Origin of the sequence: Paenibacillus sp. NPDC057934, assembly GCF_042887565.1 — a bacterium.
In the GTDB taxonomy this organism is placed as follows: Bacteria; Bacillota; Bacilli; order Paenibacillales; family Paenibacillaceae; genus Paenibacillus_AQ.
Genome location: NZ_JBHVPB010000001.1, coordinates 402423 through 633108, shown reverse-complemented (window position 1 = coordinate 633108; position 230686 = coordinate 402423). Strand labels below are relative to the sequence as shown.

The 230686-nt window shown below is 45.9% G+C and carries 232 protein-coding genes, 3 pseudogenes and 2 riboswitches (2 of these 237 only partly in view); of the genes and pseudogenes, 65 read left to right on the top strand and 170 right to left on the bottom strand.

Annotated elements, in window-relative coordinates:
* The 4 genes from ACFVRY_RS03085 to ACFVRY_RS03070 all read right to left on the bottom strand — a co-directional run.
* On the bottom strand, positions 1–924 hold the start of the coding sequence (locus ACFVRY_RS03085) for an ABC1 kinase family protein (protein ID WP_387497158.1). The gene continues 1035 nt to the left of window position 1, outside the view; only the first 924 of its 1959 coding nucleotides appear in the window; it begins with the start codon at positions 922–924; the stop codon falls past the left edge of the window.
* A 175-nt stretch (positions 925–1099) separates the two neighbouring features.
* On the bottom strand, positions 1100–1252 hold the full coding sequence (locus ACFVRY_RS03080) for a hypothetical protein (protein ID WP_387497155.1): 153 nt from the start codon (positions 1250–1252) through the stop codon (positions 1100–1102).
* 65 nt (positions 1253–1317) lie between these two features.
* A complete protein-coding gene (locus tag ACFVRY_RS03075) occupies positions 1318–2652 on the bottom strand; it encodes a voltage-gated chloride channel family protein (RefSeq protein WP_387497152.1) in 1335 nt (444 codons plus the stop codon).
* A 64-nt stretch (positions 2653–2716) separates the two neighbouring features.
* Positions 2717–2780, bottom strand: a riboswitch (Fluoride riboswitch).
* A gap of 64 nt (positions 2781–2844) precedes the next feature.
* Positions 2845–3990, bottom strand: a complete 1146-nt coding sequence (locus tag ACFVRY_RS03070) for an MGDG synthase family glycosyltransferase (protein WP_387497149.1) — start codon at positions 3988–3990, stop codon at positions 2845–2847.
* Between the two features lie 211 nt (positions 3991–4201).
* Here ACFVRY_RS03070 and ACFVRY_RS03065 point away from each other — a divergent pair, with 211 nt between their 5' ends.
* Positions 4202–5584 (top strand): hypothetical protein, encoded by a 1383-nt coding sequence (locus tag ACFVRY_RS03065; protein ID WP_387497146.1) that lies wholly within the window; start codon positions 4202–4204, stop codon positions 5582–5584.
* An 8-nt stretch (positions 5585–5592) separates the two neighbouring features.
* On the opposite strand, the gene ACFVRY_RS03060 is transcribed toward ACFVRY_RS03065, so the two are convergent.
* Positions 5593–6273: a succinylglutamate desuccinylase/aspartoacylase family protein gene (locus tag ACFVRY_RS03060; protein ID WP_387497143.1), complete on the bottom strand. Its 681-nt coding sequence runs from the start codon at positions 6271–6273 to the stop codon at positions 5593–5595.
* 313 nt (positions 6274–6586) lie between these two features.
* On the opposite strand from ACFVRY_RS03060, the pseudogene ACFVRY_RS03055 reads away from it, so the two are divergent.
* Positions 6587–7075 (top strand): annotated as a pseudogene (locus ACFVRY_RS03055) (C40 family peptidase); the annotation flags it as partial.
* Between the two features lie 280 nt (positions 7076–7355).
* Here the strand turns inward: ACFVRY_RS03055 and ACFVRY_RS03050 are convergent.
* From ACFVRY_RS03050 to melA, 3 genes are all read right to left on the bottom strand, one after another.
* Complete coding sequence (locus ACFVRY_RS03050; protein ID WP_387497140.1) at positions 7356–8747, bottom strand: sensor histidine kinase; 1392 nt, start codon at positions 8745–8747, stop codon at positions 7356–7358.
* Positions 8744–9445, bottom strand: a complete 702-nt coding sequence (locus ACFVRY_RS03045) for a response regulator transcription factor (protein ID WP_387497137.1) — start codon at positions 9443–9445, stop codon at positions 8744–8746. Before ACFVRY_RS03045 ends, ACFVRY_RS03050 begins: the two co-directional genes overlap by 4 nt.
* A 113-nt stretch (positions 9446–9558) precedes the next feature.
* Positions 9559–10857, bottom strand: coding sequence for an alpha-glucosidase/alpha-galactosidase (gene melA, locus ACFVRY_RS03040; RefSeq protein ID WP_387497134.1), 1299 nt, complete (start codon positions 10855–10857; stop codon positions 9559–9561).
* A 257-nt stretch (positions 10858–11114) separates the two neighbouring features.
* Between melA and ACFVRY_RS03035 the strand changes: the two genes are divergently transcribed.
* The 3 genes from ACFVRY_RS03035 (at position 11115) to ACFVRY_RS03025 (ending at position 13254) form a co-directional block, all read left to right on the top strand.
* On the top strand, positions 11115–11984 hold the full coding sequence (locus tag ACFVRY_RS03035) for a helix-turn-helix domain-containing protein (protein ID WP_387497131.1): 870 nt from the start codon (positions 11115–11117) through the stop codon (positions 11982–11984).
* A 92-nt stretch (positions 11985–12076) separates the two neighbouring features.
* On the top strand, positions 12077–12442 hold the full coding sequence (locus ACFVRY_RS03030) for a hypothetical protein (protein WP_387497130.1): 366 nt from the start codon (positions 12077–12079) through the stop codon (positions 12440–12442).
* A gap of 41 nt (positions 12443–12483) precedes the next feature.
* Positions 12484–13254, top strand: a complete 771-nt coding sequence (locus tag ACFVRY_RS03025) for a GNAT family N-acetyltransferase (protein WP_387497127.1) — start codon at positions 12484–12486, stop codon at positions 13252–13254.
* 127 nt (positions 13255–13381) lie between these two features.
* Here ACFVRY_RS03025 and ACFVRY_RS03020 read toward each other — a convergent pair whose 3' ends face one another.
* The 5 genes from ACFVRY_RS03020 to ACFVRY_RS03000 form a co-directional block, all read right to left on the bottom strand.
* Positions 13382–15577: a DEAD/DEAH box helicase gene (locus ACFVRY_RS03020; protein WP_387497124.1), complete on the bottom strand. Its 2196-nt coding sequence runs from the start codon at positions 15575–15577 to the stop codon at positions 13382–13384.
* Positions 15574–16893, bottom strand: a complete 1320-nt coding sequence (locus ACFVRY_RS03015; protein ID WP_387497121.1) for an ATP-binding protein — start codon at positions 16891–16893, stop codon at positions 15574–15576. The genes ACFVRY_RS03020 and ACFVRY_RS03015 overlap by 4 nt, the downstream gene beginning before the upstream one ends.
* Positions 16894–16901: 8 nt before the next feature.
* A complete protein-coding gene (locus ACFVRY_RS03010; RefSeq protein ID WP_387497118.1) occupies positions 16902–18665 on the bottom strand; it encodes a TerB N-terminal domain-containing protein in 1764 nt (587 codons plus the stop codon).
* Between the two features lie 122 nt (positions 18666–18787).
* On the bottom strand, positions 18788–19990 hold the full coding sequence (locus ACFVRY_RS03005; protein WP_387497741.1) for an MFS transporter: 1203 nt from the start codon (positions 19988–19990) through the stop codon (positions 18788–18790).
* Positions 19991–20080: 90 nt separating this feature from the next.
* Positions 20081–20842 (bottom strand): DUF1836 domain-containing protein, encoded by a 762-nt coding sequence (locus tag ACFVRY_RS03000; protein ID WP_387497115.1) that lies wholly within the window; start codon positions 20840–20842, stop codon positions 20081–20083.
* 145 nt (positions 20843–20987) lie between these two features.
* Between ACFVRY_RS03000 and ACFVRY_RS02995 the strand changes: the two genes are divergently transcribed.
* A complete protein-coding gene (locus ACFVRY_RS02995; RefSeq protein WP_387497112.1) occupies positions 20988–22304 on the top strand; it encodes a hemolysin family protein in 1317 nt (438 codons plus the stop codon).
* A 170-nt stretch (positions 22305–22474) separates the two neighbouring features.
* On the opposite strand, the gene ACFVRY_RS02990 is transcribed toward ACFVRY_RS02995, so the two are convergent.
* Positions 22475–22993, bottom strand: a complete 519-nt coding sequence (locus ACFVRY_RS02990; protein WP_387497109.1) for a GNAT family N-acetyltransferase — start codon at positions 22991–22993, stop codon at positions 22475–22477.
* A 209-nt stretch (positions 22994–23202) separates the two neighbouring features.
* On the opposite strand from ACFVRY_RS02990, the gene ACFVRY_RS02985 reads away from it, so the two are divergent.
* Positions 23203–24549 carry a TrkH family potassium uptake protein gene (locus ACFVRY_RS02985; protein WP_387497107.1) on the top strand — a complete coding sequence of 449 codons (1347 nt, stop codon included), beginning with the start codon at positions 23203–23205 and terminating at the stop codon, positions 24547–24549.
* A gap of 78 nt (positions 24550–24627) precedes the next feature.
* On the opposite strand, the gene ACFVRY_RS02980 is transcribed toward ACFVRY_RS02985, so the two are convergent.
* A complete protein-coding gene (locus ACFVRY_RS02980) occupies positions 24628–24894 on the bottom strand; it encodes a hypothetical protein (RefSeq protein WP_387497105.1) in 267 nt (88 codons plus the stop codon).
* A gap of 169 nt (positions 24895–25063) precedes the next feature.
* Here ACFVRY_RS02980 and ACFVRY_RS02975 point away from each other — a divergent pair, with 169 nt between their 5' ends.
* The 3 genes from ACFVRY_RS02975 (at position 25064) to ACFVRY_RS02965 (ending at position 28058) form a co-directional block, all read left to right on the top strand.
* Positions 25064–26296, top strand: coding sequence for an aminopeptidase (locus ACFVRY_RS02975; protein WP_387497102.1), 1233 nt, complete (start codon positions 25064–25066; stop codon positions 26294–26296).
* 31 nt (positions 26297–26327) lie between these two features.
* Positions 26328–27557 carry an aminopeptidase gene (locus ACFVRY_RS02970; protein ID WP_387497099.1) on the top strand — a complete coding sequence of 410 codons (1230 nt, stop codon included), beginning with the start codon at positions 26328–26330 and terminating at the stop codon, positions 27555–27557.
* A gap of 324 nt (positions 27558–27881) precedes the next feature.
* On the top strand, positions 27882–28058 hold the full coding sequence (locus tag ACFVRY_RS02965) for a hypothetical protein (RefSeq protein WP_387497096.1): 177 nt from the start codon (positions 27882–27884) through the stop codon (positions 28056–28058).
* 108 nt (positions 28059–28166) lie between these two features.
* Here the strand turns inward: ACFVRY_RS02965 and ACFVRY_RS02960 are convergent, their stop codons facing one another.
* The 3 genes from ACFVRY_RS02960 to ACFVRY_RS02950 are packed head-to-tail and all read right to left on the bottom strand — an operon-like array spanning position 28167 to position 30207.
* Complete coding sequence (locus tag ACFVRY_RS02960) at positions 28167–28856, bottom strand: AlkZ-related protein (protein WP_387497093.1); 690 nt, start codon at positions 28854–28856, stop codon at positions 28167–28169.
* A 42-nt stretch (positions 28857–28898) separates the two neighbouring features.
* Positions 28899–29489, bottom strand: a complete 591-nt coding sequence (locus ACFVRY_RS02955; RefSeq protein ID WP_387497091.1) for a TetR/AcrR family transcriptional regulator — start codon at positions 29487–29489, stop codon at positions 28899–28901.
* Positions 29490–29493: 4 nt separating this feature from the next.
* On the bottom strand, positions 29494–30207 hold the full coding sequence (locus tag ACFVRY_RS02950) for an MBL fold metallo-hydrolase (protein ID WP_387497088.1): 714 nt from the start codon (positions 30205–30207) through the stop codon (positions 29494–29496).
* Between the two features lie 244 nt (positions 30208–30451).
* On the opposite strand from ACFVRY_RS02950, the gene ACFVRY_RS02945 reads away from it, so the two are divergent.
* Both ACFVRY_RS02945 and ACFVRY_RS02940 read left to right on the top strand, forming a co-directional pair.
* Positions 30452–31105, top strand: a complete 654-nt coding sequence (locus ACFVRY_RS02945) for a TetR/AcrR family transcriptional regulator (RefSeq protein ID WP_387497085.1) — start codon at positions 30452–30454, stop codon at positions 31103–31105.
* Between the two features lie 53 nt (positions 31106–31158).
* Positions 31159–31647, top strand: a complete 489-nt coding sequence (locus tag ACFVRY_RS02940; protein WP_387497082.1) for a hypothetical protein — start codon at positions 31159–31161, stop codon at positions 31645–31647.
* A 684-nt stretch (positions 31648–32331) separates the two neighbouring features.
* Here the strand turns inward: ACFVRY_RS02940 and ACFVRY_RS02935 are convergent.
* From ACFVRY_RS02935 to ACFVRY_RS02915, 5 genes are all read right to left on the bottom strand, one after another.
* Entirely contained in the window at positions 32332–32934 is a 603-nt protein-coding gene (locus ACFVRY_RS02935) for a nitroreductase family protein (RefSeq protein WP_387497079.1), read from the bottom strand.
* Positions 32935–33097: 163 nt separating this feature from the next.
* The gene (gene pstB, locus ACFVRY_RS02930; protein ID WP_066369557.1) at positions 33098–33874 is read right to left on the bottom strand and encodes a phosphate ABC transporter ATP-binding protein PstB; all 777 of its coding nucleotides are present in this window, start codon (positions 33872–33874) and stop codon (positions 33098–33100) included.
* Positions 33875–33917: 43 nt separating this feature from the next.
* On the bottom strand, positions 33918–34814 hold the full coding sequence (gene pstA / locus ACFVRY_RS02925; protein ID WP_066369567.1) for a phosphate ABC transporter permease PstA: 897 nt from the start codon (positions 34812–34814) through the stop codon (positions 33918–33920).
* Positions 34811–35707, bottom strand: coding sequence for a phosphate ABC transporter permease subunit PstC (gene pstC / locus ACFVRY_RS02920; protein WP_066369576.1), 897 nt, complete (start codon positions 35705–35707; stop codon positions 34811–34813). Before pstC ends, pstA begins: the two co-directional genes overlap by 4 nt.
* 97 nt (positions 35708–35804) lie before the next feature.
* Positions 35805–36752: a phosphate ABC transporter substrate-binding protein PstS family protein gene (locus tag ACFVRY_RS02915; protein ID WP_387497075.1), complete on the bottom strand. Its 948-nt coding sequence runs from the start codon at positions 36750–36752 to the stop codon at positions 35805–35807.
* 285 nt (positions 36753–37037) lie between these two features.
* On the opposite strand from ACFVRY_RS02915, the gene ACFVRY_RS02910 reads away from it, so the two are divergent.
* Entirely contained in the window at positions 37038–37931 is an 894-nt protein-coding gene (locus ACFVRY_RS02910; RefSeq protein WP_387497072.1) for a LysR family transcriptional regulator, read from the top strand.
* Between the two features lie 62 nt (positions 37932–37993).
* Here ACFVRY_RS02910 and ACFVRY_RS02905 read toward each other — a convergent pair whose 3' ends face one another.
* The 16 genes from ACFVRY_RS02905 to ACFVRY_RS02830 form a co-directional block, all read right to left on the bottom strand.
* Entirely contained in the window at positions 37994–38836 is an 843-nt protein-coding gene (locus tag ACFVRY_RS02905; RefSeq protein WP_387497069.1) for a class I SAM-dependent methyltransferase, read from the bottom strand.
* Positions 38837–38878: 42 nt separating this feature from the next.
* Positions 38879–39793 (bottom strand): DMT family transporter, encoded by a 915-nt coding sequence (locus ACFVRY_RS02900; RefSeq protein WP_387497066.1) that lies wholly within the window; start codon positions 39791–39793, stop codon positions 38879–38881.
* Between the two features lie 97 nt (positions 39794–39890).
* Positions 39891–40415 carry a cysteine hydrolase family protein gene (locus ACFVRY_RS02895; RefSeq protein ID WP_387497064.1) on the bottom strand — a complete coding sequence of 175 codons (525 nt, stop codon included), beginning with the start codon at positions 40413–40415 and terminating at the stop codon, positions 39891–39893.
* Positions 40416–41018: 603 nt separating this feature from the next.
* A complete protein-coding gene (locus ACFVRY_RS02890; protein WP_387497061.1) occupies positions 41019–42539 on the bottom strand; it encodes a methyl-accepting chemotaxis protein in 1521 nt (506 codons plus the stop codon).
* 183 nt (positions 42540–42722) lie between these two features.
* Positions 42723–44180, bottom strand: a complete 1458-nt coding sequence (gene nagE, locus ACFVRY_RS02885; protein WP_387497058.1) for an N-acetylglucosamine-specific PTS transporter subunit IIBC — start codon at positions 44178–44180, stop codon at positions 42723–42725.
* Positions 44181–44222: 42 nt separating this feature from the next.
* Positions 44223–44732, bottom strand: a complete 510-nt coding sequence (locus tag ACFVRY_RS02880) for a PTS sugar transporter subunit IIA (protein ID WP_066369615.1) — start codon at positions 44730–44732, stop codon at positions 44223–44225.
* A gap of 24 nt (positions 44733–44756) precedes the next feature.
* Positions 44757–45623, bottom strand: coding sequence for a PRD domain-containing protein (locus ACFVRY_RS02875; protein WP_387497055.1), 867 nt, complete (start codon positions 45621–45623; stop codon positions 44757–44759).
* A 203-nt stretch (positions 45624–45826) separates the two neighbouring features.
* A complete protein-coding gene (locus ACFVRY_RS02870; RefSeq protein ID WP_387497052.1) occupies positions 45827–48550 on the bottom strand; it encodes a CHASE3 domain-containing protein in 2724 nt (907 codons plus the stop codon).
* Positions 48551–48609: 59 nt separating this feature from the next.
* A complete protein-coding gene (locus tag ACFVRY_RS02865) occupies positions 48610–48993 on the bottom strand; it encodes a DivIVA domain-containing protein (RefSeq protein WP_066369617.1) in 384 nt (127 codons plus the stop codon).
* A gap of 166 nt (positions 48994–49159) precedes the next feature.
* A complete protein-coding gene (locus ACFVRY_RS02860; protein WP_387497049.1) occupies positions 49160–49519 on the bottom strand; it encodes a replication termination protein in 360 nt (119 codons plus the stop codon).
* A 296-nt stretch (positions 49520–49815) separates the two neighbouring features.
* The gene (gene hrpB, locus ACFVRY_RS02855; protein WP_387497046.1) at positions 49816–52311 is read right to left on the bottom strand and encodes an ATP-dependent helicase HrpB; all 2496 of its coding nucleotides are present in this window, start codon (positions 52309–52311) and stop codon (positions 49816–49818) included.
* A 28-nt stretch (positions 52312–52339) separates the two neighbouring features.
* A complete protein-coding gene (locus ACFVRY_RS02850; RefSeq protein ID WP_387497043.1) occupies positions 52340–52741 on the bottom strand; it encodes a DnaJ family domain-containing protein in 402 nt (133 codons plus the stop codon).
* A 218-nt stretch (positions 52742–52959) separates the two neighbouring features.
* Positions 52960–53619 (bottom strand): VOC family protein, encoded by a 660-nt coding sequence (locus tag ACFVRY_RS02845; RefSeq protein WP_387497040.1) that lies wholly within the window; start codon positions 53617–53619, stop codon positions 52960–52962.
* A gap of 220 nt (positions 53620–53839) precedes the next feature.
* Positions 53840–54706, bottom strand: coding sequence for a transglutaminase family protein (locus ACFVRY_RS02840; protein ID WP_387497037.1), 867 nt, complete (start codon positions 54704–54706; stop codon positions 53840–53842).
* On the bottom strand, positions 54703–55656 hold the full coding sequence (locus ACFVRY_RS02835; protein WP_387497034.1) for an alpha-E domain-containing protein: 954 nt from the start codon (positions 55654–55656) through the stop codon (positions 54703–54705). Before ACFVRY_RS02835 ends, ACFVRY_RS02840 begins: the two co-directional genes overlap by 4 nt.
* A gap of 31 nt (positions 55657–55687) precedes the next feature.
* Entirely contained in the window at positions 55688–57154 is a 1467-nt protein-coding gene (locus ACFVRY_RS02830; protein ID WP_387497031.1) for a circularly permuted type 2 ATP-grasp protein, read from the bottom strand.
* 1018 nt (positions 57155–58172) lie between these two features.
* On the opposite strand from ACFVRY_RS02830, the gene ACFVRY_RS02825 reads away from it, so the two are divergent.
* The 4 genes from ACFVRY_RS02825 to ACFVRY_RS02810 all read left to right on the top strand — a co-directional run bounded on the left by ACFVRY_RS02825 (position 58173) and on the right by ACFVRY_RS02810 (position 62353).
* Complete coding sequence (locus ACFVRY_RS02825; protein ID WP_387497028.1) at positions 58173–59273, top strand: extracellular solute-binding protein; 1101 nt, start codon at positions 58173–58175, stop codon at positions 59271–59273.
* A 112-nt stretch (positions 59274–59385) separates the two neighbouring features.
* Complete coding sequence (locus tag ACFVRY_RS02820; protein ID WP_387497025.1) at positions 59386–60402, top strand: ABC transporter ATP-binding protein; 1017 nt, start codon at positions 59386–59388, stop codon at positions 60400–60402.
* A gap of 12 nt (positions 60403–60414) precedes the next feature.
* A complete protein-coding gene (locus tag ACFVRY_RS02815) occupies positions 60415–62124 on the top strand; it encodes an ABC transporter permease (RefSeq protein WP_387497022.1) in 1710 nt (569 codons plus the stop codon).
* A complete protein-coding gene (locus ACFVRY_RS02810; RefSeq protein WP_387497019.1) occupies positions 62102–62353 on the top strand; it encodes a hypothetical protein in 252 nt (83 codons plus the stop codon). The genes ACFVRY_RS02815 and ACFVRY_RS02810 overlap by 23 nt, the downstream gene beginning before the upstream one ends.
* On the opposite strand, the gene ACFVRY_RS02805 is transcribed toward ACFVRY_RS02810, so the two are convergent.
* Positions 62350–62859 (bottom strand): CcdC protein domain-containing protein, encoded by a 510-nt coding sequence (locus tag ACFVRY_RS02805; protein ID WP_387497016.1) that lies wholly within the window; start codon positions 62857–62859, stop codon positions 62350–62352. The two genes, ACFVRY_RS02810 and ACFVRY_RS02805, sit on opposite strands and share 4 nt — an antisense overlap.
* A 346-nt stretch (positions 62860–63205) precedes the next feature.
* Here ACFVRY_RS02805 and ACFVRY_RS02800 point away from each other — a divergent pair, with 346 nt between their 5' ends.
* Entirely contained in the window at positions 63206–63529 is a 324-nt protein-coding gene (locus ACFVRY_RS02800) for a hypothetical protein (RefSeq protein ID WP_387497013.1), read from the top strand.
* A gap of 395 nt (positions 63530–63924) precedes the next feature.
* Here the strand turns inward: ACFVRY_RS02800 and ACFVRY_RS02795 are convergent, their stop codons facing one another.
* The gene (locus ACFVRY_RS02795; protein WP_387497010.1) at positions 63925–64800 is read right to left on the bottom strand and encodes a glycerophosphodiester phosphodiesterase family protein; all 876 of its coding nucleotides are present in this window, start codon (positions 64798–64800) and stop codon (positions 63925–63927) included.
* A gap of 405 nt (positions 64801–65205) precedes the next feature.
* Between ACFVRY_RS02795 and ACFVRY_RS02790 the strand changes: the two genes are divergently transcribed.
* Positions 65206–67392, top strand: a complete 2187-nt coding sequence (locus ACFVRY_RS02790; RefSeq protein WP_387497007.1) for an extracellular solute-binding protein — start codon at positions 65206–65208, stop codon at positions 67390–67392.
* Positions 67393–67527: 135 nt separating this feature from the next.
* Here ACFVRY_RS02790 and ftsY read toward each other — a convergent pair whose 3' ends face one another.
* From ftsY to ACFVRY_RS02730, 12 genes are all read right to left on the bottom strand, one after another.
* The gene (gene ftsY / locus ACFVRY_RS02785) at positions 67528–68517 is read right to left on the bottom strand and encodes a signal recognition particle-docking protein FtsY (protein WP_387497004.1); all 990 of its coding nucleotides are present in this window, start codon (positions 68515–68517) and stop codon (positions 67528–67530) included.
* A 347-nt stretch (positions 68518–68864) separates the two neighbouring features.
* Positions 68865–72434, bottom strand: a complete 3570-nt coding sequence (smc, locus tag ACFVRY_RS02780; RefSeq protein WP_387497001.1) for a chromosome segregation protein SMC — start codon at positions 72432–72434, stop codon at positions 68865–68867.
* A 341-nt stretch (positions 72435–72775) separates the two neighbouring features.
* On the bottom strand, positions 72776–73480 hold the full coding sequence (rnc, locus tag ACFVRY_RS02775; protein ID WP_066369703.1) for a ribonuclease III: 705 nt from the start codon (positions 73478–73480) through the stop codon (positions 72776–72778).
* A 12-nt stretch (positions 73481–73492) separates the two neighbouring features.
* A complete protein-coding gene (gene fabF, locus ACFVRY_RS02770; protein WP_387496997.1) occupies positions 73493–74731 on the bottom strand; it encodes a beta-ketoacyl-ACP synthase II in 1239 nt (412 codons plus the stop codon).
* Between the two features lie 191 nt (positions 74732–74922).
* Positions 74923–75156, bottom strand: coding sequence for an acyl carrier protein (gene acpP, locus ACFVRY_RS02765; RefSeq protein ID WP_066369713.1), 234 nt, complete (start codon positions 75154–75156; stop codon positions 74923–74925).
* Between the two features lie 122 nt (positions 75157–75278).
* A complete protein-coding gene (gene fabG / locus ACFVRY_RS02760) occupies positions 75279–76028 on the bottom strand; it encodes a 3-oxoacyl-[acyl-carrier-protein] reductase (RefSeq protein ID WP_387497739.1) in 750 nt (249 codons plus the stop codon).
* A 61-nt stretch (positions 76029–76089) separates the two neighbouring features.
* Positions 76090–77013, bottom strand: a complete 924-nt coding sequence (fabD, locus tag ACFVRY_RS02755) for an ACP S-malonyltransferase (RefSeq protein WP_387497737.1) — start codon at positions 77011–77013, stop codon at positions 76090–76092.
* A 79-nt stretch (positions 77014–77092) separates the two neighbouring features.
* Positions 77093–78082: a beta-ketoacyl-ACP synthase III gene (locus ACFVRY_RS02750; protein WP_387496993.1), complete on the bottom strand. Its 990-nt coding sequence runs from the start codon at positions 78080–78082 to the stop codon at positions 77093–77095.
* Between the two features lie 8 nt (positions 78083–78090).
* Positions 78091–79080 (bottom strand): phosphate acyltransferase PlsX, encoded by a 990-nt coding sequence (plsX, locus tag ACFVRY_RS02745; RefSeq protein ID WP_387496990.1) that lies wholly within the window; start codon positions 79078–79080, stop codon positions 78091–78093.
* The gene (gene fapR / locus ACFVRY_RS02740) at positions 79064–79660 is read right to left on the bottom strand and encodes a transcription factor FapR (RefSeq protein WP_387496988.1); all 597 of its coding nucleotides are present in this window, start codon (positions 79658–79660) and stop codon (positions 79064–79066) included. The genes plsX and fapR overlap by 17 nt, the downstream gene beginning before the upstream one ends.
* A gap of 265 nt (positions 79661–79925) precedes the next feature.
* Entirely contained in the window at positions 79926–80099 is a 174-nt protein-coding gene (rpmF, locus tag ACFVRY_RS02735) for a 50S ribosomal protein L32 (protein WP_026263995.1), read from the bottom strand.
* Positions 80100–80164: 65 nt separating this feature from the next.
* Entirely contained in the window at positions 80165–80674 is a 510-nt protein-coding gene (locus ACFVRY_RS02730; RefSeq protein WP_066369735.1) for a YceD family protein, read from the bottom strand.
* Between the two features lie 161 nt (positions 80675–80835).
* Here ACFVRY_RS02730 and ACFVRY_RS02725 point away from each other — a divergent pair, with 161 nt between their 5' ends.
* Positions 80836–82080, top strand: a complete 1245-nt coding sequence (locus ACFVRY_RS02725; RefSeq protein WP_387496985.1) for a tRNA(Met) cytidine acetate ligase — start codon at positions 80836–80838, stop codon at positions 82078–82080.
* Here the strand turns inward: ACFVRY_RS02725 and ACFVRY_RS02720 are convergent.
* Positions 82070–83107 (bottom strand): SepM family pheromone-processing serine protease, encoded by a 1038-nt coding sequence (locus ACFVRY_RS02720; RefSeq protein ID WP_387496982.1) that lies wholly within the window; start codon positions 83105–83107, stop codon positions 82070–82072. The two genes, ACFVRY_RS02725 and ACFVRY_RS02720, sit on opposite strands and share 11 nt — an antisense overlap.
* Positions 83108–83265: 158 nt before the next feature.
* On the opposite strand from ACFVRY_RS02720, the gene ACFVRY_RS02715 reads away from it, so the two are divergent.
* The gene (locus ACFVRY_RS02715; protein ID WP_387496979.1) at positions 83266–84507 is read left to right on the top strand and encodes a nucleoside recognition protein; all 1242 of its coding nucleotides are present in this window, start codon (positions 83266–83268) and stop codon (positions 84505–84507) included.
* Here ACFVRY_RS02715 and coaD read toward each other — a convergent pair.
* The 12 genes from coaD to ACFVRY_RS02655 all read right to left on the bottom strand — a co-directional run bounded on the left by coaD (position 84479) and on the right by ACFVRY_RS02655 (position 92774).
* Positions 84479–84997 (bottom strand): pantetheine-phosphate adenylyltransferase, encoded by a 519-nt coding sequence (gene coaD / locus ACFVRY_RS02710; protein ID WP_387496976.1) that lies wholly within the window; start codon positions 84995–84997, stop codon positions 84479–84481. The genes ACFVRY_RS02715 and coaD overlap by 29 nt on opposite strands.
* Entirely contained in the window at positions 84981–85589 is a 609-nt protein-coding gene (gene rsmD, locus ACFVRY_RS02705; protein WP_387496973.1) for a 16S rRNA (guanine(966)-N(2))-methyltransferase RsmD, read from the bottom strand. The genes coaD and rsmD overlap by 17 nt, the downstream gene beginning before the upstream one ends.
* Positions 85590–86026: 437 nt before the next feature.
* Positions 86027–86485, bottom strand: a complete 459-nt coding sequence (locus ACFVRY_RS02700) for a helix-turn-helix domain-containing protein (protein WP_387496970.1) — start codon at positions 86483–86485, stop codon at positions 86027–86029.
* A gap of 594 nt (positions 86486–87079) precedes the next feature.
* Entirely contained in the window at positions 87080–87775 is a 696-nt protein-coding gene (locus tag ACFVRY_RS02695) for a hypothetical protein (RefSeq protein ID WP_387496967.1), read from the bottom strand.
* A gap of 271 nt (positions 87776–88046) precedes the next feature.
* Entirely contained in the window at positions 88047–88400 is a 354-nt protein-coding gene (locus tag ACFVRY_RS02690; RefSeq protein WP_387496965.1) for a hypothetical protein, read from the bottom strand.
* Positions 88401–88457: 57 nt separating this feature from the next.
* Positions 88458–89018, bottom strand: a complete 561-nt coding sequence (locus tag ACFVRY_RS02685) for a hypothetical protein (RefSeq protein ID WP_387496962.1) — start codon at positions 89016–89018, stop codon at positions 88458–88460.
* A gap of 356 nt (positions 89019–89374) precedes the next feature.
* Positions 89375–90109 carry a hypothetical protein gene (locus ACFVRY_RS02680; protein ID WP_387496959.1) on the bottom strand — a complete coding sequence of 245 codons (735 nt, stop codon included), beginning with the start codon at positions 90107–90109 and terminating at the stop codon, positions 89375–89377.
* Between the two features lie 931 nt (positions 90110–91040).
* Entirely contained in the window at positions 91041–91283 is a 243-nt protein-coding gene (locus tag ACFVRY_RS02675) for a hypothetical protein (RefSeq protein WP_387496956.1), read from the bottom strand.
* A gap of 81 nt (positions 91284–91364) precedes the next feature.
* Positions 91365–91544 carry a hypothetical protein gene (locus ACFVRY_RS02670; RefSeq protein ID WP_387496953.1) on the bottom strand — a complete coding sequence of 60 codons (180 nt, stop codon included), beginning with the start codon at positions 91542–91544 and terminating at the stop codon, positions 91365–91367.
* 266 nt (positions 91545–91810) lie between these two features.
* Entirely contained in the window at positions 91811–91954 is a 144-nt protein-coding gene (locus ACFVRY_RS02665; RefSeq protein ID WP_387496951.1) for a hypothetical protein, read from the bottom strand.
* 90 nt (positions 91955–92044) lie between these two features.
* A complete protein-coding gene (locus tag ACFVRY_RS02660) occupies positions 92045–92266 on the bottom strand; it encodes a hypothetical protein (RefSeq protein WP_387496948.1) in 222 nt (73 codons plus the stop codon).
* Between the two features lie 49 nt (positions 92267–92315).
* Positions 92316–92774: a hypothetical protein gene (locus ACFVRY_RS02655; protein WP_387496944.1), complete on the bottom strand. Its 459-nt coding sequence runs from the start codon at positions 92772–92774 to the stop codon at positions 92316–92318.
* A 270-nt stretch (positions 92775–93044) separates the two neighbouring features.
* Between ACFVRY_RS02655 and ACFVRY_RS02650 the strand changes: the two genes are divergently transcribed.
* Positions 93045–93290, top strand: coding sequence for a hypothetical protein (locus ACFVRY_RS02650; protein ID WP_387496941.1), 246 nt, complete (start codon positions 93045–93047; stop codon positions 93288–93290).
* Positions 93291–93311: 21 nt separating this feature from the next.
* Here ACFVRY_RS02650 and ACFVRY_RS02645 read toward each other — a convergent pair whose 3' ends face one another.
* Entirely contained in the window at positions 93312–93518 is a 207-nt protein-coding gene (locus ACFVRY_RS02645; protein WP_387496938.1) for a hypothetical protein, read from the bottom strand.
* Positions 93519–93563: 45 nt separating this feature from the next.
* Here ACFVRY_RS02645 and ACFVRY_RS02640 point away from each other — a divergent pair.
* Positions 93564–93766: pseudogene (locus tag ACFVRY_RS02640) on the top strand (hypothetical protein).
* A gap of 135 nt (positions 93767–93901) precedes the next feature.
* Here ACFVRY_RS02640 and ACFVRY_RS02635 read toward each other — a convergent pair.
* From ACFVRY_RS02635 to ACFVRY_RS02575, 13 genes are all read right to left on the bottom strand, one after another.
* Positions 93902–94432 (bottom strand): hypothetical protein, encoded by a 531-nt coding sequence (locus tag ACFVRY_RS02635; RefSeq protein WP_387496935.1) that lies wholly within the window; start codon positions 94430–94432, stop codon positions 93902–93904.
* Between the two features lie 39 nt (positions 94433–94471).
* The gene (locus tag ACFVRY_RS02630; RefSeq protein ID WP_387496933.1) at positions 94472–97771 is read right to left on the bottom strand and encodes a phage tail tape measure protein; all 3300 of its coding nucleotides are present in this window, start codon (positions 97769–97771) and stop codon (positions 94472–94474) included.
* 175 nt (positions 97772–97946) lie between these two features.
* Complete coding sequence (locus ACFVRY_RS02625; protein ID WP_387496930.1) at positions 97947–98093, bottom strand: hypothetical protein; 147 nt, start codon at positions 98091–98093, stop codon at positions 97947–97949.
* Between the two features lie 78 nt (positions 98094–98171).
* Positions 98172–98762, bottom strand: coding sequence for a hypothetical protein (locus ACFVRY_RS02620; RefSeq protein WP_387496927.1), 591 nt, complete (start codon positions 98760–98762; stop codon positions 98172–98174).
* A gap of 255 nt (positions 98763–99017) precedes the next feature.
* A complete protein-coding gene (locus ACFVRY_RS02615; protein WP_387496925.1) occupies positions 99018–99308 on the bottom strand; it encodes a hypothetical protein in 291 nt (96 codons plus the stop codon).
* Positions 99305–99604: a hypothetical protein gene (locus ACFVRY_RS02610; protein WP_387496922.1), complete on the bottom strand. Its 300-nt coding sequence runs from the start codon at positions 99602–99604 to the stop codon at positions 99305–99307. The genes ACFVRY_RS02615 and ACFVRY_RS02610 overlap by 4 nt, the downstream gene beginning before the upstream one ends.
* Before the next feature lie 63 nt (positions 99605–99667).
* The gene (locus ACFVRY_RS02605; RefSeq protein WP_387496920.1) at positions 99668–100144 is read right to left on the bottom strand and encodes a hypothetical protein; all 477 of its coding nucleotides are present in this window, start codon (positions 100142–100144) and stop codon (positions 99668–99670) included.
* A gap of 201 nt (positions 100145–100345) precedes the next feature.
* Positions 100346–100669 carry a hypothetical protein gene (locus ACFVRY_RS02600; protein ID WP_387496917.1) on the bottom strand — a complete coding sequence of 108 codons (324 nt, stop codon included), beginning with the start codon at positions 100667–100669 and terminating at the stop codon, positions 100346–100348.
* Positions 100666–100989: an ArpU family phage packaging/lysis transcriptional regulator gene (locus ACFVRY_RS02595; protein ID WP_387496914.1), complete on the bottom strand. Its 324-nt coding sequence runs from the start codon at positions 100987–100989 to the stop codon at positions 100666–100668. The genes ACFVRY_RS02600 and ACFVRY_RS02595 overlap by 4 nt, the downstream gene beginning before the upstream one ends.
* Before the next feature lie 354 nt (positions 100990–101343).
* Positions 101344–101742, bottom strand: a complete 399-nt coding sequence (locus tag ACFVRY_RS02590; protein WP_387496912.1) for a hypothetical protein — start codon at positions 101740–101742, stop codon at positions 101344–101346.
* A 174-nt stretch (positions 101743–101916) separates the two neighbouring features.
* A complete protein-coding gene (locus tag ACFVRY_RS02585) occupies positions 101917–102267 on the bottom strand; it encodes a helix-turn-helix domain-containing protein (RefSeq protein WP_387496909.1) in 351 nt (116 codons plus the stop codon).
* Between the two features lie 32 nt (positions 102268–102299).
* Positions 102300–102593, bottom strand: coding sequence for a hypothetical protein (locus tag ACFVRY_RS02580; protein WP_387496906.1), 294 nt, complete (start codon positions 102591–102593; stop codon positions 102300–102302).
* Positions 102594–102854: 261 nt separating this feature from the next.
* Positions 102855–103085: a helix-turn-helix transcriptional regulator gene (locus tag ACFVRY_RS02575; protein ID WP_387496903.1), complete on the bottom strand. Its 231-nt coding sequence runs from the start codon at positions 103083–103085 to the stop codon at positions 102855–102857.
* 160 nt (positions 103086–103245) lie between these two features.
* Between ACFVRY_RS02575 and ACFVRY_RS02570 the strand changes: the two genes are divergently transcribed.
* The 4 genes from ACFVRY_RS02570 to ACFVRY_RS02555 all read left to right on the top strand — a co-directional run bounded on the left by ACFVRY_RS02570 (position 103246) and on the right by ACFVRY_RS02555 (position 105090).
* Positions 103246–104043, top strand: a complete 798-nt coding sequence (locus ACFVRY_RS02570) for a helix-turn-helix domain-containing protein (protein ID WP_387496900.1) — start codon at positions 103246–103248, stop codon at positions 104041–104043.
* A gap of 148 nt (positions 104044–104191) precedes the next feature.
* A complete protein-coding gene (locus ACFVRY_RS02565; protein ID WP_387496897.1) occupies positions 104192–104356 on the top strand; it encodes a hypothetical protein in 165 nt (54 codons plus the stop codon).
* Between the two features lie 178 nt (positions 104357–104534).
* Positions 104535–104717, top strand: coding sequence for a hypothetical protein (locus ACFVRY_RS02560; RefSeq protein ID WP_387496894.1), 183 nt, complete (start codon positions 104535–104537; stop codon positions 104715–104717).
* 64 nt (positions 104718–104781) lie between these two features.
* Entirely contained in the window at positions 104782–105090 is a 309-nt protein-coding gene (locus tag ACFVRY_RS02555; RefSeq protein WP_387496891.1) for a helix-turn-helix domain-containing protein, read from the top strand.
* A 113-nt stretch (positions 105091–105203) separates the two neighbouring features.
* Here the strand turns inward: ACFVRY_RS02555 and ACFVRY_RS02550 are convergent, their stop codons facing one another.
* Positions 105204–106049 carry a hypothetical protein gene (locus ACFVRY_RS02550; RefSeq protein WP_387496889.1) on the bottom strand — a complete coding sequence of 282 codons (846 nt, stop codon included), beginning with the start codon at positions 106047–106049 and terminating at the stop codon, positions 105204–105206.
* Between the two features lie 72 nt (positions 106050–106121).
* Between ACFVRY_RS02550 and ACFVRY_RS02545 the strand changes: the two genes are divergently transcribed.
* Positions 106122–106454 (top strand): hypothetical protein, encoded by a 333-nt coding sequence (locus ACFVRY_RS02545; protein WP_387496887.1) that lies wholly within the window; start codon positions 106122–106124, stop codon positions 106452–106454.
* 168 nt (positions 106455–106622) lie between these two features.
* Positions 106623–107834, top strand: coding sequence for a site-specific integrase (locus ACFVRY_RS02540; RefSeq protein WP_387496884.1), 1212 nt, complete (start codon positions 106623–106625; stop codon positions 107832–107834).
* 832 nt (positions 107835–108666) lie between these two features.
* On the opposite strand, the gene ACFVRY_RS02535 is transcribed toward ACFVRY_RS02540, so the two are convergent.
* On the bottom strand, positions 108667–108924 hold the full coding sequence (locus tag ACFVRY_RS02535; RefSeq protein WP_387496882.1) for a DUF3973 domain-containing protein: 258 nt from the start codon (positions 108922–108924) through the stop codon (positions 108667–108669).
* Between the two features lie 671 nt (positions 108925–109595).
* On the opposite strand from ACFVRY_RS02535, the gene ACFVRY_RS02530 reads away from it, so the two are divergent.
* The gene (locus tag ACFVRY_RS02530; protein ID WP_387496879.1) at positions 109596–110036 is read left to right on the top strand and encodes a hypothetical protein; all 441 of its coding nucleotides are present in this window, start codon (positions 109596–109598) and stop codon (positions 110034–110036) included.
* A gap of 710 nt (positions 110037–110746) precedes the next feature.
* On the opposite strand, the gene ACFVRY_RS02525 is transcribed toward ACFVRY_RS02530, so the two are convergent.
* Positions 110747–111094, bottom strand: a complete 348-nt coding sequence (locus ACFVRY_RS02525) for a DUF898 family protein (protein ID WP_387496876.1) — start codon at positions 111092–111094, stop codon at positions 110747–110749.
* Between the two features lie 163 nt (positions 111095–111257).
* Positions 111258–111587, bottom strand: coding sequence for a CHY zinc finger protein (locus tag ACFVRY_RS02520; protein ID WP_387497735.1), 330 nt, complete (start codon positions 111585–111587; stop codon positions 111258–111260).
* Positions 111588–111813: 226 nt separating this feature from the next.
* On the opposite strand from ACFVRY_RS02520, the gene ACFVRY_RS02515 reads away from it, so the two are divergent.
* On the top strand, positions 111814–112035 hold the full coding sequence (locus ACFVRY_RS02515) for a DUF6199 family natural product biosynthesis protein (protein ID WP_387496873.1): 222 nt from the start codon (positions 111814–111816) through the stop codon (positions 112033–112035).
* Here the strand turns inward: ACFVRY_RS02515 and ACFVRY_RS02510 are convergent.
* The 6 genes from ACFVRY_RS02510 to ACFVRY_RS02485 all read right to left on the bottom strand — a co-directional run bounded on the left by ACFVRY_RS02510 (position 111986) and on the right by ACFVRY_RS02485 (position 115768).
* Complete coding sequence (locus tag ACFVRY_RS02510) at positions 111986–112468, bottom strand: GNAT family N-acetyltransferase (RefSeq protein ID WP_387496871.1); 483 nt, start codon at positions 112466–112468, stop codon at positions 111986–111988. The genes ACFVRY_RS02515 and ACFVRY_RS02510 overlap by 50 nt on opposite strands.
* A gap of 260 nt (positions 112469–112728) precedes the next feature.
* Positions 112729–113151 (bottom strand): hypothetical protein, encoded by a 423-nt coding sequence (locus ACFVRY_RS02505; protein ID WP_387496868.1) that lies wholly within the window; start codon positions 113149–113151, stop codon positions 112729–112731.
* Between the two features lie 146 nt (positions 113152–113297).
* Positions 113298–113573, bottom strand: coding sequence for a holin (locus ACFVRY_RS02500; protein ID WP_066369768.1), 276 nt, complete (start codon positions 113571–113573; stop codon positions 113298–113300).
* Positions 113574–113579: 6 nt separating this feature from the next.
* Positions 113580–114383 carry a glycoside hydrolase family 73 protein gene (locus ACFVRY_RS02495; protein ID WP_387496864.1) on the bottom strand — a complete coding sequence of 268 codons (804 nt, stop codon included), beginning with the start codon at positions 114381–114383 and terminating at the stop codon, positions 113580–113582.
* 514 nt (positions 114384–114897) lie between these two features.
* Positions 114898–115128, bottom strand: coding sequence for a hypothetical protein (locus ACFVRY_RS02490; protein ID WP_387496861.1), 231 nt, complete (start codon positions 115126–115128; stop codon positions 114898–114900).
* A 34-nt stretch (positions 115129–115162) separates the two neighbouring features.
* Positions 115163–115768 carry a pentapeptide repeat-containing protein gene (locus ACFVRY_RS02485; RefSeq protein WP_387496858.1) on the bottom strand — a complete coding sequence of 202 codons (606 nt, stop codon included), beginning with the start codon at positions 115766–115768 and terminating at the stop codon, positions 115163–115165.
* A gap of 166 nt (positions 115769–115934) precedes the next feature.
* On the opposite strand from ACFVRY_RS02485, the gene ACFVRY_RS02480 reads away from it, so the two are divergent.
* On the top strand, positions 115935–116276 hold the full coding sequence (locus ACFVRY_RS02480; protein ID WP_387496856.1) for a PilZ domain-containing protein: 342 nt from the start codon (positions 115935–115937) through the stop codon (positions 116274–116276).
* Positions 116277–116351: 75 nt separating this feature from the next.
* Here ACFVRY_RS02480 and ACFVRY_RS02475 read toward each other — a convergent pair whose 3' ends face one another.
* Genes ACFVRY_RS02475 through ACFVRY_RS02455 form a run of 5 tightly spaced genes read right to left on the bottom strand, consistent with a single transcriptional unit; the run spans position 116352 to position 119882 of the window.
* Positions 116352–117092, bottom strand: a complete 741-nt coding sequence (locus ACFVRY_RS02475; RefSeq protein ID WP_387496854.1) for a hypothetical protein — start codon at positions 117090–117092, stop codon at positions 116352–116354.
* Positions 117086–117787, bottom strand: coding sequence for an ABC transporter ATP-binding protein (locus ACFVRY_RS02470; protein ID WP_387497733.1), 702 nt, complete (start codon positions 117785–117787; stop codon positions 117086–117088). Before ACFVRY_RS02470 ends, ACFVRY_RS02475 begins: the two co-directional genes overlap by 7 nt.
* A 13-nt stretch (positions 117788–117800) precedes the next feature.
* Positions 117801–118175: a GntR family transcriptional regulator gene (locus ACFVRY_RS02465; protein ID WP_387496851.1), complete on the bottom strand. Its 375-nt coding sequence runs from the start codon at positions 118173–118175 to the stop codon at positions 117801–117803.
* 2 nt (positions 118176–118177) lie between these two features.
* On the bottom strand, positions 118178–118924 hold the full coding sequence (locus ACFVRY_RS02460) for an ABC transporter permease (protein WP_387496848.1): 747 nt from the start codon (positions 118922–118924) through the stop codon (positions 118178–118180).
* Complete coding sequence (locus ACFVRY_RS02455; protein ID WP_387496845.1) at positions 118917–119882, bottom strand: ABC transporter ATP-binding protein; 966 nt, start codon at positions 119880–119882, stop codon at positions 118917–118919. Before ACFVRY_RS02455 ends, ACFVRY_RS02460 begins: the two co-directional genes overlap by 8 nt.
* Before the next feature lie 327 nt (positions 119883–120209).
* Here ACFVRY_RS02455 and ACFVRY_RS02450 point away from each other — a divergent pair, with 327 nt between their 5' ends.
* From ACFVRY_RS02450 to ACFVRY_RS02435, 4 genes are all read left to right on the top strand, one after another.
* Complete coding sequence (locus ACFVRY_RS02450; RefSeq protein WP_387496842.1) at positions 120210–120905, top strand: hypothetical protein; 696 nt, start codon at positions 120210–120212, stop codon at positions 120903–120905.
* Positions 120906–120919: 14 nt separating this feature from the next.
* Complete coding sequence (locus ACFVRY_RS02445; protein WP_387497731.1) at positions 120920–122608, top strand: vWA domain-containing protein; 1689 nt, start codon at positions 120920–120922, stop codon at positions 122606–122608.
* Between the two features lie 36 nt (positions 122609–122644).
* A complete protein-coding gene (locus tag ACFVRY_RS02440) occupies positions 122645–123784 on the top strand; it encodes a toxic anion resistance protein (RefSeq protein ID WP_387496840.1) in 1140 nt (379 codons plus the stop codon).
* 266 nt (positions 123785–124050) lie between these two features.
* Positions 124051–124926 (top strand): sulfurtransferase, encoded by an 876-nt coding sequence (locus tag ACFVRY_RS02435; RefSeq protein WP_387496837.1) that lies wholly within the window; start codon positions 124051–124053, stop codon positions 124924–124926.
* 225 nt (positions 124927–125151) lie between these two features.
* Here the strand turns inward: ACFVRY_RS02435 and ACFVRY_RS02430 are convergent, their stop codons facing one another.
* On the bottom strand, positions 125152–126114 hold the full coding sequence (locus ACFVRY_RS02430; protein WP_387496834.1) for an Ldh family oxidoreductase: 963 nt from the start codon (positions 126112–126114) through the stop codon (positions 125152–125154).
* 530 nt (positions 126115–126644) lie between these two features.
* Here ACFVRY_RS02430 and ACFVRY_RS02425 point away from each other — a divergent pair.
* Positions 126645–128033: a cryptochrome/photolyase family protein gene (locus ACFVRY_RS02425; protein ID WP_387496831.1), complete on the top strand. Its 1389-nt coding sequence runs from the start codon at positions 126645–126647 to the stop codon at positions 128031–128033.
* A gap of 251 nt (positions 128034–128284) precedes the next feature.
* Here the strand turns inward: ACFVRY_RS02425 and ACFVRY_RS02420 are convergent, their stop codons facing one another.
* Positions 128285–128470, bottom strand: coding sequence for a hypothetical protein (locus ACFVRY_RS02420; RefSeq protein WP_387496828.1), 186 nt, complete (start codon positions 128468–128470; stop codon positions 128285–128287).
* Between the two features lie 325 nt (positions 128471–128795).
* Here ACFVRY_RS02420 and ACFVRY_RS02415 point away from each other — a divergent pair, with 325 nt between their 5' ends.
* The 3 genes from ACFVRY_RS02415 (at position 128796) to ACFVRY_RS02405 (ending at position 132437) form a co-directional block, all read left to right on the top strand.
* Positions 128796–128954 (top strand): hypothetical protein, encoded by a 159-nt coding sequence (locus tag ACFVRY_RS02415; RefSeq protein ID WP_387496825.1) that lies wholly within the window; start codon positions 128796–128798, stop codon positions 128952–128954.
* A 542-nt stretch (positions 128955–129496) separates the two neighbouring features.
* Positions 129497–130711, top strand: a complete 1215-nt coding sequence (locus tag ACFVRY_RS02410; protein ID WP_387496822.1) for an MFS transporter — start codon at positions 129497–129499, stop codon at positions 130709–130711.
* Between the two features lie 247 nt (positions 130712–130958).
* Entirely contained in the window at positions 130959–132437 is a 1479-nt protein-coding gene (locus ACFVRY_RS02405) for a 4-hydroxyphenylacetate 3-hydroxylase family protein (protein ID WP_387496819.1), read from the top strand.
* Positions 132438–132641: 204 nt separating this feature from the next.
* Here ACFVRY_RS02405 and ACFVRY_RS02400 read toward each other — a convergent pair whose 3' ends face one another.
* Complete coding sequence (locus tag ACFVRY_RS02400) at positions 132642–133592, bottom strand: EamA family transporter (protein ID WP_387496817.1); 951 nt, start codon at positions 133590–133592, stop codon at positions 132642–132644.
* 70 nt (positions 133593–133662) lie between these two features.
* A riboswitch (purine riboswitch) is annotated at positions 133663–133773 on the bottom strand.
* A 125-nt stretch (positions 133774–133898) separates the two neighbouring features.
* Here ACFVRY_RS02400 and ACFVRY_RS02395 point away from each other — a divergent pair.
* A complete protein-coding gene (locus tag ACFVRY_RS02395) occupies positions 133899–134276 on the top strand; it encodes a PilZ domain-containing protein (RefSeq protein WP_387496815.1) in 378 nt (125 codons plus the stop codon).
* Positions 134277–134386: 110 nt separating this feature from the next.
* Here the strand turns inward: ACFVRY_RS02395 and ACFVRY_RS02390 are convergent, their stop codons facing one another.
* Positions 134387–135424, bottom strand: a complete 1038-nt coding sequence (locus tag ACFVRY_RS02390; protein WP_387496812.1) for a phosphotransferase enzyme family protein — start codon at positions 135422–135424, stop codon at positions 134387–134389.
* A 132-nt stretch (positions 135425–135556) separates the two neighbouring features.
* Here ACFVRY_RS02390 and ACFVRY_RS02385 point away from each other — a divergent pair, with 132 nt between their 5' ends.
* Genes ACFVRY_RS02385 through ACFVRY_RS02375 form a run of 3 tightly spaced genes read left to right on the top strand, consistent with a single transcriptional unit; the run spans position 135557 to position 138768 of the window.
* Positions 135557–136216 carry a response regulator transcription factor gene (locus ACFVRY_RS02385; RefSeq protein WP_387496808.1) on the top strand — a complete coding sequence of 220 codons (660 nt, stop codon included), beginning with the start codon at positions 135557–135559 and terminating at the stop codon, positions 136214–136216.
* Positions 136217–136218: 2 nt separating this feature from the next.
* On the top strand, positions 136219–137622 hold the full coding sequence (locus ACFVRY_RS02380) for a HAMP domain-containing sensor histidine kinase (protein ID WP_387496805.1): 1404 nt from the start codon (positions 136219–136221) through the stop codon (positions 137620–137622).
* A gap of 57 nt (positions 137623–137679) precedes the next feature.
* Complete coding sequence (locus ACFVRY_RS02375) at positions 137680–138768, top strand: hypothetical protein (protein WP_387496803.1); 1089 nt, start codon at positions 137680–137682, stop codon at positions 138766–138768.
* Between the two features lie 168 nt (positions 138769–138936).
* On the opposite strand, the gene ACFVRY_RS02370 is transcribed toward ACFVRY_RS02375, so the two are convergent.
* From ACFVRY_RS02370 to ACFVRY_RS02325, 10 genes and pseudogenes are all read right to left on the bottom strand, one after another.
* The gene (locus ACFVRY_RS02370) at positions 138937–140112 is read right to left on the bottom strand and encodes a sugar ABC transporter permease (protein WP_387496800.1); all 1176 of its coding nucleotides are present in this window, start codon (positions 140110–140112) and stop codon (positions 138937–138939) included.
* A 13-nt stretch (positions 140113–140125) separates the two neighbouring features.
* Positions 140126–141646, bottom strand: coding sequence for an ATP-binding cassette domain-containing protein (locus ACFVRY_RS02365; protein WP_387496798.1), 1521 nt, complete (start codon positions 141644–141646; stop codon positions 140126–140128).
* Between the two features lie 103 nt (positions 141647–141749).
* Positions 141750–142850 carry a sugar ABC transporter substrate-binding protein gene (locus tag ACFVRY_RS02360; protein WP_387496796.1) on the bottom strand — a complete coding sequence of 367 codons (1101 nt, stop codon included), beginning with the start codon at positions 142848–142850 and terminating at the stop codon, positions 141750–141752.
* A 123-nt stretch (positions 142851–142973) separates the two neighbouring features.
* The gene (gene xylF / locus ACFVRY_RS02355; protein WP_387496793.1) at positions 142974–144062 is read right to left on the bottom strand and encodes a D-xylose ABC transporter substrate-binding protein; all 1089 of its coding nucleotides are present in this window, start codon (positions 144060–144062) and stop codon (positions 142974–142976) included.
* 55 nt (positions 144063–144117) lie between these two features.
* Positions 144118–145668 (bottom strand): response regulator, encoded by a 1551-nt coding sequence (locus ACFVRY_RS02350; RefSeq protein WP_387496790.1) that lies wholly within the window; start codon positions 145666–145668, stop codon positions 144118–144120.
* Positions 145661–147112, bottom strand: a complete 1452-nt coding sequence (locus ACFVRY_RS02345; protein ID WP_387496788.1) for a sensor histidine kinase — start codon at positions 147110–147112, stop codon at positions 145661–145663. Before ACFVRY_RS02345 ends, ACFVRY_RS02350 begins: the two co-directional genes overlap by 8 nt.
* The gene (locus tag ACFVRY_RS02340) at positions 147109–148101 is read right to left on the bottom strand and encodes a sugar ABC transporter substrate-binding protein (protein ID WP_387496785.1); all 993 of its coding nucleotides are present in this window, start codon (positions 148099–148101) and stop codon (positions 147109–147111) included. The genes ACFVRY_RS02345 and ACFVRY_RS02340 overlap by 4 nt, the downstream gene beginning before the upstream one ends.
* 209 nt (positions 148102–148310) lie before the next feature.
* On the bottom strand, positions 148311–149069 hold the full coding sequence (gene hisA / locus ACFVRY_RS02335; protein ID WP_387496782.1) for a phosphoribosylformimino-5-aminoimidazole carboxamide ribotide isomerase: 759 nt from the start codon (positions 149067–149069) through the stop codon (positions 148311–148313).
* Positions 149070–149799: 730 nt separating this feature from the next.
* Positions 149800–150446 (bottom strand): annotated as a pseudogene (locus tag ACFVRY_RS02330) (oxidoreductase); the annotation flags it as partial.
* Positions 150447–150545: 99 nt separating this feature from the next.
* Positions 150546–151082 carry a GyrI-like domain-containing protein gene (locus ACFVRY_RS02325; protein ID WP_387496780.1) on the bottom strand — a complete coding sequence of 179 codons (537 nt, stop codon included), beginning with the start codon at positions 151080–151082 and terminating at the stop codon, positions 150546–150548.
* A gap of 298 nt (positions 151083–151380) precedes the next feature.
* Here ACFVRY_RS02325 and ACFVRY_RS02320 point away from each other — a divergent pair, with 298 nt between their 5' ends.
* Together ACFVRY_RS02320 and ACFVRY_RS02315 are read left to right on the top strand one after the other, a co-directional pair.
* Positions 151381–152733 carry a DJ-1/PfpI family protein gene (locus tag ACFVRY_RS02320; protein WP_387496777.1) on the top strand — a complete coding sequence of 451 codons (1353 nt, stop codon included), beginning with the start codon at positions 151381–151383 and terminating at the stop codon, positions 152731–152733.
* Between the two features lie 205 nt (positions 152734–152938).
* Positions 152939–153925 carry a MerR family transcriptional regulator gene (locus ACFVRY_RS02315; protein ID WP_387496774.1) on the top strand — a complete coding sequence of 329 codons (987 nt, stop codon included), beginning with the start codon at positions 152939–152941 and terminating at the stop codon, positions 153923–153925.
* 26 nt (positions 153926–153951) lie between these two features.
* On the opposite strand, the gene ACFVRY_RS02310 is transcribed toward ACFVRY_RS02315, so the two are convergent.
* On the bottom strand, positions 153952–155385 hold the full coding sequence (locus ACFVRY_RS02310) for an alpha/beta hydrolase family protein (protein ID WP_387496771.1): 1434 nt from the start codon (positions 155383–155385) through the stop codon (positions 153952–153954).
* 162 nt (positions 155386–155547) lie between these two features.
* On the opposite strand from ACFVRY_RS02310, the gene ACFVRY_RS02305 reads away from it, so the two are divergent.
* Entirely contained in the window at positions 155548–156549 is a 1002-nt protein-coding gene (locus ACFVRY_RS02305) for a MerR family transcriptional regulator (protein WP_387496768.1), read from the top strand.
* Positions 156550–156609: 60 nt separating this feature from the next.
* Here the strand turns inward: ACFVRY_RS02305 and ACFVRY_RS02300 are convergent, their stop codons facing one another.
* The 7 genes from ACFVRY_RS02300 to ACFVRY_RS02270 all read right to left on the bottom strand — a co-directional run bounded on the left by ACFVRY_RS02300 (position 156610) and on the right by ACFVRY_RS02270 (position 165346).
* Positions 156610–158046 carry an alpha/beta hydrolase family protein gene (locus ACFVRY_RS02300; protein ID WP_387496766.1) on the bottom strand — a complete coding sequence of 479 codons (1437 nt, stop codon included), beginning with the start codon at positions 158044–158046 and terminating at the stop codon, positions 156610–156612.
* Positions 158047–158142: 96 nt separating this feature from the next.
* Complete coding sequence (locus tag ACFVRY_RS02295; protein ID WP_387496763.1) at positions 158143–159579, bottom strand: alpha/beta hydrolase family protein; 1437 nt, start codon at positions 159577–159579, stop codon at positions 158143–158145.
* A 196-nt stretch (positions 159580–159775) separates the two neighbouring features.
* Positions 159776–160393, bottom strand: a complete 618-nt coding sequence (locus tag ACFVRY_RS02290) for a thioredoxin family protein (protein WP_387496760.1) — start codon at positions 160391–160393, stop codon at positions 159776–159778.
* Positions 160394–160530: 137 nt separating this feature from the next.
* Positions 160531–161187: an SDR family NAD(P)-dependent oxidoreductase gene (locus tag ACFVRY_RS02285; protein ID WP_387496757.1), complete on the bottom strand. Its 657-nt coding sequence runs from the start codon at positions 161185–161187 to the stop codon at positions 160531–160533.
* 145 nt (positions 161188–161332) lie between these two features.
* Positions 161333–162340 carry a FecCD family ABC transporter permease gene (locus ACFVRY_RS02280; RefSeq protein ID WP_387496754.1) on the bottom strand — a complete coding sequence of 336 codons (1008 nt, stop codon included), beginning with the start codon at positions 162338–162340 and terminating at the stop codon, positions 161333–161335.
* Positions 162337–163386 (bottom strand): FecCD family ABC transporter permease, encoded by a 1050-nt coding sequence (locus ACFVRY_RS02275; protein ID WP_387496751.1) that lies wholly within the window; start codon positions 163384–163386, stop codon positions 162337–162339. Before ACFVRY_RS02275 ends, ACFVRY_RS02280 begins: the two co-directional genes overlap by 4 nt.
* Positions 163373–165346, bottom strand: a complete 1974-nt coding sequence (locus ACFVRY_RS02270; RefSeq protein WP_387496748.1) for an AraC family transcriptional regulator — start codon at positions 165344–165346, stop codon at positions 163373–163375. The genes ACFVRY_RS02275 and ACFVRY_RS02270 overlap by 14 nt, the downstream gene beginning before the upstream one ends.
* A 402-nt stretch (positions 165347–165748) precedes the next feature.
* Here ACFVRY_RS02270 and ACFVRY_RS02265 point away from each other — a divergent pair, with 402 nt between their 5' ends.
* On the top strand, positions 165749–166255 hold the full coding sequence (locus tag ACFVRY_RS02265; RefSeq protein ID WP_387496745.1) for a hypothetical protein: 507 nt from the start codon (positions 165749–165751) through the stop codon (positions 166253–166255).
* A gap of 65 nt (positions 166256–166320) precedes the next feature.
* On the top strand, positions 166321–167241 hold the full coding sequence (locus tag ACFVRY_RS02260) for an ETEC_3214 domain-containing protein (protein ID WP_387496742.1): 921 nt from the start codon (positions 166321–166323) through the stop codon (positions 167239–167241).
* A 423-nt stretch (positions 167242–167664) separates the two neighbouring features.
* Here the strand turns inward: ACFVRY_RS02260 and ACFVRY_RS02255 are convergent, their stop codons facing one another.
* The 6 genes from ACFVRY_RS02255 to ACFVRY_RS02230 form a co-directional block, all read right to left on the bottom strand.
* The gene (locus ACFVRY_RS02255; protein ID WP_387496739.1) at positions 167665–167934 is read right to left on the bottom strand and encodes an ATP-binding cassette domain-containing protein; all 270 of its coding nucleotides are present in this window, start codon (positions 167932–167934) and stop codon (positions 167665–167667) included.
* Positions 167935–168284: 350 nt separating this feature from the next.
* Positions 168285–168440 (bottom strand): hypothetical protein, encoded by a 156-nt coding sequence (locus ACFVRY_RS02250; protein ID WP_387496736.1) that lies wholly within the window; start codon positions 168438–168440, stop codon positions 168285–168287.
* A 335-nt stretch (positions 168441–168775) separates the two neighbouring features.
* Entirely contained in the window at positions 168776–168952 is a 177-nt protein-coding gene (locus ACFVRY_RS02245) for a hypothetical protein (RefSeq protein WP_387496733.1), read from the bottom strand.
* Between the two features lie 194 nt (positions 168953–169146).
* A complete protein-coding gene (locus ACFVRY_RS02240) occupies positions 169147–170013 on the bottom strand; it encodes a MetQ/NlpA family ABC transporter substrate-binding protein (RefSeq protein ID WP_387496730.1) in 867 nt (288 codons plus the stop codon).
* A gap of 56 nt (positions 170014–170069) precedes the next feature.
* Positions 170070–170738: a methionine ABC transporter permease gene (locus ACFVRY_RS02235; RefSeq protein ID WP_387496727.1), complete on the bottom strand. Its 669-nt coding sequence runs from the start codon at positions 170736–170738 to the stop codon at positions 170070–170072.
* A complete protein-coding gene (locus ACFVRY_RS02230) occupies positions 170735–171520 on the bottom strand; it encodes a methionine ABC transporter ATP-binding protein (protein WP_387496724.1) in 786 nt (261 codons plus the stop codon). Before ACFVRY_RS02230 ends, ACFVRY_RS02235 begins: the two co-directional genes overlap by 4 nt.
* 296 nt (positions 171521–171816) lie before the next feature.
* On the opposite strand from ACFVRY_RS02230, the gene ACFVRY_RS02225 reads away from it, so the two are divergent.
* Positions 171817–173184, top strand: a complete 1368-nt coding sequence (locus ACFVRY_RS02225; protein ID WP_387496721.1) for an LLM class flavin-dependent oxidoreductase — start codon at positions 171817–171819, stop codon at positions 173182–173184.
* Positions 173185–173443: 259 nt separating this feature from the next.
* Complete coding sequence (locus ACFVRY_RS02220) at positions 173444–173848, top strand: CTP synthase (protein ID WP_387496718.1); 405 nt, start codon at positions 173444–173446, stop codon at positions 173846–173848.
* A 665-nt stretch (positions 173849–174513) separates the two neighbouring features.
* On the opposite strand, the gene ACFVRY_RS02215 is transcribed toward ACFVRY_RS02220, so the two are convergent.
* Entirely contained in the window at positions 174514–174666 is a 153-nt protein-coding gene (locus ACFVRY_RS02215; protein ID WP_387496715.1) for a hypothetical protein, read from the bottom strand.
* Positions 174667–174737: 71 nt separating this feature from the next.
* Positions 174738–176000: an alpha-helical endospore appendage domain-containing protein gene (locus ACFVRY_RS02210; RefSeq protein ID WP_387496712.1), complete on the bottom strand. Its 1263-nt coding sequence runs from the start codon at positions 175998–176000 to the stop codon at positions 174738–174740.
* Between the two features lie 290 nt (positions 176001–176290).
* On the opposite strand from ACFVRY_RS02210, the gene ACFVRY_RS02205 reads away from it, so the two are divergent.
* The gene (locus tag ACFVRY_RS02205) at positions 176291–176635 is read left to right on the top strand and encodes a hypothetical protein (RefSeq protein WP_387496709.1); all 345 of its coding nucleotides are present in this window, start codon (positions 176291–176293) and stop codon (positions 176633–176635) included.
* Positions 176636–177024: 389 nt separating this feature from the next.
* Here ACFVRY_RS02205 and ACFVRY_RS02200 read toward each other — a convergent pair whose 3' ends face one another.
* The 7 genes from ACFVRY_RS02200 to ACFVRY_RS02170 form a co-directional block, all read right to left on the bottom strand.
* Positions 177025–177366 carry an alpha-helical endospore appendage domain-containing protein gene (locus ACFVRY_RS02200; protein ID WP_387496706.1) on the bottom strand — a complete coding sequence of 114 codons (342 nt, stop codon included), beginning with the start codon at positions 177364–177366 and terminating at the stop codon, positions 177025–177027.
* A 130-nt stretch (positions 177367–177496) separates the two neighbouring features.
* Positions 177497–178366, bottom strand: coding sequence for a hypothetical protein (locus ACFVRY_RS02195; protein WP_387496704.1), 870 nt, complete (start codon positions 178364–178366; stop codon positions 177497–177499).
* Positions 178357–178794, bottom strand: a complete 438-nt coding sequence (locus ACFVRY_RS02190; RefSeq protein ID WP_387496701.1) for an alpha-helical endospore appendage domain-containing protein — start codon at positions 178792–178794, stop codon at positions 178357–178359. The genes ACFVRY_RS02195 and ACFVRY_RS02190 overlap by 10 nt, the downstream gene beginning before the upstream one ends.
* An 18-nt stretch (positions 178795–178812) precedes the next feature.
* On the bottom strand, positions 178813–179127 hold the full coding sequence (locus tag ACFVRY_RS02185) for an alpha-helical endospore appendage domain-containing protein (RefSeq protein WP_387496698.1): 315 nt from the start codon (positions 179125–179127) through the stop codon (positions 178813–178815).
* A 225-nt stretch (positions 179128–179352) separates the two neighbouring features.
* Positions 179353–179670, bottom strand: a complete 318-nt coding sequence (locus ACFVRY_RS02180) for an alpha-helical endospore appendage domain-containing protein (RefSeq protein WP_387496695.1) — start codon at positions 179668–179670, stop codon at positions 179353–179355.
* 216 nt (positions 179671–179886) lie between these two features.
* Positions 179887–180201 (bottom strand): alpha-helical endospore appendage domain-containing protein, encoded by a 315-nt coding sequence (locus ACFVRY_RS02175; RefSeq protein WP_387496692.1) that lies wholly within the window; start codon positions 180199–180201, stop codon positions 179887–179889.
* Between the two features lie 240 nt (positions 180202–180441).
* A complete protein-coding gene (locus ACFVRY_RS02170; protein WP_387496689.1) occupies positions 180442–180747 on the bottom strand; it encodes an alpha-helical endospore appendage domain-containing protein in 306 nt (101 codons plus the stop codon).
* A 523-nt stretch (positions 180748–181270) separates the two neighbouring features.
* Between ACFVRY_RS02170 and ACFVRY_RS02165 the strand changes: the two genes are divergently transcribed.
* Together ACFVRY_RS02165 and ACFVRY_RS02160 are read left to right on the top strand one after the other, a co-directional pair.
* Positions 181271–182257: an alpha/beta hydrolase gene (locus tag ACFVRY_RS02165; RefSeq protein WP_387496686.1), complete on the top strand. Its 987-nt coding sequence runs from the start codon at positions 181271–181273 to the stop codon at positions 182255–182257.
* Between the two features lie 658 nt (positions 182258–182915).
* Positions 182916–184346 carry a family 43 glycosylhydrolase gene (locus ACFVRY_RS02160; protein WP_387496683.1) on the top strand — a complete coding sequence of 477 codons (1431 nt, stop codon included), beginning with the start codon at positions 182916–182918 and terminating at the stop codon, positions 184344–184346.
* Between the two features lie 115 nt (positions 184347–184461).
* Here ACFVRY_RS02160 and ACFVRY_RS02155 read toward each other — a convergent pair whose 3' ends face one another.
* The 3 genes from ACFVRY_RS02155 to ACFVRY_RS02145 all read right to left on the bottom strand — a co-directional run bounded on the left by ACFVRY_RS02155 (position 184462) and on the right by ACFVRY_RS02145 (position 187052).
* The gene (locus tag ACFVRY_RS02155; protein ID WP_387496681.1) at positions 184462–185136 is read right to left on the bottom strand and encodes a class I SAM-dependent methyltransferase; all 675 of its coding nucleotides are present in this window, start codon (positions 185134–185136) and stop codon (positions 184462–184464) included.
* A 176-nt stretch (positions 185137–185312) separates the two neighbouring features.
* Positions 185313–186134 carry an SDR family oxidoreductase gene (locus tag ACFVRY_RS02150; RefSeq protein WP_387496678.1) on the bottom strand — a complete coding sequence of 274 codons (822 nt, stop codon included), beginning with the start codon at positions 186132–186134 and terminating at the stop codon, positions 185313–185315.
* Between the two features lie 321 nt (positions 186135–186455).
* A complete protein-coding gene (locus ACFVRY_RS02145; protein WP_387496676.1) occupies positions 186456–187052 on the bottom strand; it encodes a TetR/AcrR family transcriptional regulator in 597 nt (198 codons plus the stop codon).
* 190 nt (positions 187053–187242) lie between these two features.
* Here ACFVRY_RS02145 and ACFVRY_RS02140 point away from each other — a divergent pair, with 190 nt between their 5' ends.
* Both ACFVRY_RS02140 and ACFVRY_RS02135 read left to right on the top strand, forming a co-directional pair.
* A complete protein-coding gene (locus tag ACFVRY_RS02140; protein WP_387496673.1) occupies positions 187243–187809 on the top strand; it encodes a ribonuclease domain-containing protein in 567 nt (188 codons plus the stop codon).
* Positions 187806–188078 (top strand): barstar family protein, encoded by a 273-nt coding sequence (locus tag ACFVRY_RS02135; RefSeq protein ID WP_387496670.1) that lies wholly within the window; start codon positions 187806–187808, stop codon positions 188076–188078. The genes ACFVRY_RS02140 and ACFVRY_RS02135 overlap by 4 nt, the downstream gene beginning before the upstream one ends.
* A 110-nt stretch (positions 188079–188188) precedes the next feature.
* Here ACFVRY_RS02135 and ACFVRY_RS02130 read toward each other — a convergent pair whose 3' ends face one another.
* From ACFVRY_RS02130 to ACFVRY_RS02085, 10 genes are all read right to left on the bottom strand, one after another.
* A complete protein-coding gene (locus ACFVRY_RS02130) occupies positions 188189–188656 on the bottom strand; it encodes a GNAT family N-acetyltransferase (protein ID WP_387496667.1) in 468 nt (155 codons plus the stop codon).
* A complete protein-coding gene (locus tag ACFVRY_RS02125; RefSeq protein WP_387496665.1) occupies positions 188635–189042 on the bottom strand; it encodes a phosphotransferase in 408 nt (135 codons plus the stop codon). Before ACFVRY_RS02125 ends, ACFVRY_RS02130 begins: the two co-directional genes overlap by 22 nt.
* Before the next feature lie 350 nt (positions 189043–189392).
* Positions 189393–190373, bottom strand: coding sequence for an alpha/beta fold hydrolase (locus ACFVRY_RS02120; RefSeq protein WP_387496662.1), 981 nt, complete (start codon positions 190371–190373; stop codon positions 189393–189395).
* A 112-nt stretch (positions 190374–190485) separates the two neighbouring features.
* Positions 190486–191046 carry a hypothetical protein gene (locus tag ACFVRY_RS02115; protein ID WP_387496659.1) on the bottom strand — a complete coding sequence of 187 codons (561 nt, stop codon included), beginning with the start codon at positions 191044–191046 and terminating at the stop codon, positions 190486–190488.
* Between the two features lie 228 nt (positions 191047–191274).
* The gene (locus tag ACFVRY_RS02110) at positions 191275–192642 is read right to left on the bottom strand and encodes a sensor histidine kinase (protein ID WP_387496657.1); all 1368 of its coding nucleotides are present in this window, start codon (positions 192640–192642) and stop codon (positions 191275–191277) included.
* Positions 192639–193313: a response regulator transcription factor gene (locus ACFVRY_RS02105; protein WP_387496654.1), complete on the bottom strand. Its 675-nt coding sequence runs from the start codon at positions 193311–193313 to the stop codon at positions 192639–192641. The genes ACFVRY_RS02110 and ACFVRY_RS02105 overlap by 4 nt, the downstream gene beginning before the upstream one ends.
* A gap of 77 nt (positions 193314–193390) precedes the next feature.
* The gene (locus ACFVRY_RS02100; protein WP_387496651.1) at positions 193391–195616 is read right to left on the bottom strand and encodes a methyl-accepting chemotaxis protein; all 2226 of its coding nucleotides are present in this window, start codon (positions 195614–195616) and stop codon (positions 193391–193393) included.
* Between the two features lie 290 nt (positions 195617–195906).
* Positions 195907–196440, bottom strand: coding sequence for a CueP family metal-binding protein (locus ACFVRY_RS02095; protein ID WP_387496648.1), 534 nt, complete (start codon positions 196438–196440; stop codon positions 195907–195909).
* A 210-nt stretch (positions 196441–196650) separates the two neighbouring features.
* On the bottom strand, positions 196651–197886 hold the full coding sequence (locus ACFVRY_RS02090) for an MFS transporter (RefSeq protein ID WP_387496646.1): 1236 nt from the start codon (positions 197884–197886) through the stop codon (positions 196651–196653).
* Positions 197887–198183: 297 nt separating this feature from the next.
* A complete protein-coding gene (locus ACFVRY_RS02085; protein ID WP_387496643.1) occupies positions 198184–199236 on the bottom strand; it encodes a 2,3-butanediol dehydrogenase in 1053 nt (350 codons plus the stop codon).
* A gap of 289 nt (positions 199237–199525) precedes the next feature.
* On the opposite strand from ACFVRY_RS02085, the gene ACFVRY_RS02080 reads away from it, so the two are divergent.
* Together ACFVRY_RS02080 and ACFVRY_RS02075 are read left to right on the top strand one after the other, a co-directional pair.
* Positions 199526–200551, top strand: coding sequence for a LacI family DNA-binding transcriptional regulator (locus ACFVRY_RS02080; RefSeq protein WP_387496640.1), 1026 nt, complete (start codon positions 199526–199528; stop codon positions 200549–200551).
* A 92-nt stretch (positions 200552–200643) separates the two neighbouring features.
* The gene (locus tag ACFVRY_RS02075; protein ID WP_387496637.1) at positions 200644–201165 is read left to right on the top strand and encodes a dihydrofolate reductase family protein; all 522 of its coding nucleotides are present in this window, start codon (positions 200644–200646) and stop codon (positions 201163–201165) included.
* Positions 201166–201270: 105 nt separating this feature from the next.
* On the opposite strand, the gene ACFVRY_RS02070 is transcribed toward ACFVRY_RS02075, so the two are convergent.
* The 5 genes from ACFVRY_RS02070 to ACFVRY_RS02050 all read right to left on the bottom strand — a co-directional run bounded on the left by ACFVRY_RS02070 (position 201271) and on the right by ACFVRY_RS02050 (position 204908).
* Positions 201271–201774, bottom strand: a complete 504-nt coding sequence (locus ACFVRY_RS02070) for a C39 family peptidase (RefSeq protein WP_387496634.1) — start codon at positions 201772–201774, stop codon at positions 201271–201273.
* A 154-nt stretch (positions 201775–201928) separates the two neighbouring features.
* Positions 201929–202732, bottom strand: a complete 804-nt coding sequence (locus ACFVRY_RS02065) for an ABC transporter permease (protein WP_387496631.1) — start codon at positions 202730–202732, stop codon at positions 201929–201931.
* A gap of 1 nt (position 202733) precedes the next feature.
* The gene (locus ACFVRY_RS02060; RefSeq protein ID WP_387496628.1) at positions 202734–203543 is read right to left on the bottom strand and encodes an ABC transporter permease; all 810 of its coding nucleotides are present in this window, start codon (positions 203541–203543) and stop codon (positions 202734–202736) included.
* Positions 203540–204562, bottom strand: coding sequence for an ABC transporter ATP-binding protein (locus tag ACFVRY_RS02055; protein WP_387496625.1), 1023 nt, complete (start codon positions 204560–204562; stop codon positions 203540–203542). The genes ACFVRY_RS02060 and ACFVRY_RS02055 overlap by 4 nt, the downstream gene beginning before the upstream one ends.
* 118 nt (positions 204563–204680) lie before the next feature.
* Complete coding sequence (locus ACFVRY_RS02050) at positions 204681–204908, bottom strand: GNAT family N-acetyltransferase (RefSeq protein WP_387497729.1); 228 nt, start codon at positions 204906–204908, stop codon at positions 204681–204683.
* Between the two features lie 125 nt (positions 204909–205033).
* Between ACFVRY_RS02050 and ACFVRY_RS02045 the strand changes: the two genes are divergently transcribed.
* Positions 205034–206074 (top strand): NAD(P)/FAD-dependent oxidoreductase, encoded by a 1041-nt coding sequence (locus tag ACFVRY_RS02045; protein ID WP_387496622.1) that lies wholly within the window; start codon positions 205034–205036, stop codon positions 206072–206074.
* Positions 206075–206309: 235 nt separating this feature from the next.
* Here ACFVRY_RS02045 and ACFVRY_RS02040 read toward each other — a convergent pair whose 3' ends face one another.
* The 3 genes from ACFVRY_RS02040 to ACFVRY_RS02030 form a co-directional block, all read right to left on the bottom strand.
* A complete protein-coding gene (locus ACFVRY_RS02040; protein WP_387496620.1) occupies positions 206310–206792 on the bottom strand; it encodes a hypothetical protein in 483 nt (160 codons plus the stop codon).
* A gap of 339 nt (positions 206793–207131) precedes the next feature.
* Positions 207132–207509 (bottom strand): hypothetical protein, encoded by a 378-nt coding sequence (locus ACFVRY_RS02035; RefSeq protein WP_387496617.1) that lies wholly within the window; start codon positions 207507–207509, stop codon positions 207132–207134.
* A 414-nt stretch (positions 207510–207923) separates the two neighbouring features.
* Positions 207924–208376 carry a MarR family winged helix-turn-helix transcriptional regulator gene (locus ACFVRY_RS02030; RefSeq protein WP_387496615.1) on the bottom strand — a complete coding sequence of 151 codons (453 nt, stop codon included), beginning with the start codon at positions 208374–208376 and terminating at the stop codon, positions 207924–207926.
* 152 nt (positions 208377–208528) lie between these two features.
* On the opposite strand from ACFVRY_RS02030, the gene ACFVRY_RS02025 reads away from it, so the two are divergent.
* Complete coding sequence (locus ACFVRY_RS02025; protein ID WP_387496612.1) at positions 208529–209404, top strand: SDR family NAD(P)-dependent oxidoreductase; 876 nt, start codon at positions 208529–208531, stop codon at positions 209402–209404.
* Positions 209405–209759: 355 nt separating this feature from the next.
* On the opposite strand, the gene ACFVRY_RS02020 is transcribed toward ACFVRY_RS02025, so the two are convergent.
* From ACFVRY_RS02020 to ACFVRY_RS01990, 7 genes are all read right to left on the bottom strand, one after another.
* Positions 209760–210596, bottom strand: a complete 837-nt coding sequence (locus tag ACFVRY_RS02020) for a sulfurtransferase (RefSeq protein WP_387496609.1) — start codon at positions 210594–210596, stop codon at positions 209760–209762.
* Positions 210589–211437 carry a MerR family transcriptional regulator gene (locus ACFVRY_RS02015; RefSeq protein WP_387496607.1) on the bottom strand — a complete coding sequence of 283 codons (849 nt, stop codon included), beginning with the start codon at positions 211435–211437 and terminating at the stop codon, positions 210589–210591. The genes ACFVRY_RS02020 and ACFVRY_RS02015 overlap by 8 nt, the downstream gene beginning before the upstream one ends.
* A gap of 28 nt (positions 211438–211465) precedes the next feature.
* Positions 211466–212227 (bottom strand): ABC transporter ATP-binding protein, encoded by a 762-nt coding sequence (locus tag ACFVRY_RS02010; protein WP_387496604.1) that lies wholly within the window; start codon positions 212225–212227, stop codon positions 211466–211468.
* A gap of 11 nt (positions 212228–212238) precedes the next feature.
* The gene (locus tag ACFVRY_RS02005; RefSeq protein ID WP_387496601.1) at positions 212239–212991 is read right to left on the bottom strand and encodes an ABC transporter permease; all 753 of its coding nucleotides are present in this window, start codon (positions 212989–212991) and stop codon (positions 212239–212241) included.
* Positions 212992–213515: 524 nt separating this feature from the next.
* The gene (locus ACFVRY_RS02000; RefSeq protein ID WP_387496599.1) at positions 213516–214712 is read right to left on the bottom strand and encodes a phosphotransferase enzyme family protein; all 1197 of its coding nucleotides are present in this window, start codon (positions 214710–214712) and stop codon (positions 213516–213518) included.
* Complete coding sequence (locus tag ACFVRY_RS01995; RefSeq protein WP_387496596.1) at positions 214709–215632, bottom strand: ABC transporter substrate-binding protein; 924 nt, start codon at positions 215630–215632, stop codon at positions 214709–214711. The genes ACFVRY_RS02000 and ACFVRY_RS01995 overlap by 4 nt, the downstream gene beginning before the upstream one ends.
* 19 nt (positions 215633–215651) lie before the next feature.
* Positions 215652–216659 (bottom strand): ABC transporter substrate-binding protein, encoded by a 1008-nt coding sequence (locus ACFVRY_RS01990; protein WP_387496593.1) that lies wholly within the window; start codon positions 216657–216659, stop codon positions 215652–215654.
* A gap of 514 nt (positions 216660–217173) precedes the next feature.
* Between ACFVRY_RS01990 and ACFVRY_RS01985 the strand changes: the two genes are divergently transcribed.
* The gene (locus tag ACFVRY_RS01985) at positions 217174–217974 is read left to right on the top strand and encodes a hypothetical protein (RefSeq protein WP_387496591.1); all 801 of its coding nucleotides are present in this window, start codon (positions 217174–217176) and stop codon (positions 217972–217974) included.
* 335 nt (positions 217975–218309) lie between these two features.
* On the opposite strand, the gene ACFVRY_RS01980 is transcribed toward ACFVRY_RS01985, so the two are convergent.
* Positions 218310–218789, bottom strand: a complete 480-nt coding sequence (locus tag ACFVRY_RS01980) for an ABC transporter substrate-binding protein (protein WP_387497727.1) — start codon at positions 218787–218789, stop codon at positions 218310–218312.
* Positions 218790–218871: 82 nt separating this feature from the next.
* Positions 218872–219129 carry a hypothetical protein gene (locus tag ACFVRY_RS01975; protein WP_387496588.1) on the bottom strand — a complete coding sequence of 86 codons (258 nt, stop codon included), beginning with the start codon at positions 219127–219129 and terminating at the stop codon, positions 218872–218874.
* A 171-nt stretch (positions 219130–219300) separates the two neighbouring features.
* On the opposite strand from ACFVRY_RS01975, the gene ACFVRY_RS01970 reads away from it, so the two are divergent.
* The 3 genes from ACFVRY_RS01970 (at position 219301) to ACFVRY_RS01960 (ending at position 222101) form a co-directional block, all read left to right on the top strand.
* Positions 219301–219723 (top strand): GNAT family N-acetyltransferase, encoded by a 423-nt coding sequence (locus tag ACFVRY_RS01970; protein ID WP_387496585.1) that lies wholly within the window; start codon positions 219301–219303, stop codon positions 219721–219723.
* 202 nt (positions 219724–219925) lie between these two features.
* On the top strand, positions 219926–220504 hold the full coding sequence (locus tag ACFVRY_RS01965; RefSeq protein WP_387496582.1) for an RNA polymerase sigma factor: 579 nt from the start codon (positions 219926–219928) through the stop codon (positions 220502–220504).
* Positions 220476–222101, top strand: a complete 1626-nt coding sequence (locus tag ACFVRY_RS01960; RefSeq protein ID WP_387496580.1) for a DUF4179 domain-containing protein — start codon at positions 220476–220478, stop codon at positions 222099–222101. The genes ACFVRY_RS01965 and ACFVRY_RS01960 overlap by 29 nt, the downstream gene beginning before the upstream one ends.
* Positions 222102–222729: 628 nt before the next feature.
* Here ACFVRY_RS01960 and ACFVRY_RS01955 read toward each other — a convergent pair.
* The 7 genes from ACFVRY_RS01955 to ACFVRY_RS01925 form a co-directional block, all read right to left on the bottom strand.
* Positions 222730–223557: a carbohydrate ABC transporter permease gene (locus ACFVRY_RS01955; RefSeq protein ID WP_066370222.1), complete on the bottom strand. Its 828-nt coding sequence runs from the start codon at positions 223555–223557 to the stop codon at positions 222730–222732.
* Positions 223557–224438, bottom strand: coding sequence for a carbohydrate ABC transporter permease (locus tag ACFVRY_RS01950; RefSeq protein ID WP_066370225.1), 882 nt, complete (start codon positions 224436–224438; stop codon positions 223557–223559). The genes ACFVRY_RS01955 and ACFVRY_RS01950 overlap by 1 nt, the downstream gene beginning before the upstream one ends.
* 96 nt (positions 224439–224534) lie before the next feature.
* Positions 224535–225830, bottom strand: a complete 1296-nt coding sequence (locus ACFVRY_RS01945; protein ID WP_387496576.1) for an ABC transporter substrate-binding protein — start codon at positions 225828–225830, stop codon at positions 224535–224537.
* Between the two features lie 91 nt (positions 225831–225921).
* Entirely contained in the window at positions 225922–227007 is a 1086-nt protein-coding gene (locus ACFVRY_RS01940; RefSeq protein WP_387496573.1) for a response regulator transcription factor, read from the bottom strand.
* Positions 226997–228814, bottom strand: coding sequence for a sensor histidine kinase (locus ACFVRY_RS01935; RefSeq protein ID WP_387496570.1), 1818 nt, complete (start codon positions 228812–228814; stop codon positions 226997–226999). The genes ACFVRY_RS01940 and ACFVRY_RS01935 overlap by 11 nt, the downstream gene beginning before the upstream one ends.
* A gap of 195 nt (positions 228815–229009) precedes the next feature.
* Entirely contained in the window at positions 229010–229117 is a 108-nt protein-coding gene (locus ACFVRY_RS01930) for a YjcZ family sporulation protein (RefSeq protein WP_217492817.1), read from the bottom strand.
* Positions 229118–229292: 175 nt separating this feature from the next.
* Entirely contained in the window at positions 229293–229421 is a 129-nt protein-coding gene (locus ACFVRY_RS01925; protein WP_387496566.1) for a YjcZ family sporulation protein, read from the bottom strand.
* A gap of 146 nt (positions 229422–229567) precedes the next feature.
* Here ACFVRY_RS01925 and ACFVRY_RS01920 point away from each other — a divergent pair, with 146 nt between their 5' ends.
* On the top strand, positions 229568–229762 hold the full coding sequence (locus ACFVRY_RS01920) for a GNAT family N-acetyltransferase (RefSeq protein WP_387496564.1): 195 nt from the start codon (positions 229568–229570) through the stop codon (positions 229760–229762).
* A gap of 561 nt (positions 229763–230323) precedes the next feature.
* Here ACFVRY_RS01920 and ACFVRY_RS01915 read toward each other — a convergent pair.
* A protein-coding gene (locus tag ACFVRY_RS01915) for a histidine phosphatase family protein (RefSeq protein WP_387496561.1) crosses the window boundary here: on the bottom strand, positions 230324–230686 show its 3' portion. Its footprint extends 258 nt past the window's final position; the window shows 363 of its 621 coding nt (coding positions 259–621); the start codon falls outside the window, past its right edge — the gene reads right to left on this strand; the stop codon is at positions 230324–230326.

Here is a 230686-nt window from a genome sequence, read left to right as displayed (position 1 = left end):
CAGCGAAGCTGTGACTTGGGCAAAATTGCGGGCCTCAATGCGAAAATCCGTCTCTTCCTTCATCGCTACAGCGAATCCCTTCGCCAAATCAAGAAAGCCGATATTTCGGGCCCAAGCAGATTTCTTAGAAATCCAGGCCGCAAAGCGCACTAAAATATCAAGGTCGCGATCCAGCTTGGCAACAATGTCGGGACGAAGGAGTTTGACAACCACGTTCTGACCATTCTCGCGGAGTGTCGCACGATGAACCTGCCCGATCGAAGCCGCAGCGAGCGGCTCTATCTCAAACTGTTGGAAGATTTCCTCTTGCGGCTGATTTAACTCTTTAGCTAATATCTCCTCTACCTGTGCTGTCGTCAGACGAGCGACGTTTTCTTGCAGATGCGACAGCTCCTCAATGATTGCCGAGGGTAGAAGATCCGAGCGCGTTGATAATACCTGGCCGAATTTTATAAAAAATCCACCGCAGTTCTCCAGCGTTTTGCGAAGGGATACGGCAAGTTTTTGATCGTTAGCCGGTGAGTGCCTGATCGCCAGGTTTTTGCCTACACCATACCGAAGTGCGATCATCAACACTTGAATGTATCTGCGTTGTCTGCGCCACCAGGCAGATAGCCTTCGAAACGGATTTTTCGTGTCAGCAAGCCGTTCACCCCGTTCCCCGAGCGGGATCGGATCGAAAATTTCGAACAAGAGATAGAACAGCAGCGAGACAATAACCATGCTGAGCAGCCACAGCCATCCGTCAGTACCAAATTGATCGAGGCTGCGTCCGCGCAAATAACCGTACCAATATACTGAAGACGTCACGATCACGCTGAACAGCGAAGCCATTACCTGCTTCATAAAGCTGATGTTCGTGCCAATCAACCGTCCGATAATAAAGGACATAATAACCGCTAATAAAATATACTGCGAATACATTGATTCACTCCTCTGAGAAAAGGCTCGTCCTTGTATTATACAATATTTTGGAACGAACATTGATCCAAGCAGACAGAAGCTTTCTAGAAAACCCTCTCTCACAATTCCCCTATTAGCAGTTCAGCCATACCCATAAACAAAAATAAAACCCCGCTACTTGAACAGGGCTTGCAAGTTATTTTCCACCGGTAAAAGGGCTGATCTCATTCGTAAGATCTCTCCCTTCCTTCTTCTCTTCAGCGGATATACGTTTTCCAACAGCAGCAAAAGACCAGGCTAACGGACCACCAAATGCAATGATAACACCTATCACTAAAAGAACACTCATGATTATCATCACCGTCCTCTTCAAAATCATAACATTTATTTCCTTATTGGCGAAGAGGTTACAGACTAATCTTCATCCCGCTTCTCGTGCTTCACCTTACCCAATTCTTTAACCGTAGCAAGAGTAGCCCCTTCCGGTACTGAAATCAAATGACTCTTTGAGATTCCGATCAGCTGTGAGGTATAAATGCCCGTATGACCAGAGAAGAGGTAGCTCACGACACAGGCGATAAACATATAGATGGCTCCGCCAGATCCAAACAACTCAATCCCCATCAGGATGCAAGCAATCGGTGTATTCGTCGCACCGCAGAACACTGCGATAAAGCCGAGCGAAGCCAGAAAAGGAGCGTACATATGCAGCAGCCCCGCCAAAGTATGACCCAGTGTTGCGCCAATAGCGAATAGCGGCGTCACCTCTCCCCCTTGGAACCCGGTACCCAGAGTTAACGAGGTGAAGATCAGTTTCCAGAGAAATGCGAACGGAGAGACCTCACCCTGAAAAGAATCCGCAATTAGCGGGAGGCCGAGCCCCAGATACTCCCTGGTCCCGACGAGGTACACCAAGGCAATAATAATGAACCCGCCCAGTGCACTTTTTACCATTGGATTCTTAATCAACATTGTAAAATGCTTTTTCAAAAAATGGGTCAGCTGACTGAAAAGCATACCGACCAGCCCGAAGATGACAGATGCCAGCAGCACCTTTAACACAACCAGGAAACCCAGTGTAGGAAACTCGCTGACGGCATAATGAATATGATGCACCTTCCACACCTTCGTGGCGACCAGATCGCCAACGAAGCTGGCTGCAAAACAAGGTAGCAGTGCCTGGTGGCTGATCAATCCAAGCGCAATGACTTCAAGCCCAAATAACGTTCCGGCGAGCGGTGTGCCAAAAATAGAACCAAAACCTCCGCTGATCCCACACATAAGCAGGATTTTACGATCCAACGGGCTGATTCGAATCCATCTGCCGAAGCTGTCGGCCAGACTGCCTCCCATCTGCACCGCAGTACCTTCTCGCCCGGCAGAGCCGCCGAACAGATGCGTGACGAGCGTTCCGAATAGCACAAGTGGTGCCATACGCAGTGGAATCGGCGCTCCTCCGCCTTGGATGTTTTCCAGGATCAGATTATTGCCCTTGGCACTGTCCTTCCCATATCGAAAATATAAATAGCTGACCAGCGCACCACCCAGCGGCAGCAGAAACAGCAGCCATGAATGCTCCATGCGTAGCGTCGTAACATAATCCAGACTTTTCAGAAACAGCGCTGAGGCTGTTCCGGTTAAAATACCGATGCAACCCCCTAGAATGATCCATTTTACAACTGTGGTCCAGATGGCCAAGTGGCTTCTCTTTCCCGCATAAGCCCTCCATCGTTCTCGCCAATCGTTCATCGTGTCCATACTCCCATGCCCCAGATTTATCCGATAACAAAACAGACTCCTACCAGCCAAAACCTCACTGGTAGGAGTCATTAGTCTGCAAGAGACGGTTAATGGCGAACTCCATCGCCCGATTCATCTACACCCATATTAATTAAGAATATCCTGGAAGTCAAACGATAAATGTGTATTGTAATCTCAGCATTAGTGAGGCTCACTAACCATCTGTCTATCATAAGCCGCTTCCAATGCATCCAGCACTTCTGAGACGATGACTTGGGAGGATTCCTTGCGGGAGAGGGTATGCATGGACAGTTCAACTTCTTCCTGACCGGTCTTAATCTGAATCTGGTGGAGATAATCGGCCAGTTGCTTCTCGTTATAAGCCGTATAGATAGCCTTTTGCCCAGACAGACTGCGGGCGTTGCCCTTCTCCTGCCCCGGTAGCGGACGGTAGACGATAACCGGCAAAGACTGGGAAAAGGCCTCTGTCAGCGTGATGGCTCCTGCCTTGGTCAAGAGCCCGGATGAGAGTGACATCAGCTCATGAATCTGATCGGTGTACCCCTGAATATGCACCCGATCATTCCACTGATGTCGGCGTTCCAGATTCAGGCGTAGCTTATGGTTATTTCCGCACAATACGATCACGTCAAACTCGGATTGTTCCAATATCGTTCGGATAATCCGCTGGACATTACCCAAGACACCGTAAGCTCCTGCAGAGAGAAGAATATAACGTCTGCTTGCGTTTAACCCGTGCTTGCGCAACAGCTCTACTCGATCCGGAATCGTCTGGAACGCCTCCCGAATCGGGATGCCGCTGACTGTGATCGCCTGTGGAGGTACTCCTGATGCCAAAAGGGCTTCTTTTACACTATCCGAAGGTGCAAAGTATTTCCACGTCGACGGATGAATCCACCGCCCATGTAGGACATAATCTGTCAGCACGGTAAATATCGGCACTTGCATGCCGACTTTCTCACTAAGCTCGGAGGCGGCTAAATAAGGAAACGTATGAATAATAACATCTGGTTTCAGACGCTTCAGAACTTCTTCGACCTTACGCTTCCCCATGGAATGTAAAAAACGGCTGAGCGGCTGGCCCGGCTTCATTCGACTTGTCATATCGTACAGCATGCCGTACAGACCGGGAGCGTATGCCGTGCTTTTCAAATAAAAGGTACGAGAAACTGCATTCAGAAAAGGATGAACTTCCGCAAACAAATCAACAATATACACCTGCTCTACCCCACGCGCCAAAAAAGACTGCTGAAGCGCCTGCGCTGTCTTGGCATGACCGTCGCCAAAAGCGGAGGATACGATAAGGACAACCGGATTTATTTTCATAAGAAGTCTCCTTTTTGGTATAGGCTCCTCTCCACTGTAAACCTTAATCATAAACGGACTATAAATACCGTATGTAAAATGTCAGAATATTAACCATTCCTTAGGGAAGTCCCTGTATAGTAGGAGAAAAAGTGGAGAAGGAACTGATCTGATGAAACCAAAAGCTATCCATATCTTATATTGTGTTCTAATTATAGGATTCATCTTGGTAATGATGCCCAAATATTCGTATAATGATCCGGATACTTTTTGGCATATCGAAGTGGGGCGTTATATGATTGAGCACGGTCAGGTGCTGCATCACGCTATACATACATTTTACGGGGATAAACTGCCTTATGTACCGCATGAATTCGGATTCCAACTGCTCGTTGCGCCGCTATATCAAGCATTTGGCTGGCCAGGGATATACATATTAACTGCTGTGTGCCTACTGTTACTTATTCTGGGGATGCTCCGACTAGGACGGGTATCACGCAAGGAACTGGGCCTATCAGAGAACCATCCTCTGTTGTTACCCTTTGTACTGCTGATCAGTTGCTGGATTTATTATAATTACTTTAAGGGCAGGCCCCAAATGATCTCTGCGTTCATGATTGTGTGGTTTTTTGTTTACATGCGTGAATTTCAGATGGTTGCCAAAAAGAGATACGCAGCTGCGATGATCCTCCTCTCCTGTGCTATCGCCAACTTTCACGCGGGCGTGTGGCTGGTCATCGCTGTGTTCACGGGAATGACGTTCCTGGAAGCGCTGATTGCCAAAACATTGAACAGACGCCATATCATCGTTTATATACTTACCTGGCTTGCTGGTCTAGCCAACCCTGGTGGGCTAAAAAGCCTACTGTTCATCCTGGCTGTCACCCAGAAGAACTTCAATCTGCTAATTAACGAATGGCAGCCGCTTCAATTCAACAAGCTATTGAATCTTCCGATTCTGCTGCTCCTGCTGTTTTTTGCAGCTACATTGCCTTTCGCCTTGCAGCGTAAGCCTTTCCGGTTCTTTATGATGCTTGGGATTCTGTATTTGGGCGTGTCCAATTTCAAGCAAAATTTATTCATGTGGCTGTTCATCCCTTACTTTGCCGCAGTGTTCTTCGAAGCACTTCCGAAGGTATCCAGGCTGCGCAAGTTCGCATACGTGCCGGCACGAAAGACAATCCTGCTCTGCTTAACGCTTGGCCTGGCGATCAATACCGCCTACATTTTTCTGGTTCCGCCCGTGGTAGATGCAAAAAGCTATCCGGTCGATGAAATGACCTATATCCTTGACAAGACACCGGACGGTGTGCGCCCACGGGTATTCTCCCGCTACGGCTCATCCGGCTACGTGATGTTTCGCGGCGGGGATATCCTCTGTGATGGCAGACAGGACCCTTTTATCACTAAAGAATCTATAGGTGCGCTGGGCTGGACGGCCTTTGAACGCTCGATGTACGGATTCTCCGAATATTTGCCGGAGATCGTTAAAGCCGATCATCCCGATTATGTCATTGTCCATAGCGGCGTCTCCCGCAAACTTTACAAGGAGTGGGTTAAGGACTTCGGAGAACCCGTGTATAAGGGGAGATACGGGAGTGTGTTTTCTTTTTAGAGAAGTAATCAAATCATTAACCCCGCATAGCGCAGGAATCGATAGATGATATCCATTTGGTAATGCACCCGGTCAGCATGATTTAGACTCCAGCAGGTCTCTACGGTCACCGCCTTCGCTCCAAGTAACCGGGAGACCGCCATCCTTGAGGTGCCGGATCGGGAACGCAGACGAATGTTGAAACGCAGGGATTCTACCCCTACAGTTTCGTTGATGCCTTTAAGAACATGGCGGACGGCAGGCACTGCCGGATTCCCCGGGCTTACGACCAGACTTTGTCCCAGCACACGCTTGCTCCGCTGGGACAACCCATTGGCCTCGTGAAGATCCAGATACCAGGATGGGTGGTAACTGCGCATCAACCGGCATAAAGATGAAGCCAGTGGATGGCTCGCTGCTTCATTATTGTATCTGGGAAATCTGCGGTTCAAGTCAGGGACTCCACGAATCCGTTTGCGATAAGCTTGTTTATTCAGGATCGGCACAATAATTAGGGTTCCCCGCTGAATACTCCTACTTCCATGACGAAGTTGATTCACTATCCTCTGCGCTGCCTTCATGCTGGCCGTTTCATTTCCGTGTATCCCCGCGACAATCATAAAGACCGGTCCCTGCTGACTTCCTCTGATAACATGATAAGGTGTGTTATAGGCTGAACCCGGTGCTAAGCTATGTTTTTTCACGATCACCGTTTCCCACCTCCTGATGATTTCGCCCCGCTGTGATGCAGGGATAACAATATATTTTTATGCTTGTTTCTTTGCAGGGGGTTGGACGAAACAGCAAATAGACCCCACCGCCGCAGCTATGAAGTCCCCAAGTCGTCTTTCTATAAGTGTGTCAATAAGAAAAAGATGTGAAATTTCTCAGCGTACTCTAATAAACTCTCCACACCGGTTGGGACAAGCGAGATCCAAGGTTGCATGGTAAGTTATGGTTATTTTATCTATGCTATGGTGTTTCCAGGGCAATCAGCCCACACAAAACCATAGGAGGTAATGTATGAGTATCCATAACAAACAACGTATCCGCAAGCTTTGTGTCGGTGTCAGCTTAGGACTTGCCCTGATGACTTCAGGTGTTGCCGTCTTGGACGGCTCCAGTACAGCCTATGCCGCAACAAGTCAGACTTCTGTAGCAGATAATATCATTGCAACCGGCTTGAAATTCCAAGGGACTCCTTATAAATTTGGAGCTAAGGCAGGAAATACAAGTTCCTTCGACTGCTCGTCCTTCACTCAATACGTATTCAAGCAGAACGGTGTTACCCTTCCACGTACATCAACACAGCAATCTACCGCGGGCACTTATGTATCAAGAAGTCAGCTGCAACCGGGTGATCTCGTCTTCTTCTACTCCCCTATTCACCATGTAGCTATTTATATGGGTGACGGGAAGATACTGCATACTTACGGTAAAGGCGGTGTCACCGTCACGAATCTGAATTCTGGCTGGTGGGATTCACATTACACAACAGCCCGTCGTGTCCTGCCTTCAAGCGGACAATCTGTCTCCCATGCAGCGATGGATAACGGCGATAACAGCAGTAACAGCGATAAGAGCAACTACAGCGATAAGAGCGATAACAGCAATAAGAGCAACTACAGCGATAAGAGCAATAACAGCGATAAGAGCGATAAGAGCAATAACAGCGACAGTGCGTCACAAGATCTACTTAAATATTTTAATTTTGGAGAATAGACAACCATAATACTAAAGCCACATCCGATAACTCTGGATGTGGCTTTGTCGCGGCTCGTTTATAGAGGATTTAACACCTGATATCTCCCGATTTTTTTGCCGGACACGGAGCTGATCTTACAGGTAGCCTGACACTTACAGTTGTTCCCTCGCCCTCCACGCTTTCAATCCAGATTAAGCCGTCATGCTCCTGCACAATAGATTTGGCAATCGGCAGACCGAGCCCGGTCCCGCCTGACTTGCGGTGACGTGAATTATCCACGCGATAGAACCGCTCGAAGACATGCTTGATCTCGTCCTGCGGAATTCCGATTCCTTGATCCGTCACGGCAACCGTAACTTCTCCATCTTCTTCGGAAATAGAAATATCCACCACTTGAGAACTGTATTTCTGTGCATTGTCCACCAGGATAATCAGCAACTGCTCAATCTTATTGCGATCTGCCTCAATATACATCACTTCGGGAATGGCATGAAGCTGAATTGTACGCTCGTTAATCAAATGGAAGCGGGCAATCACTTGCTGGCAGACCTCCACCATATTTACTGGCTCCAGATTCAACTTTGTGCTTTGCTGCGAAGAGGCCAGCATAAGTAGCTGCCGGGTCATCTTGCGCATGCGCTTAGTTTCCTCATAGATCGATTGAATCGCCTCTTCCTGCACCGCCTGATCCTCGTTCCCCCATCGCTTCAGCATATTGGCATAGCCCTCAATAATCGTCAACATCGTGTTCAGCTCATGAGAGGCATCGGATACAAATTGCTGCTGCTTCCAGAAGCTTTCTTCCAATCTTCCAATCATACGGTTGAAGGTCTCTGTCAGATCATACAGCTCATCACGGGCGGAGCCCTGTAGAGGAATAGTGTTAAAGGTCAAGCTCTCTTCATTCTTCCGCATCGTCTGGATGCTTTTGGTGATGGGCTTCAAAATGGTCCGAGACACCAGTTTGCCCGCTACCAAACATAACAGGATAGCAATCAACGACGATATGCTTAGGATGGTTAAAAGATTTTGAATGCTTGCCTTCAGACCATCCAGCTTCGCAGCGATCTCATAACCGCTGATCACTTTATTCTGAACTATGACCGGAATATGTACGACCATCACTAGCTCTTCATTCCGCTCCAGTAGCAGCCACTTCCGGTGCCTAGTATACTTGAAGGAAATACCGCTCAAATTCATATCCTTGCCATGTGTAATTTCATAGACTTTATTGTTAAGGAAATCAGATATGCGGATATAGGTGCTCTGAGTCAGAGAACTTCGGAGCATCAGCTCCTGTTCTGCTTCTGGAAGAGTGGCCGCCTCGTTCACAATCGGCTCCCATTTGCTCAAGAGCAGTTCATTTGCGTTGCGGGTAGCATTGGTAATGTATAAACAGTACACAGTGATATCGACAAACAGGAGAATACCAATGAGGACAAGGGAAGTGAGCAGGTTAATCCTAGTACCGAGCTTCAATCGTCTTCCTCCCGAATACTGTATCCTATACCGCGGCTGGTCTTAATCAGCTTCTTCCTGTGACCCTTGTCGATCTTTTGCCGCAAGTACCGGATATACACATCCACTACATTCGTATCTCCCACGAACTCAAAATCCCAGACATCCTTGATGATCTGCTCTCTGCTCAAGACGTGATTCTTGTGTTCAATCATATACACCAGCAGGTCGAACTCCTTGGGCGTCAGTTCGATTCGCTGCTCTCCTCTAGTGACGTCCCTGGTCTGCTTATTGATAGTCAAATTATCTGCTTCGATAACAGGACTCTCTTCTCCCATGAGCTGAGAATTTCCGGCAGGCATACGAATATGTGCCCGGATTCTTGCCAGCAGTTCCTCAATCTCAAAAGGTTTCGTAATATAGTCATTGGCTCCCTGGTCCAATCCAGATACAATATCAGGCGTCGTATTTCGAGCGGTAACAAGAATAACCGGCGTAGTCTCATCCGCTTTGCGCAATCTTCGCAGGACTTCAACTCCATTCAGGCCCGGCATCATGATGTCCAGAATGATGATATCCCAGGACTGCCCGAGTGCCAGCTCCAGACCTTCTCTTCCATCATGGGCAATCTCAACCGAATAGCCTTCATGGGATAGCTCCAGCTGAAGCAGCCTGGATATCCGTTCCTCGTCATCAATCACCAGGACTGATTTACTCATGACAATACCTCCTACTTAAATAACATTGCGGGCACAAACGGGCAAAAAAATGGACAGGATTTTTCCCGAATGGGAATAGTATCCTGTCCTTGTGGCATTCTTATTCTTAAAGATTATTTGTATTCCGGCAGCCAATCTCCATGTGCTTCGATCAGATCATCACACATGCTGATGATATCATCCATCGACAGCTCGGCTGAGGTATGCGGGTCCAGCATTGCTGCATGATAGATATGTTCCTTCTTGCGTGTGATGGCTGCTTCAATCGTCAGCAATTGGGTATTGATATTGGTACGGTTCAGTGCCGCGCATTGTGGCGGAAGATCGCCTACAAATGTTGGTGTAATGCCGCTGGCATCAACCAGACATGACACCTCAACACAGGCTTCTCTAGGCAAGTTGGTAATTAAGCCAGTATTCATGACGTTGCCGCCGATTTTGAACGGCACATTCGTCTCAATAGCCTCCATGATGTAAGATGCATATTCAGCGGAGCGTTCATGCTGAAGGCCTGGGTTATTGACCAAATCTTCACGCATATTCTTCCAGTTTCCAATCTGCTCTACGCAACGGCGCGGATACTCATCCAGTGGAATCTGGAAGCGCTCAATCAGTTCAGGATAGTTACGCTTGATAAAATACGGATGGTACTCTGCGTTGTGCTCAGAAGATTCGGTGATATAGTAACCGAATTTCAGCATCATCTCATAACGAACCATGTCATGGTGGGGCTCCTTCTGCTTCTCTGCCGCCCGGCGTTTAATTTCCGGGTACAGGTCTTCCCCATCCTTGGTCACTTCCAGTAACCAAGCCATATGGTTGATACCGGCAATCTTGCCCTGAACACCCTTATGATCCATGCCAAGATCCCTGAGCAAATCCTGAACGCAATGCTGTACGCTGTGACACAGACCAACCGTCTTCACACCACCGTACGTGCTCATGACATTAGTGAGCACTGCCATCGGGTTCGTATAGTTCATGAACAGGGCATCCGGACAGACTTCCCGGATATCTGCGGCGAAATCCAGCATGACAGGAATGGTGCGGAGGTTGCGGAAAATCCCGCCGATACCGACTGTATCTGCAATAGTCTGACGAAGACCATACTTCTTCGGAATTTCGAAATCAGTAATTGTACAAGGATCGAAACCGCCGACCTGAATCGCATTGATTACATATTTAGCGCCGCGCAGTGCTTCTTTGCGGTCACTGTAGGCTTTGACTACACAAGTCGATCCATGGGAAGATTTAATATTATTCAGCATGTTCTCCGAATCGGCAAGACGAATCGGATCAATATCAAACAAAGCCAGCTCAAAACCTTGCAGGGCGGGTGTTCTCATGCAATCACCCAATACGTTCTTGGCAAACACGGTGCTGCCTGCACCGATAAATGTAATTTTGGACATGTGAAATCCTCCTTCGAATGTATACACTGAAGACTGCATTCATTATTTATTCTGTTGCATCACAAGGAGTAATTCACCTTAAAATGCAGTAAAATCAGGCATTCAGCGTCGCTCTTTTCTATATTCACTATAAATTAGCACGCTTCGATTGAGTATGGAGAAATACAAGAGACATATGGATTTTTGTTGCATGAATCATAATTTGTTATAATGGTCTCTGGTTCTATTTCCAAATATCCAGGAGGCGGCTTTACGTTATGATTCCAGAACATTCATTTTATACATCTGGGTTTAACCTGATACCGGACGAACCAGATTTGACCGTATTGTTCAGTGGCGAAGCTTCACCGGTTCCCGGTCATAAGGTCGGTCCGTCTGTCCACGATTATTATCTGATCCATACGGTCTTTGATGGAGAAGGTACCTTTCAGAGCGCAAGCGGAAAGGTTCATCCCTGCAGTTCAGGAGACACTTTCATTATCTTTCCAGGTACTTTGTTCTGCTATCAGGCCGACACGCTCAAACCATGGTCTTACGCATGGGTCGGCCTTAGGGGCGATGCTGTCCCGTCACTGCTCAGCAGAGTCGGGATTACCAAAGAGCAGCCAGTCATTCACTCCGAACATTTGCCGGAATTAAGTTATCTGTACGAGAAGACCCGACTTTCCTTTCAACAATCGCCGTATCCGCAATTGGAAAGTCTGGAGGCTTCCGGCTGGCTGCGTCTGCTCCTTCATCAGTTTGGTTATGACAACCGCAGTACACTGTCTGTTCCGTCTCAAGCGATGCCCAGCATCATCGACCGGCAGATCGATCAGGCCATACGCTGGATTACCTTTGAGTACCATCAGCAGGTCAACATTGATCATATGGCCTCCTCCCTCGGCTATCACCGGGCTCACCTGTCCAAAGCCTTCAAGGTCAGGACCGGGATGTCGCCTAAGCAATATTTGATGAAAGTACGTATGAACAAAGCCGAAGAACTGCTTCGCGGTCATCTGACCATTGATCAAGTAGCTTCTTCTGTCGGTTTTAATGATGCATTGTATTTCTCCAAGCAGTTTCGCAAATGGAGCGGGATGTCGCCAAGTGAATACCGTGCGGAAAAGCGCAATGAGGGAGGCTAGGAAGAACAGAAGGAAAATTTTCAGTAGCTTTCTGAAAAAAAGAAGAATAAAATTAAAGATAATTTTTAAAATACTGCTTAGGAGAGATTGACATGAAAAAAATATTTTTGGTACTTGTAACAGCACTGCTTGTGATTACGGTGGTTGGCTGTTCCTCGGCGACAAAAAAACAATACGTAGGCAGCCCCGACTGGACTTCCAGATTTATCATATGGGACGGAAAGCTGTATTCCTTTGATCTGAAGACAACTGCAGAGATTGAGAAAGAACTCGGAACAGTGGAGGAGCTCTCTAATCAAAAGTCTCACAAATTCACCTCGGACACCTTTTCCAATCACTTTGAAGTAGGAACGAAGGTGTACAAAGTCAGAAATGTTGAGACCGATGTTGCCATTGCTGCAGAATTGGATGGCTTTTACTATGAAGGGAAATATGCCGGAGATTATGTCAAAAAGTAACTAAACGGGCAGCCATATATGAAAAGGGGAACCTGACAATAATGGATCAGAGTGATACTATTCTTAACTATTTGCGTGAGCAGCCGCTCAGGAACATCACCCTGCTTAAAATGGTGACGTACTTCAGCCAGGCGATGAACTGCCACTACGTAGAGGGTCCGGAGGGACGGGGAGTCCTGCTGTTGTTGCCTGCTGAAGCCTATGCTTACGATCATCGAACTTACCCGGAAGCTGAGCTTATTGTGTTTATAGAATACAGCAGCCCCACAGTGTTCCCCCATCTTCTTGCCTTGGTGCCAAAAGACGCCAAGCTTGTGTTCAAGCTTCAGGACGAGACTTACCATGCAGCATTATCCAAGCATTTTTCATTGACTAAAGCCCGGGGATATATCACGTACACTCTTCCTGCCAACTTGCATTTGATTCCTGCACAGGAAGCTGTGCGGGTAGAACTGCTGGATAACCGCCTCCTGCCGTTATGGGAGGGAAATCACTACAGCCTGGAGGAAATACAAGAGTATTTCCGGAGCGGAGCGTTCTCTGTATCTATTTTTGAGGGAGAGACGCCGCTCAGCACTTGTCTAGCCTTCCGTAATGAAGATCAAGTGTGGGAGATCGGTGCGGTCTACACAGTGGAATCCGCGAGAGGTAAGGGATTAGCACAGAAGGTCGTGCAAACCGCACTCTTCTATCTTCACCGGGACGGACGAATCCCGCGATATCATGTGCTTGAAACCAACCATACCTCTATCCGCCTTGCCGAGTCGCTCGGACTAGTGCCCTGCGTCACCTTGGTACACTGGACGAACTAATCCCGGTATTATTCCTTCCGGCTACTTGTACAAAACTAAGTCATATCTAAACAGGAGCAGCCCTATACAGGGACTGCTCCTGTTTTCTCTACATTGATCTCAGCCAACGTTTCCCCAGTACCCCTTATCAGGAACGCCTCCACTGCTTCAGGACTTCAAGTAAACCCGGGAGATCGAGACCATCCAGCGAAAAGGCTTTACGCAACAGATCATGCGGGATAAACTCATCGTATTTCCCAAGGTACGGAGCTTCGTCCAGGGCTAACAGCCCGAGCGGGTCTGATATAGCGGCGCTCTCCGCGAGGATTTCTGCTTCCAAGGCTTCGGCATCCGTCTTTCCGGCAACTACCATGTAGTAAGGCTCCATCGGCACTATGGACCGAAGGTTAAGCGGACCTTTAAGGTTATTCTTCAGCAGTCGTTCAAGGGTACGGAACTGCCGGCTACCGGCCCATGGCAGGATGAACATCGAATCCCCGCCAGCCGGGAGCACCGAACGCTCCAGCAGGCCACTCTCCTTGGCCAAACGACGTGCTCGTTCAAGTCTGGCTGCCGCACTAGGCGCCAAATACGGGTACAACGCCGTATCACCCAACACTTCCCTGATCTTAGTCATGATCCGGGTATGCACATCGCCACCAGCACCCAGCCAGAGCGTGTCCACCTTGCCACGTGAGGTTTTGACATACACCGCCTTGTGACGGTTGTCTACCTCCTCTACCTTCCATAGCTTGCCAGCGAGCGTGAAGCAGTACCCTGGCGGCGGCACCGTTGTAATAGAGCCGATCTCTTCCGTTCCGTTATACACGACATGCTCTTCATCATCCTTGAATACAGCATAGAAGCGGAAGTTGTTGACGATCTTCTCACCCGCAAGCCCGATCAAGAGACTGCCTTCTTCCATCTTCTCAATCTGGCCCATACCAAGCATATATTCTATAAAAGCATCATAATCCTCGGGTACAATCTCACTGAAGGACGGCAGGCTAAGCACCGCTTCTTTTAGATCCTCCGGTTCAGCCTCGCCCATACTCTTTAGAATGCTCATCGTCTGGTGGTATAACAGCCCTACCGGCAGCTTCCGCACCACCAGCGGCTCTACCCATTTCTCGCGTACGTACAGCTCGATTACCGCAATAGCCCGCAGCAGGCTCCAAGGCATGCGGGCGGGAAGCTGCGCCTCTTCGTCCTCTTCCTCCGGCGTGACGAAAATCATCTCGGAGGCGGCGTCGCCTCTCCGGCCAGACCGCCCCAGCCGCTGCACAAAGCTCGCACAGCTGTAGGGCGCGCCGAGCTGGATCACCCGCTCCAGCTCACCCAGATCAATACCAAGCTCCAGGGTCAACGTTGCGGCGGCCACCGCCGGTCCAGGACCCTGTCTGAGCGCTGCTTCGGTCTCTTCCCGAAGCAGCGCTGAGATACTCCCATGGTGAACGTGAAAGACATCCCGTTCCCCCCGCTTCGCGGCGATCCGCCGCATCTCCAGAATCGCCGATTCAGCATCGGTACGGCTGTTGGTGAAGATCAGCGCTTTCTTCAGGTGGGTGTAGTCGTAGATGTAATCAAAATACGACTGCCGCGCCAGCTCAAGCTGCTCGGCCCCTTTCTCGTCCCTGGCGTCCGGGAACGAGAAATGCTCGACGCTTAGGCGGAGCTTCCGCCCGCCCTGCGGCGCCGAGATCTCGACGGGCTGGCGGGTACCCGCCGCCAGCCATCTCGTCACGGAGTCGTAGTCGCTGAGCGTCGCCGACAGTCCGATCCTCCGCGGCGAACAGCCTGCCATGCGCGAGATTCGCGCCAGCTGGCTAAGGACCTGGATGCCGCGATCGCCGCCCATGAACGCATGCACTTCATCAATTACGATAAAGCGCAGATCATTGAACAGGGCCGGTATGGCATTAGGGCGGTTCATCAACAGCCCTTCCAGCGATTCGGGGGTAATCTGGAGTACACCGGACGGCTTCTGCATCAGCTTCGTCTTCTCAGCCTGAGGAACATCTCCATGCCAATGCCACACCGGGATTCCGCCCTCACGCAGCAGGTCGTTCAAGCGAGTAAACTGATCGTTGATCAACGCTTTGAGCGGCGCGATATATAAAATTCCTACAGAATCAGAGGGACGCTCGTACAACTCGGTCAGTGCCGGGAAGAAAGCCGCCTCTGTTTTGCCCGATGCCGTACCCGAAGCAATCAGCAGATGATTCGGCGTTTCAAACAGCACCCGGCATGCGTCTACCTGAGCCTCGCGCAGGGTTTCCCAACGATTGTTATATATAAATTCCTTAATAAATGGGGCCAGCCGATAAAAAGGGTTCTCACTCATAGCTCAAACTCCGCCAATAACGAATCCATCTCGCTTTGCTCGGTCCCGTCACCCTTGGACTTCGTTTCCCCCACTAGCTTCTCAAAGGACAGCTCCGGGTGCTGGTGCAGCGAATGCAGCAGATCCATGAAGTCACGTACGATCTCCCGTGGTGTCAGTAGCTCTTCCGCACCTAGTCTGCCGACGGCTTCCTCCATGAAATGCACAAGCTGTTCCCGGCTAAGCGTCGATTCATACCCGTAATGCAGGGCATGAATATCGCGCAGCCGCTCCAGTAGAACAAGGATTTCTTCCGGTGAAAGCATCTCCAGACCGATGATCGGACCGGTAAAGGTATTCAGCCCGGTTGCGGCGTACCGCCCTGCCACAAGCCGGGAACGCAGAGCCTCATAGCTGAACAAGCCCCGCCGTCCGTCCTCGACGAATTGTGGAGTCCCGCCAAGGAAAATCCCCAAATGCTCTGCCTTCCCTTGCATCGTATCATTGAACATCGTGAGCAACTTCTCATAATTGCTCTGCCGTGAAATACTATTCGTAATCTTGTACAAGTTGACACCCTCGTCAATAAACAGCAGTAGCCCCTTGTACCCGATAGCCGCTGTAAATTCCGCCCACAACTTCATGTAATCGTACCAGTTGTCATCGTCAATGATGACACCAACACCGAGGGCTTTTCGCGCTTCGGTCTTTGTGGCAAATTCGCCGCGCAGCCAGCGGAGCGCATCCTGCTTCAGATCATCATCGGCCAGCTTATGTCCGTTCCAGTAGGAGGCCAGTATCTTGGCAAAGTCAAAGCCGTGGACCAGTCCCCTCATCTCGGCAGCCACCGCATAGATTTGCTTCTCCACGGCTTCGCCAAGACCGGCATGCTCCGGGCCGTAGCCCTGTTCCCGCATCACAGTCTGCTGAAGCGAGAGAATCCACTTCTGCAGCACAATCTCCAGCGCCCCGCCATCCGGCCGGGTACGGGTCGATAAATGACTCATTAGCTCACGGTAGGTAGCCAGACCCTGTCCTTTCGTTCCGACCAGACGCCGTTCCGGGGAGAGATCAGCATCTGCTACGACAAAATCCCGATCCATCGCGTAATTACGGATCATTTGCAGTAAAAAGCTTTTGCCGCTACCAAACTTGCCCGTGATCAGCTTGAAAGACGCTCCGCCCTCGGCAATATTGTCCATATCACGCAAAATCGCTTCGATCTCCGGCCTGCGGCCAACAGCGATATGCTCCAACCCGATCCTTGGCACGACACCAGCAGTCAGAGAGTTGACGAGTGCTGTCGTCATCCGTTTCGGTATTTTCAACTCATTCATCCAGGAATTCACCTCTTCAAATATGAAAGCATAGGCACATACTCAGCCATAATCCCTTCTCCATCGATCAGCAGATCGCCAAGCATGTCCATCGCGATATCGTTAATTTCGTCCATCAGCAGCTCAGCCATGGTGCCGTTGACCGCTGCCAGCTTTTGTACCTCATGCCAACCCCCGTCCCCGATGAGGGCTAACACTGCGTCCCGCTGGAGAGGGCTCAATGCCGCAGCAAAAGGCACCCATTCCGAATCTTCGGCTGTCTCTTCATTGCGTGAGTCCCCCTCTTCTGAGGAGGCCTTACTTACAGGATTTATTATGCACTCCGTTGTAGCATCATCAGCGGTGACCGATGCCTCACGCTCGTTCCCGGTCTTTTCACTCAGACCATTGCTCTCGTATTCATATAACTTATCACTCTCATCATAGCTCTCATTCACATACGCATTAACGCTCTGTGACTCGTCATTGGTCTTCCCGCTAACTTCTAGAAATGCGTCGCCAACATTCACTGCCCCCGGTTCAGACCAGGCTACAGCCTCTACCTCTTCAGTATACCCCAAATCCTGGACGGTGAGCAGAGTGCGCACAACGTCAGAGTCTGCCTGCAGCCGCTCCAGCTTCTCTGCGTCAATGACAACTGCGGGTCCCTTTTCTTCCTGCTGGGCTCTATGAAACTCCCGCTGAAGGTACTGAGAGACCAACTCTTCCATGTCAGCATCCAGCTTCACACCCTTCAACCTGCCCCGGAAGCCCATCAGCTCACGCAGTTTGTTCTCAGTTAACCGGAACAGACGTGTTACAAGACTACGCAGCGGAAGAGACTTGCTGATCCGAACTACCGGAACGAGCACGGAGTAACCGTACAGTGAAATATCATATACTGCACTACGGAACAGGTAGCGCTCTCTTAGCACAGGCGCCCCAGGCGGGAACATTTCCACCAGCGACTGTCCATGCTTTCGCATCACATAAGCATCGATTAATGATACAACCTTGGGAATATATAATTCAGCAGCTTCCTGGCCTTCGCCGGTGAAGAATTTGGACTTGCTGATGTCATAGTCTGACATGAAGGTTAGCACAGCAAAGCTCAACTGTTCCCTGGCCGAAGAGAGGCAGCGCATTAGTTCCAGTTCAGCAAGGTCTCCTGCCAGTCCCCGGGAACGGGCTACAATCAGCGACAGTGGAATCTCCAGTTTATGTACGAAGGAAAAATCAGCAATCCAGCCACCCATATACTGATCCAGTCGCTTGAACTTATCCCGATACGCTTCCCATATTCGGCATAACTGCGTATATCCATCCTGCGGATCATCCCAGCCAACACCATTAATCAATTCATACACATGCAGAAAAACATAAGACAAATCGGTAGCCGGATATCGCCCCTCACGAACCTCACCACGCCAGAAGAAATACCATTTGCTCTGTGCCCCCGTCATATGACCATAGTTCGGCCAGTAACTCTTGAACGGCACGAAGAGTGCTGCCTCTCCCTTAACCTCTACAAGTTCCCGTGCCCGCTGTACGAATTCACTCTCTGTCGTGGTCACAGGCTCCTGCGTCTCTGCATCCCAAAGCTGCAGTTGTTCAGCAGTCTCCGGCAATTTCGGTTTCTTCTCCTTCGAGGTAGAACGCTGCGGCTTCGTCACGGCAGATCGTTCCGGTACAGAGGCTGCTGCCGCTGAGGCATCCCGTGGCGGAATGGCTATATTCTGCTCCGTGCTTTCCCATACCCATTCCGAGAAATGCGGCTTCTTTCCATCGCTCATATGTTCTCCTCCCTCCACTTGACCCGGCTAATATTAGAAAAAACGGCCCTGTTCACTATCGTGAAAGAACCGTCTCCATGCTTACTCAAGGTCTTCTTGTAATGCGCGCAGCGCAGCCTGCTTTATTCCAGCTCTATTCCTTTGGTTTCTTTACCTAGCAACAACACCGCAACAGCACCTACGATGATCGTTGCGAAGAACAGCATAAAGATAGAGCTGATCTCCACGGATCTTGCTACCAGCATCCCGACCAGCAGTGGGGCGATAATCCCCCCGATCCGTCCAAAAGAAGTAGCTAAGCCTGCCCCTGTCGAACGAATAGACGTTGGATATAACTCCGGCGTGTAGGCGTACATGCCACCCCAGGCACCAAGATTAAAGAATGACAGGCAAATACCCGCTGCCATCAACATCCCTTCCGTCGTGGCGTTACCGAACCAGGCAGCGCTGACTGCCGTGAACAGCAGATAAATCACCAGCACGAACTTGCGGCCGAACTTCTCTATAAAGTAAGCGGCAGTGAAGTAGCCCGGCAATTGGGCTAATGTCATGATCAGCACATACTCGAAGCTTTTGACCAGACTGAAGCCCTTGAGCACCATAACTGTAGGCAGCCACAAGAACATACCGTAATAAGAGAAGACGACCGTGAACCACAAGATCCAGAGCATGATCGTCGAACGACGATATTCCGATGACCAGACAGTAGCTATACGACTCTTCAGAGAGACTGGCGCTTTCCGGATTTCTGCAAACCTGGGAGAATCGTCAATCGCCCGCCGAAGATAAAGAGCATATAGCGCTGGAACAGCCCCAATTGCAAAGGCTACACGCCAACCGTAATCAGGAATGACGAAGAAAGCAATTAGCGCAGAAAGAATCCAGCCTAATGCCCAGAAGCTCTCCAGCAGCACCACGGCACGGCCTCTCTCTTTGGCAGGCATGCTCTCTGATACCAAAGTAGAGGCTACTGGCAGCTCTCCGCCAAGCCCAAATCCAGCTACAAACCGAAGAACACACAGGATAGCAAATCCTGAGGCAAAAGCGGAAAGTCCGCTCGCCGCAGAGAAAATCAACAATGTCCACAGCAGCACCGATTTCCGCCCAAAACGGTCCGCCAAGATTCCCGCTGCCGCTGCTCCCACAGCCATTCCAATAGAGTTGATACTAGTTAAAAGTCCAATCTGCTCCGGCCCGAGCTTCCATTCCTTGGCCAATGCCGCAACGACAAAAGAAATCATCCCCACGTCCATCGCGTCGAACATCCAGCTTAATCCCGCGCTGAACAGCAGCTTTCGTTGCTTCGGATTCCGCAGCAGCGTCATTTGATTCACGTTCATGCCCCCACTTTCCAATCTCTCGACTGTTAAATCTTACCCTGATTATTGCTCATACACATTTTAGAATCGAAGTGTTCAAAAATCAAGGAATAACACCGCATTAAAATACTGTTTGGCCAGCGACTGGAAGTAACAGGTCTGTACAGAAATGGCGGCTACCAGCAGCGCGTTCTGTACCATTTCCCGCTGGGTTTTGCTTAGATGATTCAACCGGGTCAGGATGCCTTCCGTTGCTCTGGCGAGCGAGCTGTCCTTCCAGGTATTCTTGTGCAGATCCCGTCCCCCGATTCTTTGGGTATGCAGCACAGGATTACTCTTGATTTCTTCAAAAAGACCGGCATAAGAAGAGTACATCTGCGCAGGTTCAATGAGATCATCATCATCGCGCTCCGGCATCAGAAATAACAGCTGGAAAAGCTGACGAATGCTCTCAAAATCAAGTGCTGATTTCAGATCATCTATCATAAACAGCAGTGCTGCTTGGTTAAATGAATACTTCTTCCCTGCTTTTGGAGAACCTAAATATTCTTTAAAGTCGCGCTTCACCCAGTTCTGCATCGCTGTAACCGAAAGGTTCGAATACTCAATCAGATGACCCAGTGCTGCGATCTCTCCAAGGGAAAGGCCCTTAACAGTCCCTCCTTTGATGATCTTATGCAGGATAGGTGGAATATCAGTAGACAAAAAGGCCGGCAGCGTCGTACCACTCCGTACCTCATCATGATGAAATTTAGTCCAGGCTTCCTGCAGGATATTCAGCGGTTTCTGCGGCGAAACACCGGTGAGCGAGAGCAGAAGACAGGACATTTCGATACGGGTCAATGTGAATGACTCCATGTCAGTATCCCTCCTTGTTTCCCTTCAAAAATAATGTAAATCACTTACATTTGATATTTCAGCGAAAAGTTCGTAAAATTGGTTCATAAGAACTCATAATATGAGTATAACCTATTTAAGGAACGAAAGGGATGGTAAAGATTATATGGGTATAGGACTTAGTTTGACGTTGGTGGCTATTTTAATTATTTTCACCGCTTTTTTTGTAGCAACGGAATTTGCAATGGTAAGACTGAGAGGCAGCCAGATTAGCCAAATGGTGATTGAGGGACGCAAGAACGCTATCTCCGTACAAAAGGTTGCCGCTAATCTAGACGGATATTTGTCTGCCTGTCAGCTCGGGATTACAATCACCGCACTCGGTATCGGAGCACTGGCAGAACCTGCTTTCGAGCATCTGCTGTTTCCGATATTTCACTGGATCGGTCTCAGTGAGAGTGTGAGTAAACCGCTTGCCTTTGCACTCGCCTTCTTGGTGGCGACATTCCTGCACGTCGTTGTCGGTGAACTTGCACCGAAGACTGCTGCTATTAATGTACCGGAGAAAATTGCACAAATTACAGCCCCACTGATTATTTGGTTCTACAGAATTTTGTACCCGTTGATTTGGCTCATGAACGGTTCCGCTAATCTTCTGGTCCGTTTGTTCGGTATGAAGCCGGCCAGCGAACATGGAGACGCCCATTCGGAGGAAGAGATTCGTCTAATTCTGTCCGAGAGCTACGAGAGTGGCAAAATCAACAAAGCGGAATACGGGTATGTTAACCGGATTTTCGCTTTTGACGAAATGCTAGCCCGTGAAATCATGGTTCCCCGGACAGATATGGTCTGCTTGTTCACCAATCATTCTCTGCTGGAGAATTTGGATATTATCCGTAAGGAACAGTATACCCGTTTTCCTGTGGCGGAAGGCAACAAAGATAATATCATCGGTATGATCAATACGAAGCAGCTTTTCTTGCAATATGATAATAATCCTGACTTTGACTTTAAGGGCCTCATTCAGCCAGTACTGACTGTGTCCGAAGTTACTCCGGTCAAAACGCTCCTGACTCGTATGCAGGTCGAGCGTGTGCATATTGCCCTTCTGCTTGATGAATACGGCGGCACATCGGGACTTATCACGATCGAGGATATTCTTGAGGAGATTGTCGGGGAGATCCGCGATGAATTCGACGGTGACGAACGCAAGAATGTGGAGAAGCTTGCTGACAATGACTACCTGTTCGACGGTAAGGTCTCTCTCCTGGAAGTAAAAGAGATTACGGGTCTTGACTTCGGTTATGAAGAAGTTACTACCATCGGAGGCTGGCTGTACAGTCACTTGAGCGATCCCGCTGTCGGCCAAAGTGTAGCTTTAGAACATGCGACCCTGATCGTACGGGAGATGAACAGACACCGTATTCGCAAGGTGGAGATCCTTATTGAGACAGCATCGTCTGAGGAACAAGAAATCTTATAATTTATGTGATTAACTATTAATAATATAAAAAGGGTTGGGCAGATTACACTTCTGCTCAACCCTTTTTCAATTGCTGAATCAGCCCTGCTCTGGTTTAGTCCTACTACTCCGTATTACTTCGAATCTACCCACGATCCCTTACACTGACTGATCCTATGTATGTATACTCATTAATTCTCATCATTACTTAAAAGTTTGCTCATATAGTATTCATCCACCCATTGCCCGTCCACTTTAAGCGATTTTAGCTTGGTTCCCTCAATGGAATAACCACTCTTTTGATACAACGCCACCGCTTTTTCATTATGAGTCATTACAGTTAGTTCTAGTCGAACGATCCCATTCTCCGCAGCCCAAGTGTCCACTTCCCGGAATAATCCACTTCCAATGCCGAGACCCTGGTATTCTTGGAGAATACCAATGACAATATAGGCACTATGACTGTTCCGCCGGACATTCCCTCCTCGCACAGACAGATAACCAACTAGACTGCCTTCTGCTTCGGCTCCGATCAGCACCGAGGTATCTGAAGCTGCCACACTCGTGAGCATGTCCACCAACTGATCTACCGTGGTCCTTCGCTCATCCGGCTCAAGTAGCATAAATGAAGATTCCTGATCCAGACGGTGTTGCAGGTTCAGCAGTTCTTCGGCATCGCCTGGATGTAGTACTCTTAGTGTAACCATCATTTTCACTCCCCCGGTCATTCTTAATGTCCGTCAGTATTTCTGCTCCACTGGACATCACAAAATCATACGCTGCATCAATGTCTCTCGCCAATCTGATTACAATTCGATAAAATACACCTTTTTCCTCCTGTGCTTAGTGAAGCTCTGCGGAGTTGTGTTATAATCTGGTCAGCAACTTTCCATTATGAACCGTCAGGAGAAGAATTACATTGGCCAATCTTAACTTAGGCAGTCCTAAACTTACGCCACCCAAAATATTATCACTCGGCTTTCTGCTGCTAATCGCAGTAGGGACCACCCTGCTATGCTTGCCAGCTTCATCGACAACGGGAAGGATTCACTTCATTGATGCTCTGTTCATGGCTACTTCTGCCACCTGTGTAACAGGACTAGCTGTGATTGATACAGGAACCCAGCTGACCACATTCGGACAGATTGTTCTTCTGGTGCTGTTTCAATTCGGTGGATTGGGATTCGTCACCATGGCCACACTCATTACGCTGGTTCTGAATAAGCGCATATCCCTCAAAGAACGCCTGTTACTGCAAGAATCCATGAATCAGAACTCTATGCAGGGCATTGTCCTTCTCATTCGCAGAGTTCTGCTCTATTCACTCGTGATCCAGCTATCTGGTGCTATTCTGCTGGCTGGTCGGTTTATGCTGGATATGCCAATAGGAAAAGCTGTATATTACGGGATCTTCCATAGTATCTCGATCTTTAACAATGCAGGCTTTGATCTCTTCGGGGATATTCACGGTCCGTTCAGTGGACTGACCAGGTACGTAGAAGATCCTATAGTCAATATTATTTCGATGCTGCTCATTTTTCTGGGCGGGATTGGATTTATCGTCATGGCTGATGTGATAGACTTCCGCAAGCGCAGACGCCTTACGCTGCACTCCAAGGTTGTATTGTCTGCTTCCGCTGTATTAATTGGGCTTGGGGCAGTTATCTTTTTCGGGCTGGAGCTGAACCATACCCTGAAGCCACTTCATGCGGGCGGTAAGGTAATGGCCTCATTTCTTCAAGCTGTAACACCACGTTCAGGCGGGGTGACTACCATCGATATTCCGTTGCTGCGGGAATCCACTCATTTTCTGCTGATTCTCCTGATGTTTATCGGCGCGGCTCCGGGATCAACGGGCGGAGGGATCAAGATTACAACCTTTGCGATTCTTGCTAGTGCCGTATATGCACGATTGCGGGGCAGAGAAGATATCATTATGTTCCGCCACCGTATCTCGAAAGACAACGTCTACCGGGCGATTACCATGACCCTGCTATCCCTGATGCTTGTGGTAATGGCTACGATGCTGCTGTCCGTGACAGAGCGAGCAAGCTTCCTTGCTGTGCTCTTTGAAGCGGTATCGGCGTTTGGAACTTCTGGCATCACGATGGGCCTTACTCCTGAGCTAACCACGACCGGCAAAGCGCTCATCATCATCCTGATGTTCGTTGGACGGATCGGGCCACTCACACTCGCCTACGCCTTGAAGCCGAAGAAGAGTAAAGAGTTGTACCGTTATCCTGAAGGAAATATTACTATTGGTTAAAATATAAGTGCTAACTTGGATGCGGCGCAGGTAAGAATAGATAACTGCACCTGCATCCAAGTTATTACTTTACCCTTCCTATACTTCCTGAACTTCAATAGCTGCATCTAACAGCTGATTGAAGATTTCATCGTTCTCCTCCAGCAAGGTATCCGTCTGAAGAAATTGCTCCTCACTTCCCGGCTCTCCGGCAAAGCTGAGGCTGTAATCCCACTCGCTCCCCCTTTTACTATAGAACGTAATCTCATACGGAGCAGTATGATTCTCCAATGTAAATACCGTTCTCCCTACAAAACTTCCATCCTCGCTGCGGCGCATTTCCGCGCTTACAATCTCAGCTGTCATCCTAATAAACACCCTTTCCAATGATTGTTGCTTCACTACACCAGTATAGCATTGAAATGAAAGCAAATCCCGCCTTCCCTTAGCATAATTGACTTTTTTCATCCGGCGGTTAATAATTTAAGACAACCCTTGTAAAGCATTAGATTAAAGGTAAATGGAGGAAATCTATATGAGCGATTTTCAAACAAAGCTTAACAAATATGCCGAGCTTGCAGTCAAGATTGGCGTCAACATTCAACCAGGGCAAGCCTTGGTTATTAACGCTCCCATCACCGCAGCGGAATTCGTCCGTCTTGTGGCTGAGAAAGCCTATGGCGTTGGTGCCAGCCTGGTTAAGGTGAACTGGAGTGATGAGAGCATTACCCGTCAGACTTTTGAGTATGCTGCACCGGAGACCTTTACCAAGGCTCCAACCTGGTATGCTGGTGAGATGACCGAGTTCGCTGAGAACGGAGCAGCCGTGATGGCAGTCATCTCAGAGAACCCGGACGCGCTGAAAGGCATTGATCCGGAACGTATTGCTAATTTCCAGAAAACACGCGGCGCCGCACTGGCCAAATACCGTGCTTACCAAATGTCGGATAAGATTAGCTGGAATGTCATTGCCGTTCCTTCCCAGCCTTGGGCAGACAAAGTGTTCCCTGAACTGCCAGCAGAAGAACGTGTAGCACAGCTATGGGAAGCTATTTTCCATACCGTACGCATTGATCAGGAAGATCCGATTGCCGCTTGGCATGTGCATCTGGACAATTTGGAGAACAAAGCAAATGTGCTAAACGCCAAAAAATATAAAAAACTGCATTACATAGCACCTGGTACCGACCTGACCATCGAGCTTCCAAAAGGTCATTTGTGGGCTCAGGGTGACAGCATCAACGCGAAAGGTCACAGCTTCGTCGCCAACCTTCCTACCGAAGAGGTCTTTACAGCTCCACTTAAGACCGGTGTAAACGGAGTCGTTAGCAGCACCAAACCGCTTAGCCACGGAGGCAACATTATTGACAACTTCTCCCTGACTTTTGAGAACGGCAAGATTGTTAGCGTAAGCGCGGAGAAAGGCCAAGAGTCCCTGGAACATCTAATCAGCATGGATGAAGGCGCCAAATATCTCGGGGAAGTGGCATTGGTTCCACATCACTCCCCGATTTCGGAATCCAACATCCTCTACTACAATACATTGTTTGACGAGAATGCCTCTAACCACTTGGCTATCGGCATGGCCTATGCCTTCTGTCTGGAGGGTGGCAAAGAGATGGACGAAGAACAGCAAATTGCTCACGGACTGAACTCCAGTGTTACGCATGTCGACTTCATGATCGGCTCTGGCGATATGGATATTTATGGAATATCCGAAGACGGTACTCGGGAACCTGTTTTCCTCAAAGGTAACTGGGCTTTTTAAACGAATTTAAAGGATAAGGGGACAGGATGTCATGTTGAGTTTCAAGCAAAAGCTGGAGAATTACGCACTGCTAGCTGTAAAAATCGGAGTGAATATTCAGCCAGGACAGACGCTGGTCGTCAATGCCGACATCACCTCGGCAGAATTGGTACGTCTCGTCGTACGCAACGCTTATGAAGCTGGAGCCCAGTTGGTAAAGGTCAATTACAGCGACGAGGTAGTTACTCGTACTCGTTATGATCTGGCACCATCGGAATCTTTCCTATTGCCGCCAAAATGGCAAGCCGATGAGCTGGAGGACCTCGCCAAGAACGGTGCAGCATTTCTGAATATCGTCTCTGTAGACCCGGACTTGCTGGCCGGAGTAGATTCAGAGCGTATTGCCAACAATCAGCGGACGAGCGGGCAGGCGATGGCGGCGTACCGTGAGATGCTGATGAACAATTTTGCAAGCTGGAGCATTGTAGCCTTCCCATCCCCTTCATGGGCGGCGAAGGTGTTCCCTGAAGCGCCTGCGGATCAGCAAGTCGACTTACTATGGGAGGCATTCTTCAAAGCAGTACGCGCCGATCAGGAGAATCCGGTTGAAGCATGGACCCTGCATCTGGACGGCTTGAAAGAGCGTTGTACGTTCCTTAATGATCGCAAGTTCCACAAGCTGCACTACACTTCGCCGGGAACTGATCTGACCATCGAGCTGCCGGAAGGTCATATCTGGTGTCAAGCTGGAGCAGTAAATGGCCGCGGAGTTCCTTTCCTGGCCAATATCCCTACAGAAGAGGTGTTCACCGCACCTTCGAAGAATGGTGTCAATGGTACCGTTAGCAGTACGAAGCCACTCAGCTATGGCGGCAATATTATCGACAACTTTACACTGACACTTGAGAATGGCAAGGTAACTGATTTCACGGCCGAAAAAGGTCAAGAAACGCTCGCTGCGCTATTAGCAATGGATGAAGGTGCCTCCTACCTCGGTGAAGTGGCGCTTGTACCCTTCCATTCTCCGATTTCAGAGAGCGGTATTCTATATTACACAACCCTCTATGACGAGAATGCTTCATGCCACCTGGCTTTGGGCGCAGCTTATGCCTTTACGTTACAAGATGGCATCAAGATGACGAAGGAAGATTTGGCCGCCAAAGGCATGAACCAAAGTCTTACCCATGTCGATTTCATGATGGGTTCACCGGAAATGAATATTGACGGAATTACGGATGACGGCAAAGCCGAGCCGATTTTCCGCAACGGCAACTGGGCATAATCACTTTTGGCACAGGATAATAAAAAGCCAGTCAGACACAAATTTGTGTCCGGCTGGCTTTTTATTGTGCTTTTTCACCCTTGCACTGCAAATTTATGGGATATCAATCTGTTCAACTTAAGATCAAAGGTTGGCCTTATGTGTACGAGAGAAGCCTTTCAGTCTGTAGCAAAACATCTATTGTCAAGAATTATTTTCCGTCAAAAGCCCATAAATAACTTAAATTTAAATATTTGTTCAAACTATAGCCACATATTTGTTGATATTAGTTCACAGATATGTCACAATACAGTTAAGGCTTCAACTTCCAAGGAGGAGATTATCATGATGAGAGACCCGCTGTCTGAAGACTTCGAAGCGAAGGAACAAGAACAGGTCCTGGTTCAAGAATCTGTCGATCCACGTATCACTGCCTCCAATGCCATCAAGTACACGGCTTATGTCATGTTGTTCTTCGGGTTACTGTATTTCCTTACAGCCTATCTGGGTCCTATGCTGTAATGAAACAGTCTTTACGTTTTTCTATAGAAAGCGCTTACGGCTAATAATGCTTCCGAAATGGAGCGTTACTAGCCGTTTTTTACGTATACCGTGTATTTTCGGTACGTCTTACCAAGACATAGTCTTGTTCATCCAGGCGATTGCGGACGGTGTCCAGACCTCTGCCATCCTGGAATGCAGCCACTGGATAGCCTCTTCCCGATTACCGTTAAAAGGAGTAATCCCGTTCTCCTCCATCCAATGAGCAACCGTTTCATACGAGGTGCTGTTCCAGCCATTCTGCTCCCCTTCTGCGTTTACCCGTTCCTTCACTCCCGAAATCACAATATCCAGAGATCCTTGAAGCTCAGTAACTGCGTTATCAAAAGGGGTCTTGTTCTCCTTGGCCTTCATTTCCGCATCAGCACGCAGTTTGCGTGTCTCGATCCCCTGCTCCTCTCGTATAATCTGGAGCAGCTTCAGCACCTCTCTACTGGCTAATCCATCGTTATAACGTTCTTCTAGCGGCAAACTACTACCGGCGGCAGCCACATAAGCAGGGAACCACTCCCGAGAGACCAACACAGCTTTCTTCTTGATGAACTTGCCATAGCCTGCTAATCCTTCGCCCGGAAATTTCACTCTCCACTTCCAGGGGTCCAGCTCAGTGTCGCTATGCCAGTTCTCAGTCTTAGTAACACCATTCAAGGATGGATGATCGGGGATCAAGGTAGCTAGGGGCAAGATCCCCACTTTTTCCAGCAAATCTGCCGCATCTTCAAATGTTGTAATGATGGATTGAACAACGTTGTTTTCCATTTCATACGCTCCTTTTCCATGTACGTGTCTGACAAAGGCTCGTTATCTAGATTCATGCTTGCCTGGAATGTTCATCTGCCCGATCCCTGTGATGAACGCAGTAATGAGGCGGGATAGACTAACGCTAGAATCCAGCGGCATCCCGAAGCCGCCCTCCTGCTCAATGGAGGCAAAACCATGCAGAATGCTACGAAGGCCACGTACGGCATGTATCTCGCCTTCCTTACCCAGATTATAACCCTGCAACAGATTAATAATCAGGGATAAAATACGCTCGCTGGCCGCCACAAGCTCAGCGTTATTCGGATCTGGGGAGGACAGCGTCGTTTTGTACAGACCCGGACGGCTTCTTGCAAACTCGACATAGGCGCGGCCCATCGCCTGAATCGCTTCATCACCGCTTAATCCCTCCGCTGCGGAAGCTACCGCTGTATATAGCTCCCCCAGTCCATAGATGGCTAATTGGGTGCGTAGACCCTGTAAACCATGGATATGATTATACAACGAAGGCGACCGGACACCCAGTCTAGCTGCCAGGCGTGCCAGCGTCACCTCTTCAATGCCCTCCTCGTCAGCAATCTCTGCTGCGGCTCGGACGAGTATATCGACATCTAATCCTGCTCTTGGAGACATACGTTCACCCCTTCCCTAAAGCTTTCTCTGCCCGGAGGATTGCCCGTTGCAGCTCATTGGCTGGATCTTCCATCCAGTTACCATGCCCAGCAGCAATAAGAGAGGGCTTGAGCTGTAACAGCTTGCGGGCACTCGAGAGAGCTATCTCCTTGTGCCAAGTAGCCAGCGCCGGGAACGGAAATAGTGGTACTATTGTTCCTGATACGACAAACCCTCTGAACATCTGGACCGCATCACCGACGATAACGGCACCGCTGCGCTGATCGATGAAAGACATCGAACCCGGGGTATGGCCGGGTGTGCTAACTGCTTTTAACGAGCCAATCATATCCCCTTCCTGAAGCAGTACATCCGGTTTGGTGGTGATCTTCTTAGGCACACTACCCTTGATCGGGGTCTGCGGCTCATCTGCCCGGAGTGAGCGGTCCCCTCGGAGCAAGGCAGCATCCCGCTCGGAGATATACACCTTAGCGTCTGCATAATGCTCCGCTACCTCATCCAGCGCCCCGACATGGTCGCCATGGGCATGAGTCAATATAATACGGTTAATCTTCTTCCCCAGCTTCTCCGCTGTGCCAATAATCCCTTTAGCACTAAACGGCATTGCTGCATCAATCAGTGTCAATCCGTCTTCTTCTTCGACCAAATAGCAATTCACCGGAAAAAAGGATGGCATCCAGGTCAATTGTAGCAAATGTCCCTCTTGTAATACTCTCATGTGTATTCCTCCCTAAAACTAATATCATTAGTTATAATATAAACTAATATGATTAGTTTTTCAAGAGCAATTATTATTTCTTGACTATAGGCCAGAGATTTGCTGCTGCCGGCAAGTTAATCGGCTTCGGTGGGTGTCAGCGGATGTCATTGCGTGTTATTAGATGATTTTAATTGATAATATTTTGAATATCCTTTATATTTTTGATTGTCACGAATGTCAATGAAAATGAGGGATCCGCAACATGTCACCACGTACAAAAGAACAAAATGAAGAAATCCGTAAGCAGCGTTCACAAGAGATCTTGCAGGCAGCCATTCTCGTTTATGCTGAAAAAGGTTACGTGGCAGCTGAGATCGGTGAAGTAGCGGAACGGGCAGGTATGGCGCGCGGACTGGTTTACCACTATTTCAAAAACAAACAAAACTTGTTTCGCGAACTCTACGAGTACATGATGGACAGAACGCAACGTTTTACAAAGTCCCATTTCGAGCAAGAGGGTTCATCACTTGAACTGTTTAGCCAGTATGCACGAATAGTCTGTAAGCAAGTTCTGGATGAACCTGCAGTCTCCCGCTTTTATATGCGAATCAGTATGGATGTGCATTACTTTTATACGGATGAACCCTTCTCTCCGTTCGAGTGGATGAAAAGCTTCTTGCAGCCGATGACCCATGCCGTTGAGATAGGCATCATTCAAAAGACGATTCGTCAGGGGAATGCCAGCCTTATGGCTATGCAGTTTTGGGGTGCTGTTTCACAAGGGATGAATTATTTAGACAAGTTACAACAAGATCTCTTCGCTCAAGGGGCTTCGGAGCTTGCGATGAAAGAACAGCTAGAGATGCTTCTAGAGCAAGTGATTGAATCGGCTGTAGCGGTAGTGAGACCTCAGTAATTTTTTCACCCTTATGATTGACACACATGATAGTCAAAAAAAGGAGCGATTAAATGACATTAGTAACAGTGAAGCAACATGATTTCGATTCATTGGATGATGAAAGACTCGGGTGGATATGCATGGAACCAACCTTTCTACAAATTCGCGGAAAAGACATGACCGTAAAAACACAAGTAATATCTCAACTCACCACGGGACAACAGGCCTTGTGCATGTTTAGAGTATTGTACGATCATGCTAAAAACTCGGTCAGTGAGTATTATGCTTGGATATCTATTTTGCTAGATACACCGGGGTATTGGTCTGGTGTGACAGATGGCTTGCGGTTCTTCAGCGATACTTCCATGATCACCCTGCTTGACGAAACCAAAGAGGTTCTTGAAATGAGGAACCGCAGCTTAGGTGTTGACTGGAGTGACGCTACTTTTAAAGACTTGGATCAAGATCATGAGCTCTTAGCCACTGTTACCCTTTTATTCGAGCGCTTCCTGAGGTTGTCCCAAGGTAGTCTGCAACAAATTAGCGCGTATATCGCCTAAACCCTCAAGAATTTGTAATAATCGAAAACTAGAAACAATAGAAAATTAGAATCTGATTGTTCGTTCGAACTCCCCATATATATGGCCTATGTAAAATAGAAAATAAAGAAACCCCCTGTGTGTTCAGGGGGTGACAGTTTAATTGATCGTCTATATAGAACGCATTATCAAACAAACATAGCCAATAAAAAAGAGAGCTTATATAAGAAGGATCGAAGTGAAATTAACGGCATTTTCGTACCTTAAATTCTCTTCAACTAAGGGTTAATGGAGATTAAGTGCAATATTGTACCTTAAATCTTCTAGAATGCCCCGTTCAGCGTGCTTTTTCGAAAAATAAGATACATATATGCCCTTATTTTCCTCATTCAACTATATTAAAGGAAAATAAGGTGCAAAAATGCCGTTAGTTGGGGAAGTGCCCCCTTTTTTCACAGTTAAAACGACTGGTGAAGGGGAATATATCGCTTCTATTGAAATCGCTGGATTTGAACAACCATGGATTATAGGTCTTGTTGTCGACAGTCTATGTTCCGGTGCTAGCTTTCGTATGGAAAGCTTCCAGCCTAGCACTTTGCGCCTACAGTTCCAAACTCCCCCCGTTCGCTCATCTTCGCTTTTTGTTAATTTCTTTTGTTCGGATCATGTAACGTGGACTCAGACGGTTATTCTTTTTCCACAATTCTACTCCAGGCTTCCACTCTCCGGATAGCTGTCAACCACCTGCAGCAGCTCTACAGCTTCGGTCCGTGGACGGCTGGCTGGCACGACTTCCGGGTAACCGGCATGAACCATGGCTACGATCTTCTCACCTGGCTTTACGCCGAGCTTGCTCCGGAATTCAGGTGCGTAAATATAAGGGTCGGTCTTCCAGATCGTACCCACACCCTTCTCCCATGCTGCCAGCTGGAAGTTCTGCACCAACGCAGAGACTGCACCATAATCATCATCCCATTCCCGCTGACGCGGATCTTCCGGCATAACCACAATAATGGTTAGCGGAATGTTGGAGAGATATTCTTTACGTTTAGCTGCAAAGTCAGGATCAGCCGCCCCACGCTTGATCAAAGAAAAAGCTGCATCACCGAGAAACTTTGCCCCTTCTCCCTTAAACGCGATAAAGCGCCATGGCTCACGCAGTCCGTGGTTTGGAGCCCATACTGCAACATTCAGAAGTTCTTCAAGTAGCCCTTCCGGCAGTGGGTCAGACTTGAATTGTTTGATAGAGCGACGTTCCTTGATTATAGCAGCAATGCTATTTGCAGATGTCGATTGTGATTCCGTCATAAATAGTTCCTCCTGGTTAAACAAAATAGTTGAGAATGATTATCAATTATCATACATGATCCTTGCTTACTTTGCAAATAACCTTATTTTCATGACAATCACTATTAACCGTATAACAAAAAAACACCGCTCCAGCAGAGCGGTGTTTTCCACTTCATAATAATCAGCCAAAACGGCCCATTATGTATTCCTGTGTCATTTGATTCTCAGGGTTGGAGAAGACCTTCTCCGTCTTGTCATGTTCAACCAAAGAACCGAGGTAGAAGTAAGCGGTGTAATCCGAAATACGTGCAGCCTGCTGCATGTTGTGCGTAACGATAACAATCCGCAGGTCCTCTCTCAACTCTTTGATCAATTCCTCGACCTTCCCTGTAGATACAGGGTCCAATGCTGACGCTGGCTCATCCAGCAGCAGAATTTGCGGATTAACAGACAACGCACGTGCAATGCACAGACGCTGTTGCTGACCACCCGAAAGTGCCAGGGCCGAATCCTTCAGACGATCTTTCACTTCGTCCCACAGGGCGGCACGGCGCAGACTGCTCTCCACGATCTCATCCAATGCCTGCTTACCTTTAATGCCATGATACTTTGGTCCGAAGGCAATATTGTCATAGATGGATTTGTAGAATGGATTTGGCTTCTGCCAAACCATCCCGATTTTTTGCCGCAACTTGATTACATCTGTACCTGGAGCGTTGATATCTACGCCGTCAATCCAGATGCTGCCTTTGGAAGTGGAACCCGAAATCTCGTCATTCATCCGGTTGAGCGAACGAAGAAAGGTGGATTTACCGCAGCCCGAAGGACCGATGAGTGCAGTTACCGTGTTTTCCGGGAAAGGTAGGCTGATTCCTTTAACGGCTTCATAAGACCCATAAAAAATACTCAATTGTTCGGTCTGAAAAGAATTTTTGCTAGCGGTTGCTGTTGCTCCCATCGCTTACTCCTCCTACTATTCTCTGATCTAATTGGTATACCTGCTAGTTCATACGCTTAGAAGCTGTGAGTTTACGGTAAATAAAGCGGCCGAAGTAACGCGCGGCCAGGTTAAAGATCAATACAGTAATAACCAGCACAGCCGAAGCTCCGGCAGCGATTTGTACCGCATCGGGAGCCAAGCCTTCACTATTTATTTTCCAGATGTGTACCGCAAGCGTCTCTGCGGGCCGGAATGGATTCAGCGGCGAAGACGTGCTGAGTGGATTCCAGTTCCCGAAATCAAGACGTGGACTGCTCATTCCTGCGGTGAACATCAGTGCTGCTGCTTCTCCAAACACCCGGCCTGCCGACAGGATTGTTCCTGTGATAATCGTTGGCAAAGCTACAGGGAACAGGACTGAGGTTACGATTTTCCATTTGGACAATCCAAGCGCAAACCCTGCCTCTTTCTGCTGTTTTGGAACCGTGCGGAAGGCCTGCTCCGTAATCCGCACCATTAGTGGCAGATTGAATACCGTCAATGCCAGCGCACCCGATATCAGAGAGAATCCGAGGTTGAAATAGTTCACGATCAGCAGGAGCCCGAACAAACCCACTACGATCGACGGGAATGAGGACAGAACCTCTACGATCAAGCGGATGAATGCGGTAAGCTTGCCAGGACGTGCATACTCTGCCATGAAAATTCCTGCGCCCAGACCCAGAGGTACTGTAATCAGAAGGGTCAAGAACAGCAAGAATATTGAGTTGAATAGCTGCGGCCCGACTCCTCCGCCTGCCCGGATTTTCTGAGGTGCGGAGGTCAGGAAGTCCCAACTGATATGACTAATCCCGCGCATTAGAATGTAGCCTAACAATGCAACTAGGATACCTACAATAAGTAGTGCGAAAAACACAATAAGCGTGGTAGCGATTTTGTCAGCGGTTCTCGGCTTCAAATTTTATTTCTCCTTTCAAGCAGTCTTACGAGGAAGACGAATACAAATGTCATCAACATAAGAACCAGTGCCATGCTCCACAGCGCATTATTGTGCGGTGAGCCCATAGTGGTATTGCCCATTCCAAGTGTAATGACACTCGTCAGGGTAGAAGCCGATTCGAACAGCGAGCGCGGAACGAACGGCGCGTTACCAATAACCATTTGTACAGCAAGGGCCTCGCCAAAGGCGCGAGCCATCCCTAGTACTACCCCTGTCATAATCGCGGGCAGGGTTGTAGGTATGATGACGCGAGAAATCGTCTGCCACCGGGTAGCTCCAAGCGCAAACGAAGATTCCTTCAAATTTTGCGGCAAAGAAGACAATGCATCTGCAGCCACGCTCGTAATTGTCGGTAGAATCATAACCGATAAGACAAGTGCGCCTGCAGCCACCCCGATGCCCTGGCCCGGAAAGATATTGCGAAGCAGTGGCACAATTACGCTTAAGCCAACAAAGCCGTATACTACGGAAGGAATACCGGACAACAGCTCAATAACTGGCTGAAGCAGTTTTTTTCCCCAACCTGGAACGATTTCGGTCATAAACAATGCTGCACAGATACTGAGCGGGCTAGCAATCAATGCTGCGAGTAGAGTAACCAGGAACGACCCGGAAATAAACGGAAGTGCACCGAAAGATGGTGTATCCCCGTCCGGCGACCATTTGGTACCAAAGAAGAACTCGGATACGCTTGTAGTCCCACTAATAAAGGTGGACAGACCTTTGGACGCCACAAAATACACCATTGATACAATGATGACAATTAATAGCGTTACGCAAAAGGACATATAAGTACGTCCGATGAAATCTTCTATATGATGTTTTTCAATACGAGATTTGTTTGCTTTCACCTTGAAATGCTCCCTCTTTCTAAAGTGAAAAGAGAGGCAGAAGGGTTCCGCCTCTAATCACATTGAATTTCTACTGAAGAATGCTTGGTCGTGATGTTTATTTAGTCGTTACATTACCTTTGACATCACGAGTAACTTGCATCTTGGAAGCTGGGATGTATCCAAGCTCTACTACATCGCCGCTTTGCACTTCGTCAGTCAAGAAGTAATCAAGGAAAGCTTTAACCGTTTCGTTTGGCTCACCATTTGTGTACATGTGCTCGTAAGCCCATACTGGATATTTACCAGCAATAACGTTGTCTACAGAAGGTTCTACACCGTCATAGCTGAGTGTTGTCAAAGAGTCATCAAGGTAGGACAGTGCAAGGTATCCGATAGCACCTGGTGTTTCGCTAACAAGCTTCTTAACTGTACCGGAGGAATCTTCTTGAATAGATCCTTGAAGATCTTCAGTCTTCGTTCCCAGTGCGAAGTTCTCAAAAGTCGCACGCGTACCGGAGCTGCCTGGACGGTTGATGATTTGAATCTTCTCGTCTTTACCGCCAACTTCTTTCCAGTTCGTTACTTTGCCAGTGAAGATGTCAACCAATTGTTGTTTGGTCAAATCTTTAACACCAACTTCTTTGTTTGTAACTGCTGCAATCGCAACTACGGCTACTTGGTGGTCGACGAGTGCTGCTGCTTTATCAGCGTCAGCGTCTTTCAGCTTCTCTTCTGCAAATACATCAGAGTTACCGATATCTACTTGCTTCTCAGCAACTTGAGTCAAGCCTGTACCGCTACCGCCGCCTTGTACTTGAATGTCTACGCCTTTGTTGCTCTCCATGAACTTCTCTGCAACTTGCTCAACGAGCGGCTGCAATGCTGTGGAGCCCGATGCCAGAACCGAACCTTTTAAATCGGCACCGCTGGTTTCAGTTGGTGCGTTTGTTGCGGAAGTGTTACCTCCACCATTATTGGTTGTTGCATTATTTGCTCCGCAAGCCGAAAGTGCCAGTACGCTAGTTAAAGCCAGTGTCATGATCCAAGATTTTCTAAATTGCATTATTGTTTGTCTCCCCCTAAAGTTGTTGTGGAGCAATTGCTCCCACACGCTTGACCACCACAATATGCAGTGAAAGCTGACGTCTTGTTGTATTGCCTTGGCAGCATTGTGTCGCCTTTGACTCTTCCTATTCTAGGGCTCGTTCGTTAGAGAAAGGTCCTCGTTGTGTAAAATGAAAGATAAAAATAACAACATAATTTGTATAGCAACATAGATATAATCTATAATAAAGAAACAACTGCTTAATATTCACCGTTTTTAACAACATTTTCCCGGGGGAACATCATGAATATTATGAAACTCCACATCGTAGTGTTAATTGAAAAATACAAAAAGGTTACAGAGGTTGCCGCCGAACTCGGGGTCAAACAGCCGACGGTTTCCTTCCATATGAAGAATCTTGAGACTGAACTTGGTACTCCATTATTCCAATATCGCAGTGGTCGGGTGCTGCTGACAGAAGCTGGCCGGACCTTGTATCAATACGCTGTAAAAATCGTTGCACTCGCTGCAGATGCCGAGCGCAGCGTCAAACAGTTCTCCTCTCCTTCGCAAGGACAACTTAAACTGGAATCCAGCTATATTCCTGGCAGCTGTGTGCTTCCAAAAGCTATGTCACAGCTGATGCTGGACTTTCCCGGTATAGAATTATCCATATCTGTACATGCAGACCGGGAACTGCGAGAGCGGCTGCGGGTTCGGGAAACCCCGGTAGCGCTGCTGCACACCAGCGAATATAATGACGATACCTTTCATTTCCAGCGGATCGAACAAGACGAGCCTGTGCTGATCTTTGCACCGGGACATCCTTTTGAAGAGAATCCTGAATTAACTGCAGAGCTGGCTGTGCGTGAGCCTTGGGTACAGCATGCAGCCGGTTCCGCTTTGCGCGGTTTCGCAGACAAATGGGCACAGCTCAATAGCGTCCGTCTGTGGAACCGTACGATACTGGATTCACCGGAGCTCATAAAAAGCCTCGTCAGTGAAGGAGGTGGCGTAGCGATCTATTCCAAAAAGGGAATTCAAACAGAGGTCGCGCAACATCGCTTGTGCTACGCTCCTCTGCCGGGCATTCAGCCAGAAAGAGGCGGTTTTTTCATCGCATGGCGCAAAGACCATTTGCTAACTCCGCTGGAACAAGCGGTTCTGGACTATTTTGCACAGAGGTCAGCGCAATAATACAAAAAAAGGTCCGGCACATAGGAAACTATGCGCCAGACCTTTTTTATATAGAAGCAGGATTATGCCTGCCCTGCTTTTTCCGCCACCAGCGTGAAGGTCTTGGGAATGCCCTTATCATATACATCCGAAGATAAATTGGGCTCTTCAACCAGCATGGTGATGACAAGTCCGCTGGCTGCTGCTGCCGTGACGATTTCACCTAGTGTCCAGCGACGCCAGTGCACCACGCTCTTCTTCTCGCCCATTCCGCCCGCTGAGGCAGGTAGGTACTTGGAGTAAGATACGATTTTCTCCTCCAGCCCTGTGTCAAAATAATCGCCGCTCACCTTATGCTTGCGGACTTTTGCTGTAGAGCCTTTGGAAGAGATCAGCTTCGTAGTTATTGGATGAAAATCGCGCAGAACGAACCGTCCGCCCGGAGAAAGCAGACGATAGGCCGTGTCCATAAAAGGAGCAAGATCCGTGAAATAGTGGACGATTCCCTGTTCAGCAAACACGATATCATATGAAGCCTCTGCGACTTCCGCCGGAAGATTCAGCACATCCGATACGTGATAGGTTAACTGAACTTCGGCCGCCGAAGCGAGATCCTTCGCATAACGGGCATTGGCTTCGGAGAAGTCGGCCACCGTCATCTCTGCACCAAGCAAAGCAAGCGCGACTGCCTTCATACCATTGGAGCCCATAAGATTCATTATTTTCTTCCCGCTAATCTCGCCAAAATAGGATGAGATCGGGTACAGCTTGGCTAACGGATCTTTCGCTAGTCTGGCTGCTGCTTCCGCCGGGGTACCGAACCGACTTGTCCAGGCGGCATAGGTATCCTCATTCCAGGATTCTTCGCTAACCGATCCAGCCTGCACGCCTGCTGTCGGTTCCGATTCTTGATGCTGGTTATTCATTAAATTGTGACTCCTTTTGTCTAATGTTAAAAAAAGCTCCTATTAACATGCATTCTCCAGTGCAGATGGCACCGGGTCTGCTTTCTTTCGTTCAGACCATAAATAAACAGCCATGCCGCTCATTACGAGCAGTCCTCCCGCCCACTGTAGAATACTCAAATTTTCGCTCAGCAGCAGGTAAGCCAGAATACTAGCTACAACCGGTTCAGCCAAAATGCTCATAGATACTGTGGTTGCGGAGAGATATTGCATCATCCAGTTAAAGAGGAGATGTCCGAACACTGTGGGAATTATGGCTAATAGTAAGAAAATTTCCCACTCCTTGGGCGGATAATCGAAGAAAGGAATGTCCATCACCAGATTATAGATGCCAAATACAACCGCCGCTACACTGAAAACAATCAGGCTGTACAAATAGGAGGGCATTTGGGCTACAAGCTTCTGACTGATCAACATATGTACAGCAACTGCAGCTGTCCCTAGGGCCGAGAGTAGATCACCCTTCAGGTTATCAGCAGAAACCCCGATGTCACCCCAGCCGATAAAACATACTCCGCCGATAGCAATAGCTACACCCAACATAGCGGAAGCTGCTGTCTTTTCCTTATAAAGCACATAAGCACCCAGCATGATGAATACCGGCTCCAATGCCATAATCATCGTTGAGCTTGCTACGGAAGTATACGACAACGAACCCATCCAGAGCAAAAAATGCAGTGCCAGCATTATACCGGAGAAAACAAGCAGCATCCAGTCCGTTCTGCGCAGCTTATGAACCGCACCGCTATGCGGGCGAGCAAAAGGCAGCATCAACAGCGAGGTGAATAGCAAGCGGTACATCCCTTGCACTGAAGCCGGGGCATCAGACCATTTAATGAAGATGGATGAAAATGAAATGGCCATAATTCCGATCACCATTAACAATGGAATAGGAATCGGTGGCCTCTTGGTAGTCATAATGTGAGAGTATCCTTTCGTTACTGTAAAGTTACATATGTTAATGTATCGCAAAACACGAAAAAATACAGCCCTTTTTCATAATTTTCATTTCATGTTAGAACTCTACCTCACTCTCCAGCTTCAGTTCTGCAAATCTCCCTCCCAGAATGTCATTATGGTGACTGACGATGTCTTTCCCGCTCAATTGTTCTGTATCAAATGTACTGTGGGCATCTTGGACGAGCACACTCTCGTAGCCCAAGCTATAAGCGCGTCTGGTTGTGGTATCTACACAAAATTGGGTCTGCATGCCGACAATAATCAGTCGAGTGATCCCCATCTGCTGTAGCGTTTCATGCAGGATTGTACGGTGAAAAGCATCCCAGGTCGGCTTCTCAATAATCCGCTCTCCCTCTTGGGGCTGAATACGGGCGCTAATTTGCCAAGTTGGGGAATCCCTTGTGAATTCTTCATCTTCTGTATGCTGGATATAAACCACCGGTGTGCCTGACAGTCGCGCTTTATCAAGCAAAGAGATAATCCGGTCCATAACGCGCGGCCCTTCATACAGTTCTTGTCCCGGGTACGAAAACATCGCTTCCTGAACATCAATTATTAACAATGCCGTATCACTACTCATAGGTTTAACCCTCCAGGTAAATGAATAAATAATACCGTGATTATACCAAAAAAAATACAGCGTCTATATAGAACGCATTTAAAATAACAAACATAGCCAAGAAAAAAGAGAGTTTATATACGAAGTATCGAAGTCGAAGTGTAATTAACGGCATTTTTGTACCTTAAATCCTCTACAGCTAAGAGTAAATGGAGATTAAATACAATACTGTACCTTAATCTTCCAGAATCACTCAACCAGCGTACCTTTTCGAAAAATAAGATACAATAATGCTCTTATTCCCCTCATTTGCCTATATTGAAGAAAATTAAGGTACAAAATTGCAGTTAGTTGGGAGATAACCCCTCTTTTCCACTCGCAAGACGACCTGGTGAAGGGGAATACGTCCCTAGTGGTTGAAAACTGTCGACAGTCTATGTTCTGGTGCTAGTTTTCTTATGGAAAACTTTCAGGTGAGCACTGTGCGCCTACCGCTCCAAAAGCCCTCCCGTTCGTTCATCTTCGCTTTTTGTTAATTTCTTTTGTTCAACTTAAATAATATAAAAAAAGCGTTCGCACCTCTCACTCATCGAGTGTATGGCACGAACGCTTTTGCCTAATTAATTATTCCGCGGCTTTATTCTCCGACAGCTTCTCTAGATCACCAATCAATTGATCCAAGCGCTCGAAGCCAGATACAACTTCATCGACGATCATCTTCTGCTCTTCGACACTGGCAAGAATCTCTTCAGACGCCGCACTGGATTCCTCGGTTATTGCAGAGATGGAATCCACCTCAGCCACAATAACCTCGGATGAATTGCGAACCTCAATCGACTTCTCTTCCACTTCTTCGGCCTGCTTCATGACCTGAGTCGCAATTTCAGACAATTCGCGGAATACGCGCTCGGAATGCTTGACAGTGGATTCACTAGATTCGATCATTGATTTGCCTCGTTCCAATTGGGAGGACAACTGCTCCACCTTGACTCTAAGTCCATCCAAGCGACCAGAGATCTCTACAGCAGACTGATGGGAGTTCTCGGCAAGCTTTCTGACCTGTGTCGAAACAACCGCGAATCCACGTCCTTGCTCTCCGGCCCGGGCGGCTTCAATCGCCGCATTCAGGGCAAGAAGATTGGTCTCGGACGCGATAGACTGAATCGTTGTTACAATCGTACCAATACTATGATTCTGTTCATTCAGCTCCTGCATCGCTGCTGTAATATCGTCCATTACAGAGCTGATATCAGTGATGCTTCGTGACAATTCCCCGATCTGCTCATTTCCGCGTTCCGCTGACTCAGCAGTAGTATTGGACAATTCACGCATGACTACCGAATTATCGGCAACCAGTTGAATGGCAGTATTGGCGTCTCCAAGGGCCATAGAGATATCACTGACACTGACCGTCTGACTCTCGATACCTTTGGTCATTTCCGTGAACCCAATGGTCAATTCACCCGTAATATCGCCGGTAACCATAACATTCTTTTGCAGTTGACGATTGAATGTTGCCATTTCGGTAATGGATGTTTTCATTTGATCCAGCAGCTCTTCAACATTCTTTTTGGCCAACTCGGAGTTAAGCCTACCTTGGTAGGCATTCATCATCATTTGCCGTGAAAGGACCGACAAGATTATCAGAAGTGCAAACGCGATGAATAACTTAATGTTATCTGCCCATTCATAGTTTGCAAACTCTGTAGTAGCTGGATAGAGAATAAAATAATTAACCTGAATAAAGCTAATGATCGCATAGGTTAAAACAGGTTTGTAAGTCGGGTAAAATACAAGAAGAATCCCGAGACTCAAATACGAAAATAAGTTGGGTTGCAAATAATTAATAAAAAACATAAATCCACTTATTATTAAAACAACTATGTAAGACAGCAATTGTACGGCAACTTTTTTGCGTACCAGTACAAAAAAGACTACGTTCGCGATAATCGCTACAACGAGCGTAGTTATAGCTTCCGACATTTCCTGACTGAACACAATCAGTGGAATGACTGTTAATGTAATAAATAATAAGATAAATCTCATAATCTTGTTGCGCTGATGAGTCAACTCTTGCTCATAATCCGTATAACTTTTGGTCTTATTTGTTCTTGATTCATTCATAATTCGACTTTTTGTCTTCATCCAAATCGACATTCTCACTCGCCCTTTCATGTTAGCGCATTATATCTGCACTATTATATCGGACGAAAGGGCCGAACTTTTTAGAGAAGCATCCTAAAAATAGCCATTAAACAAGGACGAAATTTATAAATTTCGTCCTTGAAGTAAATTAAATGTGATTTTCTAGTGAATCAATCTTTCATTTTACAGCAACTTCTCTATCTCATCCTTAATTTGCTCGGATTGTGGACCGAATACAATTTGCACAGTCCCTTGACCGAGTCTCATCACACCGGAAGCACCAAGCTGTTTGAGCGCCGCATCTTTCACTGCCTTCTCGTCATTCACTACGAGACGCAGTCGCGTGATACACGCATCAATGTTCTTAATGTTGTCTGGACCTCCGATGTTCTCCAGAATCTTGGAGGCTCTGGAGGAGGCAGAGATGCTATTACCGTTACCTACTGAGATTTCCTGAACCTCATCCTCAATATCATCTTCGCGTCCAGGTGTTTTGAGTTTGAAGATGGTAATGATGGCGCGGAACAGCACATAATAGAGCACGAAGAATGCAAGGCCAACCGGAATCAAGATCCACGGATGGGTAGATATTTTCAGATTAACCAGGTAATCAATTAAGCCGGCTGAAAAGCCAAAGCCCAGCTTGACGTCTAGAATATACATGACTGCCATAGACAGACCTGTCAATAAAGCATGCACCAAGTACAAGAGCGGCGCAACGAACATGAAAGAAAACTCAAGCGGTTCAGTGATACCCGTCAGGAATGATGCGATGGCAGACCCGATGAAGATGGAGGCTACCAGTTTTCGTTTCTCTGGTTTGGCCGTATGAATGAAGGCAAGCGCTGCACCAGGCAAAGCAAACATCATAATTGGGAAGAATCCGGTCATGAACATCCCTGCCGTTTTGTCCCCAGCGAAGAAGCGAGTCAGGTCACCGTGCACTAGTTCGCCAGCGGCATTGGTGAAATCGCCAATCTGGAACCAGGCGATCGTATTGATCACGTGATGCAGACCGATAGGAATCAGGAGTCGGTTTGCCGTACCGAACAAGAAGGCGCCGAAAGCACCAAGACCAACAACCCAGTTACCGAATTCGCTGATAACATCTTGAATTGGGCTCCAAATCATACCTACCAAAACGGCAAGCACCATGGTGCTGACAGCAGTGATAATCGGTACAAAACGTTTGCCGGCGAAGAAGCCGAGCCAATCCGGCATTTTAATATTATGATATTTTTTGTATAGGAATGCAGCCCACGCACCGGCAAAAATACCGCCAAGAACGCCCATATTCAGAACGACATCATCATTAATAAAGGAAAATTGCAGTGGAACTATGGCAAGGATCTTTGTTAACACCATGTAAGCAATCAGTGCCGACAGCGCCGCAACCGCATCACCAGCGAATCCAATCGCTACACCAATGGCGAAGATTAAGGCCAAGTTACCAAAAATGGCACCTGCTCCTGCATTCAAGAATGGGGCGACATACTGGTTCAGGAAGCCTCCTACCGCGCTGCCCAAATGCAAATCTTTTTCATAGTCAATCAATCCAAACCCTTGAAGTATTGCCGCCGCCGGCATCGTTGCTACTGGCAGCATCAGTGACTTGCCCAGTTTCTGAAGAAAAGCCAACATATTCTCTCATCCTTTCAATGGCAAGATAGTAAAGCTATTTGCTTATTGCGTTAAAACCACGGTAAGGATACTGTCTTCACCTGCGGTAACAGGGCCAAAGTGACCTTCTACCTGTGGTACGGTCTCACCATTGTTCGTTACTATGACCGGGGAGATGGTCTCACAGCCGGCTGCACGAATAGCTTCCAGATCAAATTCAATCAACGTCTGTCCGGCCTTCACAGTATCCCCGGTAGCGACATAGCTGGTGAACCCGTTCCCCTTCAGACTGACAGTCTCTATTCCAATATGTAGCAGTAACTGCATACCGGAGGAATGTTCCAGAATGACGGCGTGGCTTGACTTCACAATATGAGCAACTTTCCCATCGAAAGGGGCGATCAATTTCCCTTCTATAGGTTGTATGGCGATTCCGCCGCCCATATGACCACCAGCAAAAGTATCATCCGGAACTTGTTCCAATGGAACCGCTTGCCCGCTCATAGGAGCTTTAATTGTTACGGTATGTCCAGTACGTTTCTCTTCTTTTTTAGATTTCCATTTGGAAAACATATGATGCCACTCCCTCTTATGCTGCTATTTGTTTTTCTCAAGCGTTTGAAACAGACGGTACAAATGCATTGCCAAGAAACATAATTCTTCCTCCGGAACCTCTACACTCAGTGAGTTCTGCATTGCTTTTCCGAGCTTCTTTGCAAGCATGTACTCCCGCTTATACTCTTTTTTGATATGCTTCACAAAAGGATTGTCGATTAATGACCCCTGTAAAATGCGTTCAATAGAAAAGCGTAGATGAATCATCAGCCGGACATGATTCATGCTTCCGTACTCGAAGGTAATGTTGCGTTCTTCCCGAATCAGGTCCATTAACTCGCTCACGATGTTGGAGGCTTTCACCAGTTGCCCTACCGGTACGTTACTAACAGCAGAGTAGACATGGTAGGTTAAGAATCCAATCTCGTCTTCAGGAATCTGTACCTGAAATTCGGCATTGATCTTTTCCGCCGCCTTGTAAGCGATCTCATATTCTTTCGGGAAGGTCATTTTCGTTTCTTGTAAAAATGGGTTGACAATATCCATCCCGTTGCGCAGACGGTAGATGGTGAACTGGATATGGCTTGGGAGCGCCAAGTAGATTTTGTCATTCAGCTTCCCGGAAAACTGCTCCCCGATATCGCTGATGATCTCATCTGTGATCTTCATAACCTTAGGGTCGATATCTTCCAGCAAAATTTGATATTGACTCCATTCATCCCGGTCCTCCAGGCGAAAAAGCTTCTCGATCCGGTGATCATTGCCTTCAATGACCCCCGTGCCCTTCACCGCAAAGCCAATCCCTTTGCCGATGATGACATATTCTTTGCCGTTCTTGCTCCCCTGCACCATAACAACGTTATTGCCGATTACGCGTTGTACTTGAAATTGCTCGTGCTCCCGTATCAAGTTCTCCCCTCTTTCCAGTGATTGTCAGGTGAAAGGTATAAAAAAGAGCCAAGAATAGTCTCAATAAATAAGACAATCCTTGGCTCATGCCCTTTACGGTAACACGCCACTAAACTATAAATGATCATTTATAAGGTTCATAATAAATCATACCCGGGCAGGCGTCAATGGTAATTTTCAAATTGTCAAGTCGGGCGTAAGTCTCAGCTTTCACGATCCTCCAGTAGTCTGCACATCTGAGAGACTACCTCCTGCAGCACTACTGGCTTGCTCATAAAACCAGAAGCCCCTGCTGCCAGGCACTTCTCACGGTCCTCCTTCATCGTCTTGGCCGAGATCGCCAGGATTGGCAGCTTCGTCAGAAGCAGCTCTTCCCGGATAATGCTTAACGTATCATAGCCATCGAGATTCGGCATCATGATATCTAGCAGAACGATATCAATGTCGTCATGCTCTCTAACCATTTGTAGGCACTCAAAGCCCGTTTGAGCGGTTAAGATCCCCATGTCATACGGTTCTAGTCCCTTTTCAAGAGCAAAGATATTACGCACATCATCATCGACGATAAGCACGGTCCGGCCTTGCAGTTGTTCATATTGCTTGTCGAACTGATCTGCGTTCTGCCGATATGTAGAGTTCGCCGCCGGGGTGCGGTGATCTGTTGTTGATGCTGCCGTTTCAGACCATTGAGCACCCGGAATGTAACCCTCTCTAGTCTCCTCTTCCCGGCAAGGCAGATAGAGCGTAAAGGTGCTACCTTCCCCAGGTGTGCTACTCAGTGTAATATGGCCGCCTAACAGTCTGGCGAGTTGAAGTGAAATTGAAAGTCCGAGTCCTGTACCGCCAAATTTGCGGGCTGTAGAACCGTCGGCTTGACGGAAGGCTTCGAAAATCAATTGGCTATTCTTCTCGGAGATACCGATACCGCTGTCGGTTACTGCAAAGGCAAGCACCGGCTCCTCTGGTACATAGCTCTGGGACTGGAAAGCATCCAGCCTGGACACTTCTACTTTTACACTGCCTTGCTCGGTGAACTTAAAGGCATTCGACAGCAGATTGCGCAGGATCTGATGAAGTCGTAGCTCATCCGTGTAGAATATGTTCGGCACACTTTCATCCAGAATTACTGTGAACTCCAGATTCTGCTGCTCCGCTATTTTTCCAAAATAGGATAGCATGAGGGTAGGCAATTCCGTCAAATTGACAGCATCCACCTCAACTAACATTTTTCCAGCTTCGACCTTGGATAAGTCCAGAATATCGTTGATCATGCTGAGCAATTCACTTCCTGAAGAATGAATCACCGCTGCATAATTCTGTTCTTCCTCATTTAGTGATTCATTGCGATTCTCTGACAGCAGTTGGGAAAGAATAAGCATGCTGTTCAGCGGTGTACGTAGCTCATGCGACATATTGGCAAGAAACTCCGATTTATAACGTGAGCTCTGCTCAAGCTGTTCGTTATACTTCTCCAGCTCTATCGCGGAGCGCTCCGCCATCGACTTCTGAATCTCCAGCTCACTATTTAATGTCAGCAGTTCCTTTGTGTAGCTCTGCAGTTCTTCCGCTTGTACCTGAAGCTCTTCGGACTGTACCTGAAGCTCTTCATTCATAACCTGTGATTCTCCGTACAGTTTCTGGATCTCCATCCGTGTCGTGACCGAATTCAACGTGACACCTAGCATATTCACAAGCTTAGACAGAAGTTCAAAATGGAAGGGAGCCCACTTGGTCAATGAGGCAATCTCAAGTACGGCTAGTGTCTTGTTCTCAAAAATGACCGGGGCCAAGGTGAGATAACGCGGGGCGGTTCTGCCTAGCCCGGAATTAATACTGATGTAATCCACTGGCAGATCCTCCAGGACCCTAAGTGTCATATCCTGTGCACATTGACCGACCAGACCTTCCCCGGACTTAATCTTTTTCACACCAACAGAATTCTCACTGTCATCACTACCCGCGTAGGAATAGATCCGCTCAAAGCTGTCTTCCGCATTCAGCACATACACAGCACCGTATTGCAGTTCCAGAATAGATGCCAGCTTGTTCAGAAAGGTTCTGCACAAAACGGTCAAATCTGTAGTTTCCTGAAGCAGAATAGACATCACACTTAATTGCTCACTGCCCCATTGATCCCGTTCCACAGTCTCGAGCAGACGGTTAGTGGCATCTCCGAGGTCATACAGCTCATCGTGTGTCCTAACTCGGACCCGTTCAGACAAATTACCTCCGCTGGCAATGTTGTTAATGGCAAGAATAACACGTCTGAGCGGACTCACGATACTTCTTGCAATCAGTGCGGTAATGAACGCAGCAAATACAGCCACGAGACCCCATAAAATGTACATCGTCAGCAGTAATTTGTGGTTTCCTTCTTTCAGAGTGATGATCCGTTCATTGGTAAGGGCCCGTTCGTTGTCGAGAAAATATTCGGACTGGGAACGGATAGAATCAACAATGGATTTGCCGGTATCATCTTGAAAAAAGCGGTTCACGGCTTCATTCTGGCCATTGCGCTTAAGATCAATGACGTATTGTCCGGCATCCTCGATCCATTTTTCAATATTGACCATGATCGTCTGTAGATTCTTAACTTGAGCGGGATTGTCGGCAATCAGGCCATTTAGCTTGGCGTAATTGATGCGCCACTCCGCCAGACCGTTATTATACGGAGGCAGATATTCCATCTTGCCCGTGAGTGCATAGCCTCTCTGACCTGTCTCCATATCCAGCACATTCTTCTCAATCTGATAGGTTAGCTCATGAACCTTCATATCGTGATCACTAAGAAAAACAGTCTCGGCTTCCAGCTTGCTAATCCTTGCCGATACTATGAGCAGAAAGAGTCCAAGCATTAACAGAATCATGAAATACCCCAGTGCGATCTTGCCACGAATCTTCAGGTTCCATACCCGTCTATCGACCAAAAGCTTAACCCCCATCAGCGTCTGTCATTAGTGAATTCCGGTGAGCGTGGATTATGAGATTACAGGAAGCTCTCGGTGCGCGGAATTCTGTCCTTGAGCTGACGGATATTGGCCTCTAGTTTCAGAATGACATCCTCCAGATCCATCGGGTCAATCCCGCGGACAATGGTTGGCGGAGCAACAGCGGCTTTAGCCTCAGCTTTGAGTTCGCGCAGCTCCAGCTGCTGTTCCTGCCATTTGTCCATCAGATCAGCGATGGTAGCGTAGAAACGTTCATAATCTTTAATCACACTATCCAAAAATGTATCTACTTCCTCCGCATCATATCCACGAAGCTTCATGCCGAATTCCTTCTCATGTATCGTAAGGGCATCGAGCGTTATTCCTAATTGGCTGAATAGTTTTCTTTGTTTGTCCAATCGACGTTTCATATGTTCGTCCATCTGTAATACCTCCAAGTATATACTGCAATAATTCCAGCAGTACTCATTATAACAGGGCGCGGGCCCCCTGAAAATATCACTGAAATTGCTAATCTCCCCCCGCAGTCGAAGCTTTTCCAAATCCAGGGATAAGGCAGCCTAATAACACAGATTCAAGACCCGTTTATTAAAAATTGTCAGTGACCGCTTTATTCAGAATTCCGAGACAACGGTCCAGGTCGGTCTTTACCTGCTTTTTATAAAGTTTGGCTTTCTCCTCGCCATCTGAAGTGAAGTGATAGAGGACGATTTCCTGAAAATCAACCTTGGGATCATTCCCCTTCAACTGCTTGGTACGGTACAAAATGCCTTGCTGCACCAACTCGTGCAGCGCACGGTAAATCTCGCTCTGCGGAGGAGCGTATCCGTGCGATTTGAATTCCCGTCGCATATCCTCCAACATCTGATAACCATATCCGCGATGCTGCTCCACCATTGTTATCAGATACACCTTAATAAAAGCCCGTTGGGCAATCATAAAAGCCATGCCAAGATACACCTCCTGATGTGTAAATACCCAATCCTATTTATTCCTGCTATGAATCTAGTATAAGCACTATTTTCCAACTTTCACAACCTGAAATAAAGGCAAGGGGTTCACTTTTTCTGAGAGAGATGTATTTGAGGAGAGTATTTGTTTGGTTTTGCAGGTGAGATTGGTGGAGGACTATGGATTTATCTCTTTTCTATTGTGAATTTTTCATATGTTGAAATGTGGGCGGTAGTTATTAAAAAAAGGCTGCATTCGTACGGATTTCCGTAGAAAATGCAGCCTTTTGTTGGCTATTTTACTGGTCTCGTACGGCTGGTTGGAGCCGCCTGGAGCGGATCGTCCGGCCAATAGTGCTTAGGATATCGCCCCTTCAGGTCTTTCTTAACTTCGAAATAGGTATTACGCCAAAAGCTCGCAAGATCCGATGTAACCTGCATGGGCCTTCTTGCTGGCGACAAAAGGTGTAGTAAGACTGGTACTCTTCCCCCGCCAAGTCTCGGCGTATCCTGCTGACCGAACATTTCCTGCAGTCGTACCGCCAGCACGGGAGCTGCCGGATTCCCGTAATCTATAGGCAAGCGCGAGCCGCTTGGCACGGTAATATGGGTGGGAGCTTCCTGTTCGAGCGTCTGGCGCTGCTTCCAATCGAGCAGATCCTCCAGCGCTCGACCCAAAGGCAGCCGCTGAAGATCGCGCAGGCTACGCATCCCGTGCAGATAAGGACCCAGCCAGTCAGCGAGTGACTCCAAAAGCGCGTCATCAGATACATCCGGCCAATCCTCACGCAAGCCATGCATGAACATCATCCGCTGGCGAAGCTGCTGCGGTCCCTTCTCCCAGGGCAATACATCCAGACCTTCAGAAGCAATGGCCGCCAGCAGTCCCTCTGCTGCCTCTTCTGCCGAAGGACGCTCATGGGTTGTCTCCTTGAGAATAAGGGCGCCCAACCGGGTGCGACGCCGGGCCTTAACGCTCCCGCTATCCTTGTCCCAATAGACTTCGGCTTCTTCCACTATGCTGTCCCCATGATGGGACAGCAGCTGCGCTTCACTCAGCTCTGCAGCCAGCAAAATCCGGCTTTGCGGGCCCTGGTCATCCACGGAGGCGGCCACAATATACGCGGAGCGTTCCAGCGGCTGCCCTTCCCTCATCGCCGCCCCCCGGCCTCCTGACAGCAGAAACGCGCCTTCGCCGCGTCTCTGCCCGATCCGGTCGGGGTAGGCGAACGACAGCAGCAGCCCACATAAGCTGCTGTCCGGCTCTTCCCCTGGCGAGGCCTTCAGCTGCGCCAGGTAGTTCCGGCTCTCGCGCTGCACTGTGCGCAGCGCCGCAAGATCAGCTCCGCCGCCATCAGATCCGGCGGAGCGCTCGAACCGGACCAGCGCCTCTACGCGCAGCGTGAGGTCGCAATCTCCCCCGGCGGGACCGCGCAGCAGGTCCCGCTCCTGCAGCAGCGCGGCCAGCCGGCAGGCCAGCGGGGCAGCGCCAAGCCCTTGCGCGCGCAGCAGCATATGCGCGATGCGCGGGTGCGCACCCAGCGCGGCCATGCTGCGGCCGTGCGGGGTGATGGCGCCGCTGGCGTCCAGCGCGCCCAGCTGGCGCAGCAGCGCGGCGCCCTGCGCGTAAGGCGCGGCGGGCGGCGCATCTAGCCAGGGCAGGGCTGCCGGGTCCGGCACGCCCCACACGGCCAGTTCAAGAGCGAGCTGCGTCAGATCGGCTTCCATGATCTCCGGCACGTTCTCGTCCGGGAGTCGATAATGCTCCTCCTGGCTCCATAGCCTGTAGCAGACACCGGGAGCTGTACGGCCCGCCCGGCCACGCCGCTGGTCGGCCGAAGCCTTCGACACCGGCACCGTCTCCAGGCGCGGCATCCCCGTACGCGGCGAGAACACTTGAGTGCGCCGCAGTCCGGTATCAATGACCGTGCGAACGCCTTGAATCGTCAAGCTCGTCTCGGCGATAGAGGTCGCCAGCACGACCTTGCGCTGGCCCGGCACCGCTGGAGCAACCGCAGCGTCTTGTGCAGTCTGCGGCAGCTGTCCATAAAGCGGCCGCAGGATCGTACCTTGCGGCAGAATAGCGGCTTCCAGCTCCCGCTGGGTCCGGCGGATCTCCCGCTCTCCCGGCAGAAACACGAGGACATCCCCCGGCTGCTCAGCCAAGGCTCTCCGTACAGCCGCAGCAGCCGATTTCTCGATATAGGCCGACGCAGGAACAGGCGTATAGACTGTTTCTACCGGATAGGTCCGCCCAGGACAATCCACTACAGGAGCGCCCCCCAGCAGAGCTGATACCCTCTCTGTCTCCAGTGTCGCCGACATGATCAGGATGCGAAGATCCTCCCGAAGCACCGCCTGCGCTTCCAGCGTCAACGCCAGACCCAGATCGGCATGCAGGCTACGTTCGTGGAACTCATCGAAGATCACAAGCCCCACATCGCCGAGGGTAGGATCGGTTTGCAGCATCCGTGTCAGCACGCCTTCAGTGACGACAATGATCCGTGTCTGAGGGCCGACTTTAGTATCCATGCGCATTCGGTACCCTACCGTCTGTCCTACACTTTCACCCATTTGAGAAGCAATGTAGGTCGCAGCAGAACGAGCCGCCAGTCTGCGGGGCTCCAGCATCAGGATGGTCTTGCCCTCCATCCATAGCTCGTCCAGAAAGGCCGGGGGCGTTCCGGTAGTTTTACCTGCTCCCGGCTCTGCTACGAGAATAGCGTTTGTACTAGAAGCCAGTATATTTTTCAGGTCAGGAAGCACCTGGTGTATTGGAAGTTGTTCCATCGTATCTCTCCGTTATCTGTTAATATCGTTACTGCTCATCTTCCCGGAGCATCTGGTCTCGAATCTGGTCACCATATTGCTGAAACGCTGCGCTATTATCCATTCCACGCTGACGTAGAAGTTCTTGTAGACGTATTCTTTTGAGGGACAATCTGCACTCAAGTGACTTCTCCTCCTCTGAATCGTCATTGCCGCTTCGGCGGCAGACTGCCAATAATTCCTCAAGGGTTACACATTCAGCACGAAGCGTAAGTTCTTCCGGTAACACACCGGCATTCTTCATCAGCTTGTAGGACACTCTCAGGTCTTCCGGTACACCAGACAAATCTTCGATCTCCAGCGGTTTGCCATGCCCCGGCAAATTCTGAAATTCACCCCGGGTCATGGCCTCCTGAATGCGCTGCTCCGCCAGCCAGGAGAAAATCTCCATTTCCATAACCTCCTTTTATGTAAACGCGGGTCATTCTAGGACCAAACCTCAAACACTGCTTTACATCATTATATAGGAAAAGCCTTTATTGAGACATGAGATTACTGGTGTAAGCAATTTGTCGGTAGTTACGCCATTGTCCCTAGAAGTGGATTTGCTCTTTAAATATAAAAATCCGCTATTCTAAACCCCTGAAGGCAAGAATGGCGGATGATTGCTTAAATTCTTTTTACTTTATTCAATTCCGGAAATGAAAGCCTACCTATGCCTTCCACCTGTATCTCCAGCGGATAAAACTCCGCAATCAGATTGGAGAAGAACCACTGACGGCCTCTTTTCACTACGATGCCCAGGCCCGTTTCATCCCCAACCGGGGTGAAGCCTTCGTTACCCTCTCCCCAGCTTGGAATTCCCCATTCATTCAACTGTCTCACAAGTGGAAGGACTTCATCGGTGACCATTCCAACTTCGCTGACGCCAAGGAGCGCACTGGCTGAGAAAGGCACCTCCGCAGGATGGTCCAGATGATGACGGGCGATGAATTCCAGCAAGTTTCCTGAAGGGTCTTCAAAGTAAAAGGCATGTGCGTTCCAGCTTTCAAAGAACACTTCATCCTCCCCCTTCACCTCGTTCAGCGCAAGTCTTGACTTGGCCCATGCTTTAGCTTCGGCAAATTGCTGGGCCGGTATATTAAATGCTAGATGGTAGCAGGGTTTCTCTGACGTGTCTACTGCATGGAAGGTTACTTTCGTAGTGCCAATCTGTACAGCAAACTGTCCCGGAGATTCAACGGAGATCTCAAGTTCCAGCTTGTCTCTATAGTAGTTTTGGGTATCTTCTAAATTTCCAGTCCAAAGCGTTACTTCTTTAATAATCATAATGCACCTCTCAGCCTTTTGTTGTTTAGTCCTTATCAATTCGTCGTTAAAACTGCAATATCTACACTCTAAAGGCTGCTGCGCTCAGGGCCTTCTTATACACTAATGGCTCTCTTTCAAGATTACCCTTGTGCACCTTATTTTTAATCACTCCCTGCAAATTTGTCCACATAAAAAACAAGGACTGACCTGATTAAGTAATCAGCCAGCCCCTCTACTTCTATTTATCCAGGTGAGTTACATCCACCTTTACCGTTAGCGATCCCGCGTTGCCCCGGTATACCCCTTTGACAGGCACAATATCCTTGTAGTCCCTTCCGTGCCCCAGCTTAATGTACCGCCAGTTCACTTCAGTGTCGTTAGTAGGATCAAAGCCCAGCCAGCCCGTACCCGGAATGTGGGTCTCTACCCATGCATGCGAAGCCTGTTCAAAATCCGCATTTCCTCCCTGTAAATCCCCAACAAAATGATATCCACTCACATACCTTGATGGCAACCCGACGCTTCGGCAGACCGCGATCATCAAATGCGCATAATCCTGACAGACGCCGCGTTTGAGCTTTAATGCTTTTTTTACCGTTGTATTCACACTCGTTGCCTCCGGGTCATACGTAAACTGCTCAAAGATCGTCGAAGATAGCTGTTTGACCCATTCATACATCCCTTCGGCGGCGTCAAAAGGATACTGTGAAGCAAACTCAACCAGTTCACGCGTCACTTCCGTATAGCTAGTTGGCAAAATAAATTCGATATACCGGTTCTGGAACCTGGGGTCCTCCAGCAGCTTCACCTGCTCCGCCAGGGGGATGGACGGCAGACCAGCACCTTGCGCTTTATCGAGTGTCACCACCGTAGCTTTGGTATGGATAACCATCTCGGTATGTGGCTTATTCACTGAATAGGCGTGAACGCGGTTGCCGAAAAAATCCTCGTACGTCAGCAGATTCGCCGGCGGATGCACCTCCACCTCATGGTGATAACAGGACTGACGATAGTTGGTACGCGGCGTGAGCCGAATTTCATTGACACTGTCCGTAACCGGCTCGGGGTAGGTATATGTTGTTGTATGATGGATTAGGATTTTCATGCTGAGATGCCTTCCCGCCGAAAAAAGGCGCCTTCCATCGTTTTACCCAGCCGCTCGCAGGATTGTACCAGCGCTTGCAGCACATGATCCACCATGTCGCCGGACATTTCCTCCTTCTCCATATAATCCAGTTCCGCCTGAATTCTACCCGCTTGGCGGATCACTCGCTCATACCCTGACCCTTTGTCAGATGCATCAAGCTCTAGAGCTGCCAGATGTTCGCCCAGCTTATGAAAGGAAAAACAGATCGACCTCGGAAATTGCGCGCTTCCAATCAGAAACTCCAGAATACTCTCCGGTGAGACCGCATCGGCATAATACCGCCGGAAGGCTTGGTATCCGCTCACGGATTTGAGCACCGCCTGAAGCTGGGTGTACATTGCATTGATGTCTTTATCCTTGCATGATGCCGTGACCGACTGAAGGATCCGTGTCGTATTCTCCGCACGTTCCAGGAAACGCCCGCTCTCAATAAAATGCCACTCATTTCCCCGCACCATCACCGATTGTTCTGCGCCGAGGAACATGGCCGTCCGCTCCTTAACGTGACGATAGAACTGATGCGGTCCGCGCATAATATCCGCCACTGAGCGTTCTCCCAGCCAGAGATTAAAGCTATTCACGATATCCCACAGCTCACTAGGCAGATGCTGGCGCAGGGTGCGCAGATTATTTCTGGCATGATGGACACAGGAGAAGAGAGAATTGGGGTTGCCGAGATCCAGCGTAATGAAGGACAACACATCCTGCTCGGAGAAGGTTTCGAACTGCTGTCTGTATTCACTTCGTACCCCGAGTGCATCGATCAGCCGTGACCATTTATGACCTTCCTCCTGAAAATCCGCCTCTTGCTGAATATGATAATGCACGTCGATCAGCCGTGCGTGGTTCTCTGCCCGTTCAATATACCGGCCTATCCAAAATAACGCCTCTGCATTGCGATTCAGCATCGTCAGCCACCCCTTTATCTAATTTAGAATATCAGGCCATCACCCAGGTATCCTTAACCCCGCCACCCTGTGAGGAATTGACAACAAGCGAACCTTCCTTCATGGCCACGCGAGTTAGCCCGCCAGGGATCACATGCGGCTTGCAGTCCGCTCCCATCAGGACAAATGCTCTAAGGTCGATGTGCCGTGGCGTCATTCCCCCGGACTCGGACAGTACCGGCGCTCTAGACAAGGACATGATGGGCTGGGCAATATAACGCTCCGGCTCGGCCAGAATCTTCAGACGAAACTCATTTTGTTCATCCCGGGTCGCCTCACTACCAATCAGCATGCCGTATCCGCCGGATAGCGATGTTTCTTTGACAACCATATCCTCCAAGTGGTCCAGCACGTACTGGCGCTCCTCCGCTTTGGACAGCAAATAGGTTGGCACATTGTCCAGAATCGGTTCTTCCTTGAGGTAATATCGAATCATGTCCGGTACATAAACGTAAATAGCCTTGTCGTCAGCCACCCCCGTTCCCGGAGCATTGGCAATCGCAATATTGCCTGCCCTGTAGGCATTCATGAGCCCGGCTACACCGAGTAACGAATCGGGTTGAAAGGCCAATGGATCAATATAGTCATCATCCAATCTTCGGTACAGTACATCCACACGACGTAGACCATCCATAGATTTTAAATAGATTTTATGATCACGGGCAACCAGATCACGTCCCTCGACCAGATGAATTCCCATCTGTTGTGCGAGGAAGGCATGCTCGTAATACGCCGAGTTATATTCACCTGGTGTCAGCAGTGCGATGACCGGGTCCCGCGTCCGTGAAGGAGATAAGCTGCGCAGCACGGATAAAAAGCAGTTGAGGCTGTGCTCCACATCCCGAATGGAGCTGGCAAAGGAAAGTTCAGGGAACAGCTGATTCATCAGCGATCTCCCTTTGAACAAATAGGAAAAACCTGATGGTGTACGCAGGTTATCTTCCAGCACATAATACTTTCCATCATGATGGCGGATAAGATCAATACCGGAGGTAGTGACGTAGGCCCCGCCTGGAACACGCAGTCCCGCCATCTCTGGCCGGAAATAACAATTAGAGAGGATCATTCGACGCGGCACGATTCCATCTTTCACAATGTTCTGCTCATGATAAATATCATGAATGAACAAATTGAGCGCCGTAATGCGCTGTACGATCCCGGCTTCCAGCCGCTCCCATTCCTCCTTCGGGATAATCCGCGGCATCATATCAAAGGGGATCGTCCGTTCCATTGGATGGTCCTGAGCCGGATTATACAGTGTAAATGTAATGCCTTCTTCCATCATCCGACGCTGCATGAGATTCTGCTTCCCCTGCAGCTCTTCGGGACTCATTCCGGCAAACATGCGGCTCACATGTTGGTAGTGGGACCTAACACTCCGCGCATCGGCATACATCTCATCATAGTAATGAAATAGCGGATACGAGGATAGGCCAAGCAATGGATCCAGTTTGGACATGAGCCCGACACCCCTCTCAGATTAATGTAATGTTCTCTTACAATAAATTCGTTTATTCTAGAAAATAATGTGAATTCATGCTGGTTTTATTTTCATTCTACGTATCCACAAGCTTTCATGTCAATATATATAACAACAAAATGTTGTTTTCACCCTGACAGGTATTGTGTAATCGCTTTCTCATATCCTTTTTGTGTATAGCAAGAGCGTCGATGTAAATTTCACAGCAATTGTAGGCTCGATGCTATGAATATCCCTATTGTTGTGAATTTTTCATATGTTGTATTTTTTACTCATTGAACTTTTAGCCTATGTCTTCAGTGTCTTCAGCAGCGAGGGCATGTCACCTGGATATAACGGGGAGATCGAGGCATAATAGCCGTGTGATTGGGCACAGCTAGCCAATTGTAGAGAACGCATTTAAAAAACAAACATAGCCAAGAAAAAAGAGACTTAATATAAGAAGGCTCGAAGTGTAATTAACGGCATTTTTGTACCTTAAATCCTCTACAACTAAGGATTAATAGAGATTAAGTGCAATATTGTACCTTATATCTTCCAGAATACCTCGTCCAGCATGCTTTTTCGAAAAATAGGATACAATAATGTCCTTATTTACCTCATTTGCCTATATTAAAGAAAAATAAGGTACAAAATGTCGTTAGTTGAGGCGATAAACTCCCTTTTCCATTGTTAAGACGATTGATGAAGAGGAATTTACCGCTTCTAGTGGTGGAAATCTGTCGACAGTCACGTTCCTGCGCTAGCTGTCCTAAGGAAAGCTTTCAGGCGAATGCTTTGCCCCTACAGTTTCAAACTTCCTCATTCGCTCATCTTCGCTTTTTGTAAATTTCTTTTGTTCGGCCCATACATTGTGTTCCGCACTCTTTTCAGAGTTTTGTTAACTTTATTAAGACTATGTTAAATAACATCAATTCGATTGACGATGATTTTGGGATGTTGCTATAATCAATTTGAAATTGACACGTTCCAAAAATAATGAAAAAGGGAGACTTTTATGAACACCAAATTCAAACGGATGGTCCTGCCTCTACTCGGTCTTGTACTCACCAGCACGCTCGCTGCATGTGGGAATCAATCTTCCAACACCAATGCAACCAATGCCGTAAGCCCGACTGAGGCCGCTAGTTCTGCCAAGGCTCCACTCGTTGTCTACACCAATTCCGCTTCTGACGGCAGAGGCGATTGGCTGAAAGAACAAGCTAAAGAAAAAGGCTTCGATCTGCAAATCGTAGAAGGTGGCGGCGGTGATATTGCCAACCGTCTGATTGCCGAGAAGAACAAGCCGGTAGCCGACATTATTTATGGTTTAAGCACGGTGAACTATGTAGAATTCAAGTCTCAGGACATGCTGGAGCAGTACAAGCCGGCTTGGGCAAGTGAAGTTCCTGAGGGCTTAAGCGATAAAGACGATTATTACCACGGAATTGTGAAGCAAGCGATCCTGATGATTTATAACTCTAAGTTGTACAACGAAAGTACCGCTCCTAAAGACTGGCCGGATCTGTGGAACGACCCGCAGTTCCATAATAAATACGACGCACCGGGAACGAACGATCTGGGCGGCGCTACTGTTCGTGCGGTTCTGGCCGGCATTCTCGTTCGTTATCAGGACCCGAATGGCGAGTACGGAATCTCTCAGCAGGGCTGGGATGCCATGAAGAACTTCTTTAAATACGGTTTCTACAAAGCCGAAGGCGAAGATTTCTACGCCAACCTGGCTAGCGGAAAGTCTCCTTTTGGCCCAATGTTCTCTAGCGGTATAGCTTCGAGAGAGAAGCAATACAACGTCAAAGCCGGAATTGTAAAACCGGCAATCGGCGTCCCTTATATCGTCGAGCAAGTGGCAATTGTCAAAGGCACGAAGAACCTGGATACTGCCAAAGCCTTTGTCGATTGGTTCGGTAGTGCCGAGGTGCAGACAGAATGGTCCAAGCAGTTCTCTACCATGCCAGCTAACAGCAAAGCGCTCGAGAACGCTGCACAGGATCTTAAAGATCTGGATGCTTCCCTCAAACAACAGCCGATCGATTGGGAGTTTGTGAACAAGAACATCAACAACTGGGTTGAGAAAATCCAGCTTGAGCTTTTGCCGTAATTCAGTATCATGACCATCCCGGCAGCAGGAGTACAGTGTGCCTCAACACGGCGCGCCAGCCTCCTCTGCCGGGTGGCTTTATTTTATACAACAAGCGAGGAGCCGGGGAATCATGATCGAGTTTAGAGAGATAGAAATTAAATATAACGATTTTATCGCTGTGAAGAACTTGAATTTAAAGATTGCAGAAGGCGAATTCTTCACCATGCTAGGCCCTTCCGGCTGTGGCAAAACAACTACGTTACGAAGCCTCGTTGGATTTGTCAGCCCGACGCACGGCTCCATTCATGTAAATGGCAAGGACATTACACAATTACCTGTAGAGAAACGGGATATCAGTATGGTTTTTCAAAGCTATGCATTGTTCCCGACCCTCAATGTATATGAGAACATCGCCTTCGGCCTGAAGGTCAAAAAAATGTCCAAAGAACAGATTGAAGCCGAAGTGGCAGAAATCGCTCAGAAGGTAGACCTGAGTCAAGCCCAATTGCGTAAAAAAGTATCCGAGCTGTCAGGCGGACAACAGCAGCGTGTAGCTATCGCCAGAGCTCTGGTGCTAAAGCCTAGCATTCTTGTGCTCGACGAGCCCCTCTCCAATCTCGATGCCAGCTTGCGGGGCCAACTGCGAAATGAGCTGAAAAGTCTGCAAAAGAAGTTTGGCATTACCACGATCTATGTAACCCATGATCAGGAGGAAGCCCTGACCTTGTCGGATCGCATCGCCGTGTTCAATCACGGAGCCGTGGAGCAAGTCGGTACGCCGCACGAAATTTACAGTCAGTCTGCGACCGAGTTTGTATGCAATTTTATCGGAGACATCAATACATTGGAACGTTCTATCATTGAAAAGGTGAACACAACATCAGGCCAGTCATTCGACCCGGCGAAAGCCGCCTATCTAAGAACTGAGAAAATCTACACCTCCCTGCCAGAGGGAAATCCCGAGGCGTTTACTACACTGACGGCACGCGTGATCGACGCTGAATACTACGGTTTATATACGAAATATACGTTTGAAATAGGTGGGGCCCTCCTGAAAAAGGTGGAGATTGAGGACGGACGAAACCGCTGCATCATCGGAAATGAAATAGATATTTATATTCGCCCGGACGATATTTTGCAATATTAGGAGGCTTTCCCCATGACAATAGAGCGCATTAAAAGATACGTAACTCCGGGGAAACTCTCCCTGCTTATTGCAGGTTTGTTCTTGACCTGGTTTATTGTTGCTTTCTTGCTTTATCCCAATCTCAACCTGCTGAAGAGCGTGTTTTGGGCCAACGGAAGCTTCTCGATCGAACCTCTTCAGAAACTGCTGCACTCCAAAAGAGCGCTGAAAGGCCTGCTAAATAGCTTTATTCTCGCCGTCTCGATGGTCATTACGGTGAATGTCGTCGGTATTTTTCTAGTGTTTGTTACGGACTATTTCGATATTAAAGGCTCTAAGCTGCTACGGATCGGCTATTATACTACGCTTGTATACAGCGGCATCGTGCTGGTGTCAGGCTACAAATTTTTGTACGGCGAGCAGGGCTTTATTACGAAATTTCTGCTCCTACTCTTCCCTTCTTTTCCGGCGGACTGGTTCCACGGATACTGGGCAGTACTGTTCGTCATGACCTTTGCTTGTACGTCCAATCATGTCTTGTTCTTGTCGAATGCCATTCGCAAAATCGATTACCAAACCGTGGAGGCCGCACGCAATATGGGCGCTTCCCCCTTTTACATTTTACGAAGAGTTGTACTGCCCGTGCTGCAGCCCTCTTTATTCGCGATTACGATCTTGCTGTTTCTGACGGGTCTTGGGGCTACCTCCGCGCCGCTGATTGTTGGGGGAACTGAATTCCAGACGATTACCCCGTTAATTCTGGCCTTTTCAAAAAGCCCAACCTCTCGGGACATGGCATCCGTGCTGGCGATCATCTTGGGGGTGGCTACACTGATTCTGTTGACCTTTCTTCGTAAGGCGGAGAAAAAAGGGAACTTTATCTCGGTCTCCAAGGTAAAATCGGAAATCGTGAAGCAGAAAATCACCAACAAATGGCTGAACGCACTGGTTCACATCATTGCCTATCTTCTATTTGTAATCTATACAGTACCGGTTCTGTTGACAGTCATCTTTTCCTTTACGGACGCTTACAGCATCTCTACTTCCACCTTGTCCTGGGATCATTTTACGATCAGCAACTATAAGCTGCTCTTTACCAACGCGGATGCGTATCAACCTTATCTGATCAGTATTGTTTACGCTGCTGGAGCTGCCGTGATCGTCGTCGCCCTGTCACTCCTTGTTTCTCGCATTCTCCATAAGTACAGCAATCTCTTTACTACAGCGCTGGAGTACGCGATGCTGATCCCTTGGCTGCTGCCTTCTACACTAATTGCGCTGGGAATGATCCTTACCTATGACTCGCCAAAATGGATTATGGCCAACCAGGTGTTGACCGGTTCGATGTGGATCTTAATGATCGCTTATATCATTGTGCTGATTCCGTTCACGCTGCGGATGCTCAAAGCCGCTTTCTTCACCATTGATGCCTCCCTGGAGGATGCAGGCCGAAGTCTTGGGGCTAGTGCTTTCTATACATTCAGAAGAGTACTGCTCCCCATCGTTCTTCCTTCAACACTGGCGGTGCTTGCGCTCAACTTCAACAGTCAATTAGCAGACTATGATCTGACAGTCTTCCTGTACCACCCGCTGTTCAAGCCACTGGGCATCGCCATTCAAAATGCGACAAGCGGACAAACCTCTTCCGATACCCGGGCGCTCGGGCTTGTGTATTCGGTCATGTTGATGGTAATTTCGTCTGTGGCTCTCTATTTGGTCTATGGGAGGAAGTCAAAAGCCTAAGGTTTGGCTGATGGTGAAAAATAAAGCCCCTATGATTGTTGCAATCCTAGGGGCTTTATTTTGTGGTTCATTGGGAGAGTTTGCTGCCGCCCAACCGAGGTTGATAGCCAAATTACCGCCTGCTGAGTCTCCCATAACAATTAATCTATTATTGACTCCATCCTATTCTTCAAAAAAAGGAATTGCTAATCTACATGTGTATCCTTCTTTGCGAGCTACTTTAGATTAAACGCCTCGTTCCTGTAAACGCCGAACTTTGGTATACAGGAAGTACCTGCGAGCAGCAATGCTTCCCAAGGGAAGAAACAGTAGAGCGCTGCTCAGGATGTGGAAAGTATTATGCGTATCTAGTGAACTGACGAGCTGGCGTAGCAACAAAACCACGATCAGGAGAATGCTGCTTGCCAACGATCCTTTCGACATAATTTTCCCTGACTCCGGATGAATTCGAATCCGTTCCAAATAGGCTCGGCATGCGCCAATACCACAACCGATCACAAGACATAGAATATATAGCAGCATACTACTCACGGTCAACGTTGTTTGGGCTATGCTGGTAAACACTACATACGCTAGGATGGCAGGTAAAAGCCATAAACGGGTGGTATTTACTTCTTTTTCCTTAAGCGATAACAGCAGAACAATTACAATTACAATCAGAATATTCATCATGCTTGTTTCCTCACTTTCTCCATGTGTTCTTCGGTGTACATTTAGTTTATCCGAATTCACCATGGATTAAGTCCACCCATAGATGGATTGAATCACTTGTTCACTTCCATCACCAGGCTTAGTGCCTCTAGCGAAAATAAACCAGGAATTGATTCATTCTGATATTAAACCCCAGGTGGCTCCTCAATTCCTAAGCGACGTACAAAAGCTAACCACTGTTTTGTTCGATCTAGAAGAGCCGTTACCTTGATTCTTACACCCTCATAATTTGATATCTAGGTTCACCTTCAACTTATACACTGTCTTTTCACAGTATTTATAAATTTTTATCACTAGCATCCATTCCTCACACTGACCTCATTCATGCTTGGGCAGCTATGTTATAATAAAACAGAATAATCCAAGCGAGGTGAAGCCAGTGAAATGGGAAGAGATTACCAATTTACACCCAAGTCGTTTTGTACTGGTGGAAGCAATCAAGGTAAGCTCAAGCAACCATGTGCGTCAATTAGAGGATATGGCGGTCATTCAAGACTACGATAATCCGCAAGAGGCGTGGAACGGCTATAAAGAGCTGCACAAGCTCCACCCGACTCGTGAGCTATATGTATATTCCATACGAGCAGAAACGATGTTGAGACCGTGGAGGAATTATTCTCAGGAGTGCGGCAGCGAACATAAAGCTACAATTGCTACAAGGTTTGCCTATCATTTCATTGACCATAAGCCATAATGAAAAATCCATCTTTTTGCATAATGTTCTATTTGATACAGGCTGTGCGGCAACCGTTTTTGATACCGATGCTTTAGCTGCAATAAGTATCCACATTGATTTTATAAATGGACGAGTCAAGCGGATGTATGGAATAGGAGGAACAAGTGAGATTTGCTATGAGCAGCAAGTTTCCGACCTTTGCATAGAAAATATAAAATATTGATCTGACTGATTTTCCAATTCAGCTTGGTTCGATTCAAGAGCCTACTAGCTTTGATGGAATTCAACTTGAAAATTAGACCAAGCGATACTACCCAACAAGGGAAGTTATCACTTGGTCTAGTTGTATATTGGGTGCATTAATTGAACGCCATTTCCACCACTCCCACTAGGGCGGGTTACTTATTGTTATTTTATGAACGATGAAGTTCTGTTTGTTTCAACCTCTCATTCCGGTAAGGAGACAATAACGAAGGCCAGTCGGTTTGAATAATATCGACCTTCTTCTCGATTATTTTTCCCCAGCCGAGATCAGGGCTTTGAATAATCGACGTATCATCATCCAAGCCTCCGTATAGGACAGTGTAATCGTCCAGCGTAATGGCGTTGGCCCATACAAAGAGATGTTGGTCATGGAGTCTTTCTATAACATCATTCTGGAACAGCGGGTCACTGTCAGTCTTAACGATCAGTTCCATACCCACCAGATTAATATTGGTATAAGACAATACGGTCTCGATCTCCTGAACTGAATGAATAATCGGCATAAACATATACTTTTTCTCGTAAGTATCGAAAAATTCCAGGGTTTCCTTGTTCACAGGTCCTTTTAAAACCAGTTGATTCATCATATCATGTTGGTCCAGAATCTCCACCAGCTCAGGCCAGAAATCCCAGGCGCGGTCGATGTTAATCAACGTGTCGCCTTTTAAGTGAGGCAGCACCTGCTCCAGACGATCCAGCTTAGTGTTCGTCCGACAAAAAAGGCTATTGTAGTAAGACAAGCCGTCAATTCGGGCAGAATTCATCGTAGTGATATTATCAGTCTCGTTTAGCAGCCGCGGCTCTCCTCCATCATGAAACAGATAAATCGCACCATCTGTTGATTTCGCCAAATCGATTTCGATCATATCGCCGCCCTGTTGCAGTGCGACTTTAAATGCGGGGAGCGTATTTTCAATAATATTGCCACCGAAACTACCTCTATGTACGGCAATCAATATTCCCCGCTCATTAAATCGTTGATTAAGTAGCCCATTGATCTTGCTGAATATAGCTTTTCCAAACATCTAAATGTGCCTCCTGCTCCTGAGTGTACTGGATCAAATTCATCTTATCAAAATAATTGGAACGTGTCAATTTTAGTTGATTTGGGCATACTAGTGGCAGCATCTCATCTTTTTACAATTCTCTTATTGAACGTAAAAATTATTATCGTTATGATGAAGGAATATGGTCTCAGCAGAAAATCAGTGCTTGGCTTACTACGTGCTAGGAGTCGCTACGGGTGCGAAGGGTTCTTCCGATCGCTGTTAAAGACCGACTTCTGAATTGGAAGAACATTTTATCGGATGAAGTCGGTCTTTAAAGGCGAACGCTACGCTTCTCCAGAATCCCTTCGCCCCTCCACTCCACTTCGTCGTTTCGTCAATTTGTGATTTGAATATGAGCCAAAAAAGTAGGAGGATTGTAAGATGGCTACAATCAAGGATATTGCAAAAGCAGCCGGTGTCTCGCATGGAACGGTGTCCAATGTATTGAACGGAAGAGGCAACGTTAGTGCCAAGAAGATCCGGATGGTAGAAGAGGCTGCCCGGCAGCTTGGATATAAAATTAACTATAAAGCGCAGTCCCTGCGCTCTGGTGTGACCAAATCGATCTCCATCATCATTCCAAGCATTGAATCGGAGGAGTATGCCCAGCTATACAAGGGTCTCGATAAAACGCTCACCGAATGGGGTTACCGCACCCATCTCTACATAACCTACGATCTGCAACTGAATGAACAAAACATATTAAAAGAAATTGCAGAAGAACGCGTTACTGGGATTATCACCATCTCTTGCCTGGACGATGCCTCTATCTATTACGATGAACTCAATATTCCGAAAGAGAACATTCTGTTTGTGAATCGGAAAATCAAGAACAGCAAGGCATTTGCTGCTTTTGATTTCGTGCAGGCCGGGAAAGATGTTTCAAGATACCTATCAGAGAATCGGTTTCAAACGATCGGGATATTCGTAGATGAGCAGAAATATTCAAGCGAGCAGCAGTTCGCGGAAACTATTGTGGGTGAAATGAAACAAGCTTCGGTCAAAATAATCGCCTCTCCCCTGGGGCAGTCCTACAGCAGAGCCTTTGAATTTTGGGAAAACGGAACGCCAGACATTATTGTGACATCCAGCCTGAGCCGGGTCCAGCTTCTGAAGAACGCTCATTACTATGGTTCGGATGATCTGCAGCCACCCATTCTATGCCTTGCGCCAACTGAAGCGGCTTTTGACGACCAGTTCATCAAATATCAGCAAAATTATCAGCTGTTCGGGCATCATATCGCCGACTCTTTAATGAAACAGGTGAACGGACAGGAAAAAATTGCGAAGCACACGATTTTTGCGAACAGCGGATTCGAGCCAGTAACTGCTCCGGCAGTGAAGAATCCAAGTGAGACAACCCTGACGATGCTAACGATTCCGAGTCCAACAACAGATGCGCTGAAGAAGCTACTCCCTCATTTCACTAAGAAAACAGGCATTCATGTATCACTTGCCATCCATACCTATGAGGAAATTTATCAAGTCCTATCTGAGGCTTCGGGCAATCTAGGTTATGACATCGTCCGGATGGATATGGCATGGCTGTCTTGGTTCGGTAAGACGTCCTTTCATCCGCTTCAGGGTCTGAACGGGGAATTCGATGAGATTATTCATAATCTCCCGCTGCATATCAAAGACAATTATATGAATGTCGAAGGGGTCGCATACACGTTTCCTTTTGACCCCAGCGTGCAGATGCTCTTTTACCGAAAAGATTTGTTTGAAGATCAGATGATCAAGCGGATGTATTTTGAAAAATATAAAGAGCAATTGACGGAACCCGCGGACTATGAAGCTTACACTAAACTGGTGACCTTCTTCACGCAGTCTTGCTTCAGTCAGTCTCCAACTCCATATGGTACCAGCGTGACGCTAGGCAGACCGGAAATTATCGCTCTTGAATTCTTGACCCGCTATTACGCAGAGGGCGGACGATTAATAAACGGTAATGGGATGACGCTGGACTTGCCGAAGGCTACACAAGCGCTGCACAACTTTATTGAAACGTTAAATGTGGCTCAGAAATTAGATGAATCCTGGTGGGGAGAGTCGGTCAATAGTTTTGCCAGGGGAGAAACGGCAATGGTTATCGGTTTTATGAACCATGTCTCACGAATCGCACACAGTGATGTCGGCTCATTTATCGGCTCGGCGCCTGTTCCAGGGAATGCACCGCTGCTGGGCGGCGGGGTGATCGGAATTTCGAAGAACAGCAATAAAATTGAGGCGGCCATTCAGTTCATGAAATGGGTGAATCAAACTGAGATCGCGGAGCAGATCAGCTTACTTGGGGGAACGACTGGCAAGACGGAAATCAACGACAATTATACCATCCGCACGCTGTACCCTTGGCTTCAGGAAGCGAGCAAATGGAGCGCTCAAGGGATAAGGGAAACCAAAACACTGCACGGTACGGGAATCAACACCAAGAAGCTCGAACTGGTTATCGGGTTATCCCTTGAAAAAATGCTGAAAGGTGTACTGAGTGTCGAGCAAACGATCGAAGAGATGAATCGTCAGCTTGCTGATTTTTCGGAAAATAAAGAAAATGTCCACACCAATTAAAAATGGCTGTACACTGTGTTATCTACGATACGCAAAATGGAAAAAAGTGCGGAGCATGAGGACCCCTTCCTCTACTCCGCACTTTTCTATATTGTAATACAATTCCCGTTGTGATTTGTCTGTCATGCAAACTTACTATTCTGCCTTCTCTTCCTCGTCAATCATACCTGCGAACAGGGCATGTACGAACTGCTGGGAGTCGAATGGCTGAAGATCTCCCATTTTCTCACCCAGTCCAACGAGCTTCACCGGAAGGTTCATCTCCTGGCGGATCGCTACAACGATACCACCTTTGGCTGTACCGTCCAGCTTGGTCAGGACCAGACCCGTTACACCGCTCTTCTCACCAAAGAGTTTGGCTTGGGTCAAAGCATTTTGACCAGTCGTCGCATCCAGCACCATTAGCACCTCATGCGGGGCACTTGGGATCTCACGTTGGATGACACGGAAGATTTTGTTCAGCTCTTCCATCAGGTTACTCTTGTTCTGCAGTCGGCCTGCGGTATCGCAGATCAGAATATCCACATTACGCTGCTTGGCTGCCTGCACGGCATCGAACATTACTGCCGCTGGATCAGAGCCCGGGTTCTGCTTAATAACGTCTACACCGGCACGTTGGCCCCAAACTTCCAACTGCTCAATCGCCCCTGCACGGAAAGTATCGCCTGCTGCAAGCAGAACCTTTTTACCCTCCTGCTTATAGCGGTGAGCTAGCTTGCCGATCGTGGTAGTTTTACCAACACCGTTAACGCCGACGAAGAGAATGACGGTGATACCGTCAGGGTTCTCTTTCAGGCTGTTGTCATCGTCGCCGCGCAGCAGATCCATCAGCTTGCCTGACAGAATCGGCCGCAGCTCTGCGGCATCTTCGATCCGTTGCTTCTTGACCTCTGCACGCAACTCTTCCACCAGTGTCATAACCGTATTGACGCCAACGTCCGCACCGATGAGGATTTCTTCAAGTTCTTCGTAGAACTCCTCATCAATTTTTTTACGACGAGTAATCAGGTCTGCTACCTTCTCGACGAACCCTTGGCGGGTCTTCTCCAGACCGTCACGGAATTGCTTGGTTACACTCTCCGTTTTGCTGGCGATGCTTTCTTTTAGTTTTCTGAAAAAGCTCATTGTCTTCCCCCACTCCGCTCATAGTACAAAGCTTGTTCATTATTTTCTCTGTCGTGTCAGGCTACATCTATATAAAACGAACTTAAGATTTCCACTTAAGGCTTGGTCGTCACTACGGTGGAATGTTTGGACTTCCGGTCGCTGTTGCCACCAGATTTCTTGGGTTTGTACCGCTATTCGCGGATAAAATCCGGAGAGCCTATGCTTCCGTTGCGAGCTTTCCTTCGGAAAGCTTTTAGACGGACGCTATCGCTCCTACAGTTCCAAAATCCCCCTCCATTCCGCTTCCTAAAGTTAAATTTCCCAGTTCAATCTATAGGGTTGCATTCAACCGCAACTATCCTGTATTAAGCAATCACGGCTTCCTCATCCTCCAGACGCACGGAGACAAGCTTGGATACGCCGCCTTCTTCCATCGTGACCCCGTATAGCACATCCGCTTCCTCCATCGTCCCTTTCCGGTGGGTAACGACAATGAATTGCGTCTGCTCAGAGAACTCACGCAAATACTGGGCGAAACGCACCACATTGGCTTCATCCAATGCGGCTTCGACCTCATCCAGTACACAGAACGGTACCGGCTTGACCTGCAGGATGGCGAAGAGCAGCGCCATGGCTGTAAGTGCACGCTCTCCACCGGAGAGCAGCTGCAAGTTCTGCAGCTTCTTCCCTGGCGGCTGAGCCACGATATCAATACCTGTATCCAGCATATGATCCGGGTCCAGCAGTTGCAGATCGGCTCTGCCCCCGCCAAACAGTTTCGTGAACACAGTTCCAAACTCCTTGCGGATAGCATCAAAGGTCTGCTTAAAGCGTTTCGACATTTCCTCTTCCATCTCGCGGATCACGTGATACAAGGTCGTCTTGGCTTCCACCAGATCATCCTTCTGGCCACTCAGGTACGTGAAGCGTTCATGTACACGCTGATACTCCTCAATAGCACCTAGATTGACTTCCCCGAGTGTAGAAATGCTGCGCTTCAGACGTTGTACTTCCATCTGCGTGGCAGGGACATCTTCTGGAACCGGATAACGTTGCTTCGCCAGTTCATAGCTTAACTCGTAGTCGTCGCTCAACTTGCGCAGAATGTTGTCCAGTTCCACATCGAGTCTACCGACAGCGACCTCTGTAGAGCGCAGTCTGTCATCCACGACCTTCAGCGCCTGCCGCTGATCCTTGGTCTCGCCTTCCTCAAGCTCCAGCTTACGGGTCAACGCAGACCGCTCAGCACGCGAGAAATCCAGTTTCCCGGCCGTTTCTTCCTTCTTGATCCGGTAGCTGTTCATATCTTCCTTCTGCTTGACGGCTTTGAGCTCATTGTCGACAATATCCTGTTCAATCGTATTCAGCAAATTCTGATTCTGACGCAGTTCTTTATCCTGTGAGCCGACATCCTGTCTCATCCGGCGGAGCTGTTCTTCCAGGGAGAAAATCTCCTGATCGAGCTTCCCTTCCGCGACCTTCATACTTGTCAGCTTGCTCTGCAGCTCTTCCTTGGCCGATTCGTTCGCTTTGCGGGCAGATTCAGCACTACGAATGGCCTCATGAGCATCCTTCTCTTCTTTCTCCAGCCGCTCCAGCTCGGCCGTAGCCTGCTTGCGCGACTCTTCGAGGTTGCGAGCTTCACTCTCAAAGCTGCTACGCTGTGCGCCGGCACTTTCGACCTGTTCCAGCACATGGCGCAGCTCTTGCTCCAGTTGCTTCAGATCGCCGGACACGCGCTGTTCTTCCAGTCGCTTCTCGTCTCCAGCATGGCGCAGATCCTCCAGCTTCACGCTGGCCTTCTCTTGCTCCTCACGAAGTCGATCAATGCCCTGCTTCAGCTTGGTAATCTGCCGTTCTGTCTCTTCAATCTCACCGCTCAGCTGATCCAGCTGGCGTTTGCGGCTCAGTAGGCTGTTGTTCTTCTTGTGCTGGCTACCACCGGTCATCGAACCGCCGGCATTGACAACATCGCCTTCTAGGGTCACGACCCGGTAGCGATACTGACATTTCGCCGCAATTCGGTTAGCTTGCTCCAGGCTCTCAGCAATGACCACATTACCTAGCAAACTACCTACGATGTTGGCGTATTTGTCGTCGAAGCCAACAAGCTCCGAACCGATCCCAACAAAACCTTCTGCGCCCTCTACCAGACTACGGTCACTGCCCGTAATCTGCCGTGGGCGAATGACGTCGAGTGGCAGGAATGTTGCCCGTCCAAGCTGGCGCTGCTTTAGAAAAGCAATCGCTTGCCGGGAGACTGCTTCATTCTCCATCACAACATGTTGTAGAGACGCCCCCATGGCTGTCTCCACTGCCAGCTCCAAGTTTTCGGGAACCGAGATCAGTTCGGCAACGGCACCGTGTACCCCGCTCAGCTGACCTTTGCGGGCACCCTTGAGCACCTCTTTGACCCCAAGCATGAAGCCATCGAAGTCATCCTGCATTTCCTTCATGGTCTCATGGCGGGAGACCTGAGCTTCCCGCTTCTGCTCCCACTTGCGTAAGCCCGCTCCGGTCTCCTCAATCAGCTTCTGCCGTTTGCTCAGCTGTTCGCTCTCGGAAATATAGGCGTTGCGCAACTCGCCAAGCTCCTTACCGAGAAGAGTAATCTTATCCTTCAGCCCCTTCTGGGCAGAAATCAACTCTTCATGGCGAACATTCCACTTGTCGCCTTCTTCCTCGCTGCGACTCATCCGCCGTTCCAGGTTCTCCTTCTGCTGATCCGCATAACGGATTTCGTTACGAGCCTGAGCCATAAGGTTCATTAACTCTAGCAGGGCGCTTTTGAGCTTCTCTTCCTTACTTTGGCTGATACCATCCGCAACACCTTCCAGCTTGGCTTCCTCATCACTCAGTTGACCACGCAGCTCAGCCAGGGCGGATCTGGACTGCTCCAGCTTCTGCGCCAGGACAGCCAGCTCACGCTGACGATCCGCAGAACGTTCACCTACAGAGCCCAGCGTAAGCATCAGTTGTTCACGATTGCTCTCCAGATTCCGGTGACGTTCCTTGAGTACCTCACCCAAACCTTCGCTTTTCTCATAGGCTTCACTGTAGCGCAGTAACTGCCCCTGCTGCTCCTCAACCTGTGTTTCAAGCGCACGTAGGGCAGATCGCCCGCTCTCCAGCTTCGCATCATGGGCGGAGACTACTGTCGCCAGCTCCAATTGCTCGTCACGCAGCGTTTCAAGCTTGGCATTACCTTCCTGCCAAGACGTATGAATGCCTTCAATCTGATGCACATAGACCGAGATTTCTAGCTGTTTCAACTGTTCACGCAGTTCCTTGTAGCGGATCGCCTTCTCGGATTGCTCCTTCAGCGGACCTACCTGATCTTCCAACTCACTCAGCAGGTCGTGAATACGGAGCAGGTTCTGCTCAGTCTCATCCAGCTTGCGGCCAGCATCCTTCTTGCGCGATTTGTATTTGACAATACCTGAAGCTTCTTCGAAGATTCCCCGCCGGTCCTCTGAACGGGTACTGAGAATCTCCTCAATCCGGCCTTGTCCAATAATGGAGTAGGCTTCCCGTCCGATTCCTGTGTCCATGAACAATTCTGTGATGTCCTTCAGGCGGCAGGACTGCTTATTGATTAAATATTCACTTTCTCCGCTGCGGTGAACACGCCGGGTCACTGTGACCTCGCTGAAATCAAGCGGCAGCGTATGGTCTTCATTGTCCAGCGTCAGCGAGACTTCACCGTAATTCACTGCTTTGCGTGCATCGCTTCCGGCAAAAATGATATCCTCCATCTTGCCACCGCGCAGCGATTTGGCGCTTTGTTCACCAAGCACCCAGCGGATGCCGTCGGAGATGTTACTTTTGCCGCTACCGTTAGGCCCTACTACAGCCGTAATCCCGCGTACAAACTCCATTTCCGTCTTGTCGGCAAATGATTTAAAACCCGCTAATTCAATCCGTTTCAAAAACATGACTCGCCAATCACCTCTGACCCATTATACCATAGCGTCCAGCACCCTAAAACAACCTCACCCTGCAAGAACTTCCGTGCATGGCAAGGCTTTATAATTACTTACTGAACTCGGAATTACCTCAAACTTTAAGTCTCACAAGTAGAAACGATTTTTGCCCTCCTCAAGAGACGGCATCTGTTTCAGCGAGAAATATAAGGATGATTTATAGCGTAGAACCTATAAATTCTTATATTTTCAAAAAAGAGCAGCAACGGTCTGACCTCCGCCTATACGCCGGCATTCAGACCATTGCTGCTCTCTCCCATCGGCCGCCCCTTTCCAGGGCAGCGGGTGCATTATTAGGCACCGTCTTCCTTGAGACGCAACAGCGCCGCTGCTGCTGCTTGCTGCTCCGCTTCTTTCTTGGAGCGTCCGCTTCCCCGGCCAAGTGAACGGCTGGCCATGTATACCTCGGAGACAAATTCGCGCTCATGCGCAGGTCCCCGTTCTTCAATGATCCGATACTCCAGCGTACCCATGTTGTGATGCTGAATCAGTTCCTGCAGTTCCGTCTTGAAATCGCTAATCTGCATCTGAAGCTTGCCGTCCGTTTCTACAAGTGGGAAAACATGGTTATCCAGGAAGGAACGTGCTGCCTCCAACCCCTGATCCAGGTAAAGCGCTCCCACGAAAGATTCGAACACATCTGCAAGCAGGGCAGGGCGAGTACGTCCGCCCGTAAGTTCTTCCCCTTTTCCCAAGAGCACATACCGTCCAAAGCCCAAACTCTCGGCGAACTTGACCAGTGATGGCTCGCATACAATTGCGGCCCGCAGCTTGGTCAACTCTCCTTCTGGCCTGTCCGGCAGCAGATTATACAGATACTCGGAGACTGTCAGCTCCAGGACAGCGTCGCCTAGAAACTCCAGACGTTCATTGTCCTGGTGCTGATTAAATCGGTGTTCATTCACGTATGACGCATGGGTAAAGGCCTGCTTCAGAAGCACAGAATCGTGAAATTGGATTTGAAGTTGATGCTGTAACTGCTTCAGGTCTCCTTTCACCGCACTGTCCCCTTACTGATTGAATTTTTTCAAAATAACGGTTGCGTTATGTCCACCGAATCCGAATGAATTCGACATTACAATGTTCAAGTCTGCTTTACGGGGAACATTCGGCACATAATCAAGATCGCATTCCGGGTCTTGATTGTCGAGGTTAATGGTTGGTGCAATTATACCATTCTGCAGAGAAAGCCCACAGATGATTGCTTCCACTCCGCCGGCTGCACCGAGCAGGTGGCCTGTCATCGACTTAGTGGAGCTGATGGCTACCTTGTAAGCATGATCGCCCAGTGCCATCTTAACAGCAGCAGTCTCCGACCGATCCCCTACCGGAGTCGATGTACCATGAGCATTGATGTAATCAATGTCCTCTGGCTTAATACCAGCATCGCGAATGGCCATCTTCATGCAGCGTGCTGCTCCATCCGGATCCGGCTCTGTCATGTGATGCGCATCACCACTAAGGCCGTAGCCAATGACTTCCGCGTAAATCTTCGCGCCGCGTTTTTGTGCATGCTCCAACGATTCAAGAATCAGAATTCCTGCACCCTCACCCATGATAAAACCGTCACGGTCAGTGTCAAACGGACGGCTCGCCTTCTCTGGCTCGTCGTTGCGCGTCGACATCGCTCTCATTGCACAGAAACCGGCCATGCCTGTCGGGCGAATCGTCGCTTCAGCACCGCCGCAAATCATAGCATCCGCATCCCCGCGTTGGATCAACCGTAAAGACTCTCCAATAGAATGGCTACCCGTTGCACAGGCAGTTACTGTTGTTGTGTTCGGGCCTTTGGCTCCAAGGTTGATAGACACTTGTCCAGATCCCATGTTGGCGATCATCATCGGGATGAAGAACGGGCTGACACGTTTAGGTCCCTTCTCAAGCAGAAGGTTATGCTGATCTTCCCATGTCCCAAGTCCGCCAATTCCTGAACCAACAGCTACGCCAATACGCTCAGCGTCAATATCCTCACCAATCTTCAGGCCACTATCCTTTAGTGCTTCCTCGCCAGCTGCTACCGCAAACTGTACAAAACGGTCCATCTTGCGGGCTTCTTTACGACCAAAAAGTTCTTCCGGATCGAAATCTTTTACAGAAGCTGCAATTCTCGTCGGGTATTCACTAACATCAAATGCTTCTACCAAGGACACTCCGGATTTGCCATTCATCAGACTGTCCCAGAACGTATTCAGATCCTTGCCCAATGACGTCACTACGCCCATTCCGGTAATAACCACTCTATGACTCAAACGCAATCACCTCATCTGTTAACTGTAAGATCAAACCTATATAAACTGCAATTTCCGCAGCAGGACAAACGATCTGCGGTTCAGTAATTATCCCCATAAGTGGCGCTCTACAGCACCTGCAAAGCCCATTACGATGCAAAAATGAGGAGAAGTCCCGCCTTAGCAGGAACGGGACTCTCAATCATATGACTCTAGGTATGAGATTGTATGTACTTCACAACTTCACCCACGGTCGTAATCTTCTCTGCATCTTCATCAGAGATTTCCATATCAAATTCATCTTCCAATTCCATAACCAATTCTACTACATCAAGAGAATCAGCACCTAAATCATCTTTGAAAGACGCTTCTAATGTTACCTCAGCTTCATCGGCACCTAAGCGGTCGATGACAATGCGCGTTACACGCTCCAATACATCGGACATCCGGTTCACCTCCTCTTTTGGTATTATACGAGATATGAAGTCAAAATGCCATAGACGGATATAAACGCTTTCCGGCTTCCTCAAATCCCTTGTCCAGCAAGGCTTTGGACCCATTTCGGGGCTTACATGTACATACCGCCATCCACGTGGAGTGTCTGGCCTGTCATGTAAGCAGCCCCTTCGGAAGCCAGGAATACTGTCGCATTAGCGATGTCTTCCGGCCGTCCCAGGCGTGCTAGCGGAATACCTTCCACCAGCCCGCTGCGGACTTCATCGGACAACTCACGGGTCATATCGGTATCGATGAAGCCCGGTGCGATACAGTTCACGGTAATTCCCCGTGAAGACAGTTCACGCGCCGCTGACTTCGTCAGACCGATAATACCTGCTTTGGCTGCCGAGTAGTTGCTTTGACCAGGATTCCCTGTCACACCCACGACCGAGGAGATGTTAATGATCCGTCCGTAACGTTGTTTCATCATCGGACGTGTAGCTGCCTTCAGACAGTTGAACACGCCTTTGAGATTCGTTTCGATAACCTGATCGAACTCTTCCTCTTTCATGCGCATAATCAGATTATCCCGGGTAATGCCAGCGTTATTGACAAGAATGTCAATCCGCCCCCAGGTGTCCAGCACCTCTTTCACGAGCTGGTCTGCCTGCCCGGCATTGCCGACATTGCCCCGAAGGGCAATGCCCTCTGAGCCCAGCTCAACAATCCGCGCCACAGTTTCCTGTGCCGCTTCTTCACTGCCGGCGAAGTTCACGGCCACCTTCACGCCTTGCTCCGCCAGCGCCAACGCGATGCTGCGGCCAATGCCGCGCGAAGCGCCGGTAACAAGGGCTGTCTGGCCCCGTAATGCTGAGAACATAGTTTTATCCCCTTTCATTCGATATGCTTCCTGCTATTATCACGCCTGATTAGCTAACTGCTTACCAGGATGTCTGCGCACTCTCTAGGCTGTTGATGTTGACGAACTTAACACTCTTGTCAATTTTACGGATCAAACCTGTTAGTACGCTGCCGGAACCAATCTCTACAAAAGTGTCTACACCTTCGCTAATCATCCGTTCTACACTATCTTGCCACAATACAGGCGAATACACCTGACGAACCAGCAATTCACGAATTTCTTCAGGATCACTAACTGGTGCCGCTGTGACATTGACAACGACAGGGACGGATGGAGCATTGAAAGTAATGTTCTTGAGTTCAGCAGCCAGACGCTCCGCTGCTTCCTTCATTAAAGAAGAATGGAACGGTCCGCTTACTTCAAGCGGAATGGCCCGCTTACCACCGGCTTCCTTGACGCGTTGCACAACACTCTCTACGCCAGCCTGGGAGCCAGATACAACGATCTGTCCAGGGCAATTCACATTAGCCAGCTCTACCAGACCACTCTCTTCGGAAATGCTGCGGCACAGCTCTGCCAGCGCTTCACGCTCCGCGCCAAGTACCGCGGCCATAGCCCCTTGTCCACCTGGCACAGCTTCTTCCATGAAGCGACCACGCAGACGCACAAGTCTAACTGCATCCTCGTAGGACAGAACACTTGCCGCTACAAGCGCGCTGTATTCCCCAAGACTGTGACCAGCCACATAATCCGGCTTCACACCAAGTCCGCGTAGTGCTTTAAGATACGCCACACTTGCTGTCAGCAGCGCAGGTTGAGTATTAACTGTCTGCTTCAAATCACTGTCTGGACCTTCGAATACCAGCTTACTCAATGGAAACCCAAGTACTTCGTCTCCCTTGTCGAATACTGCACGACTTTCTGGAAGCGCATCATATACATCTTTACCCATGCCAACTGCCTGCGCACCTTGCCCGGGAAAGACAAATGCCATTTTACCCATCATGTTGATCCCCTTCCCGTAAAAGGTAGCAGCCAAACTCCAAGCGTTCTACCTTTATCTTCTTCAGTTCAACGTTAGATTACCATACTAGAACGGATGCGCCCCATGTAAGGCCTCCGCCGAAGCCGACCATAAGTACTTTGTCGCCTTCCTTCATCCGGCCTTCTTCCGCCGCTTCAACCAGTGCCAGCGGGATGGAAGCTGCCGAGGTATTGGCATATCTATCTACATTAATCACACATTTCTCTGCTGGCAAATCCAGCCGCTGCATCGCCGACTGAATGATACGAATATTCGCCTGATGTGGTACGAACAGATCCACATCTTCTTTAGCCAGACCAGCTTTGGTAAGCACGCGTTCCGTAGCCGTCCCCATGATGCGGACTGCGAACTTGAACACTTCACGCCCGTTCATGTAGATGTAGTGCTTCTTGTCTTCCACAGTGCTCTGCGAGGCTGGGAGACGGGATCCACCCGCTTCTTGCTTTAGCAGATCGCCGCCGGAACCTTCAGCACCGAGATCAAAGGACTGGAAGCCACGACCTTCAGGAACTTCACCAATAATTACCGCACCCGCACCATCACCGAACAGCACGCAAGTATTACGATCAGTATAATCTGTAATGCGAGAAAGCGTGTCGGCGCCGATAATCAGTGCGTTATTGTACATTCCGTTCTGAATAAAGCCCACGGCAGTTGCCAAACTGTATACGAATCCTGAGCAGGCCGCGGACAAATCGAAGGCCGCAGCGCCTTTCGCTCCAAGCTTATCCTGCAGGATGCAGGCTGTGGAAGGAAATGCACTATCCGGAGTAATCGTTGCTACGATAATCAGATCCAGATCTTCCGCCTTCATCCCAGCGGATTCCAGCGCTTTCAGCGAAGCTTCATACGCTAGATCGGAGGTTGCTTCATGTGGTGCTGCAATATGGCGTTCCCGAATCCCTGTCCGGCTCACAATCCATTCATCATTGGTGTCCACAATCTTTTCCAGATCACTGTTGGTTAGGATCTTCTCAGGCACATACTTTCCTGTCCCAATAATCCCAACCGGCCGCAAATTCTTCATATTGTCACTCACTTCCCGCTAATTTCCTTCGATATGCTTGGCACAAGACCCGCCTGTAGAGCTATACGCGCCTGACGGACCGCATTCTTGACCGCGTTGCCGTCGGAAGAGCCATGCCCTTTCACGACCAACCCGCCAAGCCCGAGCAGCGGCGCACCGCCATGTTCCTTGTAGTCCATCTTGCCTTTCAGGCTCCGCAGTTCAGGCATCAGCATCGCTGCGCCGAGCTTGGTCTTGAGCGACTTGCTGAATTGTTCTCTCAAAAGCGAGAAGATCGCTCCGGCTGTACCTTCCAGCGATTTCAGCAAAATATTACCGGCAAAGCCGTCACAAACCAGTACGTCACAATTACCTGTCAGTACATCACGAGCTTCAACGTTCCCGATAAAATGAATACCCGGTACATTCTCCAATAGCGGATAGGCTTCCTTCGTCAGTTCATTGCCCTTCCCTGGCTCTGTACCTACGTTAAGTAACCCAACGCGCGGCTTGGAAATTCCATGCACCTTGTTGCGGTAGATGCTACCCATCAGGGCATACTGTGCCAAATGCTGAGGCTTGGCATCCATATTGGCGCCCAGATCCAGTGCAAGCACACCGACATCGTCCAGCGTCGGAATCATTGGCGCCAATGCAGGACGCTCGATGCCCTCCATCCGGCCAACAACCAGCAGACCGGTCGTCATGAGAGCTCCCGTATTACCGGACGAGATCATGGCATCCGCTTCTCCTTCACGCACCATACGTCCGGCAACGACCATCGATGAGTCCTTTTTGCGGCGCACCGCTCTTACAGGCTCTTCGTCCGCCTCAATAACCTCTCCTGCATGGCGCACCGTCACGTTAGACGGCATATTCTTCAGCAGTGGTAACAGTCTAGCTTCGTCTCCGACGAGCACAAGCTGTGTATCCTGCCACTCCGCGGCCGCGGACAATGCACCCTCTACGTTACATTCAGGAGCATTGTCCCCGCCCATGGCATCAATGGCGATCCGCACTGCGGTTTCCCCCTTCGCTGTTTTCTTCAACTGCAGACCGATACACGATAAAATGGCCTTGAAACACCATTTCCTCACCAACATATGTGAATACATCCACCTCAGCCTTGCCCCCACGCCCAGCGAGCGAGCGCACTTGTGCTTTGGCAATGCATTTCTCACCCAGATGAATCACACGCAAGAAACGGATATCAGCTGAAGCCGTCAGGGCGATCTCATCGTCAATCACGGCGACTGCAAGCGAGTTGGCCTGAGCGAATACGTAATGTCCGCGTGCAATGCCATTTCTAGAGAAGACATGATCCTCACTAATCTCAAATATTGAAATGCCGCTCCTGTCGAGCTGCAAGTCTACTATATCCCCTATCACTTCATCCGCAGGTAGCGAGCGCACCTGATCATAGGAATGCTCAGCCATCTGCTTCATACGCTCACGCAGCTCCGGAATTCCGAGCTCCATCCGATCCAAACGAATCGTTTGGATGCTGACCTTCAACTGCCGGGTCAATTCCCGGTCAGTCATGAAAGGATTGCTTCCGATAATCTGAAGCATATGCTGTTGACGATCCTTTTTAGACATCCGCTCGATGGCGGCTCACCTCCTGGCACGTGCTGAAAACAAAAGCATCCGGCCACGCAATGGCCGCTGTCCATATGGATATGAAATCTTATAAGTTCATCTTAGAACCAGGTACTAATATGTAGTATAAAGCATGCCGCCGGAAAAATAAAGCATTGACTTCCAAAGCGGCTTCTCATCTGTATCTAAAGCTATGTAATTTGATGATTAAAAGAAACGCCCTCCTCTTATAATAAAAGGAGAGCGCTCGTCATCTCGCCAAAAACTATTGCTTGATGATTTCTCTTGCTTTGTACGTTCCGCACACTTTACATACGTGGTGAGCGAGCTTCAATTCTCCACATTGTTCACATTTAACCATGCCTGGCACAGCCAATTTAAAGTGAGTGCGACGTTTGTCACGGCGTGTCTTGGACGTTCTACGTTGAGGTACTGCCATGTGTTTCCACCTCCTAATTCGATTTAACCCGCGTAAACTGCGGGAGATAGGTCTCATTCAATGTTTCATTTGAAAAAGTTTTTCAACCCAGCAAGCCGTGGATCGACTACTGTGTTGTCGCAACTGCAGGTGCCTTCGTTCAAGTTCTGTCCGCAATTATGACAAAGACCAAGACAGTCTGCCTTGCACATTACCGAATCCGGTAAGTGCAGTACGAAATGTTCTTCCACATACGGGATAAGATCCACACTCTCATCCTTGACGTAGATGAGTTCATCATCTTCGTCTTCTGGAAGTTCCGGCTGCTTCAGCCACTTGAAAGTCTCGGCAAAAGGAATCTCCAGATGACTGTGAGCCTCTTCAAGACAGCGGCCACATAACATGTCCACATCTCCACTCAGCGTTCCCACCACGTTCACACAATCGGTACCCGCGGGCAGCGCATTAAGGTTCACTGAGAGTGGTCCAACAGTCAGAATATCCTTGCGCCCTTTGACAACCTCACTAACATCCACAGATTCATGGAGCTTCAGAGGCTCGTCGGCATTCGCAATTTTGCGAAAGTGAATCTTCATCAGTATCACTCCCAAACAAACAAAATTTATTATACCTAGCATTGGTTAGCTTTGTCAACCATTTTCCCTTTATATTGTTTCAGAAAAGACGGAGAATTATGATATAACTATTGGCAGGAACCAAGAGCCGACTATTATAACAATACAGGAGTGAGGTACCGGTGACAACGGCAGGTATTATTGCAGAATATAATCCTTTACATAACGGGCATGTTCATCATTACAGAGAGGCAAAAAAGATCTCCGGCGCCGAGCACACTATCGTAGTGATGAGCGGCCCCTTCACCCAGCGCGGCGAGCCGGCGGCGGTGAGCAAGCAAGCCCGCACGGAGATGGCGCTCCATATGGGCGCCGATCTCGTGCTTGAGCTGCCGGTGGCCTATGCCGTTCAGCCGGCAGAATGGTTCGCCCACGGGGCCGTGGCCCTGCTGGAAGCGACCGGGGTCGTGGACAGCCTGTGCTTCGGCTCCGAAGTCGGCACTTTGGGCTCGCTGCTGCCCCTTGCGGCATACCTTGCCGAAGAAAGCAGCGAGCTTCAGGGCGAAATCCGCCGCCGCATGGCGCTCGGAGAGAGCTTCCCCGCCGCCTACAGCGCAGCGGCGACGGTCGCCTGGGAAGGGTTTCTCCCGGGAGAGGAGAAACCGGACAGCGGCAGCGCAGCTGAGCTTCTGCGCCAGCCGAACAACAGCCTCGGCCTGCATTATCTCATCGCTCTCCGCCGGCTAAAGAGCAAGATCACTCCGCTTACTGTGCCGCGGACCGGCGCAGGCTTCCATGATCCGCTTCAGCCCGGCTCCTCGATTGCCAGCGCCACGGCGATCCGCCGGCTGCTGGGGGAGGGCGGTTCTCCGGCGCCGTATATGCCGGAATATAGCCTGTCCATCCTGGAGCGCGAGCGCGCGGCTGGCCGCGGCCCACTGGACTGGGAGAGCTTCCGCGCTCCTCTGCGTCATCTGCTCTCCACCCGCACCGCAGACGAGCTGCGGGCCTTCCATGATATGAATGAAGGCCTGGAGAACCGGCTGCTGCGCGTCATGCCCGAGCTGGAGCAGTTCACGATAGAGAGCTTGCTCCAGTCAGTGAAGAGCAAACGCTACACCCGAACTCGCCTCCAGCGGCTATTGCTCCATCTTTTGCTGGGACACGGCAAGGAGGAACTGGCTTCTTCCACACTGGCAGAGGGTCCCGGCTATATCCGTGTCCTCGGATTTAGGGAAAGTGGCCGGCCTCTGCTCAAAAAAATGAAGCAAAGCGCCTCCCTGCCCGTCGTCTTGCGGCCTGCGCTTTGCTCCCATCCACAGCTTACCCGTGATATTCAGGCCGCTGCTGCTTATGCCGGTGCCTTCCAGCACCCCTTGCGTGCGGACCTGTACCGCGATTATCTGGAGCCTCCGGTCAGGGTTTGACCGGAAGCTTTTTCATATAATCCAGTGCCTCTGTGAGCGTAGATACGGGTACCAGTTTCATGGCTGTCCCGATCTTATCTGCTTTCGCCTTAGCCTCATCGTAATTCTTGACTGGCACGAAGAAAACTTCAGCTCCAGCCCGGTCTGCGGCTACAATTTTGTGCTTCACTCCACCAATCGGTCCTACCACGCCATCTGCATCAATGGTGCCGGTTCCGGCTACCCGATGTCCTTTGGTAAGATCACCAGGCGTCAAACGATTGTAAATTTCCATAGTAAACATCAGACCTGCCGAGGGACCGCCAACATCTGTGTTGACAAAGCTTACGCTTTTCCCAGGTTCCTGAGGCTCCACTCTTTGAACCGCACCTATAACCACACCAAGGCCGGGACGTCCGGCTGCCGCGCCCTTGTCTTTAACTTCCACAAGCGTAACTTCTTCTTCCAGCTTCTTATCTGCACGCTGCAACGTTACTTTCACCTTATCACCAATGCTTCGCGCAGATAACAGGGTAGAGAGGGCCGCCGGATCCGTTACCGGATTACCATCCACATTCAAGATTTTGTCTCCCGGCTGGAACTGACTCTTATTACTCTGATTAGGAACAGAGAACACATAGAGATAATCCGTAATATCCTTATAAGGAATGCCTGCCGCATGATAGGCTGCCTGCACTGCCAGAGACTGAGAGCTGTTCATATAATAGACCTGCTCTGCTGCATATTCTGCTTCAGACTTATCTCCAAGTCGCGTATCCTTACGGGCAATTTCTGCATTGCTGTTGAACATATTAGCCACCAGTAGTGCCACATTGGCATAACTGGCCGAAACCGTTGTCATCATGAAGGTTCCTTGCTCGGCGGGATCACCATTCTCCACCTTAATCATCGGAGCGACCTCCGAAGCGCTGCCCGGCTGGTACATGATGTATGGCGTACTCATAAATACAAATACATAAACGACCACTATAAACGTGCAAAGGTAGACTATAGAGCGAAGTCCTGCCCGGCGCTTCAGTTGTTTCACGGTTGTTCCCTTCTTTCCCCTGACTATACCCCATTACTTGCAAATTCTTGGCTGATCGAAAAAACACCGCCACCAGCCTTTGGCATGACGGTTGTCTCCCCTGCATAAATTGATAACATTACCACCCTGTCCTAAGTTATGAAGAGGTGATCCCAGAAATGAACACTAAAATACGCAGGCTCGGCGCCCGGTCCATCCCGTTTCTCTCCGGGATGCTGGCCATTCTGCTCGCCGCAGCCATCGTGGCTTCGCCAGAGTCGTCCTTTGCAGCCTCGCTGCAAGGGCTGAAGCTCTGGTGGAGCCTCGTCTTCCCGGCGCTGCTGCCATTCCTAATGCTGTCAGAGATGCTGACCGCATCAGGCTTTGTACACGGAATCGGCGTGCTGCTGGAACCGCTGATGACCCGGGTCTTCCGGCTGCCCGGAGCCAGTGGCTGGACACTCGCCCTGGGCGCCACTGCCGGATTCCCCGGCGGTGCTGGGGGCGTCCTCCAGCTTCACAAACAGGGCAGCCTTACCGGCAAGGAAGCGGGAAGGCTCGCCTCGCTCGTCCATTTTGCAAGTCCTGTAATGCTGCTTATCGTTATCGGAGCAGCGCTGCTGCACCATCCTGCAGCAGGCTATAGCCTGCTGGTCTTGCATTGGCTGGCGGGCCTACTAGCGGGCTTCACTGCCGCCCGGCTGGGGTGGCAACCCTCAAAACCAACTACCTCAGCGACCGGATCGCATAGCAAGCGAGACTCTCTGTATCATCGGGTCACGAATGCTGCTGCTCATGCTCGGGCACAGGATGGCCGGAGCTTCGGCAAGCTGCTGGGCGAAGCTGTAGGCAATGCGGTACAGAATCTCATGATCGTAGGTGGTTACATTATTATGTTCGCCGTGATCATTAACATCCTGGTCCGCTTGTTCCCGCAGCTCCCCGCAGCCCTGCCGGCCAGTCTGCTGGAGCTTCACCTGGGCGCCCAGGCTTTGACCGACATGACTGGCACAGCCGGAGCCACTGCCACTTCATCACTGAACGGAACAACCAGTATCCTGGGTTTCGCCCTGCTATCAGCGACATTGGGCTGGAGCGGCATCTGTGCGCAGCTTCAGGTGCTGACACTGCTAAAATCAGCAGGCATGCGATTCCTTCCCTTCGCAGCAGTCCGGCTGCTACATGGCAGCTACGCTTTTGTATTAACTCTGCTGCTCTGGAAGCCGCTTATGTCACTGCAGGAGAAGACCCTGCCGACTTTCACGGGAACACAAATTCTGCCCGCCGGAGACGTACAGACTTATACATTATGGAGCGCATTTCCACAGCTGCTGGGTATGCAAATCGCCCTGCTAGCCCTGCTCATGCTACTTTCTGGTGCAGTGTACCTCTTTACTTCACTTCGTCGGCATTCCGGTTGAACTTCAGCTTCATCGCCTGCTCTACCTCTGGTGTGACAAAATCAGTGACATTGCCGCCAAAATGAGCAATCTCCTTCACCACACTGGAACTTAGATAAGAATATTTCGGGTTAGTCATCATAAAAATAGTCTCCGCAGTCGGACTAAGACTATGATTAATGGAAGCATTCTGCAGTTCGTATTCAAAATCCGTAACGGTGCGTATACCACGTACAATGACCTGTGCGTCTTTTTGCCGGACATAGTTAACTAGCAGATCCCTGAAGCTGTCGATCTCCACGTTAGGGATGTCCGCTGTAGCCTGGCGCAGCAGGTCAGTACGTTCCTCCACGGTGAACAGTGGATTTTTGCTTAAATTGTTCAGCACCGCCACGATCAGACGATCAAACTGCTTGGCCGCACGATGAATAATATCCATATGCCCCATGGTGACCGGATCAAACGTTCCCGGATATATGGCAACGCGTTCTTTTCTAATTGGCTGACTCATCCTGTTCCTCCCCACCACTTCCGGTTTCATCCGGTCCAGCGGCTTCATACTGATAAATCGAGACTGTTGTTTCTCCGTACACAGCCTGCCGCACTCTGTAGAATCCCTTGATATCCTCAGGGTAGTCATATCCTGATTCATGTTCAAGGACAATCGTCGCATCTTCTTCCAGCAGCCCTTTTTCGGCCAGAGCAAGCATCAGTTCATCCCCATGCTTCAACCGGTAGGGTGGGTCCAAAAACACTAGATCGAACCGTCTCCCCCGCTTCTCCAAAGCGCTAATCGCTCTGCCTGCATCATTCCGGTATACTTCTGCCTGACCCTCAAGCTTGGTTGCCTTCAGGTTGGCACGCACCGTGTCTATGCTTTTAGGTTCCATGTCTACGAATACAGCCCTGTCCATACCTCTGCTCAGGGCTTCTATCCCCAATCCGCCTGTCCCGGCAAACAAATCAAGCGCCGATCCCCCGTCAAAATAAGGGCCAATCATGCTGAATAACGCTTCCTTCACCTTGTCGGTTGTTGGCCTTGTCCCACTTCCCGGAACACTTTTAAGGGGCCTCCCCTTTGCACTTCCCGATACCACTCTCACGACTTTGCTCACCTGCTTATATCTCTGTTTATTATGCCAAAAAGGGCACAAGTTCACGCCTATCGTACCACATTCGCCCGCCGAAATAAAAAGTTTGTATCTTTATGTCGGATGTAACGGCCTCCCACCTTTTCTAAGCAATTTCTAAAGCCGTATGTATAAGATCGAGCAAGCCGGGACATCATGTAGTTATCGACATCACAAAATGTCGTAGACAACCGCGGAGCAGGCTTACGTTTCCCCATAAGCTCTTCGTCCGGTTTCTCCTCTCCCATGAAAGGGCACTCCGTAAGGGGTGCCCGATTTTTCTTTTATAAGCCCTTACGTAGCAAGGGATTCCTCCATTTTCAGCACACCGATTTTCTGGCTTAATACATCATTTGGGTGCCGATTGGGTGCCGAATTTCCGAAGGTATTTCATCATTATTAATCTCTGATCACTGCTGGCTCTCCCCCTCTAGCCAGGCAATAAATCCCGGTTTAGGTATCAATATTCTGTTACCGATATGAATGTGGTGAAATACACCTGACTTGACCAGATTGTAGGCTTGATTCGTACCAATGCCAAGAATAGATTGTATATCCTTCACCTGCATAACATCGGGGATATGTTCCCATGCCTCTGGCTGTACTTCAGACTGATATTTCGTTAAAGATCCACTTCTTTTACTCGGTTCTAGTTTTGTGTTATGCACAAACTCCTTCATATGCTGCAACACACTCAATAAGGAATCTAATTCAGCATTCATTGATTGCTTCAGATTTGTTATTCGTTGTTCTACTTGCTCAATGTGTGCTGTCAATATCGTGTCGCTCAGTTCACTCTCTCTCACAATTCCATCGTCAGCAATTCTACTTTTTCCGTAATAGCTTTTTTTTGTTGGTGTCTTCTTCATCACTTTCATCCCTTCATATGAAAAAAAGTATGCACGTTAAAGCAGTCGCGATCGGACTTTGCCTTAAAGTACATACTTCTAATTTCAACCTTGTCAATAGCTTATCATGCGTCAATAGGTAGAAGCCAGCGAAATTCACGACCTCCTAAAAAACCTTGACAAGAAATGAAGTTCATGTATTTCTCCCCTCAAATGTGAAATCTCATGAGTCGAAAACAAAGCTGGGGGCGCGGTCCCGCGTCCGCAGCGCGCAGACTTCAAAGGGAGGGGGCTATTACATTTTTATCGTCCAGCTCCTAAATTTCAGTATGAATAACAAAACGCTCACGTTTCTGAGGTGATTAGTACACTCCAACCATCAAATTGCTGATAACTGCTGTAGCATTATTTAGCTCTCGTGCCATTCATCTATCTTTTTGTTGTTAATGGCTTAGAAATTTCCTTTATTGTAATTGCCGAGCCCTGATTTCAATCTCACACTTCATAACTGGAACATCCAACCAATTTTACCTGCATAATTCACAATACGTTATTTACCATCAAGTGTCTGATGCATCAATTTGAGAAATACTTCGTTTGGGAATTAGAAGATTTTTAATCCTCGGGAGTATCGTTCTCCAACTTATTAAGTACGATTTCAATTCTATTGCTCAGTTTATTAAGTAACGCTTTGTGTTGATCCTCAGTAGCCATCCAAAAACCCTGATACTGCTTAACAAATGCTTTGTAAAGTTTATTATCATCCTCAGTGGATTTAATCCCTAAAATTCCAGACATTATTTTCTTATCACGAATTCCTACCATAAGGTGATTATAAATTTTAGCCAATAACTTATTGGCTAAGTCTGACGCTATCTCTTGTACATAAGGAAGATTAGGTGCTATAAATGTTACTTTTAATGGCTTTATGTTCTTCTTTTTTGATTTTAATGTTGTATTATCCTTCTTTTCCAACTGAAGTTTTATAGAATCCAAATCGTTTAATTGCTCGCCTTGTATAGAAGCATTAATTAATTCTAATCCAGTTCCAGAAAACGCCTCATCGATTCTATTTATCTGAAATCTCAATAAATTATAAATCTTATCCTTCCTGGACTCATTCTGCCTGAAATTTTCTAATGGCACATCAACTAAATCCATACGAGGGTCATTGAGTAAATCAACATTGAAGCTAATAACCAGCCTATAGCAGTGCTCCTTCTCTAATTTGTTAAGGTATGGAAGTGCCGCTTCAAGCACTTTCTCAGTAAACTCAACATCAAATAGATCCGCTCTAAATATATATTCCACGTCATCCACTCCCTTATAAACGCTTTATAGTTTCAATCTCTATTGTGTGCTCACCTTGGATTCCGCTAATTCATCTTCTCACTTTCGCTTTATAGCTCCTGCACTATGCCTCTAACTTGCTGCTTAATATAAAGACCAAATTAAAAACGCCCTCCATTCAGCGTAGCCGAAAGGAAAGCGAAAGGAATTTATCGAAATAAAAACTGAACAGAAACCAGCCTAACACACACCAGAATTCTTTTTTAGAACAAGGAGAACCCTAAGCCCAGTTTTATTCCGTTTTAGGAATAAAATCATCTTTATTGAATTCTTCTCTTATTGCTTCAGTAGTCCAACTTATTAAAAGACAAAGCCCATTTTCAGTTATGCCCCATTTCCTTCTCTCCTGACCAGATCTCGCACCCATTATGCTAGCCATGTGATTATTTAGATAATCTCTGTGCTTTTTTTTAAACATAGTGAAATCCGCACCATAAGTTTCAATTGGGTAGGTTTGCTCTAACCAATCCACTAAAGTATTATTCGCAATTTCTGCGTATACCTCTTGAAATGAATTTCTCCCTCCCTTATCAATAATAACTGAGAGTTCCTGAATAAATTGAGTTAATGTAGTTGATATTCTCATTCTAAATACCTCCTGAATTTCTCATTGATCACTCAATTAATACGCGATAATTTATTGTTATCTAAATATTTTAGGTAATCCGCTTCTGTATTCTTCTTTGTCATAATCCATACCTAAGCTCTTTTTCAAGGCACTATAACCTTTTACAGCTGCCCTTATAAATTCTTCGACAATTTCTCCCTCTTTCGAACCTTCATAAGAAACATATTTACCCCAAGCATCAATTAAGTCAGTATTAGCATAAGCAGACTGTTCAATTATCAATTTGTCAGTATACTCTTTTGTTAAAAACGGATGTCCTACAATACTACCAAGATTCAACTTATGTCTCATTGAAGAGCTCATCTCATTAGATAGGTGTCCTCTCGCCACAATTAAAGCATATAAAGGACCATATAAATGGGTTAATTTTTCGAGTCTACGCCTCCTCTTCTCTTTCCAAGGTTCGATAACAAGGTGAAGAAATAAAAACGTTAGTACAGCTACAATCGCAGAAACCGCCGCTGAAGTTAATTGAACTGGTATATTATTCAAAAGATCCCTCCTAATCTTAGTTATTTCGACATCAATATTATTTCCCCTGCAAACCTGAGCCCCCCTCATATGTGAAATGGTCATGCGCCGAAAACGAAACTGGTGCGCTCAGAACTTTTGATTTTCCCCACGATAGCAGCCAATTCACTTGTGCCCACTATGCCCTCAGGCTTATTTTCTCCTTTCCTCATTTGTTCTCTCCTCACTTTCCTTTTGCTGCTAGATTTAGAGCACGTTAATAGAGACGATTTAAAGGCCGTCTCAGGCAGTACATTATTAGAAGCGATTATTCTCCCAACACATCAAAAAGAGCCGTCAGCGGGGCTGTGGCTCGGTCTCAGGTAGATGTAAAGGGAAAGTGGAAATTAAAAATAAAATCTGCGCGGTTTTCGGGGTCGCCAGCACCCTCACCCCGCCCGGGACGTAGAAGGACCCACGTTTTATATTTCAGTCGGGTTCCGCTCAGCTGCTTCGATTTCTTCGACGTCAATCCCCAGGTCTTTCATCAGCGATCTCACGATGAGTGACTGCTCCTCACTATGCTGCTGGATAAGACTGTCTCCTCTTTGCAGGGTACGAAACAGTTCAAGCTTATGCTTAATGTAGAAGTCCTTCTCAAACAGTCCATGCTCCATGAGAGCTTGAGTATAGGAAGACGGCGCAGTTTCAGCGAGCCCGTATGCGAATGTGTTTCCTAGCTGTGCTGTAGGCTCTGTGGTAATCCCCTCATGGTGAACAAGGTAATGCTCTCCTGTTGTGAAGTAGGCAATGCGTGCAGCCTCCTCTGTAGAGAAGACATTCACCAGTGCACCATCTGCGATAGATCGGACCTCTTCGTCTTTGTATTCTCCAGGCTCCATGCCTATTGATCCTACCAATGTGTTGTCCTTGTCATAAAACATAAGAGCCCCAACTTTATCGAATTGCATTGTATCCATCATCCCTTCACTATTCAGTAAACTTACAACGGGTCTGTCTTCCAGCCGACTTAATTCAGGTCGTATCAACTCTCCATCCCATCTCAGAAGGATCGGCGAATTCTCTTCATATGGACCTCCTATGTCTGGAAGGACGTGACCTCCTATCTCGAAGAGTTGTTGTGCTGCTTTCCAAGTCACAACAGCATTGCTCGCCATAAGACTACTGATAATGTCCCTTGCCACCTTCTTGTCCACTTTATTCTCCTTTCTCGACAACAGAAAAAGGTCACTCTGTAATAGCAGTGACCTCGGCGGTTTATTTAATTGGGGTATCAAATCTGATCCCCCGTACTCTGTTATAGCACTAAAGTTACATCGACGGGTTTAATTTCAAAACCTGGTCACTGTAGAGCGTGACCAAAGAAAGAAAAGGGGCTCATTAAGCGCGCCCCTCTGGCTACGCCATTCACCTTCGCTTTGTACCGAAACTGAAAAGATGTTTCGGCACGTTGTCATTTTTTAATGATCTCTTTCCTAGAATCTTGGGTCAAAGACATACGTACGCTGCGCTCCGTATTAAGATCTTGCTCCCTAGTAACTAAGGTGTAAGAACAAGATCATTATACTGAGGTTTGAGAAATTGACCTAATCCCAAAATCGGCTGTTTTCCGAGAAAAAACATCATTATTGCCCACCATTTTGAGCGCATACTCTTGTTTTCGCACTCTCTCGCTCTACTTATTCACGGGTAATAGAGCATATACACCGCATTCATACCTTCTGCTGATTATCCTGTTGGTTGCTATCCACCTCAAAACCTTGCGGGACAAGGGGTTCTACTGGTCGCTCTGTTGGTTGAGAAGGAGGATTAGCCCCCCCTCTAGCGGGGGAGAAATAGCCCCTAAAAGCATTCATGATGTATGTATATTATGCATTAATATTCAGATGGGGTGGCATAGAAAAAGCCACCCGGGTTAATGGATGGCTCGTTCATTTTGCATTGATTACGGCATAGGTCCCATATAAGTACTATTACATTTTATGCATCGATAATCGACAAGGTCAACTATCGTTACAGTAACTTCACCACAGCATATAGGCTTATCTTCGTGATTGGATTCAAGGAACACGATTGTCCCAGGACTAGCACCGATTTTATCTTTCACGAATTTTCGGATCATGATTATCACCTCCCACCGCCATATTTCGACGTTTGGAAGATAAATCCTTCAATTCCATGAGGAAACAAGCAGCCATACACCAGTCCGCGTTCTTCTGAATCTTCGTTCTCATGTACAGTCGCTTCAGCAACGCCGGTGCAGAACGGGCAAACTAAGTCCTTCTGTTGTGAACTATCCTTATTGACCAAGAATGAACCCTTGCACTCTTCAAACAGACATTCGTACTTTTCCAGTAGTGGTTGTTCCAAATTGTGCCCTCCTATTCATCAGCATATATAAAAAAGCCGCCGGAAGGCGACTCAGTAACACAGATTCATTTTTAGTTCGACTCATAATGGCCCCATGTAGAAGTTACTGCAATATTTGCAGAAATATTGACTTGTATGACCCAAGTCCTCGACTTTTTCGGTCAGCTCCTTACAGCAGATGGGTGTGTCGCCCTCCGATTCAAGCTCTACCACTTCACCCTTGTTAACCCCCACGAAATTCTCCCAGTACTTTTGAAGCAAAATATCCACCCCCTTATAACCACACTTCGACGTTTGGAAGATAAATCCTGCAAACTCAATCCGATTAAATCAGTACCCGCACTTTGCTTCGCCGAGCCGCTTGTTTAATTCCGCTGCAACTCTACTCGCAAAATCTGTCCGTGGATCTCCGTTGTAGGCAAACACAGATTTGTTCCAGTCATAGGGATGCTTGGTCCCATCCAACGTGTACGGCTTTATGTCGCTTCCAGAGTATTTACCTACATCCAAGCCAGTCGTGTCGATTATTAGGGTGGAACAGGATACGGATCTGCTGTTTTCGGCTGGGGTACACCAACATACTTGAATGGTTGCTGCTCTGTCTGAAGTCTCATGTAAGCCGCTATTTCTTCTGGCGTACCTTCAATCGTTCCGTCTTTATGGATTTTCATTTGTCGCAAACTCCTTTTTAGGCATAGAAAAAACCACCCAAGTTTGGATGGCCAGATGATACCTTTTAATATACTCTGAAAATAGTCAAGTCAATCCAGTTCCTTCTCCAGATTACTCCATAATGTATAGACTTCCTTAATTGCAGCTTCACGGTTCGGACATGTACAGGTACGATGAGCGCCAAAAGCATCCAGCCCTGGTTCTACTGCTACAACTGAAGCAACGTATTCTCCGTTCTCAAGAGGAAATACATGACCAGCATAATAAGCGCCTTTTATCTTTCCCTCTTTTACATTTTCTGTTTCCAACATGTTCATCACCTCCCACCGCCATAATTCGACGTTTGGAAGAAGATTCCTGCTACTGACTCTCGTGTGCCTTTACGAACTCTTCCCAGTATTTCTCCTGAACCCAGTGCGCTCGGCCCTCAATCGTAACTATGCGGCCCTCATAATCAATACCCTGCACCCGTCGTAGGTTGATATGTAGTTTATCGGATATGCGCTGCATGGCTGCCGGTTCAAATTCTTGGGGCATCACCATTGCAGATACGTGTTCCTCGCTCAGTAGGTGAAAGCTTCCCTCAATAGTAGTTGCAACGATCATCTCATCATTACGCCTTGACACTCCGATAATATCCCTTCCGCTGATCCTTACGATTTGATCTCCCGCAGCAGGCACAGCTAATATCTGCTCCTGTTTCTTAAGCCATCGATTTATCAGATTTAATGCCGGGTCCGCTCTCATAGATGCCCATCCTCCGTTGTTGTTTGGGAAGACATTCGACATAGAGTAAGACTTTACCTCTTGGTAATTCATTCCACTGAATCCTCAAGCAATCGTTGCTTTCAGAACTCCAGCATCCCGATAAGCTTTAGTCTATTCATTTCACTGTAACAAGTCATTACCTCTCCTTCTGGACTGGTGAAGATGTAAGCGACATATTCCGTCTCTGAAAGCGACATCGCACCTTTCGAAGAATCCGGAAACGCCTTTTTTTTAAAATCAGGGCACGACCACGGAATATTCAAACGTCGGAACATTCGCTGACTTGGAAGCACCTTTGAGATTGACGAGCGACTGAAGCATGTGAAAGAGAATGATCTTGCTGAGGGTGATTTCAAGCAGTGGGCAGCAGAACATTGTGAATTCGATTCTTCTACAGCATCACGCTTCATTCAAGCTTACGAACAATTTGGAGATGCGACGTCGCATCTACCATCAAGCAAAATATTCGAAATGCTCTCGCTCCCCGAATCGGTTGACCGCTCAGAGTTCGTTGAACAGGAGCATGTCGTCCCTTCTACGGGCGAATCCAAGAAGGTAGAGGTATGACTGTCAAAGAGCTACGAGAGGTCAAGATGGCGCCCAAAGAGGCTGAGAAAGAGAAGGAGAACTTAAGGTTTCCATTGCTGCGTTTCCGTCACTTGGTGACGGTAATACCTCTTCTTTCAGAACATCATAAGCAGCTTCAGCCAACTCCGAGAGATTCACAGAAGCTTCGTTATCTCCTCGCGGTTTATTCTTCCCCGTCAGAGAAATGTTATTGCGTATCTCTTCCATAGGCCTTACGATCATATCAACCTCAGTACATAGGAGAGATGAACTATGAAGTTTGGAATGCGCAAGCCTAGTGTCAAACGTCGAATAGCCCCCGTACCAGTATCAAGCGTCAGATCGTTCATAGAGCTGGAATAAAGATGCCACGGGGCTATGGCTGGCTCAGAAATCCCAAGAAAGCAGCCTATAACAAGGTTTACAATAAGATCTCGTTTGATGTATTTAAACTCATAAAGAAGCTGTTCAGGTAGGTTAACCCTTCTTTTATTCGTTAACTTGTTATTTGTGACTGTATCATCAGGAATATCAGCTCAGAATTGATACTAGGACATTCTTAATGTGAAGATAAGAAAGGAGCCCTCACATTCGAAGGCTCCTCCGCTGTCTTAATTCCAATCTACAGCAGCTATAACTGCATCTATACGTTCTTGTTTTGACATTGTACGAGGCGGATTCTGATTAACGTTATCACAAGCCTGAGGCGTTTTACCTTTCTGCTTAGCCGTAAGTCTATGGACTTCTTCAATCATTTCAGCTACAGCAATATCTGCAGCTTCTTCATGAGTTAAATGATAATTCCCTTCGATTGTTTCCAACGCTGCATACTCGGCAACTTGCCCATTCTTAATTGCTGCATCAATGATATGGCTGTTGCGAGGTGTCCGAATGCTCTCCAGATCCCTAATACGTTGTTCTTCCGTATATTTTTTTCTCATACTTGTTTCTCCTTTGGTCGATTTAGGATCAGATAAATTCATGATATTTGGAACATGGGAACGAATATTGAAAATGTCTGAGAGACCACGCCCAGAAGCTAACGCGTCCCGAATGATGAAATCCAGAATCAGCGACTTGGGGACCTTTTGCAAATAGTTTATCAATTGAGCCTGTTCCTTTTCATATTGTTCTTTGTTCATGTTTCCTCCCTATTTTCTAATGCCGATATTCGTGTTGTCCTATACTGTTCCACCCATGCTCAGCCTCCCCTTATTTCTAAAATGAGCATCGATCATGCGTCCCAAATTGGCGTTATTTTTACGCAGAGCTTCTTCGATCTTCGATACAGTATCGGCGTCAGCGCTGCCCTGGATCACTAAGGACGGATTGTTATTGATAACTACTGAACTGTCGCTCTGTCCTTGCTGTCTGAGGGAGGCCGATGCGGCAGATAGCGTATCCCGGCCCATCATCTTATTGACTCTATCCAAGATAGCGTGAGAGCGTGGCTTGTTGTTGATCGGAATAAACGCCTCCGGGCCAGCCTCACCGAACATACCCACATGCGGCTTATTGACGATATCGCCGTCAGCGTATTGTGGGCCTTGGAATTGCTTTGGAAGCAAAGAAGTAGTAATTTCTTGTACAGTCTTAGGAGCCTTGGGCATGTACTGTCCAGACTGCGAATATAAGAATTCGATGTTTATTTTCTTCTCCGAAGGAATCAAACTCATCTGGTCACCAAGATTCTTAGCTGCGGTTATCGATTCATTGAACTTTGCTTTCCCTTCATCTGCTAGACTACCGAATTTCTGAGCGTATTCCTCCAATGTTCCGCCCAGATTGAGTTCTATAAGTTCAACTTGCTTATCATACAGTGCTTGGTAACTGTCCTTCGCTTTTTGGAGATCTTCACTATCGGTAACGAGGTTGCCTAACAAATCTGCTTGTTCCGATCCCAACTCTCCAACTAATGTAGTCAGATATCCTAACTTGTCTTCATCGATGATAAGACCTACAGCTTTGCCCACTTCATTAGCCTTTTGAGCTAATTCCTCAAGCTTTTTCTTCTGTCCCTCTCCACCTGGAGCCATCATAATCCGTTCATACTCAGCTGCATATTCTTTAAATGCAGCCTTGGCAACATCGATATCATCTTTGCGCACCAGAGCCGCATCTGTTTTTTCTTGAAGTCTTTGGATTTCTGCTACAGTGTCTGGTAACTTTTGATTACCTTCAGCAATGTCTTTTTCAAGCCTTAGCTTCGCGAGGTCCATCTCGGCTTTTGATTCCTGTTGAAGCAGTCCAAGCTTTTCTTGAATCTTCCCGTTTTCCACATCGTAATTACTGAGTGTGTTAGGGTACAATGCTTGCAGTTTTTCAACTACTTCCTTTTGCCTTTCCTGTTGTCCCGCTAGCTTTTCGGAGTTGGCCGCCAAATCACCTGAACTTTTGGAGCCATCAGCAATTTTTCTGCTTAAATCCCTATACTGCCATATAAGATCGTTGGTTATCTGCGCTTTGCTCTTCGCCTCTTCAAATCGCTGCCCTGATTCTTTAAGCTTATCACCCATGTGTATTAGGGCCTGCCGAGCATCTTCTTGGCGACGCTTATATACATACCAGCCGCCAGCCAATAAGCCAACCCCAGCAATCGCCGCACCAACTGGATTAGAGAGCAGAGATATTGCCGTCCTGAATACACCAGCCGATTTAGCCGCTGTCTCAGCCCCCTCAGCAGCAGTAGTGCCAGCGCGCCCAAGACTTTTAAGAGTGCCTATAGTCCCTGCAACGCCCTTACCGACTTTGACACCAGGAATGGCAAGCGCACCGGCTGCTAGCCAAGAAGAGGCACCATTGAAACTAAAGGATTCCTTCATCAGCCCTTTGACGATTTTGCCAATGGTTTTCCCTATCTCCGAGGCAACCCATGACACCTGAGCCTTACCTTTCGATGTCCACCACTCCACAAAGGGCTTTGATACGATGCGGTCCCAAGCAATCTGCACTTTGCCAATCCAGTCGGAGTTATTCCAGATCGGGCTATTTGTCATCGCATCGTAATTACGTTCGAACCTTTCCATCACTTTAGGGACCTGATTAGCGATGGAATCCACGACTGCCCGTACTTGAGGAGCGAGTTTTCCGCCTAAAGTGATTTTGGCAGTTTCGATGGCTCCGTTCATCTCTTCGATGGACCCCTTTAGAGTGTCCATTTTCATTGCAGCGACATCGGTAGCAGTGATCTTATTCATGGCTTCGTTCATTTTATCGATGCCCTCAGCGCCCTCTTTAAAGAGGATACTGCCCGCTCTTATCGCATCTGAGCCAAACATTTTATTCATTGCCGCTTGTCGCTGCATATCATTTAGATCTGACATGCTGTCTCTGAGTATTCCGGCAATCTCGTCCATGTTTTTAAGTGATCCAGAGGCATCGTAAAATGATGAGTAAATCCACCCATTTGCATCGGCCATGTTTTTTGCTTGTTTGAAGTACTTGCCTGTTACCTTCTTGGCTCCATCCATCTTAGCGAAATAACCAGCAAGCGCACTTGTTACACCATTGACACTCGTGTCGACGGGTTTAATACCGTGCTTGCTTAGGTAATCCATTGCTTTTGCTGTATCTAGTGTAAGCAACCCTAAATCATTGAATTGGGCATATGCCTCATTTGTACTCGGCTGCAAACGCATGAGCATGGTTTTGAGAGATGTTCCTGCATCCGATCCTTTGAGTCCGCTTTGAGCAAATGCAGCAAGGGCAGTAGTCGTGTCTTCAAAGCTAAGCCCGACAGACGCTGCTACAGCAGACGCCTGAGACAAGCCGAACTTCATTTCGCTGACACTGGTTGCAGATGCATTGGCGGCCCCTGCCAGCAAGTCTGCTGCACGCTGGACGGATATGTTGTCATCCCGGAATGCGTTAAGCGCAGTAGAAGCAATCTCCGCAGCGTCGGCAAGCTCTAACTCCCCTGCAGTCGCCAAGGAGAGCGCTCCTTGAAGGCCGCCGTCTAAGACATCCTTAACCTCGACCCCAGCCTTTATGAGCTCCTCAATGCCTCGTGCAGCCTCTTCAGCGTTGTACTTGGTGTCTGCCCCCATTTTGATAGCGAGCTTTTCGAGTTCGTTCGAAAACTTTGAAACCTCTTCTGGCGCCATAACCGAATAGGCATTAGCCATCCCCTGCTCAAAATCAGCGTACGTGTTAACGAGGTCTTTGCCTATGCCGGCTATTTTTCGTATCGCAAAGGCTCCGGCAACAGCTCCACCTACTTTTTTAAGACCACTGATTAACTGCTCTCCAGCATCACCGGTGGTCTTCATGTCCTGGCGAGTCTGTTTGAGGTTATTGCGGAATGGATTGAGGAGGTTTCCGAGTCGGGAACCGTTCATGTTTTTTCCACTTGTGATATCTTGAATTTGATTTTGTAACTTCTTAAAATCTGTTGAGGCGTTGTTAAATGACCTCATGAAAGAGGATTCTAACTCCGCTCCCAGTTTAAATGCGACCTCATACTCTCTACTTATTCCTGCCATCTGTTTCCCTCACCCCTGTTCATTAGAATCATTTATTAATCTCTGAAAGGCCAATAACGTAGGTAATTCTAGCTCGAGCAGAAATCAGGCTCACGCGCACCCGCATTTATCCTAAAGCTCCGGAGGAACCCGGATACTTCGACGGGTGCCGTGATTTATCCGATTTCTGTTCAATCTACCCCTTATTAGTCCGTTTCTTCCCGAGAGTCATAACCGCAGCTCCCCGGAACGGATGCGACTTGCCCTGCTTTATGTGGTTCTTTGCTCTCCACTGTTTGAAGCTCTCTCGTTGCATCCCTTTTTGGTCTTTCGTACCAGCCATTAGCACTGCCTCCCTTCGTAATCTAGAAATATGAAACAATTTATAGACACCGCTTCAATAAAAATCAGGTTATACATCTTATTTGAAATATCCATCCAGACTATAACCCGACAACCAAGAATTTATAAGACTCTTTGTTTCGTGAAGTCTTACCGACTTAGTCCTTGGCTCGATATACCCAAGATAAGAGGAGTACTCCAATTCTTGTGTAACACTTCTACTGAAAATAAGCTCATTGTTTATTCCACTGATCTGATTCTTGAGTTCTTTAATTTGGGATTCTAAATCTTTCCGTTTAGAAACAGTATCCTCAGTCCAGCGTTTACGTTCCTCCTCAGCTTTAATGGCAGCATCTCGAACCTTATCCAAGTCTTTAGAAAAGAAATTTCGAGAAGTCCCTACTTGATTTTCGTATCCAGCAATTGAATCCTGGATCTCTTCAATATCGAGTCGAAGTTTACGATTTTCTTTCTTGAACTTCTCCACTCCATTGGTATCCTCGTTCATTTCGGCTTCAATCATTAAATCAGAATTTTCCTTTATCTTGGTCTGAATGACCTGAGCTTTTTCTTGAAGCTCATCTATGTTGCTTTGAATCAGATTTTCACGCTTATTGACTTTATCTACAAACTCCTGCATAAGTTCTTTCCAACTCTTACTCTTTAACATTCAAAACCTCTCCCTATTTGTTTATAGTTAGCTGATCATATCCGACGTTGCTATATTTACCCTCGATTGTCACTAGAGCCTGTAATTCGCACTGTAATATACACGAAATACAGCTCAGAATCGACGTGGGCGGTCTCGCCAACTCAACCAGACTAATCTTACACACTCACTTATTCCCCCTTACAATGAATAAATGAAAATTAATAGTTGCATCCTATAAGTGAGATGCAGTATAATCGCTTCATTGGGAAACAATTACATAACTTGTTTACTGAACGTCTCTGGTGCTGCAACACCAGGGGCGTTTTTCGTTTGCTGTAAGCTGTCCTTTTGATCAGCAATTTCGGTGATCTGCTTGCGATCAATATCTTCGGACAACTTCATTGCATGTTCCTCCAGACTGTAAATATCCTTTGCAATATCCATAAGATCAAGGATGGCCATCTCTCTATTGAAGACCTCTTCAGACTCTTTCATCAAAACATTCGTTAAATCTAGAACACGAGCTTTAACTTCAGCGACTTGATACCACAGTGAAAGACTCATAGAATAACCCCTTCCTGAACAGCCGACTCATTAGTGATATCAATCAAGTCTAACGCTTTTTTGAAGAAGCCTTTTGGTAGCCCGGCCTCTACCTCTACGATTTCCAGTTCAAGTGAGCGAGCGCCATTACTTTTAACCACGATTGCTTTATGAAAGATGTAGAGCATTTCCTTCAAGGTGTGTCCTCGGTACCCGCATAAGGCATCAGCTAGATCCATCACATACTGTAATGTTGCTGCCTTTTCAAGGTCAGCAGCAGGAACGTTCTGATTTGTTCCACATGACATATTTTCCATTGTTCGATCCTTCTTTCTTGATGTATTTGAAAGGGCTCCGCAAGGGAATCCCCTTGCGCTGCGCTATTCAGTTACTCCGACAGTAATGTTGTACCGACCCTTGCTCAATCTATCCACACTCTTAATTGCATCCTCGCCTTCAGCAAGTATTTGAATAAGGTTATCAAGATCATCAAGGAAATCGACATTATCACGATCCAGTGTAAACACCTTATCGGCCTTTTGTTCGGTAAGCGATCTAGCTCTCAACTGTACATAAGCGTCTTTCAAGGAAATAACCAGTTTGTTGTACAACTCCCGGTCAACTTCAATAGCCTCGCTGAGCACCCATCCGGCAATCGGGCCAATGTAATCCACAACGTCCATCCAGTGTGCATCTGGAGCAGAACCAGCGTCCAAAGTCGCCTCAATATCATCAGCAAGGTAGTGGGATGAGATCCCCTCCTGAACACTCTCTTTAAGAAAATCAGCAAACTGAATTAGCTTTCCTTTTTCAGTAATCTGCCATTGCGTCCCCAGCATACTTTTACATTGTTCCATCGTTATCTATCTCCTTCGATTTTGAGTTTGTTTTTGTCTGTTCCAACAGCCAAAATTAAAGCTGTAAGCCAAAGTGCTACCTCTTGGTACTCTCACGCTTGATATTGCGAATTATGACGGCGTGCTGTTGGGGATTGTGCTGCCAGCGGCGGGCCAGTTCTTCCATGGACATAATGAACACCTCCATTCAGAAGCAACACTCTACTTCGCCTTTGACTTCATCAAATCGAACATTCCCTGACTGATATCCGTGATGTGCTCAGTAAGCAGCTCATAGGCAGAGGTTGAATTGAGCCTTGTTATGACATGCTTCAGGTATGCCGTTGACTTTCCACCCCTGGAGACCTGTACGAAGTTGAATCGAGCTTTAGCACGGAATACATCCGGCCATTCAGTGGGTACGACTTCCGCCAGATACACGGCATCACCATCCGCTGTGATTGCAAAATGATCATCTATCAGAAACCCACGCTTTTGGCCGGCTCTTTCTTTAGCATCAAAACTAAGAATGTAAACCTTCTTCATAGCCTGTCCTCCATTACCATTGAAATAATCCCCAACTCTGTTCCCAGCTTGGTCAGCGCCCGCAATCGGGTCTTATTGTAAGTGCCCCAGCTTATGCCCAAATCTTTGTAGATTGTCTGGTGGCGGACATAATCGCTCTCGCGGCTCAGATACTTACGAGTAATGATCTCCGCCTCGATCGGCTCCAGCAGATTCACTGCCTTCTGAAGCTCAGCCAGCCCTTCACGCTCCATACCCATGGTTATATAGATACCGGACTCGTAGAGGTATTTTTCTACCACGGTCTCACCTTGCTTTGATAGAAACACCTCTTTTTTCAATCGGTCTCACCTCCAATCCTGATTTTTGAGACCTCTGATATGTCGAAGCCGTTTTTTTCATCCCTAGAGCCAATTTAAGTCCTCACCCTAAACCTCTCTTTAATTCTTCTAAATCCTAGAAGCGATCCTAAAATAAACACCTATGGTATGGCTATATATATAAAGGTCCCCCATTTTTGGGGGTAGTGAAGGGAAAAAGCAAAATCACCCTTCATCTCATGCCCCATAAGGTATTAACACGTTTTTACTACCCTCATTTTTCAGGGTAGTGTTTGGCCTGAATTAGTATAATAATTGAGCTGATACCCTCATTTTTCGGGGTAGACTACCCCTATTTTTAGGGGAGCTAAAATGTCAATCGGTCTTCTTTTTCCGCTTGGGCCTTGGAGTCACAGAGAACTTATCGGTTCCGTAAAACTTCCACTGATCACTGAATCCATAGATGGTAGCAGTCCTGGTAGTCCATCCCCCCTTTACAACTTTGATGAAACCTAGATCATTCAACTGATCCAATGATTTCGCGAATGTTGGTTCAGTCATAAGTTGCTGACCCTCCGCATACGTGAAGCTGATGTCATTCTCATTGTCATAGTTGAATTTAGCCTTCATATACAGGTACAAAGTGATTGAATGACAGCTCAACTCTTTCCATGCACGGGACTCCATCATGCTCTGTGTAATTCTTAGATGTCGGCCTTTAGAGCTGATCCCCTCAAAAGGTCGGAATCCATAGTCTTTCTTCTTACGTGGCATTTCACCTCACCGCCGATATTCATTTCTGAGAACTGCCGCCATCAAGTTCAGAAAGCTGACGGTCAATATCCTCTAAACACTGGCGCATATCAATTTCCCGATAAATGAATTGAGTGGCCGAGTGGTAGATAGCAGACTCGATTGGGTCTAAGTTGGTCAGGCAATGCACCTCACCTACCTCTCCATGCCACACTGGTTGGTGTTCTCACTGATCCAGCGTTCCAGCTCATGACGGCGGAAGAAGATGCGGCTCCGGATGCGGAAGAACGGTAGGCTCTTGGTCCGGCACATATCGTATACGCTCCAAGCCGAGATCCGCAGATATGCAGCTGCCTCCTTCACATCTAATGTTTCCGGGCGAGGCTGCTGAACCTGCTGCTGCATGACCATCTGGCCAAGCTGTTGAAGGAACTGATGAGGGTCGATCTCTGGCTTCCGCTCCACAAGCTCCGGCATTGGGTAGGATTGCGGGCCCTGCTGGATGATTACAGTCGGTGTATTGCGTCTTGTTCTTTGATTACGCATGTATGAGTCCTCCCATATTTCAATTTAGAATGCTAATTCGCAACGTTCTCGTCCCGTTTTTGGTTGTATTCCTTCAAACGCAATGAAGCAGCTTGTTTTTGTTCATCGGTCATTTTTGACACTACCTCTTGTGCAAATCTGACCTGATTGCCTTTAAGCAGCCACTTGGCAGCTGTCACACGGTCGCCGTCTTTCTCTTCCCAGATAGGATCGGCGATTTTACGAAGCTTGGTCATGTGAGTAGGAACACAGGTATAGATGGTCCAGGTCCCGTTAATGTAGTCATAGACACATGTCGTTTCTCTTTCTTCAGCAGAATATTGCATCAATTCATCCTCCTTACTCAGATTTGCCTAGCAAACGTTGCGAATAATTGCGTCAAGCTGTAGAGCGACTTATGCGTCATGTTAATGACACAAACAATATTTCCTAACGATCTAAGCACGATTGTGGCTGGGAGCCTCGGGGTTGTGCTTATACTCGGGTGGTTCGGGGCATGCTGGGGGCGAATTTGAGGTTCCCCGAAAATTCCGTAGGTGCTTATACTTGTATGGTGCGGGGAATGATGAATTGTGTGATGGTGTGGGTTATTTGGTTACTTGCGGCGTTTTGACGATTTCAAAAATGTCGTCGAATTCAACCTCTAATACATCACAGATACGTTTTGCGATCCTTGGTGATAACGATCTATCGCCATTGGTAATCTGAATCGTCATTGGTTGTGATAAGCAAATTTCTTTGCTAAATTGCGTTTTATTAAATCCCTTACGCATGAGCAGCTCAGCTAGGTAATTCTTGTCTTTGACCTCAATCCTCATTCTCCCCACCTCTTTTCTTAATATCTAAGAATTTCTCACTCCAATATAATTCTTAGTTATTAAGAAGTCAAGCGTTATACAATAAAAAGTTAATAATTTTCTTTGATATTAAGAAATTAAATGTTATGATTTGATAAAATCCACTTATAAGAGGTGCCTAATGAAAACCATTGGTGAAAGATTAAGAGAAGCAAGGGAACAAAAAAATTATAAGCAGATTCACGTAATGAAGAAGGTAGGTATAAATAACAAAACCTTAAGTGGATATGAAAACGGAGTAAGCAAGCCTGATTACGACACCCTTAAAACACTAGCTAAACTATATGAGGTCTCGTTAGATGAACTAATCACAGGAATAGATGATGATCACATCATAGATGAGGAGGTAGCTTCGTTTAAGAAGACAATGAAAGGATTTTACGAGGAACACGATAGTTTAAATAATGATATATACAAGTTATTGCATCATGTTTCTGTTCATGGTGTGTTCAAGGCAGAGTATGAGAAAGTTATTTTTAATTGTTTTAGAGATAACATGAGTACTTATAGTCAAACACCTTCAGATTACGAATATTTTGACAACATGTATAATCATTATCTCCAGGATAAGTCAGAAGATCCTTCTTATATTGACGAACAATTTGAAGAGGAGTTTACACACCACTACAATTTAAATTCAGTAATAGAGGCAGTTCGGGCTTCTGGAGATTATGAATGGAAAGAGGAAATAATCTTTAAACTTCGTCAAGAATTACTAGCTAACGGTGACTTTATTCCACTCCCTCCTATTGATGTCATAAAAGATAATAATAGTGATCCTGGTACTACTACTGATAACCCAAAACTTGAAGAAATACTCTTAATTAAGAATTTAACTTATCGTAACAAACCATTAACTGATCACGACCGTCAACGCATTCTCGAGATGCTAAAGCTTATGTTTCCTGATCGCCAATAAACCAAAGACTATAATTTATTAGAAGTAAGTATCTCCTTCAACTAACCAGCAGGATTTTCCAGAGCGACCAGCAGAACGACCAGCACAGCGACCACAGAAAGAAAAAGGTATTAAAGAAGAAGGTTTACAATATAAGGGGCTGAATCTTATGAGGAAAGAGAAGCATTTCAACATCCGAGAGATCAACGGAACTCTCCCAATTGAATCCTGGCTTAAACACGGTGTTGAAGCTTACGCTAAAAGAGAATATGGCATGAACATTACAGTCAAAGTAATCAAGATAAACATAGACAGGTCAATTGATCCGGTGTAGTGGATTGTTCCATACAAACAACCTTTTGTCTCACACCTTTAGTTTCATCACCGTATTTGACACTCCACAAGTCCCACACAGCTACCCTCGACACGGGAGCACTGCTAGTACACATAAACCCTCATCCCTGTCTTTTTAACCTGTTAAACGTCGAGAATCTGAATAAGGAGATCATTCCATGAAGAAGAAGCAGTTTACCATCGAATATATTCCTGCCAATAATCCTGAACAGTCAGCAACCATTGTTAAGCATTTGGCCCAAGGCGCTGTACAGAAGGTCCTGAATCAGCACGGGGTAATCGCGGCCAATCTTGACGAATTACTGGACAAGTACATCACCGCGGTGCCGGCTGATGAGTAATAACCAGGCAAGCAATTCACCCGCTACCGATCTGCTGCTCGCTGCTCTACGAGAGCTAAAAGAAATGAAGATCGAGGTAACAATAAATATTAGGTCCTCTGAGGAGCATCCCCCTGTCCCTCTTCCACCCGTTCCAGAAATTCAACCGCAGCAATCGAATACATCAAAACTTGAAAAATTACTACCACCAGTCCTTAATTCTGCAGATATTCAGAGGTTTCTAAGAATTGGTAAGAGCCAAGTCTACGAACTTCTAAATTCTGGGGCTTTCCATGTTACTCGTGTAGGTCGGCGAATGTTGATATCAAGATCAGTATTTATTGAATGGCTGGAAGGGAGATCCGAAGATAATGAGGGTAAGCGAAAGAGGTAAAAAGATACGCTCAATATTGAGCCGAGAGAATCAAAAACAGGAAATGTGTTGAGATCACTCTAAATCAGGCTTCTCATTTTATCCAAACATAGAAAAAGCACCAGTTAAGGTGCCTAGAATGGAGGTCCACTAAGTAGGACAATATTTAGCCGATTGAATATCTCTTCTTCAGACTTGTCATAAGTTAGTAGCAACAAGCGTGATAAGATACTCTTTAATTCAAAGTAATCATCATAGACACTTGATTTGTTTAGAAGCTTAACGAGCGCTGTAATTTCACCATGAGTAGCTTTGCTGCGTAAGTTGTACATTTTTTTGACTCGGTCCATAATATCAATTCTTTGCTCGTAGGAATCAGCTAACATGAGGGCTGCATTGAGCGAAACCTTATATTGAAGGTTGCCTTCGCCTGTTACCAGCAATGCCTCTAAACCTGTAATAAGAGCTTGGTTACTACTTTCTATAGTGGTAGAGAGACACGCTCCGGTATATTGATTAAGTGCGTAACTCCATCTTGTTTCTTTCCACTCTGAAGCTAGTCGCTTTTCTCTTGAAGCTTTACTATGTGCAATGTAAATTTCAAAGAACCTAATTATATTCTGTATATCTTGTTCTGTAATAGTTGCAGAAGAGTTATCTTTTTCAATTTCGTCGTTAATGGCTGAAGAAAACTTAAATAATGGAGTGTTCCTCTTCCCCAATATTCCATAAGCAATGCGTCCATATGACCTAGGCGGCTCCAAGATGCGAACGTTTAGTTTTGGAAGCCCTAATTGAAGCGCATGATAGAATAAGTATCCATTAGATTCATAAGTGACAGGATCTGACTCAGTTTTATTTATACTTACCAGCACTTTGTTATCATCCAATTTTGACAGTGATATGTATTCATTAATAACGTATTCTGGTCTGTCTAATTCGACGTTTTCAATTACGTATGCATCAATAATATCTTGCATTTCTATCCCCTCCGTAGAGTAACATTTCGATGACTAGTGTATAAATCCTGCAATTCAAAGGAGATGCAAACCATGAAAATCAAAAAAATAAGTTTAGCGAATCGCAAACAATATATACAAGACCTTCAAAAAGAAATTGAGAAGCAGGAATACATCATTCAATTGATTGAGTCTTACACACCGACCACCTTGGAACAGAAAATAATTTACGAGTATGCAATTGAGGGTAACGTTACAGATGTAGCTGCTAAGATCAATGCCGAGGGTTTTAGGATCGGTGAAAGGAAGTATATAAGCAATGATATTACAGCAGTAATTAATCAAAAACCTGTAATAGATGAGCTACATGAAATTGTCAAGAAATCATTTGAGCATAACAAAAAAGGAATGAAACGCTACTTATAACATGCACTACTCTTTAACACGTTATTTAAGCCGTAAATCATGAAGATATCGTCACGAATTTCACCCTAACTGTACAGGAAGCTATAAACCACCATCACATACGAATGAACGCTAAAATGACTACCTAATTGATTTATACATCAGCTTTAATGAAAGGAGGTACCTTACATGGCCAAAGGCAGCATCGAAAAGCGCGGAAAAAACTCCTGGCGATTAACTGTAGAACTTGGATATGATGCTCAGGGTGAACGGGAATTCGAACGAAAGACAATTCGCATAGAAGATCCGGAGTTGTTGAGAGCGCCCCGCCGGCTGAAAAACTATTTGGATGATGAACTTGTTAAATTTAAAATGGAGATTGAATCTGGGCATTACATCCGTCCCGAGAAACTTACATTCAGTAAATTCATTGAAAAGTGGACTGCGAAATTCGTGGAACTTGAGCTTGAGGAAAAAACAAAAATCAGCTACAAATTTCATACTGAACGCCGGATTCTTCCCTACTTCAAAGATATGCACATGGAAAAGATCAAGACGCTGCATATTACTGATTACTTGGACTATCTTCGAACGCCTGAGGCTAGTCTTAACAAGAGTGGAAAGCCACTCGGCTCTGCAACCATTGTTTATAATTATCGGGTATTACGAAGCATTTTCGCCAAAGCGCTTGAGTGGCGGGTACTGAAAGAGAATCCTATGACCGGGATTAAGAAGCCCCGGGAAGACGACATCAAGGAAATGGAGGTTTATGACGAAGAGGAGATCGAACTGCTCTTTGCAGCGCTGCAGGACGAGCCTAGTCACCTTCGTATCCTAGTTACCCTGGCCGTAACTACAGGTATGCGCCGCGCTGAACTGTCCGGGCTGGAATGGAAGAACATTGACCTGGTAAATGGCACTATCGACATTAAGCAGACAGTTCCGTTGTTCAAAGATGGTCAGCCGGTGATTAAAGGTCCTAAGAACAAGCAGTCAAAACGCCAGATTGCACTAGCTTCCTCTGTTGTAGATGAGCTGAAACTCTATAGGTCTGAGTGGGTGAAAATGAAACTACAGCTTGGAGATAAATGGGCTGGAAATGATAGAGAGTTTATCTTTTGTAGAACCAACGGCATACCTTGCGATCCTGGACTCCTTACAAAACGTTGGATAGCCTTTCACCGTAAACATGGCCTTAAACCGATCCGTCTGCATGACCTAAGGCATACCTCCATTTCCTGGATGATCTATAAGAAGGTTCACTCCAAAGCAATTGCAAAACGTGCTGGCCATACTGATACAAAGATGCTTGAGATTTATGGTCATATCTTTGAATCCGTGGATAAGGCCGCAGCGAATGTATTTGACGATATGGTTAAGCCAGCTAAAAGAAAAGCATAATTGGGTACTGAACCTGGGTGCCAATTGGGTGCCAAATTCGCAAAAAGCACCAAAAACCAGCTCTTTTACACCTCTTCTATTTTCACAAAAAGCCTATTGCACCAAGGGTTCCACGATTTAAAGGAAGCACAAATTTGACCATATGACTCTTCTCCCATGAAAGGGACCTCTGAAAAGAGGTCCCGATTTTTCGTTTATGAACCCTTACGTAGCAAGGGGATTTCATTTTCAGCACACCAAATTTATATTTATATGAGTCCATTTTATGAGCCTCTATTTATAAAACACCATTTACGATTTGCCATAAAAATGTTAGCTTTGTACGACGGACAAAAGAAAGCAGATACAAAGCAAAAGAAAGCAATACAAGGCGTTCTAATCGCAAAATGTGCCACTCGAATAAAGCGGAGATCACCTTATACCTCGCCAAAGTGTAAATAACAGCATTTTTGTACCTTAAATTGTGTGAAAATGACGTCTAGCTCGAATTAAGAGCATTTTTGCACCTTAAATCTTCTGATATCATGCTTTTATTCGTATTCTCCTTAAAATAGCATACAAAAATGCCCTTATTCCCTTAATTCGGTCTAAAAAGTTAAAACAAGGTACAAAATTGCCCTTAGTTAGAAACAGCGCTAGCTAGCCCAACTTTACGATAAAATTGATGCAAATAAATGAATCGACGAAATAAATGAAATGGATGAAATAAATGAAATAGATTATATAAATGAAATAGATTATATAAATGAAATAGATTATATAAATGCACAAAAAAAACGGATGCTGTCCTCCATTGAGGATATCACCCGTTTTTGCCACCTCGTTTTGCCACCTAATGATATTCGCCAAATTCTGAATGTTCTATAGCTGATTGCTGCACCGGTAGCCAACTATTAATGGTCTTTAATTTCTCATAATCATTACCGATTGTTAATTGTATATTGTCTTGTGCCCCTCTATGTTCTTCTTCGCACATCCCCAAGTGGATCATGGCCCCAGTTCCCGGGTCTACATACAGCCCTTTCTTGAAAACACTTCCTTGGCTATTCTTCACCTGATGTATTTGTGAACAAACGATGCAATAATACATACATAATCACCTCTTCATTTAAATTTAGTTCACACATATATTCCGAGGGTGTAGCATACTCCCCTCAATTTTCTAGATATGGTGAGTTCAGATCGACCTAAATTTGCTTATCTCTCTGTGTGGTTTGGTTCCCGCTTGGTTCTCGTTTGGTTCTCGTTTGCTTGTGTGATTCGCTTGCGTTGTTTTTTACCATTAGCATGGGTGCCTTCTACTCTTTAGCTTGGTTAGCTCATGTGGCTTGGTTCTAACCGTCGGACTGGTAATTTGAACGTAAACTGATTACGTTTCTTGTACCCCATCGGCAAATGCTGCAATACCGCTAATAAGAACTGATGGATTGTATGACATCATTTTTGATTTTCACCACCCTAACCTATTTTGATATCAGCATATGATTACGTGTTGAGATGAGTGCAGGTCCATTGAGATCATGTTGAGAAAACTTCAACGCTTGTTGAGGAATATGATGATTCTCGTCATTAGTGAAACAAGTAGACTGTGCCCGGTCCATCTTTGAACAGTTGAATCATATGTATGATAAATATTAATTTGATACCGATTTCAATATAAGTCTCTTGTCCATTAGACAATCCCTCATCCTCTTTTACACAAGCAATCTAGCAGTTTTTCTCATATATTGTATTAAATTGAGAGAGGGGAGGTGAAGTTCTATGAGCATTCAGTTTCTTGATATGCGGATTTCACAAGATAGCACGACGGACTCACCCGGCGTTGATTTGGTTCGCTACAGTTATATGTTTGGGGACATTGGTCTGCAGACTGGAAGTGTAACCCCCGGCAATGAAAATCTAGTAAGAGTAACCCTTAACGCTTACGCTCGTCTGAGTGTTTTGCCAAGTGTAATCTATCCAAACGATGTGACCTTCAACATCTACCGCAATGGTACGCTCATCTTCAGTACGGTCTACCCGGGTTCCACCTCTGACACGGAGACCAAATATGAAATGGTCGGCATTACCGCTGTCGACTTTCCCCCAGCCGCCGATGTACTTACAGGCCAAATCCGGTATACCATTACTGCAGGAGCTATCCGAAATGCCAACCTGGGTGCAAGAAGCTTCAGCGGCATTGCCGTTGCTGGAAACGGTTGAAATTTGAACACTGTAGGAACAACAGGTACAGCTACAGCCCAACAAATATCCAATCTGCATCTCGAAATATAAATGATAATGAGGGTATGATGAGGCACAGGTCATGTATTCATGAATGGTTAACTGGCGGCCACAAGCCCCGCACAGAATTGCTCGTTCGTCCCTCTGAGCTTCCCCCGCCTCGCTGCAGAATGCCCCCCGACCCCTGTGACACTTATAACAAGGATAATTAGCACCAGAACATGGAAAGCGAACTGCTATAATATCTGTTGAAGAATGGTAATGCTTGCAGCGGGTTCACACCGAAACAAACATCAGCAGTGCTAGTCAACGGTCAATCGCCCAGTAGAACCAACTTGGTAGCGATCCATTGCCAGGTTGGTTCTCTCACGAGTACGTTTCAATCACCCAGTGCTTACTGCAGCAGCTTATTAACTCTTCGTTAGTTAGTACAAGCATCTGTGCATAGAGAAGCCTTCATTTTGCTTTGGTGTCTCTTTTTACAGTTCATGAAACTGATTTTGGACAAGTACATTGTTTGAAAATAAATAGCACCTCAAGAGATACTTAATCATCCGCCATCACGCTCTCAACAGGCTTCCATTGCTACAATTTTCAAACAAAAACCCGTCACCACTTAAGGTTGACGGGTTTTTGTCTATGTATCCAGACAGCTTGCTTCGATACTTATGATCATTCAGGCCTATGTATTAGAAATGAGTATGCTTTACTTTCCATTGTTCCAATTTTATGAACAACCAAAAAGAATAAATACCTAAAGTAATAAAGCACAGAATCCACCACTTAATCCAGTTTCCAAAAAGTTGTATTGCCGTACCGTCAAACCTTTGACGACGACCATCAATAACGGTATGTTCTATTTTCCAACGGTAAATCATAACGAGCGCCCATGGATAGCAAATTCCCAACGTCAGTACCGTCACTAACACTCCTATAATGCTCCATGCAATGTACTGCACAAGACCGCCGTCGAAATAGGACTCCCCCTGTCCATTTTGCTGGGCTCCTGTCAAATTAACATTTACTACAGTACTCATGTTCACCAATCCTCTACATTTTTTTCATACAATACATTATATTCATCGACATGGAACCATTTTCCTCCTCTAATATTCCGTTTAATAAAAAATTTCTTTCTATGTATAATCTATCCAGACGATGTGACCTTCAATTTTCGCCACAACTCAACAAATATCAAAATTACATTTCAAAATATAAATGATAGTGGTTTTGACAACCTGGATTGAATGCAGCCTTACAGGCAGGGCATGCTGAGCCGCAGGTCATATATTCATGAATGGTTAACTGGTGACTGCAGGCCCCGCACAGAATTGCCTTCTCATCCCTCTGATGTTTTCCCCACCTCGCTGCAGAATGACCTCCAATTTCTTCGTGGCACTTATAACAAGGATAATAAGAATCGCAGCATGCAAAACGAATCGCGATAATATCTATTGGTGAATGGTAATGCCTACAGCGGGTTTGGGAATCCATTTGGACCCCGCATACTTTTACGCCATGTATGTTCATATAATATTGTTCAGAAGTATCTGACACTTTATCAACCCCTTAGATTTTTTTCACAGATGTTCACCTGCCAAACGTTTACAATTGCATTGGAGGTGAATACATATGTCTCAATTAGTAATTTTTATCATTGTTTTTGTTCTGCTTACAGTCGGCATCCGTATTTGGAAATCCCGGCAAAAATAGAATATAGTTTAGGTAATTCATAACGAAAGGAGAGGCTCCTAAATTGAATGGCTTTTTTCTCATTATTCTCGGCGGTCTGATTATTGCACTGGGCATCTTTACGATTCGCAAGCCCACCTTTGGGTGGAAGATGAACGAAGCTTGGAAAGTTAAAAATGACTCCGAACCCAGCGATGCCTATATAGACATGACCAAATTCGGAGGTCTAGTAACCATCATTCTTGGTTCATTCCTACTGGTGGGAGGCATACTAAATCTGTTGTGAGATCTTGCGCCAGCCGGATCATGTCGATACACTGCAGATCATTCTCGAAGATTGCTTCAGGATAATGCCTGATAAAATAATCCCGGTCCACCCCAATAATTCTGAAACCGCATTTTTGATAAAGACCCAGCTGATGCAAGCTGGAATTTCCCGTGCCGATTTCTATAGTTTTGTAACCTTGCACCTCGGCTGTCGATATGGCATGCTGTACCAGTCGCTTTCCTATGCCCTGACCGTGAAGGTGTTCCACCACTGCAATATTGACCAATTCTACTGTTTCCGGCCGGGTTCGAAGCAGTACATACACGCCAACGACTTCCCGCTCGACTAACGCTATGTAACACTCTCCTCTTTCTAGGTACCCTTCAATCACTGACACCGAGGGATCGGCCAACAGCAACAGCTCCATCGGAGGAGCTTCATGTGGTTCCATCTTCCTCATATCCACAACCATGACATCACCTGACTCTTCGTATTTATATGATGATTTTATTGTACCGGGTGCCTATCACGAAGAATAGGTCTTTTTTAGAAGAATAGAATCTTATCCATATAAAAAAAGGGACCCCACCGCGATCCGGCAGGGTCAAGTCTATATTATAAGGGGGTCATGTGACTACTATACTCATTCCAGCTTAAATCTACCTGAAAAGAATATAAAGATTTGATTAATTGTGCTAGACGTGACATGAATTAATCCGAAACGAGAATACCGTCAAAGCTTTCTGGACCGACACGAACTGTTCCCAGCAGAGAAGAGGAGACGAAGGCTGTATACACGAGCTGCGGTGTGATCGGCGGTTGAAAATCCGAAGCTGAGAAAGTAATTAGCTCCGGAGCCAACACGCTGAGATCAAAGGTAGAAGTCGCAGAGTATACAGCTGGGTCGGTTGGAAGGGTTCCTCGAACGATAGTAACCGTGATTCCTACCAAGTCCAGAGGAACTTGCACAGCAATCGTTCCCTTCAAGATAACCCGAGGGTTAGCACCAACACCAGCTGTCACCAAGCCGATTTGTCCAAAGAGCTGTGGAGTATTAATGAACGTAATCGGAATTGCAATCGAGTCTGCGTAACTGGCATTCTGCGATGTTCTGCCATCAACATAAGTTCCCATATGAATGCACCTCCTTTCTTTTTAACATACTCTATTGTATTAACCTTACTACCCGTTGGCTTGGTTAAATCTCCTCTATCAACAGCTTGTTTTACTAGAAAAACAACCCTTATCTGTGAGTCTAACCTATGACCCCCCTACTTCAATCACTCTTTGGTTGTACCGTCCCGTTTGTTAAAAGCCAATTCAAATAGCCCTGTAGCAGATAGCCCTGCCAGTCCGCCTGCCCAAAGACGCATGATCAAATCCATATTGGTAAACGGGTAGGAAACAACCCCCACCACCAAACCGAGCGCCAGACCCACAACAGGCACCAGATTACGTGGCAGGTTGAAGCTGTTCTTCACCAGTTGCACAAGAGCCATTACAAATACTGCGAGCATCGAAGCAAAAGCCAATACAGTGTTGAGCGCAGCGTTCATCTCGGATCATCCTTTCTTAGTTATTAAAAGACCTGCACGATTCAATACCGTCAAAATGCGGTAAAAATCATAACTCCCCCCGGACGGGGTATCCAGTAGTCCAGCTGCGGTTGCAGCTTTAACTGCTGGCTCGGCCCAATCCGGTACATTCATGACTGCCCGATTCTCGACAGCAGCTATTCGGTCGGTCACATTTTTGATCGCCTGGCCCTGCTCCTGCACGCCAGTCTTCAGTGTATCCCTGCTGACATTAAGACTGGCTATCAATCCATTAAGCGTCTTAACTTGCTCCTCCAGGCTTGCGAGCTTCTGCTTATCTTCAGCCGACATCTCGTCGTCCCCCTTTCCTTGCTCATCGAATGGATAAAGATTATAGGTGTCCATCATTGAAATCAACTTGGCCGCGTAACCCGGATCGGTGGCATAGCCGGCTGCGGCAATGGCTTGGGCTGCTGCTTTGCCAGTAGTCCCGATAACTTTGCTGTAAATGTTAGGATTCCATGAGACTCCGTTTACCAGCAATCTGGAATGGTCGGCGACGGATTCGCCCCAATTGTTATAGGCACGAAAGGCTGCCTGAACCTGGACCGGCTTTCCATTGACATATTCCGTAGTCAGCATGGTGATACTTCCAGCCGGCCCGCTGCCTTTTATACCAAATAAATTATTGGCTTTCACCGTAAGTCCGCTGCTGCCCCAGCCGGATTCAAGAGCAGCCTGCGCAATCGTCAAGGAAGCTGCCACCCTACTGCTTCGCATACTGTCCACCGCAAAAGGTGCAATTTTTGCGATAAAATCCGTCTCTTTCATACCATCACATCCTTTCTACTACTATTTAATGCCAGTCCGCACAAAATGCTTGTGCTTCTCCCCCGGCCCCACTCTATTTTCCGGTGAAAAATCATATTGTAATTCTACAAATCTATAATTTGTCATTTCCCCGTCATTGAAGAGAAATATAATCAAAATAAGGTGCTAAAGAACTATACGCTCAATGATGATGTTAGGAGAAAAGTTCAGTAGATTTTTTAGGCGTTTTTATTCATATTGTGGAAATTTTAAGTAAATAAAAGTTGAGTTTTTCATAATCATAGCGTAAAATATAGTATTATATAACTATTAAGCAACTGTTAAGGAGGGTCTAAAAGACTATGCCTTCATATTATTTCAAGGAAGTTTGGACGCCTCTGCGTTGGATTGGGATCAAATATTTTCGGGACGATGAAGGTTATCTCTGGATTAAATGGTGGGCTAAACCGAGAAAAAGGCTGCGTTAAGCAGCATGGCACCTTATCCTTTACCAGGGATACAGTGCACTTAGCGCTCAAGCAGCCTTATAGGTTTGATTATGAATTTGCTCTGAACTTAATCCGATTTTTCCGGTACGTTTGAATATATAAAGGGCTTCATCCGCGAGACACATCGTCGCGGGTGTGTTCTGACGGTTTCCCGCATTCCAGACATCTGCACCAGTATTGCCGCCTACCTTCACTTCCTCTTCCAAATGTAGGGTTGGATAGTAATTACAATGGAAATAATATCCTCCAGGGTCCACTTGTTCATTCCCAGGAGGATGCTATGTCCCCGGCTCAGCCTACCTTTGCTCCAAGCGAGCGTGCCAGAAGTACAGCTTGCTCTACATCCATCCGCACCCCTTGCCAATCGAGGCTTTTCAGATCAATACCTTCGAGCTTCGCGTCTCGGAGATCCGCCCCCTTTAGTTTGCACTGGCCAAGCTGCACCCTGCTTAGATCCGCTCCACGGAGGTCACTTTTTTGCAAATCACAGCCAAACAGATCCGCCTCTAAAAATCTTATCCCGCGCAGATTCTGCTTGCTCAAATTGGCATGTCTCAGATTGGTATATGACCAATCACCGCCTGTAATTGTCAGTCCATCGAGCGCTGCGTTGGAGAAATCCGAACCGACCATTTTGCAATCCTCAAATTTTACAACGAACAGATTCGTCCCGCTGAACTTACAATTCGTGAACGCTGAGCCCCTATGCAGAGATGCATTCAGATAAGCTCCCGTAAAATCACAATCAATAAACTGACATCCCGTAGAGGTCATTTCTTCCATTGATGCGCCCTTGAACGAGCATTTTTCGAAAATGCAGCCGTTCAGCTCACCATCCTGCAAATTGCTTTGGTCAAAATTATGATGATGAAAAGTTTCGTTGTCGTATTGATACATGTCTGACCCACTCCTTATTCGATATGAATGTAAATTTTTACTACCAATTCTGAAAAATAACACTTTAGTAGATTGTCGCACTCTCTTCATTTCGATATAATAGCAAATAAACTAGCGGAGGTAAATTATGGACGGGCCGAGCAGAAAAGAACCATTCCGGTATGTCATGAACCAACCGATTGAATGCTGGCTTGAAGTGCCGGCCGGCACTACCGGCCCCGGTGCCGGGAAGCTCACCGAAGGCGTAATGCTCGATCTCAGCCGTTCCGGATGTAAGGTGCGGACTTCCTTGAACCTTCGCTTCACAGCTGGAGATACGAAACTGATTATTCATTTCCAGCTAAATGAGAACAAACTCAGATTCGAAGGCAGTGTGCGCTGGGGCTGGATGTTCGGTCTCGGGCAGTACAAGTATGGTGTTCGACTGGATTTGAGTAAAGCTGAAGAAGAAATGCTGATCCGGGAGCTGGAGTCATGGACCTATGGCCGCAGCGCGGAGGGAATGTAGATAGACATAGAACAGACGCCGCTCCGCTTGGAGAGGCGTCTGTTTATTATACTCTAATAGTAGAGAGCGAAGAAATTAGATCTCTACTTTCTTTTTAACGAGCCAGGTGGATGCATATAATAGAATCAGGCAAAATACAGTTTCAATTAGAGCCGGACCCATGTCAAAAGCTTTACCAGCCGCTTCAATTCCGTTAGGGTTCAGATACTCACCTGAAGTGAAATTATACCGGAAAGCAAGTTCCATCCATCCCCCTGAATCTGGAAACAGTTTCCCTTCGATCAGCCCCAGAACCAGATTCAGAACGAACAGGGTGACAATCCCGATCCAGACTTTGCTGCGGAAAGGCAGGCTCTGGGAAACCGTAACAGAGAACGTCAGCGCGATCAAAAAGACCATGGCTGCGCCTAGCGAATTCAGTACACTAATGAAAAAAATATACCAGAAGTCTGCTGGCAGGATGTCTGGATAGAACCAGCCATAGATTGCCGCATGTAGCATTGCTAGTGCAACTAAGGCTATCAGCAGAATCAGATTCAACAGTAGTGGAGACAACACAGTATAATATGTTTTTAACGGAAGTAGTTTGCGACCATAGGACTTCAGATTGGTGCTATAGGTTCGGCAAGCCAGAACTATCAGGAAGACAGTGGCAGAGACATAAGTAACGGCCTGAAGTACAAACATGCTAAGCTTTTCCCAATGGTAGACATCCGCCAAAATCCAAATCACAGCTTCAAGTAACAGCGTGACTGTATATAGCCCTAGAATCTGATCACGATTACGCCTGAAATCATATTTCATCAGTTTTAGCATTCGGCAAACACCTCTCTGAACAGTTCATCCATACTTTTCCCATGCTGCAGCCGAAGTTCTTCCACATTCCCGTGCATGAGCATCTCCCCGTTCTTGACCATAATGACTTCATCAAAGATCCGCTCAATATCAGACACCAGATGCGTGGAAATCAGAATACTACTGTCCTCTTCATAGAACTCTACCAATGCATTCAGGATTCTGGTTCTGGCTACGGGGTCTACACCTCCCAGCGGTTCGTCCAGCAGATAGAGACTGGCCTTACGTGCCAGAGCTAATGTTAGCTGCAGACGTTCATTCATCCCTTTGGACAGAGATCTGACCTTGTCGCCCGGAGACAGCTTCATAAAATCCAGCATCCTCTCCGCCTTCTCTTGGTTAAAATCCGGAAAGAAATCACTATAGAAACGCAGGGCATCCCCCACTGTCATCCACGACTCGGTTAGCGGCTGATCCGGCATGAATGAGATTAAGGATTTGGTCTCAAAACCAACAGGATTACCATAAACGGAAATTTTGCCAGAGGTTGGCTGGGCCAGACCAGCGATCATTTTCATAATCGTAGTTTTACCGCTGCCGTTGCTGCCCAAGAGACCGATGATTTTCCCAGGCCCCAATGTAAAAGAAATATCGCGAACGGCTTGCTTGGACCAATACTTCTTACTGACTTGATGTACTTGCAGGATATCCTCCACACTATGCATCCCCTTATTCTCCATCTTCGTGGTTCACACTATCTGCTACGGCAGCAACAATATCTTCTCCTTGGAAACCGAGCTCTCTCATCCCGCGGATAAACCGGTCCAGCACATCCTTGGCCATTTCTTTCTTGATCGTCATGATTCTACCTTCCTCACTTGTCACATATCGTCCCATCCCGCGTCTTGTCTCCACGATCATCTCACGCTCCAGTTCCTGAAAGGTCCGTTGCACCGTATTCGGGTTGATCTGCAAATCACTGGCCAGCTCACGCACGGAAGGAATTTTATCGCCCGGCTTCAGCTTCCCAGTCACAATCTCACCTTTGATATAATTCATAATCTGGATGTAAATAGGCACGTTGTTATCAAATTCGATTGTCATAGTTATGCAACATCCCTTCGTCTGAACACAACAAACCCGGCAAGGAGGAATAGAAGCACATACATAGCAAGTATCGCGATAGAGAAGGATAACGTCATTCCTGGCAGCGGCGCTCCTCCATCTCTATAGACGGATAAATCCAGGTTGGGGAACAACATATATTTATAAAATTCCTTCTGAATAACCGTCTTATCTAGCATAAGCATGAGCATCGAAATCCCTATCGTCGCCCCTCCCGAGGTCGTTAATATCCCAATCATAAATGCAAGCGTGATATAGACCACTGTATAAACATAGCTATATCCGAGTGAACCAAAAATATCGAGCCATCTTCCTTCACCACCGCTAAAGCCAAACCAGATCGACCCGGAAATGAATAGTGCAACCGCTGTTGCAAGCGTCAAGGACAATCCATAGATCAATGCTGTTATATATTTTGAGGCCAGTATAGACGTCCGGCTGCGGGCGCGAATCAGCAGAAATTTAATGGTTCCTTGGCTGTATTCCTTGGCTACGATCCCGGAGGAACCGATAATCGCCATAATGGTTACGACTTGCCCCAGACCTTGGATATAGGACATCGTTATTGTAAAGTCATAGACCGAGCCAAACATTCCTGCTGCAAAAGAATGTATAACATAGCCTGCTATGAAAGACATTGCTATTAACAAGACATACGGTACAAAAAACGAGCGTTTCTTAAACAATTTCAACCATTCGTTGATGAACAGCCGGTTCAGGTTACGCAATGCGGTTCCCTCCTGTCCATTTCAAGAAATCTTCTTCCAGGCTCTGTCTGTTCTCCTCAATGCGGTACAGACCTACGCCTGCTGCGCCCAAAGCCGCTACCAGTTCCGGAACACCTTCGTTGTTCATCTTGACCGTCAACTGGTTCCTAATAAAATCGGTGCGGACCACCTGTATACCTTCTGTTCCGTGCGCAATCGCAATTGCCGGTTCTATAGCATCTACCCGGAACGTTAACGTAACCTCTTCTGAAATGTTGTTCTCTGCTCCAAGTTCAGTCACCGTTACAAGCTTGCCGTTCTGAATCACAACCGCACGGTGGCAGATCTGCTCCACCTCCGACAGCATGTGACTAGAGATCAGAATGGAGATACCTTCCACTTCAGCAATGGTGCGCATGTAGTCGCGCATTTCGCGAATACCCGCCGGGTCAAGTCCGTTCGTGGGCTCATCCAGGATCAACAGCTTGGGCCGCTGCAGCAAAGCCTGGGCAATTCCCAGCCGTTGGCGCATACCTAGCGAATAGGATTTAACCTTCTTATTCATTGCCTCCTGAAGTCCCACCAGTTGAACCACTTCCTCAATCCGGTCATCATCCACCTCGTCAGTCATTCGCTCATACTGCCTTAAATTGTCGAGTCCGGTCATGTAGGGATAGAACTCCGGGTTCTCAATAATGGCACCGATGTGGGCAATAGCCGATTTGAAATTCTTCTTGATGCTGTGGCCCTGTACTTCAATATCGCCTTCACTCATCCGAATCAGCCCAGTCATCATGCGGATCGTTGTCGTCTTCCCCGCACCGTTTGGTCCTAGCAGCCCTACGATCTCACCCTTGCGAATTTGAAAAAAAAGCTTATCCACAATGGCCTTCCCCTTAATGATCTTGCTGACTTCATTCATCTGTAGGACAATGTCTTCCCGCTCGTGTTGCACTTGATGCATATCTCTTTGGCTCATGTATATGCCTCCCTCTTTAGAAAGATTGTTATCGTAAACGTTTTATTGTATCAGTGTCATAGTTGAATAGTACACTAACATTATAACCCTGTAAAGCCTAATTTATATTTTATTTTGAAACAAATATCCTTGATTTCACGTAATAACCACTAATCAGCCAACATTTTTCCGTATAGTTCCTGATTTATTGGAAAGATTTGAAAGCCAATCTCGTCATTCTCTGATAAAATGAATCAGAATGAGCCTTGTCAAAATATACTCTTGGAGGAGGTGTAAACCCTGAACAGCTCAAGACTTTTCAAACTGCTCGGCCTAATTGCAGGCATTGTGTTACTTAACATCGCGGTATTGTCACCGGGGCTGCTGGGCGTGGACATTGTCAGCGGAAGCGCCCTTGAGACTGCCTCCGGTGTAACTCTGTTAATCCTCAGTTTGCTGGTTGTCCTTTACGGAAGTTATATCCTGCTATTCAAACCCTCACCTGTGAAATCCATTCGGAAGCTGGAGACCCAGGAGGATTATACAGCTGAGCTGCATAAATACCGTAATGTTAAAGTGCTTAAAAAAGATGTTGTCCTTGCTCTGGATCAGCTCGAGCGAATCGATAAGAAGAAGGATACTTTGCTGAATGTCTTGTCGCAGCGCTTTGAGCAAACAGAACTGAGTTATCAAAAGTTTATTGCGGTGATCGGGTCCGTTGAAAAACTCTTTTATCTGAATATCAAAGGGATTCTTAACAAGTTAAGCGTATTCGATGCCGAAGAATTCTCGCTTTTTACGGATTCTCATAGCCCTGGACAGTTCTCAGATAAACTGGTACAGCAGAAAAGGGATCTTTTCAACGAATACTTTGCCTATGTGGCCGGGTATTTAGGTGCCAACGAAGAAATTCTGCTGAAGCTTGATCAGTTGTTGCTGGAAATCTCCCTGTTAGACAGTACAGACTATAAAACGATCGAAGAAATGCCCTGCATGAGAGAAATCAATGACTTAATCAAACAAACGAAACTCTACCAGCAATAGAAAGGAAGATGATGATGGCGAGGAAAGGAAAAACATTTGCGGTATTAGCAATTATTGCGGTATCAGTCTTTGCGCTTGTATACTTTGGAATCACCCTTACCTCTAACTTGGGTAAATCCAAGACCGAAATCTCGGCGGAGGATGCCACGAAACGACTGGAGAAACTCTATAAAGATATTAAAGTAACCACTGCGCCACTGGTCAAAGGTCAAATCGATCTTGATCCTGTAGCCGTCGGCGACTCCCTACCTGATATCTCCAAATTCACGATTTCTGTTGAGCCTACAACCGACAACTTCGTTGAAATCTTCTCTTCTATAGAGAAATCCGGAACTGGCAAAGATGGATGGTTGAATGGTGTGGCTAAAGACTTCAATGATTCTAATACACTGGTAGACGGAAAGCCCGTTTCGGTCAAAATCCGCAATATCGCTTCAGGCACAGCTGCTGACTACATAAGATCCGGTAAATATGTGCCGGACGCCTATACCCCTTCCAATGAGCTGTGGGGAGAAATGGTTAAAGCCAGCGGCGTCCCTACCGAGCTTGTCGCCAAGCGTCTAATCGGGAACGTAACCGGCGTTGTAACCAACAAGAAGAAGTATGATGAGCTGGTGAACAAGTACGGGTCCCTCAATGTGAAAACCATTACAGATGCTATCGCTGACAATGAGCTGGCGATGGGATACACTGATCCCTTTGCCAGTTCCACCGGGCTAAACTTTCTGGTAACGGCTCTCTCCACCTTTGACAGTTCTGATCTGCTGGGGGATAAGGCTGTGCAAGGCTTCGAGAAATTTCAAGCCAATGTTCCCTTTATTGCCTCCACCACCCTGCAAATGCGCGAAGCCGCAAAGACCGGGAGACTCGATGCATTCGTGCTGGAATATCAGACTTATGTCAACACACCTGATTTAAAGAGCGGTTATGTATTTACTCCATTCGGCGTAAGACATGACAGCCCGCTGTACGCACTTGATAATTTGCCTAAGGAAAAGCGGGAGATCATTAAGAAATTCGCTGACTTTGTTGAACAGGCTAAATACCAAAAATCTGGAGCAGACAATGGATTTAACGGACTAAATGATTATGTTGCCGAGCTTGAGCCCGTTGATGGCAGTGTACTCTCGTCCGCCCAGAAGCTCTGGAAGGAAAAGAAAGACGGAAATACACCGATCGCAGCGGTATTTGTTGCCGATGTATCGGGAAGCATGGCCGGCGAACCACTCAATCGTCTGAAAGAGTCCTTGCTAAAAGGACAGAAATATTTAGGAAAAGACAACAGTATCGGCTTTGTCTCTTACTCCAGTGACGTTACGGTCAATCTTCCTATTGCAAAATACGATACCAATCAGCAGTCCATGTTCGTAGGCGCCATTAACAGTCTACAAGCTGCAGGAGGTACCGCTACGTTTGATGCCATGGTTGTGGCCATGAAGATGCTTCAAGATCAAGTCAAGGTTAACCCGGAGATCAAGCCGCTGATCTTTGTACTAAGTGACGGGGAGACCAACGAGGGTCATTCTCTAGATGATATTAGAGGCCTTATTGAGACTTATAAAATTCCGGTCTACACCATTGGCTACAATGCCAATATTAAAGCGCTGGAGAGCATATCCATCATTAATGAAGCTGCCAATATCAATGCAGATACAGATGACGTCGTGTACAAAATCGGCAATCTGCTCAATGTGCAAATGTAATTTTGTTATTAACCATTCACTTATAGGAGGATTGCCATGTCATTCACTATGGAAGTGCCAAGTGCAGAGAAATTGAAGTCAGTTATTGAAGAACAGGTAAAACCGGAGCCGGAAGAAGTCACACAACTGAAGGAACTCGCGATCAACAACGTCTCTTCCATTCTGGAACTGGACATTGATTCACTGGAGAAGCGAAGAGCCGTTCTGCAGTCCATTGACAGCTTCGGCATGGGAACGATGCGCTCCTCTTCCGATAAGAATGCCTTGCTGCAAGTAACCGTAGGCAATTTGTCCAAAACGGGCGATGAAGGCGGCGATGTTGCCAAAGGCTTAACGGAGCTGCAATTGCAGCTGAAGGATCTGGACCCGAGCGCTGTCGATTTTGCCAAAAGCGGGCTGCTAGGCAAGCTGTTCAATCCGCTACGCTCTTACTTTGCCAAATTCCAGAAGGCCGATGCCGTCATTTCCGATATTATTATTTCTCTGGATAAAGGCAAAACCGTTTTGCGTAACGACAATACAACCCTGGAGATTGAACAGCAGACCTTACGTGAGCTAACGAAAAGGTTGCAAAAAGAAATTCAGCTCGGCATTTTAATGGATCAAGAGATTGAAACACAGATCGAAGCTGCCAAGGTGCGCGGGGAGTCCGAAGACAAAATCCGTTTCATCACGGAAGAAGTCCTCTTCCCTCTCCGTCAGCGGGTGATGGATCTACAGCAAATGCTGGTGGTCAACCAGCAAGGCATTATGGCCATCGAAGTGGTCATCCGCAATAATAAAGAACTGATCCGTGGAGTGGACCGAGCCAGAAACGTTACCGTGTCCGCACTGAAAATTTCCGTTACGGTCGCCAGTGCCCTTTATAATCAAAGAATTGTTCTGAAAAAAATCGAACTGCTTAACCAGACCACTGACACGCTGATCAGTGGCACTTCCAGAATGCTTAAAGAGCAAGGCGCAGCCATTCACAAGCAGGCGCTGGAGACCAGCGTTTCTGCCGACACGCTTAAGCAGGCGTTCACAGACGTACTCTCTGCCCTGGACTCTATCAGCACTTACAAGCAGGACGCTCTCCCTAAGATGCGTGATACCATCGTCCAGTTCCGGGAACTGGCTGACAATGGGGAGAAGCAAATTCTGAAGTTGGAGAAGGGTAATCGGCTCGGGCTGTAAATAGCAGCCGATAGCTTGCATTAAAATATCCTTTCTAAAGAGCTCTTACGCTTATTAACAAACTTAGTTTAAGGTCGGAGAACGTGGTCGATACCACATAAGATTCTGCTTTATGGCTCTCTAGTTTCTAGCCTATAATTCCTAACTGCGGGGGTAACTTCCCATATCCTCAGCGGTTAGGATTTTTGCGTTGACTACAACTACATAGACATTCATATTTTGCTATAATAATTTTTATACTGATTCAATTAAAGGATGGGATACTTATGGAAGCTACCGTTTCCAAACGCTGGCTGCTGGCACGACTCTATGAACCCGAGCAGACCATTGTAGATTGTCGCTTCACACTAGGGAAACCGCAGGCAGGCAAAGAAAGTTATGAGCAGGAGCATATTCCAGGAGCGATCTATCTAGATCTGGAGCTGGACTTGTCGGCCCCTGTAACCGAGCATGGCGGACGTCACCCTCTCCCCGACCCACAAGCATTAGCTGCACGTCTAGCGAAGCTTGGTATCGGTAACACGACGCGCGTAGTCGCTTATGACGATGAGAGTGGCATGAACGCCGCCCGGCTTTGGTGGCTGCTGCGTTATTTGGGACATGAGCAAGTATTCATCCTGGAAGATGGCTTCAGCTCTTGGAAGGCCGAACGCTTCCCTGTCACGGATCATCAGCCAATTAGGATACCAAGCTCATTCGAGCCAAACGTACAATCACAGATGCTGGTGGGTGTCGATGAGGTACGCCAGGTGTCTGGAGACACGCTTACGAATATTGCAGATTCCGCCTCACCCCTTGCTCTTCCCGTACTAATCGATTCCCGTGCGCGGGAAAGATACTTAGGTCTTGAAGAAACCTTGGACAAGAAGGCCGGGCACATTCCTGGTGCCGTTAACTACTTCTGGAAAGAGACGCAGAATGAAGATGGCAGCCTCAAGAGCGCCGAAGAGTTGCAAGAACACTTTGCTAATCTGGACAAAGATGCAGAAATCATCGTCTACTGCGGCTCCGGCGTAACCGCCTGCCCGAATGTGCTGGCCTTGGAGAAAGCCGGGTATAAGAATGTGAAGTTATATGCGGGAAGCTGGAGTGATTGGATTAGTTATGAGGAGAATTTGGTGGCTACTGGGGACGAAAATTAGCGTTAAGCAGGTATAAAGGTTGTGTGTTAAAGTACATCGCCACATGTGGCGATGTACTTTTTTGCGTCATGCAGGGATGTATCGAAGTCAACAGAAAGTCAACGCTCACGCCTTGAAAACATTTTCTTTGAGTCCCTTATCTGCCCAAACCTTCACTTTGGTCTTGGCTATCTTAGGAGGTTGCCGCTTCATGTCAGAATAGCTTAAATAATTGAATTGCTAGTTCTAATAATACTTCTCAAGGGTTGCAACAAGTGAAGACGGAAGATCTATTTCTTCCTTAACAAAGCTGCCCCCGGGAATGTGAATACCTTTGGAGGACAAACGTTCGATTTGATCCGCCATACGAGCTGAAAAACCTGGGGCGAGAAGTTCGGGGTTTAGGGCAACAATGAACAGGCCTACACCAGGCGAGTGGCTCCCTTCCTCAAAGGATGGAGCATCAAGTGACCAGTTCGCACCTGTCGTACCTGCGGCGAGTATTTCAACCATGAGTGCGATATTGGCACCACGCGCACCCCCGAAAGCAAGTAAAGCCCCCTTAATCGCTTCACGCGAATCCATAGTGCTGTGCCCATTCTCATCGATGGCCCAGCCTTCAGGGATCATCTCACCACGCTCTGCCGCTTGCCGTATGTCGACAAAAGCCGTGGCACTGGACGCCTGATCGATGACCAAGGGAGCTCTGTTGTCGACAGGCGCAGCAAATGAGAATGGATTGGTACCATAAACAGCCTCCTTACTTTGTCCCGCAGCCATTAAGGCAGACCCATTAGTCGCAGCCAACGCTACCAATCCTTTACGGGCGAGACGTCTTACGTAATAGCCCAACTCTCCTGCCGTATAGCTGTTCTTTAACGCAAATACGGCTACACCATAAGTGTTCGCCCGTGTGTGCAATTCCTCGAATGCACGATCAAAACCAAATTGGGCGATACCACCCTTGGCATCGACCTGAATGAGAGTTGGTGCTGGAAAAAAGAGCGCAGGCTCTTCTGTGCTAGTAATGCGGCCATCCAAAAAGCCTTTCAGATAATCAGGAAGATGAGCAAATCCAACCGAACTACGACCGGAACATTCTGCAGCGATAGTTGCTTCTGCAAGAGAGAGTGCTACTGCTTTGCTTGCACCAGAAGCAACACACACACGAATAGCCAACTCTCTTGCGCTCTTAAGATCATATCGCATCGGCTATTACCCTGAAACTCGATATATTTTCTGCATTCTCGTTTCCTCTCAGCATTTCATCACGCTCCTGACTGAAATTTCTTCTTTCCGACTGAATCTAAGATTTTAATAATTATATCATGAAAAATAGTAGTAGTTCTTTAGAGAATGTCAGTTTCCGCCGAGTTTCACGGTTACATTCGCGGACAACCAGATGCAAAAGTTCCTTGAATATAGCACACGGTACATCTACTACTGGATTAGTTACTGTGAGAATCCGATTGCGACTGGGAAAGAATAAACATGAAGAGTCTGCGCATGGCACGGGCTTTCTGTGCTTAAGATATGGTGCACATCATTGTTATATCGTAGCTGTATTGCTACTGAATTTTCTGACAATAGCTTCGTACTTTTATCCTTGATCCGCTTGAACAATCAACTTGATCCTCTCCTCTGCTTGCTGCAGGAACAGCTCATCGCCAAAACTTCAAATCTATCGTATTATGGACAGGCGTGTTATTCCCTCAGATAACAGAAAGGAAATACTTCTAATGATTCTCTTCATTCACCGCAAGGATCTGCGGACTAACGATCTTCCGGCCTTTGAGGCCATGCGTTCTTCTGGTTCTTGCAACCTTCATGTGTTGATTCTGGAGCCTTTTCTACTGCGCAAACAACGCTATCTTGAGCATAGTGGGGTTAACTTCCTGACGCAGGTCTCAAGACTTCAGCAGGAGTACGGCTCTGAGGGCAAGCAGCTACATATTCTTTATGGCGAGCCTGATATTATTGTCAAGAGGGTAAGCGAAGCCTACCCCATTCAAGAATTGATGGTTCATGCCGATTACACTCCTTATGCACTACAAAGAGACATGAACCTGCGCGATACATCGGCTGCACTCGGTATCCGTTTCAAAATTTATCACGATAGCATGCTCTGCGATCTGGAAGATTTCATGGATTGGTGCGGGCGGCGAGAGCCCTTCAAGATATTCACACCGTTCTACCGCCGCTGGCGCAGCTACTTGGCAGAGCGGTTTTGTCCGTCCTATTCTTCGACCTTGTCTGAATTGTCAACTTCTACACTGGACGAGAGAATTGCTGAAGATTTCAAGATTCCTGAGGAGATTACACTCCAGATTGAAAAGCTAGCGCCTTCCGGAAAGAAGATAGATGTAAACGATACGCTTGAGCAATTTATAGACTTACATTTACGGGATTATCATGTGAGCCGTGACAGATACGCACAGGAGGGCACCAGCCGGATCAGCCGACACCTCAATACGGGTACCATTTCTGCACGTACTGTGTATAATCGGCTGGCGGATGAAGAAACCGGTGTGGAAGAATGGCTGCGACAGCTGGCCTGGCGGGATTTCTATCTGTATCAGGCCCGGCTCGATTCTGATTTCTTCTGCTATGAGAAGGTGTATGATTTAAGCACTCTGGGTACGAAATACTTTGAGGCCTGGTCTTCGGGAAGAACTGGCATTCCGGTAATCGATGCCGCCATGACCCAACTGAACACAACCGGCTGGATGCCGAACCGGCTGCGAATGATTACCGCAATGTTCCTTACCAAAAATCTGGGCTGTCCATTTATTTACGGGGAGCGTTACTTCCGGCTGAAGCTGAGCGATTATGATAATGTGCTGAACCGTGGCGGTTGGCTGTGGAGCTCTTCGCTCGGATTCGATGCCTCCCCTTACTTCAGGATCATGAATCCGGTAACCCAGTCCCAGACTCATGACCCGAGCGGAGATTATATACGCACCTGGATGCCGGAACTGGCAGATTTGTCCGATAAAGCTATCCACCTGCCTAGACCACATGCTATCGTTGATCTTAAGCAGTCACGGGCGCTGGCGATTGAGGTGTATAAAAAAATCCTGAACAGCAAAGGAGCGACGGTGCAACCTAATAGCGGAAATGAGCTATAACCTGCTTACGCTTCCCCGGTCTTCTTGCAATATCTCCAAAATTTCTGCTGTTCCTGCGGACAGTAGTTTTGTCTCCTCATGCACTATCCCGGATTTATCGCTACCCTCCAGACAACGGAGGGCTCGCACTGGGGAGAACCTGGTACAAAAATGCGAAGTTGTATGCGAGTAGCTGGTGTGACTAGATTTCCTATGAGAGGAATCCAATCACCCTTGGTGAAGAATAATGCAGTACAAGGGGCGGCTAGCCCCTACTCCTCTAGCTCATCCAGCTTCGCTTCCAGTTCAGCCAACTTGCGATTCGCTTGATCTAATATTTCCTGAAGCCCTGCGGCTTCTGCTCGTTTTACTTCTTTTTTGACTGTCTTAATCTGCTCTTCCAAATAGAGAATCTCGGCTTCATTTCCTGCGTTGTTCCACATTTGTGAATAAGTCATAGCCAGCTTCCTTTCTTCTCTGCACCATAAGTTTCAAGTCCACGATTCAAGCAACCTTCGGTCTCCATTTATCTAGAATAATCGATGCTACTGAAGCAGTCTATCTAATCAATACAAAACAAGGGTCATTTACTTCGCTCACTCAAATTGGATTGGAATGCGGCTTTTCGTCCAGTGCGACTAAGTTCAAGAGAATATCTCAAAATAATAGAATGGGAGATTGCTTATGACAACCTTTGCAGTACCTAAACTATATTTTGATGGTTCGGTTGTTGATGTGCTTTGGGATAATCATGAAGAGGCCATTCATTGATTTGAGATGTTTATGTTGTGGGAGGTAGGGCAAAAGGAGAACTGGAAGCCTGATCCAAGATGTACGCAGGGCAAAATGACACGAATGAATTGGGGGACTTGGCTAATCTCAAGTCTGTCGTCTGTAAGATTACCCCATCATTTTGCAGAACGCGGAACAGTGGTATCGTAACTATACGGGGATGGACCTGTGCGGCCAATTTGCTGGGTTGCTGAACGTGAAGATTTTTTCAACTATCATGCCTTTCTATCTGACAGCGGTATCGAAACCTCAGATATTGGCGGATTTATAATTAGAGGAATGGTCAGCTTTCATGCGTATGACCCCGACGGTAACCGTTTGAATTTCAGCAGCATGTAACTCAGGCGTATAGTAACATGAACATACAAAGAGAAGACCGATTAGCCCCTGCTCCTTTGCGGTTAATCGGTCTTTACTCTGTTTACATATGATTTGATATCCGTTGCAATAAGAAAGAACACCGCTGTAAGCCTGAATGGTTCCAGCGGTGTTTTTGTATACGTCAATATAAAGTAAATATAATAGTTTAAAATATATATATTGAAGCTAACAAAAATCTATAATAGACTAATTTCATATTTTTCAAACTTAAATATATAATATATATCCAAATAGGATTGTAGATAATCCTGATTTTTTATTATTGTATGAATCTAGAAAATCATTCAGTATCTAACTTGGGGGACAATCAGATGACTTTACTGCTCAAAAATCGGGGCACTATGCTACTTCTAATGTTTAACTTATTTTTAGTCTTTGCCGGTATTGGGCTGGTCATTCCTGTAATCCCTAAATACATAACGATGTTGGATGTTGGTGGAAGTACTGCCGGTTTGCTTGTCGCCTCTTTCGCGTTGACGCAGCTAATTTTCTCACCGCTGGCGGGACGGCTATCTGATTCCTTCGGACGCAAACGCATGATTGTGGCTGGAATGCTAGTCTTCGCCTGTGCTGAGGTAGTATTCGGTTTGGCCCATTCGACTCTTCTACTCTTTGTATCCCGGATGATGGGCGGCATTAGCGGAGCGCTTATCATGCCAGCCATTATGGCCTATGTGGCGGATATCACCACCCAGGAAAAACGTGCCAAGGGTATGGGCTTCATCAATGCTGCCATTACGACAGGCTATATCATTGGCCCCGGCTTCGGGGGTTATCTTGCCGAGTTCGGCCTTCGCGTGCCCTTCTATTGTGCTGAGATTGCCGGTTTGATCGCTGCGGTTATTACTACATTTGTACTGTCCGAATCGCTACCGTCCATTGCAAAAGACGATGAGAATAGCGATAAGGCAACATCTGATGTGCAGCCGAAAAGGAGCATACTCCAGCAGTTGCGTTTCGCTTACCGCGAGCCTTATTTTATCAGCTTGGTTATTGTGTTCGTGATGTCCTTCGGACTGGCCAACTATGAGACCGTATTCGGTCTGTTTGTTAATAATAAGTTCGGTTTTACGCCGATGGACATTGCCTTCATTTTTACATTCGCCTCTATTGGAGGTGCAGTGGTTCAATTAACGGCCTTCGGTTGGATTATACAGCGTTTTGGCGAGGTGTTGGTCATTAGAGTCTGCCTGATCGCTGCCGGATTGTTTGTTCTATTGACACTGCTCGTTCACCAGTACTGGCTGATCTTTGCCGTCACCTTTGTAGTCTTCCTGTCCATCAATATATTGCGCCCAGCGATCAGCACGCAAATGTCTATGTTTGCACAAGAGCAGCAAGGTTATGTGGCGGGGCTTAACTCCGCTTTTACCAGCCTCGGCAATATTATCGGTCCGATAGCAGCTGGGCTATTGTTTGATATGAATGTTAACTTCCCTTATGTGGTTGCCGGAATCATACTGTTCCTGAGCTTCGGGCTTATGCTACGTACAGGTAACAAGCGCGTACAACGTGTAGGCACTTAAGAGGAATAACGGACTTTCGAGCATGGCCGAAAGATATTGGCAGCTAAATTTATAAAGAAAGGATCATAGGGTATTCAACAGCCTAGAGGCGAAGGGAATGCCCTTTTTTCATAGCATTTTAATGATACATCAGTCCCTCTACTCACACGTTGTGTGGACAATGTACAAGGATGATCATAGTTACGTACATTATAAGCAATAACACAGCTTATTTAGCAAAAGATTCTCTCCAAAGAGGTGAACACGTGTGCCCATTAAAACGGGTGATCAATACATCGAACGAATCGACCGGCAAAACATTAATATCTGGTACAAAGGAGTGCAGATCGAGGGCCCTTTGTCGAAGCACCCTGCATTTCAAGGTCTCATACAAACTCAAGCCGAAATGTACAACATGCAGTGTGATGAGCAATTTTTAGCGCAGATGACCTATCCTTCACCAGAAACAGGAGAACCTGTTGGTCTATCTTTTCTCCCTCCTAAAAATGCTGAAGATCTGCAACGTCGACGAAAAATGATTGAACTCTGGTCCAACAGACATCACGGATTTTTAGGACGTTCCCCCGATTATATGAACACGGCTATCATGTCTCTGTTCACGGCTGCCGATATTCTTGAAGACCTAAATCCCAAATATGCTGAGAACCTCAGGAAATATTACGCCTACTGCCGGGATCATGACATTACCTTATCCCATGCATTCATCCAGCCTCAAGCAAGCAAAATATCCGGTCAAATTGATGCTACAGAGGATTCTATCGCCGCTAAAGTCGTAGAAATCAATGATGAAGGGATAATTGTAACTGGTGCTTTTATGATGGCAACACAAGGTGCTACATGCGATGAAATGCTTGTATTTCCAACGCCTTCACCATCATTTGTGGATGATGATAATCCATTTGCATTTGCTTTTGCCGTGCCTAATGATCTGCCTGGGATGACTTTTTTTTGCCGTGAAAGCTATGCAGCTTCATCAGTCTACGATCATCCGTTAAGTTCAAGATATGAAGAAATGGATACGCTTGTTATATTTGACCGCGTACTTGTTCCTCATGATCGTATATTTTATTACGGAGATGAAGTGTATTGTGCGCGATTGTTCGACGAGAGTCACTTCCATACTCATATGGCACACCAAATTATCACCCGCTATATTGCAAAAACTGAATTTTTTCTCGGTGTACTAGAGTCTTTGGCGGAAGAACAAAATGCTATCCTTGAGTCCTACAGTTTACAGCCCATTTCCAGAATAATAACATTTTTAGAAACATTCAAAGCGTTAAGACTGGCTTCTGAAATAGGGGCATCCCAAGACAAATTTGGATATCTCGTTCCAGATAAAGGTCCCCTTCTGGCATCAACCATTCACTTTTCAAAGTTTTATCCGGAGATGGTTGAAATGGTTCAACAGCTCAGTTCAAGCAGTCTCATCATGATCCCCTCCGAATCCGACTTCATTTCAAGTGCCGGTTCGTATCTCAGCCAGTATTTGAAGGGTAATGTCTCGGATGCCTGGTATCGAAATGCCTTATTCCGACTCGCCTGGGAACTGGGCGCGGGTGCGTTTGGTGGCCGGCAAACCCAGTTTGAGCGGTTATTTTTCGGGAATTCCCAAACGCTGGCCTGGCGTATGTTCAACAGCTATGATAATCACGAATACTTCCGTCAAATCATTCACGAGTTTATTGCACCTCAAGACCGTCGGACTGATTCAACAGGTGAATGAAGTTTCTAATGAAAAAGGAGCAACCCGGTGCTTAGCGCCCCAGATTGCTCCTTTTTTGCGTGCTTTTATACTTATAACTCCTAAGTAAGGGAATCTTGTGGTTCAATGAACGCTGCTCGGCTGCGGTGGGCAGCGCCTTAGCGACCATTATCTGCATCGACGTACTGAGGGCTTCGCGTTTAAGCGAACGACGATGAATTATAATTATTTAGCGTCAACGCTATTCCAGCGCAGCTTGCTTAGTTCAGGAAGCACAACACCCAGCAACACCACGACAACCCCAGCCCACTGAAGTCCGCTGACATGCTCATGAAGCACAAATGAGGACAGCAATACGGCAACCGGCAGCTCGGCAGCACCAAGAATCCCCGCCATGCCGCCCCCGATATGAGGAACACCTATCGCAAATAACACCGGTGGGATAAACGCTCCGAACAAACCAAGCAAGAAACCAAATAGCAGTAGCTGACTCCATAGCAACCCGTTAAACAGGAAGTACGGTGGGAATAAAATGAACAGCAGCAGCATGCCTCCGGTAACCATCCATGCACTTCGGTACGCTGGATGAACATTAGGAACAGCTTTACCACTGAATATAATAAACATGGAATAGCTCACTGCAGACAGAAGCCCCAACGTAAGACCCAGGACATTGAAACGAGCCTCGCCCTGATCCATAATCCCCGCTGCAAGCAGCGTTCCCCCGAACAGCAGCAGCAAGGTTAACAGTGTGACTTTATCAGGCCATTTGCGTTTGCTGACCGCTTGAATCAGTACGCTGATCCAAGTGAATTGAAACAGTAGAATGATTGCCAGGGAAGCCGGGATGTAACGCAGGGATTGATAGTACATCAGACCGGTTACGACCGTTGGCGCTCCAGCCAACATAAGCACTATTCTGTTTTTCCAAGATAATCCATTTCTAGTTACTGCTAAATTTCCACTCACTACACCTTGTCTGCTCTGTGTACGTTTTTCTCTAACCTTGGTGTAAAGCGCCAATAGCCAGGCAAGTATGCACCCCGTCAAGAGCTGCGTGCCGACCACTTCACCCAACTGGTACCCCTTATCATAAGCCAATACAACAATTGTTGATAATATACCGTAGCTCATAGCCCCCACTAGGACGGATATTAAATACTTCAAATCTTTCATTTTGCACCTCCACAATATTCCAAACCGCCTGACATAACACAAATAACCTAACTTCGTAATAAGGGAACTGAATACATTTCCTTATCATCGTAGTTAGGAAGAATAGGCTTCCTGTAGAAACCTCCGCCCTTGTGGCCTTTCTTGAATGCGGAGTTATACGAGAAATATGTGATTATTATCGTTATGACGACTTTTCATATGCTACACGGCAAGTAAACATATGTCAACCTTAAATACCAACTCTTCACTTATTACATCTTCATGTCGATAAATTTAGAATATACATGGAAAAGTATGGAGGAGAATATGAATACTAATCGTAGAACCGAACCTTTTCGATATACCCTTAAAGAGCCTTTTACATTTGATCTTCATATCCTTACTATTAACGGGCTATCGGTTCCTTCCAAGCCTGTAAGAGCTGTACTGTTTGACATCAGTCGTTCGGGCTGCCACCTATCCCTTCCCATTAATGTAAATCTAGAAAATAATTTAGTGCGCGTTGGCATGGAGATAGACCTTACAGTCGAACCTACGTACATAGAAGGTACAATGAAGTGGAATAAGGAACAGGACGGCAGTTTCCATTACGGCATCCAATTGGACATTCCTGAGTCCGACCGTGATCGTCTTCCAGCGGTGCTTCGTAAGTTAGCTGGCGAAGGCAAAATATTGGTGCGCTGACTTTTTAAAAAGGAGCACTCCTCAAAAGGTGAGTACGTGAATCCACCGAAAGGTAAGGCAACACCTTTGAGGGTGGATTCACTTTTCACTACCCCATCGCAACTTTCCACTCACTCTTTTCCGCTCGACAAATCCTCCAGCAAAATCCCCAAAAGCCAATCCGTATCTCCTGCCAACCGCGGCACCTCTACGGACAACCTTTTCACTTGCGTACGCAAGACGTCAGCCTCATCGGTCCCTTCCAGATAGCGGGTAAGAAAATGAAGGAATACATCCATTTTTCTCAACAGTATCAGCATTGGAATAGCTTTGATTTCATCACTAGAGAGACGAACCTGACGACTATATCCCCACCAAAAATCCCGGATCACAGCATCTTCTTCCGTATGACCCAGCAATCCAGATAAAATAACTGCCGGCTCCATTGCCCGCAAGTCGTATGTACAAAATTCAAAATCAAGCAGCGCGGCTACTTGCCGATGATCAACTGTCGCCACTAGCAAATTGGAAGCATTCAAGTCCCCATGTACCAACTGATGCGGTAATCTCTTCAGGCCCTCCAATGATTCCTCTATATTCTCAAAAGTTGTGCAGAGAATCTTCAGTTCCTCGGTTAGGTCTATGAAGGGTTCAGGAGGATTCAAGTATAACTTCCGAATCGTTCCCCTTGTACATAGCGGATAGGACTGTCCCAGTTCATAATATGGAAGGTACGCCGTAGGCAGTTCCGGATGAACATCTGCCAAAACAACGGACAACGTTCCGGCCGCTTTACCAAACGATTCATAAAAGCTTGAATTCCCCTCTGAGGGCGAATCTCCTTCGATATATGTGCACAGACAAGCAAATTTGCCGTCGTAATCCTCTAACTGAACCAAAGACTCTCCTGCGGAGGTAAGAATTGGTGAAGGTACTTGAAAAGGCAAGCTCATGGTTCCCAGCTTTTGCAGCACTGCATGTTCAAATTCGATTTTATGTCTGTCTCTGTGCGTATCATAGATGCGCAGCACTGCGCGCTGTCCTTCTTTTTCCACTACATAGGTTGTATTGTTCCATCCCCCGGGTTGCTTCCGCAGCTCCCCATTCCACTCAGGCCATCCCTCACTGACTATACTATTGATAGACTTATGCCCCTCTCTCTTTAACATTCTTCTCTATTCTAATAGGTAACATCGCCTGATGAAACCACCAAATTTCTGGACAATCCTTCCTCTAGTTGTATATAGTGTATAACGAAAGCAGCACTTCGTCAGCAAGGCAATCAGGAGGAGAAATACGAAATGGCAAATCTATTGGTAGTAGAAGATGAACGAGCAATCAGTGATTTAATTACAATGAATCTGAAGCTGGTGGGACATACATATAGCAAGGCTTACCGTGGACCAGAGGTTTTTGAAATTCTGGAACGTGAGAAAATCGATCTGATTCTGCTGGATGTTATGCTTCCAGATCTAGATGGTTTTGAGGTTATGGGCCGGATTTCACATTTGCAGATCCCAGTGATTCTAATCACCGCCAAAAATTCATTGGCTGACCGCATCAAAGGCTTCGAGCTGGGCGCAGATGATTATATCATCAAACCATTTGAAATCCTTGAATTGCTGGCAAGAATCAACGTAGTGCTGCGCAGGGGGGAAAAGGTTACTACCAGTTTCATTTGCGATAATGTGGAGGTGCGTTACCTGGAACGGCAGGTTTTAGTAGATCAGATGGCGGTTGATTTGACTGTCAGGGAATTCGAACTGCTTGAGGTGTTAATCCGTAACCGGAATATAGCTTTATCGCGGGAAAAGCTGTTGGAATTGGCTTGGGGCTATGATTTTGAGGGCGACACCCGTACTGTGGATGTCCACATCCGGCAGCTACGCAAAAAACTGGGCTGGGAAGAACGGATCAAAACGATTTTCAAACTAGGCTATCGCCTGGAAGTTCAGAGTTAATCATGAGATTCTGGCATAAAATTCTACTGTCGGTACTCCCCCTCTTCATCATCACCCTGGATGTAAGTGTGATGATGGTAATGAAAAAAAGCTGGCAGCTCAACATAGATAGTGAGACGCAGAGAGCCTCCAGTGATCAATTGTTAATTGCCAACAATATTTATGAGAACCTTAATTCTATTCAGGCGCGGGGTAACCCATTGACCCCTATTCTGCTGGCCAGTGTCGCCCAATCTTATGGTGATTATTATCGTAAGCAAGGAATCTATTTGCAGCTCTGGGATAGCGACGGGATGATTTATCCTCCCCAGAATGAAAACTTCACAGCGCAAAGCCCGGGAAACAGCAGCGAGACTGAAGCCTTAGACGCTCAGTCTATTCAGCTCTCCACCCCGCTTCCTGCTCCTTACCAGCATTTGCGGCTTGTCTATCAGCGTGAGATCAGCGAGCTCTTCGCCAAGCAACAGGAGCTGAACCGCTTTTTTGTAATGATTAACCTGATTGCGGGTCCAGTTCTGCTGCTACTGCTTTATCTGCTGATCCAGCAGCTAAGTAAGCCGCTGAAGCTCCTCTCAGAGACCAGCAAAACGATTGCTGAAGGCGACTATACGAAACGGGTACAGCTGCACAGCAAGGATGAATTTGGCGAACTGGCCCTGAACTTCAACCGGATGGCAGAAGCCGTGGAGCAGCGGGTCACCGAACTCTCGGAGATGGCTGAAGAGAAACAGCGGATGGTAGATAATTTGGCCCATGAACTGCGCACACCTTTGACTAGTATGCAAGGATTCGCCGAGTTTCTGACCACGGCTAACATTGGACAGGAAGAACAGCAAACTGCGGGCGACTATATTCTTAGTGAGACTCTCCGTCTCAAGAACCTAGCCTTTAAGCTGCTGGATTTGTCTGTCCTCCGGCATCAACCACTGACACTCCGGCAGGTGGACATTCCGAAACTGTTTCAAACGGTCCAACACACGGAACACCCCAAATTAGCGAGTGTAGATATACGACTTCATGTTCAGCATAAGATCGCTTCTGTTTGGGGAGACGCAGATTTGCTGGCTTCTTTTTTAGTCAATCTCATTGAAAATGCCATTCATGCCTCCAAGCGCGGTAGCGAGATTTATATGGTGGCCTATGAGCTGAATGGAGAAGCCGTGCTGGAAATCCGTGATACGGGAGCGGGACTCTCTTCAGAACAGGCTAAACGTGTATTTGAACCGTTCTACCGGGGAGATCAGGCGCGTTCACGCGAATACGGCGGCGCAGGTCTGGGATTATCCTTATGCCGGCAAATCGCCGAAGCACATCAGGCCAGATTAACCTTAGACTCTGATCTTGGCAAGGGGACTTGCGTACGTATCTTTTTACAACTTCATAACAACTGCCCTCCTACTCTATAACATCTTTGGATTAAGGTTAGGTAGATTCATCATCCAATCCCTATGGAGGTTAAGTTAATGAATAACAACAAGATTTCCACTACACTCACAGTGCTCTTGTTCTCTGGAAGCGTGCTGGTGGTTAGTGCAATGATTGTCCCAGAATTTGTGAATACTAGCGTTGCCAAGAGCATTCCTGTCGTTCTGGACACGGGCAAGCAGACCTTGGCCAGCAGCAAGACGCCTGTATTAAAGGTAGAGGCAGTAACAGCAAAGACTACGGTCTCCGACGTGAACAAAGAGTTGGAGCAGCTGATGACCCCTGAAGAATTTCAGCAAATTTATGATTTTGCGGACAAGCCCGATAACGAGCTTACCTCCAACAGAGAGATGACTGAGGAAGAAGCGAATCGGAGGCTGATATTGCAAGACCAGTATTTGTATGACGGTCTCCGCCCGAAGCAGCCCCTTCCGTTAAAGCCGGGACAATTGGAGTATTATTGGGACTTGGACAAAAACAAGATCCATTATCCGAATCGACCATTGACTGATGAGGAGCTCTTGGAGGCTACAGACTGGATTTACCGGATGAACTATGCCCTCTCCAAACGGAACATTGTAACACCGCTGGATTCCAAAGATTTGAGTCAGGCTGATGCCGTCGCCCTCGCCGCTACAAGTGTAAAAAAGCTATTTGGTGCTGATGTCTCCAAATTAGAAGTATATGCTAATTTAAATGATGCCGTGATATTAAATAAAAAATCCTGGCTAATTACATTTGCTCCTTATAAAGCGGACACCTTAAGAGCACAGGGTAAAGATTTCTGGCAATATAACGTAATCATTGATTATACTACCCGGACGGTAGTGGACACGACAGCCGCTAATTTCACTCTAAAAAGAACCCCGATTAGTGCTGAAGCTGCCAAGGCTATCCAAAAGGATGCGACATGGATTCACGAGGCTACGAAAATAGTAACTGACAAGCAAGGAGAGACCCGAAAAATCACTATGGCCTACCTGGTAGATACCGACAAAAATGATAGTCGCGGTATGGTTGACGTCAAAATGTTACTCGAAGACGGCAGCAGCTATACTGCAGAGTTGCGCTACCCGGATAAGACGCTTCGCTGCCTCCTCTATGAAGAAGCAAAAGCTACGAAGTAAGAGCTTCTTACTTCAGAACTTGATTACACTGCCAAATGACTTCGCGTCCTTTGCAGTGTTTTTTTATCATTCAGCATCTCGCAAAAAAACCTTCAAGATATCCACCTTATCACAACAAGGTTTCATTCTCTTGAAGGTTCTTGATTAGCCGTATGGCATCTACAACTATTACGCTCTTTGCTTGCGAGTCATAACGTCGAAGATTACTGCCAACGCTAATACTGCGCCGCGAATAATGTATTGATACGAGATGCCTACCCCGATCAGGTTCATCCCATTGGATAACGACACCATGACTATGGCACCAATGATGGAGCCAGTCACCTTACCGACACCGCCGGCTGCAGATACACCACCGACATAAGCAGCAGCAATCGCATCAAGCTCGAACAACGTACCTGCCGTTGTTGTAGCCGATTGCAGTCGTGCTGTGTACATAATACCGGATAGTGCCGACAACATTCCCATCGATCCAAATACGATGTACGTAATCTTTTTCACACTGATACCGCTCAAATGAGCAGCTTCTGGATTGCTACCAACTGCATAAATATGCCTACCCAAAACTGTCTTTGTCGTCAAGAATTGATAGATCACAACGACAAGCAACATAATGACTACCGTCCAGGAGAATCCATTATAACCAGATATAATCCAGGTGATATAAGCAATAATAGCGGATACGAATATAAGCTTCAGTGTAAATATACCTTTGGATACAACCTCGAAGTTGTATTTTACTTTATCTCTGCGCTTGGCGACCTCTAAATAAATGTACAACAGAATAACAGCGATTCCCAGCAGCAAGGAGAGTAACGTTAGTCCCCCAATCTTGGTAATCGAAGGAATATATCCTGTTCCGATCGCATTAAAAGCTTCATTCTTAATACTGATCGTACCTGATTTCTCCGTTACCTGTAGCAGAGCTCCCCGGAAAATCAACATCCCCGCTAATGAAGCAACAAAGGATGGTATCCCGATTGAAGCAACGAGCACCCCATTGAACATCCCAATGACAATACCCAGAATCAAAATGACCGGTACAGTTACAATAACTGGAACGCCCCACTGAGTCAGCATAATCGCACAAATCGCGCCCATGAAACCTGCTGCGAATCCGACCGATAGGTCAATATGCCGAATCACAATAACCAATGTCATACCTACCGCGAGTACCGCAGTATATCCAGTAGCATCAAGCAAATTACTAAGGTTACGGGATGAGATGAACAGACCATTGGTCATAACTGAGAAGATGAGAATAATGACCAGCAATGCAATGTACATCCCATATTCTCGAATATTAACCTTCAACAATGACTTCGTTTCCTTCAAAAAATCCATGGTGTGCTTCCTCCTATTGCGTAGCAAACTGCATGATTTTTTCCTGATTCGCCTCTTCTACAGGCAGTTCACCCTTAATCCGTCCCTCAGCCATCACATAAATACGATCGCTCATGCCGAGTACCTCGCCCAATTCGGACGAGATCATAATAATACTCATCCCTTCATCAATGAGCCGGTTCATTAGGGTGTAGATTTCAAATTTCGCACCGACATCAATGCCACGAGTAGGTTCATCAAGAATCAACAGCTTGGGACCAACAAACATCCATTTGCCCAGTGACACCTTCTGCTGATTCCCCCCGCTCAGATTACCTACCAGTTGTTCAATCGTAGGCGCTTTGATATTCAGTGATGTCTTATAATGATTCCCTACGTTTACCTCTTCATTGTCATTAATAACACCTTTACGGGAGATTCCTCCGTGATTTGCAGCTGTCAAATTGCTCTTGATATCCTGAATCAGGAACAGCCCATCTCCCTTTCGATCCTCCGTAACGTAAGCGATCCCTTTCGCGATTGCATCACTCGTATGACGGAATACCTGCGCTTCTCCATCTACCAGCAATTCACCGCTCAGCCTATAATGCTTCGGATTACCAAAGATGCTCAAGGCCAGCTCTGTTCGCCCCGATCCCATGAGACCCGAAATTCCTACGATCTCACCTTTTCTTACATGAAGATTAACATCAGCAGCAACATGTCTTCCCAGCTTGCTGTCATACGCACTCCAGCCTCGAATCTCCAGGAGCTTACCTCCGAAACGCTTATGCTCCCTTTTCGGATAAATATCCTCAATCTCGCGGCCGACCATATGCTTGATGATGACGTTCTCCGATATCTCTCCTTGAGCGGCATCTAATGTGCATATGGTTCTTCCGTCACGCAGCACAGTGACCTTATCGGCAATCGAAATGACTTCCTTCAGCTTGTGAGAGATCATAATGCAAGTAATCCCTTGCTCCTTCAGTTCCCTCAGTAAATCCAGCAGATTCTCACTGTCATTCTCGTTGAGCGCAGCGGTTGGTTCATCAAGAATTAATAATTTAACATTTTTACTAAGCGCCTTGGCAATCTCCACAAGTTGCTGCTTTCCAACCCCCAAATCCTTAATCAGTGTCTCGGGGTTCACATTCAGCTTCACCTTGCCCAGCAAGGCCTTCGCTTGAATAATGGTCTGGTTCCAATTCACAACCGAACGTCTAGTAATTTCGTTGCCGGCAAATATATTCTCGTACACCGACAAATCCGGGAATAGTGCCAGCTCTTGATAGATTATCGCGATCCCGGCCTTGACGCTGTCGCTGATTTTGGCGAAGCTTTGTACCTGGCCTTCAAAGATAATGTCACCCTTATAGGTTCCATAAGGATAGACCCCGCTAAGCACCTTCATTAGCGTCGATTTCCCGGCACCATTCTCACCGATCAGACAATGAATCTCTCCTTTGCCGACCTTGAAATTCACATCGGTCAGTGCCTTGACCCCGGTAAACTCCTTTGAAATATTATTCATTTCCAGAATGTAGTCGCTCATAGCTCTGCTCTCCTTACTGAACAACTTCGATAGCGAATAGTGATAGAGCAAGGAAGCCGCTATCACTATTCGTTCCTATTGACTATATGATGGTTAGCAAATCTTACAGTCCTGTGAATTCATCCTCTTTGTAATAACCGGAACTGATAATTTCCTTCTTCACATTGTCTTTATCCACGCTGATAACATTTGTTTGCTTCGCCTTAACACTTTTCTTTCCGTTATCATATTCGCCGGTTGTCTCTGGTGTATTGCCATCCAGAATGTTCACAGCCATATTAATGGCATCCTTAACGAGTGTACGTACATCCTTGAACACGGTCATGGATTGCTTGCCATCAATAATGTATTGAATGGAAGCCTTCTCAGCATCTTGCCCGGTTACTATAAAGCTAGTAATCGCAGAATCAGAAGCGAATACATCGGCGATAGAACGAGCGGTGCCATCATTAGGTGCAAGAATCGAGACATCTCCCTTAAGATCGGCTGAGGCAGAAGTCAGGTGAGTCTGTGCTTTGTTCTTGGCTTCATTCGCATCCCAGTTCGTTGTTACCTGACCGATAATTTTGCCAAGCTGGTCACGGGATAGCTCCAGAGAACCTTGCAGGGCCACAGCTTCACTGGAATTAGCAATTTTAAACGTTCCGTCAGCAATTTTAGGTTGCAATACGGACCAAGCACCTTCGAAGAATAGGAAAGCATTGTTGTCAGATGAAGCACCCGCGTACAGGTAGAGCGGTTGACCATTTCCTTTGATGTGATCCACCAAATATTGAGCTTGCGCAGCTCCTACGGCCTTGCTGTCGAAAGTTACATAGTAATCAACAGCATCTGTCTTCGTAATCAGACGGTCATAGGCGATTACAGTAATACCTTCTTTTTTGGCTTCTTCTACAGCGGCAGCGGCAGCATCTCCATCTTGAGGGCAAATAATCAATACTTTGATACCTTTGTTAATTAAAGTCTGCACATTCTCTTTCTCTTTGGCAGATGAGCCCTGGCTGAATAAAATATCTGTTGAGTACTTCGTACTCGACAACGCATCCTTGAAGCGCTGCTCATCTTGCACCCATCTTGGCTCATCCTTCGTTGGTAATACGATCCCCACATCCACTTTACCGCCGCCACTGTTACAAGCCGACAGCATGGCGCCGAGCACCGTAATAATCAACAACAGGGAAATCACTTTGAACCGACTCTTCATTAAATAAGCCCCTTTCGAAATGATCAGTTGTTCTGACAAAACCAACTATATCATCTCTCCCGGAGCATGAAAGCGCTTATCGTTAGCAATATTTTGTAAACATCTTCACTTTTTTATACTAGGCTAGTCCTTCTTGTCAGCTTCACTGAAAACGTCTTCCTGCCGATGAAATCCGTCCTTAATAAGGGTCTCCTTCAGATTCGCTTTATCCACCACTATCGGTGACAACAGAAGGGAAGGCACCTCGATTTTGCCGTTATTCACTTTGCTGTTCGCTTCGATCTTCATTCCTTGTGCCATTTGCACAGCAAGCTCAGCCGCCTTGTCAGCCAGTTGCTTAATCGGTTTGTAGACGGTCATCGCTTGTGTTCCTGCTACGATTCGCTGGGCGGCCGCAAGATCTGCATCCATTCCTACAACCGGAACTTTTCCTGCCAACCCTTGAGACGCAAGTGCTGTGACAGCCGCACCAGCGGTAGCATCATTAGCTGCAATTACAGCATCAATATCGTTATGGTTCGCCCTAAGCGCCTGCCGCATATTCTCCAGTGCATTCGCGGGTCTCCAATCCTTGGACCATTGATCGTAGACCACTACGATCTCCCCCTTATCAATGAACGGCTGCAGTACCTCAAACACTCCTTTTTTGAACATGAGTGCATTGTTATCGGTATCAGCCCCGCCAATGTAGACATATTTGCCTCTGGGTACCCAGCTTGTCATTGCTAAAGCCTGTAAGCGCCCAACTTCTTCATTATCAAACGACACATACAAATCAAGGTCGGCATTCTTCACCAGCCGGTCGTAAGACAGCACCTTAATTCCAGCTGTATGCGCCTTCTTAACGATCGTTGCCATGGCTTCAGCATTATGCGGCACAATAACGAGCACATCTACACCTTCGCTAATCATTGTCTCTACCTGAGCGATCTGCAAGGCATCATCACCACTTGCCGCCAAGACCATTACCTCAGCTCCTAAAGCTTCAACTGCTGCACAGAATAAATCCCGATCCTTTAACCACCGCTCCTCGATCAGTGTATCCATCGCAAAACCCACCTTGATTTTGTGCTCTCTCGGCTTGGAGGTCTCTACCAAATCAGACTTATCCATGGGATCTTCTGGTTTGCTTGGGGCAGGGTAATACGAAATAACCAACAGCACCAGCAGTACACCACATATTGCAATTCCCCATCTCCAGTGTGCTTTCATCTACACGGCCTCCTTCGATTATTCGCTGCTTCTGCTCAGGATATGCTCCTGTATCTCACCCTCTCCCCCCAAGCAGTTGCTTGCGATATTCTGTTGGAGACTTCCCACACATCTTCTTGAACACTTTACTGAAGTAATTGGGATCATGGTAGCCGATTTCAAAGGTAATCTCTTTCAAACTTTTACCGGGATCACTCATCATTCGCTTGGCGTGTTCAATTCTGCATTCCGTTAAAAAATCAATATAATTAATGCCGAGTTGCTCCTTGAACATCTTGCTAATGTAAAATGGACTTAGACCTACCATCTGCCCCATGCTCTCCAAAGTAATATCTTCGTGCGAATGTTCAACAATAAATTGCCTCAGCTGTTGAACAGTATCAGGATTCATACGTTCTAAGTGTCCCGCACAAGTCCGCTCCATGGCCTCAAGCAGTGCCCTTGCTTCACTCCGTAGCTGGCGGTAGTCCTGAGCTTGGAACGAATATAACGGTGTCTCAATTTCAATTCCCATCTCCATGATTCCCCTAGAAGCTATCCATACCAGCTCCAGTATTCGCTGCTGCGTTTGAAGCAGACTTGCACCTTCACTCTCATAACGACGGAGCATCTCCAGCACCATCTCCTGAATCTGCTCCCATTCTCCCAGCCGAATCCGTTCCGCGATTGTACGCTCCCACTGTATAGCAGAATACCCAGCAGGGATGACGCCTAATGTGGGCATATCCTCATAGAAACGATACCTGCCTGGAAGCGTATGGTCCATTGAAGCCAGCATGGCCTCCTGATAGGACTGGCGAATATAATCCAGTGACCGGCATTCTCCGCCAATGCCAACGAACCACCCCCCTTGAGGGTTGGCACGCCCCGCCAATCCTAACAATTCTTGCACTGTAGCTATGGCTTGGCTTCGATAGGTCTTCCCTTGTTCACGAAATACAATGACAGCAATTTGACGGCCAAACAAGGCGCCTACCCAGCCACTGCCCATGCTTCTGATCCTGCTCTTCACTAACGGGTACAATCCCTCTGACGCAGGGGGCAACAGCACATTCAGAGTAAACATAGCATCAGCCGTCGTTACTCCAAGAAGCGCCATTAGCTCATTGGAATGAACCTCATGGACATGATCGAATAACAGTTGGGTTACGATATCCGTCTCCACAACAGGCAATACCTTCTGTAATGCTTCTCGTTCACGCTGATTCACCGAGTGAAGTAGTTGTTCCTCTTCAATCTGTGCCAATACCGCTCCTACGGTCGCTATAATCTCACTTGCCTTACTAGGCTTGAGCAAGTAATCCTTCACGCCAAGGCGAATTGCCTTTCTAGCATAATCAAAGGTGTCATAAGCAGATACCATAATGAATTTGATGGCTGGGTGCTCTTTACTTATCTCTTCTGTCGCTTCAAGACCATCCATTCCTGGCATTTTGATGTCCATTAGGATCAACTCCGGCTGGTGCAACCGAGCCATCTCAAGTGCCATCTGGCCATTTCTTGCTTGCCAGATCTCCAAGTCAAGCTCTGGAAACCCTCTCCCCAATATCGCTACCAAACCTTCACGTACCACCTGCTCATCATCCACAATCATTAGCTTAACCATGTCCGCCAATCCCCTTTAGCTTCGGTATGCGCAATATCACCTTGGTTCCTTCATTTAAACGGCTATCTATATCAATAACATTCTCCAGGCCGTAATATAATCTCAGTCTGCGTACAACGTTACTGAACCCAATCCCGGTGGAATGCCCCTCATTCTCAGGCGAAGGTTCTCCCTCTAATATCTGTTTTATTTTATGCTCAGCCATACCAGGACCATCATCACTAATAACAATTTTTACTCGCTCTCCCTCATCACGAATAACAAAGGTAATGATGCCGCCGTCTACACTAGGCTCAATTGCATGAATTACCGCATTCTCAACAATAGGTTGTAAGGTAAGCGCCGGAATCTGAATATGTAGACATTCTTCCTCTATGTCAATAAGCAGCCTAAGTCGATCAGTAAAGCGAGCGGACTGAATTTCCATGTACTGCTTGAATACTTTAACTTCGTCATAAAGCGTCACCGAGCGGTCCAGTTGCTTCAAGTTATAACGAAGCAGTCCGGCAATGCTGACAAGCAAATCGCTAATCTCCTCAGAGCCTTCCAGATAGGCCTTCTTGGATATGGTATCCAGCATATTGAACAAGAAATGTGGATTAATCTGGCTTTGCAGGCTACGTAATTGACTCTCCTGAAGCAGCAGCTTGCTCTGCTGCAATTCCTTCTCTAACTGTGCTTTGTCCTTGATTTCCTGAAACAAATTGTTAATATTAACTCTCATTTGCTCGAACATTCTGGCTAGAAAGGCAATTTCATCCCTTGAGGACACCTCTACTTTCAGATCAAAGCGCCCTCTGGACAGCTCTTTGGCCGCTTGTGTCAGCTTAAGAATCGGCCGGGTAATGCCTAACGAGAACCAATAAGTGAATAACAGAAGAAAGAAAGTGATTGAGAGCAATAGCCAGATGCCAAGCTTCTTCAGCTCTGTAGATTGTTCAATAATGCCCCGATAGAAACGGTCGTAGGTTTTTAGCTCCGAATTAAGCAGAGACAGCGTCATCTCCGATATATACTTCGAGATACGTGTCGCTTCCGAAAATGCCTTGGTGGAGTCCTCTGTCTCCTTCTCAGCCTGAAAGAGAACTGCTCTATCTGTAGTCTCCAGCAGGCTGTCAATCAAATTCATATAATTCATCAATATGTAAACGTTCTCATTGTTTTTTAAACTGCTCACACTGACCTTTGCGCTCCGAAGCTGTTCCTCACTCCAATGCAATTGCTGCAGATTTTTGGCCGAAGGGTCCAGCAGGAAATTATTTAGGGCAGCTATCGTCTTCTGGCTCTCTGTTGTTACCTCATTCATTCTTAAATATCGCTGCAGAATATTGTTATATTGGTCTTGCGTCTTCTGATTGTAATAGGTTAAGGCAATCCAGATCGCAGCCATAAAAAAAATGATAACGGCAACAAGTGTCCATATTTTACGCTGGATACTAATCATGGGGTGCCTACTTCCTTCAGTATTTCTATATCCGTTAAATATCCGGTAGTATTCAAGGGAACGACTTCACCCTTCAGCCATTTCATCATCATTTCCACGCTAATCTTCCCCATCTCCTCCGGAGATTGCTTGAGTATTCCGTCAAGTTTACCCTGCTTGAGTAAGGTCATGGCATCTGGACTATCATCAAACGAATAGATCGCATAGGGTTCAATTCGGGATCTTCTGCTGATCTCTTGAATCATAGAACCGGTAATATTAGCATTCACTGAGATGAACGCGTTTACATCAGGCTGCATGTTCATCGTTTCGCGTATAGCGGCTATTACCTGTTCTCTTGCAGCTCCCGTTGACACATATTCCGATACAATCTTTGGATACCCACGAAGAACGTCCTGAATCCCCCGGAGCCGTTGCTGCTGATAGTATTCGTTACGACTATCTCCTATGACTACAACGATCCCCTGTTTATCTATATCAGCGATCAGTTGCTTAGCAATCATCTGTCCAGCTAAATACTGATCAGAGCCAACATATGTCTTACGGAGACTTTCGCCCATAGGCACATCATTTGCAACTGTAATAATCGGAATACCATAGAAAGCTGCCTTGATTTTGGTCAAGTTCTTGAAATCATCACTATCCAGACCTTGAACAATAATTCCGTCTACCCGTGATTCAATCGCAATTTCTATCCCTTTAAGGAAATTATCCTGATCCTCGCCGTAGCTCCCCCATACTTCAATATTCGCCCCATCCTTCTTAGCTTCCTTTTTGGCTCCGTAGCTCACCTGGTCCCAGAAGGGTGTGTCCTGATCCCTCGTGATCAGAACCAGCCGATATTGCTCCTGCCTGTTACTTTCCTCCGTTTGATCCGAGGATTGAACAAGCTTGCGGTCAAGCGAGAATAGGCGGCTGGATGAAATGACAGTAAGGACTATAAAGGTAAGACAGGCTATCCCAAGTAAGATACTTACAGTTTTTCTCAACAGGATACCTCGCTTCCATAATTTGTGGTGACTGTATTATATCATCTCTAGTAATCACCGCAAGGAGAAACCCTTATTTGTTTACATAACTTTATTTATGATATGTGTGAATTTCGTCTTTATCAAACATCCTTTCCCCTTTCAACACCAGAAAAAAGCCTTCATGCAGCATAAATACACGCTTCATAAAGGCTTGAATTTTACATTTGTTATGCTTGAATCTCTTCAAATCTCTTTAATGCTACCTCATAGGATAATGCCCCTCCGAATATAGAAAGCGCACTTCCAATTGTCAAATCCAGCTTATTTTCACCTAGCTTAGAGAATACTTCGATATCCTCTAATGAACGTGCCCCGCCTGCATATGTAGTTGGAATTGTTGTCCACTTGGCAAGTGCCTCTACTAGACTCTCTTGGATTCCCGATTGCTTCCCTTCCACATCCACAGCATGAACTAAAAACTCACTACAATAGCCCTCTAGCTGCTTAATATTTGCTTCATTTACTTCAAAGTCACTAAATTTCTTCCACTGATCTGTCACCACGTACCAGCGTCCATCCTTTTCCTTACAGCTTAAATCAATAACAAGTCGATCTTTGCCAACGGTTTCTAAAATTTTGTCCAGGTTTTCCCAGCTCAGTTTACCATCCTTAAATATGTAAGAGGTCACTATAACGTGTGAGGCTCCCGCTTCAAGATACTCTAACGCATTATCCGCCCTTATCCCTCCGCCTATTTGTAACCCTCCTGGATAAGCTGCTAAAGCCTCTTTTGCTGCTTTTTCATTGTTAGGGCCTAACATGATTACATGACCACCAATTAAAGAATCTTTTTTGAATAGCTCCGCATAATAAGACGAAGTATGCTGAGATACAAAATTTTCGATTACTTTGCTATCATTTAACGTTTCACCAACGATTTGCTTTACCTTTCCATCGTGCAGATCAATACATGGTCTAAATTTCACAGTGTAACCTCCATAACAATAATTATAACCCTAAACCTTTTCCTTCATTTCTTTTACCTAGCAAACCTTGCTCTTGAAAAAGTCCTTTATTTCTAATTAAATCGCTCTGAAAATAATAAGAGATTCCATGTTCCACGCTATACCTGACAAAAATAAACCTATCAAAATATAATAATACCTGATAAGAGCATCTTTTTTCTAGCTTACATATCAGACAATTTGCTGTATATAGGAGTTGAAATAACCATTGCAAGCAAGTAAATCGTGTTTAGCCAGCTATACATGGACATACCTTGTAATCCTTTCGTAATACTGGCATTGCAGTAGATATAATTGTGCCTTCAATAGCTGCCAAAAAGGTAACCATAAAAAGGGAAAATGTTATAATCCTTGGTTGACTATTCAATGATTCCCCCTTCTTCTCTTAACCGATAACTTTATCCTATTAAATAATGTATATCCTCACAATAGGGTCTTTCTACTTCAAGTGAGCGAAAAGCTCTCCTGACAGGCAGCGAAATCAATAATAAGCGCGGCATGGTGGCGGTCAAAGTCTTGATCGAAGACGGCACCAGTTATACTGCGGAGTTACGCTACCCAGATCAGACTCTTCGGTGCCTCATAGTGTTTTTGATAGAGTATTTGGATTGTATGGTGAATAAATGGATCCCCCGCAAAATTATTATGACTCTATTTCATTAGTCTTTTGACCATTTTCTTGCCGTCACTTTCAATTTGCCGGAAACCAATTCGATCCATAAAGCTGATACGGTTTCGGATAAGGAATGGTAAGATTCAACTCAATGGCAGCTGTTTGAGCCCAGTAAGGGTTCCGCAAGAGCTCCTTACCGATAAAGACCAAATCGGCTCGATTGTTCTTCAGAATTCCTTCTGCTTGAAGACCAGATTTTATTAATCCTACACCACCTGTTGCAATTCCGACTTCCTTCTTGATTCATGCCGCCGCTGGAATTTGATATCCGGGATAGACATCAATAGGAACATTCACCACCCCTCCGGAACTGCAGTCGATCAAGTCGATACCCTGTTCTAACATGAGCTTCGCATATTTCACATACGTCTGAGGCGTGTCCCATCCGGGTGATATTCACTTGCGGAAATACGTGCAAATAACGGACTCTTCCATTCCATTTTTACCGCTTCAATAACTTCTTCAAGAAAGCAATACCTGTCGCGCTCACTTCCGCCATAGTCGTCCTTTCGATGATTCGTAAGCGGAGACAAAAACGTATTAATGAGATGACCGTGAGCGGCATGAATTTCAATAATATCAAAACCTGCTTCCTTCGCCCGGCGCGCAGCTTGTCTAAAAGACTCCACTAACCGATGGATATCTTCGATAGATGCTTCCTTCGGTTCTTTAAAACCAGAGGCAGCAATCGGAGATGGGGAAAACAGTGCAGATTGTTTTGACATTTGCATACATCCTTCTCTTCTATTTAGTTAGGCCTACGTTCAGTTAGCCGACCTAGCTCCCACAATCGGCATCTGACTTTCGGTCACGTACATCTTATCGCTGCCTTCTTGCATTGATAAATATACTTCCATGCTCGGCATTTCCGGACTTATATGGTAACCATTCTTTTCAATCCAGGTACCAAGATCAACACTCACCATTGAATCAGAGTCTGGACGGCTAAGATGAGTCACGGATGCAACCGTCATTTTTGGTAAAACACTTGTCTGAAAGCGGGACGTTTCTAACAATTTAGGGGGTATGGGGCAGGCAATTTCCAGATCAATGCTACTTTCGCATTCCAGACAATTGTGCCATACCACGATATGGGGTACCGAATGAAGTACTCCACTCCATTTTAAATATTCGTCGATCTCTTTGAACAATCCAGGAATACTTGCCCTGCTCGTTGTTTCTCTAAGTGATACGACCGTTAACGGTTCAAGCTTTTTAACAACCACCTCATGTAAGGGCATCCCGCCATCTTCCCGTTCGATCTGCTGCAAGCTTGCCTCAATACGCGTTAAACGCTCCATTTCCGACTGAATCAGCGAATGCACCTCTGCTAAAACTCACTAATCTTAAACATGTACTTCCTCCTTTCTTCGCATTGGCAATGATTTAATCTTGTCTTAACTATAAACTTTCCACATGAGGGGAAAATCAAGATAATAATAGCCCGAAAGAGTCTTGTGAAAAAAATGTCACAGCCTTAAGGCTAGCCCCTTCCCCTCATTAGGTCCAGCTCCACTCCACTCTCAAGGCTGATGATAAATCCCGCCCCGCTTGGTATATTTTACTGGCTAGATAATTTGCCGCTGAGGAGAAAATCAAATGAAAACCGTATTACGCATTACCATCTATCTAATTGTTTTTGTATTAATCGTAGGAGGAACAGGAGCCATCGGATTTGTCCATACAATGAATTCCGGAATGTCACTTTACGATAAAACTCCGCCTTCATTAGCGAATGTACAAACACCACCATATGACGCTAGTAAACCAACAGTGACTGTGCTACTGGCGAACGAAGTGACAGAGGTGTTCGACTTCCTCGTTCCTTACGAGATGTTTGCGATGACAGAAGCTTACAACGTGTATGGAGTTGCTCCAGATCGTAAAATCAAATCGCTTACTGGGGGACTCGATGTTATCCCGCATTATTCATTCGACGAAATGGATACGAAATTAAGCAAAAGTCCGGATATTATCGTCATTCCTTTTATGCCGATTCTGAACGATACCAAGTATGCACCTGTTCGTGAATGGATTCAAAAGCATTCGAACAACCATACGATATTACTCTCTATTTGTAACGGAGCAGAAAACCTGGCCGATACCGGATTATTAAAGGGTAAATCAGCTACTACACATTGGGGAGATATTAACCGCCTGATTAAAAAATACCCAGACATTCAGTGGGTCAAGGATCAACGTTACGTGCCGCAAGGAAATATTGTATCTTCTGCGGGTCTGACCTCAGGAATTGATGCTACGTTATACGTCATCTCGCAGCAGTTGGGTGATACGGCTGCAAAAAAGGTAGCAGAAAATATGAACTATCCTTCTTATAACTACGTTATAGATCCAAATGTAAAACCCTTTAATGCCGGAATTAGCGATATTACATACGTATTAAATAATGCTTTCCAATGGAACAAACCCAAAGCAGGTGTACTCTTGTACAATGGCGCGGATGAACTCGATTTGTCGGCTGCATTTGATACATATGGTGCTTCCGGGACGACAAGAACACTTACGGTATCCAGTAAAAATGAACCCATTGTAACGAAACATGGCCTGAATCTAGTCGCACGTTATCAAACACAAAACGTATCTAATCTCTCTAAAATGATTGTCGTTGGTCCAGACGCTGAGACTAAAGCGGCCGAAGACATTAAGCAATGGAATAACAGCGGCAATCATGCAGAGTTACTATTCTTGCACCGTGATATGTCAGAGCGATTTGCGATGGATCCTGCATTTGAGGATTTGGCTAAACAGGAAGATGTTCAAACTGCGAAATTTGCCGCGAAACGTCTTGAATATCGTGCCTCAGACCACCTGAAGCTGGAAGGTAAGCCTTTCTCCCTTGAAGCGTTTGGTATACCTGTTTTACTTAGTATGCTCGCTGTGATCATTGCCGCGTTTATTGATCGACGTTTCTTCGGTAAGAAACAAGCCTAGTCCCATATCAGTCTTAAAAAAAGCCACCCGATAAACGGAGTGGCTTTATGTTTATCTTCAATTGTAAACGTTAAGATTGGAATTCTACAAGCAGAGCGCTGTATAATTGTCCTTGAAGCATTCGTTGATGTAATTAGAAGTTCTAGCATTGGAGGCGCATCATTTGTATTCGAACAACGAGACCGAACTGCAGGATCAAGAGGATATGAATTTAGAAGCTGCGGCGCAGACCTTTACCATTGGGGAAGTGGCCAAGATGATTGGATCTAAAATCAGAACCATTCGTTACTACGATGAAATTGGATTAGTGAAGTCCACTAGCCATACTGAGGGTAAACATCGCTTATATACAATGGAAGATATATGGCGTCTAGAACTTACAGCAACGTTGCGCTATCTGGATTTTGGCATTGAAGATATCAGCCAGCTCCTATCAGGGTCCTTATCGGTCGATAAAGCACTCGATTGGCAGATGGAATCCCTCTCCATCCAGGTTAATGCGCTTACTCATATGATCTCTATTTTACAGCAAGCGAAGCAGCAGCAAGGGGATTCCATGCGTTATCTGTACGATCTTGTTCAAGCCAAAGCCTCAAATGTTGAAAAACGAAAACAGTTTATTGCCGAAAAGGTGGCCGCTACTGAACTCTTTGACGGAGTTCCCTTGGAATGGCAGGATCCCATGCTGTATTTTTTCAATAAATGCATTGTTCAACAAGACAAAACTACCCCAAAACAAATAGCCGCCTGGAATGAGCTGCAAGAAATCATCAACGATCCCGAGTTTATAAAAGATGTGAAAAATACGGGATTTGCCTCTTCTACCAAAGAACTTCAGCCCCGCTATGACGCAGATACCTGGATCAAGAAGCTGGATTTATTCTATGTCCAATTGACCCAAGCGGTGGAGAAAAAGAAATCTGCTGACAGTCCCGAGGTTCAAGCCATTATAGAAGAGACACTCTCGCTATATGCGAATACGGAGGAAACGTTCTATAACGAGGATTTCCTTAAATCCCATCTCAAACAGGCCGAGCAGGCTCGTACACCTCTTATTGAACGCATAGACAGGTTATGTGCCATTATGAGCCCACAGTTAAACTTGCTCGCAGAAGCAAATCTCGTATTTATTCAAAACTTGCAACGGAAGCTGGAATTACGCAACCAGACAAGCGAACAGCCCAAAAGCTAAGGCCTTTGGGTTGTTCTCAGTTATATTTAGTCATGTAAAATCGTAAAAGCCGGATGTTCTCCAATATTTTGCTCCAATAGCCGGAAAGGCTTCTTTTTCAAGTAATGATCAAAGAAATCCTGCGAATAATCGCTAATGCGATCATGGGTCTCTCGAATATCGCTTCCCTGCATGAATTGGAAAACCGGTGTGAACAAAACAAAATCAGTGAAGCTGCCATGCCTCGTTTTGTTCAGGATCATCCAGTAGTTTCCGCCCTTAGTGATATTAGCGAACCGCGGCAGGACCTCCTTCTTCATATCAATCGGGCCATCTGTCGTTGTGTGAATATACTCTACAGTGGAATCCGCACTCATCATCAGAAACGGCTTACTCAGCCCTTCTTCCGGTATACGTCGCTGACCATATAATATGCCATCCATGTTAAGCCCTGCCTTGATTCTGGAATCCGTCATTAACATTTGCACACTGGTCGCTCCGCCGTAGGAATGACCGAACATCCCCACATGATTCATATCCATCCGCCCGGTAAAACGCTGGTCCGGATCATTCGCCGCCAGCCCCTCCACCTGATCCAGTACAAACTTGGCATCTTCTACCCATTGTTCATTGGCATGATCCAGATCAGCAATGGATTTGCTCTCTTGCTCGATTAATGGTGCCACCCGTCCATCCGGGAAAACAGAAGCGGTACTGCTATAGGTGTGGTCTATGCCGACCACGATGTAACCATGACTAACCAATTGTTCGACCTGATAAGTGTTCTGCATTTTATTCCCCGTTAGACCATGTGAAAATAGAAGCACCGGGTAGGACGGCGCTGCATTAGAAATTGCTGCATTCTCTATCGCATGCGTCTTCACATAACCTATAGAAGTAAACAACATCTTAGGGACATGAAACATCTTACTATATCCCTCAGCAAAGGCTTTGATATTCGAATGATATACTCCAGTCTTCCCTTTCGCTTGAGCATCAGCAGGGTACCAGACTTGTACCATTAATTCGCGTTTGTCGTTAGGATCAGGCGTGAGGATCTCGTCCCGGCTATTATCTTTCCAATCATAAGTAACCGTACCGATTTTGTAAGGGCCTCTCGGCTTCTCAAAAGTGAATACGGGAAGCACGAGCGGTAAGGCTACCGCTACGGCTGAATAAATAACGGTCAGCAAGGTCACCAAAATGAGTTTTGCAGTTGATCTTTTTCGAGGTGTTTGTACTCCAGCTTTGTGAGACTTCGGCCTCAATCTGATAACGAAAAATACAAGTGGCACTGCCGTCAACACATACGCCGGGATCATCGACCAGCGCATACCTTCTATGATTCCATGCATCAACATGATGATGGCGGAAATCACGAATAGAGTGAACAGGCCACGCTGCGTCTTGTTCTTAGCGAATAGAATCCAGCCCCATAGTAAGATATTAAAAACCACTAACAAAATTTCAAAAAACCTCATATGTAATGACCTCCATGCAGATTGTAAGTTGCTAGCACTAGCTAATACAACTTATTATCTCCAAGAGGTGAGATTCGAGTCCTTTTGAAGCTATCTTAATGCAGGAAATACGGCTGGAATTCAATAAGCAGTGCGCAGTATAATTGCATTAAACCTTTAGTCATGTTGACAGAAGTTCTAGCATTGGAGGCGCATCATTTGTATTCAGACAGCGATATAGAACTACAGACCTTTTCAATTGGGGAAGTTGCCAAAATGATTGGCTCTAAGGTCAGAACCATCCGCTATTACGATGAGATTGGATTGGTTAAGCCCTCCACTCATACGGAGGGAAGACACCGGTTATATACGATGGAAGATATTCGGCGTTTAGAGCTTACTACAACGCTGCGCTATTTGGATTTTAGTATTGAAGACATCAGTCAGCTCTTATCCGGGGCCTTATCGGTTGACAAAGCACTCGATTGGCAGATTGAATCACTATCCATTCAGGTTAGCGCGCTTACGAATATGATCTCTATTCTACAACAAGCAAAGCAGCAACAAGGGGATTCCTCCATACATTACATTTACGATCTCGTTCAAGCTAAAGCATCAAATACTGATAAACGAAAAAAATTTATTGGCGAGAAAGTGGAATCTTCTGATCTCTTTGATGGAGTTCCTCCAGAATGGCAGGATCCTATGCTGCATTATTTCAATAAATATATTGTGAATCAAGAAAAGACAACAGCGAAACAAATAGCTGCCTGGAATGAGCTGCAAGAAATTTTAAATGATCCTCAATATTTCGAAGATGTGAAGAACACTAATTACACATTCTTCATTAAAGAACTTCAGCCCCGCTATGATGCAGCTACATGGATCAAGAAACTGGATCATTTTTATCTTCGATTGTCCCAGGCGGTGGAGACCAAAAAGCCAGCTGACAGTCCTGAAGTTCAGGCGATCATTAAAGAGTCGTTCTCGCTATACGGCAATGTAGAACAAACCATCTATAACGAGGATTTCCTTAAATCCTATATCGAACATGCCCGGCAGGCTCGCACGCCTCTTATTGAACGATTCAACAGGTTATGTTCCATCATGAGCCCTCAACTAAATTTATTCTCAGAAGGGAATCTCGTGTTCTTTCAAAACTTGCAGCGCAAGATGAATTTGTAACATGACTTATCACAACGCACAGCCCAAAGACTAAGACCTTTGGGCTGTTCATAGTTATAATTAGTCATGTAAAATCGTAAAATCCGGATGCTCTCCAATATTTTGCTCCAATAGCCGGAAAGGCTGATTTTTCAAGTAATGATCGAAGAAGTCCTGTGAATAATCGTTAATTAGGTTGTAAGCCTCCCCAATATTGCGTCCTTGCATCAATTGGAAAAGTGGTGAGAACCGAACAAAATCAGTGAAGCTGATATGCGTCGTCTTGTTCAGGATCATCCAGTAGTTACCGCCCTTAGTGATATTAGCGAACCGCGGCAGGACTTCCTTCTTCATATCGATCGGGCTGCCTTCTGTAGTGGAGTTAATATTCTCTACACTGGAATCCGCACTCATCATCATAAACGGCTTGCCAAGCCCTTCTTCCGGAATAATCCGCTGGCCATATAATACACCATCCATGTTAATGGCTGCCTTGATTCTGGAATCCGCCATCAACACTTGCGTACTTGTCGCTCCCCCATAGGAATGGCCGAACATCCCCACATTATTCATATCCATCCGGCCGGTAAAACGTTGGTCTGGATCATTGGCCGCCAGCTTTTCGACCTCATCCAATACAAACTTGGCATCTTCTACCCATTGTTCATTGGCATGATCCAGATCGGTAATAGACTTTATGTCTTGCATAATTAATGGTGCTACCCGTCCATCCGGGAATACAGAAGTGGTACTGCTATAGGTATGGTCTATGCCGACCACAATGTAACCATGACTAACCAATTGTTCGACTTGGAAGGTGTTCTGCATTTTATTTCCAGTCAGACCATGCGAAAAAATAAGCACCGGGTAGGACGGTTCTGCATTTGCAATTTCTGCATTCTCTATAGCATGCGTCTTGACATAACCTATAGATGAAAATAACAGTTTAGGGAAGTTAAACATCTTGCTGTATCCCTCAACAAAAGCATTGGCATCCGAATGATAGGCCGCAATCTTCCCTTTCGCTTTGGCGTCAGCAGGATACCAGATTTGTACCATTAGCTCGCGTTTGTCATTTGGATCTGGCGTGAGGACCTCATCCCGACTATCATCTTTCCAATCATAAGTAACTGTACCGATTTTGTAAGAACCCGTTGGTTTATCAAAGGTGAATACGGGAAGTAATATCGGCAAGGCTACCGCTACAGCTGAATAAATAACAGTCAGCAAGGTCAGCAAGACGAGCTTTACAATGGATCTTTTTCGAGCAGGCTGTTCCCCCGCTTGGCGAGACTTGGATCTCAATCTGACAACGAATAACAATAATGCCACTACCGTCAACACATACGCTGGAACCATCGCCCAGCGCATGCCTTCGATGACCCCGTGCAACAGCAAGAGGATGACGGAAATCCCGGATCCAATTAGCAAACTACGCTGTGTCTTGTTCTTGAAAAATAGAATCCAGCCCATCAGCAAAATATTGAAAACAAGCAACACCATTTCAAAAAACCTCATAAGCATTAAACCTCCATGTTGATAGTAAGTTGCTAGCACTAGCTACTATACAGCTTACAATCTCCAGTAGGTGGAGATTCAAGTCTTTTTTTCATATCAGTCTTTTTGAAGATTGAACGCCCGGTGCTCACCGATATTTTGTTCTAGTAGCCGAAGTGGCTTGTTTTTTAAATAATGATCGAAGAAATCCAGCGAATAATCATTAATAAGGCTCTGAGCCTCTCGAATATTGCCCTTTTGAAGGAATTGAAACAGTGGTGAGAGCAGATAAATATCGGTAAAGCCCATGTGTGTCATGTTCTTTAGGGTCATCCAGTAATTCCCCCCGTCAGCTATATGATCAAAGCGTTCCATGAGTTTCTTCCCAAGATCAGAGAGCTCACTATTATCCGTGCTTTGTAAAGCCTCCAGGCTCCTATCCGCACTCATCATCAGAAACGGCTTGTTCAGTCCTTCTTCTGGAATACGCAGTTTACCATATAATACTCCATCCATATTAATAGCGGCCTTCACTCTTGCATCCTTCATTACCATTTGAACGCTTGTTGCCCCACCAAAGGAATGGCCAAACATCCCCACATGATTCATATCCATTCGGCCTGTAAAACGATGTTCCGGATCATTCGCCGCCAGCTTCTCCACTTGATCCAGCACAAATTCAGCATCCCCTACCCATTGATCGTTCAATTCATCCATAGGGCCAGTGGAGGTCATATCTATCGGTTGATAATACGCCACACGCCCATCAGGGAAAATGGAAGCTGTACTGCTGTAGGTATGATCTATGCCCACTACAATGTAACCCTGGCTAACTAATTGTTCAATTTGAAAGGTGTTCTGCATTTTAGTTCCACTCAGGCCATGTGAAAAAATAAGCACCGGATAAGTCGACTCTGCATTGGAAATTTCCGCATTTTCTATGGCATGTGTACGAACCTTACCGAAGGCCGTAAACAATAGCTTGGGCATATTAAAAACTTTACTGTATCCTTCCGCAAGAATATCAGGCTCAGAATGATAGAATTCTGTTTTTCCTTTCGCTTTTGCATCAGCAGGATACCAGACTTGGACCATTAACTCGCGCTTGTCGCTCGTGTCTGGCGTGAGGACTTCGTCCCGCTGATCATCTTTCCAATCATAAGTGACTGTGCCGATTTTGTAAGGGCCTGCCGGTTTGTTAAAGGTGAATACGGGAAGTAATACCGGCAAGGCTATCGCTACAGCTGAATAAATAACGGTCAGCAAAGTCAGCAAGACGAGCTTCACAATGGATCTTTTCCGAGCAGGCTGTTCCCCCGCTTGGCGAGACTTCGACTTCAATCTGACAGCGAAGATCACAAGTGGCAACGCCGTCATGACATAAGCCGGAATCATCGGCCAGCGCATCCCTTCAATGACCCTATGCACCAACATAATGATGGCGGAAACACCGAAGCCAATAAGCAGTCCTCGTTGCGATTTGTTCTTGAATAATAGAATCCAGCTGATCAACAATATATTGAAAACAATAATCAAAACTTCAAAAAACCTCATATGCATTGCACCTCCGTGTATAGTTGACTGCTAGCCGCTAGCTAAAACAGAGCTTACATTCTCCAGTGGGTGGAGGTACAAGTGCTTCCTGTATAAATAATCCGTAAGGCTCATTTAGCGTCTGTGACTGCACAAAAAAAACCGCCAAATTGCGGCGGCAGTAATTATATGTCAGTATTATTAAAGTAAAAAAGCTTTATTTTACAATGGATTGAATGATGCTGATGATTCCTTGTTTTTCGACATCCTTAGTATCTGCACGCTGTGAAAGCAAATATTTATAATAAGCCTGTTTCACTGCCGGATCTAATTCCGCAATCGCTTGGTTTCGCCCTTCCAATTCCGGATTCAGGTCCCAGAACTGCGCCCCCCACTTAGGGAACAAGGCCGTAATTTGTTCCGGTCTTTCAATAAAGATGCCCTGCTCTTCTCCCTTATCATTAAAAAACACATACGTAGGAATATGGCTTTTGCCATCTGGATGCGGGTATAATTCTGCGATATCCAGATTATCAGGATCGCGGTTCAGTATATGCAGATTCAGCTTGCCGGTTTCCTGCTCAATTTTTGCGAAGAGCGGCAAATTGGATACAACATCGCCGCACCAATCGTGAGCCAACACCAGTACATTTACCGGTTCAGCCCATGATGCGAAATAAGCCCGATCTTCATCATTTAGCTCAAAGCCTTCAAAATTCGTTTGTAATCTTTCCTGATTCACTTCAGCCTGATCGACGAACTGTTCAAATGTAAGACCATCTGCAAAAGCCTTTTGCAATCTATCAGCTGAAATTGCTGTTTGTTGTGTACTCATAAGTATACCCTCCCGTAATGAGCGGCTTTGCCGCTCTCACAATTTGTACTCTAACAACCTTTCTAACCAACGGATTCCTTTGCTGCGTACTCTCCCGAAATGGCTATAATCCGGATCTATTCGCTAAAAGTTAGTTATTATGGCTGTTTAAAAAGAATTTCATGCTCCTGGCGCTCGGTAAACAGCTTCCAATAGGCTTCTGCTATGACTGTCGGATCATAATACGTATCAGGCTTCACTGTACCCGCAATGGTCACTGTACCGACAAAAATTCCCTCCGGCTTCAGTTCCTCAGCAAGTGTTAGCGCGAGATTGCGCACTGCGGCTTTGCCGATCGATAAAGATGCGTTCTGGGCTGAAGGGAACAAAGAGAGTCCGCCTCCGGTAAACAAGATTGTACCCGATTTCTTGGCTAGTAAATCAGGCAAAACTTGACGAGTGCTTTCCAGCGCTCCGACAACATCCACCTGCAAATGCTGAGCGAGTACTTCGCTTGTTAAGGAAGAAGGCTTGCCTCCAGCAATAACTGCAGCGTTGTAGATTAACAGCTCTGGTGAACCGTATTCCTCTTTAATCGTTTGGAAGCCTGCTTCAATGGAAGCCGTGCTGCCTGCGTCTACAATGATATAGTCGGCGGCAATGCCTTCTTCTCGTAATTGTGACGTAAACTCCTCAAGAGCGATTTTATTGCGTGCTGCCAATACGACGTGAAAGCCATTTTGACCAAATTTATGTGCTACATGCAGACTAACCCCTGGTCCTGCACCTACAATTACCGCTAGTTTTTTGCTCATGCCCTCACCCTCCCATAAGTCATATTATATAATGCATATATATTTACTTGGTATTATACACCAGAACGCAATTTTAAAAAAGACTATCCTTTCGTATGCCAAAAAGCCTTCGAGCATGCTCAAAGACTTTTTTATTAATTCCTATTCATTTTGAACGCATTAGTAGATATAGGAAGTAAGGCACACTAAGCATTGTAACAATAATCCCTGCTGGAATATCCGTCTTAAAACTGACCGTTCGAGCAATCGTATCCGCTGCAAGCAGCAATATCGCACCAATTAGCGCTGAAGCTGGTAGAAGTACTTTGTAGTCGTGACCAACCAGCTTACGAGCCACGTGCGGACTAATTAAGCCAATAAAGAAAATGGAGCCCCCTAGCGCTACACAACCAGAAGCAATAGCGACAGCCGCAATCGACAGCCATAGAAATTTCCGCTTTAAAGCGACTCCTAAGCCTATCGATGTTTCATTGCCTAGCACCAAGACGTTTAATATTCGTGCATTGGCCACAATATATACGAATAATGTCAGCACCCATGGTAGCAACAAGCTAATATAAGACCACTTGTCTCCCCACAAATATCCCGCTTGCCAACGCTGTGCAAACTCATACTTTTGGTCATCAAGCTTTAAAGTCAGAAATAACGTTAGAGCACTTAACCCCACATTAATCGCAACGCCAGTCAGAACAAGTCGTGTAGATGAAATCATACGATGTTTTCTATAAGCTAGAACATAAATCAGCAGGGCTGCCAGCAAACCACCCACGAATGCCATTGACGGCAATACAAATGCTGTAGTGGCACCTTGAATGCCTACAGTCGAGATAATTAATAGCACCATAAGACCTGAACCTGAGCTAATACCAAGCATGCCGGGATCAGCTAGATCATTACGCAACAGCGCCTGCATGACGGCACCTGCCAGTGCCATCCCAAATCCAACAAGTATCGCTAATACGATACGAGGAAGACGAAACTTATAAACAACGAGATGATTCTCTTCAGGGCCTTGTCCAACCAGCACTTTAAATACTTCAAGTGGATTGAGAGACATTTTTCCCATATTAAGACTAAGAATAGCTCCTACAATAAGCAGTATTAAAAGAGATAGAACCCATATTGTCGCCTTATACGATTTAACAACACTCATTTGACAGCTCTCCTCTCTTTACCCGCAATTAGCAAGAAGAAAGGAACACCGATCATTGCAAAAATAATGCCCAGCGCTGTCTCTGCCGGACGATTAATCAATCTTCCCGCAATATCCGCCACAACCATAAGTACGCCCCCATAAATGGCTGACGCCGGAATAATGTAACGATAATCTACGCCTACAAAAAAACGCATGATATGCGGTACAATCAACCCTACAAAGCCGATTGGTCCTACAAGTGCAACAGATACACCAGCAAGTAAAAGAACTGCAAGCGTAGCTAGCAGCTTAACGAAACCGGTCCGCTGCCCGAATCCTTTCGCGATCTCTTCTCCCAAATTCAAAACAGTAATGGAACGTGAAATGAAAAGTGACAATGCCAGCCCACCCAAGAACCAAGGAATGACTAGTTTTATCTCCGTCCATGTCGCTCCTGCCACACTACCTGATGTCCAATAAGCAAGGGCATAGCCAATTCCATAGTTTAATGAAATAAATGATCCTATAGCGCCAAATAGCATAGTAATTGACATTCCAGCTAGCACTAGTCGTTGAGGGGTCATTCCTGAACGATTCAATGAAGAGGCAAGATACGTTAAGCCCGCGCCAAGTCCTGCGCCAATAAAACTAACTAGCAATGTTGTCGTCTGCAATTGCCCTGGAAGGAAAGCAAGTGTAACGGCCATTGCAAAAGCTGCTCCTGCATTTACTCCCATTAATCCCGAGTCAGCTAACGGATTTCGCGTATAACCTTGCATAACCGCTCCTGCTACTGCGAGACACATGCCCGCAATCATATCAGCCGCCGTACGCGGAATACGAAGGGCATGAATAATCTGATGCTCAGTCAGTTCAGGGTTAAAATTAAAAATCGCTGTCCATGCCGTTGTCAGGCTCATGGAAGCAGAACCAAAAGAGATAGAAGCTGCTGCCGAAAGCAGCAGCAGCAGTATCCCTATGAGTAAAAAGAAACCAAAATACGATTTCCGCTCAAGATGAGGTATTACGGTTGTTCTATCATCTAGCTTTCTATTTTTTTTCATACGCTGACACTAGCTTCTCAACTACAAAATCGAGCTGTTTATCAAGAGAGTAAATATCGGAATAATATGAAAAATCAAATCCGATTTCGATCAATCTACCTTCTTTGATGGCTGGAATGCTGTTCCAAATTGGATTGTTCGACAAATCATCAGCCCCATCCCATACAGAACGGAATACGAAGTCTCCTATGTACTCAGGTAACACTTCTAAGGAAACAAACCCTCCAGTCGCCTTCTCCCTTCCATCAATCTTCTTCTGAATAATTTCTGGCGCCTTTAGCCCTAAATATTCATAGATGATCTGAGAGCCCCTTCCGTAAAGCTTGCTATCGATCACTGCCATCTCTTTTTTGCCGCCTTCGATAATGGTTACTGTCTTATCCAAAATTCCCAGTTCATCAAGCTTCTGCTTGCTCTTCTCCACCTTCTCGTGGAAATGATCTAATAGAGCTTGTGCCTCCTGCGCCTTACCAAACACCTCGCCAATCTTCATTACACGTTCATCCGTCGCCATTGTATCTTGAGGAATATAAACGGTCGGTGCTATATCCTTAACCCTATCGTAAGTTTCTTCAGAAGGAACTAAGATCAAATCCGGCTTTAGTGCCATAATAGCCTCTGGATTAGGCTCATACCATGCACCCAGATTTTTAACACCCTCCATCATTTCAGCAAAGGGCGCTCCTTCGAAGACATCCGAAGTACCTATCGGCTTAATGCCAAGTGCAATAAGATCTCCTTGAAGATATAACACGACTACCCGCTCTGGATTAGCTGGCACGACAATATCTCCCTTCAGCGTAGAGATGGTTCTTGTCTGTACCTCCTTATTGGCATTGGTATTGTCCGTTGAATGATTAGCTGCTGATGATGTCACTTCTGAAGCTTTGGAGCCATTAGAATTCGCGGCATTCGAACCCACGTTTGCAGATCCACATGCACTTAAAAGCAAGGTAAAGCTAAGTAGCATCACTACAATAAAACTTGATGTCTTTGTTACTCGCATAGGTGAAGACCCTCCGATATTTTTGTGTTGATAATGATTATCATATTCAAACACATTATAGCGGGAGGATATGTTCTCGCCAATGGAGAATCCGGCGGCGATAAATGGAGAATTCTCCGATGAGCTCATCTGCCTGCTCTCTTTGCGGAATTGGATAGGAGCTTGACCATTATATTTACGGAACATACGACTAAAATAATATACATCGCTATATCCAACTTCTTCTGCAATAGCGCGAAGAGGTGCATCGGTATATCGTAATAGCTCTTCTGCTTGTTGAAGCCGGAATCGGATCAAATATTCGATCAGGCTGAACCCCGTCTCACCCTTAAAACGCGTCGATAAATGACGCGGGCTATAATTAAATTGCTCCGCTATAGATTCTAGTGATAAGTTATGACGATAATGCTCCTCGATATAGCGAACAACCTGCCCAATGACATCCGGTTGCCTGAGGTTAACTCTAACCTTTGTAAACTGCTTCATTAATTCATGTACGAACTGATAGAACAAGCCTTTAACTTGAATTCTATCCAATAGGCTTCCCTGGGCCCATAGTTGTTCCATTGCCATTAGTTGATAGTGCAATGGCAATGGCTCCAAAGACTCGAAGCCATACTGCATCCAAAATGGATTGCTGCGTTCTAAAAGTCTTGCTAAGTCCTTTCTTCCTGGCAACGAGGCTCTATAGAATAATAGGTAATATTCGAAAATCTCCCCTGCCTCTATACATAGTTGCATTCCTTTGCCACCATGCATAATAAAGGAACTGTCAACGTCGTAATCTATGCCGCCCAGATTCATGCTGGCCGTGCCCTTCACAGTATAGATAAACCCACATGCAGGTAATATATAGCCTTGCAGCTTGTCCCCAGGCTCCATCACAGTGTGTCGAATGTCCAATACTTTAACAGCAGCATGATTCCATGCGACAATATGATCTTCCAGCTTCATTTTTGCCTTTCACTCCGATCCACTACACAATCTATTTAAGTATTTCATCATAAAATAGTGATAATCATTATCAATTAGTATTAGGTAGATCCTCTCTTTTGTCAATCGCCGTTTAATATCATGCGCCTGGCGCTCAGTGAACAACGTCCAGTAGGCATCTGCTATAAGCGCCGGAACATAATACGTAAGTATCCCGATCTACAAGAACTACTCGTGTTAAACCAAAGAACTGAACAGTTACGGATCGTGCATTAAAAACCTCAAAGAACAACTCCCCACAACTCCTACTTAAAATAAATACATGAAATAATTTTTAAAGTACTTTTTAGTCGAATAAAGTTGTTATAAGTTCTAATTCATGATACTATGTACTCATGAGTTATAAAGAGGAGGATGAACACGTTGGGTGATGATTTTTCGCATGCATTATCTGAGTTGGATCAAGCTATTGAAAATATTGATAACTTGAGTTTAGAGGAAGTTAAGTTATTTCTAGAGGATTTACAAAAGAGAGCCGAATACATTGAGTTAATAATTAAAGCCAAAAAAATGAAGGCTAGCTTTAAAGAAAGTATAGAAGATCCGTCAAATCTAACCCCTGCTTCTACTCAGCCTGAAATTACCGGAAACATTGTATATGGAACCACAATAATAACCGATAATGATCGTCGATTTGGCATACTTAGATTCAGCAAATTATCCGAAATTTCCCAAAAACTATCACCCAACAGTAAGATATTAATAAAATATGCTGGAAAAGTATATCAAGGGAGCATACCGAAGTCAGTGATTGGCAGGATCAATGGACTTTCTTCCATGTATTCTGAGCATTCCGAATTTACTACAAGTTATAAACTGTCTGTAGAATACGATTTTGTTAGAAAAATCATGATAATAGCTAACTCTTAATTACTTCATCAATTAGATCTAAAGAGAGGCTCAACCCAATTTTAAATGTGCTAGGAGATAGAAAATTGAAAAATAAACTAAGTGCTTTCCTCAAAGATAAATATGATGATTATATGAAGATATTTCAGCTTATTGCCACGATAATTACAATTATCGGATGGATTATAGTCGCCTGCACTTTTGGCAAAGATCTCGTTCCTGGAAAAGCTCTCAGGGATTTTTCAGAAAACGTAAGCGATTTGCGTTTAGGACAAAACTATGTCTTCATCGAAAAAAAGCTAGGTATTCCCACTGTCATTGAGGACATAGACTACACGACATTGGACAATAAAGACATGAAGGGATCTGTTGCAACCTACTATGATAAGAACTACGTCGTCCTTACATATTTTGATAAAAATAAATCATTATTTGGGTATGTTGTAATATCGGATAGCAAATATTTTACTCCAAGAATTCCAAGTACATTGAACACGAAAAAAAGTGGACAACAAAAACTTAAGAATTTAAGGTTAAAAGCAGTGAATCCTAGTAACTATTCTTTCAAAAGTTGGGATAAATTCTTAGTAGATCAATATATTTTTGCAAGAAGCGGTGGTCCCGATCTTGAGAAATATTATGTTGAAATTTACGATATGTTGAATGAAGGATATTTAGGCCTAGCTATAACTGATATTAATCGGGATTCGGATTCTATGAACAGTACTTTTGCAAGATTAAGTGAAATTACTAACCCAGATGATACAAATGAATTTTACCGGAAATACAAAAAGCACTTTGATTTCACTAGCTTTCACGCAAAGTCTTCTGGAACAGAAAATATAGTCCAAGAAGACGTTTATGAAAAAACGAGAATTGATAACACGAAAATCAACTCCTATTTCCTATTTTCAACAATATCAGAAATAAATACGAAGAACTTTATTGAAAAACATTTGAATTCCAAGTACTTCACCTCAAAGCAATCTATTCTGCAGTATAAGTAATTTCTGATCGTAAAAGCAGTTAGAATATCCATCCTAAGGCTGTCGAGAATATCTTGACAGCCTTTTTAGTGTTCAGCTCTAGAATCCGTAACTTGCTAGATGCCCAGCTATATAATTTGGTAAAAAAACCATTACAGTAAAATTTACTATGACCAATACCGTTTCTCTGATATTGTAATATTCTGTTATCCTTATTTCCCTAATTATTGGAGAGGTTGCAAATGAGTGTACATCGGGTTCATTAGCTTCTACCCAGCAGAACTGATCGCCGACCTTTCTGGCAAGCTGCCAATTCGAGACCTTAGCGTTCAAGAGTCGGACATTGAGGACGCAATCCGTGAAGTATATCGGACAACGGGGTACGATGCAGTTAGAAGCAGTTTATGGATAACTGTAATAAAATTCAAAAACACATGAAAGAACTCACTGATAGAGAAATTCCCGGTCAGGCAAATAAGCGACAATTTGCTTTGATTTCACACCTGGTTTTATACCGTTAATCTGAATACTTCCCCGGTAATCGCGGAGTAGCGATACAATCAATTTCATTAAAGTTGTCTTTTCAGCCCCGTTAGATCCTAAAAGACCCCTAATTTGTCCGGATTGAACATTTAAATTCAAGTCATTCAAAGCATGTTTTTTACCATATTTTTCGACTACGCCTTTGCACTCCAACAACGGTCTAATGATCATCCACCTTCTTTATTCAGCTTTTATATAACATATTCTTACTTATAAGTTTATTTTAGTGTAATCTAATCAAATATTCACCGCAATTCCCGCAAATTTATCCCATTAACTGGTTTACCATAATAGATTCAAAACCTTATCACCCGAAAGTTGAGCTAGACAGTCCTTTAAACAAGCATGTTTTATTCCATATTAATGGCTGCTGAAGCGACTGTTATGAGGGATCATCCGGTAATAATGGACTGCGCGCTCCTTCTCACCACTCAAATAAAACATACAGGCTGTATTCCAATAGAGGGCACTATCTCCATTCCATCCGAACAGTACGGGAAAATCAGCAAGCAGCTTGAAACCTACAGACAGTGCTGTTCTTTGCGAACCGATGTTGCTGGACCAGCATTGCCACCCAACCCTAGTGATCCCCGCTGTTTGGCAATCCCAATTGCTCCTAATGCTGTTTTACGTGCCCATCCGTTGCCTTGATATCTTGGATCGGTTTGGATTCCCAATTCACATTCGTTTCCAACTACCCAATCTGTAGAGCATCAGCTAATAATAGTCGGACCTTCGTCAGTATCCTGTATAGCCACACATCCAAAGCCTGTATCCTCATATGCCGCTAATGAAGGCCAGCCACCTTGAATTTCTTCTATTAGTGGTCAAACAGCCCTAACGCTTTACTAAAATATTCACTAGTAAGTTCCGCTTCCATGAAGAAGTTGATACGGATATACATGCTTATTTGTCTCCCCAAAGTTTATGAGAGGATTCTTCTATTTTCTAATTTGTTTGTCCTTATCTAACTCCATCATTTTCAATTTTGTCTAGATATTCCCGATCCATGTTATGCTTCTCTGGACTTGATACCGGCCAAGTGTTTTTCTTTTGTTTCTAAGTTGATCCTTTCATCGCTTTTATTAGTCTTTTCCCATACGAGTGTTGCTCCAGACCTTCCAGGCCTGAGTTCCTTGCACAAAGACAAAATGAACATTATATCCGTTGATGATGATTGCCAGTTCACTATGTCCACCCCCTACCAATATATTTTTACTTAATTTTAACACTAAGGATAAAAATGTATTGGTAAAAAATACTTATATCCGTTCTTGATCAATTTTCGCTTGACTCCCCACAACACAAAAAACCGGCCGCTCTGCCATCAGGCAGAACGAACCGGCTCTTAAATTTACTGAGCGCACGGGGCGCAAGCTTACATTAGAATGCAGGCACAACCGCTACGCCGTACTTGTCTTCAATAAACTTTTTCACTTCAGGCGATGTCAACGCGGCGTCGAGTTTTTTGATATCATCACGGTTCTCATCACCGCTGCGTACAACAATCACGTTGGCATAAGGAGAATTGGCATCTTCACGGAAAAGTGCTGACGCCGGATCCAGACCCGACTCCAGAACAATATTCGTATTAATCAACGCGCCGTCCAAGTCCTTCAGCGCTCGCGGGAGTGTAGGAACATCAGCCTCAACAAACTTCAAGTTTTTCGGATTTTCTACAATATCCTTTGGAGTAGCCTCATAAGTAGTGAGTCCGTCTTTCAGCTTAATCAGACCTTTTTGCTGAAGCAGTACCAACGTACGGTATTCGTTAGAAGGGTTGTTCGGAATACCAATTTGGGCGCCGTCTTTCAGCTCATCGATCGATTTGATCTTCTCCGAGTAGAATCCGATCGGCTCCACATGGACCTTTGTCGTCACGGCAAAATCATAGCCTTGCTCGCCCTTCACGGAATCAAGATACGGTACATGCTGGAAGAAGTTCGCATCAATCTGCTTCTCCTTCAGCGCTGGGTTAAGCTGTCCTTCATCATCAAAGACAACGACATCCAGATCAATGCCTTCCTCCGCCAGCTTTGGCTTAATGAAGTTCAGGATTTCAGCATGCGGTACAGCAGCAGATCCAATCTTGAGTACTGTCTTCTTAGCTGGTTCTTCCGTTTTGGCCGGGGTGTTAGCTTTGCTCTCCTTAGAGCTGCCATTGTTTGAGCCAGAACCGCAAGCGGTCAAAGCCAGCGTGAACAAGAGAATAAGTGCAGATGTCACTACATACGATTTTTTAATTTTCATTAATAATCCCTGCTTTCGTCGATTAAAGTATAGATCCATTGGATGAAAACTGTTCTCTAGTCCATTTTGAAACGCTTGCGTTCAATCCGCTTGGCCGTATAATCCCCGGTCCACTGGATACTCTGCACAAGTAAGATAATAATGAGGACGGTGGCAAATAAGATGTCCTCCCGGAACCGCTGGTACCCAAAACGAATGGCTAGACTCCCAAGTCCCCCAGCCCCGATCGCTCCGGCAACAGCTGTGAATTCCGTAATAGCAATGACAGCGATGGTCAGACCGCGAATGAGTGCAGGGAGCGCTTCAGGAATAAGTACTCGAAAAATGATCGTAACTGGCGAGGCGCCAATCGCTTTGGCTGCTTCAATCTTGCCTGTATCAACCTCCTTGAGAGAATTCTCAATAATTCGTGCCAAGAATGGCGCTGCTGCGATGGACAACGAGACTATAGCCGCAGTCGGTCCAAGCGATGTACCTACGATAAGTCTGGATAACGGGAGCAGTAGAACAATCAGGATGATGAATGGCAGCGATCGTACAGTATTAATAAAGGTTCCGATGACTTTATGTACCGCTGGAGCGGGCAAAATGCCTCCCCTTTCCGTCACAACTACACTAATGCCTAAGGCAAGCCCCAATAATATCGCAAAGATCGAAGACCAGAACACCATATACAACGTTTGTCCCAGACCCTCTAATAGCAACTCATACAGATCGTCCTTCATATGCCTGCCCCTACTCCCTCCATGGCGAATCGCCTGCTCTGGTACTGATGGATAATGTTTATAAAGCGCTGGGCCGTCTGACTCTCCGGATTGAAGAAGAGCTTGTCGACCGTACCTGTCTCGACGATTCTCCCTTTTTCGATAACCGCCATCTGATTGCAGATATGCTGCAGCACATCCAGCTCATGTGTGATGAGCAAGATCGTCAATCCCAACTGACGGTTAATGTCCTTCAGCAGTTCCAATATGGAATAGGTTGTCTCCGGATCAAGGGCCGAAGTCGCTTCATCACTCAGCAGCACAGTCGGGTCATTCGCAAGTGCGCGGGCAATGCCGACACGCTGCTTCTGTCCGCCGCTAAGCTGTGACGGATAACTGTTCTCCTTATCAGACAATTGAACCAGATTCAGAATTTCTCTCACCCGTGTGCGAATATGCGCCTTGTCATATCCCCCCACCTCCAGTGGAAAGGCCACATTCTGGTAGACTGTTTTGGCATCTAGAAGGTTGAACTGTTGAAAGATCATCCCAATCTTCTGTCTTGCTTTGCGAAGCGCCGCGCCCTTGAGTGCCGTGATCTCCTCCTCTCCGATCAAGATACGACCGGTGTCCGGTTCTTCAAGCCGATTCAGACAGCGAATCAGCGTAGATTTGCCGGCGCCACTAAATCCGATAATTCCGAAAATATCCCCTTTTCTAACATTCAACTGAATATTGTCTAGCACCTGGATAGAGCCTTGCACCGTGTTATAACTCTTGCTAAGTCCCTCAACGGTAATCAATGCTGCAACCTCCCTCTCGCTTAATCTTGGCTGTCACTCAACAATACATATGGTATGAACCTTCACTGCATTAGTTCTTAGACGAAGCCCGCTATTCGTTCACGACCTAATAATAACTATTCCTAGTGTTTTAGTGTGCTTATTCCCAAAGTATAGGATCACATCTTCCAAACGTCAATAGTTTTAAAATAAAATTCTATGTAAAGTTTAAATTGACACGACATCCATAAAGCGCTAAATTAAATCCAACTATTCTCATTGAAATATTTTATATTTGAACACGGAGGATGAATAAGATGACCGATAAACGACAAATCAAGCTTTCTGCCTACCTGGTCGGCACCGGGATGCATACAGCCTCCTGGAGATTGCCGCAAGCACAAGCTAACTCCAGTATTGATATCGACTACTACAACAAACTGGCTCAGACCGCAGAGCGCGGCAAATTTGACATCGCGTTTTTGGCGGATAGTCTAGCCATCAACGAAGTCTCTCATCCTAATATATTGAACCGCTTTGAACCGATCACACTTATTGCAGCTCTGGCTGGGGCCACCTCTAAAATTGGGCTTGTCGCCACCGCCTCCACTTCTTACATCGAGCCGTTTAATCTGGCTCGCCTGTTGATGTCAGTTGATCAGATCAGTAAAGGACGCGCAGGCTGGAACATTGTCACTACCCGGGATTTGTCCGGCAATACTGCCCGGAATTTTGGTGCAGAAGAACATCTGGAACACAGTTATCGGTATAAACGAGCATCGGAATTTCTGGAAGTGGTTCAAGGCTTGTGGGATTCCTGGGAGGATGATGCCTTTGCATACGACAAAGTGAAGGGCGAGTTTTTTGACACCGCCAAGCTTCATCGTCTGAATCATAAGGGAGAGTTCTTCTCGGTAGAGGGACCGCTGAATATTGCCCGTTCGCCTCAGGGTCATCCGGTGCTGGTTCAGGCCGGAACTTCTGATGCAGGACAGAGCTTTTCTCTCCAGCTTGCTGAAGTTATTTTCTCTATCAAACATCATCTTGAAGATGCACAGGAATTTTACCGATCTTATAAGAGCCAATTGGCGCAGCAAGGACGAGACCCTGAGAAGGTATTCATTTTCCAGGGGATCTCCCCTATTATTGGGAAAACGGAAGAAGAGGCCGAGCAGAAACGGCGGCAGCTTGAATCACTCATTACGGAAGAAGCTGGTCTACGCTTCCTGTCCGATTATTTTCCGAATACAGACTTTAGTGGCTGCACTCTGGATGCGAGAACTCATGAGCTTGAACTACATACGGTTCAACTATCCAAATCTGATTTCAAAAAGCACCAACCGATCATCGCCCGTGATAATCCGACGCTGCGGGAGCTGTATTCCTTACTTACTGGTGCATTCAGCAGTAACGATCTGGTCGGTACGCCAGAGAAAATCGCGGATACGCTGGAACGCTGGTTCCAGGAGGAAGCCGCTGACGGCTTTATGCTAATGGCTCCGTCTCTACCAGATGGACTGGAAGATTTCGTTAATTTAGTCGTTCCGATCCTGCAGGCAAGAGGACTGGTTCGCACCGAATATGAGGGCAATACTTTGCGTGAGCATTTGGGTCTGTCCATTCCTGTGAGCCGCTATGCGGAATCAGCTTTTGAAGTGATTGGCGGCAAACAAGACCGTTCCTAATTCCCTTTGGCCCGAAACGGTGCGGCTTGAGGAAGCATACCAAAAAGCATTTTTTGTATTGGACCACAGGGGAAAATACGAAAAATGCTTTTTCATGATCAATTTTATAAATACGTAAAGTCTATACGTAATAAAAACACCCTCCCTCATTCTGATTTAAATCAATCCCTTGAGATCTTGCGCAATATGTGAATATCGCTCTGAATCGTCCCCAAATCTATTTATCATTAGGCTCGTTTGTAGCTTGGCTGGAAAAACAATGAGCGTTCAAGTAAAGGAAGACACTCAAGCTTATCATTGTTACAAAACACCTACTGTTGAAGAGAATTACTATTGTAACTTTGGTATCAATCCTGAAGTTATAGATAAATTAGACCATCCAGATCTATTATTTCCGGGCGTAGACCAAGATGGAGAAATTCACATTATTGAGTTAAAAAATCACGATTACTTCATAGCTACATTATTTGTTCCACAAACTCGTTCATCACTCAGCGAGCCCCATCCGCTCATACATGGTTTTATTACGGCAGCCATCAGACCATCAAAAGAGACTTTAGACCTCGTATGTGTGACACGGATCAAAATACTTTTTAAAAAGCTACCAATCTGTAGCCTAATATTCTTGAACAGTATCGAACAATTTCAAGAAAGTGTCTTTTAATTTTCCACATCCATAAGAGGCATTCCGACGCTTATAAATATCAAGGTAATACTAACTTGAAATATTCCTGGATTCATCCTGAAAGAAACGGTTGTCTACTACTGAGTTTTCGTTGATCGTTATTTTGGTATTCCATCTTGTCCATAATTCATCTGAAAAACCAGCTAATTTGTAACCACACTTACATGTAAAATCTTCTCCCAGTCGTTCATGTGATAAAAGAAATGGAATTAATATTTTACACTGTAGGCAGGTAGCCTTAGTCTTTTTTCACCGGAGGAGTTCTTCGTTCGTTACATATTAAGCTGTTTCGGGAGACGTTTCTACCATCTGCCCGTTATGATCATCACGAACATTGACATTGTAAACTCATAGCTTACATTGCAAAAGGTTTATACCTCGCAATCAAAGTCACTTTAAGTCGGGCAAAAAGAAATAAAAAGAAAACATCGCAACTTGAACATCTTCGTTGTGATGTTTTCGAATCTTTAAAAACTAAGTGATTTTAATGAAACGTATTGAAGTTGTAGGCGTTTGACCTCCCCCAACAGGTTGATTGAGCCCTAACGGAGTTGTAGCCGGACCCACGACTAAACTAACGTTATCCCCTGTAGTAAGAGTCAGAATCGTTGGAATGATACCTGTACCAATAGTATTTGCATCGGTCAAAATACTTCCAGCGTTAAAATACGGACTCCTCTTCCGTTGAACTGCAGTCCGATCTGGGCGCTATTGCCTCCTGCACCTTGAACGCGTCCGTGGGCCAGATAAGTTCCTGCTACACTTACGGTAACACTACCATCAACATTTATTGTCAATCGTTGACAGCTCTTTTTCTACCATTTTGTGGTTAATCAACAGACCTTTCCAATATATTACTAACGCATTATTACCCTATTTGTACAAATGTTAGTGAAGACGCATTAGAACCACTTATACCATTTGGTGCAAATGAAAGGGTTACTGTCAATAAGTTACTAGAGATTAAACCAATTGAAACATGGTCTCCTGCTGCTAGACTAAGAATATTAGTTAGATTAAGTTGCGTTGTTCCGGTTATGTTTCCTGCATTACCAAAAGAATTCAAAAACGGTACTGCGATCCCTCCCCCATTGACCTGTATTCCAAAAGTTCCAGAATTCGCTGCAGCGAGATTGACCATTGCTGATACTTCATAAATACCAGCTACATTTACGGTAACGGAACCATCTAGATTTAATGTAAATGCTCCAGGAGTGTTTATAGGTGCTGCACTTGCACCAGTCACAGGAATAATAGTTCCAGAAGCCATGACACCGGAAGGGATAAACGGTCCGATGGTAGTGATATTTGTAAATGAACCGTGGACACCAGATAAAGTTCCAGTTGGACCTGTAACGCCAGTAGCCCCTGTTGCACCTGTTACTCCTGTTACTCCTGTAACGCCAGTAGTTCCAGTAGCTCCAGTAGCGCCTGTTGCCCCTGTGGCTCCTGTAACGCCAGTAGTTCCAGTAGTTCCAGTAGCTCCGGTTGCCCCTGTTACTCCTGTAACGCCAGTAGTTCCAGTAGCTCCGGTTGCCCCTGTTGGTCCTGTAACGCCAGTAATTCCAGTAGCGCCTGTTGCCCCTGTTGCCCCTGTTGGTCCTGTAACGCCAGTAGTTCCAGTAGCTCCAGTTGCCCCTGTTGGTCCTGTAACGCCAGTAGTTCCAGTAGCTCCGGTTGCCCCTGTTGATCCTGTAACGCCAGTAGTTCCAGTAGCTCCAGTAGCGCCTGTTGCCCCTGTGGCTCCTGTAACGCCTGTAGTTCCAGTAGCGCCCGTTGGCCCAACGGGTCCGCCGGCTGGCCCTGTAGGACCTGTAGCACCTGTCGGGCCGAGAAGCGACGGGGCTGCAAGAACGCTATCCATTTTGGTAGCCAGCAGTATTTCTTTCTTGATAAGTTCCGTCATTGTACTTCTTACGCTATCATCAATCGCAAGCAAATCACTAATGGTTGCCGGAACGCTGAGACCCGGCAAAGTACCTACCGCATATTGGATTTTCTCAGCCTCGGCATTAATAACGTGACCCAGACCCAGTTCTTCGATCGCAATCGAAGCCAACAACAGATTCAACGCATCTTGTCTTGTTACGGTAATATTAGGCGTAATATTCGGAATATTCGCTTGTGACACCAATATCGTCCTCCCTTATTGCCTTCATTCTTGTCAGTTATACTATGTTGTTCAAGAATTTTGGTGACAAGAAGTTCGGCAAAAGGCAAAAAAGCTCCCCAGCAGGAGAAGCTCAATTATAGAGCAATATATACATGATCTGCATCCGTTCTGTCATTGCTGCATTGCACAGATTATTCTGTCTCTTGACTCTGGCGTGGGGGCATGGATTGGAGCTAATGCCGTTAACGTCGGACATGTCAAGATTGGAAAGGGCAGCGTTATTTCAGCGAATAGCGTTGTAATTAGGGATGTACCCGATTACTGTGTCGTCGGAGGCTCTCCTGCCAGGAATCTCAAAGTATACGATCCGGCTACCGGTGAATGAATCCGTACACGATCGGACTACGAAGCTGTATCCTTGTTGGAGCAGCGTAGACAGGAACCGCTGCTATCCATCTGTATTCCGATTTACAACCGGGCAGAAGATCTGGAACGTTACCTGGAATCCATTTATTCACAGATTGGATACAGATCTCATAGAAGTTCACGTTAGCGACAATACTTCAACGGATACAACACCTGAGGTGCTGAAGCATTATGCAAGCCACTACACCGCTTTTCATCATAACCGGAATGACGAGAACATCGGGTAAAATCCCAATATTATCCATGTAGTGAGGGAAGCTAGGGGGGTATTTGTGAAAGTTTAGCCGTATTATCCGCAGGCTTTGGAATTGATACAATTCATCGCCAATAATCATTCGGCAGCGACATGAGTATCCATAAATACTACTGCTGGAGATGAAGAGAAGTGCAAACCATATTTTGTATGTATATAATAGTGAATGGTCTGAATATTATAACGCCCAATCTTCGCTAAAAAAGCTGTTCCGGTACTCTGCCGAATACAGCTATTAAGCGCGATTCTATGGCAGGATGTTAAAATACAGAACATTTGCCATTCCCTTTTCAAGACTACCAACCGTCGTTAAGGTCCCAATAATCCCACTCCACATAGTACCCTTTATGTTTCTCATTCACATTATCGCGTTTGCGATTCTACGCCCTCGTAAAGTCCCAAAGCAACATTCTTATCCCCCTGATCCAATTGTAGAGCAGTATCTAGTTTTTTGAGCAGCATCCATTCGGCCATCATGAACGAGTCCATAAACTGGATAATTGAATGGTTGAACTGGATGATTTCTCCTGCCGTTGATCCGCTCTCAGCGAGTTTCTCTTCGCAAAAAGCGCGAATATTCCCGGCTTCCGTCTCCAAGAGACTAGAAAGTGCATTCTCTTCAGATGTAATGGATTCGATCAGATGAGATATGGCTTCGTCCATTGGGGGAACAGGCGTGGTTGATGCGTCTCCTTTGATCACCATCTTGATCCTCCTCCATCTCCTATTCTTCCATGCCTTCCTCCATGAGCTCTTATTGCTTGCCCAATCTCCCAGCGTCTCCTGTCTTAATATTCGGAATAATCGGTATCCTCTTCATGTTCATTCCCCTCCGTTAGAAAGATTTCAGATAACGAACGTAACGAGTCTGACCGATGCTAACACTGACTGCACCAAAAATTTCCGGTGGCTGCACTGCTGGAGAACGCTTTCCACGATAAGAGGGAGAAGCTTTGTTCCTGCTCTTCTCTTTCACTCCAATGCGCGGATTATTAAACACTTTAGCTCGGGTATTCTTCAGAACCTCCTCTTCTAGAGGCTCTAAAGGCCCCCATACCAGGTTCACTTGAGGCGATTGAGGGCCCGAAGATTCTTTGTCCGCTGTCTGTTGATTATCCTCAGGCTCCTCATGAATGGACCGGATCTGTGTTTCCATTTGCGTTTCTATTTGATCCTTTGCTTGAGTTACCGTGTACTCTTCAATGAGAGCTTCTACTTGCGCTTGTGGCTGTTCATGCACGTCTGGTTGAGGAGTGTAACATGTAGACAAATAGTCAAGGCTCTCAAGCACGCGCTCCATACAATACGAGTTCTGAAACGGATTTTGTTGCAGCTTTTCCATGAAGGTGTAAAGCTCAGGCAAGTGGCTATGTTCAAGGGCTGAGCCGCTAAGTTGATCATCCCTGTAATTGTTGTATCCAGCGGCCGCATTCACATAATCCATGGCAATCTGCTTTCGCTTCGCTTGAATATGAAACTGAACGAGTGTCTGAAACATGTTCATCATCTGAAATTCAAGCTGCCTATTTTCTTTATCTGTGCCTGCTCTTGTTCCATCTATGATTCCAGTGCAAATGTGAATGACGGAGGCTGTCATTTGCTTACGAGAACTATGATTGTTCAGCCCGGGTTTATTCTTCACAGTCTCCACCCTTTTCTTACCTGATTTGTTGTCCTTCTGCTCCACTTTGCATGCTACTTCCAATCATCATCGAAAATACACCCGTCTTCCCAATATATATCTTGCATATCCTCTAAATTCCTCAGTTCTTTGCGGCTTTTTTCCTGAAGCCTGGATGGGCCGTTTTGTCCTGCCATTCGGATCTTGGAATAACCTTTCGGTTTTTCCTGATCCAGTTGAAGCACAGTATCCAGCTTTTTGAGCAGCATCCATTCAGCCATCACAACAGTGTCCATGAATTGGGTAACCGATTGGTTGAATTGCATGTTATCTGCTGCTGTAGAACTGCTCTGGCCCTGATTTTGCTTGGAGAAGACTCGGATATGCTCCGCTTTCGTCTCCAACAGTCTCGAGAGTGCTTTTTCTTCGGATGCAATGGATTCAATCAGATGAGATACGGCTTCGTCCTTTGCAGGAACAGACCGGATTGACGTAATTCCTTTGATCTCCATCCTTATCCTCCTTCCCTCCTATTCTTCCATCCACTCCTCCACACACACATCCTGTTCTTCCAGCCTCGCCACATCTTCCAGCTTGAAATGCAGAAGCATCTGATTTTTGATTACCGTCCTTAATGTCCGCTCGGCACTGTCATTAATCCGAAGGGCATCTTGCAGGCTGAAACAGTGCTCTTGAATCACCTTCTGCAACTTCTCTGCTTCCGCATTGACAATGTGTGACAGACTGATCTCCTCCAGAGCGATGGACGTAAGGAGAAGATTGATAACCTCGGACCTCTTTAAAATAATCTCAGGCTTGATATCCGGAATATTCGGCATACTCATCTTCTTCATCCCTTTCTGCTACTATCATTCCCGTCATGATACCGGATGCACGAAAAGATTGCATATGCATATGATGGTTACTAAGCCGGGCGGGTATTATACAATCATATCTATGTACGAGTCGTTCCATCCATGAGCTTTTCCGAAAAAAAATCATAAAAAAAGCATGGCGGGTCTGATTCTCATCAGCACCCATCACGCTCTTCCAATCCACCTTTTTGACTTTTAAGGTATCGGCGTAGGTAATGGCACAAGCGGCAGGACGCCTTCTAGCTTCTGCTGCAGCAGAATTTCCTTACGCACCACTTCTTGTAGTGTTTTACGCACACTACTATCAATGGCCAACAGATTAGAAATCGTAGCTGGCGGGGTAAGACCAGGTCCCAATGTTCCGAGTACGTATTGGATTTTTTCTGCCTCAGCATTCATGATATGGGCGAGAGCCAGCTCTTCAAGTGCTATGGAGCCTAACAGTAAGGCTACCGTCTGGTCAATTGTGATACTAATCGTAGGTGTAATGTTCGGGATGTTCGCTTGTGACAAACCAATCACCTCATTCATTTTTTTGGTGAACCTTCATTACTAACGACAGGAAGATAATACTGTAATGCTCAGTACTACTCTTCCTCTTCGTTCTGTTATTTTTATATGCTGCATGGCTTGATCAACTGAACTAGAAATTCGAAATACTTTATTTCACTTTCAAACCAATCAACACATAAACCGATCTGGAACGGTCGAGTCAATAGCTCCCACACCCTATTCTTCAATGAATTCATCTAGAAACACATGCCGTTCCTCCAATCTCACTACATCTTCCAGCTTAAAATGCAGCAGCATCTGATTCTTGATTACCGTCCTTAATGTCCGCTCTGCACTGTCATTGATCGCAAGCGCATCTTCCAGACTGAAGCAATGCTCTTGGATCACCTTCTGAAGCTTCTCTGCTTCCGCATTCACAATGTGCGACAGACTGATCTCCTCCAGAGCGATAGACGTAAGGAGAAGATTAACAACCTCCGGTCTCTTCAGAATGATATCCGGCTTGATATCCGGAACATTAGGCATACTCATCTTGTTCATTCCCCTCTATTCGATATGGTCCTTAACAGTAATCTTACCGTGCTTATAGTTTCATGCGTGGTTTACCCATTTCTGTTGACTTGAAGAGTAAGCCTGTTTTCTAATGTACAATGATGTATATGTACAGGGTATTTTATCCATGAGCTTTTCCTAAAATGAGATCATAAAAAACTTGGCAGGGACTGATCCGCGTCAGAGTCCCTCCCACGTTCTTTCAAGCTATAATTTATTTTAAACCACAGACACAAGCGGTAAGACCCCTTCCAACTTCTGCAGTAGCAAAACTTCTTTTCGCACCACTTCCTGTAGCGTCTTGCGAACACTATTATCAATTGCCAACAGATCAGATAAAGTAGCTCGTGGGGTGACACCAGGTTTCAGTGTTCCCAGAACGTATTGGATCTTCTCTGCCTCAGCATTCATGATGTGGGCGAGAGCCAGCTCTTCAAGTGCTATGGAGCCTAACAGCAAGGCTACCGTCTGCTTAACTGTAAGACTAATGGTAGGCGTAATATTCGGGATGGACGCTTGTGACATGCAAATCACCTCTTCTAAGTTTATTGATCCAGGAAATTAACGAACAGTTGACACTGTAGTTCCTCTTACTCATCTCCCCCCTTTTTCGTGAGTCATTCATTATATATACTGTATAGCTTGTGTTTCTGAACTAAAACTTGATCCGTTGTAATAAAAAAGCCGGTCCCTCCAATTAAACTGTACCCTATCGAGTAGACACTTTTAAAAAGTCTCTCGGTAGGGTACAGTTTACAATCAGACGGGTTTGTTCAACCGTCAAGAAGTACGATCTGGCTCTAAAATTTGTTAGACCTCTGCAAGTTTTTCGTCCATATACAGTAACAACTGCAGTTCTCTCGAATCTTCCCCCCTTAGGTACCGATCAACAGTTAATGTGATTACACCCAAATCAAAAGAGGGTTATCTTTGTACGCCTGTTCATATTCAGTTCATATAAGGGTCATGATGAGTACATATTCGTTGGTTAGACTTGTTGCAATGGCTCTATACAAGCAGCTGAATATACAGATCAGGACAGGAGAAGATGACCGTGACACAGACAGAGGTAGTGAAAACGAAGAATAGATCTAGAGCAAAAAAAATAGGAAGAATCGCCCTTATAGTAATAGGCGGGATTGTTGCTGCCGTCATACTTTTTCTAGCAATTACTTTTATTGCAGATAAAATCGGCAGTAAAACAGATGAAAAGAAGATAGAAGCTTATGGCCAGCTAGTACCTGTAGACGGTAAAAAAATGAGTGTATACATTGAGGGAACAGGCAAAGAAACCATTGTGCTCCTTCCCGGCTATGGAACTGCAGGACCAGCTCTTGATTTCAAGCCGCTGATTGCTGAACTCTCCCCATACTATAAAGTAGTCGCCGTAGAGCCTTTCGGTTATGGATTGAGTGACCAGACGGATAAGGAACGCACTACAGATAATATTGTGAGTGAAATTCATGAAGCCTTGCAGCAGCTCGGCATTGATCGCTTCATTCTCATGGGGCACTCTATCACAGGCATTTACGGATTGGACTATGTGAACAAATATCCTGGCGAGGTCACTGCCTTCGCCGGAATTGATACCAGTGTACCTACACAAGGCGGAATGGACGCTAAATTACCAATCCAAGAATTTAGACTTCTTAATAAGTCTGGTCTGCTCAGATTAATATTGAAGGTGGGCAGCGATCCTTATGCCTCTTTAGGCTATGATGAACATACTAGAGAACAATTAAAACTGCTTTCGAACCGGAACAGCAACGAAGACACGACCTTGAATGAATTGAAGAATCTTTATAAGAATTTCGTGGATGCCCGCAAGTTAAGCTTCCCACCAGATTTGCCTCTGATCTTCTTTATCCAATCTAATAATACAGGTGTGAAAGACTGGACGGCTCTGCACGAAGAGCAAATTAAAGATTCAGTACACGGTAAGTTGATCAAACTTGATGGGGATCATTATCTGCATCACACCCAGTCCAAAGTGATTGCTGAAGATTTCAGAAAGTTCATGGATGAAGTAAAATAAGGGGCGTTTATCCTCTTTAAAAGATCTTTAACAACGGGCCACTAGAATCCATCTAGGGCTCGTTGTTTTGTTATTCGTCAGATTCCCTTCCCAAAATGAGCTCTATACAGTTTCGAGTATAAAGATTAACTCTATTGAAAATGTACCCATACTAATCTATATTACTAATTTAAAATGAGGTGAGCACATAGCGATTTGCTCGCACACCTAAATAAAGGAGGGCTTGTAATGAAAATAGAAGTTACTCTGAGTGGTCAAGACGAAGCGTACATTATTAAAAATTTATACCCTCTCTACTTATACGACTTATTGGCCATATGTTTTGGAGAAAAACAGTCTCGAATTATACACAAGGTAATTATGTGAAAAAGCATGGGAGTACTTGGGATGGAGATAAATTAATATTCAGATTCAATAATCTTCCATCAAGCTAAGAATGACATCATTAGTTTAAGATTATCTCATTATAAAAGCGCTTACATATGCTGTACACTGATGTTGAATCATAGTTTACAGTTTTTCCCATGTAAAAAAATCAAGGAGGTGAACTTTAGAAGATTATCGCTTTAGGGTCGGTTACCAAGCAGGCTTAGGGTACGAATTTGAATCTGCATATCGGGAATGTATTACCAATACATGTAACGAGGAGGTAACATTTATGAGAAAAAAACTATTGCGTCTGATTTTGACAGGAACCATGCTGTTGTCCGTTTTGCCTGCGTTCAGCTCCTCTTCCTCCGCAACGGCTGCCGACATCAAATCTGGGAATCCTATTTTCACTAGTATTTTTACCGCTGACCCCTCTGCACATGTCTGGGCTGACGGACGTATTTATGTGTATGCGTCACACGATATCTTCCCTTCCAGGGGCAGCGACTTCATGGATAAATATCACGTCTTCTCATCAGACAACATGGTGGATTGGGTGGATGAAGGAGAGATTTTGCGTTCTGATGATGTGCCATGGGGCCGTCCGGAGGGCGGTTTTATGTGGGCGCCTGATGCGGCTTACAAAGACGGCACCTATTATTTCTACTTCCCTCACCCTAGTGATACGAATTGGAACAATTCCTGGAAAATCGGTGTAGCAACCAGCGACAAGCCAGCCGCAGATTTTACCGTCCAGGGCTATATTCAGGGACTTCCCGGCAGCAACCTTATCGATCCTGCGGTGTTCCGTGATGACGATGGCAGCTACTATCTTTATGCCGGAGGCGGTGGGACTAGCTATGGCGTCAAGCTGGGAACCGATATGGTGTCGATCGACGGCCCGGTTAAGCAATTCACCGAGCTACAAGATTTCCATGAGGCTTCATGGGTCTTCAAACGGAACGGTATCTATTACTTGATGTACTCCGACAACAATCCCGGTGCCAACAAAATGCGGTATGCTACCAGTAGCAGTCCGCTTGGACCATGGGTCAATCGCGGCGTGATGCTTGACCCGGTTACCAGCAGTGAAACAACGCATGGTTCTATCGTGGAGTATAAAGGGAATTGGTATCTGTTCTACCATAACTCCAAAATCTCCTCAAACGGCACGCTCCGTTCTGTCTCTGTAGATCAGTTATTCTTCAACCCAGATGGAACCATCCAAAAGGTTGTACAGACGACCGATGGAGTCTCCGCCGTCGGCCCTCGTTCCCATGCTACGGAGATAAAGTATTATGACTTAATTAACGAAAATTTTGATCAATACACCCAGAAGACAGAATACCCGGTAACCAGCAGCAACGTATCCGTCGGAGGCGGGGCTGTTCTATCCGGTAACAATGTTGAAAATATGCATATCGGAGGCTCCTATATCCAGTTGTCCGGCATCAATGGGGGGACAAGCGGCGGCAAGGCATTGCTTACCGTTCTTTATGCTTCCGGCGATAGTGGTGCTGCCTTTAAGGTAGACAGCAGCGGTGACACCGCTGGAGATGGTTACTTCCTCTCCCTCCCTGGCACGGGAGACTGGGGCAATTACACCGGCCGGACTAATCGGCTGATTGATCTGCAGCCAGGTACGAACAACGTGATTAAGCTGAGCGGTGGGATGGGCGGCGCCAACATCTCTCGTGTGATCGTATCGCGGATTCCTTAAATTCCTTAAGTTAGAGCTAAAGAAACCACATCGGACATTGTTTCGGGGACTGCAACAGGCTGCTGATTGAGAGCTTTTTGTAGTCCCTTTGGGCTTTTCTCCAGTTAAATACTTACTACTTCAAGGCGAAAAACACCGTAAACTCGTTATAGCTAAACACAACATTCACTTCTGTAAATCCGGCAGCACGCAGCCATTTAAGTTGATCTTCTACGGTAGCGTTGATATCTTGCTTTCTGCGTAAGATGGAAGCTTCAATAGCTTGTTCTGCTAATCCCGACTTACGCACGTCCTCTTCCCAATGTTCTTTATACCGATTATCGAAGTAAGAGGATAAACCAGCTGCCTGGTCTGCATTGATGAAGATACCGCCTTGAGGGAGGAGATTGAATATCTTTTGAAAAAGAGTGCTTTTGTCAGGGTGTGTTAAATGGTGAATGGATAAGGAAGAGAGGATAATATCATATTGCTCCGTGAAGGGATAATTACAGTAATCGGCTGCTATGTACTGAACATTCGGATCATTTCCGAATCTTTGACGAGCCATCTTAAGCATCTTCTCGCTTATATCCACCAAGGTAAACTTAGCGTTCGGATAGCGCTGTTTCGCAAATGAAGAGAAAAGTCCCGTTCCTGCCCCCAGATCCAGTATACGTGGCGTGCCTATCTCCGTGTTCATCCAAGAAACTGCTGCACCATAGAAATCATCAAAGCAGGGAATCAGTTGACGCCGCTGCAGATCATAACTTTGAGCTACCGCATCGAATTGTGATTTAAGTAAATCGTTCATATAATCTCCGCCTTCTTCCTTAAGGGATGATGTTAATTTTATTCTAAATACTCAAGGTTAATAATGGAAATATATAAGCGCTATATCCTTAATAGGAATTCTATATAGGACTAATCGCACAAAATACACCGCCACAGCCTCTCGGCTAAATGACGGTGTATTGTTCTTTCAATGGATTACAAGTTATAGCCCGCAGCCACTGTCTCCAAGAACTGCTCGATCGGAACGGACTTTCTGAAGGCTACCAGCTCTTCGGTGGATTTACCAACAAGTGTGCGGAACTGGTTGCTTTCGCCTGTTGCCAGTTTGGCAATGGCATTTACGATTTCTTGTGGGTCATCGGGTGGACTCTCGGCTGAACGCTCAAAGCCTTGTTTTACTTTAGCGATAATGTCATCATAAGCTCGAATGTCTTCACTTTTGCTCCAAACGATGTTGTTCAAGAAATTGTTACCTGCCGAACCACCTTGTTCGATCAAATGCAGACCAATGTTGAGCGGCTTCAATTCATAGTACAGTCCTTCAGTCAGTCCTTCCAGAGCGAATTTAGACATGTTGTACAGCGATCCGATCGGCACAGCCGTGGTCACGCCCATCAACGAACTGATGTTAATGAACTTGCCGCCCTCATTCCCTCGAAAATGCGGAAGAAATCCGCGAATGACATTGATCGGCCCCCGCACATTCACGGCGAATTGCCAGTCGATTGTCTCTTCATCTGCAAGTTCCAGTGCGCCGTAAGCGCCCATTCCCGCGTTATTAACAACGACATCGATTTTGCCAAAAGCTTCGGTTGCTTCTTGAACCGCCTTACGCACTTGCTCCACATCTGTTACATCCAGCTTGAATATTTTAATGTTGCTATATGCCCTCAGATCAGTCTCTTTCTCCGGAGAACGCATTGTTGCTGCCACATTCCAGCCGAGTTTCGCAAAATGGATCGCCGTTAATTTTCCCAAACCACTGCTTGTTCCGGTTATAAAAATTGTCTTTGACATCTGAATCTCTCCCTTGATGGTTTGATATTTAAAATTAGAATGAACGTTCACTCTAGATACTATGTGCTTAGTCGTCTTTTGTCAAGTCACTGTTTCCTGTATCTTATGCTATCGGTTTAGACGACGACTGTAGTGCAAGTTGAATACCCCGGTGCCAATCGCAGGATCGGCCACAGCATCTTCATTGCGCAATGTGCTTGGCACAAGCGTAACCTAGTCCGGCATTGCCGCCGGTAATAATTACTGTTTTGCTGAGTGTCATGTAAAGATCTCATTCTTGTAGTGAATGTTCATTCTATTCACTCTAAAAATTGCCGTAATCTACGGCAAGAAAGCCTTCACTGTACTTACAGAATTCCAGCTCGAAGAAACCGCCATATCCAACACTTCAGACGTAAGCTTTAGGTTGCCTTGCAAATGTCCTTTTACCAGAAATACAAACGTCCCCCAGTGCATCTGAACCATCAATCGGGCATCGCTCTGCTTGAAGATTTGTTGCTCCATAGCATCGGCATACATCACAGCCAGTGGACCGCACCAGTTCTTCTCATAAGCAAACTTCTTAGAATCATCATAAATGTACGACGACAGCGAATACTGCTCCATGAACTGAAACGCCTCGGGATTGTCTACACTAGACTGCACGACCCGCTGCCAGGTTCTTTGGAATCGCTCGAAAAGATCCGCGCTGTCATTGAAGCCTTGAAGCACATATTCCGTCTGATACTCCACGATGCTGGTGTACAGCTCGTTGATAATCTCTTCTTTTCCCGAAAAGCTGTTGTAAATACTACCCATCGAAACTCCAGATTCACTAGAGATCAAAGACATGGAAGTCGCCTGAAGATCATGCTGGCTGAGAAGTCTGAGTGTTGTTTCCAGTACAGCTTTTTTAGATTTCTTATATTTTTCAAACATACCGCAATATCCCCCATTGAAATTGAACAGTCATCACCTTGATCAGAATGATCATTCTAATTTTAACTTTTCAATCTCAGGATGTCAACGGAGTTCTGCTGGGGCCGGATCAACAGCGTAGCTGCACTTTTTTATTTCCCATGAATTTGGTACACTTGGACAAAAAGATGAATAGAAGTGGGGTAACATCATGTTTGAAGTACTGATGCAACAACTGAGCCGCTGGTCGCGTTCCTGGCTCGCCGCGATGGCGGTTATTCTGGTCATCGCACTAACCGGCTGCGGAGAGATCAGCAACAACAACTCATCTGCAAATCATGAGCCAAGTCCAACGTCATCCAGCCAAACGGCACAACCGAAATCCACCCTATCCCCAAAAGCCTCAAAGACACAGGACAAGTCCCAGGCTCCGCTTACCAGCTTCAAGGAAGTATCGAATTATATTCGGCAGCATCACGCTCTTCCGGATAATTTCATTACGAAGAAGGAAGCTGAAGGGCTAGGCTGGGTAGCTGCCAAGGGGAATCTGAATCAAATAGCACCTGGTAAAAGCATCGGCGGGGACCGTTTTGGCAACCGGGAAGGACTCTTGCCCAAGGCAAAGAACCGGATTTGGTACGAAGCGGATATTAACTATAAGAAGGGTTCGCGCGGGGCAGACCGTATCCTCTTCTCCAATGACGGATTAATATACATGACTTCCGATCATTATAAGTCGTTTACGGATATTACCAAGGAAGGTAGTGTCCCCGAATGAGTAACGTTGTGGAACTACGACAGTCTGAGGGAGATCGTTACGAGAACATACATGAATGGCTACAGCAAAGTCTTGATCTGCCCGAGTGGTACGGCCGCAATTTGGATGCGTTGTGGGATTGTGTAACCGGACATCTACCCTTCCCCCTGAAGATCATATGGATTGCAGATTCAGAGTACGGTGAACGTTACCCCGGAGTAATTGAGGTTTTTCAGGATGCTGCCGACCAATATGATGAGATAAGCTTCGACTTTGTGACTGAACAGTAAGAACAATTCTATGCAAAAAACAAACAATCCACCGCTTAATGAGATTACTCATTTGACGGTGGATTCTTTTATATACAGTACCCTTAAGCCTATCAACAGTCTATGGACTGTTAGCTTATAAATGGCATTTCAAGTATAATCTCATCTTCGTTACGGCTTATTTCTGCAAAGCCCAGTGAAACATACATTCTTGAGGCTACTTCATTCTCAGCTCGATGACCCAGAATTATTTTGTCGCAAGCGTGCTCTTCTTGGATCGTTCGTAGAAGTGCTCTCATACCTGCTGTTCCCAATCCCCGGTGTTGAAACTTATGATCGATCATATAAGCCATAATCCAATAAGCTCCATCCTCGGGATCAACAGCATAGACTGTCAAGCCCACTAAATGTGCGCCAGAGTAAATAGCCAGCGGTGTAAATCCACAATAAGCTGATTCTGCGAGCCAATAGACCGCCGGTACTGGAAATACTTCCTTCTGTTCTGCTGTTACCTCAAGCTGAGTGCAGGCAAACCAATTACTATGATCGATCGGACAGAGTTGCACCTCACCGTTGACTAAAACGTTCGCGCATCCCATGGCATACCCCCACCAATTTCTCTTTGAGACTTACAGCCCATTCCGGTGAGGAATGGATATCCGATTAGAAAATGCTCTATTTTCCGCTGACTGTCATCTTCTTCTTCATCCAGCAGATCTGAAATGGCCGATGCAGTATCCATTGCGTACCAATGCACCATTGCATCATCAAAGTCGTTGACACAGTACCGTGATTTCTCTGCCTCGTAGAAGATAGTATCCGTCTCAAAGTCATAATGGATTAATCCGATATGTTCTCCATCGGTCGGAAGCTTCGAGAGGTGGCGACGCAAATATTCAAGCTCTTGCCGGGATACCCCTTTAGAGCGGGAGATGAATTTCTTGAGCTTGTTCGAACACAACGCCGAAGTATCTACCCTCATCATGTTCCCAGCACTGAAGCAATTGTTTTTCCACGGAATCATCTGCTGTTCCCCGGACCATATTTTTTAGCAACATCATATTATATCTGCCTCCCGTAACCTAACGAGAGGTTCTTATTTTACCAATAATAACCTCTCACAGGCTCTTTTGTTGGATTCATTGTTTTCAAAACACCATCACTCCTTCAAGTTCTAGTAGGGATTCATGAAAAACATATGTATTACTTCCCCCATGTAATATTGTGGAATATTCCCCATCTGTTATCAAGGTATAGTATAACTACATTTATTCTATGCAAAAAAAGGATTCGTGCGGACACGAACCCTTTTGACTATTATTCTATACATTCCGCTTATTTCGCTTGTTCCATGAATTCCTTAAAGCCTTCGGCGATTTCCTTATATTTCGTATGGTGCAAGTAATGACTGCCAGGCAACGCTACTACTTTTCCATGTACAGAGTCTTTGATTTGCTCTTCATGCAGCTGTTGCCAGCCTTGGTTAGCCGTATTATTCGCATCGATAAAGAAGATTAGGGGCAGCTCTTTAGGGAATGTTAAACCCCTAGCTCCTTCAAAGTTAGAAGCAATATGCTGCATTTCGTTTAAGTTAGTGGAATTATTCGAGTTTTTGTTGGAAATCAATCTCATTTGTTCTTTGGTCTGCTCATCAAATGCTAAGCCAGCATATGGATCACCGCTTACTTTCTTGATCAATCTTACCAGACCTGCTTTTTCAAGAAATGCGAACCCTTTAATTGGCAATTTAGCATCCATCCCAGCTTGTGTTGGAACACTGGTATCGACCCCGACAAATCCTGTTACTTCGTTTGGATATTTGTTCACATAAGCGATCCCGTAAATGCCTGCAATAGAATGGCCTCCTAGTACATAGTGATCAATATTAAGCTGCTGCAAGGCTTCATGAACTTCGCTAATAATATTCTCGGTAGTCCGCTCTTTTTTAGTTCCATCACTTAATCCATAACCGAAAGGCTCAATTGCGACAACTCTGTAATATGGGGATAGCTGATCAATCAGCAGCTTGAAATCAAGCGCCGGTGATGCTGTTCCATAACCTGGTAGCAGTACAACCGTTTCCTCGCCATCTCCTTGAATCATTACATTCATCTTTTTCCCGTCTACAGGTACTAACTGTCCATAGGATTGTATTTTTGCGGCCTCCGACTTTGTACTAATAACGTTAACTGTAGATGTAACAACTAGAAATAGCACAATCGCTATCACAATAACACCTACTGTTTTAAGAAAAATATTAAGCGCTTTTTTCATTTTTGGGCCCATCTTCATTTTCATTATCTCCCCTTGTTTCACTCTATTTTCTCCTGCCCTACTCTGTGTATGGGGTGCTCGTCCACCCCTTAAGAACAGCTTATATGACGAAAATGTACTCCCCGTGACGACAATATGAACGGAGTATGAACTCCTATTTTATTTCTTTCATAAATTCATTTACGTTTTCTACGATGTCTTTAGCATGAATACGATGTAAATAATGTCCTCCATCAAATATCATCACTTTTCCATGTACAGAATCTTTGATTTGCTTTTCATGCTCTAGGAGCCATCTGTCAGTTGCCGGATGATGGTACAATTTTATTTGTTCTATGGTAGCAGTATCAAATGGCAGTTCAGCGGTAGGGTCATCACCTAGCTTGCTATACAATCTGACCACACCTGATTTTTTGAGTAGCGATTTAAAGTCCAGAACTGGTGATGCTGTCCCAAATCCGGGTAGCAGCACGACGGTTTCTTCACCTTCCCCTTGAATCAGAGCATTCATATGTTTGCCATCTACAGGCACTAACTGACCATAGGACACTATCTTCCCTTGCTCCGATTTGTTGCTAATAATATTAACTGTAAAAACAATAGCAAGAAAAAGGCCAATTGCTATAATTACTGCTCCTATTATTTTAAGTAGAAGGACCAGTACTTTACTTGTTCTCGTCCTCTTCTTCGGGTGTATCCCCTCTAGATTTTCCATTTGCATAATCTCCTTCTCATTATGTTTTTACCGCATGGTCATAAGCTGCCGCTTAGGAGATTTTAGACTTGGAAAATGTACCCTCCATGAAGACATTGTGAATGGAGCATGAATAAACAAAAAAAATGCTACAGCGTCATCTGCAAGCAAGCTTGCACATAATGCCGTAGCATTTAGGGAGATAGTGACCCGTATTTAGATTATGCGTGGGATACCCTATAAATCTGACTAATCTTGTGGAGTTGTGATTGGCAAAGTAACAATGAAGGTCGTTCCTTGGCCAGGTTCGCTTTCCACCCGGATGTCGCCTTGATGAAGGGTTACGATCTGTTTAACGATTGCAAGTCCCATGCCGCTACCGTCATATTTACGGCTGTGCGAACGATCGGCCTTGAAAAACCGTTCGAATATACGCTGCTGATCCTCCAGTGGAATTCCAATACCATGGTCTGATATCCGGACGATTACATTATGACTATCTGTTTGAATGCTGACATGAATAACACCGTTATCCTCGGAGAATTTGATGCCATTACCGAGTATGTTCGTCCATACCTGATTTAACAGGTCATAGTCCGCCGACAGGTTCACTACCTTCAAGTGAAGATCGAAAGTAATGTTACGTGCCGACCACTGAGGCTGGATCGCCACAATGACCCGTCTGATCTGTTCGTCGAGGCTAAACGTGGACAACCGCAGTTCCTGTGACTGTGATTCAAGCACACTCAGCTTTAGCAGACTATCGCTCATTTTAGACATTCGTGCGGCCTCAGCGATGATAATATCGAGGTACCGGCGTCGCTCATGTTCTGGGACGTCTACTTGCTTGAGTGCAATAGCATAACCAGATATCGAGGTGAGCGGCGATTGTACCTCGTGCGAGACGTTCGTTACGAACTCCCTGCGCATTTGCTCAAGCTGCTGTAGATCATGCATCATATCTTCAAAGCTGCGAGCCAAGGTACCCAACTCATCTGTCTGCTTAATTTTCAGCTTCACGTTGAAATCTCCGGTTGCTACACGCCTGGTCGCCTTTGTCAGCTTCTTGATCGGTCTGACCAGGAACATGGCAGCAGCCAGAATCAGTAGGCTACCTGCGATCAAAGCATAGGTCAACAAATTCAATATCAGCTTTCTGTTAAAAGAAATAGATGGAGGAGTGAGCATCTCCACAAACATCGCTTTCGTTCCTATTTCTGTTTGCAATGGCATTCCTAATAGATTAGTAGTAGCACCAAAAAAACTTAGTTGAACCACTTCTCCATTAAACACTTTTTTCACTTGTTCCCTTGTCACATGGACAGGATTGTGTCCTTCTCGCGCTCCGTAAGACCTGAACTGACCTGTGTCATCGTAAATTCGAATATGATAGGAATTGAGTTGCTTCATTCCACTTACAAAAAGGTCGGCTTCATGTAACGGAATTGTATTGTAGAGCCGAACGATATCTTGCGCAAAGTTACGCAAGGGAATCTGCGCGTTTTCGTTCACTTCACCTTTAAATACCCAGGTTGCCACCAACAAAGCAATGAGTGAGCCTCCGACCACAGAGACTAGAAATGTCAGGACAACGCGTGTATAGATGGATCTGATCATTCATACACCTCAAGCCGGTAGCCAAGACCACGTACCGTCTCGATCCGAAACTCATGCGTAGTCGCAAACCGTTCACGCAGGCGTTTGATATGTACATCTATCGTTCGATCATCGCCAGTGTAATCAAGACCCCAGATTTGATCGATCAACTGCTCACGGGTATAGACTTGTCCGGGTGTTCCAGCCAGCTTATACAGCAATTCAAACTCCTTGAGCGGCAATATAAGCGTTTCCGTGCCTCTCATCACCTTATAAGTCTGCCGGTCAAGGATGACATCGCCGAGCTGGATCGTCTGTGTGGAACCAATCCGGTATCGTTTCAGCAATGACCTGACGCGAACCGTGAGTTCTAGCGGATCGAAGGGTTTTGTCAAATAATCATCCGTCCCAAGCTCGAACCCTTTCACCTTCTCCCATGTTTCGCCTCGCGCAGTTAGCATAAGTAACGGAAGGTCAGGATTGGCTCTACGAAGCTCCTTGCATAACGCCCAACCATCCATAATCGGCATCATAATATCAAGCACGACAAGATCGATAGACGTTGAGGCGTAAACACTCAGTGCTTCCTTCCCGTCCGCCGCTTCGGCTGTTTCAAATCCGTCATTACGAAGAAATAAACAGACAAGTTCGCGAATGTTCGCATCATCGTCAGCAACCAGTATAGTAGGCATTCGTTCCCTCTTTTCTTGTTGTCCATCCTATCCACTATACTATAAATCAGTTACCATTGCCTAAATCCCTGCATCATCTAATTTCTCCTGATTTCCTTTAACCTGAACTGCCCAATGAGTTGTTGCAAAAATTCACCGATGACCTCTACATATTGAGCGCTTTGCTGTACATGTACATAATCGTTCCTTAGGGCTGCCAGCTTCTGTTCGACCTCAGCGGAAATATTCCGGTTATCCATGCTGACGGCCGTGATCTCCTCCATCAAACGCACTACCCGTTCAACGACCTCGGATTTGGTAGCCTCCCGGTCATTAGCCTGAATCAGCAGTTCGGTTGCTGCTGCAACCCTGACACTGCCCTCCTCCACGACCTGTGTAACCTCTGCCATGGATTGCTGTGCACGCTCAGAACCAGCATAGATTTGACCGATGGTCCCCTGGATCTCCGCTACAGATTGACCTGTTGTCTCCGCCAGTTTACGGATTTCGGAAGCCACAACTGCAAATCCTCTTCCATGCTCCCCTACTCTTGCCGCTTCTATCGAAGCATTCAAGGCAAGCAGATTCGTCTGTGAAGATATTCTCTCAATAATCTGCAGAACATCCTCAATACTGCGCGTTGTGCCTACGAAAGAGTCCATGGTCTCATGCGTCGCCGATACCTGCTGAGTGATGTTAGCCATCTTATCTCCAATGTTCTCCACCTCTTGGCAGGCAACTCGGATCTGATCCGCAGCCTGTTGTTCAAGCTCCTGCAGGGTTACGCGCATGTCTCCAACGGCATCGCCTACAGCATCAAGATCCTGCAGTTGACGAAGGATGCTTTCCACCATGATTTCAATCCGTTCATTCACTCGTTCAGTTGATTGTTCTGTCTCCGAAGTTGAAGTGCTCAGCTGCCGCTGGCTCACCATCACATCATCCGCCGCATGCTTGACCTTCACCAGAATTCCTTCCTGCGAGTCAATCATACTGTTAATCCATTTGGCTGTATCCAACAGCTCGTCTCTCCCGAAGTCTTGAAGCGGGATTCTTTGCGTCAGATCACTGCTGCCTTCAGTGTTACGCCGTATGAAGCGATTAAGCTGTCGTATGCGCCCCGTTTCCGGAAGAAGGCTTGTCCGGAGGATGATCTGCCAGCCAATCAGCCCATATACCAGCACTGCTGCACCAATTATTAAAGCACTACCCAGCGCGCCAACTTCTGTACTCCCTGTCAAAAATCCAGCAATCACTGCAACCAGAACAGTCATACCGAGCAATAGTGGCAGCATCGTTTTGGTGACATTCCAGCCAAGACTGCGGGTACGATAGACCTCCTCAAAGTCAGCCTCGCACATCATCCCCCATATATCGGGGCAATGGGGAAGCTGGAGTGTCACCCCTTTGCCAATGACAGGAATGTGCCGGTAATCCGAATATCCAGGAAAAGAAACAAATAAATTGCTGCCGCTGTCAATCGTATTCGCCACGCCGGGATGAAGCTCACCTGAAGCGGGATCGGTGAACACCAGCTCCAATTCTGTATGCTTGTCCACCTTGACCGTACCCCAGCGAGTCGTTACGCCATCCTTCAGATTATCGCCATGTGTGAAGGTGCGGTCCTCAAATCGGCTGCGGGATAACGCAGTACCAGGTTTAATCTCAGTTTGCAGGCGTGGCCCGGCCATAAAAAGATAATGGTCGCCTGAATCAGGATAGATATGCCCCGACTCCCGCTGAATCAAATCTCCAATCACATCATTAGGAACACGTCCACACAAGAAACCCTCGATTTGCCCCTGTCTTTCGATTGGTAAAATAAATAATAAGGTCATCTCATCAAAAAAGGATGAAGTGCTTGGTCCCGCTTGCAGGGTAACTGGATCAGCGTACGGCCCGAATAAGCATTTCTGTCCCTCCGCACCCTCGGAGGCATATTGCAATCCCTTACGAATTACACTCTCTTCTCCATACTGCATTCCGCGATGTGACGGAAAGGTGGACGAGATTACCGCACCCTCTTTGCTCAGTACAAAAATCTCCGAAAAGTCTGCCGCTCTGCCACGTGTAGCAACGAATAAGGATTCCCATGTCGAATAGTCATGCCCCTCAGGAAAACGGGACTCTCCTTGAAGCATCCTTAATTGCTCATGCAACCGGCTTAAGTAACCCCAATACAACTCAGCCCAATTATGTAATATCTCTTTCCTTGTTTCTGCAATTCCTTCAAAGATATCGGCAATATCAGACTCCAAGTTCCGGTTCAGCCGATTTGACCACCATAGCGGTAAACCTGTTTTCCATCCCAGCCAACTAAACATGACATCCCCTCCTCTTAAATCACCGCTTCCAATGTGAGCTTTCATCACTTTGACTCTTTATTTTTTTGTAAAACAAAGAATAAGGAAGCTTAAATTCCCCACTTTAATGAATTAATGCGTTTGTGTAGTCAATAGTAACATAATGACGTAATAATTCATACGTGAATTTTGTATATTTTTAACTATATGAATAAAAAAGAGACACACTGCAGTATTCGCAATGTGTCCTGAGCAATATATTAACTTATCTTGATGAAGCAAAGTTCATGTCGCTTTTAAAATGATCGCCTTTAACTTAATTGCAGCGTTGTAACACAAGTATTATCGTTCTCAAAGGTGGAAATTACCGACTCTGCAGTCTTCCCCTCACGCTCCACGATGATATGGTATGATTTATCACGCGGCAGCCACAGATCAATAAATCCGTTAGACTGGGATTTCATCGCAGTCTGCTCAATCACTGAATTCCCCTCTGCATCGTTGATAGTCACATTGAACTCTTGATCCGTCAACTCGCCTTGGCAGCCGGTCAAGCTATGGATCGCACAAGGATGCGTTTGTTCGATATAGGGAGCTATCGACAGAAAGAATTCGTTGTCCGGCAGATCGTAGGCCACTTCCTTAGCGCCTTCGCTCGTTACGACCAGTTGCTTGGAAGTGATTGAAGCCGATGTCGCCGTTGCTTTACGCGTACTAAAGTCCTGCACCAATTGCTTAATATCTACTGTCTCATCATTACTTTTGTTCCCAGCATTGCTTGCAAATAGGTAAGTCCCCAATGCGACAACAACCACACCAGCAACTGCCAAGGTCTTCCATCTCATTTTGAATTCATCCCCTTGTCTGTTTTTACCATTATAATCGAGATTCTGCGATCATGGACAGGAGGATGTCTTTTAGACACCGTATTATCATATTTGTCTTAGCAATAAGCAGCATTGGGTAGAAACACTATCTTCAAGAGCGATGCACAAAAAAAAGCCCGCATCTAAAGACGCGAACTCTTGACATGTACAACAATTACAATAACTAGTTTACACACTTACATGCGCTCTCTTATACAAAACTGGTATCGCCGCTCCTATGAGGATCACCCCCATAAAAGCGGGGGCAGCATGACCAAGTAATACATAGATCTGACCTCCAATGATCGGCCCAATCATTCTTGCTAAGGCCTGAATAGATTGGCTCCCCCCTTGAACCCTTCCTTGTTCACTAGAATCGACAGACTTGGAGAGCATCCCATTGAATGACGGCCCAAAGATCGAATCACCAAAACCGAATACAAACATTCCAACGATAAAGAGAGGATAGAATGAGGACAGGGCAGATGCTGCAATTAGACAGTAGCCTATAATCTCCGAAACCATTCCAAGAATGGCTATCTGTTTATCATTAAATTTCTTCAAAAGTTGTGGCATCACTAGGCCTTGTGAAACGATATCCTGAACGCCCATAATTGAGAACATAAGTCCGATTATTGCAGGCTTCCAACTGAATGTATCCAATGTAAATTGTGAAAAAACTGCCTGCAAAGACCCGTTAGGTATCCAAAGCAAGAACGCTGAGATAAGGAGTCTGTTTAAGTTTTTCATGGAAAGCAGGTTTGCAAGCTGTGCAAATGGATTCATTCTTACAAAGGTTATCTTTTTCAGTCTATTACGCTTATCAAGGCTCTCAGGCATAAAAAAGAATCCATAAGCAACATTCAATAAAGTTATGACTGCCCCAAAATACATGGGTACAGAATAACCAAACTTGGCCAGAAAGCCGCCTAGCGTTGGGCCAATGACGGTACCTACACCTACTACCGCACTCACCCATCCAAAGTATTTGGTTCTCTGCTGCGGAGGAATGATATCTGCAAAATAGGCGAAGATCGTGCTTATGCTCCCGCCTGTTATCCCCTCTATTATGCGCCCCACAAACAACACCCATAGAGCCCCTCCGATACCAAAAACAATATATCCGATTGCGGAACCCAAAAGACATAGCAACAACAATGGACGGCGGCCATATCTGTCGCTTAAAGCTCCAAGTACGGGGGCCGCAAAAAACACGCAAAATGCGTAAGCAGAGGTCAGTAGCGTAACAGCTATAGCTTGTTGACCCGGATTAATAATATAAGGCTGCACTAAGAACGGAACGACAGGCGCTATGATACTGAAGCCTACCCCGCACAGAAATACAGAGATAAGACCGAATATTAAAGCGTGCTTATCAACGGTTGGTTCTGCATTCTTCTCATTGTGTGATCTAGATTTGAACATGTAATTCTCCCCTCAAGAGTTGTCATTTTGATTCCCAGGAAACATTTATATCTTATTTAATTTTTGTTTCCTTGTCAACATATTAACAGTAATACAAAGGCAGCCCACTCCTACGAGAGCCTGGCTGCCTGTGGTTTCGTATTCATTATTTAAAATCCATTTAGATTTTATCCTTTAAATTATTGGTGGCCCGGATTATCCACTTCGGGTCAACCTTTCTCAAAGCACGAGCTGTCCGCGCAAAAACGCCGCCTTTAGTCTCACTAAGGCGGCGTTTTGTTATAGGATAACTTTCCGTTAAGGTCTCGGAGAAACCATGATTTTAACCTGGTTCTTCTCTTTTAATAAGGTCTCAAAGCCTTCCTCCACAATATCACCCAGCGCAATACGTTTGGTAATCAGCTTTTCCGCTGGGAAATAGCCTTGCCCCATCAAGCTAATCACCGCCGGGAATACATCCCGGTATCCGATAATGCCCGCTATGTTTCTCTCCTGCATGACAATCTGATTCGGATGAATGGATGCTTCCCGTTCAAAGATACTGACAATCATAATTTGTCCACCGATACCGGTAGATTGAATCGCTTGTGTCAGTACGACAGGAACCCCTGTAACCTCATAAGCCACGTCTACTCCACCGTTAGTCCGCTTGATAATTTCCTGTACAGCATCCTTCTCAGCAGGGTTAATGCCTATGGCACCAAGCTCCTCCGCCTTGTTCCGGCGTTCTTCAGACAGCTCAACGGCATAAATTTCGGAAGCGCCAGATGCTTTAAGTGCCTCTATAACAAGCAGCCCGATGGGTCCTGTACCGAATACGGCTGCACGATCTCCGACTTTGAATTGACTGGAACGAACCGCATACAGCGCAACAGCAGAAGGTTCGACTAGCGCGCCCTGTTCATAGGATAAGCTACTCGGAATCTTGTGTACCATATTTACATCAACAGCCACGTACTCAGAGAAACCGCCACCGCCACCGGCCAGACCGAGGAATCCCATTTTATCGCACAGATTGTATTTACCCTTTTTGCAAGCAGCGCATTTGCCGCATGCAAAGATGGGCTCAACTACTACCCGATCACCGATCTGTAAGGATGATACCCCTTCTCCAACTTCGACAATCTGGCCGGAAAACTCATGTCCCATGACGATTGGAGCTTGTTCATTCGTTAACGGATGAGGTGCTCCTTCCGGGATGAAGATCGGACCTGCCGCATATTCATGCAAATCACTGCCGCATATTCCGCAGGCTTCCACTTTGATTTTAACTTGACCTTTCTGAACCTCGGGCTCACGAATCGTTTCTACGCGTAAGTCCTTCACACCATGCCATCTGAGCGCTTGCATGCGAGTCATCTCCTATACACTTGTTTAATGAATGAGTTAAGTAAAATCCCTAACAAAATCGGAAACGTTTCCGATAAATATCATGTCACAAATTATACAAAGTGTCAAATATGAATTACCATTACAAGCATAATAAAAGTGTGAAATCTATATTTCTTCATTGTAAAACAAATAAATATTGCTGCATACAACTCATAATCCCCAGCAATGCCGGCTATGCTATAATAAAAATAAGAACTGAAAAAAACAACATAGATTCGGAAACGATTCCGAATTGGAAGGAATAGATATGACCGATTCAAAAAAAGTGACGATCGCGGACGTCGCGAAGAAAGCAGGCGTAGGCATCGCCACCGTCTCCCGCGCACTTAACAATCAGGAAGGAATCAGCGCAGCGACGAAGGAGCGGATCCTTGAGATCATTAAAGAGATGGGTTTTAGTCCGAATACCTCCGCCCAAAGCCTCAAAATCCGTCAGACCTCTCAGATTGCACTGGCTGTTCCAGATATCCGCAACGCAATCATCCCGGATATAGCGTGGGCCGTAGAACAAGCTGCCAAGCAGCACGGCTACCGGGTGGTGCAGATTAATACGCTTGGTAATGCAAGACTGGAGCTAGAGACGCTGCGCGAGATTAAGAAACTTCACGTAGATGGATTAGTCATTATGCCCCTAGCCTATCCTAAACAGCTGGAAAGCCTAATTAACCATGCTAATCTGCCGATATCTGTGATCAATTATAGTAAAAAACTCAGTTCAGACTTGAAGGCTGATGTGGTCGGTTTATCTCGTCAGGAAGGTCGCCTGGTTATGGAGCATTTGAAGGGGATCGGGAGAACAAGGATCGCCTATGCTGGCGCTCCGAAGGACAAAATCGAAGAACGTTATTTTGCTTATGAACAATCTTTATCGCAGTTGGATGCTTCTCTTGTCTATTTTGGCGAGGATTTTTCATTTGAGACAGGTAGAATGGCGGCGAATTACTTTTACAGCCTCAAGCACATGCCGGATGCGATTTATGCTGTCAATGATATGATTGCCATCGGAATTGTGAATCGGTTCAAAGAGCTGGGTGTTCGTGTACCTGAGGATGTGGCCATTGCCGGAATCGACAATAACCTGTGGGCCACAGTGACCACACCGCAAATCACCTCGGTTTCCATTATGGGAAGTGAAGTAGGTCGGCTGGCGGCGGAACTACTGCTGAAGCGAATTCAATCTGCAAGCGTGACAGAATATGAGCGGATCGAATTTGAACCACGCATTATCGTCAGGGAGTCCAGCGTAACAGCGAATTACTATACTTCAAATTAATCTCCTTTCACTCTTTTTAATATGACAGAGGATGACGTATATCACTGCTATGATGAAGTTGAATCTAATGTCTGAGGGGAGAAATGAAATTTATGAAACGACCAGTTGTACTATACATCGCAGCCTCACTCGACGGTTACATTGCTAGAGGAGATGGCGGAGTGGATTGGCTCAATGATGTCGAGGGGGAAGGCGACAATGGATATAGCGATTTTTATAACACCATTGATACGGTCCTGATTGGCAAGAAAACCTATGATCAAACCTTTGAGTTAACAGATGAATTCCCCTATGCTGATAAACAGTGTTACGTATTCTCCCGTTCCGAGCAGCCGCCTAGCCCGTATGTTACCTTCATTCATGAAGATATGGCCGGCTTCGTGCACAAGCTAAAAGAACAGGACGGTGGCAAGATTTGGATCGTTGGCGGAGCTGAAGTACTCGATGTGCTTATGAAAGAAAAGCTTGTGGATGAATTCATAGTCACCATCACTCCCATTGTACTTGGCAATGGCATTCCACTCTTCAAAGGTGATAACCCGGAACAGAAACTCACGCTTAAAGGGTCGAAATCACTAGGGCAATTCGTTGAGCTTCATTATGTTGTAAAATAGCGGATGCGAAAAACCGCCTCTCCCCTTTCGGGTTGGGCGGTTCTTGTGTATTATTCATTCATCCAAAAGGACATAAAGGCACCAGAAAATGATCTTTTAAAATCATCAATGGGTATAAAATGATTTTCCCAATTCAGCTCCGACAACAACTATCAAATGACCGCCCGCTTTGATGATCTCGCCGTTACTATCCATTTTTCCGCCATGAAAACCGGCAGTTACGGATGTAATACAAGGTCTATCCTTTTCTATCTCAGAAAGCACATCATTAACATTGCTTTGTCTAAATGTCTGACCTGATACTTTATATTCTTTTGCAAGCTCAACTAACCCTTTATGTATCCATCCTCGATCACAATGCGCTCCGATTTCTACTCCCTTATATACGAATTCCCCATAGGTCTCACTTAGTTTATTGCCTCGATAGATCTGAAATCCATCGATGATCATTTTGATAGATGCAATCCCGCAACCACGTACTTGCCAGTGTTCAGCATCCTGTTTACTATTGAATCCTTGTAGATTAACATCATTAAAATCAACTAGCTGCGTGTAAAATGGAATAGGATACGAAACTTTAAATATCTCATTTTGCTCATTAATGCGCAATAAATAAGCCCCTCTCAAGTTGGAAATATTTTATGCATAAATGCATATAAATGACAAAATCAAGATACCAAGATAAGGCTCATTCGTCAATATGATGATCCCATTCATCCATAATCACTCGTCTAATGCCGCCCACATGATTCATTCTCCTCTCTTAGCTACCTGTGCCCTGATATTGATTCAGTCCCGCATTCCAGACCCGATAAGCGATGAAGAACAGAAGAAGACCGATGATCGGAGTGGTATACGGAAGCCATGATGCGAACAGCGAGCCTCCCTCCTTATTCAGGATTAGATGGGATGGATAGAAATTGACGAAGCCGTAAGGAATGATGAATGTCAAAATGATCCGTAGAACTTTGCTATAGATCGAAATAGGATAGTCGACAAAGCCGCGAATCCCGAAGATCACAATATTCTTAACCGACCTTGCGCGAACAATCCAGAAGCACATCGAACCAGTAATGATAATAAAAGAAGCTTGAACGAGTACCGCTCCCAGCAGCATTACGGCAAAGCTAAGATACGAACTCCAATGAAGATGGATATCCAGGCGACTGAAGCAGACACCCAGCATGATTACCGCGATAGCAATGTCGCCGAGAAAGAAATGACCGAAGCTGCGAATGATCATATGGATGAATGGGTTGATCGGTTTGACGAGCAGACTGTCGAAGGAGCCTTTATGCACATCATCTTCAACATCATTCATTTGAAAAAAGAAAAAGACAGCCGCTACCGCATAGGTAAGCATATTAAGGGTGTACAGCAGCATGACCTCATACATATTCCATCCGTTTATGGTCTGAAACCGGCTCATTAACGCCCAAATCACGGTATAGCTGACCACATGCGTGAGTGCAAATCCGATAAAATCCATGTAAAAGCCGAAGCCGTGCTCTGTTTTGCTTTTGAAATAAATAGGGATAAACCGCGCGTAGAGTTTCAGGTATCTCATCTTAGCCTCCCTGGACGACAAGTTTGTGAACAGCTCGCGACCACATCCATTTTTGCAACAACAAAAAACCAGCCATCCAGGCTAATTGCTGGAGCACGATGACGAGCAGATCGTACCAGCCTGTGACTTTTCCCAAGTATACAGAGATTGGTTCATAGTAGATGAGACGAAACGGAAGGACGTAAGAAATCTGCACAAGCGAATCCGAGAAAAACCAGATTGGAATAAACGCACCTGAAAATAGCCGGATTAATCCACCCAGCACCGTATTCACCTGCCAAACGAGAATATACCAGAAGGCGATCAGTCCGATTGTATACGTAATCAGGAAATTAAGAATTAAGCCGTTGAAGACGAGAATTAGAAAGATGAGGCCGTTAGCCAGCGAGGGAAGCTGTACGTGGAAGAATGACATGCTGATCATGACTAACGGGATTAATTCAAATAAGATACGGTACATGTTCGTGCCTAAGGCTTGACAGAAAATAACGGAGCGAAAGCTCATCGGTTTAATGAGATCCATTGCAATTTCGCCCGTGGATACTTTCGAACTTACACTAAAAATCACGTCATTCGTGGCAAACACAGAGATCACTGAGCTGACCACAACATAGGTGATCATTTCCTGTAGACTAACTGTACCCGCTTGTGAGCTCAAAAGGTTGTTATCTCCAAATAAAGCGTACCAAATATAGATCTGCACAAGGACTTTGAATAGCTGCCCGAACAGGTAGAGCAATACCTCAGCGCGAAAAGCAAGTAACGACCGGAAGGCGTTCAGCGTCATTTCCCGATAAAGTGCAATTCTCATACGGTCACTTCCTGTCGCTTGGGCTCTTCCTGACTAAAGCCGGCATACAGATTGCGAATGATCTCTTCGATCTCTGTCTCCTTGACTTTGAAATCACGAACGGAATAGCGATCCATAATCCACTTGATCACCGCAGACGAATTAATTTTATTCTTATCATAGAGGAGCTGGGTTCTGGCCTCTTCAGTCCGGTTGAACGAAATCCCCATTCTCAAAAGGGCATCATCCATAACAAAATCCTCTTCCGTATCCAGTTCCATGCTCTCCATGTTGCCGTAATCATTCTTGAGCGTATGCAGGTTGCCGTCATACATTAGCCTGCCGTGATCAACGACCATCACGCGGCTGCATAACTTCTCGATGTCGGCCATATCATGGGTCGTCAAGATGACTGTAGTACCTCTCTCTCGGTTAATCTGGCGGATGAATTCGCGAATGCGTTCCTTTACCACAACATCTAGCCCAATCGTGGGTTCGTCGAGATAGACGATTTGCGGATCATGCAGTAGCGCCGCACACAGATCTGCGCGCATCCGTTGGCCAAGGCTTAGCGAACGCACAGCAACATTTTTGAATTCTTCTAACCCTAAGATATCGCTGAATAACGCCATGTTCTGCAAATAACGATCCTCCGGGATGTCATACATATATTTCGTGAGCCGAAGTGATTCGATAACTGGCGTATCCCACCATAGCTGGCTTTTCTGGCCAAAAACAGCACCGATTCTCCGCGCATTTTCAATGCGATTCTCGAACGGTACGAGTCCGTTCACACGCACGTTACCGCTGGTCGGGACGAGGATGCCTACCATCATTTTGATCGTTGTCGATTTTCCAGCCCCATTAGGCCCGATGTAACCGACAATCTCACCCTGATCAATCGTAAAAGAAATGTCTTCGACCGCAACTTTCTGCTCGTATTCCCGGTATACAAGGCTTTTCATCAGTGGCCAGAACCCGTCCTTGCGCTTTTGCCGTTTGAATTCTTTACGCAGATGTTCTACTTGAATCAGTGGCATGACCCGCCCTCCTCACGCAATATTTACCCAGTATAAAAGATGAAAGGAGCAAACTGTTAGATGGCATTCTTGTCTTTTGTAGTGTGGAATTAATGAACTATTTTCGATACAGGCAGGTTTATAATTTCTTTTTTAAGAAAAATTGCTTTATTCCATCCGGGTATTCATCATTCACAGCGAAAACCTCATAGCCCATGCGCTTATAGAACTCCGGCGCTTGATACGTAAATGTGCAGGTATGAGCGAAAATACAGCCCAACTCTTTTCCTAGCCGCTCTGCTTCAGTGATCATGATCTTTCCGTAGCCTTTACTTCTGTATTCATCGGCAATCCAAAATACATCTATATACAGACCACATAACCAGGTTTCGCACCATGCGTAGAAAATAATTAAAGCTAAAGAATCCTGTCTTGGTTAACTCCCCTCCTCAAACGCCTATGTTACAATGGGGTGCAAAGGAGGAGTCATTATTGAACAAACAAAAAATCGTGATTATTGGCGCAGGGATTGTCGGGGCGTCCATGGCCTATCATCTGGCCAAACGAAATCAAGATGTAACCGTTATTGAGCGGCACCCCGCCGCAGCGCGTGAAGTCACGGAAAAATCTTTTGCCTGGATACATACGACTCATAAGGTGGCTCCTGAATACTGGCATTTGTACGATGCAGCTTTGGAAGAATATCACGCGCTTCAGCAAGAGCTGCCCGAACTGAAAATTCATTGGCATGGAGCACTGACTTGGGGCACTCCGCCCCTAAGAGAGCAACCCCACTTTCAAAAATTAAACCGGGAGCAGCTTGAGGCATTGGAACCGAATCTGCAGGAATATCCGGATGAAGCGATGTTTGTCAGTGAAGAAGGTGCAATAGACCCTATAGAGATTACGGAGCTGTTGTTGAGCAAAGCGCAGGAGTATGGAGCAAAGATTCAGTTCGGTACCAACGTTACACAGCTGCAGCAAGAAAATTCCCGCCTGGTCGGTGTCCATACGTCCAAGGGTTTTCTAGAGTCGGATGTCGTGGTATTGGCCGCAGGTACAGGCATACCCGAACTTTGCAACCCGTTAGGTTGTTACGTACCAGTAACGTCGTCGCCTTCCATTCTGATTCGGATGAAAACTGTAGATAAACTGATACGCACATTAATCTCAAATGCGCAATTTGAAGCGCGTCAACTGACGGATCATACGCTACTGGCGGCGGAAGATTATATTGACGAGTCAGAGGAAAACGGACCAGAGGCGGTCGGTAAGCGGGCGTTCGACACGTTGCGTCGCAATCTGAAAGACGGGAATCAACTGGAGCTGGAGAGCATAAAGGTCGGGATGAGACCAATGCCTGAAGACGGCTACCCGATCGTGGGCTTTCAAGATCACATAAAAGGACTTTATCTGGCGGTGATGCATTCTGCGATTACACTGGCGCCGCTGATTGCACATCTGGCTGCAAATGAGATCATCGATCGGGAATCAAGAAGTGAATTAGACCCTTGTCGACTCTCCCGATTTTAGCACCACTTAAGGGATGTTCTCGCTGTTGACCTCGATACTCCTGAGCACAACGCAAAAGAGTACATCGCCACATGAGCGATGTACTCCAAATTACATACTGTATATCTGCTTAAACCTTCTACTCTTCCCCAGTCGCAATAGTATTCTCACTGTAAAAAATCCAACCGCTCTGCTAAAGATATAACTTAGGATATGGTTCATCAATACTCATCCATATATTTTCAATTTTCGAGTTTTATGATTCCGCTATGAGCTCCTTTACTTTTGATTCAAAAACATCCCATTTAGTATCATATCCTACATTATAGTTCCACCCGCTTGAACGAAGCTTCTCCCCTAAATAAATGTATTTGGTTCGTTGCTTATCGGTTAAGCTTACCGATAAGGTTACGTCACTAACCTTGAACTCTTTTAAGTAATCATGTAACTTCCAAAGAATATCTTCCTTATCATCATCGTTTTCCATTCCCATATGTAAGATAACTGAATCAATCGCATCATCTAATTTTTGAGTTACAAGAGGTTCGGTATCCCAATTATTATCTATTTGATGCTGTATAGTGGCTTCTAATTGGGTTAGATCTCGGTAAATGCTTGCATTTAATAACTCATATTTTAATTCTTGTCTTTTGCTGTCACGTTGATGATTCATAAATAAAGTCACATTGCCCATTAGTGATACTACTAAAATTACTTTAATCCACTCTAATTTCCTCATATTTTCTCCTATCGGTTTCCCCACATTCTAATAGTTAAGAGCTCCATTCGAATCTCCGCTTTACCACTATTTGTGGTACGGTTCCCCGCGCTGTCTGTAACGACAAGTTTAGCGAATGATTTCGAGCTTATTGCCTAATAGGTTCTGCAAACGTGGAAGTACATTTTCTATAAAAAAATCATTCGATTTAAAGGATATGTTGAGGACCATTCCATCATGATCATCTCCGTGCTCTTCGGTACAATTGAGAAAAAAGCTGTATTCCTCGACTGGAGTATCTGAATTCAGTATCACGCATTTAAACCACCAGTCAGTAAGTTCAAATGACTGTATAATTTCCTATTTCGTGTTGGCTTTATACCACAATAAGTTTTTCAAATTCAAAGGGCGGTCATATGTGAACAACCAGGTAGAGTTGATATACATCAGTCGACTATTCACAAAAGCTTGATTCATCTCATTTCGATCTTCAAGTGTTAAAATTGAATTCATATCATTTACGACAGTTCCAACTTTCAATATCAGTTCTTCACTTAATTCTTCATAAGCAGCGCCTCTGAATTGAGAGAGAAGTTCATCCATGTAGGTCTGATTTTCATTGGGATCGAGCTCAGGAGCACAATGCTGCAGCAGAATATCCTTCACTCTTTGGTGAATTGTTTGATCAGGGTCGTAGACAACATCCGCGTGGAAACTCCCCGCCCAAAATTGAATCATACCCTCCCTGTGCGGATCCAAATCTCTATTCCAGTTCGTATATAAGAAAAGAATATCTTGTTTCGGCTCGCGAAAAGCAAGAATAATTCTGCCATAGTATCATAAACACTTGGTCCAAATCCTAATTCGTAGCCTAGCTCCAACCGATAAGAAGTAGTACTCATCAGTAGTTTCAATATTACTACCCCCTGTCACTAATATTCTCATCTTGGCCATCCTAAGAACAGGATGGCCATTCCTCCTCCTATTCCCTTAAGTTATCCCGTAATCGCTCCAGCTTCTTGCAGTGCAAAAAAGTTTGGCATTGCCGTTACCCGAGACCCGCAATAAACGATAATTTCATCATCCTTAGATAATGACTGGAATCGTTTGGTGCGCTTTTGATGCAACAATATTATGGACGTAATCATTTTATTATTTTGCATTAAATTCTTTGAGCATTTGGATAAAATCTTGTATTTGCACATCATTCCATTTTGAACTTCGTTCATAAAAAGCGGTTTCTTTTTCTTTTAGAGCATGAGTTGTTTGTTGATAGCCGTATTCTGTAAGGGAAAGAAGAATGGCTCGGCCATCAGTAGGAGATGGTTCCCTTCTTATATACCCAAGTGATTCCAACTGTTTGATTAAGCGACTTACAGAACTACGGTCCATAGCCGTTGACTCTGCCAAGCCCGCGGCACTTGTAGCCCCATAGGAGTATAGCCACCGAATAATATGGAAAGCCGCAGGTTGAATAGACGAATCGAAGAGATTAGCAGCCCTTACATTTAGTGCATGTGCAGAACTAATCAGGGCATTAATTTGTATACCTAACTCCAGTTCTAATTCTTCTCTTGGTTTATTACGATGTTGTTGATACTCCATTCTTCTTCACCTTTCTTGTATATACAAAATCATTCTAAATTTAATTGACATATATCCATCAAATAAATATAGTGGACATATATCAATTAAATCACTTGTTTGTTTTTTTGTTTCATTTTGAAAATATTGTATCACATAAAGGAGAATGAGCCATGCAGAAAAGTCCAGTAGTTGTCATAACCGGAGCTACAAGTGGTCTAGGTCAGATAGTAGCCATTGAATTAGCAAAACAAGGCTTTCACCTGGTTTTAACGGCTAGAAGTAAGGAACGGGCCGCAGCTACGAAAAAGATTATTCAAGATACTACATCTTCAGCAAAAGTAGATTTTTTTTACGGAGATCTATCTTTAATGAGTGAAGTTATTCGAATGGGTCAAGAAATTATAGCTGCGTATCCTATCATCAATGTACTTCTAAATAATGCAGGAATTCACGCCTTTAAACCTCGCGTCACATCTGAAGGATTTCCTGAAATGATTGCTGTCAACTATTTAGCACCATGGCTGTTGACACACATCTTAAAACCGTCTTTACAGAACGCGGGAAAAGCTACCGTAGTTAATGTAGCATCAGAAGCCTCACGCAACCATGGCGTGTTAAAATTGCCCGAAGATCTAACTGATACCGTGCCTTTTACAGCACGAGGCTCATCTCCTATTTATGGAAAAACCAAGTTGCTGAACATTATGTTCACAATTGAGTTAGCTCGACAATGGTCCGATACAAGTATAAATGTGAATGCCCTGAACCCAGGATTCAATGTGACAGGTCTTGGGCGTGAACTTAAATTTGCAGCTATTCTAGAAAGAATTTTGAAATTTTTTAATATCGGTAATCCTCAAAAAGGTGCTGAAATTATAACTAGATTAATCCTAGACCCAAAATATCAAGTGGAGACTGGAGGGTATTTCAATGTAGGAACTGGAAAGCTTATCACTCCTGTACAGCCTGGCCGAGATGGCACCATGCAAAAGAGGTTATGGAAGTGTACCCAAGATTTGCTTATTCAAAAAGGTTTTCTAAAATAAATGCTGCTCAACCAAACGATAAATCCATCTATGAAGACAATCCCACCTTTTTATTCGGCAAACAACCTTCAGACAGCACTTCGTTGACTTCCCGTTGACTATTCCGAACACTTGTTGACATTTAAGATAGCAACATAAACGCTCGGAGGGAAGGCGGCTCTTCAGCCGCCCTTCTCAGGGAGGTGTGTAGTCTTGGTATGATCATCCAGTGGCAGGACTTCAGGACTCAAAGAAAATGGTTACAAGGAGTACGCGTTGATTTTCTGTTGGCTTCAAAATCTATAAGGGCAACGCAAAAAGTACATCGCCACATAAACGATGTACTCTAAGTCATAACCTGGATATCTGCTTAACCCTACTTTTCTTCCCCAGTCGCAATCGGGTTCTTATCATAGCTAACCCAATCACTCCAGCTTCCCACATATAGCTTCACATCTGTGTACCCAGCTTCCGTTAAAGCCAGCACGTTGGGACAAGCCGTGACTCCTGCGCCACAGTACACGATAATTTCCCGGTCAACCGGGATATCCTTAAAGCGTTCACGTTGCTGTATGCCATCGAGGAACACCCCGCTCGGAGATCCTTCTTCCCAGTAATGATTAATGGCACCAGGAATATGACCTGCCTTCTGGTATTTCGACGTATCTTCACCGGTATAGCGATCATGTATCCGTGAATCAATTAATACTCTATGTTCCTGACCGATACCAGCCTTAACCTCAGTAATCGTCGCCTGTAGACTGTCGTTAATCCGGGATGAAAACTTGGTACCCACAGGATGTGATGGCTCATTCGTTACCGGATAACCTGATTGGCTCCAGCCTGAAAAGCCGTCGGACAACAGTTTCACCTTCTGATGGCCGGCATGCTTTAGCATCCACCACAACCGTGACGCAATACTACCTCCCTGATCGTCATAGACAATCACTTCTTTTCCCTCATCAATCCCTGCTTGTCCCAGCTTCTCCGCGAAAACAACAGAATCGGGCAACGGGTGACCGCCTCCATGAATCTCTTTTGGACCCGAGAGATCGGTATTCAGATCAAAAAATACAGCGCCGGGAATATGTCCCTGCAAATAGGCCGCGTAACCCGCTGAAGGCTCACCCAATACAAAACGAACGTCCGCAAATACCGTGTTAGGATCATTCAGCCGCAATACAGCCTCAGATGAATGAATTAAATTAGACATAATCAATTCCTCCAATAGGCAAAATCAGTTCAGTTACATAGTTATCGCTGACCGCGGTACTCCATGGATCAATGATGTATCTTTCGTAGGAAGCCCCTTGAAGCGGAATGTCCTGCTCTTGTGCCCAATGCTGCACTTTCCGGTACGTATCAGAGAGGGTACTGTAATCTCCTTTGTGAACTACACTTAAGGCCTGGAACCCTCCCACTTCTGTCGTCAACGCCGCATTGGCTTCATCCTCAATCACCGCTGTGTAGCAATCTACGGATGTGAAGGTATGATTGATACGCTGATCAAAATCTTCGAAGAACAGCATAAACGGCCCATACGCGAATACATTATGCTGATTGCAAAGTCCGACGAGAACGTTGCTATAAAGCACTTCAATATTGGCGGCTTGAGGATCTGAAATCTCATAATGGAACTTCAACGTACGATATTGAGGAAAAGGAGCAATCTCAATGTCCCTCTCCTTCCGCGGTTTCGCCAGCAGCGTCTCCCCTTGCTTCAGCAGCCGCTGCCATTCCTGAATTGCAAAATGTTTCTTCTGCAGCTCCGCCATCTGCCGCTCGACGATCAGCAGCTCTTTAGCCATATAGTCTTCCAGCACTTCAAAGTTGGAGCGCTCCAGCATCTGACGAATATCATCGAGCTTAAAGCCCAGTTGCTTGTAATATTTAATCAGTGGAATCTTCCGTATGCTTTCCACAGAATAATACCGATAGTTACTTTCAGGAGCGATGCGGTCAGGTGTCAGCAACCCGATATCGTCATAATAACGAAGTGTCCGAATCGGAACATTGCATGTCTTTGCCACTTCTCCAATGGTGTACCATTCCAATTCGTCTCCCCTTTTCCGAGCTGTGCTCTTACAATAGACCTTTAACGGTTTCCTTCAATACTAATAACTCAGGATTTATGAGCCGATCTCTTTTATTCTTCTGGTCAAAGCCAACGGTGAGCTCTTCCTTCACTACTCCTGGTCTCGAAGACAGCACGTATATCCTGTCCGACAGAAAGATTGCTTCTTCAATGTCATGGGTAATGAACAGGATGGTAACGTTAAAAGCTTCCTGAACCTCCAGCAGCCAAGCCTGCATACTGCCTTTTGTAATGGAATCTAGAGCACCAAAGGGCTCGTCTAGCAGCATAATCTCTCCAGAGGCCAGAAAAGTGCGAAGAAAGCTCGCGCGCTGCTTCATTCCCCCGGACAGCTCACTGGGGTAGCGGTGCTCATAGCCTTTTAACCCGATCCGCTCCATTAAGGATACCGCCTTTGAACGTGAAGCTTCCTTGTTAGAGCCTTTCAGATCCAGCGGCAAAACTATATTATCCAGAACCGTCTTCCACGGCAGAAGCAGATCCTTCTGCTGCATGTAGCCAATCTCCCCATGAACGTCCAGCGTTCCTCTATCTGCCGGCAATAGGCCGGTAATGATGTTAAACAAGGTGCTTTTACCAGAGCCGCTCGGTCCCAGGATAGATACGAATTCACCTTTGCGGATATGCAGAGAAACATCTTTCAATATCTCCGCAGAACCATATGATTTGCTGATACCATCAAGTGTAATTAAGGTATTGTTCCCGCCGGAATTAGGGAAAGTCTTCTCCAACAGTGCTTTATCTTGCATCGTAACCTCCACTATTTCCAATGCGTCGTTTTTTTAGATATATAATTGATTAGGTAAATAAAGCCCACACTGATGATCACGATAACCAAAATCGAGGCAAACACTTTATCGAGCGCGTAAGCGTTCTTGGTGCGAACCATATACACCCCGATCCCCTTCGTCCCGCCTTGCCATTCCCCGATAATCGCCGCCATAATCATATACGTCGCTGCAATTTTGAGTCCGGAGAAAAAGTTCACCATCGCATACGGCAGCTTCAAGTGGATGAAGGTTTGCAGTTTGGATGCCTTATAGGAATGGAAAAGATTCAAGTAGTCTTTGTCCACCTTCTCAAATCCGTCCACCAGACTAATACAAATCGGGAAAAAGCAGACCATCACAATAATGAGGATTTTCGGCAATATACCAAAACCAAACCAGACGATTAACAACGGTGTTAGCGCAATGGTCGGAATGGTCTGTGAAACGATCAGGATCGGATATAGTGACTTCTTGATAACAACAAAGCTGTCCATCAATATCCCGAGAACGAAAGCTAATGCAATCGATAAGACAAATCCAAGCACAGATTCATACAACGTCGTTCCGACGTGACCCGCAATGGTGCCAAAATCGCCGATCAGAGCACTGACCGTAGCCAACGGCGAGGGCAGAATATAGAGTGGTACGTGGTTCAACGACACGATTAGCTGCCACACAATAACGGCAATGAGAAGGGTAGCAATTGGATAGATCCGTTCGTCTATCTTTTTAAGTTTGTCCATGGTAGTTATCTCCCGCGACTAGTAAAGAGACCATATCCCGGGATCATGGGCAATATGGTCCTTTATCGCTATTATTTAAATTCATATAATTCCTATGTGTTTATTATAAATTAACAACCACATCACATTCTGTCAATGTTAATCTTTAACTATATAAGACGAACAAAAGAAATTAACAAAAAGCAAGGATGAACGAACGGGAAGCTTCAGCTTTGTCAGCGTAAAGCGCTCGCTTGAAAGCTTTCCATAGGAATGCTGGCACCGGAACATAGACTGCCAACAGCAAGACCTATGATCCATGGCTGTTCAAATCCAGCAATGACACTAGAAGCGGTATATTCCCCTTCACCAGTCGTCTTAAAGTGAGAAAAAGGGTCCTCCTTCTCAACTAACAGCATTTTGTACCTTATTTTCCGAAAAAACACGCCTGATGCGGGCCTCTGGAAGATTTAAGATACAATTTTGCACTTCATCTCCACTAACCCCTAGCTGCAGAGAATTTAAGGTACAAAAATGCCACTAAATTACACTTCTACACTTCTATATATAGTACCGCCCGGTCCCTCATCAGCTCTCTGTTCCAGATAGGTCAGTAAGCCTTGGCCCTGCTGTCCTTGAAACCACTTGGCATGACCAAGCCAAAAGCTGTCGTAAGCCAGATCTGTGTTAGACTTGGACTTTACAATCCCCATAAAGTAATCCATCTCGCTCAGTGCAAATTCCGCATGGACTAAGGGAAGAATGGCCACTAGTGCAGCGGTCTCCTTACTGCTCAAGGGCCGAATCGACTCATATCCTGACAGCAAAGCTTCTAGTTGAGCGTAATGTACAATTTCATCCTGTTCTTGATCATCTAAAGCCAGCCATTCTATGGCATTTCGTTCAATAGCCGTAGCCAGGTCATAGATAGCATTCGTACGGTCTGCGAGGCCAAAATCCAGAATCGACTCGACACCCGACCGTTCATCACTGTCACTCCACAGTAAATTGGAGGCATGCCAGTCGTTATGTGTCCAAAGCGGATTCAACACGTCGAGTAGAGGCGCAAGCTTAGCGTAAAAAGGCATGAAGACCGTTTCCAAATCCTGCTCCCAGGATCTGTTCTCCAGATACTTGCCCAAGGCTTCGCGTGGTGCAATATAAGCCGCCATTTCCTGGCGTGGGTCGGCTGAACCAAAAATCGAGAAGCTCGAGACCAGGGCACGGGCGGGTCTTGCCGGGGCTTCAAAGCCCTCCGCCGCATCATGCAGCCTGGCCAGCGCTTCACCAGCTGCATAAGCGTGACCCTTTGTCAGAAAAGGACTCCACGAAACCGCGTCTCGGTACAAATCGTCCCCTTTTGCCAAGCGATGTATCTCATACGTCCATTCATCGAGCGCAAAGGCCGTTAGATCATCCCTCCCTGTGACGATATTACTCACCGGAATGCCCCCGGTTCGTAAGTGGCGGATAAAACGATGCTCCTCCAGAAGTCCCGCTACATCACGTACCGTATGATGATGTCGCTTAACAAACAAGCGCTCTGTAGTAGTGATCACAATCGTCGCACTGGAGAAAGGCCTTGGGCTATGCCAAGCCAGTTCCAAAGCTTCCTCTAAACCAGGATAATAGGTTAGTAGTTGGTTGACTTCCTCTAACGTAATCGGCGCCCAATCCGGACGGACAAGGGTTGTTCCCATGCCATGTGACAGTAGATCCAGACCGTTTCCTTCCCTACTCATCGCTTATTCTCCTTAGGCAAGAAGGCATTGCTATAAGCCGTCTTCCAGCCCTTCCGATCCTGCAAAATGCCATGATCAGCAAGCCACTCGGAATAAGGTTCGATCAATTCCGTACGTTGTACGCCCCAAATTCCGTTATGCAGCCAGGTGCTGGCGATCAGCGGCAACGAACGCTTCACAAGGTGGGCAGGGAAAAATGGAATAATCCGTTCATAGATTGGCGCAGCCAACAGCGGATCAGCAGCCAAGGCCTGGTAACCTCTCTCCGTCGCCGCCAAAAATGCGCGGACGGTCTGAGGATCTTGGATAGTTTTTTCCACTTGTGTCCCTAGAAGATAACTGTGATAGGGCGGCGCACCGATCTCATCCACAGGCCATACGATCCTCTCTTCTTCCGGAACCGCGGTGTCCATGAGAATTTCCCAAGCCCAATAGCTCCCGAAGGTTGCATCCGCCTCACCGGCGGCAATATCATCCGGGGTTAACTCTCTTGTACCGCTGTCTACCACGATAATAGCATCCGGGTCTCCGTCATCCGCACTAACCAACTGCCGGATCATCGCCATTCCCCGCGGCGTCGGATTCAAGGCCACCCGCTTACCGCTGAGGTCTGCCGGGCGACGAATTCCGGTACTTCTCACCGTCTGCACGGTTTCCATTCCCCTGTGGTTAATGGCTGCTACGCCCACAACCACCGGCTGCGTCTCCCTTTGTACTAATAAGCGATTACTAGGGAAAATGCCGAAATCCGCTTCCCCTCTCGCCAAATAGGCTAAAGTGTCGCCTCTTTGCGGATCGTACACCGTAAACTCCACATCAAGACCAGCGTCCGTATACCAGCCTTGCTCACGCGCATAATAAAATCCGGCAGAATTGGTCCACGGGTAGAAATATTCAAGCATTACCTTTAAGTGTTTCATTGAGTTAACATCCTTTTCATTATTTTTTCGGGAGGAATTCATTAGTGAAAGCTTCTTCCGGTTTCAAATCGGTTGGAATTAGCCCTTTATCCTTGAGAAATTTCGCATAATTGCTCCATACCTCGGTCTTCATCTGCCCCCATGCCGGTGCGTCAGCAATATATTGACTCGCCAAAAATTTCTGACTTTCCACAGCGAGCGTTTTATCAATCTCCGGGGCATGCTTCAATAACAGCTCCGCACTTTCCTCCGGGTGCTCAATGGCATATTGGTAGCCCTCTTCGGTTGCCTTTAAGAACTTGCTTACCTTGTCAGGATTCTCAGCGATCGTTTTGGTTCCAGTGATCAGAATTGGTGTGTAATAATCCAAAGCCGGGTCAAGTTCCCGTGCCGGAATATAGTTCAGTTCAACACCTTTGAGCTTAGCTTGTATGCCGGTCCAACCTTCAAAAATCCAGGCAAGATCAACATTTTTCTGGGTAGCTGCGAAGAAATCATCATTACCGATATCCACAAGCTTCAGCTTGTTGAAGTCGGCTCCGTTTTTCTCCATAACCGCTTGAAGAATCGCTTCCTCCGAAGGAGAACCCCAACCGCCATATACTTTTCCCTCAAAATCTTTCACACCTTGAATGTTCTTGCTCTTCGGTGCAGCAAATCCTGAGGTATTATGCTGGATGATCGTAGCGACCGCCTTGATTGGCAGCGGTTCCTTGCCGGTTAGTGCATAAGTTACATCCTCCTGGTAGCTGACACCAAAGTCACCTTTTCCAGCAGCGATTAAAGTCGAAGTCGTTCCTTCTGACGGCTGCACAATTTGTACGTCCAATCCTTCATCCTTGTAATAGCCCTTTTCTAAAGCAACATATAGACCGGTATGATTCGTATTGGGCGTCCAGTCCAGAATGACACTGGTAGGTTCCAGTTTGGTACCTTGTGCTTGCTCTTTTCCACTACTCGCACATCCAGACAAGAGCATGGCCGACAAAGCGGTAATCCCCAGTATGGTGAATAAACTTGATTTCATATAGAATCATTCCTCTCCAATAGCTCTCTCAAGTAAATAAATCCTATTCCGATGTATTTACAATGGTATAGAGAAAATAATAACCCTCCATGTAACTGGAGGGTCAAGCTTTTTCTTCACTTCTTTAGGATACTTCCGTTTTATTTACTTTTACCGATGAACAAACCTCACTTTTTATTGTATAATTTAGGAAAATCCCTGGGGTGATGATATGAGTAAATCTACTCGCTCTGAAAAAGCAATTGTTTCGGTTCTGCTGGGAACAGCCTTTTCGATCATCATAGCTTTCTTTGTGGTTAGATATATTATCCAGAATGTTTTGTTTGCTCCTTAGGGGAAGCACGGGTAGAAATGTGCCTGGGGCATTGTTATAGTTTCTTCTTTCTATTATATGTTTGAAGTCTTAGCCTACCGTCCCCAATGCTGCTTGTACTAACAATTCCCTTTGTCTTTAAAGTAGAGTTTGCTTGAATTTCGATTCGACTACCAATAAATTGTAAAATGAGGGGTTAAAATGAACAATGTAATTCTGAAAGCCGGTGCGCAATTAGCTGGAACTACAGCAAGATCTTTAGTCCAATTAATACCAGGTGGAAATTTCATAACACTATTAGGAGAAATTTCAGGAACCGTTTTGGAGAATTTTTTAGCAGACTATTCCGATAGAGTGTTATCTACTAAAGAGAAGGAGAAGGTAGGCGCCGCTTTTCTTCATGCTGCGGAGAAGATTAAGAGTCGACTAGATAATAACGAACGTTTAAGAACGGATGACTACTTCTTTGCAAATAATGAGAATTATCGTTCTTCATCTGAAGAGGCACTTGAGGGCATATTAATCAAAAGTAGATTTGAACATGAGGATAAAAAAATAAAACATTTAGGATATATTTATGCGAATGCTGTTTTTGATAACTACTCCATATCCGAAATAAATTTTTATATTAAACTTGCTGAACAACTCACATATCGGCAAATTTGTCTGCTCTCTCTTCTATTTTCTAAAGAAGAAAACTTAAGTAATGAAGGGCGTAATTATCATTCCAAAGAAATAGCTACTGTACTGCAAGAAATAAACGGGTTATATCAACAAGGTCTGGTTCAAATGTTGATCCCGGATCCCGAAGAAGAAGGCTTCGCAAATGGCGGTGTGTTTAAAGTGACTTCAGAGGGGAATTTTCATCCAATAAGCTCATGGGATGAAATAATCCCAAATAAAATAATTTTAACACGATTGGGTAGAACCATATATTCTATTATGAGCCTTGAGGAAATATCAGGTGGTGAAATATATAAATTAATACAACTTCTAAAGTGACCATTTTAAAAACTGAATAAGAGCAGATAAACAACCAAGCCTCCACTCCAGGAAATCATCCATTCTTCCTTCAAACTTTATAGAAAAACGGCTAACTGTACAAGGTGGCCGTTTTGGTCTATCCTATTCGATTAGAGAACGGGAAGGATACCGCCCCTCCCTTATTTGCCCAAAAAGCTCGTAACAATCAAATCCAACTGCGCTTCCAATGAGATCGGGTCGTTGTAATAGGAACCCTTTTCACTAATAAAATATACCTGGTTATTCTTCACCGCAGGGAGTGATTTCCACAGCTTGCTGTCGTACACAACATTCGCATTACCGTCATCCCATCCTCAATTGCTTGTAAAAATGTAGTCGCCAGCATACTGAGGCAGTAATTCAAGCGATAAATCCGTTCCAAACCCAGGACCGTCAATGAGCGCTTTCTGGATCACCTCCGGAGCTTTTAGACCAAGGTCATCATATAGAATTTCGCCGCCTCGGCCGCCCTTATTTCCCCAAGCGTAGATGCCTTTGGCGAACGGCTGAAGAATCGACGCCGTCTTGTCTCCAACGACCTCTGTTATTTTCGGCTTCACCTCAGCAATTTTGGTTTTCCATTTCTCTGCCCATTCCTGCGCTAGATCTTCCTTGCCCGTGATTTTCCCGAACTCCATCAAGAGTTCCGACGGGGTTCCTACTCCGTATTTAAGTCTGATTACCGGGGCTACTTGCGCGAGTTGTTCATATTGCGCTTCTTCAATGTAATCAAATGTAATAATCAGATTTGGTTCCAATGCGAGAATTGCTTCTATATTAGGCTCTTCACCTATATTAATGATACCGTCCAGCTTTCCTTCATGGTAAGGGTTAGCTAACGAATCTTGAGTCGCAGCCCAGGCTTAACGCCCAGCGTCAGCAAATTACCAATCGCACTTCCAGTAAAATATTCAGACGCGCACCGCGCCCACCATGCAGTACGTGGTTACAGCTCATGGTGCGCAGCACATCGTCCAAACGTACGCTTGCATTCCCACGTTGAACATACAAAAAAGCACTGGCCGGCAGACGGTAGATCTGCATCTCCATGCCTGTCTCCAGCCGGCCATGACGGATATCCAGCACTTTTAGGGAAGCATGATTCCATAACACAATGTGATCGTATAGCTTCATCGTCCTTTCAATCCTCCCAACACAATGACGACTCTGTCCTATCATTATATTGATAACGATTCTCACCGTATAGGAAAAAGAGTATATACTTCCTTCATCCGTTATTGATTTTCACAGTAGATACCATAATAATATAAATAGAAAATGCAGATAGTGTGCCGGAGGTGCGTTATGGAGTATCCGTATAAAAAGTATGTGATTAGCGATGATCAAGAGCGTGTTCACATCCCCACAATGATCGATTTTGTAACTACCAGCTACTGCGGCAATAAACGATCTCCTGAGAAGATCAAGAAATCGATTCAAAACTCTGTCTGCTATGGTGTGTATGATGAGGATAAAATGATTGCTTTCGCAAGGCTGATCACAGATGGCGCCACAACCTATTATTTGTGCGATGTGTTCGTGCTGGAAGATTACCGCGGGCAAGGCATCTCGAAAAAACTGATTGAAGTCATCACAAATGCACCAGAGCTTGAATGGATGTCCGGAGTCCTTGCCACCAAAGACGCTCATGGGCTGTATAGTCAGTACGGATTCGAGATTGAGAACGACAGATTCATGAGAAGACAACCCCAAGGGAGACAGCAGTAAATAAATTTAAGTTATAGTGCGATACAGGTCTGAACTTATACTTTTACATAGAAAGAAATTATTAAAAAACAGATTACTTATGTAAATACTCTCTCCTCTCTTGGTCTGCGCGTGTCGCAGGCTTTTATTATTTCCATAAAGTGAGAAGTTTCCAGGCCTGCAACGTCTTATATATAAATCGATTTTGTCTGGAGGCATCCAATTGAATGAAGGGATAGACGACAAGCTGGTGATCAGGGAAGTACTGGACGGAAATCGGGAAGCCTTTGCGTTACTGGTAGACAAATACAAGTCCGGTTTATACCGCCTGTTGCTAGGCATGGGCGCGAATGCACAGGATGCACAAGATCTGGCACAGGAATCTTTTATTAAAGCCTACCAGAAGCTCCCGGATCACAACAGCCAGAGTAGCTTTGCCGCCTGGTTATATGCCATTGCTATAAATCTTTTAAGAGATTTGAAGCGGCGCAAAAAAGTCAGCCTTGCAGCCCTCCCCTTGCTGAGAGAGGCAAGCCCACCCCTTACACCAGAGGAACAATACATGCGTAAGGAAGAGGAACTGGAATGGCATCGAAGATTAATCAGATTACCGGAGCGTTATCGCATCATCCTGCTGTTGCGTTACGCCAATGAATTATCCTATGAGGAAATTTGCGAGATCACAGGATTGTCCATGCATCAGGTTAAGAACCGTCTCCATCGTTCCCGGCAAAAGTTGAAGAAGCAATGGTCACAAGCAAAGGAGGATTCCAGTGAGCAAATGGAGCTTTATCAATCGTGATGATCGTGATGCGGATGAGATGATGTCACGCCAAATGCAGCAGATACCGGCAACGCTTCCTGATTTTTTCACAGAACAGGTCATGGAACAAGTGCGTCACACAGAGATGGAAGCCCCAACCGGAATGAACTTAAGGAAATTATCCGGTATGCGCAGAAACAGAGTCATTAAAAAGCTGCAATGGGGCAGTGCTATCGCCATCGGAACGGTCGCTATCGCCTTTTTACTCACCGTATCTTACTCTGCTTATATGCGAAATCTTCCACAACTCACTCAGTCTTACTCAGCATCACTACCCAGCCTGATGTTTGGAGACAACAAGCTGGATTTCGATATCGGCCTCATGGAGGCTCAAGCGCTCGGAGTGGTACACCAGGCTAATGTTCAAGCGACTGACAAGGGCTATACACTTATGCTACGTGATGTTGTGGCAGATCCTACGCGAATGGTCTTGTCTATGCAGATTGTTGACGAGAAGGGACAGCCTGCAAAACAGGAAATGGACCGTTTTGATTTTGAGCAATTGCATCTCAAGGATCAGGAAGGCGAAGAAATCGGACAGCTCAGGGATAGTGTGCCTATGGAAACCCGCAATGGTTCGGACAATTCCATACAGAAGTATATTATCTTAACCTACATTTTCCCGGATAAAGAGCCCAAAGACAAAGTGATCATAGAGAGCAATGTGACCGAACTAAAATCTCGAAAAAATGGCGATAAATCAATCAAGGGGTACTGGAGCTTCAGCTACACCGCTGACATGACAAAAGCGAATAGCCTAGTTGTGACATCAGACCTGAACGAATCCTACATCACTCCAGAAGGACTCCATCTGAAGATGGATCAGCTTGTACGCACGCCTGCAGGCGTGCAGCTAAAATTCACGACCTCACTCTCCGAAGCTGCGGCAGCCCCCGCTCCAATAGAGCTGAGGAATAAGCTAAAGGTGATGTTCCATTTAGAGGATGAAAAGGGACAGGAGCTTTCTCGAATTAACAGTTCCAAGAATGGCGGAGCTAGCAATTCTTCCTTCACCTACACTTGTAAGGAAGAAAACGACTCCAGCACCCTGCATTGGACCTATTACTTCCAGTCACTCCCGTATGACAGCATGAACATCCGTTTTGTATTGGATGGCTATACGCTTCCCGTGAAATCCGATGATCGATTGACTTTCCGACCAGAGGAGCTGAAGCAGGGACCGGCTATATTCGATAAACAAGGCGATCATCTGGAAATCAATGATATGAAAATAACTGAAATAAAAGATGAACCCGGTATTTCCGGGTGGATGACGGTCAGTGGCAGCTTTGCTAATTCATTCTTGGATGACCAATGGGTCGCCTATGATCAAGACGGTACAGAATATAAGACTATTTTCAGAGGAGCGGTTAGTCTTGGGGAGCAGGCTCTCATAAGTAAAGAGAGTAGTAACAACAGCCCTTCTTACTTTATCGCCAAAGGACTTATTGCCTTGCCAGAGAAGCTGACACTTGTACGCAACATCACGGACAAACGGTATACCGATGTGGACTGGAGCTTTGATCTACCTAAAATCGAACGTAATGAAGCGCTGAAATCCATTCCCATTCCTTAGAATGATTCTAATCACTAAAAAACAGCCTGGGGCTCTTTCACTTAGAGTTCTCCGGTCTGTTTTTTTATTGCCTTGATAATATGCTGGACTTTGAAAAGTCCATCTTAAGAAATCACAATCCATCTTGAGATTAACCCGGTACAAGTTTAGTCAATCTGAACACCCAAGCTTTCACTTCATTTCCTGTACTGCTAAAGTAACTATCCCGTCGTTTCCCGGCGGGTAACTTTTTTCCTAAAGTTACCTAAAATATACTCAGCGTTTAAATAAAGGCATTTTTGCACCTTAAATTGATGATTTTAGCGTGAAAAAGGGAATTAAGAGCATTATTGTACCTTATATTTCTACATATCCTAAAAAACACGGCCTCCCCAAGGAATTAACATACAAAAATGATCTTAATTACCATTTTACCTTCGTTGCCACGGAATTAAGGTACGAAAATGCGCTTATTTACGTATCCGCGCGGCTGGAAGCAGACAGGGGTTGAACCAAGCGACGTCCACTTCTATAAATTGTTCAATTAATGATACCTTATTCAAATACTGAACAAGCCGGCAACCTCTCTTTCGAGTGTTTGCCGGCTTGTTGTGCATTAAGTATAGTTGTCGCTTCAGTATAACTCGTCTTAGCCCTTAACCGCACCTTCTGTAATTCCTTCCATGATGAAGCGTTGGAAGAAAGCGTAGATGATAACAACCGGGATCGCGGTTAGTACCAGAGCGGCCAGAATCAGCGACCATTCTTTGTTGTACTCGCCGAACAGCATGTTCGTGGACAAGATCAGAGTGTACTTGTTCACGTCTGTCAGCATAAGCAGTGGAAGCAGGAAGTCATTCCAGATCCACAGGAAGTCCAGGATACCAATGGTAACGGTGATCGGGAGCAGCAGCGGCAGAATGATCCGGAAGAAGGTCTGGAACTCACCACATCCGTCCATGTGCGCCGACTCTTCAAGCTCCTTAGGAATCCCTTTTACAAATCCATGATAGAGGAACACGGCCATGTTCACGCCAAGTCCGATATAGATCAGACCCAGACCGAACACGCTACCTTGTACATCCAACGTTCTGGTAACACGGGACAGCGAGATCATGATCGAGTGGAATGGCACCAGCATCGAAGCAATGAACAGGAAGAACAACGCACTGCTCAGTTTGCCAGATGTTCTGGACAGCTTGTACCCGGCCATGGAAGCGAACAACAGGATGCCCCCAATACCGACAACCGAGACAATCACAGAGTTCTTCACGCTATTGAACAGGTGAATCTTGGCGAAGGCCTGACTGTAGTTCTCAAAATGAAGCTGAGTCGGCAAGGACAAAATGGATTTGAAGATCTCTCCTTGTGTCTTGAAGGAGTTGATGATCGCCATATAGATCGGGAAAAAGGCTAGCGCAGCTCCGATGATTAGGACAATCAGGATGATTGTAGAGGACAGTTTGCTACTTTTCATTATGCCTCCACCTCATTTCTTTTCGTTACGCGAATTTGGATCAGGGTGACAAGCAGGATAATGATGAACAAAACAACTGATTTGGCGCTCGCATATCCATAACGGAAGTTATTGGAGAACGCTTCTTCATAAATATTCATCGTAATAACCTGTGTGCTGCGGCCAGGGCCGCCGCCTGTCAAACCGAATACCACTTCAAATACTTTAAACGCACCGTTAAGGGTGAGGAAGAAACAGATCGTAATCGCATGAGAAATCATTGGCAGTGTAATATGTCTAAAGGTTTGCACCGGATTGGCACCGTCAATAACTGCCGCTTCCTTCAAGCTTTGTGGAACACCTTGCAGGCCGGCTAAGTAAATGATCATCATGTATCCTACACCATTCCATAACGACACGATGACAATCGAGTAGAAGGAGAATTTAGGATCGCCGATCCAGGATTGATCCAAGAACAACAATGCTGTTTTTTCAGCGAGCTGTGGGAGCACCTGGGTGAAGACGAACGTCCACATGAACGCACTAATGATCACACTGATCATGTTGGGCATGAAAAAGATGGTTCGGAAGAAGCCTTTGAAACGCGTCCGCGATTCAATAAACACAGCTAACAGCAAAGCCAGCACATTTTGCAGAACTACCATTACTACAACGTACTTCAGGGTAAACAGCAAGGCATTGATAAAATCAGGGTCATCGGTCAGAGCTTCTACAAAGTTGGCAAAGCCGACAAAACTATAATTTCGGTTCAGCCCGTTCCAGTCTGTAATACTGTAGAACATCCCGCCAATGGTTGGAATGAGCATAAACAGAGTATAGAACAGTAAGGCTGGGCCCACGAAGTATAACATCGAGCGCAGGTTGCGGGATTTCTTTAACATGATGGCACTCACCTCTTTGGTTTAAAATACCAGAGGGAGAAAGGCAATTTCGGGTGAAACGGCCTTTCTGCCCTCCCTATCCATTGTTTTTAGTCTTTATTTATTTACTTTGTTGTAGTCTTTCCAAGCTTTATCAAGCGCTTTAATAACATCATCCTGTGACAGCTGTTTCGAGAAGTAACTTTGCAGCCCCTTACCTACTTCATCTTTTACAGATTGCGGGATGGATGGATCACGGTAAGCTTTTCCTTCTTTTACATACACTGTAGCGTCGTCAACCCATGGGTAGCTCTTATAGTTATGAATAGTGGCTACAGGGTTAAATTTCAGACTTTCGTAGAACCCGCTGGACTCTTTGTCATCCAGTACGAAGTTGATGAAATCCAGAGCAACATCTTTGTTCTTGCTTGTTGGCGATACAACCAGGGAAGTAGACGCACCCAGGTTAATCAGTGTCTGATCAGGGTTGTCACTGAGTGGCAGTGGTGCTACGCCAAAGTCAACGTCCGGGTTAGCTTTTTGAATGGTTTCAGCATACCATGGACCTTGTACCCACATTGCTGCTTTACCGTTCGCAAAGGCAGCTGCGCCGTCGTCACCGCCGACTTCAAGCGCCTTGTTAGTACCGTTTGCGTTAACCAGGTCAATGATATCGAACATGGATTTCATTTCTGCGAAGGATCCTTGGTCTTTGTTCATCCGTTCGATGAAATCTTTATTTCCTGTTTGAATTTGTGCCCCTACTGACAATGGCAGGAACAACTGTGGAATCCATGACTCTTTGTAAGACAATTCAAACGGTGTGATGTTGTTTTTCTTCAGTGTCTCTACAAGCGTCTTCATTTCAGACAATGTAGTTGGCGGTGTTACCTTAAGGTCAGAGAAAATCTTTTTGTTGTACAAGTAACCCCAAGATACACTTTCCAGCGGCACTGCTACGACTTTGTTGTCGATGGTTACCGAAGGCTTCACGCTTTCCAATAGCTTGCCTACAAATGGCTGACTGGTGAGGTCTTCAAGATAGCCTGCTTTGTAGAACGATGGAATTTCGTTGATCGCGTGAATGGAGAAAATGTCCGGCGCGTCGTTGGATGCAAGTCTTGTTTTAAGGATCTGGGATGCGTTGTCCGAGTTAGGCATTTCCAATTGGACTTTCACATCTATGTTTTTCTCTGCTTTTTCTTTGGCAACAAATTTATCGATGTATTGGTCGAACTGATCCTTAAAGCGTGGCAATCCGATAAACATTTTCAGCGTAACTGTTTTTTCCGAACCTTTTCCGCCAGTACCGGCATTACTACTTCCGCTGTTGGCACCACTGTTAGAACCACAACCAGCCAGAAGCAAAACTGTCATCATTGCACTTGCCGTTACTTTCCATGACTTCTTCATTCTGTAAACCCCCTCAAATGTTGTCTCGTTCTTGTTTACGCTTTCATTGTACATCCAAAATGAAAGCGGTTAATTAGACGAAATTAGTCTCTTAGCTTGTACTATTTTGAACCTCACCTTCTCCTTTTCGCATTTCACCGGGTGCCAGGCCAAATTGTTTCTTGAACACTCTGTAAAAATACCCCAGCTCCTCATAGCCACATAGCTCAGCCACGGACTTGATGGAAAGATGATCATGAAGCAGCAGATGCCGTGCCCGCTCCATCCGCAATTTGGTCATATAATCGGTCAGATTCAGCCCAAATTCCTGTTTAAACACCTTGCTCAAATACTCTTTGCTGACAAAAAAGGATCTCGCCAGGGCTTCCAGTTTTATATTCTCTGTAAAATTCTGATCCACAAAACGCTTAATTTCTTCCAAATTCAAGCGGTTCTTGTTTTTTCTATGCTGCACAAGCTGTTTCAGCGAAGAAATATACATCCCTGACACTTGCTGCATCAGTTCGTCCACCGTTTGAAGGGCTGCCAGGTTCTCCTCTGCGTATTCATTCTCCATCTCTTGAGAATTACTGTGCATCAAATCCCGCAAGAGCAGCAGCAGTTCCTCCCCAATACGTGGGAGCGTCGAAGGCGTTACCCCAAGTAGGATCAGCTTGTCCTGCAGCTCATTCAGACTGTCCTGCAGACTATCCGCATTTAAGTCATTATAATGAGCAGCCAATGCTGGCCTAAATGTCAGTATGGCCTGAAGCAGATCCAATCTTAGGCCCATGCCATCACCAGACTTCTTAAGCAGTGTATCTTCTGCCTTTTGCCGGCACTGCAGCAGCACCTGATTCAGTTCCTGGGGATCGACGGGCTTCAACAAATATTCGTCTGCCCTGCAGCGAATCGCTTGGCGTGTATACGTGAAATCATCATACCCACTGATCACAATGATCCGAATGTCTGGATGGTGATCATTCAAATATTGCAGCAGCCTGACTCCATCTACACCAGGCATGTTCATGTCTGTGATGACGATATGAATATCCCCCGTCTCTATTGCCTTGATCGCTTCCTCCCCATCTTCTGCTTCAGCTGCAAGCTGTATACCATACTGTTCCCAATTTCCAAAGGTTTTAATAATTTCTCGGTTCCATTGCTCGTCATCCACGATCATAGCGTTAATGTTCATGCTGATCACCAACCTTCACTATAGGGATATACATACTCACCCGGGCACCGCCATCAGGTTGATTGTTAATCATCACTCCGTACTTTTCGCCAAAATAAAGCTTGATTCGGGCACTTACATTATACAGACCTATCGAATTCCCACTGGTCCAGTAAGGGTCAAGCGGCTCGGCCAACCGAGCACGAACTTCTCCCAATCGGGCCGGCGAGATCCCCATTCCATTATCCTCCACCTGAATCAGCAGCCCGTTCTGATAGGGGACTAGACGGAGGCTGAGATTCCAAACCCCTTTTTTACGATCAAAACCGTGCATGAACGCATTCTCCACCAAGGGATGAAGCGACAACTTCGGAACGAGAACATCCTCCCACAACGGAGGAATCTCCACTTCATAATTCAGCTTATCGGCATACCGCTGCTGTTGAATGTTCATATAATTATTCAGATGCTTGATCTCCATACCGAGGGTAGTCAGTTCTCCCGGATCACGAATCGTATAACGGAACATATCGCTGAGCGATTGAATGATACTATAGATATCACTTGGTTTTTTGGAATAGGCCATGCTCCCGATCATCTGCAGTGTGTTTTGCAGAAAATGCGGATTGATCTGTGCTTGCAGCGCTTTCAATTGGGCTGTCTGCCTCTCCAGATTGATGGTATATTCGTTACGGATATGCTCACGAATCCGACTGGACATCGTCTGGAATCTCTTCTCGAGCATCCCGATTTCGTCCTCACGATTGGAGATGGGGATACTCTCCCCCTTCAGCAGATTCAGACCGCTCATAGACCTGGACAAGCGAATGATAGGTCCCGACACTCTGTAAGCTACAAAGGCCGCAATAACTGCCGATAACAATGCAGACAGCACGCCGACGATCAGGCCATAACTTTGTGTAACAGAAGCGCTATGATTCACATAACTCGCCGGAAGAACCTTAATCAAGGTTAGACCCCAGGGCTCCAGATAGTGATAGAAAAAGTAATGATCATCCGTACGTACATAACCCGTTTGCTGCTTTGACGGGTCGATTGACTTCATTGATGGTGGAGTACCTTCTTTTAACTGATACATCACTTTGCCGCCGTCACCGACAATGTACACACCCGATTCCTGCTCAGAGTTCAGCAGTTCTAGTGCGTTATCCATCATTCTCCACTTCGCATCAAACTGGATGCTGCCGATCTTCTCTTTATTCTCAAATCGGTTAATACTACGAATCAGGCGAAAATCAGACTCAGAACCCGGACTATCCTTGATGATAATGTCCGCTTTCTGATCCACGAGGTCACGCCACATTGGCGCCTCTGGTATCGGAGTCTGAATGGTGTTGCGCATATCATTGATGGTAAACAGCTTGTCCTTATCCTTGAAATAGAGCTGAATCTCCACCAGACTGTAATAACCGGAATAAAAAATTGAAGTAATCGTATTGATAACGTTGCGCTGGAGGATAAAGCTATCCGACAGATTGCCATCATCTTCACTCACATATTCATTGAACGCCGGACTGATCAAAATGGTATAGATTAAATTGTTGATCTGTGTTAAATTTTTGTCGACCGCATCCCCCGACCAGGCAATTCGCGTCAGATTGGACTGAATAACCTCCTGCTCCATCACCTTGCGGGTATTGTCCTTCGCAAGCAAGGTCACCACAATAATTGGAATAACAGATATACAAAGCATAATCAAGATAAGTTTGCTGCGAATAGTCCGTTTAAACGGCTCTGACAGCCATCGATAGATACAGCCTGGCCATTTCAAAAGCATCTCTTCCCCTCTGTCTTCACTCTTATCCATAAGTTCAAATGATACTTTAACGCTCCGCTGTACGGGTTTAGGTAGGTTACATCAAGCGTCGCCGGATTGTCAATCTTTCTTCTGCCTCAGAGCATTTGATCCCGTAAAGGATTGTATGTACATCAAAAATCGCCAGTACGAATACTGGCGATTGTCACATGGGTGCAAAACCTTAAAGCAAGGAAAAATTAGAGATTAGATAACGAATGCTTTAGAGATGATGACCAGCAAAATAAACAAAACAAGAATTGCTGTTGTAGAAGTAAAACCACCGTATCCGCCAATTCCGCCAACTTCACTCATTTGTAATTCCTCCTTTATTTTTGGGTACAGCTTAGCATATGCATATCTGACCTTTCCGCTTGGGTGAATGTTAAATAATTCAAAATTAAATAAATATTTTAAATGAAAAATGACCCCCAACATTCGGAGGTCATCCACTGGAATACTTACGTTATTTTACAAAATAAAGTATTATTTAGATAAAGCATGCGCTAAGAATAATGACCAGCAAGATGTACAGTACAAGAATGGCACCTGTGGATGTAAAGGCACCGTGATGGTGATGATGGTGACCCCATGCTGCTCCTGCGACTTTTTCACTCATAAGTTTTTCCTCCTTCGTCATGGACCCTCATAATTGAGTACACCACAACATATGTAGTTCATTCGCCTCTTGCTTGGGCATGCGCGGAAATACAATAGTATATAGAATGAGGAAGCGGGACCAATTACCCATTTTATTGTGATTGTATGAAGCACTCCTGTCAGCCGGATCAGAATCTGCCCAACTTTTATTTGGCACTGCAACAAGATTCTTCGATAGTGGGTACATACGCTTTACTCAGGAATGATCTTATTAGCTGTCAGGATTTATTCCCTTGGCTTGTATGTTTGTATGTCGCCCCTGAGTTCAGAGGCAATAGCTTCGGCGCCACCCTTATTTAGCTGAGGGGTTTATTTTCAATGGCGGTAAAACAAAGATATATGCACATCCCACAGGATAATATGACTATATAACAGGGTTTCAAATTCACCGAGAGGCGGTGCATATGTGCATCTACTAGACTTTGAAAGCCTGCTGTGTCCCCCTGAAACCCTAGATCGACCGGAAGCACTATCGGACGTCATTCAATATCTGGAGAATTGGTAGACGGAGTCATTATGGGGGCATGATTTTGGATCAGATCTTAGGTAAAGCCGCTTCAGCACTGCAGCAATATCATATTCAGGTAGATTCCGTTCAACTTGTCGGTCAAAGTGCAAGTTTGATTTAGCTAGCAATAATGCCATACTGATGAAGGATCGTTTAGAGAGAAATAGGGACAACTGGGGGATGATTCACGCCGACCTGATCCTAAGTAATTTTATATTTAATAACGGAGAATCCTGCCCGATGTAATGGAATGGTTTCCCGATCATGTTGCCAAGCTAGCATGTAGAGAATTCGGACACTATATCCGTGAAGAGTCCTTCCTGTTTACCGGAACACCCAATTGGGAGTACTTCCTATTCTTTATAATGTGAGGTATCACCATAGAGTTCTACGTGGGCGCTACCATTGCGCCATACGATTTTACTAAGGCTGGTCGATAAAACGTCCGGCAGCTCTCTTAGCTCGTGCAGCTCTTTGCCCAGATAATATGCCATAATGACCTTTAAGGTGATTCGATGCGTCACCAGAAGTACATTACCTCCAGTATGTTTGCCCATGATATCTTTCACAGCAGGAATCACCCGTTCCAGCAGTGCAGCGTAACTCTCTCCCTTACCGGACGGCTGATAAAGGTGTGGAGCCTCCCAGAAATTATGAAACTGCTCCGCATCTTTCTCCCGAATATTTTCAATGAGCTGCCCTTCCCACAAACCCAT

Bases quoted from the DNA above. Each gene is read 5' to 3' on its own strand.
- ACFVRY_RS02400 (WP_387496817.1), bottom strand. From the start codon at position 133,592: ATGAAAGATTTGAAGTATTTAATATCCGTCCTAGTGGGGGCTATGAGC.
- ACFVRY_RS02895 (WP_387497064.1), bottom strand. From the start codon at position 40,415: ATGAGTAGTGATACGGCATTGTTAATAATTGATGTTCAGGAAGCGATG.
- ACFVRY_RS01970 (WP_387496585.1), top strand. From the start codon at position 219,301: ATGGAGTATCCGTATAAAAAGTATGTGATTAGCGATGATCAAGAGCGT.
- ACFVRY_RS01930 (WP_217492817.1), bottom strand. From the start codon at position 229,117: ATGAGTGAAGTTGGCGGAATTGGCGGATACGGTGGTTTTACTTCTACA.
- ACFVRY_RS02040 (WP_387496620.1), bottom strand. From the start codon at position 206,792: ATGAGGAAATTAGAGTGGATTAAAGTAATTTTAGTAGTATCACTAATG.
- ACFVRY_RS02990 (WP_387497109.1), bottom strand. From the start codon at position 22,993: ATGATGGTTACACTAAGAGTACTACATCCAGGCGATGCCGAAGAACTG.
- ACFVRY_RS02830 (WP_387497031.1), bottom strand. From the start codon at position 57,154: ATGTCCAAACTGGATCCATTGCTTGGCCTATCCTCGTATCCGCTATTT.
- ACFVRY_RS02275 (WP_387496751.1), bottom strand. From the start codon at position 163,386: ATGAAAAAAAATAGAAAGCTAGATGATAGAACAACCGTAATACCTCAT.
- ACFVRY_RS03025 (WP_387497127.1), top strand. From the start codon at position 12,484: ATGGATCAGAGTGATACTATTCTTAACTATTTGCGTGAGCAGCCGCTC.
- ACFVRY_RS02315 (WP_387496774.1), top strand. From the start codon at position 152,939: ATGAATTTAGAAGCTGCGGCGCAGACCTTTACCATTGGGGAAGTGGCC.
- ACFVRY_RS02890 (WP_387497061.1), bottom strand. From the start codon at position 42,539: ATGAAGACAAAAAGTCGAATTATGAATGAATCAAGAACAAATAAGACC.
- ACFVRY_RS02395 (WP_387496815.1), top strand. From the start codon at position 133,899: ATGAATACTAATCGTAGAACCGAACCTTTTCGATATACCCTTAAAGAG.
- ACFVRY_RS02385 (WP_387496808.1), top strand. From the start codon at position 135,557: ATGGCAAATCTATTGGTAGTAGAAGATGAACGAGCAATCAGTGATTTA.
- ACFVRY_RS02420 (WP_387496828.1), bottom strand. From the start codon at position 128,470: ATGACTTATTCACAAATGTGGAACAACGCAGGAAATGAAGCCGAGATT.
- ACFVRY_RS02375 (WP_387496803.1), top strand. From the start codon at position 137,680: ATGAATAACAACAAGATTTCCACTACACTCACAGTGCTCTTGTTCTCT.
- ACFVRY_RS02170 (WP_387496689.1), bottom strand. From the start codon at position 180,747: ATGTCACAAGCGTCCATCCCGAATATTACGCCTACCATTAGTCTTACA.
- ACFVRY_RS02295 (WP_387496763.1), bottom strand. From the start codon at position 159,579: ATGAGGTTTTTTGAAGTTTTGATTATTGTTTTCAATATATTGTTGATC.
- ACFVRY_RS02555 (WP_387496891.1), top strand. From the start codon at position 104,782: ATGAAGATCGAGGTAACAATAAATATTAGGTCCTCTGAGGAGCATCCC.
- ACFVRY_RS02585 (WP_387496909.1), bottom strand. From the start codon at position 102,267: ATGCGTAATCAAAGAACAAGACGCAATACACCGACTGTAATCATCCAG.
- ACFVRY_RS02115 (WP_387496659.1), bottom strand. From the start codon at position 191,046: ATGGAAAATCTAGAGGGGATACACCCGAAGAAGAGGACGAGAACAAGT.
- ACFVRY_RS02530 (WP_387496879.1), top strand. From the start codon at position 109,596: ATGAGCATTCAGTTTCTTGATATGCGGATTTCACAAGATAGCACGACG.
- ACFVRY_RS02570 (WP_387496900.1), top strand. From the start codon at position 103,246: ATGAAAACCATTGGTGAAAGATTAAGAGAAGCAAGGGAACAAAAAAAT.
- ACFVRY_RS02900 (WP_387497066.1), bottom strand. From the start codon at position 39,793: ATGACTACCAAGAGGCCACCGATTCCTATTCCATTGTTAATGGTGATC.
- ACFVRY_RS02500 (WP_066369768.1), bottom strand. From the start codon at position 113,573: ATGAACGCTGCGCTCAACACTGTATTGGCTTTTGCTTCGATGCTCGCA.
- ACFVRY_RS02730 (WP_066369735.1), bottom strand. From the start codon at position 80,674: ATGAAGATTCACTTTCGCAAAATTGCGAATGCCGACGAGCCTCTGAAG.
- melA (WP_387497134.1), bottom strand. From the start codon at position 10,857: ATGTCCAAAATTACATTTATCGGTGCAGGCAGCACCGTGTTTGCCAAG.
- ACFVRY_RS02285 (WP_387496757.1), bottom strand. From the start codon at position 161,187: ATGAGCAAAAAACTAGCGGTAATTGTAGGTGCAGGACCAGGGGTTAGT.
- ACFVRY_RS02915 (WP_387497075.1), bottom strand. From the start codon at position 36,752: ATGCAATTTAGAAAATCTTGGATCATGACACTGGCTTTAACTAGCGTA.
- ACFVRY_RS02575 (WP_387496903.1), bottom strand. From the start codon at position 103,085: ATGAGGATTGAGGTCAAAGACAAGAATTACCTAGCTGAGCTGCTCATG.
- ACFVRY_RS02085 (WP_387496643.1), bottom strand. From the start codon at position 199,236: ATGCAAGCGCTCAGATGGCATGGTGTGAAGGACTTACGCGTAGAAACG.
- fapR (WP_387496988.1), bottom strand. From the start codon at position 79,660: ATGTCTAAAAAGGATCGTCAACAGCATATGCTTCAGATTATCGGAAGC.
- coaD (WP_387496976.1), bottom strand. From the start codon at position 84,997: ATGAGTCAGCCAATTAGAAAAGAACGCGTTGCCATATATCCGGGAACG.
- ACFVRY_RS02635 (WP_387496935.1), bottom strand. From the start codon at position 94,432: ATGAACAAAGAACAATATGAAAAGGAACAGGCTCAATTGATAAACTAT.
- ACFVRY_RS02615 (WP_387496925.1), bottom strand. From the start codon at position 99,308: ATGAGTCTTTCACTGTGGTATCAAGTCGCTGAAGTTAAAGCTCGTGTT.
- ACFVRY_RS02935 (WP_387497079.1), bottom strand. From the start codon at position 32,934: ATGACGGAATCACAATCGACATCTGCAAATAGCATTGCTGCTATAATC.
- ACFVRY_RS01935 (WP_387496570.1), bottom strand. From the start codon at position 228,814: ATGGATAAGAGTGAAGACAGAGGGGAAGAGATGCTTTTGAAATGGCCA.
- ACFVRY_RS02020 (WP_387496609.1), bottom strand. From the start codon at position 210,596: ATGTCTAATTTAATTCATTCATCTGAGGCTGTATTGCGGCTGAATGAT.
- ACFVRY_RS01985 (WP_387496591.1), top strand. From the start codon at position 217,174: ATGAACAATGTAATTCTGAAAGCCGGTGCGCAATTAGCTGGAACTACA.
- ACFVRY_RS02145 (WP_387496676.1), bottom strand. From the start codon at position 187,052: ATGTTTGAAAAATATAAGAAATCTAAAAAAGCTGTACTGGAAACAACA.
- ACFVRY_RS03080 (WP_387497155.1), bottom strand. From the start codon at position 1,252: ATGAGTGTTCTTTTAGTGATAGGTGTTATCATTGCATTTGGTGGTCCG.
- ACFVRY_RS02155 (WP_387496681.1), bottom strand. From the start codon at position 185,136: ATGAACGATTTACTTAAATCACAATTCGATGCGGTAGCTCAAAGTTAT.
- nagE (WP_387497058.1), bottom strand. From the start codon at position 44,180: ATGTTGGCTTTTCTTCAGAAACTGGGCAAGTCACTGATGCTGCCAGTA.
- ACFVRY_RS02240 (WP_387496730.1), bottom strand. From the start codon at position 170,013: ATGAAAATTAAAAAATCGTATGTAGTGACATCTGCACTTATTCTCTTG.
- pstB (WP_066369557.1), bottom strand. From the start codon at position 33,874: ATGGGAGCAACAGCAACCGCTAGCAAAAATTCTTTTCAGACCGAACAA.
- ACFVRY_RS02970 (WP_387497099.1), top strand. From the start codon at position 26,328: ATGTTGAGTTTCAAGCAAAAGCTGGAGAATTACGCACTGCTAGCTGTA.
- ACFVRY_RS02795 (WP_387497010.1), bottom strand. From the start codon at position 64,800: ATGTTTGGAAAAGCTATATTCAGCAAGATCAATGGGCTACTTAATCAA.
- ACFVRY_RS02080 (WP_387496640.1), top strand. From the start codon at position 199,526: ATGACCGATTCAAAAAAAGTGACGATCGCGGACGTCGCGAAGAAAGCA.
- ACFVRY_RS02425 (WP_387496831.1), top strand. From the start codon at position 126,645: ATGATTCTCTTCATTCACCGCAAGGATCTGCGGACTAACGATCTTCCG.
- ACFVRY_RS02410 (WP_387496822.1), top strand. From the start codon at position 129,497: ATGACTTTACTGCTCAAAAATCGGGGCACTATGCTACTTCTAATGTTT.
- smc (WP_387497001.1), bottom strand. From the start codon at position 72,434: ATGTTTTTGAAACGGATTGAATTAGCGGGTTTTAAATCATTTGCCGAC.
- ACFVRY_RS01950 (WP_066370225.1), bottom strand. From the start codon at position 224,438: ATGTTAAAGAAATCCCGCAACCTGCGCTCGATGTTATACTTCGTGGGC.
- ACFVRY_RS03020 (WP_387497124.1), bottom strand. From the start codon at position 15,577: ATGAGTGAGAACCCTTTTTATCGGCTGGCCCCATTTATTAAGGAATTT.
- ACFVRY_RS02685 (WP_387496962.1), bottom strand. From the start codon at position 89,018: ATGACCATTTCACATATGAGGGGGGCTCAGGTTTGCAGGGGAAATAAT.
- rpmF (WP_026263995.1), bottom strand. From the start codon at position 80,099: ATGGCAGTACCTCAACGTAGAACGTCCAAGACACGCCGTGACAAACGT.
- ACFVRY_RS02480 (WP_387496856.1), top strand. From the start codon at position 115,935: ATGAACCAACCGATTGAATGCTGGCTTGAAGTGCCGGCCGGCACTACC.
- ACFVRY_RS02660 (WP_387496948.1), bottom strand. From the start codon at position 92,266: ATGTTGGAAACAGAAAATGTAAAAGAGGGAAAGATAAAAGGCGCTTAT.
- ACFVRY_RS03005 (WP_387497741.1), bottom strand. From the start codon at position 19,990: ATGACGCTGCTGCGGAATCCGAAGCAACGAAAGCTGCTGTTCAGCGCG.
- ACFVRY_RS02025 (WP_387496612.1), top strand. From the start codon at position 208,529: ATGCAGAAAAGTCCAGTAGTTGTCATAACCGGAGCTACAAGTGGTCTA.
- ACFVRY_RS02560 (WP_387496894.1), top strand. From the start codon at position 104,535: ATGAAGAAGAAGCAGTTTACCATCGAATATATTCCTGCCAATAATCCT.
- ACFVRY_RS02035 (WP_387496617.1), bottom strand. From the start codon at position 207,509: ATGATTCAATTTTGGGCGGGGAGTTTCCACGCGGATGTTGTCTACGAC.
- ACFVRY_RS03065 (WP_387497146.1), top strand. From the start codon at position 4,202: ATGATGCCCAAATATTCGTATAATGATCCGGATACTTTTTGGCATATC.
- ACFVRY_RS03010 (WP_387497118.1), bottom strand. From the start codon at position 18,665: ATGAGCGATGGAAAGAAGCCGCATTTCTCGGAATGGGTATGGGAAAGC.
- ACFVRY_RS01945 (WP_387496576.1), bottom strand. From the start codon at position 225,830: ATGAAGAAGTCATGGAAAGTAACGGCAAGTGCAATGATGACAGTTTTG.
- ACFVRY_RS02305 (WP_387496768.1), top strand. From the start codon at position 155,548: ATGTTGACAGAAGTTCTAGCATTGGAGGCGCATCATTTGTATTCAGAC.
- ACFVRY_RS02100 (WP_387496651.1), bottom strand. From the start codon at position 195,616: ATGTTTAGTTGGCTGGGATGGAAAACAGGTTTACCGCTATGGTGGTCA.
- ACFVRY_RS02880 (WP_066369615.1), bottom strand. From the start codon at position 44,732: ATGTTTTCCAAATGGAAATCTAAAAAAGAAGAGAAACGTACTGGACAT.
- ACFVRY_RS02565 (WP_387496897.1), top strand. From the start codon at position 104,192: ATGAGGAAAGAGAAGCATTTCAACATCCGAGAGATCAACGGAACTCTC.
- ACFVRY_RS02055 (WP_387496625.1), bottom strand. From the start codon at position 204,562: ATGCCACTGATTCAAGTAGAACATCTGCGTAAAGAATTCAAACGGCAA.
- ACFVRY_RS02845 (WP_387497040.1), bottom strand. From the start codon at position 53,619: ATGATTATTAAAGAAGTAACGCTTTGGACTGGAAATTTAGAAGATACC.
- ACFVRY_RS02200 (WP_387496706.1), bottom strand. From the start codon at position 177,366: ATGGTGATCAAAGGAGACGCATCAACCACGCCTGTTCCCCCAATGGAC.
- ACFVRY_RS02440 (WP_387496840.1), top strand. From the start codon at position 122,645: ATGTCATTCACTATGGAAGTGCCAAGTGCAGAGAAATTGAAGTCAGTT.
- ACFVRY_RS02360 (WP_387496796.1), bottom strand. From the start codon at position 142,850: ATGAAGAGTCGGTTCAAAGTGATTTCCCTGTTGTTGATTATTACGGTG.
- ACFVRY_RS01925 (WP_387496566.1), bottom strand. From the start codon at position 229,421: ATGAGTGAAAAAGTCGCAGGAGCAGCATGGGGTCACCATCATCACCAT.
- ACFVRY_RS02030 (WP_387496615.1), bottom strand. From the start codon at position 208,376: ATGGAGTATCAACAACATCGTAATAAACCAAGAGAAGAATTAGAACTG.
- ACFVRY_RS03000 (WP_387497115.1), bottom strand. From the start codon at position 20,842: ATGGAGTCATTCACATTGACCCGTATCGAAATGTCCTGTCTTCTGCTC.
- ACFVRY_RS01955 (WP_066370222.1), bottom strand. From the start codon at position 223,557: ATGAAAAGTAGCAAACTGTCCTCTACAATCATCCTGATTGTCCTAATC.
- ACFVRY_RS02075 (WP_387496637.1), top strand. From the start codon at position 200,644: ATGAAACGACCAGTTGTACTATACATCGCAGCCTCACTCGACGGTTAC.
- ACFVRY_RS02005 (WP_387496601.1), bottom strand. From the start codon at position 212,991: ATGGACAAACTTAAAAAGATAGACGAACGGATCTATCCAATTGCTACC.
- ACFVRY_RS02750 (WP_387496993.1), bottom strand. From the start codon at position 78,082: ATGAAGAATTTGCGGCCGGTTGGGATTATTGGGACAGGAAAGTATGTG.
- ACFVRY_RS02135 (WP_387496670.1), top strand. From the start codon at position 187,806: ATGAGTAACGTTGTGGAACTACGACAGTCTGAGGGAGATCGTTACGAG.
- ACFVRY_RS02090 (WP_387496646.1), bottom strand. From the start codon at position 197,886: ATGTTCAAATCTAGATCACACAATGAGAAGAATGCAGAACCAACCGTT.
- ACFVRY_RS02625 (WP_387496930.1), bottom strand. From the start codon at position 98,093: ATGGCTGGTACGAAAGACCAAAAAGGGATGCAACGAGAGAGCTTCAAA.
- ACFVRY_RS02065 (WP_387496631.1), bottom strand. From the start codon at position 202,732: ATGAGATACCTGAAACTCTACGCGCGGTTTATCCCTATTTATTTCAAA.
- ACFVRY_RS02110 (WP_387496657.1), bottom strand. From the start codon at position 192,642: ATGATCAGATCCATCTATACACGCGTTGTCCTGACATTTCTAGTCTCT.
- ACFVRY_RS01940 (WP_387496573.1), bottom strand. From the start codon at position 227,007: ATGAACATTAACGCTATGATCGTGGATGACGAGCAATGGAACCGAGAA.
- ACFVRY_RS02945 (WP_387497085.1), top strand. From the start codon at position 30,452: ATGTCACCACGTACAAAAGAACAAAATGAAGAAATCCGTAAGCAGCGT.
- ACFVRY_RS02955 (WP_387497091.1), bottom strand. From the start codon at position 29,489: ATGTCTCCAAGAGCAGGATTAGATGTCGATATACTCGTCCGAGCCGCA.
- ACFVRY_RS02995 (WP_387497112.1), top strand. From the start codon at position 20,988: ATGGGTATAGGACTTAGTTTGACGTTGGTGGCTATTTTAATTATTTTC.
- ACFVRY_RS02225 (WP_387496721.1), top strand. From the start codon at position 171,817: ATGACCGATAAACGACAAATCAAGCTTTCTGCCTACCTGGTCGGCACC.
- ACFVRY_RS02590 (WP_387496912.1), bottom strand. From the start codon at position 101,742: ATGCCACGTAAGAAGAAAGACTATGGATTCCGACCTTTTGAGGGGATC.
- ACFVRY_RS02465 (WP_387496851.1), bottom strand. From the start codon at position 118,175: ATGACAATCGAATTTGATAACAACGTGCCTATTTACATCCAGATTATG.
- ACFVRY_RS03015 (WP_387497121.1), bottom strand. From the start codon at position 16,893: ATGAATGAGTTGAAAATACCGAAACGGATGACGACAGCACTCGTCAAC.
- ACFVRY_RS02630 (WP_387496933.1), bottom strand. From the start codon at position 97,771: ATGGCAGGAATAAGTAGAGAGTATGAGGTCGCATTTAAACTGGGAGCG.
- ACFVRY_RS02370 (WP_387496800.1), bottom strand. From the start codon at position 140,112: ATGGATTTTTTGAAGGAAACGAAGTCATTGTTGAAGGTTAATATTCGA.
- hrpB (WP_387497046.1), bottom strand. From the start codon at position 52,311: ATGGAACAACTTCCAATACACCAGGTGCTTCCTGACCTGAAAAATATA.
- ACFVRY_RS02715 (WP_387496979.1), top strand. From the start codon at position 83,266: ATGAACACTAAAATACGCAGGCTCGGCGCCCGGTCCATCCCGTTTCTC.
- ACFVRY_RS02815 (WP_387497022.1), top strand. From the start codon at position 60,415: ATGACAATAGAGCGCATTAAAAGATACGTAACTCCGGGGAAACTCTCC.
- ACFVRY_RS02485 (WP_387496858.1), bottom strand. From the start codon at position 115,768: ATGTATCAATACGACAACGAAACTTTTCATCATCATAATTTTGACCAA.
- ACFVRY_RS02825 (WP_387497028.1), top strand. From the start codon at position 58,173: ATGAACACCAAATTCAAACGGATGGTCCTGCCTCTACTCGGTCTTGTA.
- ACFVRY_RS02645 (WP_387496938.1), bottom strand. From the start codon at position 93,518: ATGGAAGAGATACGCAATAACATTTCTCTGACGGGGAAGAATAAACCG.
- ACFVRY_RS02940 (WP_387497082.1), top strand. From the start codon at position 31,159: ATGACATTAGTAACAGTGAAGCAACATGATTTCGATTCATTGGATGAT.
- ACFVRY_RS02205 (WP_387496709.1), top strand. From the start codon at position 176,291: ATGTACCCGATTACTGTGTCGTCGGAGGCTCTCCTGCCAGGAATCTCA.
- ACFVRY_RS02550 (WP_387496889.1), bottom strand. From the start codon at position 106,049: ATGCAAGATATTATTGATGCATACGTAATTGAAAACGTCGAATTAGAC.
- ACFVRY_RS03075 (WP_387497152.1), bottom strand. From the start codon at position 2,652: ATGAACGATTGGCGAGAACGATGGAGGGCTTATGCGGGAAAGAGAAGC.
- ACFVRY_RS02865 (WP_066369617.1), bottom strand. From the start codon at position 48,993: ATGGACGAACATATGAAACGTCGATTGGACAAACAAAGAAAACTATTC.
- ACFVRY_RS02655 (WP_387496944.1), bottom strand. From the start codon at position 92,774: ATGAATTACCAAGAGGTAAAGTCTTACTCTATGTCGAATGTCTTCCCA.
- ACFVRY_RS02280 (WP_387496754.1), bottom strand. From the start codon at position 162,340: ATGAGTGTTGTTAAATCGTATAAGGCGACAATATGGGTTCTATCTCTT.
- ACFVRY_RS02235 (WP_387496727.1), bottom strand. From the start codon at position 170,738: ATGAAGGACGATCTGTATGAGTTGCTATTAGAGGGTCTGGGACAAACG.
- ACFVRY_RS02010 (WP_387496604.1), bottom strand. From the start codon at position 212,227: ATGCAAGATAAAGCACTGTTGGAGAAGACTTTCCCTAATTCCGGCGGG.
- ftsY (WP_387497004.1), bottom strand. From the start codon at position 68,517: ATGAGCTTTTTCAGAAAACTAAAAGAAAGCATCGCCAGCAAAACGGAG.
- acpP (WP_066369713.1), bottom strand. From the start codon at position 75,156: ATGTCCGATGTATTGGAGCGTGTAACGCGCATTGTCATCGACCGCTTA.
- ACFVRY_RS02980 (WP_387497105.1), bottom strand. From the start codon at position 24,894: ATGACAGCTGAGATTGTAAGCGCGGAAATGCGCCGCAGCGAGGATGGA.
- ACFVRY_RS02545 (WP_387496887.1), top strand. From the start codon at position 106,122: ATGAAAATCAAAAAAATAAGTTTAGCGAATCGCAAACAATATATACAA.
- ACFVRY_RS02600 (WP_387496917.1), bottom strand. From the start codon at position 100,669: ATGAAGAAGGTTTACATTCTTAGTTTTGATGCTAAAGAAAGAGCCGGC.
- ACFVRY_RS02325 (WP_387496780.1), bottom strand. From the start codon at position 151,082: ATGGAGCGTTTAACGCGTATTGAGGCAAGCTTGCAGCAGATCGAACGG.
- ACFVRY_RS02810 (WP_387497019.1), top strand. From the start codon at position 62,102: ATGGGAGGAAGTCAAAAGCCTAAGGTTTGGCTGATGGTGAAAAATAAA.
- ACFVRY_RS02095 (WP_387496648.1), bottom strand. From the start codon at position 196,440: ATGAGATGGAAGACCTTGGCAGTTGCTGGTGTGGTTGTTGTCGCATTG.
- ACFVRY_RS02690 (WP_387496965.1), bottom strand. From the start codon at position 88,400: ATGAGAATATCAACTACATTAACTCAATTTATTCAGGAACTCTCAGTT.
- ACFVRY_RS02270 (WP_387496748.1), bottom strand. From the start codon at position 165,346: ATGAAGCTGGAAGATCATATTGTCGCATGGAATCATGCTGCTGTTAAA.
- xylF (WP_387496793.1), bottom strand. From the start codon at position 144,062: ATGAAAGCACACTGGAGATGGGGAATTGCAATATGTGGTGTACTGCTG.
- ACFVRY_RS02950 (WP_387497088.1), bottom strand. From the start codon at position 30,207: ATGAGAGTATTACAAGAGGGACATTTGCTACAATTGACCTGGATGCCA.
- ACFVRY_RS02525 (WP_387496876.1), bottom strand. From the start codon at position 111,094: ATGAGTACTGTAGTAAATGTTAATTTGACAGGAGCCCAGCAAAATGGA.
- ACFVRY_RS02665 (WP_387496951.1), bottom strand. From the start codon at position 91,954: ATGAAAATCCATAAAGACGGAACGATTGAAGGTACGCCAGAAGAAATA.
- ACFVRY_RS02605 (WP_387496920.1), bottom strand. From the start codon at position 100,144: ATGGAACAATGTAAAAGTATGCTGGGGACGCAATGGCAGATTACTGAA.
- ACFVRY_RS02610 (WP_387496922.1), bottom strand. From the start codon at position 99,604: ATGGAAAATATGTCATGTGGAACAAATCAGAACGTTCCTGCTGCTGAC.
- ACFVRY_RS02125 (WP_387496665.1), bottom strand. From the start codon at position 189,042: ATGATGAGGGTAGATACTTCGGCGTTGTGTTCGAACAAGCTCAAGAAA.
- ACFVRY_RS03045 (WP_387497137.1), bottom strand. From the start codon at position 9,445: ATGAGTAAATCAGTCCTGGTGATTGATGACGAGGAACGGATATCCAGG.
- ACFVRY_RS02380 (WP_387496805.1), top strand. From the start codon at position 136,219: ATGAGATTCTGGCATAAAATTCTACTGTCGGTACTCCCCCTCTTCATC.
- ACFVRY_RS02835 (WP_387497034.1), bottom strand. From the start codon at position 55,656: ATGCTGAATCGCAATGCAGAGGCGTTATTTTGGATAGGCCGGTATATT.
- ACFVRY_RS03035 (WP_387497131.1), top strand. From the start codon at position 11,115: ATGATTCCAGAACATTCATTTTATACATCTGGGTTTAACCTGATACCG.
- ACFVRY_RS03070 (WP_387497149.1), bottom strand. From the start codon at position 3,990: ATGAAAATAAATCCGGTTGTCCTTATCGTATCCTCCGCTTTTGGCGAC.
- ACFVRY_RS02805 (WP_387497016.1), bottom strand. From the start codon at position 62,859: ATGGTGAATTCGGATAAACTAAATGTACACCGAAGAACACATGGAGAA.
- ACFVRY_RS02190 (WP_387496701.1), bottom strand. From the start codon at position 178,794: ATGGAGATCAAAGGAATTACGTCAATCCGGTCTGTTCCTGCAAAGGAC.
- ACFVRY_RS02430 (WP_387496834.1), bottom strand. From the start codon at position 126,114: ATGCGATATGATCTTAAGAGCGCAAGAGAGTTGGCTATTCGTGTGTGT.
- ACFVRY_RS02840 (WP_387497037.1), bottom strand. From the start codon at position 54,706: ATGAAAATCCTAATCCATCATACAACAACATATACCTACCCCGAGCCG.
- ACFVRY_RS02700 (WP_387496970.1), bottom strand. From the start codon at position 86,485: ATGAAGAAGACACCAACAAAAAAAAGCTATTACGGAAAAAGTAGAATT.
- ACFVRY_RS02435 (WP_387496837.1), top strand. From the start codon at position 124,051: ATGGAAGCTACCGTTTCCAAACGCTGGCTGCTGGCACGACTCTATGAA.
- ACFVRY_RS02185 (WP_387496698.1), bottom strand. From the start codon at position 179,127: ATGAGTATGCCGAATATTCCGGATATCAAGCCTGAGATTATTTTAAAG.
- ACFVRY_RS02965 (WP_387497096.1), top strand. From the start codon at position 27,882: ATGATGAGAGACCCGCTGTCTGAAGACTTCGAAGCGAAGGAACAAGAA.
- ACFVRY_RS02160 (WP_387496683.1), top strand. From the start codon at position 182,916: ATGAGAAAAAAACTATTGCGTCTGATTTTGACAGGAACCATGCTGTTG.
- ACFVRY_RS02300 (WP_387496766.1), bottom strand. From the start codon at position 158,046: ATGAGGTTTTTTGAAATGGTGTTGCTTGTTTTCAATATTTTGCTGATG.
- ACFVRY_RS02320 (WP_387496777.1), top strand. From the start codon at position 151,381: ATGAAAACCGTATTACGCATTACCATCTATCTAATTGTTTTTGTATTA.
- fabD (WP_387497737.1), bottom strand. From the start codon at position 77,013: ATGGGTAAAATGGCATTTGTCTTTCCCGGGCAAGGTGCGCAGGCAGTT.
- ACFVRY_RS02165 (WP_387496686.1), top strand. From the start codon at position 181,271: ATGACCGTGACACAGACAGAGGTAGTGAAAACGAAGAATAGATCTAGA.
- ACFVRY_RS02175 (WP_387496692.1), bottom strand. From the start codon at position 180,201: ATGAGTATGCCTAATGTTCCGGATATCAAGCCGGATATCATTCTGAAG.
- ACFVRY_RS02105 (WP_387496654.1), bottom strand. From the start codon at position 193,313: ATGCCTACTATACTGGTTGCTGACGATGATGCGAACATTCGCGAACTT.
- ACFVRY_RS02850 (WP_387497043.1), bottom strand. From the start codon at position 52,741: ATGGAGATTTTCTCCTGGCTGGCGGAGCAGCGCATTCAGGAGGCCATG.
- ACFVRY_RS02905 (WP_387497069.1), bottom strand. From the start codon at position 38,836: ATGAATAACCAGCATCAAGAATCGGAACCGACAGCAGGCGTGCAGGCT.
- ACFVRY_RS02345 (WP_387496788.1), bottom strand. From the start codon at position 147,112: ATGATTAGTATCCAGCGTAAAATATGGACACTTGTTGCCGTTATCATT.
- ACFVRY_RS01995 (WP_387496596.1), bottom strand. From the start codon at position 215,632: ATGAAACACTTAAAGGTAATGCTTGAATATTTCTACCCGTGGACCAAT.
- ACFVRY_RS02620 (WP_387496927.1), bottom strand. From the start codon at position 98,762: ATGTTAAAGAGTAAGAGTTGGAAAGAACTTATGCAGGAGTTTGTAGAT.
- ACFVRY_RS02130 (WP_387496667.1), bottom strand. From the start codon at position 188,656: ATGGGATGCGCGAACGTTTTAGTCAACGGTGAGGTGCAACTCTGTCCG.
- ACFVRY_RS02150 (WP_387496678.1), bottom strand. From the start codon at position 186,134: ATGTCAAAGACAATTTTTATAACCGGAACAAGCAGTGGTTTGGGAAAA.
- ACFVRY_RS02255 (WP_387496739.1), bottom strand. From the start codon at position 167,934: ATGATCATTAGACCGTTGTTGGAGTGCAAAGGCGTAGTCGAAAAATAT.
- ACFVRY_RS02000 (WP_387496599.1), bottom strand. From the start codon at position 214,712: ATGAGTAGGGAAGGAAACGGTCTGGATCTACTGTCACATGGCATGGGA.
- ACFVRY_RS01990 (WP_387496593.1), bottom strand. From the start codon at position 216,659: ATGAAATCAAGTTTATTCACCATACTGGGGATTACCGCTTTGTCGGCC.
- ACFVRY_RS02580 (WP_387496906.1), bottom strand. From the start codon at position 102,593: ATGCAATATTCTGCTGAAGAAAGAGAAACGACATGTGTCTATGACTAC.
- ACFVRY_RS02975 (WP_387497102.1), top strand. From the start codon at position 25,064: ATGAGCGATTTTCAAACAAAGCTTAACAAATATGCCGAGCTTGCAGTC.
- ACFVRY_RS02350 (WP_387496790.1), bottom strand. From the start codon at position 145,668: ATGGTTAAGCTAATGATTGTGGATGATGAGCAGGTGGTACGTGAAGGT.
- ACFVRY_RS02790 (WP_387497007.1), top strand. From the start codon at position 65,206: ATGGCTACAATCAAGGATATTGCAAAAGCAGCCGGTGTCTCGCATGGA.
- ACFVRY_RS02495 (WP_387496864.1), bottom strand. From the start codon at position 114,383: ATGAAAGAGACGGATTTTATCGCAAAAATTGCACCTTTTGCGGTGGAC.
- ACFVRY_RS02520 (WP_387497735.1), bottom strand. From the start codon at position 111,587: ATGAACATACATGGCGTAAAAGTATGCGGGGTCCAAATGGATTCCCAA.
- ACFVRY_RS02860 (WP_387497049.1), bottom strand. From the start codon at position 49,519: ATGGCTTTTATGATTGCCCAACGGGCTTTTATTAAGGTGTATCTGATA.
- ACFVRY_RS02540 (WP_387496884.1), top strand. From the start codon at position 106,623: ATGGCCAAAGGCAGCATCGAAAAGCGCGGAAAAAACTCCTGGCGATTA.
- ACFVRY_RS02455 (WP_387496845.1), bottom strand. From the start codon at position 119,882: ATGAGCCAAAGAGATATGCATCAAGTGCAACACGAGCGGGAAGACATT.
- ACFVRY_RS02365 (WP_387496798.1), bottom strand. From the start codon at position 141,646: ATGAGCGACTACATTCTGGAAATGAATAATATTTCAAAGGAGTTTACC.
- ACFVRY_RS02960 (WP_387497093.1), bottom strand. From the start codon at position 28,856: ATGGAAAACAACGTTGTTCAATCCATCATTACAACATTTGAAGATGCG.
- ACFVRY_RS02910 (WP_387497072.1), top strand. From the start codon at position 37,038: ATGAATATTATGAAACTCCACATCGTAGTGTTAATTGAAAAATACAAA.
- ACFVRY_RS02220 (WP_387496718.1), top strand. From the start codon at position 173,444: ATGAGCGTTCAAGTAAAGGAAGACACTCAAGCTTATCATTGTTACAAA.
- ACFVRY_RS02310 (WP_387496771.1), bottom strand. From the start codon at position 155,385: ATGAGGTTTTTTGAAATTTTGTTAGTGGTTTTTAATATCTTACTATGG.
- ACFVRY_RS02140 (WP_387496673.1), top strand. From the start codon at position 187,243: ATGTTTGAAGTACTGATGCAACAACTGAGCCGCTGGTCGCGTTCCTGG.
- ACFVRY_RS02290 (WP_387496760.1), bottom strand. From the start codon at position 160,393: ATGAGTACACAACAAACAGCAATTTCAGCTGATAGATTGCAAAAGGCT.
- ACFVRY_RS02820 (WP_387497025.1), top strand. From the start codon at position 59,386: ATGATCGAGTTTAGAGAGATAGAAATTAAATATAACGATTTTATCGCT.
- ACFVRY_RS02445 (WP_387497731.1), top strand. From the start codon at position 120,920: ATGGCGAGGAAAGGAAAAACATTTGCGGTATTAGCAATTATTGCGGTA.
- ACFVRY_RS02510 (WP_387496871.1), bottom strand. From the start codon at position 112,468: ATGGAACCACATGAAGCTCCTCCGATGGAGCTGTTGCTGTTGGCCGAT.
- ACFVRY_RS02390 (WP_387496812.1), bottom strand. From the start codon at position 135,424: ATGTTAAAGAGAGAGGGGCATAAGTCTATCAATAGTATAGTCAGTGAG.
- fabG (WP_387497739.1), bottom strand. From the start codon at position 76,028: ATGTTCTCAGCATTACGGGGCCAGACAGCCCTTGTTACCGGCGCTTCG.
- ACFVRY_RS02505 (WP_387496868.1), bottom strand. From the start codon at position 113,151: ATGGGAACTTATGTTGATGGCAGAACATCGCAGAATGCCAGTTACGCA.
- ACFVRY_RS02060 (WP_387496628.1), bottom strand. From the start codon at position 203,543: ATGAGAATTGCACTTTATCGGGAAATGACGCTGAACGCCTTCCGGTCG.
- ACFVRY_RS03030 (WP_387497130.1), top strand. From the start codon at position 12,077: ATGAAAAAAATATTTTTGGTACTTGTAACAGCACTGCTTGTGATTACG.
- ACFVRY_RS01920 (WP_387496564.1), top strand. From the start codon at position 229,568: ATGAAGCACTCCTGTCAGCCGGATCAGAATCTGCCCAACTTTTATTTG.
- ACFVRY_RS02475 (WP_387496854.1), bottom strand. From the start codon at position 117,092: ATGCTAAAACTGATGAAATATGATTTCAGGCGTAATCGTGATCAGATT.
- ACFVRY_RS01975 (WP_387496588.1), bottom strand. From the start codon at position 219,129: ATGAAGCTATACGATCACATTGTGTTATGGAATCATGCTTCCCTAAAA.
- ACFVRY_RS02415 (WP_387496825.1), top strand. From the start codon at position 128,796: ATGTTGTGGGAGGTAGGGCAAAAGGAGAACTGGAAGCCTGATCCAAGA.
- ACFVRY_RS02535 (WP_387496882.1), bottom strand. From the start codon at position 108,924: ATGTATTATTGCATCGTTTGTTCACAAATACATCAGGTGAAGAATAGC.